General features: G+C 44.2%; 134 protein-coding genes, 3 tRNA genes, 1 riboswitch and 1 other annotated feature (1 of these 139 cut by a window edge). Of the genes, 80 read left to right on the forward strand and 57 right to left on the reverse strand.

Features of this window, described 5'->3' with window-relative positions:
* Window positions 1-1,030, forward strand: the 3' portion of a protein-coding gene (locus tag F0232_RS07400) for an ImpA family metalloprotease (RefSeq protein WP_171750736.1). Its footprint begins 1,820 nt before the window's first position; 1,030 of the gene's 2,850 nt are visible here — the last part of the coding sequence; its start codon lies beyond the left edge, outside the window; its stop codon occupies window positions 1,028-1,030.
* Between the two features lie 40 nt (window positions 1,031-1,070).
* Here the strand turns inward: F0232_RS07400 and xthA are convergent, their stop codons facing one another.
* The 4 genes from xthA to F0232_RS07420 form a co-directional block, all read right to left on the reverse strand.
* A complete protein-coding gene (gene xthA / locus F0232_RS07405) occupies window positions 1,071-1,877 on the reverse strand; it encodes an exodeoxyribonuclease III (RefSeq protein ID WP_102425973.1) in 807 nt (268 codons plus the stop codon).
* Window positions 1,878-2,038: 161 nt separating this feature from the next.
* The gene (locus F0232_RS07410) at window positions 2,039-4,129 is read right to left on the reverse strand and encodes a S9 family peptidase (RefSeq protein WP_171750738.1); all 2,091 of its coding nucleotides are present in this window, start codon (window positions 4,127-4,129) and stop codon (window positions 2,039-2,041) included.
* A gap of 331 nt (window positions 4,130-4,460) precedes the next feature.
* Window positions 4,461-5,666, reverse strand: a complete 1,206-nt coding sequence (gene emrD / locus F0232_RS07415) for a multidrug efflux MFS transporter EmrD (RefSeq protein WP_105057391.1) — start codon at window positions 5,664-5,666, stop codon at window positions 4,461-4,463.
* Window positions 5,667-6,010: 344 nt separating this feature from the next.
* The gene (locus tag F0232_RS07420) at window positions 6,011-6,262 is read right to left on the reverse strand and encodes a hypothetical protein (protein WP_231891815.1); all 252 of its coding nucleotides are present in this window, start codon (window positions 6,260-6,262) and stop codon (window positions 6,011-6,013) included.
* A gap of 392 nt (window positions 6,263-6,654) precedes the next feature.
* Between F0232_RS07420 and F0232_RS07425 the strand changes: the two genes are divergently transcribed.
* Window positions 6,655-8,772: a methyl-accepting chemotaxis protein gene (locus F0232_RS07425; protein WP_105057390.1), complete on the forward strand. Its 2,118-nt coding sequence runs from the start codon at window positions 6,655-6,657 to the stop codon at window positions 8,770-8,772.
* 105 nt (window positions 8,773-8,877) lie between these two features.
* On the opposite strand, the gene F0232_RS07430 is transcribed toward F0232_RS07425, so the two are convergent.
* From F0232_RS07430 to dinG, 5 genes are all read right to left on the reverse strand, one after another.
* Window positions 8,878-10,011, reverse strand: a complete 1,134-nt coding sequence (locus F0232_RS07430) for a cupin domain-containing protein (RefSeq protein ID WP_105057389.1) — start codon at window positions 10,009-10,011, stop codon at window positions 8,878-8,880.
* Window positions 10,012-10,068: 57 nt separating this feature from the next.
* Window positions 10,069-10,239 (reverse strand): pleiotropic regulatory protein RsmS, encoded by a 171-nt coding sequence (gene rsmS, locus F0232_RS07435; RefSeq protein WP_105057388.1) that lies wholly within the window; start codon window positions 10,237-10,239, stop codon window positions 10,069-10,071.
* Entirely contained in the window at window positions 10,229-10,777 is a 549-nt protein-coding gene (locus F0232_RS07440; RefSeq protein WP_105057387.1) for a primosomal replication protein, read from the reverse strand. Before F0232_RS07440 ends, rsmS begins: the two co-directional genes overlap by 11 nt.
* Window positions 10,778-10,799: 22 nt before the next feature.
* Window positions 10,800-11,579, reverse strand: coding sequence for a TSUP family transporter (locus F0232_RS07445; RefSeq protein WP_004737423.1), 780 nt, complete (start codon window positions 11,577-11,579; stop codon window positions 10,800-10,802).
* A 127-nt stretch (window positions 11,580-11,706) separates the two neighbouring features.
* Window positions 11,707-13,782, reverse strand: coding sequence for an ATP-dependent DNA helicase DinG (dinG, locus tag F0232_RS07450; RefSeq protein WP_105057386.1), 2,076 nt, complete (start codon window positions 13,780-13,782; stop codon window positions 11,707-11,709).
* 514 nt (window positions 13,783-14,296) lie between these two features.
* Between dinG and F0232_RS07455 the strand changes: the two genes are divergently transcribed.
* A complete protein-coding gene (locus F0232_RS07455; RefSeq protein WP_061034209.1) occupies window positions 14,297-15,319 on the forward strand; it encodes a porin in 1,023 nt (340 codons plus the stop codon).
* A gap of 74 nt (window positions 15,320-15,393) precedes the next feature.
* Window positions 15,394-16,041: a DUF2057 family protein gene (locus F0232_RS07460; RefSeq protein ID WP_061034210.1), complete on the forward strand. Its 648-nt coding sequence runs from the start codon at window positions 15,394-15,396 to the stop codon at window positions 16,039-16,041.
* 73 nt (window positions 16,042-16,114) lie between these two features.
* Here F0232_RS07460 and F0232_RS07465 read toward each other — a convergent pair whose 3' ends face one another.
* A complete protein-coding gene (locus F0232_RS07465; RefSeq protein WP_061034211.1) occupies window positions 16,115-16,843 on the reverse strand; it encodes a pseudouridine synthase in 729 nt (242 codons plus the stop codon).
* Window positions 16,844-17,162: 319 nt separating this feature from the next.
* On the opposite strand from F0232_RS07465, the gene F0232_RS07470 reads away from it, so the two are divergent.
* Entirely contained in the window at window positions 17,163-19,388 is a 2,226-nt protein-coding gene (locus F0232_RS07470) for an NADP-dependent isocitrate dehydrogenase (protein ID WP_105057385.1), read from the forward strand.
* Window positions 19,389-19,657: 269 nt separating this feature from the next.
* Here F0232_RS07470 and cspD read toward each other — a convergent pair whose 3' ends face one another.
* The gene (gene cspD, locus F0232_RS07475) at window positions 19,658-19,879 is read right to left on the reverse strand and encodes a cold shock domain-containing protein CspD (protein WP_004737429.1); all 222 of its coding nucleotides are present in this window, start codon (window positions 19,877-19,879) and stop codon (window positions 19,658-19,660) included.
* Between the two features lie 569 nt (window positions 19,880-20,448).
* Here cspD and clpS point away from each other — a divergent pair.
* Both clpS and clpA read left to right on the forward strand, forming a co-directional pair.
* Window positions 20,449-20,769, forward strand: a complete 321-nt coding sequence (gene clpS / locus F0232_RS07480) for an ATP-dependent Clp protease adapter ClpS (protein ID WP_004737430.1) — start codon at window positions 20,449-20,451, stop codon at window positions 20,767-20,769.
* Between the two features lie 39 nt (window positions 20,770-20,808).
* A complete protein-coding gene (gene clpA / locus F0232_RS07485) occupies window positions 20,809-23,082 on the forward strand; it encodes an ATP-dependent Clp protease ATP-binding subunit ClpA (protein WP_004737431.1) in 2,274 nt (757 codons plus the stop codon).
* Between the two features lie 239 nt (window positions 23,083-23,321).
* Here the strand turns inward: clpA and infA are convergent, their stop codons facing one another.
* The 3 genes from infA to aat all read right to left on the reverse strand — a co-directional run bounded on the left by infA (window position 23,322) and on the right by aat (window position 25,030).
* On the reverse strand, window positions 23,322-23,540 hold the full coding sequence (gene infA, locus F0232_RS07490; protein WP_001040192.1) for a translation initiation factor IF-1: 219 nt from the start codon (window positions 23,538-23,540) through the stop codon (window positions 23,322-23,324).
* A gap of 81 nt (window positions 23,541-23,621) precedes the next feature.
* Window positions 23,622-24,320: an arginyltransferase gene (locus F0232_RS07495; RefSeq protein WP_061034213.1), complete on the reverse strand. Its 699-nt coding sequence runs from the start codon at window positions 24,318-24,320 to the stop codon at window positions 23,622-23,624.
* On the reverse strand, window positions 24,320-25,030 hold the full coding sequence (gene aat, locus F0232_RS07500; protein WP_061034214.1) for a leucyl/phenylalanyl-tRNA--protein transferase: 711 nt from the start codon (window positions 25,028-25,030) through the stop codon (window positions 24,320-24,322). The genes F0232_RS07495 and aat overlap by 1 nt, the downstream gene beginning before the upstream one ends.
* A 53-nt stretch (window positions 25,031-25,083) precedes the next feature.
* On the opposite strand from aat, the gene F0232_RS07505 reads away from it, so the two are divergent.
* Window positions 25,084-25,539, forward strand: coding sequence for a glycine zipper 2TM domain-containing protein (locus F0232_RS07505; protein ID WP_008220097.1), 456 nt, complete (start codon window positions 25,084-25,086; stop codon window positions 25,537-25,539).
* 162 nt (window positions 25,540-25,701) lie between these two features.
* Window positions 25,702-26,982 (forward strand): 3-phosphoshikimate 1-carboxyvinyltransferase, encoded by a 1,281-nt coding sequence (aroA, locus tag F0232_RS07510; RefSeq protein WP_061034215.1) that lies wholly within the window; start codon window positions 25,702-25,704, stop codon window positions 26,980-26,982.
* A gap of 62 nt (window positions 26,983-27,044) precedes the next feature.
* Here aroA and F0232_RS07515 read toward each other — a convergent pair whose 3' ends face one another.
* A complete protein-coding gene (locus tag F0232_RS07515; RefSeq protein WP_004737436.1) occupies window positions 27,045-27,290 on the reverse strand; it encodes a YciN family protein in 246 nt (81 codons plus the stop codon).
* A gap of 439 nt (window positions 27,291-27,729) precedes the next feature.
* Here F0232_RS07515 and topA point away from each other — a divergent pair, with 439 nt between their 5' ends.
* The 4 genes from topA to F0232_RS07535 all read left to right on the forward strand — a co-directional run bounded on the left by topA (window position 27,730) and on the right by F0232_RS07535 (window position 34,643).
* Entirely contained in the window at window positions 27,730-30,360 is a 2,631-nt protein-coding gene (gene topA / locus F0232_RS07520) for a type I DNA topoisomerase (protein ID WP_061034216.1), read from the forward strand.
* Window positions 30,361-30,884: 524 nt separating this feature from the next.
* The gene (gene glgC, locus F0232_RS07525) at window positions 30,885-32,114 is read left to right on the forward strand and encodes a glucose-1-phosphate adenylyltransferase (protein WP_081090385.1); all 1,230 of its coding nucleotides are present in this window, start codon (window positions 30,885-30,887) and stop codon (window positions 32,112-32,114) included.
* A complete protein-coding gene (gene glgA, locus F0232_RS07530; RefSeq protein ID WP_105057384.1) occupies window positions 32,104-33,558 on the forward strand; it encodes a glycogen synthase GlgA in 1,455 nt (484 codons plus the stop codon). Before glgC ends, glgA begins: the two co-directional genes overlap by 11 nt.
* 287 nt (window positions 33,559-33,845) lie before the next feature.
* Window positions 33,846-34,643, forward strand: a complete 798-nt coding sequence (locus tag F0232_RS07535; RefSeq protein WP_008220088.1) for an alpha/beta fold hydrolase — start codon at window positions 33,846-33,848, stop codon at window positions 34,641-34,643.
* Between the two features lie 122 nt (window positions 34,644-34,765).
* Here F0232_RS07535 and F0232_RS07540 read toward each other — a convergent pair whose 3' ends face one another.
* Together F0232_RS07540 and F0232_RS07545 are read right to left on the reverse strand one after the other, a co-directional pair.
* Entirely contained in the window at window positions 34,766-35,083 is a 318-nt protein-coding gene (locus F0232_RS07540; protein WP_061034220.1) for a DUF2007 domain-containing protein, read from the reverse strand.
* A gap of 29 nt (window positions 35,084-35,112) precedes the next feature.
* Complete coding sequence (locus tag F0232_RS07545; RefSeq protein ID WP_061034221.1) at window positions 35,113-35,793, reverse strand: TVP38/TMEM64 family protein; 681 nt, start codon at window positions 35,791-35,793, stop codon at window positions 35,113-35,115.
* Window positions 35,794-36,162: 369 nt separating this feature from the next.
* Between F0232_RS07545 and F0232_RS07550 the strand changes: the two genes are divergently transcribed.
* Window positions 36,163-36,522 carry a DUF3316 domain-containing protein gene (locus F0232_RS07550; protein ID WP_061034222.1) on the forward strand — a complete coding sequence of 120 codons (360 nt, stop codon included), beginning with the start codon at window positions 36,163-36,165 and terminating at the stop codon, window positions 36,520-36,522.
* Between the two features lie 102 nt (window positions 36,523-36,624).
* On the opposite strand, the gene F0232_RS07555 is transcribed toward F0232_RS07550, so the two are convergent.
* The 3 genes from F0232_RS07555 to torD all read right to left on the reverse strand — a co-directional run bounded on the left by F0232_RS07555 (window position 36,625) and on the right by torD (window position 39,567).
* Window positions 36,625-37,215, reverse strand: coding sequence for a TfoX/Sxy family DNA transformation protein (locus F0232_RS07555; RefSeq protein ID WP_081090386.1), 591 nt, complete (start codon window positions 37,213-37,215; stop codon window positions 36,625-36,627).
* 127 nt (window positions 37,216-37,342) lie between these two features.
* Window positions 37,343-37,428: riboswitch (cyclic di-GMP riboswitch) on the reverse strand.
* Between the two features lie 170 nt (window positions 37,429-37,598).
* Window positions 37,599-38,603 (reverse strand): HTH-type transcriptional repressor PurR, encoded by a 1,005-nt coding sequence (gene purR / locus F0232_RS07560; protein ID WP_105057383.1) that lies wholly within the window; start codon window positions 38,601-38,603, stop codon window positions 37,599-37,601.
* A gap of 316 nt (window positions 38,604-38,919) precedes the next feature.
* Complete coding sequence (gene torD, locus F0232_RS07565) at window positions 38,920-39,567, reverse strand: molecular chaperone TorD (RefSeq protein ID WP_008220069.1); 648 nt, start codon at window positions 39,565-39,567, stop codon at window positions 38,920-38,922.
* 255 nt (window positions 39,568-39,822) lie between these two features.
* Here torD and torR point away from each other — a divergent pair, with 255 nt between their 5' ends.
* Window positions 39,823-40,536 carry a two-component system response regulator TorR gene (gene torR / locus F0232_RS07570; RefSeq protein ID WP_008220067.1) on the forward strand — a complete coding sequence of 238 codons (714 nt, stop codon included), beginning with the start codon at window positions 39,823-39,825 and terminating at the stop codon, window positions 40,534-40,536.
* 105 nt (window positions 40,537-40,641) lie between these two features.
* Here torR and elyC read toward each other — a convergent pair whose 3' ends face one another.
* Window positions 40,642-41,496, reverse strand: a complete 855-nt coding sequence (gene elyC, locus F0232_RS07575; RefSeq protein WP_061032873.1) for an envelope biogenesis factor ElyC — start codon at window positions 41,494-41,496, stop codon at window positions 40,642-40,644.
* A gap of 115 nt (window positions 41,497-41,611) precedes the next feature.
* On the opposite strand from elyC, the gene cmoM reads away from it, so the two are divergent.
* From cmoM to fdhF, 5 genes are all read left to right on the forward strand, one after another.
* Window positions 41,612-42,397, forward strand: a complete 786-nt coding sequence (gene cmoM / locus F0232_RS07580; protein ID WP_105057382.1) for a tRNA uridine 5-oxyacetic acid(34) methyltransferase CmoM — start codon at window positions 41,612-41,614, stop codon at window positions 42,395-42,397.
* Window positions 42,398-42,522: 125 nt separating this feature from the next.
* A complete protein-coding gene (gene mukF / locus F0232_RS07585; protein WP_105057381.1) occupies window positions 42,523-43,860 on the forward strand; it encodes a chromosome partition protein MukF in 1,338 nt (445 codons plus the stop codon).
* Window positions 43,841-44,635 carry a chromosome partition protein MukE gene (gene mukE, locus F0232_RS07590; protein ID WP_061032871.1) on the forward strand — a complete coding sequence of 265 codons (795 nt, stop codon included), beginning with the start codon at window positions 43,841-43,843 and terminating at the stop codon, window positions 44,633-44,635. The genes mukF and mukE overlap by 20 nt, the downstream gene beginning before the upstream one ends.
* Window positions 44,632-49,092 (forward strand): chromosome partition protein MukB, encoded by a 4,461-nt coding sequence (mukB, locus tag F0232_RS07595; RefSeq protein WP_105057380.1) that lies wholly within the window; start codon window positions 44,632-44,634, stop codon window positions 49,090-49,092. Before mukE ends, mukB begins: the two co-directional genes overlap by 4 nt.
* 327 nt (window positions 49,093-49,419) lie before the next feature.
* Window positions 49,420-53,649, forward strand: coding sequence for a formate dehydrogenase subunit alpha (gene fdhF, locus F0232_RS07600; protein ID WP_105057379.1), 4,230 nt, complete (start codon window positions 49,420-49,422; stop codon window positions 53,647-53,649).
* A gap of 107 nt (window positions 53,650-53,756) precedes the next feature.
* Here fdhF and F0232_RS07605 read toward each other — a convergent pair whose 3' ends face one another.
* The 6 genes from F0232_RS07605 to F0232_RS07630 form a co-directional block, all read right to left on the reverse strand.
* Entirely contained in the window at window positions 53,757-54,737 is a 981-nt protein-coding gene (locus F0232_RS07605) for an alpha-L-glutamate ligase-like protein (RefSeq protein ID WP_105057378.1), read from the reverse strand.
* A 3-nt stretch (window positions 54,738-54,740) separates the two neighbouring features.
* Window positions 54,741-56,246 (reverse strand): inactive transglutaminase family protein, encoded by a 1,506-nt coding sequence (locus tag F0232_RS07610; protein ID WP_105057377.1) that lies wholly within the window; start codon window positions 56,244-56,246, stop codon window positions 54,741-54,743.
* A 17-nt stretch (window positions 56,247-56,263) separates the two neighbouring features.
* Complete coding sequence (locus F0232_RS07615) at window positions 56,264-57,004, reverse strand: ATP-dependent zinc protease (RefSeq protein ID WP_004741100.1); 741 nt, start codon at window positions 57,002-57,004, stop codon at window positions 56,264-56,266.
* Window positions 57,005-57,243: 239 nt separating this feature from the next.
* Window positions 57,244-58,215, reverse strand: coding sequence for a tRNA 5-methoxyuridine(34)/uridine 5-oxyacetic acid(34) synthase CmoB (gene cmoB, locus F0232_RS07620; RefSeq protein WP_061032866.1), 972 nt, complete (start codon window positions 58,213-58,215; stop codon window positions 57,244-57,246).
* Between the two features lie 90 nt (window positions 58,216-58,305).
* Window positions 58,306-59,034 (reverse strand): carboxy-S-adenosyl-L-methionine synthase CmoA, encoded by a 729-nt coding sequence (gene cmoA, locus F0232_RS07625; protein WP_105057376.1) that lies wholly within the window; start codon window positions 59,032-59,034, stop codon window positions 58,306-58,308.
* Window positions 59,035-59,173: 139 nt separating this feature from the next.
* Window positions 59,174-60,058, reverse strand: a complete 885-nt coding sequence (locus F0232_RS07630) for a DUF72 domain-containing protein (RefSeq protein ID WP_105057855.1) — start codon at window positions 60,056-60,058, stop codon at window positions 59,174-59,176.
* A 301-nt stretch (window positions 60,059-60,359) separates the two neighbouring features.
* Here F0232_RS07630 and aspS point away from each other — a divergent pair, with 301 nt between their 5' ends.
* The 18 genes from aspS (at window position 60,360) to F0232_RS07720 (ending at window position 78,162) form a co-directional block, all read left to right on the forward strand.
* On the forward strand, window positions 60,360-62,141 hold the full coding sequence (gene aspS / locus F0232_RS07635; RefSeq protein WP_008219938.1) for an aspartate--tRNA ligase: 1,782 nt from the start codon (window positions 60,360-60,362) through the stop codon (window positions 62,139-62,141).
* A gap of 150 nt (window positions 62,142-62,291) precedes the next feature.
* Window positions 62,292-62,813, forward strand: coding sequence for a crossover junction endodeoxyribonuclease RuvC (gene ruvC / locus F0232_RS07640; protein WP_008219936.1), 522 nt, complete (start codon window positions 62,292-62,294; stop codon window positions 62,811-62,813).
* Between the two features lie 211 nt (window positions 62,814-63,024).
* A complete protein-coding gene (locus tag F0232_RS07645; protein ID WP_105057375.1) occupies window positions 63,025-64,485 on the forward strand; it encodes a methyl-accepting chemotaxis protein in 1,461 nt (486 codons plus the stop codon).
* A gap of 92 nt (window positions 64,486-64,577) precedes the next feature.
* Complete coding sequence (gene ruvA, locus F0232_RS07650; protein ID WP_105057374.1) at window positions 64,578-65,189, forward strand: Holliday junction branch migration protein RuvA; 612 nt, start codon at window positions 64,578-64,580, stop codon at window positions 65,187-65,189.
* Between the two features lie 164 nt (window positions 65,190-65,353).
* Entirely contained in the window at window positions 65,354-66,370 is a 1,017-nt protein-coding gene (gene ruvB, locus F0232_RS07655) for a Holliday junction branch migration DNA helicase RuvB (RefSeq protein ID WP_008219931.1), read from the forward strand.
* A 552-nt stretch (window positions 66,371-66,922) separates the two neighbouring features.
* Window positions 66,923-68,509, forward strand: a complete 1,587-nt coding sequence (gene cydA / locus F0232_RS07660; RefSeq protein WP_105057373.1) for a cytochrome ubiquinol oxidase subunit I — start codon at window positions 66,923-66,925, stop codon at window positions 68,507-68,509.
* A gap of 14 nt (window positions 68,510-68,523) precedes the next feature.
* Entirely contained in the window at window positions 68,524-69,660 is a 1,137-nt protein-coding gene (gene cydB / locus F0232_RS07665; protein WP_105057372.1) for a cytochrome d ubiquinol oxidase subunit II, read from the forward strand.
* Between the two features lie 31 nt (window positions 69,661-69,691).
* Window positions 69,692-69,799, forward strand: a complete 108-nt coding sequence (cydX, locus tag F0232_RS07670; RefSeq protein WP_000270284.1) for a cytochrome bd-I oxidase subunit CydX — start codon at window positions 69,692-69,694, stop codon at window positions 69,797-69,799.
* Window positions 69,792-70,094 (forward strand): cyd operon protein YbgE, encoded by a 303-nt coding sequence (gene ybgE, locus F0232_RS07675; RefSeq protein WP_032498481.1) that lies wholly within the window; start codon window positions 69,792-69,794, stop codon window positions 70,092-70,094. Before cydX ends, ybgE begins: the two co-directional genes overlap by 8 nt.
* Before the next feature lie 175 nt (window positions 70,095-70,269).
* Window positions 70,270-70,707 carry a tol-pal system-associated acyl-CoA thioesterase gene (ybgC, locus tag F0232_RS07680; protein WP_061032861.1) on the forward strand — a complete coding sequence of 146 codons (438 nt, stop codon included), beginning with the start codon at window positions 70,270-70,272 and terminating at the stop codon, window positions 70,705-70,707.
* A complete protein-coding gene (gene tolQ / locus F0232_RS07685; RefSeq protein ID WP_008219926.1) occupies window positions 70,697-71,380 on the forward strand; it encodes a protein TolQ in 684 nt (227 codons plus the stop codon). Before ybgC ends, tolQ begins: the two co-directional genes overlap by 11 nt.
* Before the next feature lie 3 nt (window positions 71,381-71,383).
* Window positions 71,384-71,827, forward strand: coding sequence for a protein TolR (gene tolR, locus F0232_RS07690; RefSeq protein ID WP_004741086.1), 444 nt, complete (start codon window positions 71,384-71,386; stop codon window positions 71,825-71,827).
* Window positions 71,828-71,840: 13 nt separating this feature from the next.
* Window positions 71,841-72,908, forward strand: coding sequence for a cell envelope integrity protein TolA (tolA, locus tag F0232_RS07695; RefSeq protein WP_105057371.1), 1,068 nt, complete (start codon window positions 71,841-71,843; stop codon window positions 72,906-72,908).
* A gap of 12 nt (window positions 72,909-72,920) precedes the next feature.
* Window positions 72,921-74,273, forward strand: coding sequence for a Tol-Pal system beta propeller repeat protein TolB (gene tolB / locus F0232_RS07700; protein WP_061032859.1), 1,353 nt, complete (start codon window positions 72,921-72,923; stop codon window positions 74,271-74,273).
* A gap of 111 nt (window positions 74,274-74,384) precedes the next feature.
* Window positions 74,385-74,927, forward strand: coding sequence for a peptidoglycan-associated lipoprotein Pal (gene pal / locus F0232_RS07705; protein ID WP_004741083.1), 543 nt, complete (start codon window positions 74,385-74,387; stop codon window positions 74,925-74,927).
* Window positions 74,928-74,960: 33 nt separating this feature from the next.
* Window positions 74,961-75,746 (forward strand): tol-pal system protein YbgF, encoded by a 786-nt coding sequence (gene ybgF, locus F0232_RS07710; RefSeq protein WP_008219921.1) that lies wholly within the window; start codon window positions 74,961-74,963, stop codon window positions 75,744-75,746.
* 146 nt (window positions 75,747-75,892) lie between these two features.
* Window positions 75,893-76,954, forward strand: coding sequence for a quinolinate synthase NadA (gene nadA / locus F0232_RS07715; RefSeq protein ID WP_008219920.1), 1,062 nt, complete (start codon window positions 75,893-75,895; stop codon window positions 76,952-76,954).
* A gap of 176 nt (window positions 76,955-77,130) precedes the next feature.
* Complete coding sequence (locus F0232_RS07720; RefSeq protein ID WP_105057370.1) at window positions 77,131-78,162, forward strand: potassium channel family protein; 1,032 nt, start codon at window positions 77,131-77,133, stop codon at window positions 78,160-78,162.
* A 134-nt stretch (window positions 78,163-78,296) separates the two neighbouring features.
* Here the strand turns inward: F0232_RS07720 and F0232_RS07725 are convergent, their stop codons facing one another.
* Entirely contained in the window at window positions 78,297-78,866 is a 570-nt protein-coding gene (locus F0232_RS07725) for a UPF0149 family protein (RefSeq protein WP_061032856.1), read from the reverse strand.
* Window positions 78,867-79,037: 171 nt separating this feature from the next.
* On the opposite strand from F0232_RS07725, the gene F0232_RS07730 reads away from it, so the two are divergent.
* From F0232_RS07730 to gltS, 4 genes are all read left to right on the forward strand, one after another.
* On the forward strand, window positions 79,038-81,521 hold the full coding sequence (locus F0232_RS07730; protein ID WP_105057369.1) for a hybrid sensor histidine kinase/response regulator: 2,484 nt from the start codon (window positions 79,038-79,040) through the stop codon (window positions 81,519-81,521).
* 249 nt (window positions 81,522-81,770) lie between these two features.
* Window positions 81,771-82,220: an L-alanine exporter AlaE gene (locus F0232_RS07735; RefSeq protein WP_004741076.1), complete on the forward strand. Its 450-nt coding sequence runs from the start codon at window positions 81,771-81,773 to the stop codon at window positions 82,218-82,220.
* Between the two features lie 180 nt (window positions 82,221-82,400).
* Window positions 82,401-82,491, forward strand: a tRNA-Ser gene (locus F0232_RS07740).
* A 255-nt stretch (window positions 82,492-82,746) separates the two neighbouring features.
* Entirely contained in the window at window positions 82,747-83,961 is a 1,215-nt protein-coding gene (gene gltS, locus F0232_RS07745; RefSeq protein WP_061032854.1) for a sodium/glutamate symporter, read from the forward strand.
* Between the two features lie 89 nt (window positions 83,962-84,050).
* On the opposite strand, the gene F0232_RS07750 is transcribed toward gltS, so the two are convergent.
* Together F0232_RS07750 and F0232_RS07755 are read right to left on the reverse strand one after the other, a co-directional pair.
* Window positions 84,051-84,791: a DeoR/GlpR family DNA-binding transcription regulator gene (locus F0232_RS07750; protein ID WP_061032853.1), complete on the reverse strand. Its 741-nt coding sequence runs from the start codon at window positions 84,789-84,791 to the stop codon at window positions 84,051-84,053.
* Between the two features lie 9 nt (window positions 84,792-84,800).
* Window positions 84,801-85,505: a glycerophosphodiester phosphodiesterase family protein gene (locus F0232_RS07755; RefSeq protein WP_061032852.1), complete on the reverse strand. Its 705-nt coding sequence runs from the start codon at window positions 85,503-85,505 to the stop codon at window positions 84,801-84,803.
* 273 nt (window positions 85,506-85,778) lie between these two features.
* Between F0232_RS07755 and F0232_RS07760 the strand changes: the two genes are divergently transcribed.
* The 6 genes from F0232_RS07760 to F0232_RS07785 all read left to right on the forward strand — a co-directional run bounded on the left by F0232_RS07760 (window position 85,779) and on the right by F0232_RS07785 (window position 92,212).
* Window positions 85,779-86,792: a C4-dicarboxylate TRAP transporter substrate-binding protein gene (locus tag F0232_RS07760; RefSeq protein ID WP_050653983.1), complete on the forward strand. Its 1,014-nt coding sequence runs from the start codon at window positions 85,779-85,781 to the stop codon at window positions 86,790-86,792.
* Between the two features lie 107 nt (window positions 86,793-86,899).
* On the forward strand, window positions 86,900-87,364 hold the full coding sequence (locus tag F0232_RS07765; protein ID WP_050651502.1) for a TRAP transporter small permease: 465 nt from the start codon (window positions 86,900-86,902) through the stop codon (window positions 87,362-87,364).
* Between the two features lie 9 nt (window positions 87,365-87,373).
* Window positions 87,374-88,657, forward strand: a complete 1,284-nt coding sequence (locus F0232_RS07770) for a TRAP transporter large permease (RefSeq protein ID WP_017070429.1) — start codon at window positions 87,374-87,376, stop codon at window positions 88,655-88,657.
* Between the two features lie 35 nt (window positions 88,658-88,692).
* Window positions 88,693-89,478 carry an HAD-IIB family hydrolase gene (locus F0232_RS07775; protein ID WP_105057368.1) on the forward strand — a complete coding sequence of 262 codons (786 nt, stop codon included), beginning with the start codon at window positions 88,693-88,695 and terminating at the stop codon, window positions 89,476-89,478.
* Between the two features lie 259 nt (window positions 89,479-89,737).
* Window positions 89,738-90,664, forward strand: a complete 927-nt coding sequence (locus tag F0232_RS07780) for a LysR family transcriptional regulator (protein ID WP_061032850.1) — start codon at window positions 89,738-89,740, stop codon at window positions 90,662-90,664.
* Between the two features lie 294 nt (window positions 90,665-90,958).
* Window positions 90,959-92,212 (forward strand): D-amino acid dehydrogenase, encoded by a 1,254-nt coding sequence (locus F0232_RS07785; protein ID WP_061032843.1) that lies wholly within the window; start codon window positions 90,959-90,961, stop codon window positions 92,210-92,212.
* Window positions 92,213-92,315: 103 nt separating this feature from the next.
* Here F0232_RS07785 and F0232_RS07790 read toward each other — a convergent pair whose 3' ends face one another.
* On the reverse strand, window positions 92,316-93,095 hold the full coding sequence (locus F0232_RS07790; protein ID WP_061032842.1) for an ABC transporter substrate-binding protein: 780 nt from the start codon (window positions 93,093-93,095) through the stop codon (window positions 92,316-92,318).
* Between the two features lie 500 nt (window positions 93,096-93,595).
* On the opposite strand from F0232_RS07790, the gene F0232_RS07795 reads away from it, so the two are divergent.
* The 6 genes from F0232_RS07795 to F0232_RS07820 all read left to right on the forward strand — a co-directional run bounded on the left by F0232_RS07795 (window position 93,596) and on the right by F0232_RS07820 (window position 102,727).
* A complete protein-coding gene (locus tag F0232_RS07795; protein ID WP_105057367.1) occupies window positions 93,596-95,230 on the forward strand; it encodes an ABC transporter substrate-binding protein in 1,635 nt (544 codons plus the stop codon).
* A 55-nt stretch (window positions 95,231-95,285) separates the two neighbouring features.
* Window positions 95,286-96,260 (forward strand): ABC transporter permease, encoded by a 975-nt coding sequence (locus F0232_RS07800; RefSeq protein ID WP_061032840.1) that lies wholly within the window; start codon window positions 95,286-95,288, stop codon window positions 96,258-96,260.
* Window positions 96,261-96,268: 8 nt separating this feature from the next.
* Window positions 96,269-97,258, forward strand: coding sequence for an ABC transporter permease (locus F0232_RS07805; RefSeq protein WP_029405342.1), 990 nt, complete (start codon window positions 96,269-96,271; stop codon window positions 97,256-97,258).
* Window positions 97,258-98,211 (forward strand): ABC transporter ATP-binding protein, encoded by a 954-nt coding sequence (locus F0232_RS07810; RefSeq protein WP_019821072.1) that lies wholly within the window; start codon window positions 97,258-97,260, stop codon window positions 98,209-98,211. Before F0232_RS07805 ends, F0232_RS07810 begins: the two co-directional genes overlap by 1 nt.
* A 10-nt stretch (window positions 98,212-98,221) precedes the next feature.
* On the forward strand, window positions 98,222-99,211 hold the full coding sequence (locus F0232_RS07815) for an ABC transporter ATP-binding protein (RefSeq protein WP_061018419.1): 990 nt from the start codon (window positions 98,222-98,224) through the stop codon (window positions 99,209-99,211).
* Between the two features lie 72 nt (window positions 99,212-99,283).
* Complete coding sequence (locus F0232_RS07820; RefSeq protein WP_105057366.1) at window positions 99,284-102,727, forward strand: hypothetical protein; 3,444 nt, start codon at window positions 99,284-99,286, stop codon at window positions 102,725-102,727.
* A 90-nt stretch (window positions 102,728-102,817) separates the two neighbouring features.
* Here the strand turns inward: F0232_RS07820 and F0232_RS07825 are convergent, their stop codons facing one another.
* Window positions 102,818-103,813: a LacI family DNA-binding transcriptional regulator gene (locus tag F0232_RS07825; RefSeq protein ID WP_019821076.1), complete on the reverse strand. Its 996-nt coding sequence runs from the start codon at window positions 103,811-103,813 to the stop codon at window positions 102,818-102,820.
* A gap of 547 nt (window positions 103,814-104,360) precedes the next feature.
* Here F0232_RS07825 and F0232_RS07830 point away from each other — a divergent pair.
* Complete coding sequence (locus F0232_RS07830; protein WP_105057365.1) at window positions 104,361-105,959, forward strand: glycoside hydrolase family 16 protein; 1,599 nt, start codon at window positions 104,361-104,363, stop codon at window positions 105,957-105,959.
* Between the two features lie 456 nt (window positions 105,960-106,415).
* Window positions 106,416-107,747, forward strand: a complete 1,332-nt coding sequence (locus F0232_RS07835; protein WP_105057364.1) for a carbohydrate porin — start codon at window positions 106,416-106,418, stop codon at window positions 107,745-107,747.
* A gap of 262 nt (window positions 107,748-108,009) precedes the next feature.
* On the opposite strand, the gene F0232_RS07840 is transcribed toward F0232_RS07835, so the two are convergent.
* Complete coding sequence (locus F0232_RS07840; RefSeq protein WP_105057363.1) at window positions 108,010-108,894, reverse strand: helix-turn-helix domain-containing protein; 885 nt, start codon at window positions 108,892-108,894, stop codon at window positions 108,010-108,012.
* Window positions 108,895-109,036: 142 nt separating this feature from the next.
* Between F0232_RS07840 and F0232_RS07845 the strand changes: the two genes are divergently transcribed.
* Window positions 109,037-111,850, forward strand: coding sequence for a glycoside hydrolase family 3 C-terminal domain-containing protein (locus F0232_RS07845; protein WP_105057362.1), 2,814 nt, complete (start codon window positions 109,037-109,039; stop codon window positions 111,848-111,850).
* An 88-nt stretch (window positions 111,851-111,938) separates the two neighbouring features.
* Here the strand turns inward: F0232_RS07845 and F0232_RS07850 are convergent, their stop codons facing one another.
* The 5 genes from F0232_RS07850 to F0232_RS07870 form a co-directional block, all read right to left on the reverse strand.
* Entirely contained in the window at window positions 111,939-112,844 is a 906-nt protein-coding gene (locus F0232_RS07850) for a MalM family protein (protein ID WP_061032831.1), read from the reverse strand.
* Between the two features lie 176 nt (window positions 112,845-113,020).
* Complete coding sequence (locus tag F0232_RS07855) at window positions 113,021-113,758, reverse strand: dienelactone hydrolase family protein (protein WP_061032830.1); 738 nt, start codon at window positions 113,756-113,758, stop codon at window positions 113,021-113,023.
* Window positions 113,759-113,958: 200 nt separating this feature from the next.
* A complete protein-coding gene (locus tag F0232_RS07860; protein ID WP_105057361.1) occupies window positions 113,959-114,906 on the reverse strand; it encodes a 1-aminocyclopropane-1-carboxylate deaminase/D-cysteine desulfhydrase in 948 nt (315 codons plus the stop codon).
* A 124-nt stretch (window positions 114,907-115,030) separates the two neighbouring features.
* Window positions 115,031-116,287 (reverse strand): HAMP domain-containing sensor histidine kinase, encoded by a 1,257-nt coding sequence (locus F0232_RS07865; RefSeq protein ID WP_105057360.1) that lies wholly within the window; start codon window positions 116,285-116,287, stop codon window positions 115,031-115,033.
* Window positions 116,284-116,961, reverse strand: coding sequence for a response regulator transcription factor (locus F0232_RS07870; protein ID WP_004741618.1), 678 nt, complete (start codon window positions 116,959-116,961; stop codon window positions 116,284-116,286). The genes F0232_RS07865 and F0232_RS07870 overlap by 4 nt, the downstream gene beginning before the upstream one ends.
* 125 nt (window positions 116,962-117,086) lie before the next feature.
* On the opposite strand from F0232_RS07870, the gene F0232_RS07875 reads away from it, so the two are divergent.
* From F0232_RS07875 to F0232_RS07885, 3 genes are read left to right on the forward strand one after another with little or no spacing between them, the layout of a single operon-like run.
* Window positions 117,087-118,106 carry a glycosyltransferase family 2 protein gene (locus F0232_RS07875; protein WP_105057359.1) on the forward strand — a complete coding sequence of 340 codons (1,020 nt, stop codon included), beginning with the start codon at window positions 117,087-117,089 and terminating at the stop codon, window positions 118,104-118,106.
* Window positions 118,103-119,572 (forward strand): glycosyltransferase family 39 protein, encoded by a 1,470-nt coding sequence (locus F0232_RS07880; RefSeq protein ID WP_105057358.1) that lies wholly within the window; start codon window positions 118,103-118,105, stop codon window positions 119,570-119,572. Before F0232_RS07875 ends, F0232_RS07880 begins: the two co-directional genes overlap by 4 nt.
* A complete protein-coding gene (locus F0232_RS07885) occupies window positions 119,559-120,023 on the forward strand; it encodes a GtrA family protein (RefSeq protein WP_105057357.1) in 465 nt (154 codons plus the stop codon). The genes F0232_RS07880 and F0232_RS07885 overlap by 14 nt, the downstream gene beginning before the upstream one ends.
* A 110-nt stretch (window positions 120,024-120,133) precedes the next feature.
* Here F0232_RS07885 and F0232_RS07890 read toward each other — a convergent pair whose 3' ends face one another.
* A complete protein-coding gene (locus F0232_RS07890; protein WP_171750737.1) occupies window positions 120,134-122,521 on the reverse strand; it encodes a YgiQ family radical SAM protein in 2,388 nt (795 codons plus the stop codon).
* A 238-nt stretch (window positions 122,522-122,759) separates the two neighbouring features.
* Between F0232_RS07890 and F0232_RS07895 the strand changes: the two genes are divergently transcribed.
* Together F0232_RS07895 and F0232_RS07900 are read left to right on the forward strand one after the other, a co-directional pair.
* Window positions 122,760-123,440: a hypothetical protein gene (locus F0232_RS07895; protein ID WP_061032823.1), complete on the forward strand. Its 681-nt coding sequence runs from the start codon at window positions 122,760-122,762 to the stop codon at window positions 123,438-123,440.
* 97 nt (window positions 123,441-123,537) lie between these two features.
* Complete coding sequence (locus F0232_RS07900; protein WP_004741624.1) at window positions 123,538-123,738, forward strand: DUF4250 domain-containing protein; 201 nt, start codon at window positions 123,538-123,540, stop codon at window positions 123,736-123,738.
* A gap of 117 nt (window positions 123,739-123,855) precedes the next feature.
* On the opposite strand, the gene F0232_RS07905 is transcribed toward F0232_RS07900, so the two are convergent.
* Complete coding sequence (locus F0232_RS07905) at window positions 123,856-124,767, reverse strand: LysR substrate-binding domain-containing protein (protein ID WP_008219852.1); 912 nt, start codon at window positions 124,765-124,767, stop codon at window positions 123,856-123,858.
* Window positions 124,768-125,048: 281 nt separating this feature from the next.
* On the opposite strand from F0232_RS07905, the gene metE reads away from it, so the two are divergent.
* Entirely contained in the window at window positions 125,049-127,394 is a 2,346-nt protein-coding gene (metE, locus tag F0232_RS07910) for a 5-methyltetrahydropteroyltriglutamate--homocysteine S-methyltransferase (protein ID WP_105057355.1), read from the forward strand.
* A gap of 115 nt (window positions 127,395-127,509) precedes the next feature.
* Here metE and F0232_RS07915 read toward each other — a convergent pair whose 3' ends face one another.
* From F0232_RS07915 to F0232_RS07935, 5 genes are all read right to left on the reverse strand, one after another.
* On the reverse strand, window positions 127,510-127,905 hold the full coding sequence (locus F0232_RS07915; RefSeq protein ID WP_017069993.1) for a GspS/AspS pilotin family protein: 396 nt from the start codon (window positions 127,903-127,905) through the stop codon (window positions 127,510-127,512).
* A 1-nt stretch (window position 127,906) separates the two neighbouring features.
* Window positions 127,907-128,203 carry a YciI family protein gene (locus F0232_RS07920; protein ID WP_061032821.1) on the reverse strand — a complete coding sequence of 99 codons (297 nt, stop codon included), beginning with the start codon at window positions 128,201-128,203 and terminating at the stop codon, window positions 127,907-127,909.
* Between the two features lie 187 nt (window positions 128,204-128,390).
* Window positions 128,391-128,789, reverse strand: coding sequence for an acyl-CoA thioester hydrolase YciA (gene yciA, locus F0232_RS07925; protein ID WP_004741235.1), 399 nt, complete (start codon window positions 128,787-128,789; stop codon window positions 128,391-128,393).
* A 264-nt stretch (window positions 128,790-129,053) separates the two neighbouring features.
* A complete protein-coding gene (locus tag F0232_RS07930; protein WP_105057354.1) occupies window positions 129,054-129,635 on the reverse strand; it encodes a septation protein A in 582 nt (193 codons plus the stop codon).
* A gap of 109 nt (window positions 129,636-129,744) precedes the next feature.
* Entirely contained in the window at window positions 129,745-129,993 is a 249-nt protein-coding gene (locus F0232_RS07935; RefSeq protein WP_004741237.1) for a hypothetical protein, read from the reverse strand.
* 550 nt (window positions 129,994-130,543) lie between these two features.
* On the opposite strand from F0232_RS07935, the gene F0232_RS07940 reads away from it, so the two are divergent.
* From F0232_RS07940 to F0232_RS07965, 6 genes are all read left to right on the forward strand, one after another.
* Window positions 130,544-134,818: a transporter substrate-binding domain-containing protein gene (locus F0232_RS07940; RefSeq protein ID WP_105057353.1), complete on the forward strand. Its 4,275-nt coding sequence runs from the start codon at window positions 130,544-130,546 to the stop codon at window positions 134,816-134,818.
* Window positions 134,819-134,832: 14 nt separating this feature from the next.
* A complete protein-coding gene (locus tag F0232_RS07945; RefSeq protein WP_061032818.1) occupies window positions 134,833-136,029 on the forward strand; it encodes an EAL domain-containing protein in 1,197 nt (398 codons plus the stop codon).
* A gap of 116 nt (window positions 136,030-136,145) precedes the next feature.
* Window positions 136,146-137,765, forward strand: a complete 1,620-nt coding sequence (locus F0232_RS07950; protein WP_105057352.1) for a methyl-accepting chemotaxis protein — start codon at window positions 136,146-136,148, stop codon at window positions 137,763-137,765.
* A gap of 12 nt (window positions 137,766-137,777) precedes the next feature.
* Window positions 137,778-139,028, forward strand: coding sequence for a hypothetical protein (locus F0232_RS07955; protein ID WP_061032816.1), 1,251 nt, complete (start codon window positions 137,778-137,780; stop codon window positions 139,026-139,028).
* Between the two features lie 11 nt (window positions 139,029-139,039).
* Complete coding sequence (locus tag F0232_RS07960; RefSeq protein ID WP_061032815.1) at window positions 139,040-139,435, forward strand: hypothetical protein; 396 nt, start codon at window positions 139,040-139,042, stop codon at window positions 139,433-139,435.
* A 307-nt stretch (window positions 139,436-139,742) separates the two neighbouring features.
* A complete protein-coding gene (locus F0232_RS07965; protein WP_105057351.1) occupies window positions 139,743-140,324 on the forward strand; it encodes a TetR/AcrR family transcriptional regulator in 582 nt (193 codons plus the stop codon).
* 119 nt (window positions 140,325-140,443) lie between these two features.
* Here F0232_RS07965 and F0232_RS07970 read toward each other — a convergent pair whose 3' ends face one another.
* Window positions 140,444-141,703, reverse strand: coding sequence for a dicarboxylate/amino acid:cation symporter (locus F0232_RS07970; RefSeq protein ID WP_008219823.1), 1,260 nt, complete (start codon window positions 141,701-141,703; stop codon window positions 140,444-140,446).
* A gap of 469 nt (window positions 141,704-142,172) precedes the next feature.
* Between F0232_RS07970 and F0232_RS07975 the strand changes: the two genes are divergently transcribed.
* Complete coding sequence (locus F0232_RS07975; protein WP_105057349.1) at window positions 142,173-143,579, forward strand: nodulation protein NfeD; 1,407 nt, start codon at window positions 142,173-142,175, stop codon at window positions 143,577-143,579.
* A 69-nt stretch (window positions 143,580-143,648) separates the two neighbouring features.
* Window positions 143,649-144,446 (forward strand): slipin family protein, encoded by a 798-nt coding sequence (locus F0232_RS07980; protein WP_061032811.1) that lies wholly within the window; start codon window positions 143,649-143,651, stop codon window positions 144,444-144,446.
* 83 nt (window positions 144,447-144,529) lie between these two features.
* Here the strand turns inward: F0232_RS07980 and trpA are convergent, their stop codons facing one another.
* The 7 genes from trpA to F0232_RS08015 all read right to left on the reverse strand — a co-directional run bounded on the left by trpA (window position 144,530) and on the right by F0232_RS08015 (window position 151,651).
* A complete protein-coding gene (gene trpA / locus F0232_RS07985) occupies window positions 144,530-145,336 on the reverse strand; it encodes a tryptophan synthase subunit alpha (RefSeq protein ID WP_105057348.1) in 807 nt (268 codons plus the stop codon).
* Complete coding sequence (gene trpB / locus F0232_RS07990; protein ID WP_061032809.1) at window positions 145,336-146,526, reverse strand: tryptophan synthase subunit beta; 1,191 nt, start codon at window positions 146,524-146,526, stop codon at window positions 145,336-145,338. The genes trpA and trpB overlap by 1 nt, the downstream gene beginning before the upstream one ends.
* 142 nt (window positions 146,527-146,668) lie before the next feature.
* The gene (gene trpCF / locus F0232_RS07995; protein WP_105057347.1) at window positions 146,669-148,108 is read right to left on the reverse strand and encodes a bifunctional indole-3-glycerol-phosphate synthase TrpC/phosphoribosylanthranilate isomerase TrpF; all 1,440 of its coding nucleotides are present in this window, start codon (window positions 148,106-148,108) and stop codon (window positions 146,669-146,671) included.
* Window positions 148,109-148,133: 25 nt separating this feature from the next.
* On the reverse strand, window positions 148,134-149,129 hold the full coding sequence (trpD, locus tag F0232_RS08000) for an anthranilate phosphoribosyltransferase (protein ID WP_012604340.1): 996 nt from the start codon (window positions 149,127-149,129) through the stop codon (window positions 148,134-148,136).
* Between the two features lie 9 nt (window positions 149,130-149,138).
* Window positions 149,139-149,747 carry an aminodeoxychorismate/anthranilate synthase component II gene (locus F0232_RS08005; RefSeq protein WP_019821126.1) on the reverse strand — a complete coding sequence of 203 codons (609 nt, stop codon included), beginning with the start codon at window positions 149,745-149,747 and terminating at the stop codon, window positions 149,139-149,141.
* 2 nt (window positions 149,748-149,749) lie between these two features.
* Window positions 149,750-151,339, reverse strand: coding sequence for an anthranilate synthase component 1 (locus F0232_RS08010; protein ID WP_105057346.1), 1,590 nt, complete (start codon window positions 151,337-151,339; stop codon window positions 149,750-149,752).
* A 125-nt stretch (window positions 151,340-151,464) separates the two neighbouring features.
* Window positions 151,465-151,579: a sequence feature (Trp leader region), on the reverse strand.
* Window positions 151,526-151,651 carry a hypothetical protein gene (locus tag F0232_RS08015; RefSeq protein WP_004741253.1) on the reverse strand — a complete coding sequence of 42 codons (126 nt, stop codon included), beginning with the start codon at window positions 151,649-151,651 and terminating at the stop codon, window positions 151,526-151,528. Its footprint overlaps the feature before it by 54 nt.
* Window positions 151,652-151,771: 120 nt before the next feature.
* Between F0232_RS08015 and F0232_RS08020 the strand changes: the two genes are divergently transcribed.
* From F0232_RS08020 to rluB, 3 genes are all read left to right on the forward strand, one after another.
* On the forward strand, window positions 151,772-152,641 hold the full coding sequence (locus F0232_RS08020; RefSeq protein ID WP_008224411.1) for a PHP domain-containing protein: 870 nt from the start codon (window positions 151,772-151,774) through the stop codon (window positions 152,639-152,641).
* Between the two features lie 55 nt (window positions 152,642-152,696).
* The gene (locus F0232_RS08025; RefSeq protein ID WP_004741255.1) at window positions 152,697-153,317 is read left to right on the forward strand and encodes an L-threonylcarbamoyladenylate synthase; all 621 of its coding nucleotides are present in this window, start codon (window positions 152,697-152,699) and stop codon (window positions 153,315-153,317) included.
* Window positions 153,318-153,477: 160 nt separating this feature from the next.
* Complete coding sequence (gene rluB / locus F0232_RS08030) at window positions 153,478-154,509, forward strand: 23S rRNA pseudouridine(2605) synthase RluB (protein WP_105057345.1); 1,032 nt, start codon at window positions 153,478-153,480, stop codon at window positions 154,507-154,509.
* A gap of 239 nt (window positions 154,510-154,748) precedes the next feature.
* Here the strand turns inward: rluB and F0232_RS08035 are convergent, their stop codons facing one another.
* From F0232_RS08035 to yeiP, 3 genes are all read right to left on the reverse strand, one after another.
* Window positions 154,749-155,231 carry an RNA methyltransferase gene (locus F0232_RS08035; protein ID WP_004741257.1) on the reverse strand — a complete coding sequence of 161 codons (483 nt, stop codon included), beginning with the start codon at window positions 155,229-155,231 and terminating at the stop codon, window positions 154,749-154,751.
* A 147-nt stretch (window positions 155,232-155,378) separates the two neighbouring features.
* A complete protein-coding gene (locus F0232_RS08040; RefSeq protein ID WP_004741258.1) occupies window positions 155,379-155,708 on the reverse strand; it encodes an HI1450 family dsDNA-mimic protein in 330 nt (109 codons plus the stop codon).
* A 10-nt stretch (window positions 155,709-155,718) separates the two neighbouring features.
* The gene (yeiP, locus tag F0232_RS08045; protein ID WP_004741259.1) at window positions 155,719-156,288 is read right to left on the reverse strand and encodes an elongation factor P-like protein YeiP; all 570 of its coding nucleotides are present in this window, start codon (window positions 156,286-156,288) and stop codon (window positions 155,719-155,721) included.
* 137 nt (window positions 156,289-156,425) lie between these two features.
* Between yeiP and F0232_RS08050 the strand changes: the two genes are divergently transcribed.
* The gene (locus F0232_RS08050; protein WP_019821130.1) at window positions 156,426-157,193 is read left to right on the forward strand and encodes an elongation factor P; all 768 of its coding nucleotides are present in this window, start codon (window positions 156,426-156,428) and stop codon (window positions 157,191-157,193) included.
* 84 nt (window positions 157,194-157,277) lie between these two features.
* On the opposite strand, the gene F0232_RS08055 is transcribed toward F0232_RS08050, so the two are convergent.
* The gene (locus tag F0232_RS08055) at window positions 157,278-159,641 is read right to left on the reverse strand and encodes a DNA polymerase II (protein WP_105057344.1); all 2,364 of its coding nucleotides are present in this window, start codon (window positions 159,639-159,641) and stop codon (window positions 157,278-157,280) included.
* A gap of 426 nt (window positions 159,642-160,067) precedes the next feature.
* On the opposite strand from F0232_RS08055, the gene uvrY reads away from it, so the two are divergent.
* The 5 genes from uvrY (at window position 160,068) to F0232_RS08080 (ending at window position 163,614) form a co-directional block, all read left to right on the forward strand.
* Window positions 160,068-160,712, forward strand: coding sequence for a UvrY/SirA/GacA family response regulator transcription factor (gene uvrY, locus F0232_RS08060; protein ID WP_004729778.1), 645 nt, complete (start codon window positions 160,068-160,070; stop codon window positions 160,710-160,712).
* A 15-nt stretch (window positions 160,713-160,727) separates the two neighbouring features.
* Window positions 160,728-162,560, forward strand: a complete 1,833-nt coding sequence (gene uvrC / locus F0232_RS08065) for an excinuclease ABC subunit UvrC (RefSeq protein WP_105057343.1) — start codon at window positions 160,728-160,730, stop codon at window positions 162,558-162,560.
* A gap of 46 nt (window positions 162,561-162,606) precedes the next feature.
* A complete protein-coding gene (pgsA, locus tag F0232_RS08070; protein WP_019821134.1) occupies window positions 162,607-163,164 on the forward strand; it encodes a CDP-diacylglycerol--glycerol-3-phosphate 3-phosphatidyltransferase in 558 nt (185 codons plus the stop codon).
* A gap of 266 nt (window positions 163,165-163,430) precedes the next feature.
* A tRNA-Cys gene (locus tag F0232_RS08075) sits at window positions 163,431-163,504 on the forward strand.
* A 34-nt stretch (window positions 163,505-163,538) separates the two neighbouring features.
* Window positions 163,539-163,614, forward strand: a tRNA-Gly gene (locus F0232_RS08080).
* Window positions 163,615-163,745: the final 131 nt, after the last annotated feature.

Consider the following 163,745-nt stretch of genomic DNA (forward strand, 5'->3'; position numbering starts at 1 on the left):
ACAGCTCGAAGAAGGAAATTTTGATTGGGCTGAGCTAATTACCCCAGGGTTTGAAGTTCACTCAAAGCTGGAAAAAATGAAGGAATCTATCGGTTCAGATGACTGGGCTCAGCCTCATGACATGGCTCTCGCCACAGAGCGTTATGTACATAACTTTCCTCATGCACTTGCAGGCTTTAAAGGGCCGGGTATTGATGAAATTGCTGAAATACACCAATACGGAGAGGCAAAGGGCTGGGAAATTGCGACCATTGACATTGTAAAGCATATGAACGCAGACCAAGCTAACTGTGGCTATGGTTGTTCAGGAAACCCGTATGATGCCTATTGGTCGTTTCATCCATTAGGGCATGGTGATCTTCACGAGTTGGGGCATGGCTTAGAGCGTGGTCGATTTAGGTTTAGCGGTTGGGATGGGCACGCTACGACCAACTATTACTCGTACTACAGTAAGTCCCAATACTATCGGGATACAGGAAAAGTATCTTCATGTCAGGGGTTAGACTTCAAAGGCCAATATGAGCTTTTGCAGGAAAGTCGAAATCAACCAGACCCAAACGCCCATATGGCGCAGCAAAACCAAACGAGCTGGAGTTGGGGAGCAAGAATCTTCATTCAAATGATGATGTTGGTACAAGAGCAGGGCGTATTGGATTACGGCTGGCATATGCTTGGGCGACTTCACTTGATTGAACGTGAGTTTAACCGCCTTAAATCCAGCGATGAGCTTTGGAACACCAAAAAACAGACAATTGGATTTGATAGCTATTCTAGAGATGAAGCAAACCAAATCACCAATGATGACTGGTTGTTGATTGCATTAAGCTATGTGAATGAGCGCGATATGAGGAACTATTTAGATATGTGGGGCTTCAACTTCTCGGATAAAGCGAAGCAACAAGTCGCGACTATGAGCTTAGTACCAATGCCGTTAACCTATTTTGCAAGTTCAAACCAAGGGTATTGTGTAGATGAGTTTGCTAAGAGACCAATTAGTGTTGATGGCTCAACGGCTTGGCCAATAAATTAGACTCGGGAAATAATCAGGGAGCAAATGCTCCCTGATTTTTTTATTTAAACGTCGACCAAATTGGCGCGTGATCTGATGGTTTTTCTATACCGCGCAGTTCGTAGTCGATGCCTGCTTCCGTACACTTATCAGCAAGTTTCTGAGTTGCTAGTACAACGTCAATACGCAGGCCGCGGTTATCCACGAAACCTTTTGAACGGTAATCAAACCATGAGTATTGATCTGTGACTTCTGGGTGTAGTTGACGGAACGTATCTACGAAGCCCCAATCCATCAATGTTTTTAGCCATTCACGCTCTTCAGGCTGGAATGAACACTTGCCCGTTTTCAACCAACGTTTTGCATTTGGCTCGCCGATACCGATGTCTGCATCGATAGGGCTGATATTGATGTCACCCATCACGATGATCTGCTCATCTTTGTTGTGATAGTCGTTCAGGTAGGTCATCAAGTCTTTGTAGAACTCACGCTTGTATGGGTATTTGGTTTCATGCTTGATGTTGTCCCCTTGAGGGAAGTAGCCATTTAGCACAGTAACCTTTTCGCCATTTTCATCTTCAAACGTCGCCATGATCATACGTTTTTGATGGTCTTCATTGTCTGTTGGGAAACCTTTCTGTACAGAGATAGGTTCTTGCTTACACAGCATAGCAACACCGTAGTGTGCTTTTTGCCCGTGGAAGTAAACCTTGTAGCCCATTGCTTCAACATCAGCAATTGGGAAGGCCTCGTCGTGCACTTTGATCTCTTGTAAACCAATCACGTCAGGTTGGTGTTTGTCGATAACCGCTTGCAGTTGGTGAAGGCGAGCTCTTAGGCCATTGATGTTGAAGCTAATTACTTTCATTTATTTTTATACCTCTCGTAAACCTTTGCCTATAGTGCAGCAAAGATTATTTGATTTGGTGAGTTTCATAGTTAATCGTATTTAACCATGCTTAATAATGTATGTCGCCATTTGTAGAGACAAAATGGCGACATAAAACGACGTGGGTACTTGCGTTGAATCTATTGAGTCTTGAGCAAATCTAAAAAGAATGCGTATTCCAGTGCGTCTTCTTTTAATCGTTTAAATCGACCTGATGCACCACCGTGACCTGCTTCCATGTCGGTTTTGAACACAAGTACATTGCTGTCTGTTTTCATCTCACGCAACTTCGCTACCCACTTCATAGGTTCAAAGTATTGTACTTGCGAATCATGCAGACCGGTTGTCACTAACATGTTCGGGTAGTTTTGAGCTTTGACGTTGTCGTATGGCGAGTAACTCAACATGTAATCGTAATAGGTTTTATTGTTAGGGTTACCCCATTCGTCGTATTCGTTGGTTGTAAGAGGAATTGATTCATCAAGCATGGTCGTTACCACGTCAACAAATGGAACATGAGCGCCAATGCCTCGATATAACTCAGGTGCTTGATTGATGATTGCGCCCATCAATAGACCGCCAGCCGAACCGCCCACTGCGAACACTTTATCTTTCGCGCCATAACCTTCTTCAACTAGGCCTTTAGTGACATCGATGAAGTCATTGAACGTGTTTTGTTTAGTCAGCTTTTTGCCATCTTCATACCAAGGACGTCCCAACATCTCTGAACCTCGAATATGCGCGATAGCATAAACGAATCCGCGATCAAGTAGGCTCAGACGAGCTGAGCTAAAAGTTGGTTCGATTGTGTGCCCGTAAGATCCGTAGGCATATTGGTAGAGAGGGTTAGTACCGTCTTTCTTGAATAGATCTTTGCGATAAACCAAAGAGACTGGTACTTGCTTACCATCGCGAGCCGTGATCATGATTCGCTCTGATTGGTAATTATCAGCATCGAAATCACCTAATACCGGCGTTTGTTTCATGATCTCTGATTCACCTGTATTAAGGTCGAAATCATAGTAAGTGCCAGGAGTTGTTAGGCTGCTGTAATAGACTCGAACTTTAGAGTTATCTAACTCATAGTTACTTGTTAGGTAGGCAGCAAAAGCGGTGTCGTTGAACTCAAGTGGAAATTCTTTGCCTGTAGAGAGTTGACGAACCTTCACTGTAGACAAGCCATTTGAACGCTGCTCGTAAACCAGATGATCATTAAATAGCTCAAAATCGACAAGCTGTACGTTGTCGTCAGCCGGAATGACATCGACCCATTTTGAACGGTCATGCATGTCTTCAGCCGTTGTTTTCATCAAACGGAAGTTGACCGCTTGGTAGTTGGTGTAGATGTAATACCAATCCTCTAGCTTGGCGATGCTGTACTCAATACCCGTTTCTCTTGGGTAGAAGGCTTCGGCTTTTGCATTTGGGTTATTGGCATCAATAATTGAAACACCACTGGTTTCAGTGCTCGAGTGCCAAATGTATACCTGCTCGCCATCTTTACTCTTACTGATGCTGGTGTAGTAAGCGCTGTCAGCTTCTTCGTAGACCAGCTCATCGCTTGTTTGAGGTGTACCCAATACGTGGCGGTAAACTTGATAGCCGAGTAAAGTTTGTGGATCTTTCTTGATGTAGTAGAAGGCTTGGTTGTCGTTTTGCCATGCGATAGCGCTCGAAGCACCTTCAATTTCATCGTTTAGGTATTCACCGGTTGTGAGGTCTTTAATCTTAATGGTGTAAATACGGCGGCTCAGAGTATCTTCGCCATAGGCCAACATATTTTCGTTCGGGCTGACAGATAGACCACCAATACTGAAAAATTCATGCTCTTTGGCGAGTTCGTTAACGTCTAAGATGACTTGTTTGTCTATTCCTAAAAAGTGTTTTTCGCGCAAATGAACTGGGTACTCGTTGTCACCTGTGACTTTATTTGAGTAGTAATAGCTACCTTTACGAACTGGTACCGAATTGTCGTCTTTCGCGATTCGGCCTTTGATCTCTTCAAATAATTGTTCTTGAGATGCTTCTGTATGTTTCAGCACAGTCTCGGCATACTGGTTCTCTTGCTCGAGGTGCTGCAAGATCTCCGGATCTTGGCGTTCATCATCACGCATCCAATAATAATCATCAATTCGTGTGTCACCATGAGTCGTCATTGAATGAGGGACTTTCTTAGCAACGGGAGCTTGGGTTTGTTGAGCGACGAGTTGCGATGGAGAGTAGTGGTTCATGGTTATTATTCCTTGATTGCTGCATCCGGCGACAAGCGCCACCGATACGGCTAATGTGGTTAAAGCGAAACGCATCTGTATATCCTTAGTGTGCACCTTACTCGTTTTATTGCCAGCATCCTTTAGTGGTTAGTTTCCTTCCAGTGATATTATTTATAATTGGATTCTGGATATGCACTTTCATCGTAAGTGTCTGTTATTGTTTTAAAAAAATCAAAGTAATGTTTGATGAAATTAGTGGTAGACATCATGTAAGGGTAAACGGGTAATAAAAAAGGGACACGCCTTTCAGCATGTCCCTCTATTTGTAAGGTAGGAGTTGCGTTTTACTCTAGATAGCCAATGGCATTTCGTTTGAGTGGTCAGGCTTACGATTAACCCAACGTAAACCAAGCATAGCGATAAGTGACATGGTAATCATCAAGCAACCCAGTGGCAGTTGATCTTGAGCTGGGAAGAACGATGCCAACAGTGTAGCAATACCGGCACCCAGATTCTGCATACCACCTAAGATCGCACCTCCCGTACCTGCGTGATATGGGAATGGCGAAAGTGCTCCCGTTGTCGCGGCTGGAAATAAGATACCAGCGCCCAAGAAGTAAATGGTTGCACCGCCAATCAAAGTTAATGCGGTTGTTTGACCAAACAGACCCGGGATAAGCACCACAGCTGAGCCAACTAAGATCGATACTAGACCAACATTCAGTGCTCGGCGCTCAGAGCTACGTTGCGCGATGTAACTCGATAGACCTGCACCCACGAGGTAACCCGGAATCGGTAACACAAACAGCAAACTCACGGTGGTTGCCGGCAAGCCAAGTACACCGCCCAGCAATACGCCAGCTGCTGCCTCAAACACTGCTACGCCCGCAAATGTTGCCACTAGTACCAGCAAGAAGCCTTGGAAGCGTTTGTCAGACAGAACAAACTTGTAGCTGTTGACGACTGATTCATTTTTGCGTCGCTCTTTTGGCAATGTTTCCATCATGCTGGTCATCATGGTGATCACTACAGCGATACCAAACAGTGCTAGAAACAAGTAGCTAGAACGCCAGCCAAAAGCTTCTGTTAGGTAACCGCCCAATACAGGTGCCATTAATGGGGAGAAGATCACACACATGCTGATTAAGCTGTTTGCACGGTGTAACTCAGCGCCCTCAAAACAATCGCGAGTCAATGTACGAGACATTGCACCGCCACAACCAATGCCCAAGCCTTGAATAAAGCTACCCACCAAGAACCATTCGTATTCATGAGCAAATAAGGCTACCAAGGTACCTAGGATATAGATAACTAAGCCTGCGACGATGATTGGTTTACGACCGAGACGATCAGAAAGCGGACCATATACAAATTGCGACAAACCATAAGGGATCAGGTAACACGCCATCACTGCTTGAAGTGAAGACGCAGAAACCAAGAACTCACCTGCCATATGACCGATAGAAGGCACGTACATCGTTTGAGTCATTTGACCTACGGCTGTCAGAATAGCGATTAAAAAGGTAAGTTTCGCTAATGGAAACGAGGCGGACATTTGCGTATCTCTCCAAAAATTAAAAACGTAAAAAGCCTTAGCGCTCCATTAGGGAGAGCCAATTGAATAAAGCGATCAGGGAATCTAGGCGCGAGATATTAGAGTTTGATTGCCGAATTAGCAATCAAAAAGTGTGAAGTCGATCAAGATAAAAATCTATGGTATGGATTAGAAAAACTAATCCTTAATCTATGTGAAACGAGTAAGTGTTGCAGGAGGAAGCTATTGAAATATTATGAGTGATTGAACAAGGTTTTGATTACCTGAGGTGGTGGTGCGCTCAATAATCTAAATCGTATAGCAGGTTTATGAAACGACAGATATCTTTGTATCAATACCCAAGATTAATAGAGTAGCCAGTCTGTCGCGTACACGACAAGCGTTATTAAACAGGTCACAACAATTGTTATTACAAGTGCAGTCACTAACTTTTTCTTCAAACTTAGTGTGTTAAATACTTCGCCCTCTTGTTCTCTTAACCTCTTGTCTTCATCAAAGTGCCACTTGATCGCTAGGTAGCCACCGATAGCCAATACAATCAGCTTAAAAGCCCCTGCAAAGTATGGAAAGAAATTGGCCCAACTCGCGTTCATCATCTATCTCCGTCGTTATCAAAAAAGATTCAATAGCATAATAACAAGCTTGCTTTTATAGCGGAGCGAGATGAAAAGGCATTTTTCAATTCCGGTAGGGGAGCTGCAAAGTGTTCTTATCGCCTTGAGAAAGGACGCAAGTCATACGTCATATTTTTAGAACGACAAAGATGAAGCTAAGTATCGGAAGTTAATAGCTCTCTCAGTCACAGAAGCGATAGACAAAAAGCATGAACTGTTAATATTTGCGTGAACTTTCGTTTTATATGTTAGCAATTTGTGATGTAATCATCCGCTAAGCTATTCGTCTAACTTATCTACATTGTGTACAGCCATTCGTTGTCGATGTGATAGTTATGGTTATGGAAGTCTTTTGGCTTAAATAAGGATATTAAATGCGTTCTCTATCGGTACAGTGGAAAATAACTCTATTAGCGGGTTGTTGTTTAATCATTACGTCACTGTCTCTTATTGGTTTCTCGATCTACAACGCGACGAGCAATCAACAAGTCATCAAATCTCAAAGCTCAGAATCAGTGATCAATAAAACTCAACAGTTGTTGGCATCTGTTTCTCAGCTTAATGCCCAAGAAACTCAACGCTATGTTGACGAAGCGATTTATCGCGCTGAGATGCTTGCGGCCAGTGCTCAGTTTCTAAAGAACAATGCAGATGAAAACTTTACACCGAGTGAAGAGCTTCGTACTGCATTAGACGAAATGGTGCGTCGTTCAGTTTTAAACTTCGATTCAATTCAAGGTGCTTATCTCGTATTCAAACCTGACTTACTTGATAGTGAAGATGCGAACTATGTCGATGCCGATTATGTAGGTTCTAACGAGAAAGGACGTTTCGCTCCTTACTGGAAGGTAGCGGATAATGGTGAGAATGTTCTCTCGAACGTGCTTTCGGAATCAACATTGAATGACAACAGCAATAGCGAACGTTTTTACTGCCCGCTATCTTCAGGGCAAACCTGTATCAGCACCCCACGAGTAGTGAACAGCGGCGGTACAGCATTATTGACGTCCTCTATTTCAGTTCCAATTTTAGTCGACGATGTTGCGATTGGTTTTCTTGGTATCGATTTGAGACTCGATGGCTTAACCAGTGTGATTACTCAATCTGACCAGAGTTTGTTTAACGGTGCAGGAAAAGCTTACGTGGTTAGCCTAGACGGCTCAGTTATCGCTTCTGACGATTCAAGCATTGCAGTTGGTTCGAATTTCCAAAGTGATAATACCAACAGTGACCTAATGACCGACTTTATCTTCGGCGGTGAAGTAACAACGCAGTGGAGTGAGAACGGTGAATGGTTACTTGCGTTTGCACCTGTTGTTGCTGCTAACCAAACGTGGGGTGTGTTGTTTGAGATCCCAAGAGACAGTGTCGTCGCTGATGCAAATAAATTGGATTCCATCATTAGCACTAAGCTAAGTGAAGGCATCAAAACAGAAGTCATTGCCGGTACGGTATTTATTATCTTTGGCTTAGCCATTATCGCGTTTGCCTCGTTGTCTATTGTGAAGCCGATTCGTCAGGTTGTGGAAAGGTTGAATGACATCGCTTCAGGTGAAGGTGATTTGACGCAGCGCTTGGAAGTGAAGTCTCAAGATGAAATCGGTCAGTTGTCAAAAGGATTTAACCTGTTCCTAGATAAGCTGCAACACACGATCAAAGAAGTCATTCAAACCACAGAACAAGTGGCAAACACGACCAGTCAAGCGAAGGCATCTGCATCAAGTACTCGTGAAAGCAGCGAGTCTCAATTTAAAGAAGTGGATCTGGTAGCAACAGCAGCAGAAGAGATGACTCAAACTGCGGGCTTAGTGGTACAAAATGCAGAAGTTGCGGTAGACGCAGCTTGTGAGGCAAATCGTTCAGCTCAGCAAGGGCAGCAAGTTATCGAGCTTTCCGCTGGTGAAATGAGAAAGCTGGTGGAACGCATGTCGAGCGCCGTGCCTATTGTTGAAGAGCTAGCGAAGAACAACGGTAATATCACCGAGATTTTAAGTGTTATCGAGGGGATCTCCGAACAGACTAACTTGTTAGCATTGAATGCGGCGATTGAGGCGGCTCGTGCCGGTGAGCAAGGTCGTGGTTTTGCGGTCGTTGCAGACGAGGTGAGAAACCTAGCAAGCCGCACACAATCATCCGTTGGTGAGATCAGAGCGGTGATCGATAAGGTCCATGCTGGTACACAAGATGTTGTTGAGGCGATCCAAGAGGGTAATATTCTTGCCAACGATACAGCGCTGCATGTTCAAAATGCAGTGGAGGATCTCGGCTCGATCTTTACTTCAATTGAGGCGATCAGTGACATGAACAATCAGATCGTAAGAGCAGCAGAAGAGCAACAATCGGTTTCCGGTGAAGTGAATCAGAGTGTGGTTAATATTCGCGACTTGAGTGCGAAGATCTTGGAACAAGCGGCAGCTTCTGAACAAGTGGGTAATGAAATTGATCAGCTATCTCAGCAGCAACAGAAATTGGTTAATCAGTTCAAGGTCTAAACCTTAAACAATTATTGGATAGAAAAAGGGACAAATGAATATTTCATTTGTCCCTTTTTTAGTTGTTTCTTGAAAAGTAGGTTAATAACTAGCGTCTGACGCTGCTTACTCTTCGATGAACCAATAGCCTTTGTTAACCAATTCAGTCACGACCGTTACGCCCGAAGGTGATAGGGCAGTAGCCGAGGTAATCACGGTCTCATCGCACAGTGTATTGAGTAATGACGAGTCTGCTTCATCAACCTTAACCACTTCGCCATTGATGTAAGCTGTGTTGCTTTGATCTTCGTGGTAGAGCGCTTTTAAGCCTGATACTCGGTGGATTTCACCTTCTGACCCTAGGTGTTGGGCAATCTCTTCTTGAGTCCATAGTGGCTCTGGCGCAACGATATCAAGCTGGTGGCGAGATTGGCTCAGTAAGCAACCCATGAAGTCGCTAACCGTTTCTGGTTGTTCAAGGGCTGATTTGAGCATATCAGTCAGGTTACTCAAATCTGACGAACGAATCTTGCCGTAGCCGTCCTGCGTTTTGAACTCAGGATCATGCAAGTGAATATCACCCATATCATGAGCAAGTACAAAATCGGCAAAGTTACTGATTAGCTCTTGCTCTTTAGGAGAGCGGTAGCCAATGGAGTAGCTCATTGATGGCTCTAGCGTATTGCCTTCGTGTGGGAAGCCTGGCGGGATATAAAGGATATCGCCTGGTTCTAGGGTTTCATCAATGATTGGCTCAAAGCCTTCGATTTGGCGTAGAGCAGAGGCTTGGACGGTCTCTTTATATTGACCGATATCTTTTGCGCCTACTTTCCATTGACGCTTACCTTGGCCTTGAATGATGAATACGTCATATTGATCAATATGCGGGCCAACACCACCTTCAGGTGCTGAGTAGCAAATCATCAGATCATCGAATAACCAGTTTGGTAATTGTTGGAACGCTTTCGTCAGCTCATTGGCACCTTGATGCCAATGGTTTGCTGCTTGAACGATCAACTGCCAGTGAGTTTCTTCTAATTCGCCAAATTTTTCTTCGGCGAATGGGCCGTGCTCTGCTGTCCATTGGTTGTTGAGGTTAGAAACAAAGCGAGAATCCACTTCTTCTTCCATCGATAAACCAGCAAGTTCTTCCGGCGAAATTGGGTCGACGAAGTTTTGGAAGCCACCTTTTAAGATGGTTGGTTTCTTATGCCAGTAATTTTCAAGAAACTCGGGCATAGAAAAGCTAAGTTGGTACATGTGAATCCTGTATGTTTTGATGCTAGATGCTAGATGCTAGATGCTAGATGCTAGATGCTAGATGCTAGATGCTAGTTTGGCTTGTAAATCTTGTTGGACAATCTTAATTGCCTCTAACGCAACCTTTGGGTCGATCTTGTTACTTTCGAGTAGGTAGATCAAGTCGACAGCTAACTTAACTTCTTCAGGTGCGTCGTCCAATGGTGATGATGGGTTATCAGTGCTCATTTCGCTTTGGGTTCTCTATGTTAATCAGTCTTTCGATGTTCTTCATCGAGTCTTCACAGCGCTCTAAACGCTCTTTCGCTAACATCCAAGCGTTTTCTGCTTGTGCTTTGCTATGACCAGGTGCGGAGTCCAGCGCTAACTTGCGTCGTTTAACCAAATCAACCAAACGTCTTTGCCAGTCTTGGTGCTGAGCCAAGTCATTATACAAATCGTTCAAGGTTTTCCCTGATTTACTTTTTCTGTCTAAGCGCAAATCGTGATTGGCTAGCTCGCGTTGCAGAGCTGCTATCTGGTTAGTTAACTTCTCGGTTAAGTAGTTTGCTCTCGATGCCGAAAGTTGGTTAGTGTTCTGTTCGCGAATAATGGTGTGGTAGGTCGCTTGGGTTTCGAGTGCGTAAGGGAGTAGAGTCGAGGCGCCACATTTAAACAACGCTTTGTCGAAAAGCGCCTGATGATAGGAACCTCTGGATTTATCAACCTGTGAACAGTGACCGAGTAAGGTATCAATGACACTTTTTATTTGTGAAAATTGACTCATTTTACTTCCTGTAATCTGGTGGCTATAGATTTACAAACCAAGCTTCGTAAGCCAGTTTTATCGCAAGTATACTGACAACTGTAACAAAGACTGGTCGTATAAACGTAGCACCAAATCGAATTGCCGAATGTGCACCAACAAATGCACCAGCCATTAAGCAAACACCCATGGTTAAACCCAATACCCAGTCAATATGACCAAGAATCGCGAAGGTCACCAAAGACGTGAAGTTACTGGTGAAGTTCATTGCTTTCGATAGGCCAGATGCAAGCAAGATATTTAGGCGGTACAGAGCCATAGAGCTCACCGTCCAAAAAGCACCCGTTCCCGGGCCAGCAACGCCATCATAAAAGCCAAGAATGAAGCCTTGGTACTTTTGTTTCTTCTTCAGTACCGGACAAGGTTTCGGTGACACGTTGTGATTGGCGTTCGGTGTCTTATGGAAAATGGTGTAGATCGCTGCTGCCAGAATGATCAGCGGTAGGACTTTTTCTAACCATTGAGTGCTAATGGCATCGACTGTTAGGGTACCTATGGTTGCGCCGATCAAGGTCGCTATAAATGCATTTATCCAACATTCTGGCTTAAACAGCTTTTTACGATAATAAGTAAAAGCCGCTGTTGAAGAAGCGAACGTGGCTGCAAGCTTATTTGTACCCAGTGCGATGTGTGGCGGTAGGCCAAGGGATAACAATGCAGGGACCGTTAACATGCCCCCACCACCGGCGACAGCATCAATAAAGCCCGCTGCAAATGCAACCAGCGCAAGTATAACCAACATGGTTGGTTCAATCATTTCCATAAATAGCTGTTGTTCTCGTTATTGGCCGTCAGAACAGCCACACGAATAGTTGATGGGCTATTCGTGTTTGATTGTGAATGCAGGGGCCAAGCGATGACTGACCCAGAACTACCCAAAGGCAGAAAAATTAGTATTTTATTGTTCTTTTAAAAGGCGGTAGCGAATCGAGTAGGGACTTGCCATATCGCTTCGTGACTATGCGTCGATCAAGGATCGTGACTTTACCAGAATCTCTCTCTTTACGCAGTAGTCGCCCTACAGATTGAATAAGCTTTTTACTCGCTTCTGGAACAGTAATCTGCATAAAAGGATTACCGCCACGCGATTCAATATATTCTGAATGCGCTTGTTCTACAGGTGACGTAGGAACACCAAAAGGAATTTTGGTAATAACTAGGTTTTCAAGAAGCTCACCCGGTAAATCCAGACCTTCCGAAAAGCTACCAGTTCCAAAAAGCACGCTGGTTTTTCCTTGGTCTATTAGCTTTTTATGTTTTTTTAGAATTTCAGCGCGTGAAGTATCACCTTGTACCTGCAATGCCCATGACTTTTTAACGAAATCTGTTGCCAAAGCCTCTGCAACTTTATTCATTTGCCAGTAAGAAGAGAATAGAACGAGATTGGCTTTGTTGTCTTCTATTACCTTAGGCAGAATTTCAATAAGATATTCGGTAAATTGAGGTGCTTGTGGCTCGTATTTCATGGCAGGCACGATTAACTCCGCTTGATTCTGATAATCAAACGGTGACGCCAGGGCAAGAAACTGCACGCCATCTTCTTCTTTTTGACTGATACCGGCTTGATGGCAGAAAAAACTGAAGGAGTTGAGTGCTCTCATTGTTGCAGAAACGAGCACTGCACCAACACAGCGGCTCCAGATTTGCTGGTCAAGTTGCCAGCCAACCTCAAGCGGAGAAACATTGACAACAAAATCGCCTTCACTCTCTTTATTAAGCTCTAACCAGCGCGCTAAAGGCGCACCTTTTTCACGTTTTGGTTCAGCCATCAGGCGCCAAACTTGCGCTAGGTTCTCGGTTCTCTGTATATAAAAGCCGATTTCCGCGAGTGCTGGCTCTGCGAGTTTTGCAGAAAGCTCTCCATCTTTGACTCGTTCTGCAATCAGGTCCGCAATTTTAGCGACTGCCTGGCTCGCTTTCTGAGAAAGTTGTTTGAGGTCTTTAGATTCGTTCTCTAACCATTCTGGCAAGTCACCATGCTCAAAGCGGTAAAGCCCATCTTCAAAATGAGTAGCATCGAACTGCTTACTGAGCTGCGTCAGCGTTGGTATCAGCTGTTGTACTGAATCCTGCAATTCATTCCTGAATCGCCCCACTCGCTTTTCATCCGCTAAGCCTGAAAGCTTAGTGATGGACTGGTTCAAACGCTCTAACCAAGAAGCGGCACCCTTTAAGCTCGCAGCAGCAGAAGAGTGATCTCGGGCTACGTGTGGTAAGTGGTGTGCTTCATCGAAGATATAGATGCTATTTTCTGGCTCAGGCAGTATCACGCCGCCACCTAAATCGGCATCAGCCATCACTAAACTGTGATTAGCGATGATAACGTCTGCTTTATCTAGCTCTGAACGTGCTTTTTGGAAAGGACAGTCTCTGTGAGTTGGCATGCTGTTGTTACAACTGTGCTTATCACTGACAATCATTTGCCAAATCATGTTGTCGATAGGCTTTGGCCATGAATCTCGGTCGCCATCCCATTTGCCTTGAGCAAGGCTGCGATACATGGTTTGCAGTTGTTCAATATCTTTCTGTTTTGGCTTAGATTCGAACATTGCCATCTGGCCACCATCAACCCCGCAGGCGGCTGCCAACTTTTCCGCACAGCAATAACGTTGTCGACCTTTCGCCAATATAAAAGAGAACTCCCTGTCAGTAAGTCTTCTATATAGAGGGAGATCTTTGTTTACAAGCTGTTCTTGTAGAGCAACCGTTGCGGTTGAAATAACAATTTTTCGGTTGTTTAAAACGGCAACGGGAATCGTTGCCATTAAATAAGCCAGTGATTTACCGATTCCGGTTCCCGCTTCAGCAACGATCATACGATTACTTTTGTGGTATTGACCACAAAGTGTCTTCGCAATCTCTGCGACAAGGTAGTTTTGTGCACGCCTAGGTACAAAGTTATCCAACTGTTCTTGGAGGTTTTGATAACTGGTGCGAATAGAATTTTGAATTTTAGTAGTTAGCATACTGTGACCTACGTAACGGAGCGAGGATAGTAGCACATATCACTAGCCGGTACATTTACCGCAAAATAGCTTGCTTTTGAATCAAAGGTAGATCTCGTTCACAAAAAAAAACTGAACCATCAGGAACTTAACGATTTTATTTATCTTGCGAAATATAAATATTAAAAAAGACTGGCTTGTAGGTGTTAAGTTCTGTTGTTGGGTTGTTTTATGACTTACTGTTAGTTTTAAATTCTATTTGTTACATTTTTTGGATTATTATATTTGCTGATAAAACTAAGGATAAGCTGCTCGTAAAATGATGAAAAAAAATGTAAGTGTTTGATTTTGAATGTTTTGTGTTTTTTTTAGGTTTGTTTTTAGTTTATTTGACACGCAGGATAATCTTTTGCAATCTAGACCTCGAAATTTAGTGACGGTGATTAACCAACAAAGAGTGGTAATGACCAGTCACAATAAATAAAAGGGAACCGGGCAAGGATCTCCCATTCTTAGAAAAGGCAGTGGATTTATTATGAAAAAGACTCTATTAGCGCTAGCTATCGCAGCTACAGCAACTTCTGTTAACGCAGCAGAAATTTACTCTAACGACGATACTAAAGTTGGCCTAAAAGGTGAGGTAGATATCTACCTTCAACAATCTGAAGTAGATGAAACTCTAGCTACAACTGTTAAAAAAGAAGCTGACGTTTCTACTTGGGCTAAAATCCAACTAGACGCTGAACAGAAGCTAAACGACACATTCACAGCATTCGCATCTTTCGAAATCGAAACTGACGGCAGCAACGCGAAGTTCGATGACGTTCTAGCGGGTTTCAAAACTGACACTTGGGGTATGGCTTTCGGTGAAACTGGTGACCTAGCAGAATCTGCAGACGCTATTCAGAAAGACGATATCACAAACGAAGGTAACTACATGGGCTCAACTGGTGGTCACCACCGCGAGTCTACTGGCCACGGTGCTGTATTCAAAGGTCAATTCGTTGAAGGTTTCACAGTTGTAGCTGACATCAACACAGAAGCTGAAGATGGTGTTGATAACACTTACGGTATCTCTGCTGATTACGCGTTCAGCAACTTCTCTATCGGTGCTTCTTACATCACTGGTGACGCTGCTAAAGACGTAGATTACTCTCTTGCTGGTGTTTCTGCGTCTGCTGAATTCGGCGGCCTATACCTAGCTGCAACTTACGCTCAGTTTGAAGGTAACCAAGGTTACGGTTACTGGAGCCTTGAGAAAGTTGGTGGCGCAGGTACTTACGGCAACGGTGAGACTATGGGTATCGCAGCTGCTTACCAAATCGACGCTGTTCGCCTATACACTACTTACGCAGTAGCAACTACTGATGAGCTAGCAACAGCAGCTGGTACTTCTAAGATCTCTGACATCGATTCTACTAACCTAGTTGTTGGTGTTGACTACGCATTCCGTGACAACATCCTATTCCTAGCTGAATACCAAACTGCTGATTTCGAATACGCATCACAAACTCTAGATGCTGACGGCGTTATCGCTGGTGTTTACTACACATTCTAATCTGTAGTTAACTATGCTATACAAAAGCCAGCTATTAGCTGGCTTTTTTACATTTATTAATTAAGGAATCGTACATGAACAAGTGGTATTTGAGTTTTGTCTGCCTATTCTCTGCACCATACGCAACGGCTGCTCTTGATTTAGCTTCTGGTATTTCACTAAATACTTTGAACGGCGAGGTTGTTGAAAGTGCGGAAGACGCTGTGTTCACCGCTGGTGAAAATCAACTCGTTTTAGATTACACAGGGTATTTGAGCGATAAAGGCAAGCGCGAATTTATCAGTACAGTTCCTTACATTATGGTTGTAGATGTTCCTGAAAATGCGGATGTTGATGTTGATCTTGTAAGCAGAAAATACGCAAAGATAGAAAGAAACGTAGACAGAGAGCTTCCTATTTTCAATATCGCTATAAATGGTGATGACGTAAAAGTAGTGCAAGAAGTGTTACCACCATCTCAAGGCGCACTTCCGTACAGCGATATTCCTCAGCTGGTTAAAGATTACAATCAAGAAAGAGGTTTAGTTTTCGACTCAGGCAAGATTCGCTCATTGAAAGAAGAATTAGCCGCGGTTCAAACTGGTGCTGTGGTTGGCGCGACTGTTGCTGCTGATAGCACGGTTCAAGAGTCTGAAAATACACTTCAACTTAAGCTTTGGTATTCAAGAGCCAGTGAAGAAGAGCGTAAAGCATTTCAAAAATGGTTGATTGACCAAAAATAAGACCAAAAGTTTTTAGGGCGAGGTGTTCTTTTATAATAGACACCTCGCTTTTTCACTTCCATCTAGTCGTATCTTAAATCTCTTTCCACTCGCCAGGCTGAAGCTGACCTAGGTTCATGTCGCCCATAGAATAGCGAATAAGGCGTAGAGTAGGGAAGCCGATGTTTGCCGTCATTCGTCTTACCTGACGGTTACGTCCTTCGATGATAGTAATCGCTAACCAGGTCGTTGGTATTGCAGCTCTGAATCTTACCGGTGGGTTTCTGTCCCACACTTCTGGCTCCGTCATTAACTCAACCTTTGCTGGTAGTGTCATACCATCTTTGAGTTCGACGCCTTTTCTCAATTTATCTAAATCTTCCTCAGAAGGTGCGCCTTCAACTTGCGCCCAGTAAGTCTTTGGTGATTTTGAGTTTGGTTGAGTTAGCTTGGCCTGAAAGATACCGTCATTGGTTAAAACCATTAACCCTTCACTGTCACGATCAAGTCGTCCGGCAGCATAAACGTCTTTTACTGGAATAAAGTCGGCGAGCGTCTTTCTACCTTCACCATCAGTGAACTGACTTAGAGTATCGAATGGCTTGTTGAACAAAATGACTTTGCGATCTTCGAGTGCAATTTTAGGTTTTGTGTTCGCCGGTTTCGCTTTATATCTGTGTTTACTTGAGTGCGATTTCTTGTGCGAATTGCCAGTGTTATTTCTATCATTGTTTCGGCCTTGTCTGTTGCCACTTTGTTTTAATGTGGCGCCAGAACGAGCGGGTTTGTCTGAACGAGATGCGCTGCGTGAGCGAGTAGACATGTTAACTACCTTGCAAAAATGTAAACGAAGTGTGCTGAAAAGTTTTCACTGAAACGGAATTGAGCTATCATTTGCGCGCCTAAAAGACACAAAATAGAACAAGTTTATGGACTCTTGAGCCTGATTTGTTTAATTATACCAACGTGTTTTATTATAACAACGCACTCACGGATTTGGTTCATGCTGTCATTAGATTGCATGAAAAATAAGATAGAGTACGACTATCGAGTAAGCAGTTTCCACTCTCAGAGTCGCTTACTGGTCAATTTATAACATTCTCACTATTCATGTGAGCTTGTAAGAACTATAGGGAAATTTCATGCCTACTGAAAAACCAACTATCATCTATACCATTACAGACGAAGCTCCGGCATTAGCAACATACTCTCTGCTGCCAATCATTCAATCTTTTACAGCTTCTTCAGGTATTGACGTTGATACTCGCGACATTTCACTTGCAGGGCGCATTATTGCCAACTTCCCTGACTACTTGAACGAAGAGCAACGTATTGGTGATGCATTAGCAGAGCTAGGTGAATTGGCTAAGACACCAGAAGCGAACATCATCAAGCTTCCAAACATTTCTGCGTCTGTACCTCAACTACAAGCAACAATCAAAGAGCTACAATCAAAAGGTTACGCACTTCCAAACTACCCAGAAGAAGCAAACACTGACGAAGAGAAAGCAGTAAAAGCGACTTACGATAAGATCAAGGGTAGTGCAGTAAACCCAGTATTGCGTGAAGGTAACTCAGATCGTCGTGCACCTCTGTCAGTTAAAAACTACGCGAAGAAAAACCCACACTCAATGGGTGCTTGGTCAGCAGACTCTAAGTCGCATGTTGCAAGCATGGAAGATAAAGACTTCTTCGGCAGCGAAAAATCGACAACAATTGATGGTGCGACTGAAGTAAGTATCGAGTTTGTAGGTAAAGATGGCGCTAAGAAAACATTGAAGCCAGCATTTGCACTGCAAGATAAAGAAATCATCGATTCATCAGTAATGAACAAAGCCGCTCTAGTCGCGTTTTTTGAAAAAGAAATCGCGTCAGCGAAAGAGCAAGGTGTGCTGCTTTCTCTACACATGAAGGCAACCATGATGAAAGTATCTGACCCTGTGATCTTTGGTCATGCGGTTAAGGTTTACTACAAAGACGTTTTTGCTAAGCACGGTCAGCTTTTCGAAGAGCTAGGTGTCGATGTTAATAATGGCATCGGTGATGTATACGCGAAGATCGCGTCACTGCCTCAAGATCAAAAATCGGCAATCGAAGCTGACTTACAAGCGGTATACGAAACTCAGCCACCACTTGCGATGGTAGATTCAGACCGTGGTATTACCAACCTACACGTACCAAGTGACATCATTGTTGACGCATCTATGCCTGCAATGCTGCGTTCTTCTGGCCAAATGTGGGATCCAGAAGGTAAGCAAAAAGATACCAAAGCAATGATCCCAGATCGTAGCTACGCGAGCATCTACCAAGCGGTAATTGATTTCTGTAAAGAGAACGGTGCTTTCGACCCAACAACTATGGGTAGCGTACCAAACGTTGGTCTAATGGCTCAAAAAGCAGAAGAGTACGGTTCTCATGATAAGACATTCATTCTAGAAGCTGCTGGTCAGGTTCAAGTCGTTGATGCTTCAGGTTCTGTGCTTCTTGAGCAAGATGTAGAAGAAGGCGACATCTTCCGTATGTGTCAGGTGAAAGATGCGCCAATCCAAGATTGGGTTAAGCTTGCTGTAACACGTGCTCGTGCTTCAGATACTCCTGCGGTATTTTGGCTAGATGAGTCTCGCGCACACGATGCAGAGCTTATTAAGAAAGTGAATGCTTACCTACCTGAACATGATACAGATGGTCTAGAGCTGAAGATTCTTTCTCCACTGGAAGCGACCAAGTTCTCTCTAGTTCGTATTAAAGAAGGTCTAGATACGATTTCGGTAACTGGTAACGTACTGCGTGATTACCTAACTGACCTGTTCCCAATCCTAGAGCTTGGCACGTCGGCTAAAATGCTATCAATCGTTCCACTAATGAACGGTGGTGGTCTATTTGAAACAGGCGCTGGCGGTTCTGCTCCTAAGCACGTTCAGCAAGTAGAGAAAGAAAACCACTTGCGTTGGGATTCTCTTGGTGAGTTCTTGGCACTAGCTGCATCTCTAGAGCACCTAAGTGTGGTTACAGGTAACGCTAAGGCTCAAGTTCTTGCTGATGCGCTTGATAAAGCGACAGGTGAATTCCTAGATAACAACAAGTCACCATCACGTCGAGTAGGTGAGCTTGATAACCGTGGTAGCCACTACTACCTAGCGGCATACTGGGCTAAAGCACTTGCAGAGCAAACTGCTGATGCTGACCTTGCAGCTGAATTTGCTGCAGTGGCAAGCCAGCTAGCTGAAAGCGAAGAAGCAATTGTAGCTGAGCTAAATAACGCACAAGGTGTTGCTGGCGATTTAGGTGGTTACTACCTATTTGATGATGCACTAGTTTCAGCATTGATGCGCCCAAGTGCTACATTAAACGCATTTATCGACGCTTAGGACGCAGCCTTTCTATGTGAGTGTTTTCTAAAGCGCTTACAGACGACATAATAAAAGACGCTTTAACGTAACCGTTAAAGCGTCTTTTTTGTTTCTGCCGTTTCAATGTCGATCCTGGTATCAAACTGCCTCTACGGAGAACATATGTTTCGCCCAAGATCAAAAAAACCGCTCATTGAACTCTGCATACAGGTATCAAAGGAGCGGTTTTCATAATCTGTTAACTTTCAAATAGTGCTATTTAGGTCAACACGATATGGCAGCTTTGCCTATTTACTGGCACTGCCTTCTACAGGAACAACGGAGCTTGCGTGCGAGCCTTTAGGTCCACTTTCTACTTCATAGTCGACCTGCTGACCAGCCTTTAAGGTTCTGTAACCTTCCATTTGTATTGTGGAGTAGTGCGCAAAGATATCGCCTTCTTCACCTTCTGGACAAATAAAGCCAAACCCTTTGGCATTGTTAAACCATTTTACTGTACCTGTAGCCATGCTATACATCCCTCATGCATTTTGTTACTAACGTTGTTTATATCAAATCAATGTAAGTTCGATTGACATCATTTCTACCAACCAAAGATGTTCAGTTGGTAGCTTGAATCTCTGACATTGCTTACGGAAATTAACGCTACCCTGCGTAATTATTCCTTATTGTTAAATTTTCAAGCGTGTTATGAAACTGTATTAGAAAAACCTTTTAGCTCCAATGTAGCTAATGATTGAGCACAGTCAATAGTAAATTGGTATAAAAGTGATCAATTTTAATAACAAATCACATTCGAGATTGCTCACAAACTATTAACCAAATAGTAACTTAGCGGCTATTGCATGATTAGCGTCAATAGTTGTGGCGTCTTTTTAATCAATCACATATGTTAATCCTGTGAATCGAGATCTTTTATTTGCAGCGATGGAAATGGTGGATTAGGCTCAGTATAGAGGAATATTTTTTGGTACTGTTTCTCGGTGCGGTTTCTTAGTACACCGTAAAGCGTGAATGTGGTAAATTTAAGTTACACAAACATTCACCACTTCCGAAAAATAACCCTTAGCAAAGCGATATGAGCAGAAACTTTGAATGGGCATCTCCAGGCTCAGATTTACTGGAGAAAGAAGCAACAAAAGTAAAGCCACCGGCAATGTATAACGTCGTACTGAATAACGATGATTACACGCCAATGGACTTTGTAATCGAGATCCTAGAGCGATTCTTCTCACTAGATATCGAAAAAGCAACGGAAGTGATGCTCAAGGTTCATTATGAAGGTAAAGCTATATGCGGCACATACAGTGCTGAAATAGCGGAAACAAAGGTAGCGCAAGTCACGATGTACTCAAAGGAAAATGAGCATCCGCTACTATGTACAATGGAGCAAGTATAAATTGCTCGAACAACACAGTTGTTCCCTTAGGAGGTACTTATGCTAAATAAAGAATTAGAGTCGAGTTTAAATGGCGCATTTGCTCGTGCGCGAGACAAGCGACATGAATTTATGACTGTCGAACACCTCCTACTAGCATTATTAGAAAATGATGCGGCCAAGGAAGCGCTCCAAGCTTGTCAGGCTGATCTCGATGCTCTTCGCAACGAGCTCGATATTTTTATTGATCAAACGACCCCACTTATCCCAGAAAGTGACGAAACTCGTGAGACTCAACCTACATTGAGTTTCCAACGAGTACTTCAACGTGCTGTTTTTCATGTCCAATCTTCAGGTCGCAGTGAAGTAACAGGTGCTAACGTACTTGTCGCTATTTTCAGTGAGCAAGAGTCTCACGCGGCATATCTTCTTAAGAAAAATGACATTAGCCGTTTAGATATCGTTAACTTCATCTCACACGGTATCACCAAAGCCAGTAACGAAGGCGATAGTGCTTCATCATCAGACTCATTTGGTGGTGCTGAAAATGCCGAAGAAGCAAATTCAGAAGACCGTTTAGAAAACTTTGCGACCAACCTTAATGAAGTGGCGAAGCAAGGTAATATTGATCCGCTAATTGGTCGTGACAAAGAGCTTGAGCGTACTATCCAAGTCCTATGTCGTCGCCGTAAGAACAACCCTCTACTGGTTGGTGAAGCGGGCGTAGGTAAAACGGCTATTGCTGAAGGCCTTGCATGGCGTATCGTTGAAGGACAGGTTCCTGAAATTATTCAGAGCAGTGTGATTTACTCTCTAGATATTGGTTCACTGCTTGCGGGTACTAAATATCGTGGTGATTTCGAGAAACGCTTTAAAGCGATTCTTAAGCAACTAGAGAAAGAAGAAGACGCGATTCTGTTCATCGATGAAATCCATACCATTATTGGTGCGGGCGCAGCATCGGGTGGTCAGGTAGATGCGGCTAACCTAATCAAGCCACTACTAAGCAGTGGTAAGTTGCGTTGTATCGGTTCAACGACATACCAAGAATACAGCAGTATTTTTGAGAAGGAGCGCGCGCTATCTCGTCGTTTCCAAAAAATCGATATTGTTGAGCCTTCATTAGATGATACGACTAAGATTCTGATTGGCTTGAAGCCAAAATACGAAGCTCACCACGAAGTACGTTACACCAACAAGGCGTTGCGTGCGGCTGTGGAGTTGTCTGCGAAATACATTAACGAACGTCACCTTCCTGATAAGGCGATCGATGTTATTGATGAAGCGGGTGCTCGTAGTCGTTTAGCTCCAGCAAGCCGTCGTAAGAAAACGGTAAGCGTGGCGGATATTGAGTCAATGGTTGCGAAAATGGCTCGTATTCCAGAGAAGTCAGTATCGTCTTCAGACAAAGATACGCTGCAGAAACTGGACGACCGCATGAAAATGTTGGTGTTCGGACAAGACCCAGCTATCGATGTATTGAGCGAAGCGATCAAGCTAACTCGTGCAGGACTTGGTGCTGACAATAAACCTGTTGGTTCATTCTTATTTGCTGGTCCTACTGGTGTTGGTAAAACTGAGGTGACGGTTCAACTGTCTAAACTGATGGGTATTGAACTGCTGCGCTTTGATATGTCTGAGTACGGTGAGCGTCACTCAGTGAGTCGCTTAATTGGTGCTCCTCCAGGTTATGTTGGATACGATCAAGGTGGTCTATTAACGGATGCGGTTATTAAGAACCCGCACTCGGTTGTACTGCTTGATGAGATCGAGAAAGCTCACCCAGACATCTTCAACCTACTACTTCAGGTGATGGATAACGGCACACTAACGGATAACAACGGTCGTAAAGCGGATTTCCGTAACGTGATCTTAGTAATGACAACCAACGCGGGTGTAGCTGAGACAGAGAAGAAATCGATCGGCCTGATCCAACAAGATCATGCACCAGATGCGATGGGTGAAATCAAGAAAGTGTTTACTCCTGAGTTCCGTAACCGTCTTGATAACATCATTTGGTTCAACAGCTTGGATCCAAGCGTGATTAGTCAAGTCGTCGACAAGTTCATTGTTGAGCTTCAGGTTCAACTGGACGCACGTGGTGTATCTCTAGAGGTTTCTGAAGACGCTCGTCACTGGTTAGCAGACAAAGGCTATGACAAGACAATGGGGGCTCGTCCAATGGGGCGTGTGATTCAAGAGAAGCTTAAGAAGCCTCTTGCGAATGAACTGTTGTTCGGTAGCTTAGTTGATGGTGGTACGGTTAAAGTAACACTGAAAAAAGACGAACTGCATTTTGTCTATGTTGGCGCTAAAGAAGAAGTGATGCACTAACGAAGTGGCGGATCGCTCAATAGTTTAGATACAAAACGCATGACTTAGGTTGTGCGTTTTTTTATGTTTTGAAGATACGAGATACGAGATACGAGATACGAGATACGAGATACGAGATACGAGATACGAGATACGAGATATAAGATACGAAGAAAAGCGGTTAAGACCAAGAGCCAAACGCTAGGCAATAAAAAACGGAGCATTAAGCTCCGTTTCTTATCGTATTCGATAATTAAAAATTAACGAGCACGGAAGACGATGCGGCCTTTAGAAAGGTCGTATGGAGTCATCTCAACAGTTACTTTATCACCAGTAAGAATACGGATGTAGTTCTTACGCATTTTACCAGAGATGTGTGCTGTCACTACGTGACCGTTTTCAAGCTCAACACGGAACATTGTGTTTGGTAGAGTATCAAGGACAGTGCCTTGCATCTCGATTACGTCTTCTTTAGCCATCTAATCCTCTTTCGAAACTTGGCGGTTTTCAACGGCTTGATTGTGCCGTCAAAATCAAAATATGTAAAGTTGTGGCGTATTCTACCCTTGCCACCGCTGATTTACTAGCCTTTGATGACGTTGAAATCGTACTTTATAGTTCATAGCAGGGCATTCATCGATTTGATAACCCAAATATAGCCACTGTTTGTGTTCTTTCTGAGCATGTTGGATTTGGAACAAAACGCCGAGAGTGCCCATGGATATATCGATATCTGGATCGAAAAAGGTATAAAACGCACTTGTACAGTGAGACATCACATCGGTAACAGCTATGCCAACGAGGTCGGTCTCGTTGTAAATATGCATGAACTTAGTGGTTAACCACTCATTTTGAGAAAATTGTAGAAACTCTTCTTTTTTAGGTGGGTACATCGTGCCTGAACGATGACGCGCGGTGATATAACGGCTATATAAATCAAACCAGTTTTCATCCATTTTATCTTTGAGCTCCCAACGAAAGGACTTCGCCTTGTTGAGAATTCTTCGCTGACTTTTGGAGAACTTAACATCGGGGATTGAAAGGCGAATCGCCTGACATGCCGAACAATTATCGCAATGTGGCTTATAGATGGTGGCACCGCTGCGACGAAAACCATTCGCTAGCAGAACTTCATAATTTTCTGAGGTGTGCATGTGCTCATCGAGCGTAACAGCGACTCTTTCCTCGAGGTGGGGGAGGTAGCTACATGCATGATTGTCTGTTAATCCAATTCTGATTTGTTGTAAATCTGGATTCATTAAGGCATTTCCTCTAGCCATTGGTTTTCAAAGCATACATCGTCAACAGACTTGTCTTTCAGTAATTGCAGAGAGCTGAGAAACTCTTCTCTTTCTACTTCTAATGCCCCCAAAGACTCCAAGTGAGGGTTCATGACTTGGCAATCAATGAGCTTCCCTCCAGACTGAGCAAAGTGGTTACAAAAATACCATAGTGCGATTTTCGAGGCATTGGTCTTTAAGCTAAACATGGATTCACCGCAAAAGACTTGTCCTTTTTGTAAGCCATACAGCCCACCGACTAGCTCGTCACCTTGCCACACTTCCACCGAGTGACAGAAACCTAACGAAGCGAGCTCTCGGTAAGCGGCCTGCATGTCGCTGTTTAGCCAGGTCTCTTCTTCAGGTCTTAGTGATGAGCAATAACCGATAACTCTATCCGTCGCTTGGTTGATACTGACACGGTAATTATGCTTTCTTTGAAACTTTTTAAGACTTTTCGATGGTTTGAATGTCTTAGGATTAAATACCGCTCGTGGTGCTGGGCTCCACCAAAGTATAGGCTCACCTGGGCCATACCATGGAAATATACCGTGACTATAAGCATTTAAGATTCGCATTGGCGACAGATCTCCCCCAAAAGCAAGAAGGCCATTTGGCTCATCCAGTGCATCGAAGGGAGATGGAAACTCTATACTAGTAGTATCGAGTTCAGTTAGGTATATAGTCATAAGTACCGCGTAACAGATTAATCATTGACCATGAGGTCATTAGGAGTTCTACCATGAAGAAGTTGCTTTGGATTTTACTTGTTTTGCCCATGTTGGCAAATGCAGCTTATAACCGAAATCAAGCTCGACCTGTGAATGAGGTTGTTTATGGTGAGATTGATACCGTGAGATATATTACTCAACAGGAGATAGTGGAATCGAAAGCGAGCGGCTGGGAAACACTATTAGGTGCCGCAATTGGTGGTTTAATTGGTAACCAATTTGGTGATGGTACAGGTAGAGAGGTGGCAACGGCTGTCGGTGCGGTTGCTGGGGCTGGAATCGCTCGAAACAGAGGTAATAGTCAATATCGAGTGGAGTATAAATTGGTTGAACTACTGGTTAAAACCAAAGATGACAAGCTAGTCAACATTATCCAAGACGTCGATAGCACGATGTTATTTAACCGAGGTGACGACGTGCGAATTCTTTATTTTTCAGATGGCGTTCGTGTCGATCTCGTGTACTAGTATAAAAATACGATTGGTTGGCTAATTTATCACCTTTTTGAAGGGGATTAGCTCTGGAGTTCATTGGAAAAGTTCGTTAGTCTGCAAGTACGAAGAATTATTCATCACCCGAAAATAAATACTCGCCAGTGACTTCGGGTGGTACAAGGACTAAAAGATTTAATGGAAAGCCTTACGTTACAACCAATTCAAAAAGTGAGTGGGGAAGTTAACCTACCTGGCTCTAAAAGTGTTTCTAACCGTGCGCTTCTTTTGGCTGCGCTTTCAACTGGAACGACTCGCCTAACTAACTTATTAGACAGTGATGACATTCGCCACATGCTGAATGCTCTGACCCAGTTAGGTGTAGATTATCAGCTCTCTGCGGACAAAACCGTATGTGAAGTGACGGGCGTTGGTGGTGCATTTTCAAGCGACAAAGCTCTCGAACTTTTCTTAGGTAACGCGGGTACTGCGATGCGTCCGCTTGCGGCTGCGCTTTGTTTAGGCCGTGGTGAATACGTTCTAACTGGTGAGCCGCGCATGAAAGAGCGCCCGATTGGCCACCTAGTAACTGCTCTACGAGAAGCTGGCGCTGGCGTTGAATATTTAGAAAATGAAAACTACCCACCGTTGAAAATCACAGGCACGGGTCTGAAAAGCGGTACGGTTTCGATCGACGGTTCTATTTCTAGCCAATTTTTGACTGCATTTTTGATGGCAGCACCGTTAGCAGAAGGTGAAGTGACCATCAAGATTGAGGGTGAATTGGTTTCTAAGCCATACATCGATATCACGCTACACATTATGAAACAATTTGGTGTGGACGTGGTCAACAATGACTACCAAGAATTTGTTATTCCAACGGGTCAATCATACAAAGCACCAGGTGATTTCCTTGTCGAGGGCGATGCATCTTCCGCGTCTTACTTCCTAGCAGCAGCTGCGATTAAAGGCGGTGAAATTAAGGTAACGGGTATTGGTAAAAACAGTATCCAAGGTGATATCCAATTTGCTGATGCACTCGAAAAAATGGGTGCTGAAATTGAATGGGGTGATGACTACGTTATCTCTCGTTGTGGTGAGCTGAAGGGCATTGATATGGACTACAACCACATTCCTGATGCAGCAATGACGATTGCGACCACTGCACTGTTTGCAAAAGGCACAACAGCGATTCGTAACGTCTACAACTGGCGTGTGAAAGAGACCGATCGTCTTGCGGCCATGGCAACCGAACTACGTAAAGTTGGTGCTGAGGTAGAAGAGGGTGAAGACTACATCATCGTTAATCCAGTGGCTGAATTGAAACATGCGGCGATTGATACTTACGATGATCACCGTATGGCAATGTGTTTTTCATTGGTCGCGCTAAGCGATACGCCGGTAACGATTAATGATCCAGGTTGTACATCAAAGACATTCCCTGACTACTTCGACAAACTGAAGATGCTGAGTCAATAAGAATGCTAAGTTGATATAAGCTCAGGAAGTAAAAAAGCTTGCCTAAATGGCAAGCTTTTTAATTACTGCTGAAGCGTAAATTCTTTTGAAAGATGGTGCGCTAAGTATTTAAACATGTTAAATACTGCGGTTGTATTCTCTGTCGGCATCCCATTGCTGTCTAGGAAGTATTCGCCTTTGAAGACGAGTACATCGTCTTTCTCTACTACGCTGTTTGCGCGCATGCCTTCAATGTAGTCATCATGTGATTGGATAATTTGGTTTGCGATAAGCAGTAAATCAAATTCTGCTATTACTTTCTTTGTCATGAGTTTATCTCTGATAACTGAATATAACGTTGAGTTTATGGTGTCGAACTAGAAATTCAATGATTTCACAACCGATTAAGAGAGTCTTTTCGAATATCCACAATTTATTTTGTGATTTATGGCAAAAATAATGGAATGGGGCTCGCGTTCGATTCATGGACAAGCTTAGTATGAGCCCGTTTAGAGTTAGTGCCTGATGAATAGGCCCTTGCTAGTATTCTTTTCGAGTACTTTATAGCTTCTTTATATTGTGACCCTTTTATCTGTGAGTCGACGAATTGTCGAGCGATCAGATCCAATTTTGAAAAAAGCGGTTGATCTTCTAGTAATCTCGCACAATAGTAAAAAAAGAAGCAATGAATTTAGAATATCATGCGTAAAAGCCCACAAGTTAAATTGTTGGTGCTAAAGCATCGTGATTAAGGACGTTAGAGTCAATATGGGTAAATCGCTCGTTATAGTGGAGTCGCCGGCCAAGGCTAAAACTATCAATAAATACCTTGGCAAAGACTTTGTCGTTAAGTCGAGTGTAGGTCACGTACGTGACTTACCAACGGCAGGTCAAAGTACTGGTAAAAAGGCTGCTGCAGTTTCAACAAAGGGTATGAGCCCAGAAGAAAAAGCTCGTATCAAGAAAGAAAAAGATCGCAAAGCTCTTATCAAAAAGATGGGTATTAACCCGTATAAAGAGTGGGAAGCAAATTACCAAGTATTACCGGGTAAAGAAAAAGTTGTTGCTGAACTGCAAAAACTGGCTGAGAACGCAGACCATGTTTATCTCGCAACCGATTTGGACCGCGAAGGAGAAGCTATCGCATGGCACCTTCGTGAGATCATCGGTGGCGATGAAACGCGATACAAGCGAGTGGTGTTTAACGAAATCACCAAGAACGCAATTCAACAAGCTTTTGAAACTCCAGGTGAGCTAAACATCGATGGCGTAAACGCACAGCAAGCACGACGTTTTATGGACCGTGTTGTTGGCTTTATGGTGTCACCTCTGCTTTGGAAGAAAGTAGCACGAGGCCTATCCGCTGGCCGTGTTCAATCAGTTGCTGTAAAGCTTCTTGTTGAGCGTGAGCGCGAGATCAACGCCTTTATTCCGGAAGAGTTTTGGGATGTGCATGCTGATACCAAAACAGCAGAAAAAACAGATTTTAGACTTCAAGTAGCTCAGAAAGACGGTGTTGCGTTTAAACCTGAAAACGAAGCGCAAACGCAAGCTGCATTGAGTGTTCTTGAGAAAGCACAATACGAAGTATGTAAACGTGAAGACCGCCCGACGAAGAGTAAGCCGTCTGCACCGTACATTACTTCAACGCTTCAACAGGCTGCGAGTACCCGTCTTGGTTACGGCGTAAAGAAAACCATGATGTTGGCTCAACGCCTATACGAAGCGGGCTACATTACTTATATGCGTACTGACTCAACTAACTTGAGTTCAGAAGCGGTAGAAGCAGCTCGTGAATACATCGGTTCTGAGTTTGGTGCAGAGTACCTGCCACCTAAAGCGCTAGTATACGGTAGCAAAGAGGGCGCTCAAGAGGCTCACGAAGCGATCCGTCCTTCAAGCGTTGATGTTAAGTCAGAAGACTTAAACGGCGTAGACGCAGACGCACACAAGCTTTACTCACTGATCTGGAATCAATTCGTAGCGTGTCAAATGACGCCTGCGCAGTACGACTCAACAACAGTAAGCGTGAAAGCTGAAGAGTACACATTAAAAGCGAAAGGTCGCATCCTTAAATTTGACGGTTGGACTCGTGTTCAACGTCCGATGGGTAAAAACGAAGATACGATCCTGCCTGCAGTGCAAATTGGCGATAAGCTGGATCTCGTTGCATTGGATCCTAAGCAACACTTTACTAAGCCACCGGCTCGTTTCACTGAAGCGGCGCTTGTTAAAGAGCTTGAGAAACGTGGTATCGGTCGTCCTTCAACATACGCGTCGATCATCTCTACTATTCAAGATCGTGGTTACGTGAAAGTTGAACAGCGCCGTTTTTATGCTGAGAAGATGGGTGAGATTGTTACCGACCGTTTAGACGGTAGCTTCAATGACCTAATGAACTACGACTTTACGGCTCGTATGGAGCAGAAGTTAGACCAAATCGCTGAAGGTGAAGCAAGCTGGAAAGGCGTGCTAGATAATTTCTTCAAAGATTTTACCGGTGATCTGGAAAAAGCGGATCTTGATGAAGATGCAGGCGGCATGAAGCCAAACCACATCGTAGAAACTGATATCGAGTGTCCAACTTGTGGCCGTAATATGGGTATTCGTACTGCTTCGACAGGCGTATTCTTAGGGTGTTCTGGTTATGCACTTCCACCAAAAGAGCGTTGTAAGACAACGATTAACCTTGGTGATGAAGAAGGTATTATCAACGTTCTTGAAGAAGATGTTGAAACAGCTGCCCTTCGTGCTAAAAAGCGTTGCCCAATTTGTGAAACGGCAATGGATGCTTATCTGATTGATGATAAGCGTAAGATGCACGTATGTGGTAATAACCCGAACTGTGAAGGTTACGTGGTTGAACACGGCGAATTCAAAGTAAAAGGCTATGATGGTCCGCTTGTTGAGTGTGACAAGTGTGGCTCAGATATGGTTCTGAAGAATGGTCGTTTCGGTAAGTACATGGATTGTACGAGTGAAGATTGTAAGAACACTCGTAAAATTTTGAAAAACGGCGAAGTTGCGCCACCAAAAGAAGACCCAGTACATTTCCCTGAACTTCCATGTGAAAATTCAGATGCGTACTTTGTGCTTCGTGATGGTGCTTCTGGTCTATTCATGGCAGCAAGTAACTTCCCTAAATCACGCGAAACTCGTGCTCCTTTAGTGGAAGAGTTAGTTCGCTTTAAAGACCGTATTTCACCGAAGTTCCAATACCTGACTACAGCACCAGTTGCTGATCCAGACGGTAAGCCGACAGTGGTTCGTTTTAGTCGTAAGACAAAAGAGAACTACGTTCGTACAGAAGTGGATGGTAAGCCTTCTGGTTGGACCGCCTTGTACATTGACGGTAAATGGGAAGTAACGGATAAACGTAAAAAGCCCAAAGAAAAGTAACTGAACGTTATTGATATAAAAAGCAGCCAATAGGCTGCTTTTTTTCGACTCATATATGACTAATTATGCAACTCATTGAAATTGAGTCTTAGTTGTAATTATTTATTAAATTCACAGGGTAAAATAAATTAAGAGATTAATCACACTATCTTATGTAACTGTAACGAATGTGTAACTTAATTAGAATATTGTAACTCACAGATCAGCATTTAGTTGTATACCCGATGTGTGTCGAGTGTTAATGTAATGTTTCGCCCAGACGGTGTAATGTGAGCTGCTTTAAGTCTTAGGAAAGCAATCAGTTTACATAGCACAGAATGGCGTATTAAAAATTGAAATCGGCAGGAAAGTCGATAACGTATATAAAACCAAGTGCAAAGAATAGTGCACACATAACAACGTTTGGCTTAGGATACTGTCACTGTATGTGAATGGATATTCGCTAAGTACCGAAAACATTGTTAGTGCTCATCCCCCAGAGGAAGATACCTCTACGAGCACTGACATCGACAAGCTATAAATATATGGAGAATAAAATGGCTGGTGTATTGGGAATGATTCTTGCTGGTGGTGAAGGCTCTCGTTTAAGACCTTTAACTGAATCGCGCAGCAAACCCTCGGTTCCTTTCGGTGGTAGTTACCGCTTAATTGATTTCGCTTTAAATAACTTCGTTAACGCGGATCTAATGAAGATCTATGTATTAACGCAGTTCAAGTCACAGTCACTGTTCCACCACATGAAAAAAGGTTGGAATATCAGTGGTATAACAGATCGTTTTATCGACCCAATCCCTGCTCAAATGCGCACAGGTAAGCGTTGGTATGAAGGCACTGCAGATGCGATCTATCAAAACCTTCGCTTTATGCAGCTAGAAGAACCGGACCAAGTTTGTATCTTTGGTTCTGACCACATCTACAAAATGGATATTAAGCAGATGCTTGATTTCCACAAAGAGAAGAAAGCGGCACTAACGGTATCAGCACTGCGTATGCCTCTTGCAGAAGCGTCTGAGTTTGGTGTCATTGAGGTTGATGCTGAAGGCCGTATGGTCGGCTTTGAAGAGAAGCCTGCTAACCCTAAACCAATTCCAGGTGACCCTGATTCTGCATTGGTTTCTATGGGTAACTACGTATTTGAAGCAAATGAGCTTTTTGCAGAGCTGGTTGAAGATGCGGATAAAGAAGATTCAACTCATGACTTCGGTAAAGATATCATTCCAAATATGTTCCCGCGTGGTGACGTGTTTGTTTACGATTTCAGTACTAACCGCATTACAGGTGAGAAAGAAGAAGTTTACTGGCGCGATGTAGGTACGATTGACGCGTACTGGCAAGCTCACATGGACCTTCTTGAGAAAGATGCACCATTCTCACTATACAACCGCAAGTGGCCACTACACACTTACTACCCACCATTACCACCTGCGACGTTTACAGACTCGGCTAATGGTCGTGTTCAAATCATCGATAGCTTAGTGTGTAACGGTAGTTATGTTCGTGGTTCTCGTATCGAGAAGTGTGTACTTGGCTTCCGCAGCAACATCGCATCAGCGTGTGATATCAGTGAGAGTATCTTATTGGGCGACGTAAAAGTGGGCGAGGGCTGTGTACTTCGTCGTGTTATCGTCGATAAAGATGCAGACATCGCACCGGGTACACAGATTGGTGTAAACCTGAAAGAAGACAAAAAGCATTACCACGTCTCTGACGATGGTGTAGTAGTAATCCCTAAAGGAGCACGAGTTGGTTACTAAGACTCTCTCGGTACTTTTTGTAGCGTCTGAAGTTGAAGGCTTGATTAAAAGCGGTGGCTTGGCTGATGTAGCCAAGGCACTGCCTAAAGCGTTACAAACACTCGAACAGGACGTTCGAGTGACCATCCCCGCTTACCGCAACATTCCAAATATTGATTCTGCAGAAGTTGTTCTAGCAACAGAGCTCGATCATTGGCCTCATACGGCTTATCAAGTTAAGAAGTTAAGCGTTGAAGGGGTACAAGTGTTTGGTATTGAATGTGCTAAATACTTCGACCGTCCAGAAATGTACGCTGAAAATAATCAGGCTTATGCTGATAATGGCGAGCGCTTTTCGTTCTTCAGTGCAGCATGTTTGGATATGCTTCCTAAGCTTGGTTTCCAACCAGATATTATTCACGCGAACGATTGGCATACAGGCTTTGTTCCTTTCTTGCTTAAATCTCGCTACCAACAGCATGAATTCTTTGAGAACACGCGCAGTGTTATTTCAATCCACAACGCGGTGTTCAAAGGCGTATTCTCATACGATGAGCTGCAATGTCTTCCTGAAATGCACAGTCGTAATGTTCCGGAAGCTGCGGTCAGTGATACGCACGTGACGATGCTAAAAGCTGGTGTCTTGTGCGCTGATAAAGTCAACGCAGTAAGCCCTACGTATGCACAAGAGCTAAAAACAGAGCTTGGTAGTCATGGCATGGCGGCAGAATTTCAATGTAGAGCTTCAGACTTAGTCGGAATCTTAAATGGTTGTGACTACGGTGCTTGGAATCCGGAAACGGATGCATTCCTTCCTCGTAAATACAAAGCGACCAAACACAGCATGGCGCGTGGAAAGTCAGCGTGTAAGCAGAAACTGCAACAAGACGTCGGCTTGCCGGTTATCGATTGTGCCGTGTACGGGATGGTTTGTCGTCTAACGAACCAGAAAGGTGTTCACTACTTGCTGCCTATCATTGAACAATTCTTGAAGAACGATCTTCAGATTGTGATTGTAGGTACGGGTGACCCTGTTTTAGCGAGCCAATTGAAAGAGTTATCGGCACTGCATTCAGAAAAATTCTCATTTGTAGAGGCATACAACAATGAGTTAGCTCACTTAGTTGAAGCCGGTTCTGACTTTTTCTTGATGCCTTCTGAATTTGAACCTTGTGGTTTAAACCAGATCTACAGTATGGCTTATGGCACCTTACCAATCGTTCGCTCTGTCGGTGGTTTAAAAGACAGTGTTGATGATTATGACGAGGAGCCAGAGGTGGCGACCGGCTTTGCTTTTGAAGAGCCGACTCCGCAAGCTTTGTTGGCCGTGCTACACCGCTCATTGTTACTCTATGCACAAAACCCGTCTGAAATTAAGCGTGTTCAGCTTTATGCGATGCAACAAGACTTTAGCTGGGAAGATGCGGCGAAAGAGTATTTAACGATGTATCACTCAGCCATCTAGTCGCCTGTTTAGATTTTTAGCAGGCACTAACATCAAATGGTTAAAAACCTTATTAAATTAAGGCGCTCTGACAACAGGGCGCCTTTTGCTATCTGGTCTGAGTACATCACGTTTAGAAAGACAAAGCTTGCAAACTCATTTAAGTCAGGTAGAAAAGGAAGTGAAGTATTCATGGTGCTAATGATAGGTTTGACACTATTATCACCTAATCTTCTTAATAGCGTGATATCCTTAGTCATCGCCTTGTGATGAGGCCTAGCTCCATTTTTATAATTAAAGCGATAGGTATGTCTGAAAGTTTATTATTTCATAAAACATTTACTCACCCTACTAGCGATGAGTGGGTGGTATTTGTGCATGGTGCCGGAGGTAGCTCCTCTATTTGGTTCAAGCAGATCAAGGCGTATAAACAGCATTTCAACCTGCTCCTCATTGACCTGAGAGGGCATGGTAAATCAGACAACATACTTAAAGAGCTGATATCAAACCGTTATACATTCAAAGCTGTCACGCTTGATATTCTTAAAGTATTAGACCACCTTAAAATCCGCTCCGCACACTTCGTTGGTATGTCGTTAGGAACCATTATTGTCCGTAATGTTGCGGAGTTAGCGGCAGGGCGTGTGCGTTCAATGGTATTAGGTGGTGCGGTAACTAAACTCAACACCCGTTCGCAAGTATTGGTTAAGCTAGGAAATCTAAGCAAACACATCATTCCTTACATGTGGCTTTATAGCCTTTTTGCTTACATAGTGATGCCACAAAAAAGCCAAAAAGAGTCTCGTCACCTGTTTATTCGTGAAGCCAAAAAGCTGTGTCAAAAAGAGTTTAAACGTTGGTTTATATTAACGGCTGATGTGAACCCCTTAATGAAATATTTCAAAGATAGGGAGTTACCGATACCAACCCTTTATCTGATGGGAGAGCGTGACTACATGTTTATCAAGCCCGTTAAAGAAATGGTTGAGGCGCACGAGTCAAGTGAACTGGTCGAAATTGCTAACTGTGGTCATGTGTGTAATGTTGAAAACCCTGAAGAATTCAACCAGCACTCTATCGAGTTTATCCAAAAGCAAATCCAGTGATTTCTAAGTCGGTCATTTGAACTCATAATAGAATTGAAATAAAAACGGGAAGCTATTTGTAGCTTCCCGTTTTTGTTTTGAGGATAAATCAGATGAAGCGGCTAAGACCTCATTAAGCTCGTCTACTCAGGAGAGTTAGCTCCGCATTGCCAACAAGAACCAAATTGTGCTTCGTTCACTTCATGACATTCACTGCAGCGCCACTCTTCATAGATGATAGAATCTTGCTGTTTTTGGTAGTCATTGACAATAGCACGCGCCTTAGTGGCCATTTCTGGCTCATATAGCCATACGTATGGGTCAGTTTCTTCTGTGAACGGGATTTCCCCTTTCAAACCAAACAAACCCTCACCACGGACTTCACAGGCAATATTCTCACTTTCTAGGAGTCCGCAGATGATATGTGCCTCTGTCGGATTTGATGCACTGAAGATTTTCATTGATATAGAACCTTATCCGGCCACAATTATTATTCCGCAACCGGTGCTGAACGAAACTTGCTCATCAACCATTTAGCGATAATTGGGAACACCCCCAATAATGCAAATGACAATAGTACAGAAGGTGAAACGATGCCTGAAAGCGAATCAATTTCTGCGAGTTGGGTACCAGCATTCAAGAAGACTGCAGTACCAGGCAACATGCCGATTTGGCTTGTTACATAGTAGCGAGTCACCGACATGGGTGTTAAGCCCATCAGCAGGTTGATAAGGAAAAACGGAAACACTGGGATAAGTCGCAAAGAAAACAAGTAAAAAGCGCCGTCTTTTTCAACGCCTTTATTAATCGTAGTGAGTTTGTCGCCAAACTTAGTTTGAATCCAGTCTCGCAGTAGGTAACGACTACTCAAAAAGGCAAGAGTTGCGCCTATTGCACTGGCGAAAGATACCAATAACAAACTATTCCAGAAGCCAAACAGCGCAGCACCAAGTAGTGTAACAACGGCTGCTCCCGGGATGGAGAAGGCGGTGATCAATACATATGCGATAAAGTACGTCGCCGCGGCGGCAATAAAGTTACTTTCAATGTAGTCGTTTAGCACCGCTTGCTGTGCTTTGGCGTTTTCGAGCGTGAGGTATTGGCCAAAATTAATGCCTAATAAAACGATCGTTACGACCAATACAATACCTAATATCATTTTCTTACTCATTGATACTTCCTCAAATTTTCAATGCATACCATTAGTATAGATAGACAGGCAAAGCATAGATTAACTTTCATAAGATAATAAAAAACTATTTAGTCTAGGTGATGAATTAGGTTTGACCCGCTAACCCAATTAGTTAGCCTTGTGTTAGTGATATAGATAGATGTGGAAAAATACTCGTTTATTAGAAGGTGGTAACGCTCTACTAGAGACTTGTTTTGCCTAAATTATTTCAATCGTAATAATTTGTACCACGTAAAAAGTGACAAAAAGTTGAAAGAGTTTTGGTCTTGGCTCGTTCTATATACGTAACAATCGAGGCATGAAGATTGTTTTAGATAATTATTCAGGCAGACAACTAAGGAGCTAGCTATGAAATTATTATCAATGATAACGGTTATCGCTACAACAGGCCTTCTCTCTTTCCAAGCTATGGGTTCGGGTATCTATCATAGAGCCGCTGTAGAATCTAAAATCTTTAAAGGGGATGTAGTGGCGAGCCAATCACAGGCTTACGAATCTGGAAAACAAATCTGGATGGATATAAACGGCAAAGGCTCATATGAGCTTAGCAAAATCCTACCTCAAGCATCGGAAAAGGTAGACGTGCGTTCGTTTGAAATTAGAAACGGGAGCATTAAAGTTAAAGAGATAATGAATTCTTCTGGAGAGATTAACTTCGTTCCGATGGTCAAAGTAGACTTTAAGTATAATTATCGCCCATCCTTTTAGGGTATTGATAGAGCATTAAGGCCGCAGACTATCTAACATTCAGAATCGAAAAAAAAGCCGCAGAAATGCGGCTTAGTTGTATAAAAAGGTGTACTGAAAATGTTAATTGACGCGACTGATAAGCTCTTCACGACGTTGCTGCGGGATAACCGACCAATGGGTGCCATTGATCGCCCCCTCTAGTGCCCAAAGCAGTTCAATACTGACGGAGGACGCATGAGAATCCTTGATGGCATTAAATGCGTTTACAGAGCCAGATTCATATAAACGTTCTACGGAATCAATTCCAGCTTTCTTCAACATGCGCTCGGTGGCGAGTCGAAGATTCGGGAGGTCTTTGAGTCGAGTTGGCTTAGCAGCGGACTGTTCAGCTTTCTCTTCTTTTGCAAAGCCCAGAGACGTAGTCGCAAGCTGCAAGATTTTCTCTTGGTCTTGCCATAAGCCTTCGGGTAGAGCGAAATATTTAGTTACGACAGGGAAACCACGCTTTTTGTAGACGTACGGTTGAAACCCTTGTTGCTCGAACTGTTTTGTTGTGCCTTTGTCTGCTCGTATGTGCAACTGGTCATTAACAACCAGAGCAAACATAGTGTCATCAGCAAAAAGACCGAATCCACCAAACATTGAGCGTGATTTTATTTTTCCTAGGGGCTCAAATAACTTCATTGAGTCCTTTAGTATCGGTTTATCCATGTTATTTATCTCGGTGTATTTGAACTACGCCACCAAATAAGCAGGTCCGAGAGATTAGCAAAATGTTGCAATTACATTGTCAATAAGCCGTAAATTACTAAATTATTAGTAGTTACTGCATTTTGCCATCGGTAACCCCGCTACCATACCAACGAGTGGTTTAGGCCGGAAGCTTTGCGTCTCACCTTTTCAAGTGATTTGCCCTGTGCGTGACTGATTGAATAGAATAAAGTTTTTGTTGAATGAGGCTCACACTTGTTATTTCAAAGTGTGATACTGCTTCAATTAATGATCTTTATTATATGAAACTAGGTTTATTTTAGTTGCTGATAAAAAAAACGCACCCAAAGGTGCGCTTGATGAAAATAAACTCAATTTATCAGTTAATTTAACGTTTTAACTGTACTACGTTCAACAATTTCTGGGTGCATTTCGAAGACGCGTTTTTCATGGTCTTTGTCTTTAATACGCTCAAGCAGAATTTCGAAGGCGTTCTTACCGACACGGCGCTTCGGTTGGTGAACGGTAGTCAATGGTGGAGAGAAGTACTCAGCCAGTTCGATGTTATCGTAGCCAATGATAGAGATATCTTCAGGGATACGGATGCCTTTCTGCTGTAGGCGGCTCATCAAGCCTAGTGCCATGGTATCGTTGAAGCAGAATACAGCTGTCGGGCGATCTTCCATATCAACAATTTTGTCAGCGGCTAGAACGGCAGTATCACACTCAAAGTTACCTTCGATGATCATGTCGTCATTTGCAGTAATGTTAGCTTCTTCCAAAGCGCGCTTGTAACCAGCGATACGCTCCACACACGCCGCTTTGTCTAAGTGGCCACTTAAACAAGCAATCTTTGAGTGACCGCGGTCGATTAGGTATTTAGTCGCTAGGTAGCCACCTTCTTCAGAGTTATCGATGATCTTATCTGCTTGAGAACTCTCCGGGCCCCAGTCCATGACTACTTTAGGGATGTCAGCGTGACGGTCTAACATCTCTCTCAGTTCTTCAGTTAGGTCTGAACACATAACCAAGATGCCATCTACACGTTTCTCTGCAAGCATTCGAATGTAGTCACGTTGCTTCTCATAGATACCACCCGTGTTACACAGGATCAAAGTGTAACCTTGACGGTAGCAGTAGCTCTCAACACCATCGATAACTTCTGAGAAGAATAGGTTGGTTGATTGAGTCACTAGCATGCCGATGGTTCGTGTTGAATTACACTTCAAACTACGAGCAACAGCACTTGGTGCATAGTTTAATTCGTCTACCGCTTTATTTACTTTTTCTTGAGTCGCTTCTGCAACAAAACGGGTTTTGTTGATTACGTGAGAAACGGTTGTTGTTGATACGCCGGCTAAGCGAGCGACATCTTTTATAGTGGCCATGGTTTTATCCTATTAGAAGCTACTTTCCCCAAAGTACGGAATGAAGTAGCCGTTAAGCTACCTAACTAAGAGCTTAAACGTGTAGGGCTCTTTGGGTACTAAAGTGTTAAAAAACAAAAAACCGCTATTGAGCGGCTTGTCTTAACACCGAAATGCTCTGAAACTTAATAAGCATAGCATTTCGTGAATGTTTCATATTTTATCGTTTGCGGTCACAATTTTAGACTGACTAGAAAATACTCGCAATAAAATTCACCCAGAAATCCGGGTGAATTGTCACATTCTACTGAATTTATTTACCTAGTCATCTAATAAGCTATTCACCAGCCAAATATTGAGTGTCTAATTGACAGAATGCCAGTAGCAGCGATGATACTGATGCATAGAAACCGAACTCATCAACCTCATGACACTTAACCTTGAACTTTGGAATCCAAGTGAGTAGCTGTTGCTCAATAAACTGCTGTTGAACTTCGAACGACTTTTCTAACTCTTCCTCTGATTCTGTTTCATTAGAGCGAATGATTAGGTTACCTAGGAAGTCGAGTTCAATAGCGATGTGGTCTGCTGGTTCTTTTAGATCTTGGTTAACCACTAAGTTGTGCTTAGCCATGATCTCTTCCATCTCTTTTGCTGGCTTATCGTTTAATAGCCCAGTTTCACCGATGTACATCGAAGCGTAGGGAAGGGCACCATGCTTGTCTGTCTTTAGGAATAGGTCACAAAAGTCAGCAGCCAGTTCCAGTTGTGCATCTTCACGTGTTTGTAAGCGGTTTAGTGCATCAACTAAGCTATCAATCGCAGGTTTGAGTGTTTCATTTTCGCCTAAACCAGTTAAGAAAGAACGAATTTCAACAGAGTGGTAGTGGTCAAGTTCATCTTGAGTGAGCTCTTTGGCGAATAAGCTTGATAACCACCAGTAAATTTCTGCTCTTTGCTCATTGAACGCTTTCGTATCTTTCATTACGTAAATCCTGATTTAGTCTTGTGGTGTTTTTTACACACCAAGGCTGATGACGAGGTTATTTGCGAAATGCAAAGTTACTCGTTAGTAGTAATGCCTATATTGAATTGTGCCAGACGACAAATAGCAAGGTTTAAGATTGTCTTGTATCAAAAAAAATCCATGTTTCTGGCATTTATCTACAGTACCACTAGAATTGTTACTAGTTATGAATAGAATAGTCACCGAAACTATTAAATAAGAAAAGTGGTGTAGATGAGCTATCACGTATTAGTCGTAGAAGATGATGTGGTGACCCGTAGTAAACTGGTTGGTTATTTCCAGAACGAAGGGTACACAGTAAGCGAAGCAGAAAGCGGCGCTCAAATGAGAAACGTGTTAGAAGAAAACAACGTTGACCTCATTATGCTGGACATCAACTTACCAGGCGAAGATGGATTGATGCTAACTCGCGAATTACGCAGTCAATCAGACATTGGAATTATTTTAGTTACTGGACGCACGGATAGCATCGACAAAATTGTTGGCCTTGAAATGGGCGCTGACGATTACGTTACTAAACCCTTCGAACTTCGCGAGTTACTGGTTCGAGTTAAAAACCTACTTTGGCGTATTTCTGCCGCTCGTAAAACAGCAGCAGGTGCGGTTGAAGAATCTGAAGATGAATCAGTGGTTCGTTTTGGTGAGTGGACATTTGATATCCCTCGTCGTGCGTTAAGCAAAAACGGTGAACCAGTAAAACTGACGAAAGCTGAATATGAATTATTGGTTGCGTTGTCTTCTTACCCTAACCAGGTATTAAGCCGTGAACGTATTCTTAATATGATCAGCCACCGAGTAGACGCGCCAAATGATCGTACTATCGACGTACTGATTCGACGCATGCGTGCAAAAATGGAATTCGACCCTAAGAATCCACAAATCTTTGTGACGGTCCATGGTGAAGGTTACATGTTCGCTGGTGACTAAGTCTTGCGGGACATGTTAGTCCGCTAGAATAGTAAATATTAAAAAGCCGAGACATCATCAGTGATGTCTCGGCTTTTTTATGACTCAGTCTTTTATGTAGACTGCTTATTGAGGCTGAGCTGCCGAAACGACATTCTCATCTTCAGCTAGGCTCGAAGCTTCAGGCACGACGATTGGCTCTTCTGCAATATCACTGCTGGTGTCTAGCCAGTCACGTAGGCTTTGCCAAACCAACCCCATGGTCTCATGCCAGTAACGCTCTGTCTGTTCAAGATAAATCGCCTTAGGCATGTACTTATTCCAAGGCTCAACAATACCTTCTTGTGCTAGGTAGTTGGTCGGTGCCGGTAATGGTTTCATACCAGCCGCGTTAAATTCGTTGAGAGCACGTGTCATATGGCTTGCTGAAGTCACCAACACCATTCTTTTATTCTTAACGAACGCAGCGGCTTGGCGGGCTTCTTCCCAAGTGTCTTTGGCTGTTTCCAGCAGAATGATATCAGGCTTTGCCACACCGAGTGCTAGGGCTACCTTAGCCATCATTCGTGCGTTGCTGACTTCTGTACCAGCGCCGTAGCCAGAAAGAATCAGTTTAGCGCCCGGGTAGAGGCGTAAAATGCGAATACCTTCACTCAAACGCATCAAGCCTGTGCGACTCAGTTCAGATGTTGGTGGGATCTGGTCATCAACGACGTGGCCGCTACCAAGAACCATCACGTAATCGACGGTTTCGTCGACAGGTAAAAATGCAGTGTGCTGCCTTTCCATTGGCATTAATAGTTGACTAGAAACTGGCTGGAAAGCGATTAGGAAAATACCACAGAGGGCTGAGAGGGTAATTAAGCAACCAGTCTTTCTTTTAGTAGTAAACATCACTAGGGCTAAGCCCAGAAATGCGAGAATTAACATTGCTGGTAGTGGCATCAGTAATGAAGACACTACTTTTTTCAGCTCAAACATATCCGAATAGTCCGAAAAAACATCACTTAGTAGTAAAAAGAGACATCGCCTCTTTATTCCTGAAATTCCTGTGACAGAATAGCAGGCACGATAGGACATAATAACTCAAGTAGCCGTGACTGAAGACCGTAATTTCGACGATATTGCCCACAAATTTGCAAAAAATATTTACGGCTCTGACAAAGGAGAGATCCGTCAGATCATCGTATGGGAAGATTTAGAACAAGCTTTGAGCAAGTTTGAAGATTCTACTTTTCCACTGCATGTGCTTGATGCCGGAGGCGGATTGGCACAGATGTCGCAAAAAATTGCGGCACTTGGTCATAAGGTTTCTCTATGTGATCTCTCTTCTGAGATGCTAAAACTGGCTCAAGAAGGGATCACCGAAGCAGGGCTGTTAGAGCAATATCAGTTTATCCATTCTCCGGTACAAAAAGTGGCAGAGCATCTCGACGATAAAGTCGACTTTGTGATGTTTCACGCCGTTATGGAGTGGCTAGCCGATCCTAAAGAAGCACTTGATTTGCTACTTGAACAAGTCAAACCGGGTGGTATTGCCTCGATAATGTTTTACAACCACCACGGATTAGTCCTGAAAAATGTGATTTGTGGCAACATTCCTCATGTATTGAATGGGATGCCACATCGAAAACGGTTTAAGCTGCAACCACAAAAAGGCTTGAAGCCAGAAGAGGTTTATCAATGGATAGAAGACGCTGGTCTAGAAATCTGTGGTAAATCAGGCATTCGCTCCTTCAGTGACTACATAGGTAATATGGAGTACATGGGCGATTACCAATTTGAAGATGTATTGGAACTAGAAAAACAGCTATGTCGCCAAGAGCCATATCTGTCACTAGGCCGTTATATTCACGTTTGGGCTCAAAAACCTGCGCAATAACAGTGATGAATGTGGTAAAAGAAACCACAATATGCGCTATGCAATCGTAAGAAGCCCGCGTTATAAAGAAATAGGCGTCATATCTACTGTGTTTGATATGACGAAGAACAGTAACAGGAACCACAATGAGTGAAATGACTCAAACTGCCGAAGAGCAGCCAATTGATGAGTTGGTGGGCTGGGTCAAGCAGCATGATTTTTCATTAAACTTGCCGCCAGAGCGCTTAGCATTTTTGATTGCTATTGCAGTATTAAGCAATGAAAGGTTCGATGAAGAGCTGGGCGAGGGTGAACTGCATGATGCGTTTACTATCGTCACTCGACTGTTTGAAGATACTGGTGAAGCCTCAGCGTTTCGTGCCAATAATGCAATTAATGAGTTGGTTAAACAGAAGCTGATTAGCCGCTTTACCAGCGAAATTACCGATGGCGCAAGCATCTACCGCTTGTCACCGTTGGCAATTGGTATCTCAGATTATTATTTACGTCACCGTCAGTTCTCTAAATTAAAACTGTCTATCCAACTTTCTATGGTTGCGGATGAAATGGCAAAAGCTATTGAAGCAGCACAGAAAGGTGGAATGCCAGGGCATTGGAGAAAGAACGTTTACGGCGTGCTTAAGTACTCTGTTGGTGAAATTTTCGATCAGATTGATCTTAACCAACGCGTTATGGATGAGCAGCAGCAGACCGTAAAACAGCAGATTGCCGACCTTCTTAATAAAGATTGGCGTGAAGCGATCAACAACTGTGAAGTCTTGCTATCAGAAACCTCAGCCACGCTAAAAGAGTTGCAAGATACCTTGCAAGCGGCAGGTGATGAACTGCAAACACAGATCCTCGATATTCAAGAAATTGTTTACGGCGACGATGAACTCGAGTTTGTTGGCGAAACCCTGTTTGGTCTGCAAATGAAGCTCGACCGAATCACAAGTTGGGGCCAACAAGCGATTGATCTATGGATCGGCTATGACCGTCACGTTCACAAGTTTATCCGTACCGCGATTGATATGGATAAGAACCGTGCCTTCAGCCAACGTCTACGTCAATCTGTGACGGAATACTTTGATGCGCCGTGGCTACTAACTTATGCCGACGCTGAGAAGCTGACGGATCTTCGTGATGAAGCACTAGTGCTTCGTGATGACGAAGTAACAGGACAAGCGCCACTTGACGTAGAGTACGAAGAATTTGAGCAAGTGAACGATCTGCTGTCTGAAAGAATTGCAGATATGTTAAAAGCTCACAAACAGCAAGGTGCGCCAATCGATCTTGGCCTTGTGTTACGCGACTACCTCGCTGAACACCCTCGCACACACCATTTTGATTTAGCCAGAATTGTTGTCGACCAAGCGGTGCGCTTAGGTTACTCAGAGTCTGACTATCAGGCTATTCAGCCAGATTGGCAGGCAATCAACGATTTCGGTGCAAAGGTACAAGCCAATGTCATTAACAAGTACTGATGATTACATGCCAGAGAAACTGGTAAAAGCGATAGCGAACCCACTGTTCCCTGCGCTAGACAGCATGCTGCGTTCAGGTAAGCATATTTCAACAGAAGACCTAGATAACCACGCGTTACTATCTGATTTTGAAGTTGAGCTTCAGCATTTCTACCAACGCTACAACACAGAACTTGTGAAAGCTCCGGAAGGTTTCTTCTATCTGCGTCCGCGTTCTACGTCTTTAATTGGTCGTAGTGTGTTGTCTGAGCTAGACATGCTTGTTGGCAAGGTATTGTGTTTCTTGTACCTAAGCCCAGAGCGTTTGGCACACGAAGGTATCTTCACTAACCAAGAGCTATTTGAAGAGCTAATGGCACTAGCGGATGAGAAAAAACTCATGAAGCTAGCAACAAACCGTGCGTCTGGTTCTGATTTAGACAAAGAAAAACTGTTTGAAAAAGTGCGTACTTCTCTGCGTCGCCTACGCCGTATCGGCATGTTGATTGCGATTGGCGAAACGGGCAAATTCCGTATCAGCGAAGCGGTATTCCGTTTTGGTGCGGACGTACGTGTTGGCGATGACATGAAAGAAGCTCAACTGCGCCTTATCCGTGATGGTGAGGCTGTGGTGCATACTCAAGAACCTAACCAAGGTAGCTTGTTGAATGAAGAGAAAGCTGAAGCTACATCAGATGTAGATGAAAACGGTCAACAAGATATTTTTAACGATCAAGCTGATTTTGACCTTGAGTCAAACGACGGCGAACAAACAAAAGTAGAAGGTGAAGCATGATTGAAAGAGGTAAGTATCAATCATTAACCATGGTCAACTGGAACGGCTTCTTCGCACGTACTTTTGATATTGATGGATTGGTTACAACGCTTTCTGGCGGTAACGGTGCAGGTAAGTCGACCACAATGGCGGCATTCATTACAGCACTTATCCCTGACCAAAGCCTTCTGCATTTCCGTAACACAACGGAAGCAGGCAGCTCACAGTCATCTCGTGATAAAGGCCTTTACGGTAAGCTTCAGCCAGGCGCATGTTATGCAGCGTTAGATGTGGTGAACTCTCGTAACCAACGCCTACTGTTTGCAGTAAAACTGCAGCAAGTTGCTGGTCGTGACAAGAAAGTAGACATCAAGCCGTTCGTTATCCAAGGTCTTCCAAGCCATGTGAAGCCAACGGATGTATTGATTCAGAACGTTTCAGACAGTCATGCTCGTGTATGTCAGCTAAATGATGTGAAGGCCGCAGTTGCACAATACGAAGGCGCACACTTCAAAGCGTTCTCTTCGATTGTGGATTACCACTCACAGATGTTCGAATACGGTGTGGTACCGAAGAAACTGCGTAACAGCAGCGACCGCTCTAAGTTCTACCGTCTGATTGAGGCATCACTTTACGGTGGTATCTCAAGTGCTATTACACGTTCTCTGCGTGATTACCTTCTGCCGCAAAATGGTGGTGTGAAGAAAGCATTCCAAGATATGGAATCGGCACTGCGTGAGAACCGCATGACGCTAGAAGCGATCAAGACAACTCAGTCTGATCGTGATTTGTTCAAGCATTTGATCACTGAATCGACTAACTACGTGGCGGCAGACTATATGCGCCATGCGAACGATCGTCGCAATAAGTTAGATCAAACCATGAAGTTCCGTGGTGAACTGTTTGGTTCGCGTGAAACTTTACTTGAGCAAAACAACCTGTTGAATCGAGTTCAAGAAGAACTTGAGTTGCTGGTGGATCAAGAATCGTCTCTAGAACAAGACTACCAAGCGGCTTCGGATCATCTTCAATTGGTTCAAACTGCACTTCGTCAGCAAGAGAAAATTGCTCGCTACAGCGAAGATCTAGAAGAGCTTAATGAGCGTCTAGAAGAGCAGATGATGGTGGTTGAAGAAGCTCAAGAGCGAGTACTTCTTGCAGAAGAGCAGGCAACCATTACTGAAGAAGAAGTGGATAGCCTGAAAACTCAGCTTGCTGATTACCAACAAGCATTGGATGTTCAGCAGACTCGCGCACTTCAATACCAGCAAGCGGTTCAAGCATTAGAGAAAACCAAGCAGTTGCTAGGTGATGAATCTATTACGGCAGAAAGCGCATTAACCTTGGTTTCTGAGCTAAAAGCACAAGAAGAATCAAGCACTCAGACGCTACTGTCTACTAAGCACAAGCTAGACATGTCTTCTGCAGCTTCTGCACAGTTCGACAAAGCATTGTCTTTGGTTAAGAGCATCGTTGGTGACGTTGAACGTAAAGAAGCGTCTCACTGCGCTAAGCAAGCTCTAGAAAAAGGTCGTAACGCGAAACACGTTGTTGAGAACGAACAGCAATGGCGTGCTCAACACCGCGACATGGCTCGTGATGTAGCACAGCAGCGTCAAGCAAAAGAGCTGGCGACTGAATACCAAAAGCAACACAACATTTCACTGACTGACGAAGCGGTTTTCGACGAAGAGCGCGAACGTCATGCAATGCAGATCGAAACGCTTGAGTACGCTCAAGAAGAGTTACGTGAAGCGAAAAGTGAACAGCGTCGTGTACAACAAAACCACGACCAAGAGATTCAAAAGCTAGAGTCTATTGCTCCTGCTTGGATCACAGCAAACGATGCGCTTGAAGCATTAAGAGATCAAACCGAAGCTGAGCTAGAAGACAGCCAAGCGGTGATGACGCAAATGCAACAAGTGCTTGAAGATGAAAAGTCTCAAGCGGTGGCTAAAGATCAACTGGCAACTCGCCGAGCTGAACTTGAGCAAGAAATTGAGCGTCTAGCATCACCAGGTGGTTCTAACGATCCTCGCTTGAAAGGCTTAGCGGACACCCTTGGTGGCGTGTTGCTTTCAGAGATCTACGACGACATCACAATTGGCGATGCGCCATATTTCAGTGCGATGTACGGCCCAGCTCGTCATGCGATTGTGGTTTCAGATCTTGATGGCATCAAAGAGAAACTGGTTGATCTTGATGATTGTCCTGAAGACCTTTACATCCTTGAAGGTGATGTTGACGCGTTTGATGACAGCTCATTCAATGCCGATGAGTTAGAAGGCGCGGTGTGTGTTCAATTGAACGATCGCCAAATGCGTTACTCTCGTTTCCCTGAGATCCCACTGTTTGGTCGTGCGGCTCGTGAGCAGCGTTTAGATAAACTGCGAGAAGAGCGCGATGTGGTTGTTGAGAATCACGCGAAAGCTGCGTTTGACTCTCAAAAGCTGAATCGTTTATACCAAGCATTCAACAGCTTTGTAGCGAAACACCTGCACGTTGCGTTTAATGCAGATCCAGAGCAAGCACTTGCAGTCGTTCGTGAGAAACGTAACCAAGTAGTACGTTCACTGGCTGAACTGGATTCGAAAGAGCAACAGCAACGTAGCCAGCTTCAACAAAGCAAACAGGCGATTGCTGCGCTGGATAAGTTAGCGCCTATGGTTCGTATTCTAGAAGACGAAACGCTCGCTGAACGTTTAGCTGAACTAGAAGTACAACTAGAACGCCTGAGTGAAGCTAAGTCTTACCTGAACACTTATGGCAAAGCGCTTGCGTCATTAGAGCAAATCGTTTCTGCACTAGACGCTGACCCAGAGCAATTCGAAGCTTTGGAAGCTGAGTACCGCCAGGCGGACAACGCGCTACAAACGCTAAAAGGCAAAGTATTCGCACTGTCTGATCTGATTGAGCGTCGTCACTACTTTGCTTACGCAGACTCAGTTGACCTGCTTAATAAGAGCAGTGAACTGAGTGAGCAACTGAAAGCGAAACTGGTTCAAGCAGAACAAGCTCGAGCGAAAGGCCGCGATGGCTTGAAGCAAGCTCGCGAACAGATGAACCAGTACAACCAAGTATTGGCAGCGCTGAAGAGCTCGCACCAAGCGAAGCAAGAGACGGTTCAAGAGTTCAAACAAGAGCTTCAAGAGTTCGGTGTTAACGCTGATGAAGGTGCTGAAGAGCGCGCTGTACGTCGTCGTGACGAGCTTCAAGAGCGTCTGCATACTTCTCGTAGCCGTAAGAGCGAATACGAACGTACGATCACCTCAACTGAACTTGAGATGAAAGCACTGGCTAAGCGTCTTAAGAAAGTACAGAAAGAGTACACAGAGCTTCGTACCTTCGTTGTTGCAGCAAAAGCAGGTTGGTGTTCAGTACTGCGTTTAGCTCGTGAGAATGACGTTGAACGTCGTCTACACAAGCGTGAACTGGCTTACCTAACGGCGGGCGAACTTCGCTCAATGTCGGATAAATCACTGGGTGCACTGCGTCTGGCTGTGGCTGACAATGAAGATCTACGTGATTCGCTGCGTCTATCTGAAGATAACGCACATCCAGAGCGTAAGGTTCTATTCTATATTGCGGTTTACCAACATCTTCGCGAGCGTATTCGCCAAGACATCATTCATACGGATGATCCGGTTGAAGCAATCGAAGAGATGGAAGTTGAGTTAGCCCGATTAACAGAAGAACTGACGCAGCGTGAAAACCGCCTAGCGATCAGCTCTGAGTCGGTAGCAAGCATCATTAAGAAGACGATTCAGCGTGAGCAGAACCGTATTCGTATGCTGAACCAAGGCTTGTCGAACATTTACTTTGGTCAGGTTAAGGGCGTACGTTTGAATGTTAAGATCCGTGAAAGCCACGAAATCTTGCTATCGGGCTTAGCGACTCAACAAGAGCAGCATAAAGACTTGTTCGAGACGACTCGCTTCACCTTCTCTGAAGCAATGGCGAAGTTGTTCCAACGTGTGAACCCACACATCGACATGGGTCAACGTTCTCCGCAAGTGCTGGGTGAAGAGCTACTGGATTACCGTAACTACCTAGAGCTAAGTGTAGAAGTTAACCGTGGTTCAGACGGCTGGCTACAAGCGGAATCGGGTGCACTTTCTACCGGTGAGGCGATCGGTACTGGTCAATCTATCCTATTGATGGTTGTTCAGAGCTGGGAAGAAGAGTCTCGTCGACTTCGTAGCAAAGACATTGTTCCATGTCGCTTGTTGTTCCTTGATGAAGCAGCTCGTCTGGATGCGAAGTCTATCTCTACGCTGTTTGAACTGTGTGATCGTCTAGGCATGCAGCTTCTGATTGCAGCGCCTGAGAACATCAGCCCAGAGAAAGGCACGACCTACAAGCTGGTACGTAAGGTCTTCAAAGATCACGAACACGTACATGTTGTTGGTCTGCGTGGTTTTGCACAAAACAAACCTGCATCGCCAGTGCAAGAGCTGATTGAAGAAGCTGAGCAGTAAGCTTTAAGCCGATTTATCGTATCAATTCAAAGCCCCTATTCACTTTATATACAGTGGTAGGGGCTTTTTAATATCTGAAGTCTAATCTCCCTGATTACACCTGCCTTCCTCCAATTGCCTTTATCTTCAACTTAATGTTTTCCATATACAGATAAGACCACTCATACCTTATGGTTATTATCAATGGAACTTGTTTGAGGTCACACGCACAAAGCCATAATTAATGTATGGTAATTACATAGATTAAATAATATTAATAATATTGTATTACTTTATTTTTAATTATTGATAACTCGCAGTGTGCGAAAGGTAAAGGTAGGACAAGCTATGATTCAAATCGTCATTGATGGGAAATTTCGAATCGTCGAACAAGGGCAAACCGTTCTTGAGGCGGCCAAAACATGTGGTTTAGAGATTCCATCGTTATGTGGTTTGAACAAAACAGCGGACAAAGTGCCGTGTGATTTGTGTGTGGTTGAAGTGGAAGGGGTGGGCGTAACACGCTCGTGTGAGCTTGAGGTCGTCAATGGCTTGAACATTACGACTCAATCTAAACAGTTAACGGTTCATCGCCAAGATGCGTTGAATCGAATCATGGCAGACCACTATGCTGACTGTGAAGCGCCGTGCCAAACCGCTTGCCCGGCCGGAGTAGATATCCAGTCTTACCTTCATCACATCGCGCAAAATGATCATACTAAAGCCATTGAAGTGATTAAGAAAACACTGCCGATGCCACTATCGATTGGTCGTGTGTGTCCGGCTTTCTGTGAAACGGAATGCCGTCGAAACTTAGTCGATGACTCTATTGCTATTCGTCAGCTCAAGCGACACGCAGCCGATGCCGATCTCGCTGCTCAAGAGAGCTACATGCCAGCGAAGAAACCCAATAAAGGTAAGAGCATTGCGATTGTCGGCAGTGGTCCTGGTGGCTTAACAGCGGGCTATTACCTATCTAATGAAGGTTATGATGTCAGTGTTTACGAATCGATGCCTAAAGCTGGTGGCTGGCTACGTTATGGGATTCCTGAATATCGTCTACCGAAGTCGATTCTAGATAAAGAAATCGAGCTTATGTGTCGTAACGGAATGGCAGTAGAGTGCGACAAGAAGCTTGGTGTTGATTTCACCTTGTCGGATCTTAGTCGTGACTTTGATGCGGTTTGTTTGGCGGTAGGTGCATCGCAAGCCGTTGAGATGAATTATCCGGGTAGTGATCTCGGAGGCTGCTATTTGGGTGTCGATTACCTGAAAGACTATGTGACTGACAAACATTTTACTACCGGCAAAAAAGTCGCTGTGATTGGTGGTGGTAACACGGCGATTGACTGCGCACGAACCGCAGTGCGTGATGGCGCTGATACAACACTCATCTATCGTCGTACGCGAGATGAAATGCCAGCTGAAGACTATGAAATCGAAGAAGCTGAACATGAAGGTGTGAAGTTCCACTTCTTGACCAACCCGGCAGAGAATATTGCTGATGACAATGGCCATGTATCAGAAATTCGATTAGAACGCATGGCGCTTGGCCCTGCTGACGCTTCTGGTCGTCGTAGCCCTAAACCAACGGGGGAGTTCTTTGTTGAAGCGTTCGATACGGTTATCGCTGCGGTGTCGCAAAAGCCTGACCTAAGCTTCATGGATAACGAAGAGATTGATATCCCACTGACACGTTGGAACACCGCAGATGCAGATCCGCAAACCATGCACACAGGTACGGGCAATATATTTAGTATTGGTGATTTCAGACGTGGTCCAGCGACTGCGGTAGAAGCAGTCGGAGACGGGCGTATTGCTGCGCAAGCGATCGACCGATTCTTCAATGGTGATATGGATAGTATCCCTGCTAAACCGTTTAACTCAAGAAAGCATAAGCAGCTCAAAGCCGTTGATCCCGAGCAGTACAAGTCGATACAACGCATGGCTCGAAAAATCATGCCGGAGCTGACTCCAGAGCAGCGAGAGCAGAGCTTTGAAGAAGTCGAGACTGGCTTTGATAATGCTGATGCAATCGCTGAAGCTGCAAGATGTTTAGAGTGTGGTTGCCAAGCCAATACCAATTGCGACCTACGTGATTACTCGACTGAGTACAAGGCAACTCAAACGCACCCTGAATACAAAATCGATATTGCTTCAAATGAAAGCTGGCAAGCTATTCGAACAGAAGAAGCGAAAGTGGGTTTAACAAGACAGAAGTTTGCTGTCGACAATAGCTCTGAATTTATTATTTTCGATGCCAACCGCTGCATCAGTTGTGGTCAGTGTATCCAGGCGTGTCGTGAACAAAATGTTCATGGCGTTCTAAGCTTCATGAATCAGGCTGGTGGTAAGCCCGCTTCAAGACCTGAGTGTCGCCCAAATTTCGGGGCGAATCAGACTTTAATGGGTGACTCGAACTGTGTTCAATGCGGCTCTTGTATTCAAGCGTGCCCAACTGGTGCGATGGTGGACGCGAGAGATAGAAAGCAAGGTGACACCGACGTTCTTAAGAAGGTCGACACTATCTGCACCTACTGTGGTGTGGGCTGTAAGCTGACCATGCATGTTGACGAAGCGAAGAACAAAATCCGTTATATCGAGGGAGGTAATTCTCCGGTTAACGAAGGCATGCTGTGTGTTAAGGGGCGCTTTGGTTTTGACTTCGTGAGCAGTGATGCTCGCCTCACAACACCATTGATTCGTAAAGATGGTTGGTTGCAACCTGCGAGTTGGGAAGAAGCTATCATGCTCATTGCCGATAAGTTCACGGCGATTAAACAAGGCTTTGGCAGTAATGCACTAGCGGGCTTCTCATCGGCTAAAACCACCAATGAAGATAACTATGCGTTCCAAAAATTCGTTCGTCGTGAACTAGGTACTAACAACGTCGACCATTGTGCTCGCCTTTGCCATGCTTCAACGGTAACTGGGCTTGAAGCTTCGCTGGGCAGTGGGGCGATGACTAATGACATCCCAAGCATCAAACACTCGGATGTCATCTTCATTATTGGTTCTGATACTACATCTGCACACCCTATTATCGGCTCACACATTAAACAGGCGGTAAGACATAACGGTGCTCGTTTGATTGTCGCGGACCCTAAGAGAATTGATATTGCCGATCACGCTGAGCTTTACCTAGCACATCGACCGGGTACTGACGTAATGCTGATTAATGGTGTGATGCAGCAGATCATTAAACACGGTTGGTATGACCAAGAATACATTGATGACCGTGTCGATGGCTTTGATACCTTGCTGCAAGAGGTAATGTCGCCAAGTTATTCGTTAGACAAAGTAGAGCTAGTAACTGGCGTTAAAGCAGAAGACATCTTCGCGATGGCGCGCTTGATCGGTACTGCAAAACGCACGGCGGTGTATTACTCCATGGGTATCACGCAACACACCACTGGCCACGACAACGTTCGATCTATTGCTAACCTGCAACTGTTGTGTGGCAACATAGGTATTGAAGGGGGCGGTATCAACCCGCTGCGTGGACAATCGAATGTTCAAGGTGCTTGCGACATGGGCGCATTGCCAAATAACCTCCCGGGCTATCAGAAAGTGTATAACCCAATGGTTCGCCAAAAGTTCGCGATGGAGTGGGGCATTGCTGATTTGCCGGCTGAAACGGGCTTAACACTGACCGAGATTATTGATGGGGCATGTAAGCGAGATGTGCGTGGTTTATACGTAATGGGTGAAAACCCTGTGCTAAGTGATCCGAATCAAACTCACGTGATTGAAGGGCTTGAAGCGTTAGATTTCCTTGTGGTGCAAGATATCTTCTTAACCGAAACGGCGCAGTATGCGGATGTGGTTCTGCCATCTTGCTCGTTCGCTGAGAAGTCTGGTCACTTCACCAATACTGAGCGACGTGTTCAGCGTATTAACCCTGCGGTATTACCTCCTGGTGATGCGAAAGAGGATTGGGTGATTATCCAAATGCTAGCCAACGCTATGGGTGGTGGTTGGAGCTACGATTCGGTTGCGGACATTACCAATGAGATTGCTCGCGTCACGCCACAATATGGTGGTTTACGTTGGGAAAACATCACGGTTAATGGCGTGCAATGGCCGAGTAACAAGAACAACCCTGACGGTACCCGTATCATGCACCAAACTCAGTTCACTCGTGGGCGCGGTCAAATGGAAGCGATTCCGTTTCGATATGCGGCTGAGCTTCCAGACGAAGAGTACCCGCTGGTACTTACTACCGGGCGTATCCTAGAGCAATTCCATACAGGCACCATGACGCGCAAAACAAAAGGCTTAGATAACTTGGCGGGGCCACGTGCGATGGTCAGTGTTCATGATGCTGAGGCGTTAGGGATTTCCAACGGACAAATGCTCAAGGTGTCGACACGTCGTGGTGAAATTGAAATTGCGGCGTTTGTAACGAAACGAATGCAGCAAGGCGTCGTGTTTATTCCATTCCATTTTGTGGAATCGCCAGTGAACCGCCTGACGACAACGGCAACCGATCCTCATGCCAAGATCCCTGAGTTTAAGGTTGCGGCGGTGCGCATTGATCCCATTCGAGAGTCTGTAATTGAAGTTACAGAGGTTTAGCCCAATCCGTTAAATTGCTGGTACTAAAAAGCCGCGTAACTCTCAGAGCTATGCGGCTTTTTTATTGAGCTCTAATTAGGTGTCCATTGACCTAATCAGTAAATAGCTTAGCTCGGAACAATCTCGTTACCGTGAACACCGAATTGCTTAGCTGCGTATGCAACGCGCTCTGCTGGTTTCGGGTATTCAGCTGGCGTACCAAGGTTCTCAATATGGTGTAAGCGTGGTAGCAGACCTGCGCCGTTCGCGATTTGTATAGCCAAACCTGGACGTGCGTTAAGCTCAAGTACCATTGGGCCTTCTTCTTGGTCTAAAACCATGTCAGTACCCATGTATCCAAGGCCTGTCATTTCCCAAGCGCTTGATGCCAGTGTTAGCAACTTTTCCCAGTGAGGAACTTGCAATAATGCTAGCTCTTTACCTGTATCTGGGTGATGCGTCACCGATTGGTCAAATTGAACCGCTCGTACCGCTTTGCCCGTTGCAATGTCGATCCCTACACCAACAGCACCTTGGTGAAGGTTAGCCTTACCATCAGAAGCAGAGGTTGAAAGACGCATCATCGCCATGACAGGGTAGCCTTTGAATACGATGATACGTACATCTGGCACCCCTTCGTAACTAAAGCCATCGAAACACTCATCAAACTTAATCAGGTTTTCAACAACGGCAACGTCGTTCTTACCACCTAGTGAGAAAAGACCAGCAAGAGCGTTACTGATGTGACGCTCTACATCTTCTTCATTAATGGTAGAGCCAGACGGCTTGGTGTAAACGCCGTCTTTGTGTGAGGTGATGACAAGGATACCCTTACCACCACTCCCTTGAGCCGGCTTGATTACAAAACCAGGCCACTCTTTTACCATCTTATGGATTGTCTTTACTTCAGCTTGGTGACTGATCACGCCGATAAGCTTAGGTACAGTTGCACCAGCTTGTTCAGCGATGATTTTAGTCTTTAGCTTGTCATCAACTAACGGATACTTGGAACGATCATTGTAGCGGCCAATGTAACTATGGTTACGCTTGTTCATTCCCATGATGCCTTTGTCTTTCAACCGAAACGGCGAAGTAAACTGATCAAACATAGCTTAGTCCTCCGTTAGCGGTTTAAAGCGACGAAGCTCAGTCAGACGGTAGCCTGTGTAGTTACCTAGTAACAAGATGGTCGCAAGGATAACCAGTTGTAGACCGATAAAGTTAAACGTTAAGTGTTGAATGAACGGGTTAGTCATACCCAAGTAAACAAGAATCGCAGTGAATAGAGAGCCACCGCCTTGTAGCATTACTTCTTTCGCACCTTCTTCTTCCCATAGGATAGACATACGTTCAATCGTCCAAGATAGGATGATCATTGGGAAGAACGTAATAGACAGACCTTCAGTCAGGCCCACTTTGAATGCCACTACGGTAAACACAGAAATAATCATGATTACCGTGATAATCACCGCGGATATCCTGGCTACCAGTAGCAAGTTAAGCTTGGATAGGTAACTTCGAATCACAAGACCCGTACCGACAATCAGAAGGAAACCAACGATACCTGTTACTAGCTGCGTTTGAACAAAGGCAACCGCAATCAGAACCGGCATGAAGGTACCAGATGTCTTCAATCCGATGATGACTCGTAAGAACACCACGATTAATGCACCAATAGGAATCAGCATGATGGTTTTAAACATCGCTTGCTCTTCTAGCGGTAGGCTGTGAATCGATAGGTTTAATAGCTGGTCTGCAGAGACTTTGCTGTTGGTTGCTTCAGTCGGGGTGACCTCTTGAGCAATCATAGAGAAGTGAACTTTACTGTTTTGGCCGCCAACGACATCTAATAGAGATACGTTTGACTCGTCCCAAATCAATAGGTTTGGTTGAATTTGTTGTTCGCTTGATTCAGGAGAGAATAGGATCCACTGATCGTTGTCCCAAATTTGAATCATGTTCTGGATCGACTGACGACGACGGCCATCTTCTAGCTCGATAACACCAACCACTTTGTTGTGTATTTTCGCTGCCGAAAGTAACTTGTGTGTCGCTTCCACTTTGGTCATGTTGTTCAGAAGCAGCGCAGAGTTTTGGCTATCTGGATCGTTAAGCGTTTTGATTAGCTCACGAGTGAAGGTTAGGTTGTCCGCTGAACGCTTGGTTGCGCGGTCAATTAGTGCAAGAGACGCCGCTTCTTCTGGGCCGTCGAAGCTTGGTTGAGCAACTTCACCTTCTGGCGGGTTTTCAGTAACTTTTGCTTGGCTGTCGACTAAGAATTGAGTCTTGTAGTAAATAGTTTGCGGGCCATCAGCATAACGGATAGACCATTCAGCGCGGCGGCCTGATTCGGTATTCAAGTATGAGATACCGTAGCCTGGTGATGAAGCTGACTCGCTAATAAGTGTGTAGTTAGACTGAGTATGAGGAGCCGCTAATGAAACCTTCGCTTCTTTGCCTACAGCATTGAATTCGATACGTGCTTCAATGTCCCACACCTGCCTGGTTTCCCCTGGGGTCCAAGGAACACCATAGGTCGTATGTCTGAACATACTCAGTGTTATGCCTGCTACAATGAGCAGGAAAATAGAGATATAAAATGGAATTCGTGACGTCATAGCTTACCCTACTATTGTTATTTGGCTTCCGTTTGTACGTACTGTTTACTTACATCTACTAGCGCGATGTCTTTGATAAATTCGCGCCCTAGTAATACAGGGTGACTCATTTGAGAGCGATCCGCCAATGTAAATTGCGCTTTTTCATGGATTTTTCCAACTTTAACCCATAATTCGATCACAGCTCGACGTTCTGCTTGGTCGGTCGTTGACTGACGGATTTTCACATAACGTACAACAGGCGCTTCAATCCATTTTTGATCTTCTGTCGCTTGTGATTTATCAGCTAGGTGGAATCGTACCCAATCTTTGCCATTGCGTTCGAATTCTTTGATATCGACAGCATTCAAAGAGGATGTTGTTGCACCCGTATCAACACGAGCATCGAAGCTTTGTTTGATAGAGTCGATAGATACTTTTTCGATGCCGCCAAGGATTGTAGGCTGTGAAGTCGGAGCAACAGGAGCCGCTGCAACTGCGACTGGCTCTTCTTCTTCCAGTTCTTCAATCACTTTGTGTTCCATGCTGGTTAGGTGAACATCAAGCTGTTGGGAAAGGGTTGTGATTTCGTCTTCTAAGCTTTCAATGTAATCGCTTTGATTGCTTAGTTGCAGTTCAAGATTTTGAACCTTATTTGCGATGTTTGTCTCTGAGCGGGCAATAGCGTCGAGAGTTTCTTGGTGGTAGGCCGCACCGTTAGTTAGGGTACAACCAGAGAGCAAACCAACCGCCACAATTGGCGATAATCGCTTAAACATAAAAAAACCTTTGGGAAATTTGAGAATAGTTCAGACTATTTAGAATTTTAGCCCACAAAAAAGGATGCGTGAAGCATCCTATTGTAAGAGTCTGGTCATATTGAATCGCAATGTGAGCGCTACGCCAATTATTGCTATTTGAGATAGCTTATTTATTAAACACTGATCTGTTTTAGAAAATAAATGAGCTCTAGAGACAAATTTTGTTACGACGCAATTCGGGCTTTTGAATATTTAGTTTATGGCTTGGTTGCGACAAGAATAGCGCGTCTCGGCGCTGGGTGACCTTCAACAGTTTTACTTGGGTCGTTTGGATCTAGGTAATCTGGCAGAGAGTTGTGTGTCATCCACTCTGTCGTGCGCTGCTCACCAATTGTTGTGACATTCTCATCCACGATGCGTACGTCTTTAAAGCCAACTTGTTCAAGCCAGCGTTTCAGTGCGCGAGCAGAAGGGAAGAAGTACACGTTTCTCATCTGTGCGTAGCGATCAACAGGCACTAATACTGCGTTCTCATCGCCTTCAATCACTAGGGTCTCCAGCACTAATTCACCGCCAGACACTAATTGGTCCTTCAGTTGAATTAGGTGATCCAATGGAGAACGGCGGTGGTACAGCACACCCATGCTGAATACTGTGTCATAGGCTTCAAGTTTTGGTAGCTGTTCGATACCCAAAGGTAGAAGGTGAGCACGTTGGTCGTTGCCCATTAACTTGCGAATCGCTTCAAATTGAATCAAAAACAGGTGAGAAGGATCAATACCCACAGTTAAGCGAGCCCCTTCACCTAGCATGCGCCACATGTGGTAGCCGTTACCACAGCCAACATCTAGCACTGAACGGTTCTTTAATGGAGAAATATGTGGAAGCACACGATCCCATTTCCAGTCACTGCGCCATTCTGTATCGATATGGATGTCGTGAACCGTATAAGGACCTTTTCTCCACGGGTGGAACGTCTTCAATAAGCTTTCTAGCTTTTTCAGTTCCCCTGTGTGGTATGGCGTAGAACTACCAATCGTCACTGAATTTTTCAGGTCAACTTGATCTGGCACGTCTTGTGGAATCTTGTTTAACGCACGTAACCAACGATCGAAATCACCGTGCTCTGCATTTTGCCAATCCGTCAGTTGCTGTGGCAAAACGTTAAGCCACGGCTGTAGGCGAGTATCTTGGGCAATAAGTTGATAAAAATTGGCAAAATTAAACATAGTTTTTCACTGAATTGGTGGTGTAAAAGTTATCGTGTCATTCACTACGGTGAGGATGACGTTCTAGTACGAGCTAACCGAGTTTGCGCGCTATTTAATCGCGAACATTGATCCAAAGTTAAAGCATTGGAACCATACTTCGCTGCTTGAGAAGCCAATCTTATTAAAGCGCTCTCTGTGAACAGGGATAGAGTCTGGGCGCATTACGTTTTCAATCGCGCTACGTTTTTGGCTTACTTCAAGTTCGCTGTATCCGTTAGCACGTTTGAAATCATGGTGCAGGTCGATAAGCAGTTCGTTCGAACTTTCATCTTCGAATACGTATTTCTCAGACAAGATTAAGATTCCGCCTGGGTGCAGGCCAGCATGAATTTTTTCAAGTAGGGCGTAGCGATCGTCTGGCGACAGGAATTGCAGCGTGAAGTTAAGTACTACTACCGAAGCGTCTTTGATTTCGACTTCGCGAATATCCGCTTCGATGACTTCTACAGGCGTGTCGCTGCGGTAAGCGTTAACGTGTAATTTACAGCGCTCAACCATCGCTTCTGAGTTATCAATAGCGAAAATTGTGCAGCCTTCTTGCTGGATGTGACGACGCATGGAAAGTGTTGCAGCGCCCAGAGAACAACCCAGGTCATAAACGTTTGAATGCGGTTTTACGAATCGCTCCGCTAACATACCGATAGCTGAGATGATGTTGCTGTAGCCAGGAACCGAGCGTTGAATCATATCCGGGAATACTTCTGCGACCCTTGCATCAAAGGTGAAGTCTCCAATTTTATCAATAGGAGCGGAAAAGATGTTGTCTTTGTTGCTCATGGCATTCTCTCTCGACAGTCAGCGTTATTGGTATAAAACTCGTACCAAATAAAAGGGGGCGTATTTTACGAAAAAATAGGACTGCTGTCACGAAAACTCAGATTACAGCTGAGGATTACTGTTGTACGTACAAGAAGCCTTAAAACATCGAGATTTGATGATTGCCTTTCTGAGCTGGAAATTGCTCCAGGTCAGGTAGTAATAGTGACGTATTTTCAGACACTTGCTGTTGCAATAACTCATAGATGGCGATCGCGAGTTCCGGCGCATGATTGTTGTCTGGAGTGTGGATCATTAGATACGGTTGTTTGCCGTCACTTAACCACTGGGGGATTTTGCTAAGCCAAGGTTTGAAAAATTCGATATTTGGCACTTGGTCAGGGTGACCAATAAAACGGATCATAGGGTTGCTGGCCGTCGCAATGGCGTGAACGGGCACGCGTGGCTTTTTCTGGTGCGCATCGATTACCGCTTCTGTGGTTGGCGGCGCAGAAAAAACAGGGCGACTATCCATAATGATGCGGTTAATGCCTTCTTCCACGAGCCATTGGTTAAAGCGTTTTTCAGCATCGCCTTTATCAAAGAAGCCTAAATGGCGAACTTCAACGCCGAGCTGCATCTCCTTTGGAAACAAGGTGCAAAATTTTTGCAGAGTAGGAAGCATGCTAGGTTCAAAGCTGTGTGGTAGCTGTATGGTCCACTGACCTATGCGATCATGAAGGGGTGACATGGTCATTAAGAACTCTTTGAGCTCGGCTTGGCAGTGTCTAAGCTGTTGCTGGTGGGTGATGAACTTGGGCAGTTTGAAGGTGAACTTGAAGTCATCGTGGCTTGCCGCTTTCCAGTTATGCACGGTAGTCATACTCGGCGTCGCGTAAAAGGTCGTGTTGCCTTCAACGGTATGAAAAACTTGGGTGTATTTTTCTAGGCGTTCCGCAGGCTTTGTACCCTTGCCATAGAACTGGCTTTGCCACTCAGAGTGAGACCACATAGTTAATCCAAGTCTTAGAGGTAAAGTGTCCATCGTTTTTGCACCATTAGTCATCACATTGCTGCTTTTAATCGAAATGAAAATCTACTGTACGAGAGTTTTGCTGATTAAGGTACTTTCGAGATATAATTATCGCAATTTTTTCGGTTTTGATGAATCTTTGCGCACTTGATGGGCTAAAAAGCAGCAAAGCCAGATAAAACACAATAAATTCGAATGTGGAAGGTCGATTTTAACCGAGTTTCCGCGTATAAATGTTTCTTTGCTCTGTTGTGTGGAATGACCACTGACAGCTTGGAAATTAGTAAATAATTAAGAGATTGGGAAATTCATTATGCGTACCCATTACTGTGGTAACCTGAACAAGTCCCTGGCGGGACAAACTGTAGAATTGTGCGGCTGGGTAAACCGTCGCCGTGATTTAGGCGGTCTTATCTTTATTGATATGCGTGATCGTGAAGGCATCGTTCAGGTTGTTGTCGATCCAGATATGAAAGATATCTTCCCGATCGCTAACCAACTGCGTAATGAATTCTGTATCAAATTTACTGGTGAAGTACGTGTTCGTCCTGACAGCCAAGTAAATAAAGACATGGCTACTGGTGAAGTAGAACTTTACGCGACTGGTCTAGAGATCATCAACCGTTCAGAAGCGCTTCCACTAGACTTCAACCAAACGAACTCTGAAGAACAGCGTCTTAAGTACCGTTACATCGATCTTCGCCGTCCAGAAATGAGCGATCGCATCAAGCTTCGTGCACGTGCATCTAGCTTCGTTCGTCGTTTTCTAGACGAGAACCTGTTCCTAGACATCGAAACACCAGTACTAACTAAGGCGACTCCAGAAGGCGCTCGTGATTACCTAGTACCAAGCCGTGTTCACAAAGGCAGCTTCTACGCGCTTCCTCAATCTCCTCAGCTGTTCAAGCAACTGCTGATGATGTCTGGTTTTGACCGTTACTACCAAATCGTTAAATGTTTCCGTGATGAAGATTTACGTGCTGACCGTCAGCCTGAATTTACTCAGATCGATATCGAAACATCGTTCATGTCTTCTCAAGAAGTACGTAACATCACTGAAAAGCTCGTTCACGATATGTGGAAAGAGCTTCTAGATGTAGAACTAGGTCAATTCCCAGTAATGCCTTTCTCTGAAGCGATTCGTCGTTTCGGTTCTGATAAGCCAGATCTACGTAACCCACTAGAGCTTGTTGACGTTGCTGACCTAGTTAAAGACGTTGAGTTCAAAGTATTCTCAGGCCCTGCTAACGACGAAAAAGGCCGTGTAGCGGTTATCCGTGTTCCAGGTGGTGCTAAGCTAACTCGTAAGCAAATCGACGGTTACGCAGAGTACGTAAACATCTACGGCGCGAAAGGTCTAGCTTGGATGAAGGTTAACGACCGTGCAGCAGGCATGGAAGGTATCCAATCTCCAGTTGCTAAATTCCTAAGCGAAGACGTAATCAACGGTATTCTAGATCGCACTGAAGCTGAATCTGGCGATATCATTCTGTTCGGCGCAGACAAAGCGGGCATCGTTGCTGAAGCAATGGGCGCACTTCGTCTTAAACTAGGTACAGACCTAGAGCTAACAGATACATCTGCATGGGCTCCACTGTGGGTTGTTGACTTCCCAATGTTTGAAGAAGACGGCGAAGGCAACCTACACGCAATGCACCACCCATTCACATCACCACTAGGTGTGACTGCGGAAGAGCTAAAAGCGAACCCAGCAGCAGCAAACTCTGATGCATACGACATGGTAATCAACGGCTACGAAGTAGGCGGCGGTTCTGTACGTATTCACAACGCAGAAATGCAAACGGCTGTATTTGGTATCCTAGGTATCGAAGAGAAAGAGCAACAAGAGAAGTTCGGCTTCCTACTAGATGCTCTTCAATACGGTACTCCACCACACGCTGGTCTAGCATTCGGTCTTGACCGTCTAGCAATGCTACTTTGTGGTACAGAGAACATCCGTGACGTTATCGCATTCCCGAAAACAACAGCAGCTGCATGTCTACTAACAGACGCGCCAAGTCTAGCAAACCCTGCATCACTGGAAGAGCTAGCAATCGCTGTTAAAGTTGCACAAAAAGAAGAGTCTGCTGAATAAGCTAATAGTGACTCTTTCTTTGAGTGACTTTCTCTTTAAGTAACCTTCTTTTTAAGTAAATAGAAATGCCCGTTAATTTAACGGGCATTTTTTTTATCGTTCGATATACTAAGCTGATAAAGCATGTATAAATAATCAGTACTAGAAGTTATGTCTATTATCTTAGGGATCGACCCTGGCTCTCGCATTACCGGTTACGGCGTGATTCGTCAAAATGGCCGTCATCTGTATTACTTAGGCAGTGGGTGTATCCGAACCTCAGAAAAAGAGCTTCCAGGCCGACTCAAGCAGATCTATGCGGGCGTGAGTGAAATCATTACTCAGTTTCAGCCAGATGTGTTTGCCATTGAGCAGGTCTTCATGGCAAAGAATGCGGACTCGGCACTCAAGCTAGGTCAGGCGCGTGGTAGTGCAATAGTGGCCGCTGTAAATGCAGATTTGCCGGTTCATGAATACGCGGCTCGTTTAATTAAGCAAGCGGTAACAGGTAATGGTGGCGCAGATAAGTCTATGGTTCAAAATATGGTGATGAGTATGCTTAAGTTGCCAGCTAAGCCACAGGCTGATGCCGCCGATGCGCTCGGTGTAGCGATCACTCACGCCAACACCAACAAAACTTTGATTGCACTGGCGGGTAAAGCGACCGGAGCGAGAAAAGGGCGTTACCGCTAATTTCCATCTCCAGTTAGCTGCCAACAGGTTACCTTCTCTTTTTCCATTGATGAGCCTCACGTTTGGTTTGGCTCAGATCACAGCAATACGCCGCTAAATCCCTGATGAAATGAGATCTTTCGAACAGAACCTAAATAATAACATTGCGCACTATTTAACATGTTATTAACATTGGTCGGAGGTCTAACAAGTTAATCAAGGATGATCACTGATGAACCCTATCAAGCTTTGGCGCGCGCTATTTCTCCCTAAAAGCAGTGGATGGAGCAATAACCAAGTCAGACAAGCCGATATCTTATTGCTCTTTACCTTTATCGCCTTTTTTGTCGGTGTCTATAGCTTGGTTAAATGGACAAAGCACGGGGAACAGCTTCTGGTAGCTACCTCTGTATTTTTGATCGTATTTGAACTGATCTCAGCTATCCTACTGCGTGTTACCAGCAAACCTAGCTTGGCACTTAATTTTGGCTTCGTCGGCATGGCGGTGCATGCGCTCAATATCATCTATCAAAGTGGTGGTGTGGTGGATTCGACTCAGGCGTATTGGGTGCCTTTGTTAGTGGTTGCCTTCTTTTTATCAGGAACACGTCTTGTCGCTTTGGTATGGAGTGGGTTAGTGATTGGCGTGTCATTGGTAATGACGTCGGCTCATCTTGATGGCTTTGAATTTCCGCAGTTAGTACTTACTCCGGAAGCGGTGGTGGTTGAAACCTGGTCTGGCGTGATTATGCCACTGGTGGTGATCTGCATTGCCCAAGCTTTTACCGCGAAACAGAGAGAAGTCGCTATCGAGATGGCAGAAGACGCGATTTCGGAAAGTCAGCAGGTCGCAAACCAAGCGACGCAAAGTGAAGGGCGCTTGTCAGTTGTACTTGACCAAGCGAATTCAAACTCTGAAAGCCTACAGGACGTTTCTGTCCATTTAGAACAACAGTCACAAGACCTACATGCGCAAGTTGAAGTGTTGAACATCAATTGTGAATCTCAGGCGAGTGCTGCCGAGGAGATGAGCCAGCAATTGCATCAGATGACGCAAGGTATCGCAGAGTCAAATTCATTTGTCGGAGAACTCAAAGATCGCAGCGAAGCCGTAGGCACTAAAGCACAGAAAAGCTCTGAGTCACTTGAGGCTTCGACCAGTGCAATCAGCCAAATTATTCAAAGCAACCAAGAAATCATGAAGGTTGCAGACTTGATTACGTCGGTCGCTGAGCAAACCAACTTACTCGCACTGAATGCTGCGATAGAAGCGGCTCGCGCAGGTGAGCAGGGCAGAGGCTTTGCTGTGGTTGCTGATCAGGTAAGGGAGCTATCAGCGAAAAGTAGTCACTCAGCCATTGAGATTCGAAGTTTGTTGGATCGCAGTAAAGTGGAAGTGGAACATGGTAGAGCGATCATCGAAACGACAGCCAATGAAATGAACGGCATTATTTCAGAGGTTCAGACTATCTCTACGGATGTGAACCAATTGACCGATATTATGGCAATGCAGATGGACTCACTGAAAGAGCTGGATCTTGCGAGCTCAGAAGTGGCACAGAGCGTTGCGGAAACAAAATCGGTATCAGGTTTAGTGGCTAATTATGGTTCTGAACTGACAGGACATGTTACCTCTGTCAAAGATCTAGTCGAAAGCCTAAATAACGTGGTTTCCCAAGCTAAACAAGCGTAAATAAATCCTTCCAAAAAACATAAAGAACTGGATAAGCATCCAGTTCTTTTATATTCTGTCCCTCAAACTAAATTCCATCAAGAGAGCGAACAGTGATCGGACGTCTACGCGGTACATTAATAGAAAAACAGCCACCAGAATTATTGATTGAAGTCAGTGGTGTTGGTTACGAAGTACAAATGCCAATGAGCTGTTTTTATGAACTACCAAACGTAGGCGAAGAGGCAATTATCTACACGCATTTTGTAGTACGTGAAGATGCTCAGCTACTTTATGGCTTCAACACGGTTAAAGAGCGGGCGTTATTCCGTGAAGTCATCAAAGCAAACGGTGTGGGCCCTAAACTTGGCCTTGGTATTCTTTCCGGTATGACGGCGAGCCAGTTTGTTCAGAGTGTTGAGCGTGAAGACATTTCTACGCTAGTGAAGCTACCGGGTGTTGGTAAGAAAACCGCTGAACGTCTAGTTGTTGAGATGAAAGACCGACTAAAAGGTTGGGGGGCTGGTGACCTGTTTACGCTTGCGACTGACGCGGCGCCAATTGACTCTATGCCAACCGTTCACGATGCTGAAGAAGAAGCGGTAAGTGCACTGCTTGCATTGGGCTATAAGCCGACTCAAGCTTCTAAGGTGGTTTCTCAAGTGGCTAAAGAAGGTATGACGAGCGAACAGTTGATTCGTGATGCCTTGAAGTCGATGGTTTAATAAAAACCGACGCTGACGATGTAAGCTCAGTTACTGCATCGTGTTTATCTCTAGCGACTACTATCTTGTTAGAATATGCTTAGTATTCATTAGCTCGAATATTAGATAACGGCTAAGCAAGAATTAAAGAAAACAGAGTTAATACTCTCAAATTGGAACTCTCTATGATTGAAGCAGATCGCCTCATTGCTCCTGACAATCCGGTCTTTAAAGATGAAGATGTTATCGACCGTGCAATACGACCAAAGGCGTTAGCCGACTATCAAGGTCAGGACCACGTTCGTGACCAGATGGAGATTTTCATCAAAGCGGCGCAATTGCGTAATGAAGCACTTGATCATCTGTTGATATTTGGTCCTCCAGGCTTGGGTAAAACCACATTGGCGAATATTGTAGCCAATGAGATGGATGTAAACATTCGCACCACTTCTGGGCCGGTATTAGAGAAAGCCGGCGACTTAGCGGCGCTGCTGACCAACCTTGAAGAAAATGATGTCCTATTCATTGATGAGATCCACCGCTTAAGCCCTGTGGTTGAAGAGGTGTTGTATCCAGCTATGGAAGATTACCAGTTGGACATCATGATTGGTGAAGGCCCTGCGGCGCGCTCTATCAAGATTGACTTGCCACCGTTCACTCTGATTGGTGCAACGACGCGTGCTGGTTCACTGACCTCTCCACTGCGTGACCGATTTGGTATTACTCAACGTCTCGAGTATTACAAAGTAGAAGACTTGCAAAACATCGTACAGCGCAGCGCTGACTGCCTTGGCCTTTCGATGGAAGCAGAAGGGGCGTTGGAAGTGGCTCGCCGAGCTCGTGGTACACCACGTATTGCCAACCGTTTACTGCGCCGCGTCCGCGATTATGCGGAAGTAAAAGGGGACGGACATATTTGTCCTGAGGTCGCAGACAGCGCACTGAACATGTTAGATGTTGATGCTAAAGGTTTTGACTATATGGACAGAAAGCTTCTATTGGCAATTATGGAGAAGTTTGGTGGCGGCCCAGTTGGTATCGACAATATGGCTGCAGCAATTGGTGAAGAGAAAGACACCATTGAAGATGTATTGGAGCCTTATCTAATACAGCAAGGTTATCTACAAAGAACACCAAGGGGCCGAATCGCGACTGATAGAGCCTATTTACACTTTGGGATAGACCTACCGTCTAATCGCTAAATTATTCATTTTTAAAGATCCCAGTTGCATAAGCGCTGGGATTTTTTGCATTTTACTGAATAACAACTCTTTGCGCGAGTCGCTATAAAGCTCAAATAGGGTCGCTCAAAAATGAAAACTTTGATTTCAGCTTTGATTTGGCTAACAAAAATTGAAATAAGTTGTCATATTTCTTGTTAATACTTTATGGGTAGTTGTGACTTGAATGTTGATGGTGTGCTGAGGTTTTGTCACAGGTATCATGCACTGTTATTAAGACAAGCCGAATTGGTGTGATTTTAATCATATTTGTACAAAATTAACCCTATTTTGCACGAATAAATTTGATACAAATCAACGCAGGGTTCTCCCATAAACCTTTTGAAACATACTGATTTTACCAGTAATATTAGCGCCAGCTATATTAGCTCATGCTTAACAATAATCTAACTATAACGGTACGTTTTTGCTACAAATTTCAAGTTGTAATAACAATTCTACAAATTGTTTTAACATGGATTTTTGAGGTGAATAATCACACAAGTGTCATTCAGCCGACACAAAGGAGTTACCATGATTGATGTTGTTGATCTGTCGCGATTGCAGTTTGCATTTACAGCGATGTATCACTTCCTATTTGTTCCACTGACTTTAGGTATGGCATTTCTACTTGCCATCATGGAGTCTGTTTATGTAATGACTGGCAAGCAAATTTACAAGGACATGACCAAGTTCTGGGGTAAATTGTTTGGTATTAACTTTGCTCTTGGTGTAGCGACAGGCTTAACCATGGAGTTCCAGTTTGGTACTAACTGGTCTTACTATTCTCACTATGTTGGCGACATCTTTGGTGCTCCGCTAGCTATCGAAGCGCTTGTTGCATTCTTCCTAGAGTCTACTTTTGTTGGCCTTTTCTTCTTCGGTTGGGACAGACTGTCAAAGCGTCAACACTTAGCGGTAACTTGGTTAGTAGCACTTGGCTCTAACTTCTCTGCGCTTTGGATCTTGGTAGCAAACGGCTGGATGCAAAACCCAGTGGGTGCGGAATTTAACTTTGAAACCATGCGTATGGAAATGGTGAGCTTCGCTGAAGTTGTACTAAACCCGGTAGCGCAAGTTAAATTCGTACACACAGTAGCGTCTGGTTACACAACGGGTGCGATGTTCATCCTTGGTATCAGCTCATACTACATTCTTAAAGGTCGTGACCTTGCCTTTGCTCGTCGTTCTTTCGCGATTGCAGCATCTTTCGGTATGGCGGCGATCTTGTCAGTAATCGTACTAGGTGATGAATCTGGTTACGAGCTTGGTGAAGTTCAGAAAGTGAAGCTAGCTGCAGTAGAAGCAGAGTGGCACACGGAAGAAGCACCAGCAGCATTTACTGTTTTTGGTATTCCTAACCAAGAAACAATGGATACTGACTACGCAATTAAGATCCCTTACGTAATGGGTATCATTGCAACGCGTTCTTTTGATAAAGAAGTAACGGGTCTACGTGACCTACGTGATGACCACGTTGATCGTATCCGTACTGGTATGTACGCTTACGAGCTTCTAGAAAAACTACGTGCAGGCGATAAGTCTGAAGAAAACATGGCAGCGTTCGACGAAGTGAAAGGTGACCTAGGCTACGGTCTACTTCTTAAGCGCTACACAGACAACGTTGTTGATGCAACAGAAGACCAAATCCAAATGGCTGCGGATGATTCTATCCCAACAGTTTGGCCTCTATTCTGGTCATTCCGTCTGATGGTTGCTTGTGGCTTCATCATGCTGTTTGTATTCGGTGCGGCGTTTGTTCAAACGTGTCGTCAGAAGATCGAACAGAAACCATGGGTACTTAAAGCAGCACTATTCTCAATCCCACTACCTTGGATTGCGATTGAAGCAGGTTGGTTCGTTGCTGAATTTGGTCGTCAACCTTGGGCGGTTGGTGAAATCCTACCGGTTAACGTTGCTGCATCAGCACTAACTATTGAACAGCTATGGACTTCTCTATTCGCTATCTTGGCACTGTACACAGTGTTCCTGATTGCAGAAGTTTACCTAATGCTGAAATTCGCACGTAAAGGTCCAAGTAGCTTGAAGACAGGCCGTTACCACTTCGAACAAAACGATAACTCTGTTGAAGACAAAGTTAGCCGTTCAGTTGAAGTATAAGTGAGGGAATATTAATGTTTGATTACGAAAGCTTACGACTTATTTGGTGGATCCTAATCGGTGTATTGCTGGTAGGTTTCGCAGTAACTGATGGCTTTGATATGGGTGTTGCAGCACTTTCACCGGTTATCGGTAAGAGTGACACTGAACGTCGTATCATGCTGAACACGATTGCCCCTCACTGGGATGGTAACCAAGTTTGGTTAATCACGGCTGGTGGTGCACTGTTCGCCGCTTGGCCACTGGTTTACGCAACGTCTTTCTCTGGCTTCTACTTTGCTATGTACGTGACTCTAGCAGCGCTTTGGCTACGTCCACTGGCTCTAGATTACCGTTCTAAGATTGAAGAGCCAAAATGGCGTAAAGCGTGGGACTACGCACTTTGCTTTAGTGGCACAGTTCCGCCAATCATCTTTGGTGTAGCATTTGGTAACCTTCTACAAGGTGTTCCATTTGACCTGAACGACCTAATGATGTCTAAGTACCACGGTACATTCTTCGCTCTGCTAAACCCGTTTGCATTGCTATGTGGTGTATTGGCTCTGATGTTGTTCGTGACGCAAGGTGCAACATGGCTACAAATGAAGACAACAGAAGCGCTGCACGCTCGTGCTCGTAACGTTGCTCAGATCACAGGCCTGATCTCAATTGTTCTATTTGTTATTGGTGGCTTCTGGGTTCAATCTATCGAAGGCTATGTAATTACAAGTACGATTGACACGTTCGCGGACTCTAACCCGCTAAACAAAGAAGTATCACTTCAAGTTGGCGCGTGGATGACAAACTTCGAGATTTATCCAGCAATGTGGGCAGCACCGATTCTTGGTGTGGTTATGCCACTGTTCGCTGTGATTGCATCTCGTCTTGAGCGCAGTGGTTTTGCTTTCTTATTCTCAAGCCTATCTAACGCTGGTGTTATCTTAACGGCTGGTTTTGCAATGTTCCCATTCGTAATGCCATCAAGCCTGAACCCTGACCATAGTTTGACTATGTGGGATTCAACAGCGAGTGAGCTGACACTTGGTCTAATGACTGCAGTTGCGGCGGTAATGGTTCCTGTGATTCTTGGCTACACAACTTGGACATACTACAAAATGTTCGGTCGCCTAGATAAGAAACACATCGAAGATAACGACGTTTCAGCTTACTAAGCTAGAAGTGAAATAACTTAGGAGAAATTTTATGTGGTATTTCGCATGGATTTTGGGTGTACTTCTAGCATGTGCATTCGGCATCATCAATGCTCTATGGCTTGAGCATTCTGAAATGATGGACAAAGACAGTGAGTAATCTCGCAGAACAAGTTGCTAAGCTGCATCGACCAATGGACAAGACTCTCTTAAGAGCTTTGTCCCTAATATTGGGTTTCATGCATGTTGGTTTAGTGATGTGGGATCCTGAAGCGTATGCAGCAAGCATCGGTGGATTTAACGCGATCATCGGGCCTATGTTTATTTGGGCAGTATGCTCAAGCATGGTTTACGGTGTTGGGTTTAAACCGAGAGCTTGGATGTGGCAACTACTGTTTAGCCCATACGTTTCACTCACCATTCTGCTCTACCTAACGGTGCTACGCCTTCTATAAAATAGGTGTGGTTTAGGTTCTCATTGAACGTGAGCCTTTGTACTTGTTGGGTTTTTAGTCAAAAAGAGGTCATCTTATACAGATGGCCTTTTTTTTCGTCTATTAAATCAAAAAATTCACAGCCATATACTATTAATGATAAGGAGTTAGGTTATAGTGATGTCTTTATCGATTTTTGGTTTGTGGTATCAATTTGCAGGGATTATCTAAGCCGTTTACGTGGCCAGTAACCGTATATTACGAAGACACCGACGCAGGTGGCGTGGTGTACCACTCGAATTATCTCAAGTTCTTCGAGCGTGCTCGAACTGAGATGCTGCGCTCAATTGGCGTTTCTCAACAAGTATTATTAGAACAAAACATCGGTTTTGTAGTCCGACATATGGATATTGATTTCATTCAAGGCGCACGTCTTGATGATTCTTTACAAGTCATTACAAATATTTACGAGTTAAAGCGAGCTACCTTGGTCTTCTGTCAAGAGATCGTAAATCCTGATGGCAAAGCATTGTGTAAAGCAATGGTTAAGGTAGCATGTATCGACAATCAAAAAATGAAACCCAAGGCAATGCCAACATTTATTCTTACGGAGCTAACGAATAGTGACTGCTGAAATCTCAATCTTAGGCCTAATTCTAGAAGCTAGTTTACTAGTGAAAATGGTCATGCTGACCCTTATGGGCATGTCTGTCGTTTCTTGGGCGATGATCATCAAGAGAAGTAAGGTACTATCTCAAGCTTCTAAACAAGCAGAAGTCTTCGAAGATAAATTCTGGTCTGGTGTTGATCTGGCTAAGTTGTACCAAGAGAGCAACAAGCGCAAAGACGAGCTTTCTGGAACAGAAGAAATTTTTTATGCAGGCTTTACTGAATTTGCTCGCCTTCGTAAATCAAACGCAACGTCTCCTGACTTCATCATGGAAGGCACTGGTCGTGCAATGCGCGTAGCAGTGGCTCGTGAAGTGGATGAGTTAGAAACCAACTTACCTTTCTTAGCAACCGTTGGCTCAATTAGCCCATACATCGGCCTGTTCGGTACCGTTTGGGGTATTATGCACTCATTCATCGCGTTAGGTGAAGTAAAGCAAGCAACACTCGCTATGGTAGCACCAGGTATTGCAGAAGCGCTTATCGCAACAGCGATGGGTCTATTTGCGGCGATTCCAGCTGTAATGGCATACAACCGCTTTAGTAGCAGTGTTGGTAAGCTAGAACATAACTACGCGACTTTCTCTGAAGAGTTCCACAGCATTCTTCACCGTCAAGCGATGGCTGGCAGGGAATAATAGATGGCTGGATACCAACCTAAAAAACGCAAGATGACAGCTGAGATTAACGTCGTACCTTATATTGACGTTATGCTCGTATTGCTGATCATTTTCATGGTGACGTCGCCGTTTGTAACTCAAGGTGTGGATGTTGAACTGCCACAGGCGTCTACTGCTAAGTCAGCGCAAGATTTATTAGGTGATGACAACGCGAGTTTCATTATCGTTGAGGTGAATAAAGATGGCGAGCTTGGCCTAAGCGTTAACGACGAAGAGGTACAACGAGGTCTATCATTGGAAGACATCATCGTTCGAGTAAAAGCTGAACTGTCTTTGAAACCGAATTCTCCAGTAGCGGTGGGTGGCGATGCTGCTACTCCTTACGCTGAAGTGGTTTTGTTACTTGATGAATTAAGCCGTGCAGGTGTGCCAAAGGTTGGCCTTTTAACGGATATAAGGGAATAGCTCCGTAGCATTCATGAAAGCGAATAATAAAAAATCCAATAGTTTCAAAAAGCCGCTTCTAATTTCACTTGGGCTGCACGTTGTCTTATTCGTTGCTCTCATTTGGGGAGCGGACTTTACTATGTCTGAACCAAAACCTACGGGGCAGATGGTTCAGGCTGTCGTTATCGACCCTCAATTGGTTCGTCAACAAGCCCAACAAATCCGTCAACAACGTGAAGCGGCAAGTAAGAAAGAGCAAGAACGTTTAGATAAATTGCGACGCGAAAGCGAAAGGCTAGAAAAAAATCGTAAAGCTGAAGAAGAAAACATCCGTAAGCTAAAAGAGCAACAAGCGAAGGATGCAAAAGCCGCACGAGAAGCAGAAAAACGACGTGTCGAGAATGAGAAAAAACGTAAAGCTGAACAAGCGCGTTTAGAGCAAGAGAAGAAGAAAGCTGCTAAAGCAGAAGCAGACCGCAAGTTAAAAGAGGCGGCTCTAGTGAAAGCCGAGAATGAGCGTAAAGCGAAAGAAGCAGCGATTGCAAAAGCGGAACAAGAACGCGTGGCAAAAGAAAAAGCCGCACAAGAGGCCGCTGAAAAAGCTCGTAAAGAAAAAGAAGCCGCTGAACGTGCTGAGAAGCAACGTATAGCGAAAGAGAAAGAAGCCGCTGCAGCAGCTGAGAAAGCGCGTAAAGCAAAAGAGGCGGCAGCCAGAGCTGAGAAGGAGCGCAAACAACAAGAAGCTGCACTGAACGACATCTTTGCAGGGCTTGAAACCGAAGCGACTCAAAACTCTTCAGCAAGACAACAATTTATTAGTGATGAAGCGCAGCGTTACGGTGCAATTTACACCCAATTGATTCAACAAAACCTATTGTTAGAAGACAGCTACCGAGGTCGCTCATGCCGAGTCAACCTCAAGCTTATTCCAACAGGATCAAACGCTATCTTGGGTAGCCTAAGCATATTGGATGGCGATAGCCGCTTATGTGCAGCAACCAAGCGTGCGGTGGCACAGGTACAATCTTACCCACTGCCTAAAGACCCAGACATTGTGAAGTCACTAAAAGACATTAATTTAACGGTATCACCAGAGTAAAAGGACGAACTTGTGTTAAAGAAACTATTACTGAGTTTTGTTTTTGTAATAGCGACAAGCAGCCAGTTTGCACATGCAGCACTGGAGTTAGTTATTACAGACGGTATTAACTCTGCACGACCTATTGCTATCGTACCTTTCCGCTGGGAAGGTGCAGAGCCACTACCACACGATGTGTCAGCGGTTATCGCTTCTGACTTACAGCGCAGTGGTAAGTTTAGCCCAGTTGCGACAAGCAAAATGCCGCAAACGCCTTACAGCGAAACTGAGGTGAACTTTGACGCTTGGACAAACCTAGGTGTTGATTCACTATTAACAGGTAGCATCACGAAGAACGCCGAAGGGCAGTACGTTGTGAATTACCAACTGATCGATATTGTTCGTGGTCAGCTGACGAAAGGACAAAGCCGAGCGTTAAGCGATGAAGGTCAATTGGTGCTTTCTAAAGATCACGTGTTGTTCAACAAGAAAGCGACCGTACCAGGTAAGCGCTTAAGAGAGTACGCACACCGTATCTCTGACTTGGTTTATGAAGAGCTAACAGGTGAGAAAGGCGCGTTTCTAACACGTATCTCTTACGTTGTTGTGAACGACAAAGACAAATACCCGTACCAGCTTCGCGTAGCAGACTACGATGGTTTCAATGAGCGTCTAGTACTTCGCTCTAAGCAGCCTCTAATGTCGCCGGCATGGTCACCAGACGGTAAAAAGCTTGCGTACGTAAGCTTCCAGAACGGCCAAGCTGAAATCTTCATCATGAATATTTACACGGGTGAGCGTGAGAAGGTGACGTCATACCCACGTCATAATGGTGCGCCAAGATTCTCTCCTGACGGTAAAAAGCTAGCGCTAGTATTGTCGAAAACGGGCAGTCTTCAGGTATACACACTTGACCTCGCAACCCGTAAACTGACTCAAATTACCCGCGGCCGTTCGAATAATACGGAACCATTCTGGCATCCAGATGGCAAGTCTCTTATTTTTACGTCTGATCGTGGTGGTAAACCTCAGATATATAATGTAAATTTGTCCAATAATTCGACTTCTCGTATTACTTGGCAAGGTAGCCAAAACTTAGGTGGCCAGATTACCCCTGATGGACGATTCCTGATAATGGTAAATCGCAGCAACTCAGGTTTTAACCTGGCTAAACAAGATTTGGAAACCGGTGCGGTTCAAGTACTAACAAAAACATTGTTAGATGAATCTCCAAGTATTGCACCAAATGGAGGTATGGTTATCTATAGCTCTATTTACAACAAGACGAACGTACTATCGATGGTTTCTATCGATGGTCGCTTTAAAGCTAGATTACCGGCTACCAACGGACGCGTAAGAGCGCCGGCATGGTCACCGTTCCTCTAGGAAAAGTCACAGATTCTTTTAGCTATTGATAGTGTTAACTATTGTGGCATTAACTATCTATAGCACTTAGTCGGCTGTAGAAACTAAGTTTGATAACGTAAGGAAAAAACGATGCAACTTAATAAAGTTCTTAAAGGCTTGATGATTGCACTACCAGTGATGGCAGTAACGGCATGTAGCTCAACTGATGAAGCAACATCTGCAACTTCTGGTACTGAAAGCAACCAAACAACTTCTGGTTCAGAAGGCAACGTAGATACAACTGTTGTAACGCCAATTGACGCTAACGGTCAACTGTCTGAGCAAGAGCTTAAAGAGCAAGCACTACGTGAAACTCAAACAATCTACTTCGCATTCGATAACTCTACTATCGCTGGCGACTACGAAGAAATGCTAGCAGCTCACGCAGCTTACCTAGTTAAGAACGTAGACATGAAAGTAACTATCGAAGGTCACGCTGATGAGCGCGGTACTCCTGAGTACAACATCGCACTTGGCGAGCGTCGTGCACAAGCTGTAGCAAAATACCTACAAGCTCTAGGTGTTCAAGCTGACCAAATCTCTATCGTAAGCTACGGTGAAGAGAAGCCACTTCTTCTAGGTCAATCTGAAGATGTGTACGCTAAAAACCGTCGTGCAGTACTAGTTTACTAATCTTAGTAAGCTATTTAATTGAGGAATTGCCTCATGTTCAGTAACACAAAGCGAGTTATTTTGCTTTCGTTACTGGCAAGTGCAGCGAACACTGCGTTCGCTGCACCAGCTCCAGTATCCGATCTCAATAGCACCGCAACCAATTCAACTTCTTCTTCCTCTCGATCAGCATCTAACGAATCAGATATTGAGCGTTTAGAGCGCCTGCTTCAAAATCGCAATCTTGTTCAGCTTCAAATGCAACAGCAAATCGACGACATGGCACTGGAAATCAGTGAACTTCGTGGTGAGCTAGAACGCAACAGTTACGATATGAAACAAATGCTAGAGCGCCAACGTGAACTCTTTATCGAGCTTGATCGCGTAAGAGGTGAGGTGAAAGCAGCAGGTACCGCAACAGTAGCAGTAGCCGCGAGCGAAGGCTCTAAAGAAGCTTCTGGTACGTTCAGTACTGATGTCGATGAGCAGACTGCTTATCAAAATGCTGTAGACATGATTCTCAAGCAACGAGACTACACGGGTGCAATTGCTGCATTCCAGAAGTTTCAAAAAGACTTCCCAGATTCTACCTTCACACCTAATTCTCATTACTGGTTAGGTCAGCTTTATTTTGCTAAGAAGCAAGATAAAGAAGCCGTGAAGAGCTTTGCCGCTGTTGTGTCGTACAAAGACTCAAACAAGCGAGCGGACGCACTGGTTAAGCTTGGTGACATAGCAGCGCGCAACAATAATGCGCCGCAAGCTAAGAAATATTACCAACAAGTCGTTACCGAGTACCCAAATAGTGCTTCGGCTAAAGTGGCGCAAACCCACTTATAAAACCAAATGGAGGTGCTAAGGCGCCTCTTTTTTATGCCTGTTTCAATATCTAACTGTACTTGCTTACAACCAATCCTTTTTGATCCTCATCGCTGTCCTGTGTAGAATACTCGGATTCTCGGAAGAAGTTGCGTAGAGCAAGAGCAATGAGTCATATACTAGATAAAATCGATACAGTTTACCCGTTTCCGCCTAAGCCAGTTCCATTGAGCGATGCTCAGAAACAGGCCCACATCGCAAACATCAAAAAACTACTTCAAGAAAAAGATGCAGTTCTAATTGCACACTACTACACAGATCCTGAAATTCAGGCTCTGGCAGAAGAAACTGGTGGTTTCGTTGGCGATTCATTAGAAATGGCTAAATTCGGTAACCGTCACTCAGCAAGCACTTTGATCATCGCAGGTGTTCGTTTCATGGGTGAGTCTGCAAAGATCCTTACTCCTGAAAAACGCATTCTCATGCCAACGCTTGAAGCAGAATGTTCACTTGACCTTGGCTGTCCTGCTGATAAATTCACAGAATTTTGTGATGCTCATCCTGACCATACTGTCGTTGTATACGCGAACACCTCTGCGGCTGTTAAAGCTCGTGCAGATTGGGTGGTGACGTCGAGCATTGCTCTAGAAATCGTTGAAAGCCTAGACGCTGAAGGGAAACCAATTATTTGGGGCCCTGACCGCCACTTAGGTTCTTATATCGCGAATCAAACCGGCGCTGACATGTTGCTTTGGCAAGGTGAGTGTATCGTTCATGATGAGTTCTCTGCTGATGCATTGAAGAAAATGAAGTCGGTATACCCTGAAGCTGCAATTCTTGTGCACCCAGAGTCTCCAGCAAGCGTTGTTGAGCTGGCTGATGCTGTGGGTTCTACTAGCCAATTAATCAAGAAAGCGAAAGAGCTGCCTCATCCACAGATGATTGTCGCGACAGACAAAGGCATCTTCTTCAAGATGCAACAACTGGTTCCTGAAAAAGAGCTGATTGAAGCACCAACGGCGGGTGCTGGTGCAACTTGTCGTAGCTGTGCACACTGCCCTTGGATGGCGATGAATGGCCTTGAAGCGATTGAAAATGCGCTTGAGAATGGCGGTGAGCAACACGAAATCTTCGTTTCTGACGAGCTACGTGTTAAATCGCTTATCCCATTGAATCGTATGCTAGATTTCGCAGAGCAGCTAAACATGCAGGTAAAAGGCAACGCTTAAGCGGCTTATTTATCTGACTAAATTAAAAACCAGCCTATAGTGCTGGTTTTTTTGTGCCCAAAGATAACCTGATAAATATCAATCTTGTGAGCATGTATCTTTTTCTGATGATTCATCTTGTTGATATCGCGTATTTTTTCTAGCATGTAAGTAAGATCGAAGGATTTGAGGCTCGAATGATAATCTGGTTGCAACTAAAACGTTGGATCAAAGCAAACATCTTTGTTTTGAACGGCAAAAACCTGTTATTTACTTTTCTTGGCTATGTGTTTATTTCATGGTCGAGTTTGTATTTGGTGGGTGAGACGGACTTAACCAGTTCGTTTACGACATTCGCGTATTACTTAGTGGTGACGGCTTCGACAGTGGGGTATGGCGACTTATCACCGACGACAGAAGCGGGTCGATGGATTGTCATTCTTTTTGTGATTCCGGGTGGACTGAGCCTGTTTGCTGCGTTACTTGGTAAGGTTGCCACAGAAGGTGTTGAATATTGGCGAGCTGGCTTGTTAGGAAAAAGGAGAGTTAGAGTGGACAACCACATTTTGATGCTTGGATGGAATGAGCAAAGAACCATTCACCTCATTCGTATGTTGCAGCATGAAGAGACGGGCAAGCGACCAATCGTGTTATGTACTCGTTCAGATATCGAGAACCCGTTACCTGGCGAAATCAATTTCGTTAAAGTAAACAGCTACACTGATGGCAAAGAGATGGAAAAAACAGGCATCGAGTCTGCCAGTTGTATCCTGATTGATAACCCAGAAGATGATATTACCTTATCTGCCGCACTTTACTGTGCCAACCGAAACCCAGAAGCACATCTGTTGGTTTACTTTAAAGATGAAGCATTGAGTGATTTGCTCCACAAGCACTGTCCAAACTCAGAGTGTATCCCGGCAGTAGGCGCAGAGATGCTTGCAAAAGCTGCTGTTGATCCCGGTTCCAGTGCGCTGCACCAAGAACTACTCAGTTCGACACGTGGCATGACACAGTATTCGACTTATTACCCTCAAGACGCTGAGCCAGTGACCGTTGCGCCGATTTTCTCTGTGTTTAAAGAGAAGTATCAAGCGACCTTGATTGCGATAGACTCCGGAAATGGTATTGAGCTCAACCCAGAATTGGATCAAGTTGTCAGCAGTGGTACTAAGTTGTTCTATATTGCTGATGAGCGTATTGATGACTTTGATTGGAAAGGCTTTTAAGTAACGAATCTTTTTGATGTGAGTGCTCTTCTACGTATTTGGAGTTTTTCGCGTTACTTAGCATGCTCTAATTAAAAAAGGCCTCATCGTGAGGCCTTTTGTTGTTTAGTTAAGTGCTTTTGTTGAATACTTTTTTATTGAGCTTCAGCCAGAGCAATACCACGCTGAGTTAGGCCGCAAAGCATCACAGGAACCGCATTGAAGATCTCTTCAAACTGCTCTAAACCTTCAATGCCTTGTTCTGCAAGCGTAGCGATTGAAGTTTCTGGATCGTAAAGCATGCTAAGAGAAAGTAGAACGCCGCCAACAAGCGCGTTGTCTTCGCTATCTTCAGGCATTAGCGTTTCCCAATCATCACGAGCAATCTGCCAGCCTTGAAGTAAGCCTTCACAGAAATCACGAGCAGCAGTGTTAACCACTTCCTCCTCGTCTAATTGACAAGCTTCAGGCCAAACCCAAGTGCCTTCGATTAATTCTGGACGCGTTTTGTTCCAAAGCGCAATGATCACTTCAATGTAGCTTTCTAGTTGCTCGCCATCAGTGAAAGGAGCAACTTCTTCGCCACCCCAAAGGAACGGTAGCCACTCATGAGGGGTTAACACATTAGGCGCTGCAGCCATTGCAGTGACAAAGCCTATGGTTTTGTGTTCTGTGATTAGCTTTCCTTCCAACTCTGGAAGCGCAAGAATATCTTGTAAAGTCAAAGTGAGGTACCGTAAAAGGGAACATATTTGCGCTTATAGTACCAATGAACTTGTGCCAATCAAGCTTCAATCTAAAAAGGCTTGATGTCGTTGATGATAAACACTAGGTTTAACAGAAAAGAAAACAATAAAAGAATTATGCAGATACGGTCGTCCTTAAAGAAAAAAAGCATGGTAGCGCTTGGGTTATACCTTGCAATGTTTATTGCTATTGTCGGTAGTGTGACGTATTACGTCGTAGAATCCCCCGTGCGCGCCAAACTGCAGCAAAACCTCGACCTACGTACGCAATTGCTGTCTTCGTTGATTACAGAGCCACTCAGTAGCTCTCAAGGCTTTGTTGATAGTTTAGTTGGCTTTGCTCAGGCGCATCGTAAAGGCGAAGATGTCATCCCGCTGTTCAAGTCGATGTTAGCCGCGAGTGACGACACAATCGTCAGTGCTGGTATTTGGCCTGAACCTTACACGCTCGATCCCGATAAGTTGCTGAACAGTTACTTCTTCAACAAAGCTGACGATGGCAGCATCGACCAACTGTTTTCTTACAACAATCCTAAAAATGCCCCTTATCACGAAGAATACTGGTATACCTCAGTGGTCGATGAACCGCAGGGAACCATCTCATGGAGTGATGTCTACATCGATCCATACACGCACGTTCGAATGATCACGGCGTCTTCGCCTTATTACTACGATGGCACCTTTGCGGGTATCGCGACGGTGGACCTCTCTTTGGAAGAGTTACTGGGTTTTATTAAGAACCACGCAGAAGAGTACAACCTTGGTATTACCTTGAGAGACAAGCTAAACCAAGTCTTGGTTTCTCATAACTTTAATCTCGTTGAAGGGATCTACATTAGTAGCAATCAATTCGGTGAATTTGGCTGGCAAGTTGATGTCGTTAACTCTAAATCTCGGGTAGCAGATGAAGTGTTTCGTCAGGTGATGAGTATCGAGGGTGGTATTGTGCCCTTGTTGCTACTGTGTGTGATGGCAGGTTACTACTTGCTTAACCGTTATTTAATCACTCCAATCACTAACATAGCCACTCAGGTTAACAGTTCAAAAGCCGGCGAGGTGATTGACGTTGATTATTCAAGTCATGATGAGATCGGCCACCTAATCAAAACCTTCAATGAGAAGACGGTATATCTCGAAGCAGAAAAAGTGAAAGCGCAAGCATCAACCAATGCAAAGACCGCTTTCCTTGCGACCCTGTCACACGAAATTCGTACCCCAATGAATGGTGTCTTAGGTACTGCGCAAATTCTGTTAAAAACTCCACTTAATGCTGAGCAAGAGAAGCACTTAAAGAGTCTGTATGAATCAGGCGATCACATGATGACCTTGCTGAACGAAATCTTGGACTTTTCAAAGATTGAGCAGGGTCGGTTAGATCTTGATGAGACGCGTTTCCCGCTGGATTCGATCATCGGCAGTATCAACAGTGTTTACTACACATTGTCTTCAGAGAAAGGGCTTCAATTTAAGGTCTATTCGGAAGTGCCTTCCGGTCGTTGGTACTTTTCCGACAAAGCTCGCTTGCGTCAAATCCTATTTAATCTCTTAAATAATGCAGTGAAGTTCACCTCACGCGGTTTTGTTGAGGTGTACCTGAAAGAAGTCGTAGAGGGGAGTGACACCTATCTGAGTATTCGAGTTCGTGATACTGGAATTGGTATCTCTAAAGAAGCTCAAAAGCGTATTTTTAAACCGTTTGAACAAGCGGAGTCTTCGACCACAAGGCGTTTTGGCGGTACTGGCCTTGGCCTCGCGATTGTGAAGAAAATTGCCCAGTTGATGGATGGCAGTATTACCGTCACCAGTGAAGAAGGGATAGGCACGAGCTTTGATGTTCGCTTGAAGATTCAGCCTTGTCAGCCTGGTGAAATAGAGAGCCTGCCACACAAGAAGTTAGATTATTCTGGTTTGAAGGTGCTGATCGTTGAAGACAATCGAACCAACACGGTAATCATTGAGACCTTTATGAATAGCAAGGGCTTTACTTGCAAGAGCGTTGAAAATGGTGAACTGGCGATACAGGCGCTTGTTGCTGAACGATTTGACCTCGTGTTGATGGATAACCACATGCCAGTCATGGACGGCGTAGAATCAACAACAGCCATTCGAGCGCTAATTGGTGAAGTGTCTTCAGTATTGATATTTGGTTGTACGGCTGATGTCTTTAAAGAGACTCGTGAGCGTATGCTTGGGGCTGGAGTCGATTATATTATCGCTAAGCCGATTGATGAGCGTGAACTTGATGATGCCCTGTTCCGTTACTCTAATAAGTTGTATCAATATCATGAAACCAAAAGCCAGAATGAGAACGGGCCTTTAGTTAAGCCTTTGAGCTTAAACAGTCACGATGCGAACCTTCATAAGAATAAGAGCCCAAGCCGCTCACTACCGAAACCTGATCTGCGTAACAAGGACAATACCGAAGAGCTACTCGTGACACTCTATGTCGCGTTAGAAGACAATAACCTAGACCTGATTCAGTCTGCGTTAGAAAGCCTACGTAAGCAGGTCGAACCTATGGACAATGCTGAGCTTTCTTTTCAAGTCGATAAAGCGTTAGAACAGGTTTCTTTGGGCGCTCCGCCGACTCAAGATGTTATCAACATAATTACCGTGAACCTTCCCATGGCATAATTGTTGTTTAATTACGGAAAGTTAATAACGAATCGCCTATATTTTGACCTTTATGTAATTTCCTGGTTGAAGTGACTGGTTTTTAAATGGTTTTTGGTTGTTAATTTACAACTTGATTTTTAATTTGAAATGTATGACTGCTAATCTTGTGTTTTAATAGCGACATTGTCTGGTGGGGTGCGAAAGTGCCTTGTTTATATGTTGCTAAATCACTAAATAGGTAGTGATATATTTTAGGTTTAACGCTCAATGAAGTCTCGTGGTCCATTTTGTATTCGTAACGCAGCGGCGGATACATTTGCTATGGTAGTTTTCTGTTTTATCTCCGGCATGATCGTAGAAGTGTTCATCTCTGGTATGACGTTCGAGCAATCTCTTGCTTCTCGAACGCTGTCGATTCCGGTAAATATTGCCATTGCATGGCCTTATGGCGTGTTCCGTGATTGGTTCTTGCGTAATGGTGCAAAGCTTTCACAAAGCTCGTTGATGAAAAACCTGTCAGACCTTATGGCTTATGTATTATTCCAGTCCCCAGTGTATGCTGGTATTTTGTTAGCTGTTGGTGCTTCAAGCGACCAGATCGTGACTGCGGTAACCAGTAACGCGGTGATCTCTTGTGGGATGGGCGTATTGTACGGTTACTTCTTAGATATGTGCCGTAAGTGGTTTAGAGTTCCAGGCTACTGTCAGCAAGCTTAAGAAAGGCAACAAGCTCAAGAATAGCGATAGCATCAAATTTGGTTTGTTTTTGATCTAATGAGTTAATTTATAATCGAACAAACTTAAAAAGGCACTTTTTTTGATAATGCCCCTTGACCAAAGCAAGCAGAATCAATAAAGTAGCGCCTCGTTGAGTGACGCGCTCAACACACAATTTGTGGAAGGATGGCTGAGTGGCTTAAGGCGCTCGCCTGGAAAGCGAGTATACGTTTATAGCGTATCTGGGGTTCAAATCCCCATCCTTCCACCACTATTCAAAACCCTAGCAGAAATGCTGGGGTTTTCTCGTTTTTGGGTGCCCAAATTTTTATCCCCTTCTTCTTTTCGAAACATTCCTTTCTCAAATCCTTTTTGTGTTCGTCACTCCCACTGTTTATGTTGAAGCATTTTGATCCAGATTAGCGATTGATGTCACCGATAAACGCTTGATTTATCGCTGTGGATCTACAAGATTAAGAGTAAGCAACATTATGAATAATCTTAACTCTTAGGAATCTACCGCATCATGACAGAAACCCTCGTTTCTCCAATGCTCTCCTTTACTATAGCGATCTCATTACTGTTTATTGGTAAAGGCTTAATCGAGCGCTCTGAAGTACTAAGGAAGTATTCACTACCAGAGCCAGTTATTGGTGGTTTTGTTTGTGCCGCTACCGTCGCTGCGCTTTACTATCTCTTTGAAATCCAAATCACTTTTAGCCTCGATGTCAGAGACTTTCTGCTTCTCTACTTTTTTGCTGGTATTGGGCTACAAGCGGACATCAAGACGCTGGTAAAAGGTGGGCGGCCGCTGTTTATCTTGCTCTGTCTCGCGTCGACTTTTATTGTTCTTCAAAACGTGGTGGGTATGGCTGTCGCATCGGGTTTTGGTATGGATGCGAAAGCGGGCTTGTTGTCAGGCTCAATTAGCTTGATTGGCGGTGTTGGTACAACCCTAGCTTGGGCGCCAATGTTCGTAGAAGAGTTTGGTATTTCTAACGCGCTGGAGCTTGGTGTGGCGTCCAACACGGTGGGTTTGATTGCAGCCTGTGTCATTGGCGGCCCGATTGCCAACTACCTTCTCAATAAACACAAAGTGAGCCCTTCAAATGAAGAAGAAGTGACCGTTGGTGCATACCAAGAAAGTGAAACAAAAATTGAGCTTAGTCATTACGGTGTTCTGTGGGCATGGTTGATTTTAAACTTGACGCTCATGCTGGGTTACAGCTTGAGTGAAGTTATCGACTCAATGGGTCTAAAGCTGCCGTTATTCGTGAGCTGTTTAATTGCGGGTATCTTAATCGGAAACGTTGGTCGGGCTTTGTTCAAGAAGCGTCGCACACAAGAAAAAATTGCCCAAGGTCGTAAAGGGTTGGCAATGATCTCTGATATCTGTCTGGGCATGTTCTTAACCATGGCATTGATGGGGCTGCGTATCTGGGACCTTGATGGGTTGTTTGGTTACATCTCAGTGATCATGAGTATCCAGATTCTACTTTCACTGCTGTTTACCATCTTTGTGGTTTATTACTTGATGGGAAGAAACTACGACTCAGTGGTGATATGTTCTGGCTTCGGAGGCATCACTTTAGGCTCGACTGCAACAGCGATTGTAAACATGACAGCCGTGACTCACCGCTATGGTGCAAGTCCACAAGCCTTTATCGTGGTGCCATTAGTGTGTGGCTTCTTCGTTGATTTGATTAATGCGCTAGTGATCAGTTTCTTTGTTGGGATGTAGCCTTTCTCCCGTCTATCTTGCTGAATCAAAAAAGCCTAGCGTTGAAGCTAGGCTTTTTCCATCTATTTTTTTCTACTTTATTGATGTACTTAGTCTTCGACCAAATGTATGTTCAATTCCGATGGCAGCTGAGTGTTGTTCGTGTAGATGCGGTCAAAATCATTCAGTGACGCTACCTTCAGAGCGGCAAAGCGGCCCCATTTACTGGCATCTGCGACTAGCCAACTTTCACGGCTGTTCTTTATGATCGACTTGGATAGGTCAGCTTCAACTTGTTCATGCTCCATGGCGAAGTGACTGTCTGTTACTGAACCACAACCACAGATGCCGATGTCTGCTTCAAAGTCGGAAAAGAAGTGGACCACGCTACTTCCCACCATGTCTTGGTGTTCTCGTCGGAACAAGCCACCCGCCAAATACACTTCAATCTGCTCATTTGCCTCAAGGATGCGAGCCACCTGAAGGTTATTAGTGATCACTCTTAGCGCTGGCTTTGCCAATAAGTACTGTGCGATTCGAGTGACGGTGGTACCAATGCCCATCATGACTGTTGAGCCTTCAGGTATCGCATCGGCAACTGCTATAGCAATACTGTCTTTTGTTTCTGACTCAACGCCAGCGCGGAATCGATAACTCGTGTTCGTGAGCGTAGTGGGTAAGCTGACGCCTCCGTGCACTCTGCGCGCTAGACCTTGCTCACACAGGTGGTTTACGTCACGACGAATGGTTTGAGTGGTAACAGAAAACAACTCGGCTAGGTGGTCGATCTGAATATCTTGGTTAGCTTTAAGCGTTGCGAGTATTTCTTTCTGGCGATGGTTCAGTTCCATAGAAGCCCACTAAAATTGGTTTGGTACGTCAGTGATGATGTTATCGACGCCTAGGTTGAAATATTTAGCCGCCAATTGTGGATCGTTCAAAGTCCATATTTTAAGAATAGCGCCTGAAGCTTTGATCGCTTTGGCCGTTTTCTCGTCAAGAATTCGGTGGTCGATATGAATGCTGTAAAGGTCGAGTGATTTAAGTGACTCGAGGCTGAAATCGTTCCACACTTCGCAGATAAAACCACGTTTAACCTCAGGCATCATTTGCTGGCAAAGACTTAGCGCCTCTTTTTTGAAGCTTGAGATGAGCAGTTTTTCAATAGGGAACTGCTTTTGCTCAATCAGTGCGATCACTGTTTCAACGAGTGGCTGAATAGCCTTATCGTCATAAATTTTGATCTCAAGGTTCAGAGTTACATCAAGTTCTAGGCATTTATCGAACGCTTCGCTCAAAGTAGGAATCGTGGTCCCCGCGAACTCGCTACCAAACCAACTACCAGCATCTAAGGTCTTGAGTGTGGTTAAGTCTAAATCGGCGATATTGCCCGTTCCGTTAGTACAACGATTGACTGTCTTGTCATGAAAAACCATAGCGATGCCATCAGCGCTCAACTGGGTATCAATTTCAATCCACTTAGCACCAGCTTTCGCTGCGTGTTCAATACTCACTAACGTATTTTCTGGTGCTAAAGAAGCGGCACCGCGGTGGCCTGTGATCATAATTCAATCTCGATGTTCATTTGAAAATTCAGGAAACAGTAGCTCTACTTTATTACAGATTTATTATCTATCCGCTATATCTACTTATTTTAAATGAGAGCTAGCTTAAACGTGTTGTACAGAGTTTATACAATAGTGAGACCTTATACTCACAATGTTCAAGTGGGTGGGATTAATGTTCATATGAATGTAATAATTCACTCACATACTCTACGAAAACTTAATAACACCCTCTATATTTAGAAAACGATAGCCACATAAAGGTGATAAAAAATGAAAAAGCTATTAGGTACAGTAATTATGGCGGCAACGCTGCTTGTTGGTTGTGGTGAAGCTGACAAGGCTGGTTCTGAAGCTAAAGACGAGCCGATCAATATCAACATGAGCCTTGTGTTCACTCAAAATGAGCTGCTTACACAAGAGCTAATCAAAGCGACCGACAAAATTCGAGAAAGAACCGATGGCTCGGTAAACATTAAAGTTTTCCCTGGTGGTCAATTGCCTGTTTACAAAGATAACTTGGAACAAGTGGTTAACGGTGCCAACTGGATTGCGGTAGAGGATTTGACTTATCTAGGTGATTACGTGCCTGACTTTGCTGCACTGGCAGGTCCAATGCTGTACAACACCTACGATGAATACTTAGCGATGATGGACACTGATTTCGTCGCTGGCCTTAAGACTAAAGCGGAAGAGAAGGGCATCAAAGTATTGAATGCAGACTACATGTTTGGCTTCCGCCATATGATCACCAATAAAGAGATCGTTAACTCTGATGACATGAAAGGCATGCGTATTCGTGTTCCACAAAGTCAGCTGTTCATTAGCACACTTTCAGCAATGGGAGCAGCTCCAGCTTCTCTTCCATTCCCTGAGACCTATGCAGGTGTTCAGCAAGGCGTTGTTGACGGTCTTGAAGGTTCTATCCTGACAATGTACTCAACCAAGATCTACGAAGTGGCTAAGAACATGTCTTTGACTAAGCACTTCCTTGGCACAGTGGGTATCTACATTTCACCAACGCTTTGGGACAAATTTACGCCAGAGCAACAACAGATCATCAACGAAGAGCTAGAGGCTGGCGCTGAATCTAACACTGCTGAGCTAGTTAAGTTGGATGTTGAATACACTCAGAAACTTGAAGAGCTAGGCGTTACCTTCAATGAAGTGAATTCTGAAGAATTCAACCAGTTGACGGCAGATGTGTACAATCAGTTCCCAAGCTGGAGTGAAGGTATACACGCGACGATCATGAAAGAGCTAGAAACGATCCGAGCTGCACAGTAATCCTGCATACGTCAATTAATTAGTTAATGATTACGGCCTAACTATTCTTAGGCCGTTTTATTCCTGAAATACCCACGTTGTATTCGGTATTTCGCTGGAGAAGTCTTTTGTTTTTATTGAAAAATATTGAAGAAATCCTCGCTTCTATCGCTATATCGATCACCGTTTTGGTTGTTATCGTTAACGTCGTCCTGCGTTATGGATTTGGCTTTGTTGTCCCGTGGAGCGAAGAGTTGTCGGTTATTTGCTTCATTTGGGCTGTCTACTTAGGGATTAGCTCCTGTTACAAACACAAGCTTCACATGGGTGTGGATGTGGTGGTTGCCATGTTGCCAGAAAAAGCAAAAATCCCATTTAGATTGTGTGTTTCCGTTTTCCTACTGGCTCTGAACATTTTAATGGCAGTTCTGAGTTATCAATATCTCATGTTATCTAACAAGGTAACGCCAGTCATGGGCGTATCATATTTTGTTATCAATGGCGTGTTGTTGCTTTGTTTCTCATTGATGGCGATCCACACCGTTCGATTTATTGCGAACGATGTCGCTTCTCTAAAGCGCTCTTCTAAGTAGGTACGATTCATGGAAAGCTATCTTCCAATCCTTATTCTGTTTGTTCTGTTTCTTTTGAACATCCCCATCGCGTTTTCTCTGATTGCATCGGCGATGGTTTACTTTCTTTTTATCAATGACTCTATTCCGGTGAGCTTGGTGATGCAGCGCTTTATTAGCTCTGCTGAGTCTTTTCCGTTGTTGGCTATTCCGTTCTTTATCATGGTGGGTTCGGTGATGAACTATGCGGGGATCAGTAAGAGCTTACTCGCCTTTGCTGATTCTATGATTGGTCACAAAACCGGTGGCCTTGCTCAAGTGAATGTAGCATTGAGTACTCTGATGGGCGGTATCTCTGGATCTGCCAATGCGGATGCGGCGATGCAGTCTAAGATTCTTGCTCCCGAGATGACTAAGCGTGGGTATGACTTGCCATTTACGGCCGCTGTAACAGCTGCTTCATCAAGTATCAGCCCTGTGATTCCACCTGGTATCAACCTAATCATCTTTGCTTTATTAGCGAATGTGTCGGTCCATCAAATGTTTATTGCGGGTTACGTTCCGGCATTTTTGATGGCGCTGTCGCTGATGGTGACGATCGCGTTCATCGCTCGTAAGCGTCGTTACAAACCGTCTCGCTCTGAGCCAGCTTCTGCCAAAGAGCGTTTTCACTACTTCTTGAAAGCGATACCGGCACTGTTGATCCCATTTGGCATTATTTTAGGCATGCGTTTTGGCTTGTTCACGCCTACTGAAGCGGGTGCGATTGCTGTATTACTCTGCGCGATTATTGGCATCTTTGTCTATCGTCAACTGGGCTTCCGCCATATCCCGCTGATCATGCGTGAAACAGTGCAAGGCACCAGTAGTGTCATGTTCATCATTATCGGTGCGATGGTCTTTGGTTACTACATGACACTAGAGCAGATCCCACACAATGTTGCGTCTGCTTTGATTGAGCTGACAGACAACAAGCTCGTCTTGCTGTTGTTGATTAACGTACTGCTGTTAGTGGTTGGCATGTTCATCGAAGGCGGCGCTGCGATGATAATACTCACACCATTGCTACTGCCTGCTGTGCTTAACCTAGGCGTTAACCCGGTTCACTTCGGCATTATTGTGATTGTGAATATCATGATTGGTGGTGTGACTCCGCCATTTGGTTCGATGATGTTTACGGTTTGCTCGATTTTAAAAGTTCGTATGGTCGACTTCGTAAGAGAAGTGGCTCCGTTGTTGCTAGCACTACTCACGGTTCTGATGTTGCTGACTTTCTCTGAAAGCTTAGTGATGTTTTTACCGAATTTGCTTTAACACTGTTTAGTGATTGATTATTTAGAGGTGTAGAAATGAATTCGGTATCGAATGAATTGAACCAAAATTGGAAAAAGATAGATTGGGTGTTAACCGATGTGGATGACACCTTAACGTGGCAAGGTCAATTGCCTCCTGAAACCTTGATTGCGTTAAGCAAGCTGCGTGATTCAGGGAAAAAAGTAGTTGCGGTAACGGGCGCATGTGCAGGGTGGTGTGATCATATTGCTCAGCTGTGGCCTGTTGATGCGGTTCTCGGCGAGAATGGCGCGTTCATTATGGAAAAGAAAAACGGTTATCTGACATTGCGATCTGATATCCCTTTGCCAGAAGTCAGTGCTAATCAGAGCAAACTGAAAGAACAAGTCTTAGCTATTTTGAGCGATTATCCAGAGCTCAGTTTAACGCTCGATCAGTCGTACCGCTTGTGTGAAGTTGCGATAGACATCGGTCAAAACCGTCCCAAAGTCGATGATGCGATTATTGAAGAGATAGTCTCTAAGATTCACGCATTAGGTGCACATGCCACAGCAAGCTCAATTCACATCAACGCTTGGTATGGTGAGCACTCTAAGAAAGCGACATCAACCGCTTTTCTCAAAGAGAAGGGGTTATCTGATCAAGAGATAGTCGAGCGTAGTTGCTATGTCGGTGACTCGATGAATGACCAATACATGTTTGAAATTTTGCCTAACAGTGTCGGTGTGGCGAATATTCAGCATTACTGGGAACGATTAGAGCATCACCCATCAGTGGTGATGAGCAAGCCTGGTGGGTATGGTTTCTCTGAATTTGTCGATAAGCTGCTTGCCTTAAAATAGCGACAGTTTAGCGGCTTCAAACAGCCTATATTGGACATCAAACACAGCTTATTTCTTCGTTGAATTGAGCTGTGTTTTTGTTTTATTTGGCGCGAATACATACTTCTTCTAGATCGTGCCTATCGCTCTTCAAGGGCTTGTGTTGGTGACTCAGCCCACAACTTGCAAACTTGTTGTGTCGGTATCTCAATTCCTAGATGGGCAATTAAGAAAATTGTGAGACGCTTGTATTGTGTCAGTCGAATCACAAGGAAGTTGCATGCACCATTTTAATCTTCGTGCGCTTGAGTATCTGAATGCGTTATCAAAATATGGGTCACTGCGTAAAGCATCTAAGATGATGAACGTTGACCCTGCGGCAATGAGTAGAATGCTGACGCAGCTTGAAGCACAAGCAGAAATGAAGGTGTGGGAACGCAATAATCGTCAATCACTGCTGACTGAGGCGGGTAACGAATTATTGAATTACTACCGCTCTATCGTTCGCAGTGAAACGGCGGTGCTAGCACGCCTAACCAAGTTGAAAAACCTCAAGGGAGGCAATGTCAGCATCGCGATAGGAGAAGGGTTTATCACTAACTTGGTCTCTAAACCGATGCAGACCTTCATGGCTCGTTACCCTGATATCAATTTATCGATTGAGATAGCGGGTGCATTGGATGCGGTGAAAATGTTGGAAGATCAACAGATCGATTTTGCGATTACCTATGCGTCTGCTCCTCACCCTAAACTGCATTCACACGTCGAGCGTAGCCACCCTTTAGAGCTTATCGCTCCAAAAGGGCACGTACTAACGACCCAACAAGCACCAGTGACATTGCAAGATATTAGAGAGGCTTCTATTGCTTTGATCGACAACTCGACAGGTATGGGGAGGTTAGTAAAGCAGGCTGAACAAAACTCTCATCTCACCTTGCAACCTAAGCTTCAAACTAACTCGGTTACCGCGCTAACTAACTTCGTTTCGGCAGGTCTAGGCGTGACCTTTATGCCTAAGCTCACTGTGCTTGATGAGATAAAATCGGGACAAATTGAAGTGGTTGCAACTGAGTTAGACACCTTCACTAAAGCGACGGTGAAAGTTCAATCTCTTAAAGGCCGAGCACTATCATTGCAAGCCGAAACCTTTTTAGACTTTCTTATCGAGAATGCGACATTCTTAAGTCACGATGCTCATAATATCTAAATAGATCAGGGTTGGCGTAACGCAGAATCTACTCTTGGCTCAACTTGTTACTACCAGTTAGCTTCTTTGTTGGGTGAGGCTACCCAGTGGGTCCACTCAATGGCTAGTGATCTGAAGCCCTTCAATATCACACTTCCAAAATTAATCCTCTCGACCCTCCACTAAATTGACTTTTTATCAACGCATGTTGAATTGTTAAGTCAACGCTTGATGAATACGTTACAAACTATTAACGACAGATGTTTCAAACAGGCAGTAAGGCTCGGCTTCGTGGCGAGTGCAGGGGAATATAGAATGGAAGTAATTGTAATTGGCAGCGGTGTGATTGGCTTGACCAGTGCTTGGTATCTGGCGAAAGAGGGCCACTCGGTGACGGTTATCGACCGCCAAGATAGCAGTGGTAAAGAGACCAGTTTTGCGAATGCCGGTCAAATTTCTTACGGTTATTCATCACCATGGGCGGCGCCGGGTATTCCTTTGAAAGCGATGAAATGGCTCACCCAAGAGCATGCTCCCTTGAAAGTGAAGCCATCACTTTCCCCTGATTTAGTTTCTTGGGCGACAAAGATGCTCGCCAATTGTAACGAAGCTAAATACGCCGTGAATAAGTCACGGATGTTGAGAGTGGCAAACTACAGCCGAGACTGTCTAACCCACCTTCGAACCAGTGAAAATTTGGCATACGAGGGCAGGCAGAAAGGTACCCTGCAGGTATTCAGAAGCGAGAAACAACTGGATGCGATTCACCAGGATATGAAGCTATTAACAGAAAGCGGCATCGAGCACTCGCTGTTTGGTGTGGAGCAGTGTCTGTTGGTGGAACCGGGATTAGCTGACGTGAAAGACAAGCTGGTGGGCGGTTTGTACTTACCTCATGATGAAACGGGTGATTGCCATCAGTTCTGTTTAGCCTTAACTGAGAAAGCAAAGGCGCTTGGCGTCCAGTTTGTATTTGATACTGAAGTGGTGAGCTTGAATCATCAGAACCAAGCCATAGAGAGCATTACGACAACTCAAGGTGAATTTAGAGCGGACGCTTATGTGGTGGCTTCGGGAAGTTATTCTCGAGATCTGCTTAAACAAGTCGACTTGTCGATTCCTGTTTATCCGGTGAAGGGCTACTCTTTGACATTGCCAATTGTTAGTGCGGATAAGTCACCAACATCAACCGTTATGGATGAAACCTATAAGGTGGCGATGACGCGTTTTGATGATCGAATTCGTATTGCTGGGACGGCAGAGCTTGCTGGTTTCAATTACCTGATTCCTGAAAAACGCAAAGCGACGATCGATATGGTGATAAAAGACCTGTTCCCGCAGGCTGGGGACTTCTCTAAAGCAGAATACTGGACTGGATTAAGGCCAATGACGCCAGATGGTACGCCTATCATCGGCAAGACGCCAATCAAGAATCTGTTTACCAATACTGGTCATGGGACGTTGGGATGGACGATGGCATGTGGTTCAGGAAAGTTGTTAGCGAGTGTGGTTAGCGGCTCAAATAGCGATATTCAATCAGACGACTTGAGTATTCATCGTTATATGTAAAGGCAAGTTGTTAGTTATATTACCTATGACTTGAAGAAATCGGCATTAGGAGCATAAGCGGATGCTCCTAATGTCGTGATTCTAGGTGCTGGTTTTATGATAATCACGAGATGAATTGAGACTTAAATGACCTTAGCTCTGGCGGTAGTTCCTGATTTACGAGGTTAATAGCTTGACGGTGTTCTAATCCAATGGAGCTCACGACGTCCCCAAAATGTTGGTTAAACAACAAATCAAACTTACCACTGAGCATGTGTTCTTGCAGTTTGTCATCCAGTAATTGAGCTAGTTGTGTTTTGTCTGGGTGGACATAGAAGACCAGTGGGAGAGGGTAATAAAGCACAATACTTTTTTCTATGACTAACCCATCCAGGGAATTGGTATGTTCTTGGTATATGCTTTCTACTTCATTGGCACCGAGTGACACATAATCACATTTATTATCTGAAAGCAGTTTAAGAATCTCTGGTAAGCTTCCTTGCTCTAGTACTCGATATCCATTTGCTCTAAACAGCTCAGCATCAGCCCATGTGGCAGGAATTCCAGCGATAAGTGATTTCAGTTTATTGCTGTTGATATTATGGAATGTGGGTTGATCTTGTTCCCTAATTATTAGGATACGGTGCCCTAGTAAGCCTTTACAAATTGGAGAGTTGAGTTTGATTGTAGGCTTATCCGAAAATTTACGGTTTCCCGCCACCGTGACGAGTACATCATAACTCTTGCGGAATATATTTCCTTCATCCTCAGCCCTTGGAAAGTCAGTATTATCGCTGTGAACGACAATAGGTTCGTTCGGATCCCAATTCAACAAGCTATGAATTAGCTCCAACTCATAGTGCTGTCTTTTACCTGATTTATTGCCATTCCAAAAGTTTAACATAGTTGTCCTAAGGGGGAACTTACATTTCATGACTGGTATGCTGACATAGGTTTGATAATCGAGAAAGCGCTTTCTTTTGTTTTTGAGAGAATCTTATATAGATACAGTTTATGAATATTGAGAATCGCGACGGAAAGGCCATTTTAAAGAAAGCATATAAGTTCATTGATGGGTGAGAGACTCGACGATTAGCGTAGACGATGGAGGTACCACTGTTGTATTTTAACTTATTGTTTTTAAGTTGTTTTTTGTATTAATTAACAATTAATGTGACGAATGGCACTGTTGCGTGTTTCTATTCTCAATCTATTTTAAATTTGTGATCTATGGTTCGTTTCCCCGAAATGTAAGTTGAAGAATCATTCTATCGGATTATTATCCACCTAAAGAAAGCGGTTTCTTGATGCAAGTAACCGATAGTGAATACGAAAACACCCCCTTTTTTTAAAGTTAAAAGAAAGCGCTTTCTTTCTGGTTATTATCATTAAAAGGACAACGTGATGCACAAAAAGACATTGATTGCTTCGCTCGCCATTGGAGCGTTATTCGGAGCCTCTGTACAAGCAGATGAAGTTAAGCAGGGTGGTACACTAACGGTGCCAATTATCAATACTGGCTTTGTTGAAAACTTTAACCCTTATACAACTAAAGACTTACTGCATGGGGTAATGTTTGAGCCATTGGTCGTATTCAACAACATGACAGGTGATGTTGATTATCGCTTGGCTGAGTCGGTTGAGTATTCAACTGACCTGAAAACATTGACGCTTAAGTTACGAGAGAATTTGAAGTGGTCTGATGGTTCAAAGTTAACTGCAGACGACGTTGTTTTTAGCTTTATGTTGACTAAAGAGGCACCAGCTTTTGACCAGAAAGGTATTTGGTCTTCAGGTAACTTAAAAGAAATCAAATCTATTGACGCGCGAACCGTCGTGTTTGAGCTGACGGAAGCGGATTCTACATTTGCTTGGAACTTAGAGCGTTACCATATTGTACCAAAGCATATTTGGTCGAAAGTTGAAGATCTGACAACGTTTACCAACCTTAACCCGGTAGGTAGTGGCCCAATGACGACGGTTAAATACATTAAACCGCAACAGATGGAGCTGTGCCGAAACCCAAATTACTATTTAGAAAATAGACCTTATTTAGATTGCATCAACTTCCGTTCTTACAATGACAACTCTCAGATTCAACCTGCCTTAATCAAAGGTGAGATTGATTGGGGTTCAAATTTTATTGCTGACGTTGAGTCAACATTTGTCGATATGGATAAAGAAAATAACCATTTTTGGTATCCAGCGAATGATGCGATCCACCTTTACGTAAATACCAAAGAAGCGCCATTTGATGACCTAAGAGTACGACAAGCACTTTCTATGGCACTTGATCGTGAAACCATCGTTGATATTGCTGCCTACGGTTATCCGACTGCAAACTTCAATGCTGGTGGCATCGGTGAGCTATACGAAACGCACATTGATAAAAATGTATCTAAGAAATATGGCTATCTAACTAAGTACGATGTTGAAAGAGCAAACGCTTTACTTGATGAAGCGGACTTAGTTGACAAAAACGGTGATGGATTCCGCGACAAAGCAAACGGGGAAACGGTTGAGTTTGATATTGAGGTTGTAAACGGTTGGACCGACTGGATCCAAGTGGTTCAGATGGTATCTGAATACTTTGAAGAAGTGGGTGTGAAAGCAAACGTTAAGACCGTGGATTGGGCGGTATATGACAGCAATTTGAAAGAAAGCAAATATACCATGTCAATTAACTGGTCAATGGTAGCGACAAACCCAATCTTGGCGTACCAAGAGTACTTCTCAACGTCTCGAATCGGAAAAACTTGGCATGCTGGTCACGGTGTTAATTCACCAGAAATCGACGCATTGATCGACAGCTTTGGCAAAATAGGTGATGCAGAGCAGCAAGAGAAAGTGTTGAGTGAACTTCAGGAGTTTACCGCTGAAAACCTTCCCTTTATCCCTCTATTTTCTAACCCAACTTGGTTCCAATACAGTACTAAACATATTGTTGGTTGGCCAAGTGAAAAAGACCCATACGTACAGCCAGTATGGTACGACGGTGGTAAGAGAGTAATTATTCTCAACAATCTACACCTTAAGTAAGTTATTTTTGAGAGGGCTACAGCTTAGGTTGTAGCCCCTAGGTTAAAAGATTTTTATGTCGTTTTTAATTCGCCGATTTGGCTTCTATTTTACCGCTTTCTTAATCGCTATCTCGTTTAATTTTATGTTGCCTCGTCTAATGCCAGGTGATCCTGTTGATGCTCTTTTCGCTGCTGCTCAAGGTCGAATGGATCCTGCTCAGATGGATGCTGTTCGTGAAATGTACGGTTTTGTTGATGGTAATGTTTTCGAACAGTACTTCGCTTATATGAAAAGCGTATTCACTCTTGATTTGGGACCTTCAGTACTTATGTTTCCTGTAAGTGTCTCAGATGTCCTTGCTATGGCACTGCCGTGGACTATGTTTCTAGCGCTTGGTTCGTTGATTGTCGCTCTCATCATTGGTGTCAGTATTGGTACGTATGCATCGTATCGACGTGAAGGGCTATTTGGACAAATTGTTCCGCCAGTTTTAGCATTTATTAGTAATTTCCCGTACATCGTGACCGCATTACTGTTGTTCTATTTCTTTGGTTTAAAACTTGAACTATTGCCTTTGGCATATACCTATGACCCATCGCTAGAGCCAGGTTTTACATGGGAGTTTATTTCCAGTGTGGCCAAACACGCTATGTTGCCTATGGGCTCAATGGTCTTGGTTGGTATCGCAACATGGGTCTTCAATATGCGTAATGCGATGATCAACGTGTTGGGTGAGGATTACGTAACGATGGCTGAGGCCAAAGGCTTGAGTAGTTATCGTGTTATGTTTCGTTATGCTGGTCGAAATGCCATCCTTCCTGTTGCGACCGCTATTGCAATGGCAATCGGGTTCTCATTCGCAGGTTCAATTATGACTGAAGTGGTTTTTAACTACCAAGGTTTGGGGAACATCCTTCTTAAAGGCATCGTTGCTCGTGATTACCCACTTATCCAAGCCATTCTTCTTATCTTGGTGACAGCGGTACTAACCGCTAACTTTATTGCCGACCTCCTATATGTCTGGCTTGACCCTAGAATCTCGAATTGAGGCGCATGATGGATAATTTAATGGACACTCAAAAAACCGCTAACCAGCCGAATATGCCAGTACGTGAGCCAAAATGGTCGTGGAAAAACGTAAAGAAAACTCTCGGTAAAGCTTACGCATTTTTCTACGGTAACCCCCCGGCCATTATAGGTACTTTTTTACTTACGATTGTCTTAGCCGGGGCGTTATTTGCACCTGTATTATCGACTCATAACCCAGAAAAGCGCGTAGCACGTCCACATGTTGCACCAAGCTCTGAGCATATTATGGGCACGACTCGTAGCGGACGTGATGTATATAGCCAGGTTCTATTTGGAGCAAGAAAGTCGCTTACTGTTGCGATCTCTGCGGGCGTAATAGCCATGACAATAGCAGTGCTAGTTGGGGTTTCATCTGGTTACTTTGGTGGAAAAGTCGATGAACGCTTGAACTTCATTACTAACGTATTTCTTGTGTTTCCACAATTACCCTTGCTGATTGTTCTCGCCGCATTCTTAGGGCAGGTCGGTTCGCTGGTTATTACCGTGTTGTTAGGGATAACCTCCTGGCCTTGGGGGGCTAGGGTGATTCGTGCACAGACCATGGCAATTAGAAGCAAAGAGTTCATCATTTCTGCAGAGGTGATGGGGGAATCAAAAATCCGCATTATTTTAGTCGAGATCTTACCAAACTTAGTTTCGATTGTTTTTGGTGGCTTCCTAGGCACGGTTATCTACGCAATGGGCTCCGAAGCTGGTCTAGGTATTTTAGGTTTAGGTGATGCAACAGAGGTGAGTTGGGGCTCTATGTTGTATTGGGCACAGACCTCTTCATCGTTATATACCGGTGCATGGTGGGAAATGCTGGTGCCTGCACTAGCGTTAGCGATTACTGGTGGTGGACTCGCATTGATTAACATGTCTATTGACCAAGTGAGCAACCCTAAATTACGTACGGGCCCACACATCAAACTGTGGCACAAACTTAAAAAAGAAGCAGATAAACGCCGAGGCCTATAATGAGCAATCTATTAGAAATTAATAACCTGTGTGTTGATTACGTTTCTCCTAATGGCGTAGCAAGAGCCGTTAATGACGTTAGTATTTCCATTGCGCCCGGTGAAACGCTCGGTATTGCCGGTGAATCTGGTTGCGGTAAAAGTACATTGGCTTTTGCTATATCACGATTACATAAAGCACCAGCGCTTATCTCTGAGGGTGAAATACTCTACAAAGGGCAGGATGTTTTAAAGATGAATAACAAGCAGCTACGTGACTTCCGTTGGAATGACGTTTCTATTGTTTTTCAAAGCGCAATGAATTCACTTAATCCCGTTATTACCATCGGTGAGCAGCTAACGGACGTTATTCTAGCGCACAAAAAAATACCTTATAAACAGGCTCACGATCGTGCGGTCGAGCTGTTAGGAACGGTTGGGATTCATGGCGATAGAATGTCGAGCTTTCCCCATCAACTGAGTGGAGGGATGCGTCAGCGAGTTGTTATTGCGATTGCTTTGGCGCTGGAACCTAAATTGATCATCATGGATGAGCCAACAACGGCACTTGATGTGGTGGTCGAACGTGAAATCTTGAATGAACTGTATGAGCTGAAGAGTAAGTTTGGATTCTCTATTCTGTTTATTAGTCACGACTTAAGCCTAATGGGCGAAATTGCTGATCGAATTGGCGTGATGTATGCGGGTAACCTTATCGAATTAGGTGATGCGAAAACGGTATTTAGTGAACCTAAGCATCCTTATACAAAAGGGCTTATCTCTTCATTTCCGACTATTCATGGGCCAAAAGAACGTCTCTACGGGATCCCTGGGAATCCTGTCAACCTTTTGGATACACCTCAAGGATGTAACTTCCAAGAGCGATGTGGCGAATGCATTTCAATGTGTATTAAAAGTGAGCCTCGTTTGGGCGCTATTGCGACCGGGCATCACGTATCTTGTCACCTAGTTTGAGCGAAAGATTATGAATACTTTAAAGAACGTTGATAAAAGCGAAGTTATCTTATCAGTTAAGAATTTGGTAAAAGATTTCCCACTTGGCCAGTCAGTCAAAAGCAATATGATGCGAGCCGTAAATGATGTTTCATTTGATCTACGTAAAGGAGAAGCATTAGCGATTGTTGGTGAATCTGGCTCAGGGAAAAGCACAGGAGCTCGAATTCTTACCCGAATTTACGATAAGACGGCTGGAGATATCGAATTCAAAGGTGAGCCTCTGTCTGACTATATTGAAAAATATGGTGAGCTTGAATATGCACGCCAAGTGCAAATGATTTTTCAAGACCCGTTTGGCTCGCTGAATCCTGTACACACGATTTACCACCATATTGCGCGACCTTTACTTATCCATAAACGAGCAGAAAAAGAAGCGATTCCGAACCTTGTTTATGAATTGCTTGAAATGGTTGGGCTAACACCAGTTAAAGAGACCGCAGAGAAGTACCCACATGAATTAAGTGGTGGGCAACGACAGCGTGTCGCAATTGCACGTGCAATTGCTGTTAGCCCGGAAGTGATCCTAGCTGATGAACCTATATCTATGCTTGATGTGTCTGTGCGATTAGGAATCCTAAACCTAATGGCTGACTTGAAAGATAAGCATGGTATTTCGTTCATGTACATCACTCATGACATTGCGACGGCGCGTTATTTTGCTGAGAAAACGGCGGTGATGTATGTAGGGCATATGGTCGAATGGGGTAATAGCGACAACGTCACTCAGAACCCGCAACATCCGTATTCTCAGTTGTTGTTGTCAGCTGTGCCAGAAGTCGGTAAATCGGGCAAGCGTGACATGAACGTGAAAAAAGGTGATATCCCTTCTTGGAAGCCAAGTAGCGTAGGTTGCCCGTTCGCAAGCCGTTGTCTGAAAGCTGACAAACTTTGCACGCAATCAATACCAGAACCGACTCAAATTGCAGAAGAGCATTTTGCTCGTTGCCATCATTTGTAAACTTTAAATCCTTTTGAAACGCAAAAGAAAGCGCTTTCAAAACTTAAGTGTAAGAATTTTTGGAATTTTGATATGAAACAAGACTACAACTTAACACCAGAGGTCGATGGCAAGTTCGTTGATTTAGATGGTGAGCGTTACTACCAAATCTCTAATGTTGACCAAATGACGCCTTTCTTTATTAGCGTTGTATCGTCGAGCGATCACTGGTTATTTATTTCATCAACAGGCAGCCTTTCAGCTGGACGCATTCGTCCGGAAAATGCGCTTTTTCCTTACAAGTCTGTTGACCATATTCATGAAAATGCGGAAAACACTGGGTCAAAATCCATCTTCCGTATTGAACATGGTGATAAGGTGGTACTTTGGGAACCGTTTAATACATACCATGATGGTATTTTTGATGTTGAACGCAATCTTTACAAAAATACGATTGGAGACAAAATCGTATTTGAAGAGATAAACCATACTTTGCAACTACAGTTCCAATACAGCTGGAATACGAGTGAAAAATACGGATTTATTCGTCGTTCAAAACTGACCAATCTAGCGAGCCTCGAGCGTAAAGTCGAAGCACTAGATGGGTTACAAAATATACTTCCTTCAGGTGCTCCGTTATCAGCTCTTCAAACAAGAAGTGCATTAGTTGATGCGTACAAGTGGAATGAACAAGTTGATGGTAGTTCATTGGCTCTGTTCAGCATGTATGCGAAATTGAGTGATAGAGCCGACCCTGCTGAATCTTTGCTAGCGACGACAGTCTTCAGCTTAGAAACGGAAAGCAGCCAAATTTTATTGACGAGTGCTCAAGTTAATGCGTTCAGAAAAGGTCGAGCGGTTAAGAGTGAACCTTTAACGAAAGGGATTAGAGGAAGTTATTTAGTTCATAAGTCTCTGACGCTGCGAGCACATCAAACCAAAGTTTGGTCGATTGTCGCAGATATAGACAAGACTCATTCCGATATCTGTCAGCTTCAATCTGAGCTCTCTGTTCCTGCTAACCTAGCACTATCTTTAGAAAAGAGCATTGCAGATAATCAAAATGAATTAATCACATTAATGTCTGGCGCGGATGCGTGGCAAATAACAGCCGAAGAAAATACCAGCGTTCACCATTATGCCAATGTGTTGTTCAATAACATGCGTGGTGGCGTTTTTGAAAACGGCTATATGTTAGAAAAGGCTGATGTAGTTAAAACTATGGAAAAGGCCAACTCTCAGGTAGCAGGCCGCCATCAAGACTTTTTTGATCAGTTAGGGGATGTTTTCAGCCATTCCGAATTAGTTTCGCACGCTAAAGCGACAGGAGATTCTCAATTAGTTCGATTGAGCTACGAGTATCTACCGCTTACTTTTGGACGTCGTCATGGTGATCCTAGCCGCCCTTGGAACCACTATGAGATTAAGCTCAAAGATGAAAATGGCGAACGCTTACTTTCTTATCAAGGCAACTGGCGTGATATTTTCCAAAACTGGGAAGCGATGGCTCTTAGTTATCCAGGGTTCATCAAATCATTCATCTCTAAGTTTGTTAATGCTTCAACGGTGGATGGTTACAATCCGTATCGAATTACTAAAGATGGTGTAGATTGGGAACTCTTAGAGGCGGATGACCCTTGGAGTAACATTGGTTACTGGGGCGATCATCAAATCATCTATCTATTAAAATTCCTTGAGTTGGCAGACAAATTTGAGCAAAGCGACCTTATCGAATTACTAGAAAGTGACATTTTTAGTTATGCCAATGTGCCTTACGAGCTTTGTGGAGTTCAAGGTCTCTTTGACAACCCTAAAGATACCGTAGAGTTCAACCAAGACCTGCAGGAATTGACAGAGCAACGTGTCAAGAGCTTAGGCAGTGACGGTCGCTTGTTGATGACGGGTGACCAAGAAGTTTATATGGTCAACTTAATGGAGAAGATACTCGTACCTTTGTTGGCAAAATTGAGTAACTTAGTGCTTGATGGTGGTATTTGGCTGAATACACAACGTCCAGAATGGAATGATGCAAACAACGCTATCGTTGGCAACGGTCTGTCAATGGTAACCTTGTACTACATGCGCCGCTATGTTGCCTTTATGCAGCGCCTGTTAGAGAAGTCACCATCTTCATACAGTATTTCCAAAGAAGTGTTTGAGTGGATGTCTTCTGTTACACAGATTGTTTCAGAGGCAAATACAGAGATTCGTCAAGATACGGTAACTCGTCAAACTCGTAAAGCAATGCTGACTAAGCTGGCTAAATCTGCTGCTAACTATCGTGAGCGTGTTTACCGAGTCAATGGATTCTCAGGGAAAACCAAAGTTGAGAAAGAAGCGATTGTTCAATTGATGGGTGCGAGCTTAAAAGTCCTAGATTCTACGATTGCAAACAACTTGCGTGAAGACGGTTTGTACAATGCGTATAACATCTTGAGTTGTTCTGGTGAGAGCTTAATGGTTGAAGAGCTTTACCCTATGCTAGAAGGGCAAGTTGCAGTATTGAGCTCGGGTCTATTATCATCTAAACAAGCGGTTGAGTTGTTGGATAAATTGTTTGCCAGTGACATGTATCGTGCTGATCAAAATAGCTTCATGCTTTACCCTGACCGTGAGCTGGCTTCTTTTATGGACAAAAACTGTTTAGACGCTAAAGACATTGACCAGAGCAAATTGTTAAGCATGATGGTTGTTGCCAAAGATAACCGATTAGTAAACCAAGACAGCAAAGGTTCTTACCACTTCAATTCAAGCTTTGAAAACAAAGGTTTCCTTCAGGCTGCGATTGATGAAATTAAAGCCGATTACCCGTCAATTAGTGATGATGAATTTTGTCATGTATCTAGTTTGTATGAGCGTGTATTCAACCATAAAGCCTTTACTGGGCGTTCGGGAACCATGTTTGGTTATGAAGGTTTAGGTTGTATCTATTGGCATATGGTTTCTAAGTTGCTGCTAGCTGTGCAAGAAAACTATCAGCATGCTTGGAGTATGGACTCTAATAGCCAGGAAACTCTTAAATTAGCGGATTACTATTACAAAGTGAGAGCTGGTATTGGTTTCAACAAAACGCCGGAAAACTACGGTGCGTTTCCGACGGATCCGTATTCTCATACGCCAAAGCACTCTGGAGCACAGCAGCCAGGGATGACAGGGCAAGTTAAGGAAGAAGTGATTACCCGTTTTGGAGAGCTAGGTCTAGAGGTCGTTGATGGCACAATTGTAATTAACCCTTCACTTCTTAGTCCTAAAGAGTTCTTACAAAAAGCGGCGACTTTTGACTGCCAAAATATTGAAGGACAAATGCAGAGCTTTATTGTTCAGGCTGGGCAACTGGCTTTTACTTACTGTCAGGTACCGTTTATTTACCAACTCAATGATGAGCCAACACAGGGTATTGAAGTTCAGTTTAAAGACGGAACAAGTGAGGCATTTGCATCGTTAACGCTAAACCATGAAATGGCTTCACAGCTCTTTTCTCGTAGTGGTCTTATTGAGAAGGTCGTTGTCGTGTTGTCAAAGCACCAGTTACTCTAATTCTAATTTAAAGTGAAATAAAAAGGCTCTAAGTGAATACTTAGAGCCTTTCTTTTAAGTGTAAAAAATGGGGTGCTTGATATACAAAAATCAAAGCTTAGCCACGGACTCTCTTACAATCAATGTCGGGGTTAGTTTGTGCTTCAATGGGTAGTCGCGTTTATTAATTAACGATAAAACACCTTTTGCAGCTTCTTCTCCCATCTCATGAACTGGAAAGTCGACCGTCGATAAGCGAGGACGAATATGCTGGCTATGAGTATCGTTATCGAAGCCTACGACTGAAAGGTCTCGCCCAATAATGAGGTTTCGCTCTGCTGCTACGTCATATACAGCAAGCGCGATATTGTCATTTTGACAGAAAATCGCGGTGATCTCAGGGTCTCGGTCTAACAAGCGTCGCGCAGCTTCGTGGTTGCCTTGATGATCAAAGCGTCCCTCTACAAACAGCCCTGCGTCGTATTCGATACCGAACTCTAACAAGGCATTTCGATACCCTTGAAAGCGATCTCTACTATCAACTTTACTCAACTGGCCTGTGATACAAGCGACTTTTTTATGGCCGTTCTCAAGTAAGTGCTTCGTTGCAAGGTAGCCACCAAGCTCATTATCAATGTAAATACAGCGATCAGAAATCTCAGGAATAAAACGGTTGAGAACAATCATTGTTTCACTGTCTTTCGCTATTTTGATCAGTTCGTCATCACTGAGCTTGTCTGAGTGAACAATGAGGCCATCCACAAGTTTAGATTGCAAAAACTGGATAGAATCGAGCTCTTTGGTTCGTGATTCCTGGCCACTTGTAACGATTAAGTGAATATTATTTTGGCGAACGGTATCTTCGGCTGTATGCATTAATGGTCCATAGAAAGGCCCATCAAGCGAACCAACTAGCATGCCAATGCTATTTGAACGACTGGAGGCTAGAGCTTGTGCAAACGCATTAGGCTTGTAGCCCAGTTGCTCAATAGCTTTGAATACTTTTTCGCGATTGGCTTCCTTTACCGTAGGGTGACCATTTAATGCTCGTGAGACAGTTGATTGAGAAACTTGAGCAAGTTCAGATACTTCTTTAATGGTGATCAATGGTAGTGGCCTTATCTCTACAAGGAGTGAACTAAGCTATATTACCTTCGTGATCAATAAGAGCCTAGCAATCCAATGATTAATATTTAAAAACTCTGAACTGCTTAACGCTAAATTTGAAGGTTAAGCATACAAAGTAAGGTCACGAATATTTCCATATACTCGTTCAAATATCAAGCAAGCGCTTTCTTTGTGTTGTGATAAAAGTGAATCTGTTTTTCTGAGCTTCGTTGTAAGCTATAAAAAATAGAAGCCTGAGAATAAAGGGATTCTAGGATGTTATTCAGATAATCAGGTCACAAAAATTCTTGAGAATCTACACGAACCACAACGAATTTTAGCAAAATGTGAAACTTAACAAGAAAGCGCTTTCTTAAGGTGAGCATTGTCTCTTTTTTGAACTATGCACTTTTATATACTCATTTTGAAACGGTCGTGCATGGCATATTGGGTCCATGCTCGCGGAGTTATTCATTTATCGACTTTCTGTTATGGGCTCCGATACTACGTGTCGCCTGCTTAGAAAGTCGTGATACAAGGAGTTGTAATGCAAGATCTAACCAATCAGGTAAAGATATTAACGTCTTTTATTTCTGCCGCTTTGATGTCTGGCTGCACGGCGATAGAGCTGCCGGTATCCGAAAGTGCTGACTTAGCTCAAACTGAAAAACCGATAGTGCTATCCCATGCTCCAGTTACTTTAAGTCCAGACTGGCAATTGGTGTGGGAAGACCAGTTTAAAGGCGAGCAAATAAATAAACGTAATTGGTCATTAGAAGTGAACTGTTGGGGAGGAGGGAACAATGAACAACAGTGCTACACGGATGATCCTAATAACGCATTTGTTAAAGATGGCTTTTTACACATTGTCGCGCTGAAGCAAAGTCATACTGGGCCTGACAATGCCGAAGGTGCGATTGGCGGAGCAACTAAAACACTCCCTTATACTTCTGCGAGGCTAAGTACAAAAGACAAGCGTGACACCAAATATGGCCGTTATGAAATCAGAGCAAAGTTACCTGGTGGACAAGGTTCATGGCCCGCAATTTGGATGCTGCCAACCGACAATAAATACGGCACATGGGCAGCTTCTGGTGAAATCGATATTATGGAAGCGGTTAACCTAAACACACTTTCAGATGCGGCGGGAGCGAAAAATGATGATCTAGAGAGCCGAGTCTATGGGACGTTACATTACGGACGAAATTGGCCAGACAATGTTTATAAAGGGCAGGCCGCGATATTGCCAAATGGTGTGAACCCAACTGATGGCTTCCATACATACGCGATTGAGTGGGAAGAAGGTGAAATTCGTTGGTATGTCGACAATATTCATTACGCGACTCAAACTCAAGAGGGCTGGTACAGCCAATATGAAGCAGAAGAAGGGAAACTCATTAATGCGAGTGGAGCAGCTCCGTTTGATGAAAAGTTTCATTTGTTATTGAACTTGGCTGTCGGTGGGGCGTGGTCAGCGAACGCAAATGATAAAGGCATCGACGAAGGTTTGTTTCCGAAAACAATGCTAGTTGATTCAGTAAAAGTATACCGTTGTAAGGTTGATCGTTGGAAAGGAAAAGGGTGTGCAAGTCGCTCTGAACATGCAATACAAGTGATAGGGCACGAAGCTCCAGAGATCTTAGCAACCGATGATAGTTATGCTGATGGACCAACGTTGGAAATTTTTACCGAAACTCTTAACGCAAGCTTGGCTTATGCAAGTTATGACCCATTGGATATTGTTGACTATCAAGAGGTGACCGAACCAGATCGTGGAACAGTGCTACAAGTGAATAAGAAAGAAGGTTCAGGAAATATCTATTTTCGTTCTCCTGTAACAAATGTGACACATTGGCAAGAAACGGGTGAACTGGTCTTTGATTTGAAAGTTGAGAGTATGGCCGACGGGGTTGAACTATTGGTTAAGATGGACAGTGGCTGGCCGAAAACAAGTGACTATACCGTGCCGCTATCAGCAATGAATGAATGGAAGACGGTACGTATTCCAATCGCTGACATTTTAAAGAGAGACAACCGTTTTTCTGCTGGGAATCAAGCTGATCCAACAATGATCACTAACCTTTTAGTGTTTGAGCCTCAAGGAGAAATGAGTTTTAAACTAGATAATATTCGATTTGAAAAGTAAGCCTGTTAACAAAAGGGCTTGAATAAAAGTCTGAATATAAAGGGAACATACAATGTATGTTCCCTTTTTTATTTCGACGATTATTTGAGGAAGACAACCGACGGTGTATTTCGAAACTGGTTCTGAGTGATTGAACGGAGCAATTCGTCTTTAATATGTGAACAGTGACATTTTACTTGGTTCCATGATTGTTCGAACAAAATACTTAACATCTCTATTTTTGTGACTTACGCATAAGAAAGCGCTTTCTTTGGTGGGGTTGATCACGGTTTATATTCACGAGATCGATTTATACTCTTTCCATACCAACTGAGCGGTTAAAGCCAATAAGGTTAAGAGTGCATAGTGAATGTGGGCTTAGATTTGATCTTCTTTAAATCTGTTCGATTGGTTTTTTTAAGAAAAATAAAGAAAGCGCTTTCTTTGTGAAAGTATAATTTGGAACATGGAGTTATTATGAAACTTTCTAAGCTTACCCTTGCTTGTTTAGTCGCTACAGCTGGCTTGTCTACTGCACCTGCTGTACATGCCGAAAAATCGGATGGATTTGAATTTCACGGTTATTTCCGTGCTGGTGTTCTATTCAGTGAAAATGATGATTTTAAACGAGCAAAGTTCCCAGCATCTAAAGAGCGTTTAGGTCGATTGGGTGTTGAGTCGGATAGCCACTTTGAAGTTGCACTGCAGAAAAATTTTGAGAATGACGGTGGTCAGAAAATTCGAATCAAAACACGAGCAGCAGCCAACAATGCGGAATATGCAACCAACCAACTTGGTGCCAATGCCGATGCAACCAACAGCGAAATTGGTATGGCAGAAACTTTTGTCGAGTTTGAGGGTGTATCTGAAACCGGTGTTGTATGGGGTGGTAAGCGCTTTTATGGTAAAGATAATTACATCTTTATGACCGACTTTTTCTACACGGATATGTCAGGTACTGGTGTTGGTATTGAAGGTGTTGAGCTAGGTGGTAATAAGTGGGACTTTGCTTATATTGCAAGCGATGACTCTGGCGATACAAGTTTCTGGGGTGACAGCAACAACATCATGCATGCACTTCATGCTGGCGTGAACTTTGGCAGTGTTGAGCTTCACGCTATGGCTAAGTATATGCCAGGCAATATGGTCGATTTAGGTTTTGGTAATGGCCCAGAAGCATTCGCTGAGAATGGCTATGAAATGACGGCAATTGTTCACACTGAGTCTGTCTTTGGGTTGTCAGATAAAGGTTTTACAAAATACATCGCGCAGGCTGGTAAAGGCTTAGGTTCGGGTAATCTTTTAGGCGGTACTCTTACGACTTACAACACGTACAAGCCTGGTAGCGACTATCAAAGTTGGTTAACGACAGGCACGGGTTGTGGTACGTCTTGTTTGAAGGCTGTTGATGAAAACGATGTATCACTACGTGCTTTAGCATGGGGTGGGTACTTTTTTGAAAATGGTGTGAATATTTTCCACTCTCTTCAAACCCAGTACAACGATTTTGACAATGGTGACACAGACGGCTGGGTATCAGCAATGGTGCGACCAACGTTCCCAATTTCAGAAAACTTTTTTATCGCTACCGAAGCTGGTTATATGTACAACTACGAAGACCGTGATGGTGAGTCAAAGAATTCTTATGATTACAAGCTAACAGTAGCACCGACTCTAGTTGTGCACTCTGGCTTCGGTCCATCTCCAGAAATTCGCTTCATGGCATCTTACCTTGATGGTGAAATGCAAGACGGCACGGGTAAAGAGGGCGACTTTGTTGTAGGTATTCAAGCTGACATGTGGTGGTAGAATTTTATACCTTCGGGTCTTTAGTGATATCGAGCATACCGGGGAGTAGTATGACGGCCTTGCCTTTAGGGCGGGCAAGGTTCTCGATATCCTATTTATTGCAATAGTTGAGCTCTATCCTAGCAGCACATAGAGATTCATTTTTATTGCAATGAGTCGCTTATGTTTTGAGTCTATCTCAGTAATTCCTTGCCAAAGGCTACTCATCAACCGCTTCGAGAGAGGCGGTTTTTTTATGCCTGTGCATTTAGTCTTTTAATATTCAAAACTCAGCTCTATGGGAAGAATGTTTCTTTCTAAATTCGCGAGGGCTGCATCCATTTTGGGCCTTAAAACACTTGGAGAAATAGTTGCTGTCAGAAAAGCCGCAAGACTCTGCAATGTGTTGGATGCTTTTGTTGTCGTTTAATAATAAGGTTGCTGAGTGTCGAATTTGAAGGTCTTTGACGTATTGGCTTGGGGATGTATTTAAAAACTGCCTGAATAACCTTTCTAGTTGCCGCTTGCTGATATACGCCGCTTGTGCAATGGTTTCTGTATCTAATCCTACTTCTTTGTAATGATGGTCAATATGTGCGAGAGCACGGCTCAATGCCAGGGTTGTTTTTGGTAAGCTATGGGTCTGTTCTTGATATCGCCGAGCAAGTTCTATCGCAAGTTGCTGCATTGTGCTCGTCAATATGATTTCAAACCCCTGTTCTGCGTTGTCGTATTCCGATTTGATTTGTTGTAGAAGCCCATTGACTCGTTTCAACTGAGAAAGTGATAACGTAAGTTTTGCTTGATATTCAGATGCTTGTCGAGCAATTGGTTCTATCTTGAAAAGCGCTTGATAACCTGGCATTTGCCGCATTGAAGGGACCTCAAAAAAAGGCAATGCTGTATCAAACATCAAGTTTACAATCTTCAGTTTATTTACTTCACAAAATCCATGTTCAATATCCCCATTAATAACAAATACATCTCCTGTACTTAAAGGGTAAGTGTGGCTAGCTACCGTATGCTTTCCACTACCACTCACAACTAAGAAAAGTTCAGAAAAGTCATGGCTATGTACGTCAAAGTCGAAATCGTGATGACCATCGACATAGGCAAATTTTATCTGAGGATATCTCTGATGACTTTGGAGTCTAAACTTGGTTTTCATGTCGCTATTTTACCTATTTTTGTCGCTTATTTGGTAGTTATACGCCGTAGTTAAGATTACTATTTTTTGAACAAAGACAATATTAACTTTTAGAGCGAGAGGTCAAATTTTTGCTCTAAGTAAAAAAATAGTAGGACTTAAAATGAATACTGTGGAAATTCTCGAAGCACAGAAGCAACTTGCACCCATAAGTCGACAAGCGGCTACTGAGGGCATTGTGCTACTAAAAAATAGTGATTCAATATTGCCATTGCAGGCTAGTGATACGGTGTCTCTTTTTGGTCGCTGTCAGATTGATACCTACCGAAGTGGCACAGGATCTGGTGGAGCGGTGAATGTCCCTTATTCAGTTAATGCATTACAGGGCTTGTATGAGAATCCAAACATCAATCTTAATCTCAGTTTGGTGGAGGTATACCAACGTTGGGTCAAGGACAACCCTTTCAATGACGGCGGCGGTGGTTGGGCAGCTGAACCTTGGTTTCAAGATGAAATGCCTCTTTCAGCTTCTGTTGTGATGGATGCCGCCGCCAAATCTAACAAAGCCATTATTTTTATCGGTCGAACAGCGGGTGAGGATCAAGATAATGCACAGCAGCAAGGCAGTTACAATTTAACCGCGCTCGAAATGCAAATGTTGGAGAAAGTGACGGAACATTTTGATGACGTCATTGTGATACTGAACGTGACCAACATTATTGATATGTCATGGGTAAGCTCACTCAAAGATGCAAGGTCGATCAAGGCGATTTTGTATAGCTGGGCTGCAGGCATGGAAGGTGGGCATGCTTTAGCTGATGTTTTATCAGGTGATGTTAGTCCGAGTGGACGTTTGACCGACACTATTGCGCACTCTTTATCTGATTACCCTTCCAGCGCTAGCTTCGGAAATAAAGAACGTAATCTGTACCAAGAAGATATCTATGTCGGGTATCGGTATTTTGAAACTTTCAATCCTAAAGCTGTTCAATTTGAGTTTGGTTTTGGGCTGTCCTACACCCGCTTTTCCAATCAATTAAATGCGCTAATGATTCTTGGTTCTGGCTCTGAACAAGAGCTGGTATTTGATATTGAAGTTAAAAACATAGGTGAGAAATACAGTGGCAAGGATGTTGTTCAATTATATGTTGAAGCGCCTCAAGGTCATCTTGGTAAGCCAACACGAGCACTGATCGGGTTTGTGAAAACACCGACCTTGGACCCGAAAGAAACGGTGTGTTTGACAATTTCATGTCCGCTTTCTTCCTTCGCGTCATTTGATGACTGCGGTAAAACGGGACAGCCAAATAGTTACGTACTTGAAGCTGGAGAATATCACTTTTATCTAGGAGGAAGTGTTCGCCAAGCAAAGCTTGTTAGTGAGAGCGTTAAAATAGAAGAGCTGTTGGTTGTTGAGCAATTAACGGAAGCACTTGCTCCTGTCACCGGATTTAAGAGATTGATCCCCAAAGGCAACGGGAAAAATGGTGTTTACAGTTACGATTACGAATCGGTGCCGCTACGAACTATAGATTTGAGTAAACGTATTCTGAGTGAGCTTCCAAGTTCTATTCCTCTTAGTGAAGATAAGGGAATCCGTTTACTGGATGTTAAGCAGGGGCGAGCGGACATTGACGAATTCATCTCGCAAATGACCGTAAAGCAGTTAGCGGCAATTGTTCGCGGTGAAGGTATGTGCAGTCCTAAGGTGACGCCTGGTACAGCTGCTGCTTTTGGTGGTGTTTCGCCGAGCTTGTTTGATTTAGGCATCCCTGTCGTTGCGGCTGCAGATGGTCCGTCTGGTATCCGAATGGACAGCGGACATAAAGCATCTCAAGTCCCAATTGGTACATTATTAGGCTGTACATGGAACCCGGAGCTGAATGAGAAACTATTTCATTTAGTGGGGAAAGAGATGCAAGCCAATCATATTGATACGTTGCTTGGTCCTGGGATTAACATCCACCGCCACCCTTTGAATGGTCGAAATTTTGAGTATTTCTCAGAAGATCCATTTCTCTCAGGGGTAATAGCTGCATCTCAAACTCTTGGTCTTAAAGCTGCAGGAGTGTGTGGCACAATCAAGCATTTGGTGGCGAATGATCAAGAAACGTCACGGTTTGATGTTGATAGTGTTGTATCACAGAGAGCGCTTCGTGAGATTCACCTGAAGCCTTTTGAGATAGCGGTAAAACAAGGAGGAGCTTCGAGTGTTATGACCTCCTACAATCCTATTAATGGTCACTGGGCTGCATCCAATTACGACCTCAATACTACGATTCTTCGTGGGGAGTGGGGTTATAAAGGGATAGTGATAACGGATTGGTGGGCAAAAATGAATGACCCAATCAAAGGTGGTTCTGAAAGTCGAAGTTACACATCCTTTATGCTTCGCTCTCAAAATGATCTGTATATGGTTGTTGAGCATGATGGTGCGGAAAATAACGTGTCGAATGACGATACGTTACAGGCGCTTGATAACGGAACGTTGAGCTTAGGGGAGTTGCAACGAAGCGCGATGAATATTTGTCGTTTTATTTTGGACTCTCCAGCAATGGGTCGCCCATTAGTCGCTTTTGATCCAGTTAAGAGCTTTGAGGCGACCCAAAATCTTAATAAACAACAGAGGAAAACTGATGGAGACTTTTGCTCTCTGACGGCAGAGCAACATGCAATAGTATTACCACTTAATATCAGAGAAAATCGTAGCATTGTTTTGGAAGTTAAACAGGCTGGTGTGTATCGATGTGCAGGTATTGTTAACTACGATAGCGGCACTTTGGCTCAATCTGCGTGTAGTTTAAGTCTCAATAACGTGTACGCGATGTCTCTATCAGTGAATGGTACTAATGGCGAGACAGTTTCAGTTGAGGGGCTTTCCGTTAAGCTTGATAAAGGCTTTTATTCTTTGGATATTGAATTCATCAAATTAGGCTTAGAATTAGAGCAATTAGAGTTTTCGTTTATGCCTGAATAGGGCTGAGGGATAACAGTCGTTTATTTAACTCTCGTTGCTCAAAAAAGAGGTAAAGTGAGAGAAAATAAACGACTACTTTGCGGCTGAGTTATTGTGCTTTTTGATATTGCTTCATCGCGTCAACAAAGGAGTTTCGCATCCCTTCGATTCCTAATCGCTCAGATTCTTCAACGTAAGTCAGTGCTGCACTAAAATCTCCAGATGAAACCGAGTTTTCTATAAGAGTTTGATAAACCTCTTTCTTATTCAGTGTATTTTCCGTTAATAAATCTGATTGGGCTACGGTTGATTCTGGAATAATTTGTTGGACTCGCTTTTGACGGTTTTGTTCTTCAACAACGGTGGTTACCGCTGTGAATTTAAAATCAAAGGAGACTTTCCCGATTGCTGAATGGGGGATGGCGTAGTCCGTGTTATGAGCTATGTTTGCCTGAATATCGCCAGAACGTATCGCCATATCACTTGGTTTTTCGACAGGAGTTGTTTCTGCGAGTGCTTCGCTGGTTGTGAATACGACCAAGTAAGCAGGAGTCTCGCCGTTTAAGTAACGTTCTTGCAGTTCTATTTGTGCGCCATATCGAGCACCATCAAGCAGGCTAAGTGGCTGGTACTTAATACTTTCATTGCCAATGACATCTAGCGGCTGATAATTTTTGTCTAAGACCAAAAGTGACGGAACAAATGCTGAATAATTAGCATTTGAAGTCACTGAAAAACGAATAGCATCTAGTGTTGTAGGAAGCTTTAGCCCTCCAGCAAAGGATCGGCCAGATTTGAACTCGATTTTAGGGCTTGCTGTGGTGATCGAAACAGATATTTCTTCTGGGTTCGTAATGCTTTGATATTGAATGTTACTCAGGGTTTCGCAGCAGTTTTCGTTGTTTCGTAGCGACTCTAGCCCCGGAGATGTTTTGTGATAGCTAACCGGTGACTCTGTCACTGTTGAGCAGGCGCTTAGTGCGAATACCGCTGGTAGTATTGCTAAATATTTCATAATTTACTCACAGTAAAAAAGCATATCTGATTCAGAGTACTTAATTGATAATAGTGATAGACTACAAGAAAGCGCTTTCTTTTTGAGTGACGAACACCAAATTTAAAGAAATACTCGCTAATAATTAGTACGAATTAGGTAACAGGCTGCCGTTGACCTGTTACCTAGATTGAAAGTTAACGAGAAACCGAACTTAATAATTGAGCAAAGCGATCCCAGGATTTTTGGTCAGCTTCATGATGATAGTTGTTAGACCCGAATACTGTGAAGGCGTGTGGTGCTCCACTATAAGTGATCATTTCATGTGGGACTTTGGTCGATTCGAGTTGAGTAGCAAGGCTACCAAAATCCTGCATTGAGATCATGGCATCTGCCGTTCCATGGAACACGACAACAGGTGCTTTGGTTTGTGAGTAGTCTTGTCCTTTTGGTGTAGATAAACCACCGTGGAAGGTGACATAAGCTTTGGATGGAATCCCTGCTCTCGCGGCTTCCAGGACGGCAGCACCACCAAAACAATAACCCATCATCACATTGTTATCTAAGTTACCGCCAAGCCTTTGCGCTTCCATTGCGCCTGCATTAAGTAGTGCGCGCATTTTTTCCCGGTCTTTATACAACTCGCCCGTGTGTTGCTTTTTATCTTTCACTTCTGTTGGGCGAATGTCTTTGCCAAACAGGTCGATAGCAAACACGTTGTAACCGAGTTCGTTGAGCATCTCAGAACGCTTTTTCTCGTAGTCGGTCAAGCCATCCCAATCGTGTATTAAAAGTACTAGAGGGGCTTGATCGCTGGCTTCGCTCCAGTAACCTTCATAATCCATGCCATCCACCTGGTAGATGACGTTTTCTCCAGAGTGTGCTGCAAAAGGAAGCAAAACCGAAAACAGACCTAGTGTAGTAAGTGCTCGCATACATTAATCCTTCAGGTGACGAGTGGCAATCCAATGGAAAGTATAGATAACGTTATGATTCTCGCCAGATTGTCAGTTTGGCTTTGATGGGTAAAGCAGGGAGGATAGCTGTCTTAAACGGAAGAAACTTATGCGGAAGATACAATCACAGTAGTCGTCACTGTGATTGTTCGAATAACAGGTTTAAGAGGTTTGAACCATTACCAAGTAGGGGCTGTGCTGTTATCGCTGCTAGAAAGACTTGTTCTGATATCAGGATACTTTCGTTGGTAGCGTGGTAACATCGACTCGTTTCCTAAGATGCCACCTTGATGAATATAGATAATGGTTTTAGTCGGATTATCTGCCTGCCATTGATCTAAACAATGCCACATCAATGGATCGTAAAGCAGGTCAAACTCAATGTCGGTTTGCTCCTGCAGATCTAGCCATGTCTGATAGTCCTGTTGATACAGTTTACCAAAGTGATGCTTTTTCGGGAGAGGCAATATCTGCGGATGTTCGCTTTCGCCAAGCTCATTGAATTGTTGAGTGAGGTAGTCACTTCCACCAACACAAGCGCAAGTGAGCACCGGAATATTGTGTAACTTTAGGTGCTTATGAAGATAAAGTGCAGTGCTGCCAGTTCCTGCGGGTAGGGCCACAACAAAATCGTATTGGTTTTCAAAGCGCGTCCAGCTCAGTATTTCCATTGCCAGTTGCTTTACGCCATATTCGGAAAGCTGAGAGCGACCACCCTCAGGTAACACGATGCACTGTGAGTCTGGTTGTCTCACTTGATCAATATACTGTTGTGGATGAAGTTCTGAGCCAGTTTCCTTAACTGAAATGACTTTAGCGCCTAGGTCAATAGCACCACGGTAATTACCGATTGGGCGTTCTTGTAACCATTGAGGTAGGTGGTCGACGTAAAACTCCAGCGTCCAACCTTTAATCTTTGCCAATGCCGCGAGTGAGAACAGAGAGTTCGCTTGCGCTGAGCCGTAGCTGATTAGGGTGGTGATGTCCGGATGATCGTCTTCTAGCAGCTTCATGAACTTGCGGGCTTTATTGCCACAAAAGTGGGAGTGCAGCTGGTCATCACGCTTTAAGAAAAAGGTGTGGTCGTTGTATTGATGTTGAGTTACAGGGCTATTATTTAGTTTCATCGCGCTTAGTAAAAATGCTGACTAAAAAGCCAGCATTTTAAAATCAAATTGGACTTACGAGTATCTAGCAGGTTATTGGCTCTGTAAACCAACTACATCAAGTTTTGACTCGATATTGATCGCTCTAAAAGGTGATTTGAGCTGTGCATCCACCGCAAGTTCGGTTGAACAGTTTGAAGTCCCAATGATAGCGTTGACACAGGTCATCAACAATCAGTAGCCCTAAACCGTGGCCGTTAGGATTGTATTGATCTTGTAAGCCTTCGCCTTGGTCTTCAATCGTGATGCCGTTTTGAGACAAAGTAATTGTCACAGTACCACTATTGGTCGCAGCAATAGCATTCCTTAGTAGGTTACCAATCAGCATGTTCATGATAGCGCTGGTGGCTTGAATGGTCGGCTCAGACTCAACGGTTAATGATATCTCGACCTCTTTGTCAGAGGCCTGTGAAGTGCTTTTTGACACAATAGCTTCTAGTTCTTGTTGGCTAAATAAGCGCAGTGGTGCGTCGTCACTGTTTCTTTCATATCTCACGAGGCCAAGCAAGGCATCGACCATCTCCGACATCTGCACGATGGCGTCATCAATACGCTCAACCTGACGAGATTGAAACTCGGTCGTATCACTACGAAGCAATAGCTTATTAGCACCACGTGCAACCGTTAATGGTGTTCTCAATTCATGGCTTGCGTAGCGTGCAAAGGCTTGTTCTCGCTTGATTAGTGAGTTGATTTCTCGACGATATTGATTGAGTTGATCGGTCAGTTGACGGAATTCAATCGCAGCATCGTCACTTACTCCAAATTCTTCGTTGAGGTTGAGTTTGTTCGACTCAAGCTGTGCAGAGAGAGAGTTAAATGGTTCAATAAGCCGTTTGGATAATCGATAAAGTATTGAACCAAAGCAAAAAATTAGGATAGAGAGCAACGTGAGTATAAACATTGTTGCGTACACTGATTCTGTTTGGTCCAGTTCGATAAGGTCTATTTCAGACAGTAGAATAATAGGGTAGGTTTTTCCTTGGTGTGTGTACTCACCAACATAGACCATGCGCGAGTTTGGTTCTTGACCCACTTCGCCAAGGAAGTTTTCTCTGCCTTTTATAAATTTAGAGTACTCTTCCGGTATGAGAGTTGGGTCATTATAGGCGGTGGTCAGTTCATCTATTCTTAATTCACCATTCTCCCCAGCTTGAAACTGACTGATGGCGTAGTTGCGGTCAATCAGGATTCGCCTTTCGCCGACGCTGTCTTCAGACAAAAACAGTGCAGATATAAAGACCACATAGACAAATGCCGTCACAATCACCGCCATTAAGCCAAAGAAAAGCGCTAAGCGGCCTGTTAGGGTTTTTGTACTAGTGAGAACATTGAGAATCAATTGTAAGACTCCAGGCGGAATCCAACCTTAGGAACCGTAATTAGCATCTGGGTATCAAAGGGCTTATCGAGTTGATTACGCAGTTGGTAGATGTGACTACGTAGCACATCGTTGTTCGGTTCGTCTTCTTCCCATAGCTTGTACGAGATGTCTTCACGCGTTACCACTTCAGGTGCATTCTGGCACAGCATTTCAAGAATGGTATAGGTGGTTGGGTTGAGTGCAAGTAGCTTGTCTTGACGGTAAGCTTTGCGGGTTTTCTGGTCGATGGTGAGCTCGTCAAATTGAAGCTTAGAGGAGGCGACTTTTCCGCGGTAACGGCGAACCAGCGCATTCATCCTTGCTTCGAGAATATCTAAGTCAAAGGGCTTGGTGAGATAGTCATCTGCACCGTGGTCAAAGCCTTTCAGCATATCTTCGCGGCTATCGAGTGCAGTCAGCATCAGGATCGGCGTTGCGTTGCCTTGATCTCGTAGTTTGTTGCAAACTGTCAGTCCATCCATTCGTGGCAACATCAGATCTAAAATAATGATATCAAAAGAGTTATCCATCGCGAGTTGCAGGCCAAGCTCACCATTGTCGGCATAATCGAGTTCCATGCCAATACACTCAAAATAATCAAATAAGACACCTGCAATTTCACGGTTATCTTCGACCAATAGAACTCGTTTCATTTTGATTCTCATACAGAAATAGACACTAACATTATCCTGGGTGAGCGTGAAAAATATGTCAACAACATAACTTTCACTTATGAGCGCGTAAATTGATCTCAGATTAATAAATAGAAGAACGTATTATGTCTGAACTTCATATTAGCCGACCTAAAGAATCCCTCTCGCAGATCCACCCAGCGGTTTTGCTGTCTATCATTGTGCCTTTTTATAACGAACAAGAGGTGTTGGAAGAGTTTCATTCGCGCTTAACCAAGGTGTTAGATAGCCTGCCGATTACCAGTGAGATTGTTTATGTCGATGATGGCAGTAAAGATAACAGCTTAGACGTGGTGAGCTCATTTACTTCTATCAACAGTTCTATTTCTGTTATCGGACTGAGCCGCAATTTTGGTAAAGAGTCGGCGATGAGTGCAGGCTTAGAGCATTGTCGCGGACAAGCGGTGATCTTATTAGATGCAGACTTACAAGACCCACCTGAGTTAATTCCTCAAATGATTGCTAAATGGCGTGAAGGCTATGACGTGGTCAATATGCAGCGCAGCCAGCGTGACGGTGAAACCTGGTTTAAGAAGTTTTCAGCGGCCAGCTTTTATAAAGTGATGAATGCAGCGGCGAAGATTGATGTTCCTGAGAATGTCGGTGACTTCCGACTGCTGAGCCGTGAAGTTGTCGACCATATTAACCAACTTCCAGAACGTAACCGCTACATGAAAGGCATTTTTTCATGGCCGGGTTTTCACCAAGCGACCATTCAATTTAATCGTGATGCGCGTTTCTGTGGGGAGACGAAGTGGAATTACCTTAAGCTGATCGGGTTGGCGATGGATGGCATCACGTCATTCTCTATCCGACCATTGCGTATTGCTACGGCAGTCGGTGGCTTGGTCGCACTGAGTGCGTTTATCTACGGGATGGTTATTGTCTTTAAAACTATGATGTTTGGTGAGCCAATCACAGGATACCCATCCATGATGGTGGTTCAACTTGCCCTCGGCGGCATTCAACTTCTGAGTATCGGTTTAATGGGGGAATACATAGGTCGTATCTTTATTGAAACCAAGAATCGTCCTTTGTATCTGATCCAATCTGTGGTCGATACGCCTGCGTTAAAAACACATTTTAAATTAGAGGAATCGGCATGAGCCTGAATAGAACACATCTATGGTATTTACTGGCTTTTGCACTGGTTCTGAGGCTCTTGTCTTTGGCGACGTATCCGTTGATGGATACCACTGAGGCTCGCTATGGAGAAATGGCACGCCTAATGGTGGAAACCGGCAATTGGTTAACTCCTCAGTTCGATTACGGAATCCCTTTCTGGGGTAAGCCTCCGATGTTTACTTGGATGAGTGCGATTGGCATTGAGCTTTTTGGATTAAGCGAGTTCGCTGTCCGTGCTCCACATTGGTTGGCAGGTTTCGCGACAATTTTATTGGTCGCGTATATGGCAAAGCGTACCGGACAAAGTGCGCTGGTTGCGGCAGTGGTATTGGCGACCTGTGGCATTTTCTCGATTGCTGCCGGTGCTGTAATGACGGATATGGCGCTAACTTTATCTATGACGATTGCGATGCTAGGGTTTTATTTGTGTTGGCAGGGAGAAGGCAGTGACAAGACCAATAGAAATTGGGGATATATCGGTTTCATTGGCTTGGCATTAGGTTTACTTGCAAAAGGCCCTGTGGCCGTTGTCATTATGGGTATCGCAGTTTTTCCTTGGTTAGTGTTACAACATGGCTTCTTTGGTGCTTTCAAAGTGTTATGGCAACGCTTCCCACTGTTGTCTGGATTGGGTGTGATGCTGGCGATAGCCTTGCCTTGGTACATCATGGCAGAAATGGCGACACCGGGCTTTATTGACTACTTTATTGTTGGCGAGCATTTTAAGCGTTTTGTTGTGAGTGGTTGGGAAGGGGATCTTTATGGCTCTGCACACGACCAGACACGAGGCATGATTTGGGTATTCTGGATTCAAGCCGCTGCGCCTTGGTCGATTGTTTTACCGATATTGGCGTTCGTTCGCCGTAAGAAAATCGCTCAAATCAACATTGAGAATCGTGGGCTGTTTTCATTTCTTGTATGTTGGTTAATTTCACCTCTGATTCTATTTACCATGGCAGGTAACATTCTTCCTGCGTATGTGCTCCCGGGGATCCCAGCGCTTGGTTTACTGGTCGCGATGTTAGTGGTGGAAAAAGACAAGAAGTGGTTCTCTAGCGTTGCGCTTGTTTTACCTGTGCTGTTGATGATCGCGATGGTTTACCTGAACTTAGGTAAAGCAAATGAAAAAAGTGACCGTATCATCTTCGAACAAATAACAGATTCATCGCCAAGTTTTTACGTGGGTAAACGACCATTCTCGGGGCAGTTTTACAGCCATGGGCAGGCAAAGAAATTGCTCGATATTGAACAGCTAGATGGTATCGACAAGTTCTACTTGATAGGGAAGAAATCGGAAGTAGAAACCAAGATCAAAGAGAACGCGCTGACCTGTATTTTGGAGCCGACCGTCAAAATAAAGCGAGCTTTGTTCACCTGTCATAGCCAGAACATCAAACCCAATCAATCGTTGAGTCACATTCAAATTGGAAGCTATGGTCAGCCTTAACGCAAGCTTACGCGTTTGCAAAGATAAGCTTCGGGTGTACAGCCAGAGTTTACAATCCCACCATAAGATAATTCGGTTCGCTGTGGTTGGTGTTGGTGGGTTTGTTGTTGATTGCACAGTGTTCTCCTTGCTGCACTACCTTGCCGGGTTGCCTTTGATGAGTGCAAGGATAGGTGCCTTCATTGCTGCCGCCACGACAACTTGGTCGGGCAATCGTGTGCTGACGTTTGAGTTCAAAGGGCAGGGCGGTTGGTCAGATAAGTTGATTCAATGGCAAAAGTTCATGCTGTCAGCATCGATATCGGCAATACCTAATTTGCTGTGTTTTAAGCTGGTGACGCAACTACTACCTCAATTCACAGGGGCTGTATTTATTGCAATGGCGGTGGGGATTTTAGTAGGAATGGTGACGAACTATTTGTTCAGTCAGTATTGGGTTTTCGCCCGCTAGGCTTTCTCAAAAGTCACGTCGCTTTAGATTTCCCAACGAAAGATACAAAAAGCGCAGCTAAACAGCTGCGCTTTGTGTTTTTATGTTCGCTAATGGTATCTGTTTACATACTAGCGTTGTGCAGCTCGTTGACGATTCTTTCCGTTACCAGCCGGCTTTCCACTTTGACCGTTACCGCCTTTATTGCGGTTTGGTTTGCCGTTTCCGCTGCCAGTGCCTTGTGATTGACCACCAGGACCTTTCTTGATGAAGCCAGTTGCTGGTTTACGAGAGTTCCCATTACCGCCACCGTTACCTTGGCCACCATTGCTGTTACCAGTAGGTTTCTTACCCCCTGGTTTTGGCTTATTGCCACCAAGTTTAGAGTGGTTACGTGGCTTCTCACCGCCTAAACCCGGTTGAGATTTGCTGTGTTTAGTAGCAAAACGTTGTGAACCGTGACGACCAGACTTGCGACGCTGCGCTGGTGTTTGGGCATCAAAGTCATCCTCAGGAACCAAGCAACCTGGTTTATCACCGATTAGGTGTTTTTTACCCATTTCGATCAGCGCTTCACGGATCAGTTTCCAGTTCTCTGGATCGTGGTAGCGAAGCAGTGCTTTATGCAGACGACGTTGACGGTCACCTTTTGGCACAGGGATATCTTCACGTTTTTTGTATTTAACGCGTTTCAGAGGGTTTGTCTCTGAGTAGTACATCGACGTTGCGTTACACATTGGCGATGGGTAGAAGTTCTGTACTTGGTCACATTCATACTTGTGCTTTTTCAGCCACAACGCCAGGTTAAGCATGTCTTCATCTTCTGTGCCCGGGTGAGCTGAGATGAAGTAAGGAATTAGGTACTGTTTCTTACCGGCTTCAGCGCTGTACTTCTCGAACATCTCTTTGAAACGATCGTAAGTGCCCATACCCGGCTTCATCATCAGATCCAGAGGGCCTTTCTCAGTATGCTCTGGAGCAATCTTCAAATAGCCACCTACGTGGTGCGTTACAAGCTCACGCACGTATTCTGGTGATTCAATCGCTAAGTCGTAACGAACACCGGAAGCGATCATGATCTTCTTAACGCCTGGTACTTTTCTCGCTGAACGGTACAGGTCGATGGTGTGTTTGTGGTCTGTGTTTAGCTTCTCACAGATTTTCGGGAACACACACGATGGACGGCGACAGTTCACTTCTGCTTTCGGGTCTGAACAACCTAAACGGTACATGTTCGCCGTAGGGCCGCCCAAGTCAGAAATGGTACCAGTAAAGCCAGGTACTTTATCTTTGATGTCTTCGATCTCATCCAAGATAGATTCTTTTGAACGGTTCTGGATGATACGACCTTCATGTTCTGTGATTGAACAGAAAGAACAACCACCAAAACAGCCACGCATGATGTTTACCGAGGTTTTGATCATCTCGTAGGCTGGAATCTTTGCTTTGCCGTACATCGGGTGAGGTACACGCTTATAAGCAAGGCCAAACACGTAATCCATCTCTTCTGTTGCTAGAGGGATTGGTGCTTGGTTAACCCAAAGCTCGCGGTCACCGTGACGTTGAATCAGAGCACGGCCTGAGTACGGGTTTGTCTCTAGGTGTAAGATACGGCTTGCGTGAGCGTAAAGAATACGGTCGTTGTTAAGCTTTTCGAACGCAGGTATACGAACCGCGGTTGTTTTCGCATCGTGACGAGAAGGGCGAATCGTAATTGGTTGCGCCTTTGGTTCTTCATCTTTTTTGGTATCGCATTGCGTTTCCACTTCGTACGGGTTTACTGGTACGTAAGCTTTATTTGGCTTTTCGATACGAGAAGAGTCGATGATCTTGTAACCTTCAGGTGCAGCAGGCAGGTTGATTGCCGTACCACGAATATTGGTGAGGTTAGAGATCTCTTCACCATCAGCAAGGCGGTGTGCCACTTCTACTAGTGCACGTTCTGCGTTACCAAATAGCAGGATGTCCGCTTTTGCATCAAACAGTACAGAGCGACGAACTTTATCCGACCAGTAGTCGTAGTGAGCTACACGACGCAAGCTCGCTTCGATACCACCCAATACGATTGGTGTGCCTTTATAAGCTTCACGACAACGCTGAGAGTAAACCAGAGTTGCACGATCAGGACGCTTACCACCTTCGTTATTTGGCGTGTATGCATCATCGTGACGTAATTTGCGATCAGAGGTATAGCGGTTGATCATGGAGTCCATGTTACCCGCAGTGATGCCGAAGAATAGGTTTGGTTTACCTAGCTTCATGAAGGCACCTTTATTGTCCCACTTCGGTTGAGCGATGATGCCCACTCGGAAGCCTTGAGCTTCAAGAAGACGGCCGATGATAGCCATACCAAAGCTCGGGTGATCAACATAAGCGTCACCAGTTACAATAATAATGTCACAGCTATCCCATCCAAGAGCATCCATCTCCTTTCTACTGGTAGGCAAAAAGGGTGCAGTTCCGTAGCACTCGGCCCAGTATTTTTTGTGTTCGTGAATAGGAGTGATATCGCTGTACATATTTCGACCTCTGATTTTTGAGGCGGGAATTATAGCGGCATGCGCCCTGACTAGCCAGTAGAACATGCCCCTGTTAGTTCTGGTGTCTTTCGCCATTTTGCAGATAAAAACGACAAAAGAGCCAAACAACAGCATAGTTGAAGGCTTGAATAACGTCGCTAATTTGTGATTTTGATTAGTGTTCACAGCAGTTTTTGATATTATTCGGCGAAAATAAGTCTAGATAAGTAGATCCACAATGGTCGAAACATTATTACTGCAATTTGCTCCAATGTTATTAGGAGCTCAACTGATCTTAACCCTGATTCTGGTGAAGGGAGATATTTGCCCAGGGCAACGTGGTCGTATCCACAAAATGTTACCTGCGATTGGCGTACTTTGGTTAGCCGTGGCTTCAGTGAAAATTGAGGCGTTTCTCGTCGTGTTCGCAATCTTTTATTTCTATTCTCAAGTTCAGACTAAGAAAACACGTGATTCGGGCCCGATTTGGGTGATGTATCTGGCGTGTGGTTTAGCGTTGTCTTACGTTGCTATCCAAGCATTTGAGCAACCAACCGTTGTAGGTATTATCACGACATTATTGTTGGTGGTTTTATTGGGTGCGGCGTTTGCTCATCTATTACTGACCATTGCAAGAACGCGCTTACAAGCGTTTCACCGTGTGCTGCCTGTTGTCGGTGTATTGACTGGAATGCTGGTGGTACTAGCGACAGTTGTGAACGTTTACTCGCTTTCTGAAGCTCAGTTAGAGCCTGTTATCTCAGCATTGCTGTTTAGCTTTGCGCTGCTTATCTCTTCAATCGTGGTGTGGTGTTGGCACCTACTGTTTGTTAAAACGCCAGAGAAGGTCCAACTTACGGTGTCATTGCTGATGTTGTTAGCCGCTGTCGTTGGTCTAACACCAATTTGGGCGCTGTAATTACCCGTTTGAGTTAAGAAGTGTGATCTGTTTTTTAGCGAGAGGCGAGTTAGCGTTCTAAACTTAATCTAGTCAGAGTGTTCGTAAGGAGTACGAGATGGATTTAAGCAACGTCAAAAGCCTAGATAGCATTATTTTGCTAGGAATAGTGAACGAAAAACTGCGCTTGGAATGCGACAGTTTTGAAGAACTCATTAGCATGTATGAAATGGATATAGAAAGTGTCGTAGGCAAGCTAGACATGCTTGGTTATCAATACGACCCACTGACGAATCAGTTTAAGTCATACGCAAGATAGTCTATTTTTCGCGATTGAACAGATATCGTAAGATAAGCGTTACTGAACCTAAAAAGTCACAGGTAATCTGTGACTTTTTTGTTTTTGTACTTTGTGTTGATCTAATAACCGATATGGTTAAACGACTTCAATCCCATCCAAGTGGCTCTTACTCTGCTGCCTTGCAGTGCTGAAGAATGCTTGCAGATAACGTTTGTCTTTCTCTGAGTTTCTTACCGCAGCGAATAGCCTTCTTGAAAGCCCTTTACCTAGAGGCTTACTAGCAATTAATCCCTGTCTTGAAAACTCGCTGATTGCCCAGTTTGGCAAGGCTGCGACCCCTAACCCTGCTGATACCATTTGCACTAACATCAAGGTGTTGTCTGCCTGCTTCCACTTCTTCGGTTCAATACCTGCAGGTTGCAAGAAGTGTTTCACCACATCTAGACGCTGCTTTTGAACTGGGTAGGAAAGCATCGTGAGATCGCTAAGATCTTGCGGATCAATGCTTGGTTTCTCGGCCAAAGGAGAGTTAATCGCCGTGATCAAACGCATCTCGAAATCGAAAAGTGGCTCATAGTGGATCTCAGAGCGAGGTTGAATGTCTGAGGTGATCACTAAATCCAACTCGCCGGCCATTAGCGCGGGTAGCGGTTCAAAGCCAAAACCGGACGAGAAATCTAGAGTCACGCTTGGCCAAGCGACTTGATACTCTTTCAATGCAGGCATTAACCATTGGAAGCATGAGTGACACTCGATCGCCATATGCAGACGCCCATTCACGTCCTCTTTGAGGCTCGCCAACTCATTCTCTGCTTTAGCGATTCTTGGTTGAATCTCATCAGCGAGCTTAAGCAAGATCTCCCCCTCTGAGGTGAACTTTACTGGCCGAGTTTTGCGCAGGAACAACTGCCCACCAATACGTGCCTCTAGATCCTTCAATTGATGAGAAAGTGCCGACTGAGTCAGGTGTAGAGAGGTTGCTGTTGCTGTGAGCGAACCGCTATCTCTCAAGGTCGTCAATGTTCGCAGATGTTTAAGCTCTATCATGAGTATTCCTCATATTCCCTAAGCTAATTCAATATTTCTTAATAATCACCCTACGGGTTTTTTTATCATTTGTAAACGTCTAGATGTCCAGATGGATTTAACTATATTCATCTCTGACTCGCTGATGATGAATATTTTTAATAAACAAGATGAATATTTGGACGTTGTTCAGCGATTCGATTCGGTAGATAGTTTAGCCATCCAGACGCCTTTTTATAAAAGAAAGAGCACAATAGGCAATCTGAAAAGAAACTAACAATTATTGAATAAGGAACAGGTTCATGACGACAACAACGCATATTCTTGGCTACCCACGTATCGGTGAAAAGCGCGAACTGAAATTCACACTCGAAAAATACTGGCGTGGTGAAATCAACCAATCAGAACTCAAACAGTTAGGTAGCGAGCTGAGAAATCGTAACTGGAATGTACAAGCTGATGCGAATCTTAGCTTTGCAACTGCGGGTGACTTCGCATGGTACGACCATGTACTGACAACGACTTTGCTATTGGGGCATGTACCAAAGCGTCATGCTGGTGGTAGCGAAGAGGAGAAAGCTTTTCCTGATTTAGATACCTTGTTCCGAGTGGGACGTGGGCAATCACAAATTGAAGCTGCTTGTTGTGGTGGGAAACATGCTTCTGAAGGCACGAAAAACGGTGCAGCGGCGTCAGATATGACCAAGTGGTTCAATACCAACTATCACTACATCGTTCCTGAGTTCAGTAAAGATGATTCGTTTGAGGTGAGCTGGCCACAATTGTTTGATGAAGTGAATGAAGCCGTTCAAGCAGGGCATAAAGTGAAGCCTGTCCTTCTTGGTCCACTGTCTTACTTGTACTTAGGGAAAGAGGTAGAAGAGGGCTTCGACCGCTTAACCTTGTTGCCCCGCTTGCTGACTGCCTACCAAGCGATTTTGGCGAAGCTTGCCAAGTTGGGGGTTGAGTGGGTTCAAATTGATGAGCCAATTCTTGCCCTCGAGCTTGAAAAACAATGGGCTGATTCATTTAAACTGGCATACCAAGTTATTCAAGGGGAAGTGAAACTGCTATTAACCACGTACTTCGACTCGGTGACAGATACTTTAGACAAAATCGTCAAACTACCGGTTAACGGGCTGCATATCGATCTAGCTGCAGCGCCACAGCAGCTTGATGAAGTCGTTAGTCAATTACCGGCGGAGTGGGTGTTGTCTGCTGGTGTGATCAACGGACGCAATGTTTGGCGAGCAGACTTAGCGACTCAACTAGCGAAACTGCAACCGGTGAAAGAGAAGTTAGGCGATAAGCTTTGGGTGGCGAGCTCATGTTCGCTGCTACACAGCCCGGTTGATTTAGAGCTAGAAGATTCGCTTAGCAACGAAGTGAAAAGCTGGTTTGCTTTCGCGAAACAGAAAGTGACGGAGGTGAGCTTATTGGGTGCCGCGCTAGACGGAGATCAAAATGCCATCTTAGCGTGTGAGACTTATAGCCAACCGATTGTTGCTCGGAAAAGCGCGACACACGTAAACAAGCCGCAGGTACAGGCTCGTATTAATACAATCACTAAAGCATTGGCAGAGCGTAGTGCCCCTTATGCAGAACGCGCTGCACACCAGTCTGAAGTGTTGGGTTTACCGTTGTTACCAACCACAACGATAGGTTCGTTCCCACAGACAGGAGAGATTCGTGTTCAACGCAGCGCGTATCGCACCGGAAAATTGAGCGAAGCGGAATACACGACCGCACTAAAAGGTCATATTGTCGACGCGGTGAAGCGTCAAGAAGCACTTGATTTGGATGTGTTGGTGCATGGTGAAGCCGAACGTAACGACATGGTGGAATACTTTGCTGAAAACCTAGCAGGCTTCCAAACCACCAAGTTTGGTTGGGTACAAAGCTATGGCTCTCGCTGCGTGAAACCTGCGATTGCGGTCGCGGATATTGAGCGTGAAAAACCGATGACGGTCGAGTGGACGACTTATGCACAATCTCTGACATCTAAGCAGATGAAAGGCATGTTGACTGGCCCTGTGACAATTCTGTGTTGGACCTTCCCACGTGAAGATATCTCGCGTAAAGAAATTACGAATCAGTTAGCGTTTGCATTACGCGATGAGGTATCTGATTTGCAAGATGCAGGAATCAACATTATCCAAATCGATGAACCAGCTATTCGTGAAGGCCTGCCGCTTAAAAAGCGTGACCATGCAGAATATTTAGAATGGGCGGTAGGTGCTTTTAAGATTTCATCGGCAAGTGCTAAACCAGAAACTCAGATTCATACGCACATGTGTTACAGCGAGTTCAATGAAATCATTGATTCAGTGGCCGCATTAGATGCTGATGTGATTACTATTGAGACGTCTCGCTCGAACATGGAACTGCTTAAAGCGTTTGAAGAGTTCAACTACCCGAACGCGATTGGCCCAGGTGTTTATGATATCCATTCACCAAATATCCCATCGCAAGAGTGGATTATTAGCCTGCTTAAGAAGGCGGCGGAAAAAATACCGGCAGAGCGCTTATGGGCAAACCCAGATTGTGGTCTTAAAACTCGCAATTGGGCAGAAACAGAAGCAGCACTGACTAACTTAGTCTCCGCGACTAAGGAATTGCGTAAAGAGTGGGAATCTGTTGAGGCATAATTTAGTCTAGGATTTTGATTGTTTAATAAAACAAAGGCCTCGCAAATGCGAGGCCCTCTAGTTTTATACTTGTTCGAATCTCGAATCTCGAATCTCGAATCTCGAATCTCGAATCTTAATTAGCGCTCTGGCAAGTATCTTTGCTTATCAGCTTCTCAACCATCAGTTGTCCGCGTGTGTTGCGGATCTTGATGTTGTAAGCCAAGCCCATATCTAGGTTTGCTCTTACTTCTGAGTTAGTACAGTAGCTATTCACACTCATATCGACAACTTGGTTTAAAGGCTTAGCACCTTTAGCATCTTGGTTGTAGATCATCATGATTTCAATCACGGTGTTTTTTGCTAGTACTCGCATAACAGACAGTGGGCCATACTCAATAGGTAGGCCTGCAGATAGCACGCCAGCACGATGCTGCGCCATCATCTCGAGTTGTCTTTGTTGGTCTTGCTCACTTGAAGCACAGCCTGCAAGCAGGATCGCGGCCAGTGAGCTAATAATCCATTTTTTCACATTAAAATACTTTCTTGAATGGTTTTACGATGACATTTTGGTAGACACCAGCGTCGATGTACGGATCTGCGTCTGCCCATGCCTGTGCGTCTTCTACAGAGTTAAACTCAGCGATTACTGTTGAACCTGTGAAACCAGCTTCGCCAGGGTTATCTGAGTCAATCGCTGGCATTGGACCCGCTGTTAATAGGCGGCCTTCATCGTGAAGTGTTTGTAGGCGTTCTAGATGTTGTGGGCGAACACTGAGGCGTTTTTCTAATGAATTTTCGACATCTTGAGAGAAAATCACGTACCACATATTGGCATATCCTTATTTTACTTCACTGAATTTGGGAGATTATAAAATAGCTATCTTGCTAATTTACGCGAACTAATTGGTATTGGAAGAGCTAATGATAAGAAATTGTGAATTGGTGCGAGAGACTTGTATGGTCTTTAGTGGTTTCACTGGTTGAGACTAAAGACCATTCCCGAAGCAAGCTAGCTTATTTCTTGATGGTTCGAGGCTTGCCACTTTCATCAACGGCTACGTAGTTGAACGTTGCACCACATACCTTGTAGCGGTCGCCAATGCCGTGATCCAGGACCGGCTTAACCCAGACTTCTAGGTCGATATTCATCGAGCTACGGCCAATCTTTGTGCAGTCACCATAAACGCACACCACATCACCAACGGATACGGGCTGCTTGAATTCAATGCTCGAAACCGACACGGTAACAATTTTGCCGTTAGAGATCTCTTTCGCCAAGATGCCGCCTGCAAGGTCGAGCTGAGACATTATCCAACCACCGAAGATTTGACCTGCTGCATTGGTATCAGAAGGCATCGCTAATGTGCGAAGAAGTAGGGAACCAATTGGGTTCAAAGTTGATTGAATCGTCATTGTTGTACTCTTGGTGGTATTGATTATCTAAATAAAAACAGAAGTGTTGGTTGGTGAAGCGCATTGGCAAACGAGCGCAATGAACAACAGAGATCAGATAGCCAATGATTTAGTGCGATTTACATTAAATAATAGGCTTTATTTTGACCAGTTTCCGCAACACAAAAAAGCTAACGGCCAATGATCACAAGTATCATTGGCCGCTAGGTATAGCATATTGACAAGAATTGTAACAAAAACGGAATGAGGACTCACCCCTTGGGGTTACTTCTTGTCAGTATTTTTATCAGTTAGCTCTTGCTGCTCTTTTTGGAGCTGTTGATCTTTTGGTAAATGCTTATAGATGTAGACGCCCGTAAGCAGCGTAAATAGTAATGTTGCTATTAGCAGGCCAAACACCTTGAAGTTAACCCATACATCCAATGGTAGGTTAAAAGCAACATATACGTTTATGATTGCGCATAGAGTGAAGAAGAATGTCCATGCCCAGTTGATCTTGCCCCATACAGCATCCGGAAGTGTAATCTCTTTACCCAACATGCCTTTAATCGCAGGTTTACCCATTAGGTGGCTTACGGTTAGGCCAATAGCGAATAGAGCGTAAACGATGGTGACTTTCCACTTTATGAAGTTGTCGTCGTGCAAGAAGATGGTCATTCCACCAAATACCGCAACCATCAGAAACGTTATCACCTGCATTTTTTCTATTTTTTTGTAGATGAAGTACGTCAAAACGATTTGTAGTGCAGAAGCGACAATCAATGCCCCAGTAGCCGTATAGATGTCGTACATCTTGTAAAGCGCGAAGAAAATGATGAGAGGGATGAAATCAAGAATTTGTTTCATATGGACTGAATATCCGGTTAGTTGAGTTACCGACAGTCTAACTAAAATTGTCTCGATGCAAAACAGCTCGAGACAATTGGGTATTAAACTGATTGAAGCTGGCAGAATTTCAACGCATCGATGACGTTTGGTAGCGAGGGATCAGCTTCTTGATATCTTCTAAATAACCTTCGCTCTTCAGATTGTCTAAAGTGTTCTCCAGCTCTTGTTCACTCATCGCGAAGCAGGTGGATTTTCCTGTCGTTAGGTCAAGATACTCGTGATATTCACGCTCAGTAAAGTGGCCGACTCTGTCCATTAACAAGGTTTTAATTCCATGGTGAATTAAGCCGTAATACGTATGTCTTTGTAAGGTCATAGCCTATCCTCCGTGACAAGCTGCAATGATGGTAAGTGATGCAACCTGCTGTATATTGGTTGGGTTATCTATGACAAAGCAATTCAAATGCCATTTTGTCTAGTTTTGCAGAACATTTCCCGTGCCATTCTGAAATGATCTTCATTTCAGATAGTTAAATGAAAGTGTTCTCGCTTCTCACTGAAACAATACGTAGCTGGCGGATAATAGTTTTATTTTGAGAGGCATTTTTCGCCTTCAATTTGAGAATTAATGTGCTGTTGTTGAGTCCAACTGATTCGTTCCCATATCGAAAAGCTTTTGTTTTATGGGTATTAGGCTTTTGGTGATTCGCTAATTGAGATTTGATTCATGTGTAAGCTGGAGAGTTTCAATTTGAGAAACTAATGATGGTAGAAGGTTGTTTTTTGTATCGGTATGCGAAAACTCTTACTGTGTTGTTGTGTGGTGAGCTTATTAAACAGTATCCATATTTTGTTTAACGCTACTTGCTGAATGGCTGTGAACTTGACGTTATAAAGTACGCTGCTGCTATAACGTCAGGTTTATCATGTACCGTATCTTTTTCTTTCAGTTAATTTCTTTGATTACATTGGTGTTTTTCGCATCACAAAAAGCACAAGCTGATGAATCAATTCAACTAGGAATTCAAATCTCAGATTTTGCTCCTTATGCTCAATCACAACAAGGAGAGGTTTCGGGCTTACTGCCTGACTTAGTTGATTTCTACGTGAAAGATGGACTCGATGGTGTGGAGTTTGTTGGTTACCAGTCACCGTCTGAACTCAACAATATGCTAAAAACGGGTGACGTGGACGCCATCATCACGGCAGAGCAAAATGTTTCAAGTGGTGGCGTTATCTACTCGAAACCGATCTTGTCGAGCCGAATGATCAGTTTGAGCAGTGAACCTATTGAGAGTCATTTGCTCATGAAAGGGCGTAAGCTTGCTTACTTTGAAAACTCGAGTAATGCATCGTCTGTGAAGTCCTTACTTCCGTTTTCTTCATTTGAATCATATTCATCATATCAGGATGCGATAGCCGCTGTTGCGCGTGAGAAAGTGCTCGCAATTGTGGATGATGGCGTGTTGTTACACAGTAAGCTGATGAATAGCCCCTATGACGCATCACTGTCTGTGAATTTGCATGATGGCTTGCCTCTGAATAACTACGTTATTGCTTTACTTGATACTCCTGAGAATAGGAAGCTATTGAACATCATCAATACTTCAATTAAACAAGATAAGCCAAATCAAATCGTTAATATCCATAAGAAATGGTTAAACGAAATACAAAGACGTTTACTATTGGTTGTTAGCAAAAATAAGTTGTTATTGACAGAAAAAGAGCAGCAATACCTATCATTGAATCCCAATATTTATGTGTCCTACATTCGAGATTCAAAACCTATTTCATTCGTGAACAGCGAAGGGCAGCCTGATGGTATCTCGATCGATATCTTGAATGAGATCTCTCGACTTACGGGGCTAAACTTCATTTTTGAAAATGACTTTGGTATCGAAGGGAACGATTTACATACGGTTTCTCTACCGCTGATCCATACCAAAGCGACTCCCTTTGCTGGTGTGGATGATCGTCACCTTTACTCGAAACCTTTTATGGTTGAGCCGTGGGCGCTGATTGGTAAAAGCGACAGTAACAAGGTCGATGTGTTTGGTGAGCTTTCTCAGAACGCTATTATCGGTACTACTGACGATAGCGTTGGTTCCCAATTGGCTAAGCGTTATTGCGAAGCTTGCCCAATAAAAAAGTATGACTCGGTTGAGCAAGTGTTAGAGGCGGTTGATAAAGGGCAAGTTGACTCTGCAATGCTCTCTTTATATCTCGCATCACCGCTTCTTCAAGGACAGTATTCAGGGTACTTGCGAGTAATTAGCCTGCTTTCTAAAGACAATGATGTGCCAGTTGCATATAGCGTGGAAGCTAACCAAGAGATATTAGGTAACATCATCAATAAGGCGCTTTTTGCGATTCCACATCATAAATTCCAGCAGATTAAAAAGAATTGGTTAGATGTTTCTTACGAATCTGGAGTCGACACTAAAGATGTGATTCTGGGTGCTGCCATTCTTATTTCTGTCGCATCTGTTCTTATTATGGCAATCATGGCATGGAGCTGGAAATTAAGCCGTGAGGTTGAAGATCGCAAGCGTGCTGAGTCTGCGTTGAAGCATCAAGTCGAGTTCGAGCGTTCACTACTTAACGCAATGCCGTTTCCAATTGTGGTACGTGACCTAGATAACCAACTTGTGAGTTTCAACAGTGTGGCTAGGGCGCTAAAGGATTTTGACTTAATAGAAGAAGCAATCATTAACAATCCAGACGAAGACGCCATGATCCACAAAGGGAATGTTTTGCCTCGTTTGGAAAAAGAGGTGGTCTCGCCATTTGGCAGTAAGCACTACGCATATTGGAAGTGCCCGTACATATCCAATGGAAGTATCGAAGGTTCAGTAACGATTCTCGATGATTTGACTGAATTGTATGAAGCGAAAAAAATCGCCAAAAGTGCGGATGACCGCGTCCAAAAACTCGCGAACAACTTACACGGTGCGGTGATACAACATATCCAGCCTAAGCGAAGCTTACACGATATCGAGTTCGTATTTATCAGTAATGGAATTGAAGAACTTCTTGGGCTGACGCCTTCTCAACTACGTCGTTCTCCTACGAGCTTCTTTGCGCCGCTAAATGCGAAAGACCGCCGTACTCTGATTCGAAAAATACGTTGTGGCAACAAAGATGGAAAGTTGAGTTTGGATATTGGCGTCAATATCGAAAATCAGAATCGTTGGCTTAACCTACAAAGCAAAATATCCGATCGTGGTGATTATTACGAATGGGACTCTGTACTGACGGATATTACCGAGCTAAAGCAGCAGCAAGAAGAGCTCACTCAGGCAAGGCAGAGTGCGATTGAAGCAACAGAAGCGAAATCGAGATTTCTAGCCAACATGAGTCATGAGATCCGAACGCCTCTTGGTGGCATTGTGAGTTTGCTAGAGCTTTCCGAGCAATATGAAGTGGGTCATGAAGTACAAAAGATTCATACAACGTTAAGCCAGTCCGCTAATAACTTATTGCACATCGTTAACGACATCCTTGATTTTTCTAAAATTGAGGCAGGTAAGCTGACTTTGGATTACCAGCCTGCAAGCCTTGATACCTTGACTCTTAGGGTGACTCAACTGCAAGCAAGGCAGGCGCATGCCAAAGGGTTGCAGTTCAAGTTCTGGCTAGACCCTGAGTTAAAAGACTCGGTATTGATGGACGACATCCGCCTCGGTCAAGTACTGAACAACCTGTTGAGCAATGCAATTAAATTTACTGAGCATGGAACTGTTGGTTTGACGACAAAGTTAGTAAGTCAAAACGATGGCCAGCAACAAGTCTGTTTTGAAGTTTTCGATAGCGGAATTGGTATTAGCGAAGAGCATATCCGAAACCTATTTAGACCTTTCGTGCAGGCGGATGAAGGCACCACGAGAAAGTATGGTGGCTCGGGTCTTGGATTGACTATCTCAAAGCAATTGATAGAGCAAATGGGCGGGACGCTGAACGTGACTAGTAAGATGAACTTAGGCTCAACATTTACTATCTCGGTACCTCTAGCATCACTTGATGATAACCAGTATCAAGATATGACAGGTAAAGTCGCTTTGCTCACCAAAACCTTCATGCAGCATCAAGAGTTGGAGAGCTATCTGACATCTTGGGGTATTAAGGTGATTACAAAGAGCGTGCAAACCACGAAAGAGTTAGCGCATTGGCTAGAGACCATTGAGCCTAGCTTTGTGTTCGTCCCTCATGAGCTTGCTCAGGCTATTAATACTCCTGATGAGAACGTGAATTTTATCTGTCTAAGCGAACATGGGATGCTTTCGCCTGCACCTTGTAAGTTAGGTTGGAATTTATCGGCAAACCCATTACTCCCTTCACAGCTAAGACATTGCTTGAGTAATAATCCAACCTTTATCGAAGAAATAGTAAAGGAAGAAAACAACTTACGATTAAGCACCGAATCACGCGAATCGGCGATGGAAAATAATAGGCTGATACTGATTGCGGAAGATCACCCAATCAACCAACAGATCATTATTAAGCAGATAGAGCAGCTAGGTTTTCATGCCGATATGGTGGACAACGGTAGAGAAGCGCTAGCGGCGCTCGATAAGCAAGACTATGGCTTACTTATCACAGACTGTCATATGCCTGAGGTGGATGGCTATGAGCTAACGAAACAGATTCGTTCGAAAGAGCAAAGTCAGAATATACCTCGATTGCCTATCATTGCGCTGACAGCAAACGCCGTTAAGGGTGAAAACGACAAATGTTTTGAGATTGGTATGGATGACTTTTTGTCTAAGCCTACCAAGCTCAAAGTGATTGGTGACACGATCAATAAACATCTTATGAAAGGCACACCGGCTGTTAGCCAGTTAGCGGCCAACGATACGAGTGTTGAACCTAGCCTTACGCCTATTGATATTCAAAACCTGATGGAATTATTTGGAGATCAGGACCTCATCGAGCAGATCATCAAGGATTTTATTCAGAGTCACTGCTCAGACTTGCCTTTGTTACTCACTGCATGTGAGAGCGAGAGCCTCGATGAAATCAAACAAGTTGCCCACAAAATGAAAGGTGCAGCGAAGATGGTTGGCAGTGCTGAGATGGCTGACCAACTGCAACAGCTAGAAGACGCCTCTGCAAACCATAGAGGTGGGTACTTAGAGTATTTCCATGAAGTGGAGCGACTAACGCAGAAGTTACAAAGCTTCTACTCCACGTATGCTCAATAGGCTGAGGGAACACTATGGATAAAAATATTGTTGTAATCGAAGACCACCCCTTTCAGTTGAATGTCATGACCATGGTATTGAACAGCTTGAGTGTCGGCAAGGTTCATTCTTTCGAGTGTGGGTGTAAGGCGTTAGACCACATTGAACAGTCTTCGGTCGACCTAATATTGTGTGACCTCAATATGCCAATGATAGATGGGATCGAATTGCTAAAAAGGTTAGCTAATTTGAACTTCAAGGGCAACATCATCATAACGAGTGCTGAAAACCAAACCGTGCTCGATGCCGCTAGTAAAATGTGTAAGGCATTTAATCTCAATTTAATGGGGGTATTAGAAAAGCCGATTGATCGTGCGCGGCTGCTAGAGCTAGTAAGCAGGGACACTAAAAAAGCAAAGTCGGCTTCAAGTTCAAATCGAGATATCGTGATCACTGATGAGGACATCGTAAAGGCTGTCGAGAACCATGAGATGGTTTTGCACTATCAACCCATCGTTTGTATTCACACGGGAGAATGGAAGGAGAGTGAATCTTTAATTCGTTGGCAGCATCCCCATTATGGTGTCCTTAGTCCATTTTTCTTTTTGACGCGTCTCATTGACTCAGGGTTAATGTTGAATGTATTGAAGCAGTTGCTTGATCAAGCGATTAACGATCAACGTTTCCTATGCAGCCGCAGGTTTGTTTTGAACTTAACAGCGAAAGATATGATCGACGGTGAAATTGTCGATTATATTTTTAAGCTTATCGATTACGGTAGGTTAGATGTTGAACAGATCAAGCTTGAGTTAACGGAGTCCGATTTAGTTGAAAGCGTTGCACTTGCTTTAGCGTCTACAACAAGAATATGTATGCGTGGTATTCCTCTCGCGATTGACGATTTCGGAACGGGTTACTCCTCACTGAAACAACTCGAGGATCTGCCATTTTCTGCATTGAAACTGGATATCGACTTCGTTAAAAACATCCAGCAAAGCCGCTCTAGTCGAGCAATTGTGAGAGCTTCACTTTACCTCGCTAAATTATTGGATTTAACAACCGTAGCTGAGGGCATTGAAGATATATCAATTTGGAAAGATATACGTTCAATGAGTAATAAAGACACACTGGCTCAAGGGTATTTTATTGCGCGTCCGATGCCTGCTGATCAACTGCCTGAGTGGAAAAGTAGCTGGGAAAAGAAAATAACCGAGTTCAATTTACTGGCGTAGGGGTAATAGGGGAGCCATTTAAACATAAAGTGATATTTGTTTAGTGAATATGTTCACCGATAAAAGTGAACTGGCGGTAACATAATTATCAATTTGCGCTAATTCAATAGAACCTTATGCTACTGTCTCGTTATATCAATATAAAAGTACAATTCGTCGTTCTTTTATCTATTATCTCGCTCAGTTTAGCGGCGATAATTACCATCAATGTTTTTATTCATCGCGATAATAGCCAACGACTAACTCAGTTAGAAATAAGTTATTACCCTGCATTAGAGCACGCCACTAAAATTCACTCGCTGTTGCCAAATGTTCAACAGCAGTTCGAAGCCGCTGTGATCATGGAAGATGAGCAGGCTCTCGACTATGCGCGCCAAATATCTTCTGAACTTCAAGTTGAAGCAAGTAAAGGGGCCAATGTTTTACCTTCACAGGCGCAAGCATTTAACAAGGTGTCGAGCTCGCTAAAAAAGTACACGGACTCCGCGTACGCGTTAAGTCTAGATTTTATTAACTTGAATGACTCCTTCGCGAATCTCACAGCAAGATCGAATACGCTCACTGCTGAATATGATTCGTTACTCGCGGCAAGTGAAATGCTGCGCTCGTCAGCGAGTCAAAATGTCGTAAATACCATATTGCACTCAGAGAATGCCGCAAACGACGCTGCTCAGCAGTCAATCTGGCTTGGCGTTTTCTTTGTTTTGTCTGTCTTTGTAGTGGGCTATGCGATTTTCAAATCTGTTATCAGTTCAATTCTGCTCGTCACTGAGAAAATGCAAGCGATCGCAACGGGAGATGGTGATTTAACCGTACGCATCGATTATTCCCGCAAAGACGAAATAGCAACCCTTGTACAAAGCGTTAACCAGTTTATTGAGAAGCTTCAAGGGATCATTGCAAGCACGTTGAGCATTGGGCAGGAGCTTGAGGTTGTGAGCGACAAAATCCGCAGTGAATCCAATCAAACCTTAGCGTTGAACAGCACCCAACGTGACCACATCGAAGAAGTGACTGACGCAGTTAACAATATCATTGCTCTTATTGAACAAGTGGTTGGCTTTGCATCACATGCCGATTCACAAGCTCAAAAGGCCAATGCCAGTGCTCAAACGGGTACCCAAGTCGTTTTGAAAACAAGCCAAGAGATCGAAGAGCTTGCCACCAATATTCGCGATACCGCCGGAAAATTAAAAGAGCTCGACCAAAATGCCAGCAATGTGGGCTCAATCCTCAGCACGATTCAAAGCGTTGCCGAGCAAACCAATCTGCTGGCCCTAAACGCGGCGATTGAAGCAGCTCGAGCAGGAGAGCATGGGCGCGGCTTTGCTGTTGTGTCTGATGAGGTACGTGTACTCGCTAATAACACCCAACAATCAGCAACCGAGATTAATGCCTTACTCGGCGAGCTTAAGTCGGGTTCGAATGCGGCGGTAGGTGCAATGGACCAAGGTCTCGCAAGCTCCTCTCAAGCCGTTGGAGATGCACAAAACGCTGGTGATTACCTATTAGAAATTAGCGGACAGGTTGAAGAGATTACCGAGCTGAATCGTCAGATAGCGAGTACCACTGAACACCAAGCTCGTGCTTCAAAACAAATTCATACCCATATGGATGATTTTAGACAGTGCTCTCACCAAGTGTCTCAGTCTACCGATCAACTAGAAGCTCTGAGCCACCAGTTGAGTGGCATCGTGACAGAGCTGAGTAAATCAACATCACAATTCAAAGTATAACGGAGAACAATAATGACTAACTCCCCATTTCGCTTATTGCCTGTAGCAGTGGCGCTTGCGGCATCGTTTGCTGCACATGCTTCAGATGAGCAAAAATTGGCCGAGCTAGAGAAAAAGGTCGCTATCCTTGAAGCGAAAGAGCAAAACTCAATTGCTGATAAATTTAGTTTCAATGGTTTTGCATCTTTGAACATGCAACTAGGTAATCAAAACCACGGCTTCATGAAGTCGGAGAATAAAGTACGTTTTGATGAAGGTTCTTTGTTTGGTTTACAAGGTGAGTTCGAAGTTAATGAGTCAACTTCAGCCGTTGTTCAAATGGTTGCTCGTGGTAACAAAAAAGAGAACTGGTCTCCAGATATTGAGTGGGCATTCTTAAGCCATAAAGTGACACCAAACTTAACGGTTCGTGGCGGTAAATTACGTTTGCCACTGTTCATGTATTCTGATTATCTAGAAGTGGGTTACGCACAAGTTGGTGTGCGAGTGCCGAATGAAGTGTACGGCTCAGTAGTGCTTACCTCTCTAACGGGCGGTGACTTCATTTATGATGTAGAGCTAGATGACAGTACTCTTTCATTCCAAGGCTTTGCCGGTTCACAGAAATTGTCGGCATCAAAGCATAGCTACAATGCTGATACACAGTTTGATGACATTGCTGGTGGTGTAGTTAACTGGACTGATGATACTTGGACGCTACGTGCTGTGTACGCACAGTCTGTGATCAGCTCTTCAACTAACTGGAATGTAAACAGCAAGCCGGTGTTGAATTCAACGTTTGATGATGAGAAAGCGAAGTTTTACGGTGTTGGTGGTCGATACGAAAACGGCAACCTAATGCTGGTTTCAGAAGTGACGCGAACAACCGTTGAAGGGTTTTACTACGATGTAGATGCAGCTTACTTAACAGCAGCATACCGTCTAGATGAAGTAACGCCTTACATTACCGTGTCACACATGGAAACGCAGGACGATGACGAGCGAAATGCAGAAGCTAACCGTCAGCTTGCAAATGTACTTCAAAACCCAACCAGTGCGTCTGCGAAATACGCATACGGTTCAGCAAAAGCATTAGCTGATAAGCTAAACACACAGCGCACAACATACAGTGTTGGTGCTCGTTGGGACTTCCTACCGAATATTGCGCTAAAAGGTGATATTAGCTACCTAACTGGCTTTGGTTCAACGAATGGTGGTGTAGCGTCGGAATATAAGAACGACGATAACATTTTGTACACTGTAAAAGTTGATGCGGTATTTTAAGGAAGAGAATCATGTTGAAAAAAACATTAGTAGCCGCTGCTCTTCTTAGCAGCATGAACGTATTCGCTGGCCTCGTTGTCGTTGGTAACCCTGCTATGTCTGAGCTTGACGCTTCAACGGTTAAGAAGTTGTACTTAGGAAAAGCGAAGTCACTACAAATCGAAGCGGTTGATTTGGAAGACGGACATCCAAAGAAAGGTGAATTTCACCAAGCTATTACTCAAAAAACCGAAGCGCAGCTGCAAGCATACTGGGCAAAACGCGTATTCACGGGTAAAGGTCAACCACCTAAGGCTGTTGGTCAGGAGAGCCTAGCGAAAGACATGGTTGCTAGCTCGACAAATACGATTGCTTATATCGATGAATCTTTAGTCGATAGTTCAGTTAAAGTGATTTTAAAACTTTAATTTTATATGTGGCGCTCAATATGAGCGCCACTCTTACATTGGCTTACGTTTGAGCTGATCGTCCTTACATTTAAGATAGCTAGCCTTACTTAACCCTTACGTGATATTGCTTAGCTATATGTTATTGTTTCTTAGAGCAATTATTCAGTTTGATTTTAATTACATTATTTAAAACACATATGAAATTTAGATTTCTAAGTTTTGATTATCTAACGGTGTACTAAATGTGTGTTTTTTCATATTGAGATTGTTTCTTAGAGTTATAAAATGTGCGGTAAATGTAAACAAGCGGGTGGGATATAATCTGATGCCAAAAGAAAAAAGAGAAGAAATATTAAGTGCAGCAGAAAAACTATTTATTTCTCAGCCTTATAATAAAGTATCAATTCGCTCTATTGCCAAATCTGCAGGGGTAAGTCCTGCTTTAATTCTTTATTACTTCAATAATAAAGAACAGCTTTTTGATCAGCTCATTGAAGAGCATACAAATCGATTTAAGGAACAGTTTTCAAAATATCAAAGAGTAGAAGGGGTACAGCTACAACAGTTAATCTCAGAGCTTATTGAGTTTTGGGAAAGTGCGCCAAATATATTTTTATTATTCACCCTTGGTGGTAACTCTTTTAATCACGATAATGTTCAAAGGTTGAAAGAATCTAAGTTCGGTTTCATCTATCACAAAACTCTTGAAAACCTCCTTTATTTAGTTGATGGCTGTAACGAATCCAACTTTGATTATTATCAGATGCTGGTAAGTTCACTGGTCTCTCAGCCTTATTTAGAAACAAGACAGCAAAAGTACAACTCTGAGAGTTCGACGTTTAACTTGATGCACTATCAAGAAGTTATCGCGAGCTTGTTTAAAGAAGAGAATAGCTACGCATACTGAGTGACGCGTAGAGCATCAAAAACATTGAAGCCTCCGAATTTAGCTCAGCAATGATCTTATCTTAAAACGCAAAAAAGCCACTCATAGAGTGGCTTTTTGTTTTCCGACGTAATCGAAACTTATGCTTGTTGTTTTTGTAGCTCAGCTTCTTTCGCTTCGTCTTCAATTAGAGAGTCAACGATCACTGCACATGCTGCATCACCAGTGATGTTCAGTGCTGTACGAATCATGTCGAAGATACGGTCTAGAGCGAACAACAGAGGTAGACCTTCGATAGGGATACCAGCCGCTAGAAGAACCGCAACAACTAGGAAAGAAGGACCTGGAACACCTGCTTGGCCAACTGCGCCTAATGTCGATGTTACGATGATAGCAACGTAAGCACCCATAGATAGGTCGATGTTGAACAGCTGTGCGAAGAAGATAGCCACTAGGCCGTAGTAAATTGCGTTACCAGACATGTTGATCGTTGCACCTAGAGGTAGAACGAACGAAGCCGTAGAGTTACGTACACCAAGCTCGTTTTCTACAGTGTCCATGGTTACAGGCAGTGTAGCCATTGAAGATGCTGTTGAAAGAGCAACCGCTTGAGGCTTCTTCATTGCAACTAGGAACTTCTTAGCTGAAGTCTTAGTGAAGATTTGAATCATTAGTGGGTAAGCAACAAAGCCGAAGATTAGGATCGCAGCGATGTAAACAACAAACAGTTTGAATACAACCATTAGTGCGCCAAAACCGAATGTACCAACTGCTTCAGCCATTAGGCCAAATACGCCAAGTGGTGCGATGATCATCACTTTGTTGATCATCCAAACCATAGCATCAACAATCGCGTTTACGCCATTGATGATAGGATCACGTTTTTCTTTCGCTTGCTTAGAAAGTGCGATACCAAAGAATAAGCAGAAAACTAGGATTTGCAGAATGTTTGCTTCGTTCAATGATTGGAAAACGTTAGTAGGGATCATGCCAGTGATGGTTGCCCAAAACGTTGGTAGTTCGCCTTTCGCAGCGTATTCAGAAGAGAACATGCCTTCTACGCCAGAAACATCGATACCACGACCTGGTTCGAACACTTCACCCATTACAAGCGCTAGTGCTACAGCAAGTGCAGACGTTAGTGCAAAGTAACCTAAGGTTGTGATACCAACCTTACCAGCAGATGAGCTGTTGCCTAGGCCTGCTGCACCTGAAATTAGGGCAACCGCAACGAGAGGGATAACCAGCATCTTGATCAAGTTGATGAAGATAGCACCCAGTGGAGCGAACATTGTTGCGCTGTCACCCATCATCGCACCGACTAGGGTACCGATGAACATTGCAATAACGACTTGAACGCCAATGTTGCTTAGTAAACTCTTTTCTTTTAACACTTCCATAACCTCTGTGCTACTAAATATAAAATTCCCAGAACTACTGACCAATGTACGATGTACCATTGGAAAAATATTTCGCGAAGAGTTTTACACGTATCATTTACATTTATCAATATGAGCTGAGATGAAAGTGCGCCAAAAATTGTAGGCTTAACGTTATTTGGTGTTTTTTTATACCAAAGCAAACGTTTGCTTTGGTTTTTTCTTAGAGTGATATTTGGTTGATTTATAAAAGCGTTCTGACTGCGTGTTTTGTGAATGAATTTGGTTGTCTGATGTTGATAAACACCTATTAACATTTTCTTTTCAAGTTAGGGCTTTTTTTGAGCAGGCAGAAGGTGGTGAACTTAAGTGAGTGTGTTGTGCGAAATTTAGCCTGAACTATGCTTAAGGTATCTATTTATTACCAAGATGTTACCTCTGCGCTTTAAATAAAACGTCTATCTAGCATCTCAGTTGTAAGGAGAGGGACATGACTTTTATCTTAAAGTACTTGTTTGCATTTCTTCTGTTGTTCAGCTCTGTGTTTGCTCAGGCCGATGATGTCTGGGTTATTGAGGTGAATGGAGGTATTGGTCCTGCAACCAGTGATTACCTCACAAGAGAGATTGAACAAGCCCACAAAGAGCAAGCCAAGCTCATCATATTAAAAATGAACACGCCCGGCGGGTTAGATACGTCGATGCGTGACATCATCCGAGCCATTACTACTTCACCTGTTCCTGTCGCGACTTGGGTTGGACCTGCCGGTTCACGTGCGGCAAGTGCAGGGACTTACATTTTGCTTGCTAGCCACATCGCTTCTATGGCTCCCGGAACCAATTTGGGTGCAGCTACTCCAGTGTCACTTGGCGGAGGGAAAGCGCCAACCAATCCGTTATCTCCACAAGATGACACCAATAAAGACGACAATGCCACTGCCGATGAGCAGGGTGCACTCAAAGAAGAGAGTTCAGAGCAGGTAAAAGCGACCACCGCGATGGAGAAGAAGGTGATTAATGACGCTGCGGCTTACATTGTCAGTTTGGCGAAGCTACACAATCGAAATGAAGAGTGGGCAGAAAAAGCGGTAAGAGAAGCGGCGAGTTTGGATTCCGAGAATGCCCTTGAGCTGAATGTGATTGATTTTGTTGCCAGTGACCTGCAACAGCTGGTGGAAATGAGTAACGGTCGCACCATCATGATTAATGGCATCAATCAGGACATAGAACTTAATGACGTGGCCTTTGTCGAGCGAGAACAAGATTGGCGCTTTAGTTTGCTTTCTGTGATTACGAATCCAAACGTCGCTTATATCTTAATGCTGATTGGTATTTATGGTCTGCTGCTTGAGTTTTATAACCCAGGTGTCGGGTTGCCAGGGGTGCTTGGTGGCATCTGTTTGGTGCTGGCGATGTATTCCTTACAAATGTTGCCTGTGAGCTATGCAGGTCTCGCCCTCATTTTGCTCGGTATCGCCTTGATGGTCGCCGAAGCCTTTAGTCCGAGTTTTGGTATTTTCGGCTTGGGTGGCGTAGCTGCGTTTTCACTCGGTTCCATCATGTTGATGGACACTGAAGTACCTGGCTACCAAATCGCATTACCGCTAATTATCGGGATAAGTTTGTTCTCCGTTGCCTTTATCGTCGTAACACTCTCTATGTTAGCTCGAGTAAGAAGCAAGCCTGTGACCACTGGGATGGAAGCGGTGGTCGGTGAGACAGGCAAGGTAGTCAGCGGTTTTCCTGGCGCGGGGCGAGTGCTTGTTGCTGGCGAAATTTGGCAAGCTCAATGCACCAGTGAACTGCAAGCAGGGCAGAATATCAGAGTCACCAAGCTAACAGGGCTTTCTTTAGATGTTGAAGCTCTTCCTGATGAGACATCATCGAAAATTGGTTAGTGCTTGATGAGAGGATCAACTCGAAAGAATTATTCATTGTTGAGTCATCGTTACCATTAGGGGGCGGTTATGTTTATACACACTATAGGTATTGTCATCGTGCTGGTTGTCTTGCTGATCGCCAGTATGTTCAGAGTACTACGCGAGTACGAGCGTGCAGTGGTCTTCTTCCTCGGGCGCTTTTATGACGTGAAAGGGCCAGGATTAATTATCATCATTCCTTTCATTCAACAAATGGTGCGAGTCGATCTACGAACCATTGTATTGGATGTTCCCACACAAGATTTGATCACCAGAGATAACGTGTCAGTGAAGGTTAACGCTGTGGTTTACTTCAGAGTGCTGGATCCTAAGATGGCGATCAATAATGTTGAGAACTATCTCGAAGCGACCAGTCAGCTTTCTCAAACCACACTGAGATCGGTTTTAGGTCAGCATGAGTTAGATGAATTGTTGTCTGAACGTGAAGAGCTCAACAGAGATCTCCAATCGATTCTTGATCAACACACCGATAACTGGGGGATCAAGATCGCCAACGTTGAGATCAAGCATGTCGATCTGGATGACAGCATGGTGCGTGCTCTGGCTAAACAAGCAGAGGCAGAACGTTCTCGTCGAGCTAAGGTAATACACGCGACTGGTGAGCTTGAAGCATCCACCAAGCTAAGGGAAGCCGCCGATGTGCTAAACAAAGCGCCTAATGCCATCCAATTGCGTTATATGCAGACATTGACCGAAGTGGCGAATGAGCGTACCACCACCATCGTATTTCCCATGCCTGTCGATTTAGTGGATAAAATCACTGATCCAATAAAAGCGACGCTAAATGAGGCTGCGATTAAGAAAGCGATGAAATCCGATGATTAGCCAGGGTTTCTAGCGGCAATAAAAAAGGCGCCACATCTGTGGCGCCTTTTGAATTTAACGTCGTGTTTAGTAGGTGCTAACCATTACTTCTGTGTTGCCGCTTTCATCGGCGCAACGAACTCTGCTAGTGTTTTAAGCATTTCTTCTGGTTGTTCAACGTTGTTTTCAATGATTTTCACAACCGCTGAGCCAGAGATTGCGCCGGCAGCACCTGCTTGAATAGCTTCTTTTACCTGCTCAGGAGCCGAGATACCGAAACCAAGCAGTGCCGGTGGCGCATCAAACTTGTTCAAACGGTCAAGCAGTGCGGTTACTGGCATGTTTGCTTTAGTTTCTGCGCCTGTTACGCCAGCACGAGAAAGTAGGTAAGTGTAGCCACCACCTAGTTCTGAAACAGACTTGAGCGTTTCATCACTCGCTGTTGGCGGAGCAATGAAGATTGGGTGAACACCAAACTTCTTCGCTGCCGCAACAAACTCACCACTTTCGTTGGTTGGTACGTCTGCAATCAATACTGAATCGATACCAGCATTCGCACAACGCTCGTAGAAGTTCTCAATACCACGTGCGTAAACCAAGTTCGCGTACATCAGTAGGCCAATTGGTAGCTCTGGGTATTTCGCGCGGATTTGACCAATAAGATTAAAACACACATCCGGCGTTACTTTAGAATCTAACGCACGAATGTTCGCACCTTGGATTGTTGGACCATCAGCCAGTGGATCTGAGAATGGGATACCAAGTTCAAGGGCGTCAGCACCTGCTTCAACCAAAGTTTCCATGATCTTAATAGACTGTTCAGCGTTAGGATCGCCAACCGTTACGAATGGTACAAATGCACCCTGATTCTTTTCAGCTAAGCGAGTGAATAGTGATTGATAGCGATCCATTATAGTGCTCCTTTCTCTTTAAGGATGTCGTGTACAGAGAAAATGTCTTTGTCACCACGACCAGACAAGTTAACGACTAATAGTTGTTCTTTTTCTGGTTCGTCGTGAGCCATTTTAATTGCATGAGCTAAAGCATGAGATGACTCTAGCGCTGCGAGGATACCTTCATTACGTGCGATAGATTGGAACGCTTCTAGCGCTTCATCATCGGTTACGTTTTCGTATTCAGCACGGCCAATTGCGTTCAGGTGCGCGTGTTGAGGGCCAACTGATGGGAAATCTAGCCCCGCAGATACAGAGTAAGACTCTTCTACTTGGCCGTTCTCATCTTGCATCAACGGTGCTTTCATACCAAAGAAGATACCCGTTTTACCATGTTTAAGCGGCGCGCCGTGTTGGTCGGTATCAATACCTTTACCCGCTGGCTCAACACCGATTAAGCGAACCGTTTCTTCTTCGATAAAATCAGCGAACATACCGATAGCGTTTGAACCGCCGCCAACACAAGCGATAACAGCATCAGGAAGGCGACCTTCACGAGCTAGAATTTGGTTCTTGGTTTCTTCACCAATCATGCGTTGGAAGTCACGAACGATGGTTGGGAATGGGTGAGGACCTGCAGCCGTACCTAGTAGGTAGTGTGCATCTTCATAAGTTGCAGACCAGTCACGAAGTGCTTCGTTACATGCATCTTTTAGCGTAGAAGAACCAGAATGAACAGGGATAACCTCTGCGCCCATTAGCTTCATACGGAACACGTTCGGGCTTTGACGTTCAACGTCTTTAGCACCCATGTAAACGCGACACTTAAGACCCAATAGAGCACAAGCGAGAGCCGTCGCAACACCGTGTTGACCCGCACCTGTTTCAGCGATGATTTCATTTTTGCCCATACGCTTAGCAAGTAGAGCCTGACCAAGTACCTGGTTGGTTTTGTGTGCACCACCGTGAAGTAGGTCTTCACGTTTTAGGTAAAGTTTGGTCTTTGTACCTTTAGTTAGGTTGCGAGTTAGCGTTAGTGCCGTTGGACGACCCGCGTACTCTTGAAGAAGCGTCATGAATTCACTGCGGAACTCAGGATCGGCTTGTGCATCGATAAATGCTTGTTCAAGTTGGTCTAGTGCTGGCACTAGGATCTGCGGTACGTATTGACCACCGTATTCACCGAAGTAGGCATCGAGTTTAGCCATTATCTTATTCCTTCAATTCTATTGGCGTGTCTTCACACCAAGTCTTTTAGTCTTGTTTGAGCCTCGCTAAGGCAAAGCTCACAAATATGTTTTAATTTCCGCTTTCTAGCTCTAGTGCTGATTATTGCTTTTAAAAGCCTGACTAGTAATTACGAATCTCTGCAAAAGCGCGTTGCAGTTTGTCTGCGTCTTTTTTACCTGGAGCAGATTCAACACCAGAATTTAGGTCTAACCCTAAACAGCCCAACTTAGCCGCTTGGTTAGCATTTTCTGGGTTTAGACCACCGGCCAACATGATTGCGTTTTGGTTGTTGATCAGGCTCCAATCGAACGCTTGACCGGTACCGCCAGTTTGAGAACCCACTTTAGTATCTAGCAGGTGACGAGTCACGTTGCTTTCCAGTAATTCTGGTAACGCGCTCTCTGCGTCGCAAGCCACACCGTAAGCTTTCCAGATCTCAACTTTTTCAGGCAGTGATTGTTTTAGCTCATCAACATAGGCTTGAGACTCATCTCCGTGCAGTTGTACAGCGAACAAACCGAGCTCAGAAACCGTGTTAGCCACATCTGCCACGCTGTGGTTTTGGAACACACCCACGTAGTTCAATGGCGCACCGCTCATCGTTAAACGAGCCGCTTCGATATCCACATGACGCTTAGACGCTTCCACGAAAATCAGACCACCGAATACCGCGCCAGCTTGATACGCTTTGGCAGCATCGTCAGGATGAGTTAAACCACACACCTTGTTTTCGCCTAGCGTTACTTTACGAACGGCCAGTTCAAGGTTCTTTTCAGCCATAAGAGAGCTACCAATTAGGAAGCCATCTGCAAATGTTGAAAGGTCACGCACTTGTTGGTGTGTGTAGATACCAGACTCTGAAATTACGACTGCATTAGGTGCTAGTTCACGCAGTAGTGGGGCTAGTTCTTTTGTACGATTCAAATCCGTCGACAGGTCACGCAGGTTACGGTTGTTAATGCCGATCACCTTAGCGTTCAGAGCGACTGCGCGATGCAACTCTTCTTCGTTGCTGACTTCAGTAAGGACACCCATGTTGAGTGAGTGAGCAACCTCAGCAAGAGCTTGGTACTCTTCGTCATTCAGCACCGATAGCATCAACAAGATAGCATCTGCCGAGTAGTGACGAGCTAAGTAAACTTGGTAGGTATCCACCATGAAGTCTTTACACAGGATTGGCTGCTTAGCGATGCTGCGAACCTTAGGTAAAAACTCAAAGTCACCTTGGAAGTATTTTTCGTCGGTCAGCACTGAAATTGCGTTAGCGTGGTTGTTGTAAACCGATGCAATGTAGTCCAGGTCGAACTCGTCACGGATCAAACCTTTTGACGGTGATGCCTTTTTACATTCAGTAATGAAAACCGTCTGTTCGCCGCTCAGTGCATCATAAAAACTGCGGTCTGCTGCGGTTAACGCTGCTTTAAATCCTTCCAGTGGCTGAGCTTGTTTACGCGCTTCAACCCATTGGTATTTATCACGAACGATTTTTGCTAATACTTCCGCCATTTCAGCTTCTTTAACTGAAACGTGGGTCGACAGTTTTTCGGTAGTCTGTGTCATGTTCTTTGTCTCAATTCGTCGTTCGTTAAGCGTGAGCAGCAAGCTTTTGTACAAGCTCGTAGGCTTTGCCAGAGTTCATCGCGTCAATGGCCTGTTGTGCGTTGGCTTTTAGGTCTTCGTGACCAAATAGGCGCATCAATAGAGCAACGTTTACGGCTACTGCGCCAACTTGGGCTTCAGTGCCTTTACCCGTCAGGATATCTGTTGTGATAGCTTTGTTTTCTTCTGGCTCCCCGCCCTTGATAGCTTCAAGCGGGTGAGTGTTCAAACCAAAGTCTGCTGGTGTCACAGTATATTCGTGAATTGCACCATCTTTAATTTCAGCAACGATGGTTTCTCCGTGAATGGCTACTTCGTCAAGTCCGCTACCGTGAACAACCGCCGCGCGCTTCATACCCATTTGCAGCATGGTTTCTGCGATAGGGCGAACAAGCTCTTTGCTGTAAACACCCATTAGCTCGATGTTAGGGCGAGCAGGGTTAATCAGTGGGCCAAGGATATTGAAGATAGTACGTGTTTTCATCGTTTGACGAACTGGCATCGCGTGACGCACGCCACCGTGGTATTGCGGAGCAAATAGGAATGCTACGCCAAGCTCATCGACAGCCGTACGCGTGTCTTCCGCCGTCATCGCTAGGTTGATGCCAAACGAATCCAGTAGGTCAGAAGAGCCTGATTTGCTCGATACACTGCGGTTACCGTGTTTCGCGACTTTTAAACCACATGCTGCAGCAACGAATGCTGAAGTCGTCGAAATATTAATGGTGTTATGACCGTCGCCACCTGTACCTACGATGTCTGCAAAATCATAATCTGGGCGTGGGAACGGGTTTGCATTAGCAAGCAGTGCTTTCGCCGCACCGGCGATTTCGTCCGGTGTCTCGCCTTTGATTTTCAGTGCAGTCAGTGCAGAAGCCATCAGGATTGGGTCTAGTTCACCCTTGATGATAACGTCGAATAACTGTTGGCTTTCTTCTTGAGTAAGAGACTGCTGTTCGTAAAGTTTATTAATCTGTTCCATGATCGTTTCCTAGTTAGCCTTTTTATCAAGAGTGTCGTTCTTCTCAAGAGCCCATTCGATAGCGTTCGCTAGAAGCGTTGCACCGTAGGTTGTCATAATTGATTCTGGGTGGAATTGGAATCCACATACTTTGTCTTGTTCTTGAACCACAGACATGACCAAACCATCGACTTCAGCGGTTACCGTTAGGCTATCTGATACATGGGTAGCAACCAGAGAGTGGTAGCGAGCAATAGCCAGTGGAGAAGGTAAGCCTTGGTAAGTCGCATGATTTTGGTGCTCCATCATCGACACCTTACCATGAATGATTTCGCCTGCGCCTGCAACGGTGCCTCCATAAGCTTCAACGATCGCTTGGTGACCTAAGCAGATACCAATCATTGGCACCTTGCCTTTTAGCAGCTGAATTAACTCAGGCATGCAGCCCGCGTCTGCTGGAGCGCCAGGACCTGGTGAAAGTAGAGCAACAGGGTTGTCTAGTTCGTTGATTGCCGCTTCCACTACCTTTGCAGAGATGTTGTTACGGTATATTTTTACGTTGTGACCCAATGAGCGGAACTGGTCTACAAGGTTGTAAGTGAACGAGTCGAAGTTATCGATGAATACAATATCAGCCATGATTACGACTCCTTCTTGTTAGAGATGGTTTTAGTATGTGCAGCTTGAATCGCTGAGATGACCGCTTGCGCTTTGCCGCGAGTTTCATCGGCTTCTGCTTGTGGATCTGAGTCGAACACTACACCTGCGCCAGCTTGCACTTGTGCCACACCACCTTCAACGTAAGCAGAACGAATTACGATACAGGTATCTAACGTGCCTTCACCTGTTAGGTAACCTACCGCACCGCCATAGCTACCACGACGCGTTTTTTCTACATCACGGATAAGCTGCATTGCACGGATTTTTGGCGCGCCTGTTAGGGTGCCCATATTCATACAAGCTTGGTAAGCGTGTAGGGCATCTAAATCTTCACGTAGCTGACCAACAACACGAGAAACCAAGTGCATGACATGGCTGTAGCGGTCTACTTTTAGCAGGTCTGCCACGTGGCGAGTGCCAGCTTCGGCAATGCGCGCTACGTCGTTACGAGCTAGGTCGACAAGCATCATGTGTTCTGCGTTTTCTTTCTTGTCGGTGCGCAGTTCAAGCTCGATACGGCTGTCAAGGTCGAAATCGATTTGACCATCAGGACGCTTACCGCGACGACGAGTACCCGCAATTGGGTAGATCTCAATTTGGTTGGTTTCAGTTTCGTATTTCAGCGCGCTTTCTGGAGAAGCACCAAACAGCGTAAATAGCTCATCTTGCATGTAGAACATGTAAGGACTTGGGTTGCTTTGCTTAAGCTCTTTGTAAGCTGCCAGTGGAGCAGGGCAAGGCAGCGTGAAGCGGCGTGATGGTACTACTTGGAACACATCGCCTTTTACTACGTATTCTTTTAGGTCACGAACCGTTTGACAGAAATCTTCATCAGAAACGCTTGGTACCGCTTCCACGTTGTCTAGTGGCGTCACTTCCGTGATGGCTTTTAGTGACTGACATTGTGTTTGAATGTCGGCTAAACGCTCAGTTAGCTGCGCTTTGATGCTTTCATCGTTAGTGAACAAGCTTGCATGAAGCAGGCCTTGGTTCTCTTGGTGGTCGAAACGAAGCAGGGTTTCAGCCACGTAGAATACAAAGTCAGGGCAGTTGTTGGTTGCTTCAGCATCGCCTAGCGGTTCAAAGTTCGCCACGATGTCGTAAGCGAATAGGCCAGCCATGAATAACGCGTGCTTATTATTAGCGTCTTGCTCAAAGCTGTGCTGAACCAAACGTAGTGCATCGAAAGAAGAAGCTTCTCTTAAGCGTGAGTCTTCGTCTAATTCGTTGCTCGGCTCAACAAAAGTCAGCGTCAGTAAGTTATCCGTCAAATCAGATTTAATCTCTGCTTTCACGTTTTGAGTTAGATGTTCGATAAGCGCTTGACCGTTTTGAGTCAACGCTTGAAAGGTTACTTCATGTTCGCGACAAACAATGCGAACAGCAGAGTCGATAAGGAGTAGGCTTGTCAGGTTCTGTTTAGATTCAATCTCAGCAGATTCCAACAGCAAACTGTCTGTTTTGTTTTCACACAAGGTATGGAAAACACTGGTTGGATCTTGCGAGTAAGGAACTGAAGAATTGATGACCTCAATGGTTCCCAGCTTTTTGATTTCAATGGCCTTGTTCACAAGACCTCCTTTATGATTCTTTAAATTTCCTGCCGTACATAGTCGCATAAAGATACCTTTCACCCAATCTAGAATATGGTCAATTCGATGATTTGTTAGTCAGTTGAATGTGAGATGTTCGACAAATTAAAAAGCCCGCTATGGAAGCGGGCTTAGTGATAACTTTTTTATAAACAAACTGTTTAATTAGAAGTATACGTTAGCCCACCAAGAACTTGTCCAAGTGCGCCACCAATTAAGCTCTGAACTTGCTTCTACTGAAGAAAGTTCTAAAACTTTATCTTTATGGTCTTGGTTAAATTCTTGTAACATGGTGAACCTATCAAATGTGATACTTCGTATTTGTGTACTAGTTAACTAGTTTTCTGCTTGCGGGTCAAGTGTGTTGACACAAATATAACGATAAAAATTGAAAACAATGAAAAAGAATATATGAGAATTGATCTACATAGTCATACAACAGCCTCAGATGGCCGACTTACTCCACCTGAGCTAATTGACCGAGCGCTAAGCTTTAACATCGAAGCGTTAGCGATTACAGATCATGATACGACGGATGGGCTTGCTGAAGCGCGCAACTATATTGCGGATAACAATCTTCCTATTCAGCTGATAAATGGCATCGAAATCTCCACAGTATGGCAAAACAAAGATATTCATATTGTTGGTTTAAACGTCGACCCTGAGTCACCAGAGCTGAAAGCTCTTATTGAACAACAGAAGCAGCACCGTATTGGCCGTGCCGAACTGATTGCCCAGCGCCTTGAGAAAGCAACACGCGAAGGGGTATTAGAAGAGGTTAAGTTGATTGCTGGCGATGCACCGATCACTCGCGCCCATTTTGCTAAGTGGCTAGTCGATAACGGTTATGCGAAAACCATGCAGCAAGTGTTCAAAAAGTTTCTTACTCGCAATAACCCGGGTTACGTGCCACCAACTTGGTGCTCAATGAGTGATGCTGTCACGGCCATTCACGCCGCTGGTGGACAAGCGGTATTAGCGCACCCAGGCCGATATGGTTTTACTGCTAAGTGGGTTAAGCGTCTACTGACTGCATTTGTTGAGGCAAAAGGCGACGCGATGGAAGTGGCACAACCTCAACAAGCACAACAAGAAAGACGCACTCTTGCGGATTATGCTATACAATACAAACTATTAGCCTCCCAAGGCAGCGACTTCCATTATCCATCTCCTTGGATGGAACTTGGACGCAATCTCTGGCTACCTTCTGGGGTCGAAGAAGTATGGAAAGATTGGGAGTTTCAAACGGTTTCACCATCTGATAGCGATGTCAGTATCTAAGTGAAGCCGCTCCTTCTGATGATAGAGTCGAGAGATTCGATAACGAGGATCAATAATGAGCCAGTTTTTTTATGTACACCCAGATAACCCACAAGCACGTTTAATCAATCAAGCGGTTGCGATTGTTCGTAATGGCGGTGTTGTGGTTTATCCAACAGACTCAGGCTATGCGCTGGGTTGTCAGCTTGAGAACAAACAAGCACTAGAACGTATTTGTAAGATTCGTCGTATCGACGATAAGCATAACTTCACTCTGTTATGCCGTGACTTGTCTGAGCTGTCACTGTATGCACGCGTAGATAACGTTGCTTTTCGTCTGCTTAAGGCTCATACGCCAGGTGCTTATACGTTTATTTTTAAAGCGACCAAAGAAGTGCCAAAGCGTTTGATGAACGCGAAACGTAAAACCATTGGTATTCGTGTACCAGACAACAAGATCGCTCTAGACCTGTTAGAAGCGATGGGTGAGCCATTGATGTCTACGTCTCTTATCTTACCGGGTAATGAGACAACAGAGTCGGATCCAGAAGAAATTCGCGACAGCCTAGAACACGCTGTTGATGTTATTTTGAATGGTGGCTACTTAGGTGAACAACCGACCACAGTGATTGACTTCAGCGACGATGATGCTGTCATTCTGCGCCGTGGTGCCGGTGATCCGGCGCCGTTTGAATAATCGCATTACTGGTTAACAGTCTGTAACGATACAGAGCGCCTGCCATAAGTAAATAACAAGTGCTTTTTGGCAGGTAATTTGCGATAATACGCGACCGCGATTTGGTCGCGAAAAATTCATTCGACGTCTGTGAAGACGACAATTAGGTAGAAAAGAGTAAATGAGCGAAAAATTACAGAAGGTTTTAGCGCGAGCTGGTCACGGTTCTCGTCGTGAACTAGAAGGTTTAATCAAATCTGGCCGTGTAAGTGTTAACGGGCAAGTTGCGAAACTGGGCGAGCGTCTTGAAGACGAGAACTCAGTGATCCGTATCGATGGCCATACTGTTTCAGGTAAAGCGTCTGAAGAAGTGGTTTGTCGTGTACTTGCTTACTACAAACCTGAAGGTGAGCTATGTACTCGTCATGATCCTGAAGGTCGCCGCACAGTTTTCGATCGTCTACCTAAGATCCGTGGTTCTCGTTGGATTTCGGTTGGTCGTCTTGATGCGAACACGTCTGGTCTTTTGCTTTTCACAACCGATGGTGAACTTGCAAACCGTCTAATGCACCCAAGCCGTCAGGTTGAGCGTGAGTACCTAGTACGTGTATTTGGTGAAGTTACTGAGCAGAAGGTTAAGAACCTTGTGCGCGGTGTTGAACTAGAAGACGGCATGGCTCGTTTCGAAGATGTGGTTTACGCTGGTGGTGAAGGTATGAACCATACTTTCTACGTAGCGATTAACGAAGGTCGTAACCGTGAGGTTCGTCGTCTTTGGGAATCACAAGAAACAACAGTAAGCCGCTTGAAGCGTGTACGTTACGGTGATATCTACCTTGACAAGAAACTGCCTCGTGGCGGTTGGAAAGAGCTAGATCTTCAAGAAGTAAACTACCTGCGTGAGCTTGTAGAACTTAAGCCAGAGAAAGAGACACTGTTGGACCTTGATCCTTCAAACACTTCTCGCAAGCGTGAGCGTTCTCGTAGCCAGAAAATTCGTCGTGCTGTTAAGCGTCACGAAGAGCGCGCAAATGCGCCAAAAGGCCGTAGCAACCAAGCTAAACGTAAGAAGCCAGCTACTCGTGGTACTACAACACCTGATTCAGGTCGCAGTGCACCAGCAGCAAAAGGCAAGCCTCAGGCTAACAAAATCAAGCCAAAGATGAACAATGGTCGTCCGGCTAAACCAGCTAAGCCAAGAACACGTCAGTAATTACATGACTTCTTAAGCTTAAAGCTTTATTGTCTTAAAGCACTGAATACTAAAAAACCTGCTCATTGAGCAGGTTTTTTTTACATCTAAGCAAAAAGAAGATGCGGGATGCGAATAATCGAGTATCGAAAGCATGCTTCCATAAACGCAGTAAGCGTGCTCTTCGCATCTCTTATCTCGTTTACGCGCATCTATAATCTGTTCGTATCTCGTATCTCGTATCTCGTATCTCGTATCTTCTACTTATGATTCGAAAAGTTATCACCCTTCGCCAAGCGGTCGTAAAGCACCACGTTCACAGATGCAGCGAGGTTCATGCAACCATTAGTTGGAACGTAAATCGTGTCTCGGCAGAAATCAGTGATCTCTTTCTTTAGCGTGCCATCTTCTGGGCCAAAAATATAAAACGCGCGTGGTGGGTGTTTGTAATCCGGTAGAGGCTTCGCACCTTCAATCAGATCAACGGCCACAGGCACGCAGCCTACTGGAATAATGTCTTTCAGCTCTTCAACGCCAATCAGTGGCAGCTCTAAGTGCTTCTCTTTGGTGTCGGTATGGAATTTTCGCGCATGATCGTATCGTGTGCCTGTATAGAACACAGAGTTAGCGCCGTAGCAGCCAGCCGCTCGCATTACAGAGCCTACGTTTTCAGGCGTCTTTGGGTTAACTAGGCCAATGCAAGCATAGCCTTTGGATTGTGTATCTGTTTTTGCTTTGGTCATATCAGTGAATATAAAGTTGATAATGAAAGAGAGTTCTCATGCAGGGAAGTAGCGTGATAAAAATAGCCGAGCAAGTGGCTCGGCTAGATTTTTAACTCGTTTACATGAGTGCTTGTTTACTCATGAAGTTGAGCGTTAGCAGTCGTATTAGTCGCGCTTCCACAGCATGTGACAGAACTTATGCTCTGGGTCACGGCTGATTAGCATGCGAGCAAATACGTCGTCTAGAACGTCATCAGCTTCATTCACAAGACCAATGCGCACTTCTGCGTAGATTTCTTTGTCGACTTCAAAGCCAACATGTTCAACCCAATCATCACCTGTTTCAACAAGCTCTGCAGCGCCACGGTCTTCAAACTGAGCCGTGAATAGAATCACGTCTGCAGGTTCAAGGTTATCGGGTGCCATCTCTAGGAAGATGTCGTATGCAGTATCAATTGCGTCGTCATAAGACATTAGGTCGTTAGCTTCGGTCATAATAAGTATCTTAGCTTGCGCGGTTCATGTATTTACGTTCAGCAGTGTTTACTACTACTTTGTCGCCAGTCGCGATGTACTCAGGTACTTGGATAGTAAGACCTGTAGAAAGACGAGCAGGCTTAGTACGAGCAGACGCTGATGCACCTTTGATTGAAGGGTCAGTCTCTTCGATAACTAGCTCAACAGACGTTGGTAGCTCAAGTGTTGCTGCGTTGCCGTCGATAAGGATAGCGTACATGCCTTGAGTGTCTTCGTTGATGAACAGTAGTTCGTCTTCGATAGTTTCACCGTTGAAGATGAATTGTGTGTAATCTTCGTTGTCCATGAAGATGTACTCGTTGCCATCAACGTAAGAGAACATTACTGCACGCTTAGTTACGTCGATCGTTTCAACGATTTCGTCAGCCTTGTGGCGAACTTCAGTTTTAACGCCAGTTGCTACGTCGTTACCACGGAAACGGTAAATCTTTTGACCGCCACGGCCACCTGGTGTTGTTACTTCGATATCTTTAACAATGACTGTTTTGCTTTCTACTGTGATAGCAAAACCTTTTTTAATTTCACTTGCTCTAGGCATTTTGTGTTTGTCCTTAGTGGGTCTATCCGCTGATTATATCTCGGAGATGCTATAAATAGGAATAGCTTGAATCATAAAGTCACCTAAGCGATCATAGAGTCACAGTTAAATCATGATTTTATTTGCCGAAACGACCTATGCAGTTACCTGTTATTGACCCTACACAGCCTTTTCAACCCGAATTTCAACCAGTGGTTAACGATCTGATTACCTTCTTAAAAGGTGGGCTGGGTTCTAATCTTCACAGTGTCTATATTTATGGCAGTGTTGCTCGCAAGCAAGCGGTAGCCGGTCGCTCAAATCTTGACGTGGTTGTGGTGACACACCGTCCGTTTCCTGAGCAGCGAACTACGCTGTTAAATACCATTAAATGGCGCTTCCAAAAGAGCTTTCCTCAAGTCACTCAAGTGGCAATAAAAACCACATTGGTGAGTGAAGTGGTCGACTTCGACAATATCTTCACGTGGGGTTTTATGCTCAAGCACCTGTCGGTGTGTGTATACGGTGAAGACTTATCAGATTGTTATGGTGATTTCGAAACCAGTTGGGAAATAGCCAAGCATTGGAATATGGACGTTGAAAACTGGTTAGCGGTATATCGAAACAAAATTGCGCGAGCAACAACGCCTGAACAGCAAGTCGCAGCGCAAGTGATCATCGCCAAGAAGCTGCTACGAGCGAGCTACTCTTTGGTGATGTACCGTGATAAGTATTGGTTTGATAACCCCGTTGCTTGTGGTCAGCAGTTCTTGAAGTATCACCCAGACAGAGAGGTCGAAATCCAACGACTGGGTATATTGCTTTCAGGCCGACCGATTCCGAAACGTTCAGTGATCGGCATTCTGGATGGGTTTGGGGAATGGCTGGTTAAGCAATATCAGAAAACAGAGTTTCGAATCGGATAGAACTTCGTAACCTACAGATATAAAAAGCAGAGCGAATTGAACATTCCTCTGCTTTTTTGTTTTGATTGAACCTCGATACGAATCTTAGAATAAGCCTAATTGCTGCCCACTGACTCTCTCAAAATCTAAACCAATGAAAGGCAGAATTGCTTCTGCCACCGGTTTAATCTGCTTATCGATGTAATGTTGATAATCGATACCACTCTTCAGATACTCTTTGGGCTCCGGGCCATTTAAGGTAATCAAGTATTCAATACGCCCTTTGTTTTGGTACTGAAGTGGGCGCCCTAGTTTTGCATTGACCTCATCAGCCATTCTGGCAGCCCGAACTTGTGGCGGAATGTTCTTTTGATACTCATGCAGCTTGCGACGCAAACGCTTCTGGTAAACCAGCAAATCGTCATGTTTACCTGCTGAAGTCTCATCAACAAACTGCCTGACGTAGTCGGTCGGATCTTGGTCGTGGAATACCATTTCATACAAGGTTTGTTGGAACTGTTGTGCCAGTGGTGTCCAGTCTGTTCGTGCACTTTCGAGTCCTTTGAAAATGATCTTCTCTTGGTCACCATGATTGATTAAACCTGCGTAGCGCTTCTTCGAACCGGTTTCCGAGCCGCGAATGGTTGGCATCAGGAATTTACGATAGTGAGTCTCGTATTCTAGTTCAAGAATTGAGGTCAGGTTATAGGTCTCTTTCAGGTGTTCAGTCCACCAGTTGTTAATATAAGCCACCAGTTGATGGCCAATCTCGTCGGCTTGCTCTTGGTCATAACTGCCATTGAGGGAAACGAAGGTCGAGTCGGTATCCCCATAAATTACTTGGTAGCCCTTGTCTTCGATCAGAACCTTGGTTTGTTTCATGATTTCATGACCACGCATCGTGATTGATGACGCCAAGCGAGTATCAAAGAAGCGGCAGCCAGAGGAACCTAACACGCCATAGAAAGAGTTCATGATGATCTTAATGGCTTGAGAGAAGGCTTTTTCGTTGTTCTTCTTTGCGACGTCACGAGCAGCCCAAAGGTTTTCGATCATCTCTGGTAAGAAGTGTTTGGTGCGGTGAAATTGCCCACCGCGAAACCCATCAACGGCTTGGTTTTCAGCTGGACCGATTTCCAATTTCAACCCTTCGATTAACCCCATAGGGTCAATCAAAAATGAACGAATGATGGACGGGTATAGGCTCTTGAAGTCGAGTACTAGTACCGAGTCATAGAGATTAGGGATGGAGTCCATCACATAGCCTCCGGGGCTAGCAATCCAGTTCTCTGGCTCTAGGTTCGGGGCAACATAGCCTGCTCTGTGTATCTGAGGTAAATATAAATTGGTAAAGGCTGCAACAGATCCGCCAACACGGTCTAGCTCAACTCCGGTCAAGCGAGAGCGCTCTATAACGAAATCGAGTAGGTGGGTGTGTTCGAAGATTCGATTTACCAACACACAGTCTTGCAGGTTGTACTTAGCTAGTGAGGGCTTATCGAACTTGAACATTCGATTAATCTCATCCATGCGATCATGAACGTTATGGATATCTTTACCTTCACCGAGTAGTTCGCGTGAGACTGATTCAAGCGACCATGAGCGAAAGTGATAGGTCGCCGTTTTAAGCATATCGATGCCATCTAAGACAACACGCCCTGGAATAGTAATGAAGCCTTGTTGGCTTTGTGCTGAGCTACGGAAGAAGCTAGTTTGATTATCTCGACCGATATTGAGCTTCACTTCGTTCCATTCCGCCCGCTTGTGTAAGAGCCTAAAATCGAAGTCAATGACGTTCCAACCAATGATGATGTCGGGGTCAAATTCAGAGAACCATGCGATCATCGCTTCAAGCAGTGCTTTCTCATTAGCAACCCACTGGATCTTGGTTTCGGCTTGTTGTGGCTCCCCAATCATGATCACTCGGCTGTCCATCGGGCTGTCTAAACCAATAGAGTAGAGCACGCCTTTTTCTGAACACTCGATATCTAGAGAAACCATCGAAAGCGTGGGCAAGTAGTTACCCGCTCTGCACTTAGCATTGGAGACTCGACGATGTTGATTTTTTTGTACCGCCGTTCCAGTAAACTCAATACTTCCTTTGATAAAACGTTCCATTAGGAAGCGATCCGCAAGGCGAATATCGCTCTCAAACGTCTGGATTTCTTCGTTGTTAAAGGCTTGTGCCAACCCAAAACTGCTTCTTGATAGTGAGGTATAACAAGCCGCGAGAGGGGTTTGTTCGAAGGTCGCGATCTCAAGCGGTTTAAATTGGCAGTCTATCGACTCTTTAGTCGCAATAACCTCACAAGCGGCCACATCAGATTGAGCAACAAAAAATACCGCCTTTTCGTTTTGAATAGTCAGAAGAGTAGGGCCTTGAGGCGTGCTTAACCATAAGTCGATTTGTGTACGCCCAGAAAAATCTCTCGCCTGTCTTGTAAGTACAAAGCCTTGCTGAATATCCAATGTAATAACCTATTGATATGGGGGAGTGAATACTACCATCTAGCGCCAGATTACGCACAATAGGCTGCGAAGATAGTCATTAAATACTTGTTAACAGCAGTAGATAACGGGACTCTGTAAGCAAAAAAGTGAAATAGTCGAGAATGGCCATTTAATGGTATTGAAAATATCTTTATCTTATGTAATTTTATTGGGTGTTGTTTTAACTATTTGATTTTTAGTGAAAGCTTATGATTTTAGTTTACTTGTTTATAAATAAGTACTTGCTAAAGTTAGTGTTTCAGCACATATTCAACAGAGCTTTTTTTTAGTAATTAAGTTAAGATGTACTCAATGCTGCGATCCACTGTTCCTTTGTCCGATTGTTTCAAACAGATGAAACGACACAGTGGTTGCAGAGCCAATTAATAGTGTGGAGATACAAGTTTGATAAATGTTTTCCTTGTAGATGATCACGAGCTGGTTCGCACAGGGATACGACGTATTATTGAAGACGTCCGTGGAATGAACGTAGCAGGGGAAGCTGAAAGCGGTGAAGATGCTGCAAAATGGTGTCGTACTAACAATACTGACGTTATTTTGATGGATATGAATATGCCTGGTATTGGTGGCTTAGAAGCAACCAAGAAGATCTTGCGTTTCAACCCTGATGTTAAAATCATCGTTTTAACTGTTCATACGGAAAATCCGTTTCCAACTAAAGTGATGCAAGCTGGAGCTGCTGGTTACCTTACTAAAGGGGCAGGTCCGGATGAAATGGTCAATGCAATTCGAGTGGTCAACAGTGGCCAACGATACATTTCACCAGAAATTGCGCAGCAGATGGCTTTGAGCCAGTTCTCGCCTGCGTCTGAAAATCCATTCGCAGACTTATCTGAACGTGAACTTCAAATCATGATGATGATTACCAAAGGTCAGAAAGTGACGGATATTTCAGAACAACTCAATCTAAGTCCTAAGACAGTCAATAGTTACCGCTACCGTTTGTTCAGCAAACTGGATATCAGTGGTGATGTAGAGCTGACGCACTTAGCGATTAGACATGGAATGTTAGACACTGAGACCCTTTAACACTGAGATCGTATAGTGACCAACTTGTTTGACTCAGTCTCATTCCTCAAGACAGTAACCGAGCAGCCCGGCGTTTATCGAATGTATAACGCTGAGGCTGTCGTTATTTATGTCGGTAAAGCTAAGAACCTCAAAAAACGCCTTTCTAGTTATTTCCGAAAAAAAGTCGACAGTGAAAAAACACGCGCTCTAGTCAGCAACATCGACAAGATTGATGTCACTGTAACGCACACGGAAACCGAAGCTCTTATTCTTGAGCACAACTACATCAAGCAGTACCTGCCAAAATATAATGTGCTCCTGCGTGATGATAAGTCGTACCCTTATATCTTCATTAGCGGTCACAAGCATCCTCGTTTGTCGATGCACCGTGGTGCTAAAAAGAAAAAAGGTGAATACTTTGGTCCTTACCCTGACTCCGGCGCTGTGCGTGAGACGCTACACCTAATCCAAAAAATCTTCCCTGCTCGCCAATGTGAAGATACGGTTTACGCCAACAGAACACGTCCTTGCTTGATGTATCAGATTGGTCGTTGTGCTGCGCCATGTGTCAGTTCCATCATTTCTGATGAAGAGTACAGCGAACTGGTCGACTATGTTCGTCTATTCTTGCAAGGAAAAGATAAGTTAGTGCTTGAAACGCTCATCGAGAAGATGGATACAGCAAGCCGTGAGCTTCGTTTTGAGCAAGCTGCGACTTTCCGTGACCAGATCCAAGCGATTCGACGCGTGCAAGAACAGCAATACGTCTCTGACGACTCCATGGAAGATATGGATGTGTTGGGCTTTGCTCAAGAGAATGGCGTGGCGTGTATTCACATCTTGATGATTCGCCAAGGTAAAGTCTTGGGCAGTAGAAGCCATTTCCCTAAAATTCCGAACAATACGGTACGTGAAGAGGTTTTCTCTAGCTTCTTAAGCCAGTATTACCTAGCACATAATGAAGCGAGAACCATTCCAACTCGTTTGATTCTGAATGCTGATTTGATGGAAGACGTCACTCCTATTCAGGAAGCCTTGTGTGAAGTAGCGGGTCGCAAGATCCACTTCAACACAAACCCTTCCGGTACTCGTGGTCGTTATCTTAAATTGTCGAACACTAATGCGTTAACGGCGATTACCACTAAGATTAATCACAAAATGACGATTAATCAGCGTTTCAAAGAGCTTCAAGAAGTGCTGTCGATGGATGCGATTAAGCGCATGGAATGTTTCGATATCAGTCATACCATGGGTGAAAGTACCATCGCGTCTTGTGTGGTGTTCAATCAAGAAGGCCCTGTTAAGCCCGAGTATCGTCGTTACAACATCACAGGCATAACCGGCGGTGATGATTACGCAGCAATGGCTCAGGCGCTTGAGAGACGTTATTCGAAGCAACTTGATGTTGATAAGATCCCAGACATCATCTTTATCGATGGGGGTAAAGGGCAACTTAACCGCGCTCATGAGATTATCTCTCAATATTGGGGAGATTGGCCTTTCAGACCGAGAATGATGGGTATTGCCAAAGGCGTGACGCGTAAACCTGGTTTAGAGACTCTCATTACCCTTGAAGGGGAAGAGTTTAATTTGCCAAGTGATGCTCCCGCTTTGCACCTTATTCAGCATATTCGTGATGAAAGCCATAATCATGCGATTGCAGGGCATAGAGCGAAGCGTGGTAAAACGCGCCGAACCAGTGCCTTGGAAGGAATTGAAGGGATAGGGCCAAAGCGTCGCCAAGCTTTGCTGAAATACATGGGTGGCTTACAAGAACTTAAGCGTGCAACTGTTGAAGAAATAGCCAAAGTGCCGGGCATTAGTCATTCTTTGGCAGAAAACATTTATCAAGCATTGAAACAATAGTAAAAATCCCGCACCATTAAAGCGCAATTAATAAGAGCCCAATAATATGCGTTTGAATATACCTAACATTTTGTCCTTACTGAGACTATTTTTGATCCCAGTATTCGTTGTTGTTTTTTACCTACCTTACCAATGGGCTCCTTTTGCTGCTGCGATGGTTTTTTGGGTAGCGGGTTTTACTGACTGGTTAGATGGCATGCTTGCTCGTAAGTTAGGGCAAACGTCTCGTTTTGGTGCCTTTATTGACCCAGTCGCAGACAAAGTACTGGTGGCGACGGCTCTTATTTTGATTACCGAGCATTACCACTCAATTTGGGTCACTATTCCAGCTGTGACCATGATAGCTCGCGAGATCATCATCTCTGCGCTTCGCGAATGGATGGCTGAAATCGGTAAACGTGCAAGCGTTGCGGTTTCTTGGGTCGGTAAGGTTAAGACGGTTTCTCAGATGTTCGCGTTGTGGGTGCTTATCTGGCGCTATGACGATTGGATGGTTTGGGTTGGCTATATCGCGCTCTACGTTGCAACGATTCTAACCTACTGGTCGATGGCACAATACTTAATGGCCGCCAAAGACGATTTGTTAGACGAAAAACACCATTGATGAAGAAGCGAGCTGAGGCTCGCTTTTTTGATCTTTAACCTAAGGTCAAATAATCAATACTGGATATCTAATGTGATATAGATCTCTTTTGAATAGCCGATACACGGTGTGTTTTGCACATAAAGTCAGCTATTTAGCCCGTTTAGTATGAAATCTATTCAAACGAATTAAAAATACAAAAATATTATTGACTCATCCGCTCGAATCCGTAGAATGCATCCCGTACCCAAGAGGATGGCAATGAGCGATTCGATTGGAGTTACTAAGGCGCCTTGGCAGAGTGGCTATGCAGCGGATTGCAAATCCGTGGACCTCGGTTCGACTCCGGGAGGCGCCTCCATTATCTCTCTACTTCAAGAGAAGAATAATGAAATGCGACACTAGCTCAGCTGGTAGAGCGCAACCTTGCCAAGGTTGAGGTCACGAGTTCGAACCTCGTGTGTCGCTCCAAATTTTGTATGTTGATTGGCGTCAACATAAGATGGTGTTTTACTTTTCAGTAATCGGCATCGCAATAAAGAATTGCGTGCCCTGGTGGTGGAATTGGTAGACACAAGGGATTTAAAATCCCTCGACGTTCG

The organism is Vibrio sp. T3Y01 (assembly GCF_013114525.1).
In the GTDB taxonomy this organism is placed as follows: Bacteria; Pseudomonadota; Gammaproteobacteria; order Enterobacterales; family Vibrionaceae; genus Vibrio; species Vibrio chagasii_B.

Coding starts and splice junctions, on each gene's coding strand:
- F0232_RS07930 (WP_105057354.1), bottom strand. CDS start 129,635: ATGAAACAAATTCTTGATTTCATCCCTCTCATCATTTTCTTCGCGCTT.
- F0232_RS07445 (WP_004737423.1), bottom strand. CDS start 11,579: ATGGAAATGATTGAACCAACCATGTTGGTTATACTTGCGCTGGTTGCA.
- F0232_RS07970 (WP_008219823.1), bottom strand. CDS start 141,703: ATGGAAGTGTTAAAAGAAAAGAGTTTACTAAGCAACATTGGCGTTCAA.
- F0232_RS07815 (WP_061018419.1), top strand. CDS start 98,222: ATGAATACTTTAAAGAACGTTGATAAAAGCGAAGTTATCTTATCAGTT.
- F0232_RS07965 (WP_105057351.1), top strand. CDS start 139,743: ATGCCAAAAGAAAAAAGAGAAGAAATATTAAGTGCAGCAGAAAAACTA.
- F0232_RS07855 (WP_061032830.1), bottom strand. CDS start 113,758: ATGCGAGCACTTACTACACTAGGTCTGTTTTCGGTTTTGCTTCCTTTT.
- aroA (WP_061034215.1), top strand. CDS start 25,702: ATGGAAAGCCTTACGTTACAACCAATTCAAAAAGTGAGTGGGGAAGTT.
- clpA (WP_004737431.1), top strand. CDS start 20,809: ATGCTAAATAAAGAATTAGAGTCGAGTTTAAATGGCGCATTTGCTCGT.
- F0232_RS07465 (WP_061034211.1), bottom strand. CDS start 16,843: ATGTCTACTCGCTCACGCAGCGCATCTCGTTCAGACAAACCCGCTCGT.
- F0232_RS07950 (WP_105057352.1), top strand. CDS start 136,146: ATGCTACTGTCTCGTTATATCAATATAAAAGTACAATTCGTCGTTCTT.
- F0232_RS07730 (WP_105057369.1), top strand. CDS start 79,038: ATGGTAGCGCTTGGGTTATACCTTGCAATGTTTATTGCTATTGTCGGT.
- F0232_RS07860 (WP_105057361.1), bottom strand. CDS start 114,906: ATGAAACTAAATAATAGCCCTGTAACTCAACATCAATACAACGACCAC.
- rsmS (WP_105057388.1), bottom strand. CDS start 10,239: ATGAGCACTGATAACCCATCATCACCATTGGACGACGCACCTGAAGAA.
- trpCF (WP_105057347.1), bottom strand. CDS start 148,108: ATGACACAGACTACCGAAAAACTGTCGACCCACGTTTCAGTTAAAGAA.
- pgsA (WP_019821134.1), top strand. CDS start 162,607: ATGCGTTTGAATATACCTAACATTTTGTCCTTACTGAGACTATTTTTG.
- emrD (WP_105057391.1), bottom strand. CDS start 5,666: ATGTCCGCCTCGTTTCCATTAGCGAAACTTACCTTTTTAATCGCTATT.
- cydA (WP_105057373.1), top strand. CDS start 66,923: ATGATTGATGTTGTTGATCTGTCGCGATTGCAGTTTGCATTTACAGCG.
- F0232_RS07805 (WP_029405342.1), top strand. CDS start 96,269: ATGGATAATTTAATGGACACTCAAAAAACCGCTAACCAGCCGAATATG.
- cydB (WP_105057372.1), top strand. CDS start 68,524: ATGTTTGATTACGAAAGCTTACGACTTATTTGGTGGATCCTAATCGGT.
- F0232_RS07420 (WP_231891815.1), bottom strand. CDS start 6,262: ATGATGAACGCGAGTTGGGCCAATTTCTTTCCATACTTTGCAGGGGCT.
- F0232_RS07755 (WP_061032852.1), bottom strand. CDS start 85,505: ATGATCACAGGCCACCGCGGTGCCGCTTCTTTAGCACCAGAAAATACG.
- F0232_RS08015 (WP_004741253.1), bottom strand. CDS start 151,651: ATGTTACAAGAATTTAACCAAGACCATAAAGATAAAGTTTTAGAACTT.
- F0232_RS07610 (WP_105057377.1), bottom strand. CDS start 56,246: ATGACGTCACGAATTCCATTTTATATCTCTATTTTCCTGCTCATTGTA.
- topA (WP_061034216.1), top strand. CDS start 27,730: ATGGGTAAATCGCTCGTTATAGTGGAGTCGCCGGCCAAGGCTAAAACT.
- F0232_RS07720 (WP_105057370.1), top strand. CDS start 77,131: ATGATAATCTGGTTGCAACTAAAACGTTGGATCAAAGCAAACATCTTT.
- xthA (WP_102425973.1), bottom strand. CDS start 1,877: ATGAAAGTAATTAGCTTCAACATCAATGGCCTAAGAGCTCGCCTTCAC.
- mukE (WP_061032871.1), top strand. CDS start 43,841: ATGTCATTAACAAGTACTGATGATTACATGCCAGAGAAACTGGTAAAA.
- F0232_RS07830 (WP_105057365.1), top strand. CDS start 104,361: ATGCAAGATCTAACCAATCAGGTAAAGATATTAACGTCTTTTATTTCT.
- trpA (WP_105057348.1), bottom strand. CDS start 145,336: ATGGATCGCTATCAATCACTATTCACTCGCTTAGCTGAAAAGAATCAG.
- F0232_RS07880 (WP_105057358.1), top strand. CDS start 118,103: ATGAGCCTGAATAGAACACATCTATGGTATTTACTGGCTTTTGCACTG.
- F0232_RS07430 (WP_105057389.1), bottom strand. CDS start 10,011: ATGTACCAACTTAGCTTTTCTATGCCCGAGTTTCTTGAAAATTACTGG.
- F0232_RS07975 (WP_105057349.1), top strand. CDS start 142,173: ATGACTTTTATCTTAAAGTACTTGTTTGCATTTCTTCTGTTGTTCAGC.
- F0232_RS07770 (WP_017070429.1), top strand. CDS start 87,374: ATGGAAAGCTATCTTCCAATCCTTATTCTGTTTGTTCTGTTTCTTTTG.
- F0232_RS07885 (WP_105057357.1), top strand. CDS start 119,559: ATGGTCAGCCTTAACGCAAGCTTACGCGTTTGCAAAGATAAGCTTCGG.
- F0232_RS07790 (WP_061032842.1), bottom strand. CDS start 93,095: ATGTTAAACTTTTGGAATGGCAATAAATCAGGTAAAAGACAGCACTAT.
- dinG (WP_105057386.1), bottom strand. CDS start 13,782: ATGCTAACTACTAAAATTCAAAATTCTATTCGCACCAGTTATCAAAAC.
- F0232_RS07785 (WP_061032843.1), top strand. CDS start 90,959: ATGGAAGTAATTGTAATTGGCAGCGGTGTGATTGGCTTGACCAGTGCT.
- cspD (WP_004737429.1), bottom strand. CDS start 19,879: ATGGCTACAGGTACAGTAAAATGGTTTAACAATGCCAAAGGGTTTGGC.
- aat (WP_061034214.1), bottom strand. CDS start 25,030: ATGACTATATACCTAACTGAACTCGATACTACTAGTATAGAGTTTCCA.
- F0232_RS07900 (WP_004741624.1), top strand. CDS start 123,538: ATGGATTTAAGCAACGTCAAAAGCCTAGATAGCATTATTTTGCTAGGA.
- aspS (WP_008219938.1), top strand. CDS start 60,360: ATGCGTACCCATTACTGTGGTAACCTGAACAAGTCCCTGGCGGGACAA.
- cmoA (WP_105057376.1), bottom strand. CDS start 59,034: ATGAGCAACAAAGACAACATCTTTTCCGCTCCTATTGATAAAATTGGA.
- F0232_RS07955 (WP_061032816.1), top strand. CDS start 137,778: ATGACTAACTCCCCATTTCGCTTATTGCCTGTAGCAGTGGCGCTTGCG.
- F0232_RS08040 (WP_004741258.1), bottom strand. CDS start 155,708: ATGACCGAAGCTAACGACCTAATGTCTTATGACGACGCAATTGATACT.
- metE (WP_105057355.1), top strand. CDS start 125,049: ATGACGACAACAACGCATATTCTTGGCTACCCACGTATCGGTGAAAAG.
- F0232_RS07555 (WP_081090386.1), bottom strand. CDS start 37,215: ATGGATAAACCGATACTAAAGGACTCAATGAAGTTATTTGAGCCCCTA.
- F0232_RS07945 (WP_061032818.1), top strand. CDS start 134,833: ATGGATAAAAATATTGTTGTAATCGAAGACCACCCCTTTCAGTTGAAT.
- elyC (WP_061032873.1), bottom strand. CDS start 41,496: ATGTTTGAGCTGAAAAAAGTAGTGTCTTCATTACTGATGCCACTACCA.
- mukB (WP_105057380.1), top strand. CDS start 44,632: ATGATTGAAAGAGGTAAGTATCAATCATTAACCATGGTCAACTGGAAC.
- F0232_RS07550 (WP_061034222.1), top strand. CDS start 36,163: ATGAAATTATTATCAATGATAACGGTTATCGCTACAACAGGCCTTCTC.
- ruvB (WP_008219931.1), top strand. CDS start 65,354: ATGATTGAAGCAGATCGCCTCATTGCTCCTGACAATCCGGTCTTTAAA.
- F0232_RS07645 (WP_105057375.1), top strand. CDS start 63,025: ATGAACCCTATCAAGCTTTGGCGCGCGCTATTTCTCCCTAAAAGCAGT.
- F0232_RS07615 (WP_004741100.1), bottom strand. CDS start 57,004: ATGTTTAAGCGATTATCGCCAATTGTGGCGGTTGGTTTGCTCTCTGGT.
- F0232_RS07840 (WP_105057363.1), bottom strand. CDS start 108,894: ATGAAAACCAAGTTTAGACTCCAAAGTCATCAGAGATATCCTCAGATA.
- F0232_RS07760 (WP_050653983.1), top strand. CDS start 85,779: ATGAAAAAGCTATTAGGTACAGTAATTATGGCGGCAACGCTGCTTGTT.
- F0232_RS07455 (WP_061034209.1), top strand. CDS start 14,297: ATGAAAAAGACTCTATTAGCGCTAGCTATCGCAGCTACAGCAACTTCT.
- F0232_RS07850 (WP_061032831.1), bottom strand. CDS start 112,844: ATGAAATATTTAGCAATACTACCAGCGGTATTCGCACTAAGCGCCTGC.
- F0232_RS07800 (WP_061032840.1), top strand. CDS start 95,286: ATGTCGTTTTTAATTCGCCGATTTGGCTTCTATTTTACCGCTTTCTTA.
- F0232_RS07875 (WP_105057359.1), top strand. CDS start 117,087: ATGTCTGAACTTCATATTAGCCGACCTAAAGAATCCCTCTCGCAGATC.
- trpD (WP_012604340.1), bottom strand. CDS start 149,129: ATGGAACAGATTAATAAACTTTACGAACAGCAGTCTCTTACTCAAGAA.
- F0232_RS07780 (WP_061032850.1), top strand. CDS start 89,738: ATGCACCATTTTAATCTTCGTGCGCTTGAGTATCTGAATGCGTTATCA.
- trpB (WP_061032809.1), bottom strand. CDS start 146,526: ATGGCTAAACTCGATGCCTACTTCGGTGAATACGGTGGTCAATACGTA.
- glgC (WP_081090385.1), top strand. CDS start 30,885: ATGGAGAATAAAATGGCTGGTGTATTGGGAATGATTCTTGCTGGTGGT.
- F0232_RS07960 (WP_061032815.1), top strand. CDS start 139,040: ATGTTGAAAAAAACATTAGTAGCCGCTGCTCTTCTTAGCAGCATGAAC.
- F0232_RS07775 (WP_105057368.1), top strand. CDS start 88,693: ATGAATTCGGTATCGAATGAATTGAACCAAAATTGGAAAAAGATAGAT.
- tolR (WP_004741086.1), top strand. CDS start 71,384: ATGGCTGGATACCAACCTAAAAAACGCAAGATGACAGCTGAGATTAAC.
- F0232_RS07920 (WP_061032821.1), bottom strand. CDS start 128,203: ATGTGGTACGTGATTTTCTCTCAAGATGTCGAAAATTCATTAGAAAAA.
- F0232_RS07515 (WP_004737436.1), bottom strand. CDS start 27,290: ATGACAAAGAAAGTAATAGCAGAATTTGATTTACTGCTTATCGCAAAC.
- F0232_RS08005 (WP_019821126.1), bottom strand. CDS start 149,747: ATGGCTGATATTGTATTCATCGATAACTTCGACTCGTTCACTTACAAC.
- F0232_RS08020 (WP_008224411.1), top strand. CDS start 151,772: ATGAGAATTGATCTACATAGTCATACAACAGCCTCAGATGGCCGACTT.
- nadA (WP_008219920.1), top strand. CDS start 75,893: ATGAGTCATATACTAGATAAAATCGATACAGTTTACCCGTTTCCGCCT.
- F0232_RS07545 (WP_061034221.1), bottom strand. CDS start 35,793: ATGAGTAAGAAAATGATATTAGGTATTGTATTGGTCGTAACGATCGTT.
- ruvC (WP_008219936.1), top strand. CDS start 62,292: ATGTCTATTATCTTAGGGATCGACCCTGGCTCTCGCATTACCGGTTAC.
- F0232_RS07895 (WP_061032823.1), top strand. CDS start 122,760: ATGGTCGAAACATTATTACTGCAATTTGCTCCAATGTTATTAGGAGCT.
- yeiP (WP_004741259.1), bottom strand. CDS start 156,288: ATGCCTAGAGCAAGTGAAATTAAAAAAGGTTTTGCTATCACAGTAGAA.
- F0232_RS07940 (WP_105057353.1), top strand. CDS start 130,544: ATGTACCGTATCTTTTTCTTTCAGTTAATTTCTTTGATTACATTGGTG.
- F0232_RS07735 (WP_004741076.1), top strand. CDS start 81,771: ATGAAGTCTCGTGGTCCATTTTGTATTCGTAACGCAGCGGCGGATACA.
- rluB (WP_105057345.1), top strand. CDS start 153,478: ATGAGCGAAAAATTACAGAAGGTTTTAGCGCGAGCTGGTCACGGTTCT.
- F0232_RS07440 (WP_105057387.1), bottom strand. CDS start 10,777: ATGAGTCAATTTTCACAAATAAAAAGTGTCATTGATACCTTACTCGGT.
- F0232_RS07540 (WP_061034220.1), bottom strand. CDS start 35,083: ATGAAAATCTTCAGTGCATCAAATCCGACAGAGGCACATATCATCTGC.
- F0232_RS07820 (WP_105057366.1), top strand. CDS start 99,284: ATGAAACAAGACTACAACTTAACACCAGAGGTCGATGGCAAGTTCGTT.
- F0232_RS07810 (WP_019821072.1), top strand. CDS start 97,258: ATGAGCAATCTATTAGAAATTAATAACCTGTGTGTTGATTACGTTTCT.
- F0232_RS07845 (WP_105057362.1), top strand. CDS start 109,037: ATGAATACTGTGGAAATTCTCGAAGCACAGAAGCAACTTGCACCCATA.
- pal (WP_004741083.1), top strand. CDS start 74,385: ATGCAACTTAATAAAGTTCTTAAAGGCTTGATGATTGCACTACCAGTG.
- F0232_RS07630 (WP_105057855.1), bottom strand. CDS start 60,058: ATGGACACTTTACCTCTAAGACTTGGATTAACTATGTGGTCTCACTCT.
- clpS (WP_004737430.1), top strand. CDS start 20,449: ATGAGCAGAAACTTTGAATGGGCATCTCCAGGCTCAGATTTACTGGAG.
- tolA (WP_105057371.1), top strand. CDS start 71,841: ATGAAAGCGAATAATAAAAAATCCAATAGTTTCAAAAAGCCGCTTCTA.
- ybgF (WP_008219921.1), top strand. CDS start 74,961: ATGTTCAGTAACACAAAGCGAGTTATTTTGCTTTCGTTACTGGCAAGT.
- F0232_RS07835 (WP_105057364.1), top strand. CDS start 106,416: ATGAAACTTTCTAAGCTTACCCTTGCTTGTTTAGTCGCTACAGCTGGC.
- purR (WP_105057383.1), bottom strand. CDS start 38,603: ATGGCCACTATAAAAGATGTCGCTCGCTTAGCCGGCGTATCAACAACA.
- mukF (WP_105057381.1), top strand. CDS start 42,523: ATGAGTGAAATGACTCAAACTGCCGAAGAGCAGCCAATTGATGAGTTG.
- cydX (WP_000270284.1), top strand. CDS start 69,692: ATGTGGTATTTCGCATGGATTTTGGGTGTACTTCTAGCATGTGCATTC.
- yciA (WP_004741235.1), bottom strand. CDS start 128,789: ATGACGATTCAATCAACTTTGAACCCAATTGGTTCCCTACTTCTTCGC.
- F0232_RS07980 (WP_061032811.1), top strand. CDS start 143,649: ATGTTTATACACACTATAGGTATTGTCATCGTGCTGGTTGTCTTGCTG.
- F0232_RS07605 (WP_105057378.1), bottom strand. CDS start 54,737: ATGTTTGATCAGTTTACTTCGCCGTTTCGGTTGAAAGACAAAGGCATC.
- F0232_RS08050 (WP_019821130.1), top strand. CDS start 156,426: ATGCAGTTACCTGTTATTGACCCTACACAGCCTTTTCAACCCGAATTT.
- F0232_RS07795 (WP_105057367.1), top strand. CDS start 93,596: ATGCACAAAAAGACATTGATTGCTTCGCTCGCCATTGGAGCGTTATTC.
- F0232_RS07470 (WP_105057385.1), top strand. CDS start 17,163: ATGCCTACTGAAAAACCAACTATCATCTATACCATTACAGACGAAGCT.
- F0232_RS07890 (WP_171750737.1), bottom strand. CDS start 122,521: ATGTACAGCGATATCACTCCTATTCACGAACACAAAAAATACTGGGCC.
- cmoB (WP_061032866.1), bottom strand. CDS start 58,215: ATGTTTAATTTTGCCAATTTTTATCAACTTATTGCCCAAGATACTCGC.
- F0232_RS07870 (WP_004741618.1), bottom strand. CDS start 116,961: ATGAAACGAGTTCTATTGGTCGAAGATAACCGTGAAATTGCAGGTGTC.
- infA (WP_001040192.1), bottom strand. CDS start 23,540: ATGGCTAAAGAAGACGTAATCGAGATGCAAGGCACTGTCCTTGATACT.
- F0232_RS07535 (WP_008220088.1), top strand. CDS start 33,846: ATGTCTGAAAGTTTATTATTTCATAAAACATTTACTCACCCTACTAGC.
- gltS (WP_061032854.1), top strand. CDS start 82,747: ATGACAGAAACCCTCGTTTCTCCAATGCTCTCCTTTACTATAGCGATC.
- F0232_RS07505 (WP_008220097.1), top strand. CDS start 25,084: ATGAAGAAGTTGCTTTGGATTTTACTTGTTTTGCCCATGTTGGCAAAT.
- torR (WP_008220067.1), top strand. CDS start 39,823: ATGAGCTATCACGTATTAGTCGTAGAAGATGATGTGGTGACCCGTAGT.
- F0232_RS07935 (WP_004741237.1), bottom strand. CDS start 129,993: ATGACCTTACAAAGACATACGTATTACGGCTTAATTCACCATGGAATT.
- F0232_RS07425 (WP_105057390.1), top strand. CDS start 6,655: ATGCGTTCTCTATCGGTACAGTGGAAAATAACTCTATTAGCGGGTTGT.
- F0232_RS07905 (WP_008219852.1), bottom strand. CDS start 124,767: ATGATAGAGCTTAAACATCTGCGAACATTGACGACCTTGAGAGATAGC.
- torD (WP_008220069.1), bottom strand. CDS start 39,567: ATGAAAGATACGAAAGCGTTCAATGAGCAAAGAGCAGAAATTTACTGG.
- fdhF (WP_105057379.1), top strand. CDS start 49,420: ATGATTCAAATCGTCATTGATGGGAAATTTCGAATCGTCGAACAAGGG.
- F0232_RS07495 (WP_061034213.1), bottom strand. CDS start 24,320: ATGAATCCAGATTTACAACAAATCAGAATTGGATTAACAGACAATCAT.
- F0232_RS07750 (WP_061032853.1), bottom strand. CDS start 84,791: ATGGAACTGAACCATCGCCAGAAAGAAATACTCGCAACGCTTAAAGCT.
- F0232_RS07460 (WP_061034210.1), top strand. CDS start 15,394: ATGAACAAGTGGTATTTGAGTTTTGTCTGCCTATTCTCTGCACCATAC.
- F0232_RS07410 (WP_171750738.1), bottom strand. CDS start 4,129: ATGAACCACTACTCTCCATCGCAACTCGTCGCTCAACAAACCCAAGCT.
- F0232_RS08035 (WP_004741257.1), bottom strand. CDS start 155,231: ATGACCAAAGCAAAAACAGATACACAATCCAAAGGCTATGCTTGCATT.
- F0232_RS08025 (WP_004741255.1), top strand. CDS start 152,697: ATGAGCCAGTTTTTTTATGTACACCCAGATAACCCACAAGCACGTTTA.